Below are 225,899 nucleotides of genomic sequence, written 5' to 3' on the forward strand. Positions count from 1 at the left end.
TTTGCCTGGCGGCTTTAGCGCGGTGGTCCCACCTGACCCCATGCCGAACTCAGAAGTGAAACGCCGTAGCGCCGATGGTAGTGTGGGGTCTCCCCATGCGAGAGTAGGGAACTGCCAGGCATCAAATTAAGATCCTTAACGGATCGTGACTTTACCCCTGACAAGGTAAAGGCGAAACACCTGAAATCAGACGTTTTCTGATATCAGTACAGAATCGGTGGAGCGGTAGTTCAGTTGGTTAGAATACCTGCCTGTCACGCAGGGGGTCGCGGGTTCGAGCCCCGTCCGTTCCGCCACTTATTACGATAGCCCTGAGCATTAGCTCAGGGCTTTTTCGTTTTGACACCTTTATATTCCCCTGATGTTTACAGCCGCACCTCTGATATCGTGGCTTAACCTCTGCAATATCGTCACATCACCACACGTCTTCTACAGAAGCTCACGTTAGCTTTCCTGAATCTGCACACCATCACGTCTTTCTACTTACATCTCTCCACACCTGCACACCTGCACACCTCCACACCTCCACACCTCCACACCTCCACACCTCCACACCTCCACACCTCCACACCTCCACACCTCCACACCTGCACACCTCCACACCTCCACACCTCCACACTTCCACAACTCCACATCTCTGCAACTTAACATTCCCGCATCTCCTTAACTCTGAACCTTCACCCCTTCACCCCTTCACCCCTTCACCCCTTCACCCCTTCACCCCTTCACCCCTTCACCCCTTCACGCCTTCATCCCTTCACAGATTCAAGTCTTCAAGTCGCCACACCCACTACCTTCAAATCACCCCATCTCCACCTTTACTCTCCCAGCAGGTGTGTAAGCCCAACCGTAATCAAATATCGGAACCCGGATTAATGTGAAATTAATCACAAAATAGCGAATCGTTTATTTAGGTCAGTCCGGCAAAATAGCGCCACACAGATCACATAATATTTCATGTTTAATATCAGTAGGTTATGAATTTATTGATGATTCAGGCAATCAGAGTGAGTGATCTGTATCACATAAATGGCGTTAATTTAGGGCTGTCAAGATCCCTGAATGAGCAAAATCGTTTCAAAACTGAGATCTGGTTCAAAAAATTAAATTCATGGTTCTCTAACATTCATTGCACGTTTCCAGTGAATATATACCTGAGGTCAACCATGAAAATAGGATTAGTAATAAGCGGTGGTGATGTCAGTGGAATGAATAACTTTTTATTTCAGATTGACCGTATGACGGACGCTGAAATCGTAATTTTCGATGGTGGTATTAATGGCCTGATTGAAAACCGCTGCAAAGATATATCACGTCGCGATCTGGTTGATTTATCTATTTCCTCCGTGCCGATTATTTCTTCAGGTCGAAAAGAGGATAAATGCAAACGATCTGACTACGAGAGAATAGCTAAAAATATCCGCCAAAAGAAATTAGACTGTTTAATCATGGGCGGAGGCGACGGGTCATTTCAGTTTTTAAAAGTGCTTAGCACATATGATATTAACTGCTATGGCGTAGGCATGACCATTGATAATGATATTACGGGGAACAGCTATACCATTGGCTTTTCTACGGCCTGCGAGCAGGTAATTAGCGAGGTGGAAAAATTACGTAATACGGGGCGTGGCTTACCCGGCCGAATTTTTATGATTGAACTCCTGGGGGGGTATTGTGGGGAGCTGACCCTGCAGGCAGCCCTGAAGAGCAATGCGGATATTGCGTTGATTCCGGAAGTCCCATGGGACATCGACGTTCTGGCAAGACGGATAAAGCAAAAAATCGACAGCCAGAATAGCGTAATAATTCTCTGTTCTGAAGGCTACACCAAAGAGTATACCCCGGGGTTTCAGGGCGCCATTGATACGATGATAGGCAAGCTTGAACATAAAATTGGTATCAGAATCAGAAAAACCATACTGGGATATGGATTACGCAGTGGCAAACCTACCGGTGAAGAGATTATTCAGGGCGCTATCCTGGCAGAGGAAGTCGTACGATGCATTAAAAGCGGCCTGACCAATAAAATCATTGTTATAAACAACAATAATAAAGCAATACCGATCGATCTTGAAAACTCCGACAAACGTTTAGTGGATGAAGATAGTAACCTCTACAAACTGGCTAAAATAAATAACCTTATCTGAGGTATTAACATGCTTAAAGTACTCTGCGTATGTGGCTGTGGTCTTGGCTCAAGTTTTGCGATTGAAATGAGCGCGAAATCCGTTTTACAAAAACTCTGTATTGATGCAGACATTGAGCACACTACAGTATCCGAAGCCTCCTCATTCAAGTATGACATTATTCTGACTCAGAAAATGTTTGCTGATGTTTTGACATCCGATGCCAGCGATGAACAGAAAAAGAAAGTCATTATATTAAATAAGCTCACGGATAAAAAAGAAATAGAAGAAAAAATCCTCGCCTATATAAACTCAAACTGAAACTTGGGGTGACAAGTGGACGCTATTATTCATTTTATTGTGAAAGACTTTCTCGGCCAGGCTTCAATACTGATTGCATTGATCGCCATGCTGGGATTGATCCTACAGAAAAAATCCGTCGGTAAAACCATTGAGGGCACCTTCAAAACGCTGCTGGGCTTTTTGATCATGATGGCGGGGATCAACATCATTGTTGCTGCCTTAACCTTCCTCAACGACATCTTTACCAGCGGTTTTGGGATGCAGGGCTACATCACCGACGTGGCGGCTATCGCCGGCGTCGCGAACCGTGAGCTGGGGTCGGAAGTGGCACTGACGCTGCTGGTGATTTTTGCCGTCAATATCCTTATCGCCCGCATCACGCCGTTTAAATATATCTTCCTGACCGGGCAGGCGCTGCTGTGGATGGCGACAATCGGTACGGTAATTGGCTACAAAGCCGGTTTAACGGGGGCGACGTTAATTCTGACCGGAGGGATCTTCGGCGGCATCATGGCGGTGCTGATGCCGGCCATCGCCCAGCCAATCGTTCGTAAGATCACGGATTCTGATGACGTTGCGCTTGGGCATTTCTGTACCATCGGCTACCTGGTTCAGGCGGCGGTTGCCAGGGCAATTGGTAAGAACTCACGCTCGACAGAAGACCTGACGCTGCCGGATAACTTCAAGTTCCTGCAGGATACCTATCTGTCGATGGCGGTTATCATGGTGCCGATGTATATCATCCCCGCCATTTTCGCCGGACCCGACGACATCGCCCAGTTCTCCAACGGCACCAACTACATCATGTTCTCATTTATGCAGTCGATGCAGTTTGTCGCCGGGGTCTTTGTCCTGTACAGCGGCGTACGTCTGCTGCTTAACGAGCTGGTGCCGGCCTTCCGTGGCATTGCCATGCGCCTGGTACCGAATGCGAAACCCGCACTCGACTGTCCGGTACTGTTTCCGTATGCCCCTAATGCGGTGATTGTCGGCTTCCTGGCCACCACCGTGGGGTCGATCATCGGCATGATCGTCTTCCCGATGTTTGGTCTGGCGATGATCCTGCCGGGGCTGCTCACCAACTTTTTCGCAGGTGGTGCTGCCGGGGTGTTTGGCAACGCAATGGGCGGGCGTAAAGGCGCGATAATTGGCGGTGTGGTCCACGGCCTGTTCATTACCCTGCTGCCGGCAATCCTGGTGCCTCTGCTGGAAACCTTCGGTTTCAAAGGCGTGACCTTCAGTGATTCAGATGTGATCGCGACCGGACTGGTGCTCGGGCATGCCTTCCAGAATGAGTGGCCATTTGTCATCGGCTTTATTGCCTTCGTCATCTTTATTGTCTGGTTCGCCAATAGAAAATTGAGCAAGTAGGAGGAAGTATGTTCTCAAAGCTAAAGCAAATTTTCAGCCCGGTAGCGTCAGCAGAAGAAACGAATACTGAACAGGCAGATATTATCGCCGCCGAGCTGATCAAGCTTGAGTCCGATCTGGCGTGTAATCCGGCTGATAATGATACGCAGAAAAAATTAATGGTTAAATATAATCAGGCGATAAAAATTTATTCATCCAGTAAGACTTATCGCCATCGTGTCGACGATGTCTTCATCAAAATGGATGAGCTAAGGAACACCATCCGAAAAAATATATGAGGTAACATGAGCATAAAAGACTTTCTTGCAAAGAACCAATATATTCAAGTCCAGATGGAAGTCGATTCCTGGAATGAAATCATCCACCGCGCGGCGAAGCCACTAATTTCAGGCGGCTTCGTCACTGAAAACTATCCGCAGGCGGTCATTGATAATACGCTTGAATACGGTGCTTATTATGTTTTTGATGAGGGGATTGCGATTCCACACGCTCGGCCGGAATGTGGTGTTATTAAAGATTGTTTTAGTCTGGTGACATTAAATAAACCGACGTCGATTAACGGCAGCCCTCCTGTCGATATCATTGTGATGTTCGGCGGTGTGAATGGCGACTCCCATATCACCGAGGGCATTGCATCCATCGTAGGGCTGCTGGAGCAGGAAGAGACGTTATTGCAAATCAGGCGAGCGAAAACGATTGATGAAATTATCGGACTACTATGAAAACACTGATTTTAGTCAACGGTATCCCGGCATCAGGTAAGAGTTCAGTCGCGAAGATTATTGCCGATTATTTTTCTTATCCGGTGCTGAGTATCGATGAAATTAAAGAGCCTTTTATGGTTCAGTTCGCGGACGTTATCGACAGGCCGTTAAACAGAAAGCTGGGTTATGCGGCCTATGAGTCCATGTTCAACATTGTGATGTCCTCTCCGCCAGAGACGGTATTTATTATGGACGCCTGGTTTGGCTTTCGTGATAAATCGGTACTTGAGGGCTATCTGGAACGGCTTGGCGAAGTCAGAGTTTTAGAAATATGGGTTAAGGCCTCACCCGGCCTGGTGGCCGAGCGATATAAAAAACGCTGCCACTGCCGGGTGAAAGGTCACCCGGGCGAAGAATATATCCCCGAGCTTATTTTACTGGCTGAACATGCGAAGCCAATGTGTCTGGGGAAACTTTATACCTTTGACCAGGATATTCGCGGAAACGATGGCGAACTGATTAACTGGATTAAAGAAAACAATCAGCACAATTAAATTTTACTTAATCTCACCCTATGAGGAATACGTTCATGAATAAAATGACAACGGCAGAACGACGCGGCTATCAAATGATTTGCGATGCAACCGGATCGATGATGGTTGTTGCCTGCGACCAGCGGGGCGGCATGCGCACCCTGCTGGCGGCGACGCCAGAAGAGCAGGCGTTAATCAGTAATGAAACCTTAGGAAAAACCAAATACGATATTACCGCTTATCTGGCCTCACAGGCCGGCTGTGTGCTGGTCGACCCGATCTGCGCCGTTCCGGGAATTATTGATGAAGGCGTGGTGCCACGCGATACCGGGCTGCTGATTGGCCTGGATGCATCCGGCTGGGATACGTCGCCGGAAGGGTATCGCATTTCAAACATGGTTGAGGGGATTACGGCACGCAAAGTGCGCGAACTGGGCGCGACGGGCGGCAAGATTATGATCTACCTGCGCAGCGATAAGCCGGAAGCCAACACGGCCAACCTGCAGACGCTGCGTGACGTTATTGCCGATTTTGCTCACGAAGATCTGTTCCTGGTGGTCGAGTTCCTGACCTATCAGCTGGAAGGTGAGAGCAAAGAGGATTATCAGCGCAAAATCCCTCAGCTGATCCAGGAAGGCTGTCAGGCCTGCATTGACTGCGGATCTAAGGTCCTGAAAATTCCTTATCCGGGGAGCGGGCAGTCCTGTGCGGCGGTCACGGATATCTGTGGTGATGTACCGTGGGCCGTGCTGTCTGCCGGGGTCGACCATGCCACTTTCCTCACCCAGGTGGATGTCTCGCTGCGCAACGGTGCTTCCGGGGTGATTGCAGGGCGTTCACTGTGGAAGGACTGCATCTCACTGGACCGTAACGTGTCGAAAGAGAAGCTCTCTTCGATTGCGGTTTCGCGGCTTCGCGATATTCAACAGCTGCTGGTGAAGTATAAAAAGCAGCTGAACGTCGCCTGACGGGAAGACCGGCGGGTAAACCGGGGTTATCAGGGCGGCGCAGAGCCGCCCTTCGTACACGAGGCGTGGCAAAACATATTATGAAGACTCTGGATTTGATCATATTTGATTGTGACGGCGTGCTGATTGATTCTGAAATTATCGGGATCCGATTAACCGTCTCGCTGCTGAATCAGCACGGTGTGGACATTGATGTTGCTGAGTTCACACGTTTATACAGCGGGCTTGACTGGGATGCGTTGATCGAACGTGTCCGGGAGGAACGCGGGGTGAGCCTGCCCGCGAACATCGGTGAGGATTTTTACCCCAGACTGATGGCGGCCTTTGCCACCGAGCTGGAAAGGATCGCGGGCAGCATTGAGGTGGTCAGCGCTATTGCCACGCCGAAATGCATCTGCTCCAACTCAGGTAGCCAACAGCTGGATTCTGTGCTGACGCAGGTCGGACTGAAGAGCCTGTTCGCGCCGCATATCTATTCGGCGAAGGATCTGGGACCGGGGCGGGGCAAGCCCGAGCCGGATATTTTTCTGCACGGCGCGCGGCAGTTTACTGCGCTGCCGGGTAACACGCTGGTGATTGAAGATTCCGTACACGGCGTGATGGCTGCAAAACGTGCGGGTATGTATGTGGTCGGTTTTACCGGAGGTTCGCATACGACGCCGGATCACGCCGAACGGCTCATCGCCGCCGGGGCGGATGTGGCGATAGATTCCCTGTATTGCCTCGCTGCAGAGATTGAGCGGTTTCGGCTGAGCGCTTGACCGCTTTCGCGTGAAGTCGTTATCGCTCCCTTAAGGGTGGCATCGCCTGAATGAACGGTAAAAAACGAGTCAACGAGCCTTCTGGCCGGGAAAAAAAACAGCGTTCTGTACGCTGCTGCCTCATTTGCATTTACTTACGGAGCAGGCCGATGAATTACAGCGTGGTGATTGAAACTGAACCACAAAGCCCCTATAACTGAAAGATGGAAAGCATCCTTCGTTGTAACAGTGCAGGCAATAACGTGCGAAAAAAGACTTATGCCATGAGATATGTAGCAGGGCAGCCAGCGGAACGTATTTTTCCGCCGGGGTCGATGCTTCATGTCGGACAGGCATTACCGCCTGGCGCGCCGCTCACCACGGAAGCCTCGCTGAAAGTTCTGGTCTGGAATATCTTCAAGCAGCAGCGGGCCGAGTGGCTGTCGGTGCTGCAAAACTTTGGTAAAGATGCGCATCTGGTACTTCTGCAGGAAGCGCAAACCACGCCCGAGCTGGTGCGATTCGCCACCAGTAATTATCTTGCCGCAGACCAGGTTCCCGCCTTCGTGCTGCCACAGCATCCTTCGGGCGTAATGACGCTGGCATCAGCACATCCGGTTTACTGCTGCCCGCTGCGCGAACGTGAGCCGCTGTTAAGGCTCTCTAAATCCGCCCTGGTGACCGCTTACCCGCTGCCGGACAGCCAGATGCTGATGGTGGTGAACATCCATGCGGTGAATTTCAGCATCGGCATAGATGTCTACAGCAAGCAGCTGGGGCCAATTGGTGAGCAAATCATTCATCATCAGGGGCCGGTGATCATGGCCGGAGACTTTAATGCCTGGAGTCGCCAGCGCATCAATGCCCTGTATCGTTTTTCCCGGGAAATGGGCCTGCGTGAGGTGCGCTTCACTGACGATCATCGTCGTAAAGCGTTTGGCCGCCCGCTTGATTTCGTTTTCTACCGCGGCATGGGCGTTGCCGAAGCCTCGGTGCTGGTCACCACGGCTTCCGATCACAATCCGTTACTGGTTGAATTCCACTCGCGCCCCGCGAATACCTTCTGAAATTAAAGGATTTTTTATGGCAAGCCGTCATCACGATCACGTTGATAAGCAGTTTGGCGAGCAGGCAGGTGCCTATCTGACCAGCACCGTACACGCCAGCGGCCGCGATCTGGTTAAGCTGAGTGAGCGGCTCTATGCGGCATCTGACGCGCGGGTGCTGGATCTAGGCTGTGGTGCCGGGCACGCCAGCTTTGTTGCCGCGCAGCACGTTAAAGAGGTGGTGGCTTACGATCTCTCCGAAAAAATGCTGACGGTGGTGGCGCAGACGGCAAAAGAACGGGGCTATCACCATCTGACCACGCGGCAGGGCTATGCGGAAAAGCTGCCGTTTGCCAACGATGAATTTGATATCGTCATCAGCCGCTATTCTGCTCACCACTGGCATGACGTCGGCTGCGCGCTGCGTGAAGTGCGCCGCGTGCTGAAACCGGGCGGCAAAGCCATTTTTATGGATGTGAATGCGCCGGGGAACCCGGTGCTGGATATCTGGTTGCAGACCGTCGAAGCGCTGCGCGACACTTCTCACGTCCGGGATTACTCTCCCGGAGAGTGGCTGACGCTGTTCACGGAATCCGGGCTGGCCATCGGGGCGATTTCACATGACCGGCTGGAGCTGGAATTCTCCAGCTGGGTTGAGCGCATGCGTACACCTCAGGTCATGGTGCAGGCCATTCGTGCCTACCAGCACTCGGCACCTTACGACGTTCAGCGATACTATGCGCTGCAACCCGACGGCAGCTTTACCACGGACATTATTTTTATTGAAGCCAGCCGGCCCTGAGTGTGATTACGACTCTACCAGGGCGATTGCCCGCACCGGCGAGGCCGAAGCGCCTTTCAGCCTCAGCGGTAAAGCGATAAAGGTAAACGAAGTGGGCAGACTGTGCAGGTTGGCCAGATTTTCAACAATCAGGCAATCCGAGCCCAGCACGGCATGATGCGCCGGATGCCCCTCACTGCTGAAGCTGTCGAGTGACATCGCATCGGTGCCAAAGACGGTGACTCCCTTATCAATCAGATAGTGCGCCCCTTCACCCGACAGTCCCGGCCAGTCCTGCAGGAAAGCCTGATGATGAGGGCGGGGCTGCCATTTTTTATCATAGCCGGTGCGGAAAATAACGATATCGCCCGCGGCTATCCCGCCGTGTTGCTCTTCCCACTGCTGAATCTGTTCGAGTGTAATCACCCCATTTTTCTCAACGTGAGACATATCCAGACAGCGCCCCCGTCCCGTTAGCTGGCGGACATCAATGCTGTCGATGGTTTTCCCTTCTGCAATAAAGTGAATCGGTGCATCCACGTGGGTGCCACAGTGATCGCCAAGGCTGAGCTGACAGTTATAGTTACCGTCTCCCGCGATATAGTCTTCTGAACGATGACAGAAGAACTTTCCATGAGTAGGCCACACCGGCATGAATTCCTCATAGGGATGGTTCAGCTCAATCAAACGGTGGCGGCTCAGCAGATTAACCAGTTCAGTGCTCATATCAGGCCTTTTTAACGTTGACGGTTTCTTTAATTAACCAGAGTGGAATGCAGGAGATCACCAGCACGGCAGCAATCACCAGGTAGTGCGTGGTAAAGCCGTAGCTGTGGATGATCCAGCCGCTGACCGGGGCAACCAGAATGCCGGCTATGCCCACCGCCAGACCGATCATCAGGCCCATACTTGACGCCGCAGCACGCGGGGAAGAGTCAATTAACAGCGCATAGGCGACCGGGAACGGAGAGTTGCGGAACAGCCCCCAGAAGATCAGAATGGCCCATGCCAGCGCGGCTGAGTGGATAAATACGCAAAGTGCAGCCGCCAGGATCCAGCCTGCAATGATGATCGTCAGTGAGCGTTTGCGCCCTTTCACATCAGAGAAACTCCCCCAGACAATCTGACCAATCCACCCGGTCAGGCCGGAAGCCCCGGAGATGATTGCCGCCGTAGAGAGGTCCAGACCCACTTCCCGGGTTAACTGTAGCGTCAGAAAGTTAGCAATGCCCATTTCTGCCCAGGTAAAACCGAAAATCAGCAGTATCGCCAGCTGGCAGTTACGATTTTTCAGGCAGGACATCACATTGGCCCAAATGGATGACTGCTCGACGGTTTGCTGCAGGGATTCCGTTACCGGCGGCGTGAGCCCGTTTTCAACAATCCATTGATTGACCTTATCGTGATTTTTCTTCGTTCCCAGCAGCAGCTGAGCCACTAAAATCACCAGGCCAATCATAGGAATAAACAGGAACGCTTCTCGCCAGGTGGCAAACGCCAGGATGGCGGCAATCAGTACCGGGCCGATAAACTGGCCGAGCGGGAAACCGGTATGGTGAACGCCAATAGCAAATCCGCGATTTTCCTTCTGCCACCATTCACCTAACAGAGCGACGTTAATCGGTTCGGAACCGCCGGTTCCCATTCCCATCGCCACGCGCAGTGCCTGAAACATACCGAGCGTTTTACAAAATGCGGTCGCCACACCGGACACCACCTCAACCAGCACCGCCACGCACCAGCTGTAGCAGCGTTTATGCCCGGTCCCGACCCAGTCAGAAAATAAACCGAACAGGATGGCACCGGTCAACGTCCCGACGAAGCTGAGCGAGTTCAGCCAGCCGGCCTGCACCTCGGTGAGATTAAACGAGGTCATAATCGCCGGTAGCAGCGTGGGCAAAATAATTCGGTCGATAGAGTTCATCAAAATGGCGAGCGTGGTGATCACCAGCATCCACCACGAAATGGGGTGCGCTCGGGGAATAAAACGCATGAAGCCGCGCCTGGCAGGATGCTGGTGAGGCAGCGACGATGCGGTGCTGCTTTCGGCCCGCTGGGCTATTTCTGAAGAAGGAAGAGTCATATCCTGTGCCTTTGAAATCGACGTTATTGGTGTCGCCCTGCTAATACGCGGTCAGAGCGGATCCCTGGTGTTGTTATTTTTCTCGTGTTTTTAGATCAAAAATTAAACACGTATCTAACATTAGATTTCAGGTGTACTACCATACAAGTGTGATGGCGTGATAACCCGATCTGTATCACAGTCACTGCAAACGAAGCGCTGGTGGGATCACAGATTGGGCAGGCGAGGGGATAGGGTGGGGGAAAACAGAAAACAAAAAAGCCAATCCGGAGATTGGCTTTTTAACTGGTATTTCAACAGACTAACTGTCTGGCGTTGCGTTGTTATCGACAAACAACGTCAGCTTATCGCCCGGTTGAAGATTTTTGGCATTGTTAGCAACGCTGTTCCAGCGCACCACATCCTTAATATTCACACCGTGACGCTTCGCAATACTGGCCAAAGAATCACCCTTACGAACCTGATAGGTGATGCTGTCGCCGTTATTTGCCAGCCGCGTACTGCTGCTGCTTCCCAGATTTAACACCTGGCCGGGTTTGATGCTGGCCGTGCGCAGGTTATTCGCGCGCTGCAACGTCTTCACCGGAATGCTCAGGCGCTTGGCGATAGCGGAGAGCGTGTCACCGTTGCGCACCTTGTAGGTGGTCGGGGAAACACTGTTCTTCACCAGCGACGTTGGCTGAACGGCTGCAATATCACCTTCTGCCAGTGAGTTACGCAGCTGAGCAACGTTGGACTTCGGAACCATAATGTAGTGAGGACCATTAGGGGCCGTCGTACCGCGTTTGTAGCCGGTGTTAAAGCTTTTCAGCTTGCTCAGTGACATACCGGCCATATCGGCGGCCTGCGTCAGTTCAATCTGCTGACCGACTTCAACACGGGCCAGCGCACGCGTTTCATTCGTCGTTGGCAGTCGAATACCATAACGCTTGCTGTCCTTGAGCAATTGCCCCAGAGCCAGCATTTTCGGTACGTAAACCGTCGTCTCGCGTGGCAGCGCCAGCGACCAGAAATCCGTTGGCCGCCCTTTGGCTTTATTCGCCTTCATCGCTTTCATCACGCGGCCTTCACCACTGTTATAGGCGGCTACCGTCAGTAACCAGTCGCCGTCAAACATGTCGTTAAGGCGTTGCATCATATCCAGAGCAACTTTCGTCGATGCGACAATATCACGTCGCCCGTCGTACCATTGATTCTGTTTCAAGCCGTAGTTTCGCCCCGTTTGCGGCACAATCTGCCAGATGCCGGCGGCATTCGCAGATGATGTTGCATGGGGGTCAAAAGCGCTCTCCACTATGGGTAGTAGTACCAGTTCCATCGGCATTTTGCGTTGCTTAATCTGCTCGACTATCCAGTACATATACGGCTCTGCCCGTAATGTTACATCGTGGAGATAGCTCTTGTTCTTCAGGTACTTCTGTTTCTGTTCGCGTATCCGGTAATTATCCGGAACCTTCATCTTCAGCTCGTCGCTAATGAAATTCCACAGATCCTGACCCTGCGCGAGGCCGGTTCCGTCGTCCTGCCATCGAGGGGACAACATTGAATCTGAGTACTGTCCATTTTCACCTTGACCTGCCGAAGACAAACTCTGTGCATGCTGTTCAGGAATGTTGGCATCATGCTTTGATGCCTGGCACCCCACCAGCAGGACCGAGGCGAGAATTATCGCTTTAGCCTTCATGTGTGTGTCAATAGTTCGCTTAAAAGACGAGCAATAATACGTGCTCGCCCCCCTCATGACAACCTAAAATATCAAAAGTGGTCTTTCTTCGCGCGTAGGGCAGCAAATACCTGCCACTCATGTTGCGGAGTTGTTTCTAAACCAATAAGTTTCTGTAATTCAGTATCTTGCGTCATTAAAAAAACATTAATATTACGCTCAAGTTCCAGTTTTGTCGGTAAAGTTATGTGGTTTTTCGAGCGTAACTCCTTAATTTTATGCAGATAGCGCTCTATTCCCGTATGTTGGGGATAAATGGCGTGCGAAAAAGTTAAATTCGATAATGTGTATTCATGTGCGCAACAAACTAATGTATCGGCCGGAAGGGAATTAAGTTTCTGAAAAGATTCGAACATTTGTTGTGGTGTTCCCTCGAACAGCCTTCCGCAGCCGCCGGAGAACATCGTGTCCCCACAAAAAAGATAAGGGGAACTGAAATATGAGATATGTCCCAAAGTGTGACCGGGCGTAGCATAAATATCGAATTCCAGCCCAAGAATTTTGATTTTTTCGCCTTCGCCGACGATTTCAGTGGCGCCTTTCGCCTGGGTTTCCTGCGGACCGTACACCGTGATATTGGGATACTGAGCCACTATTTCCGCAACGCCACCGACGTGATCATGATGGTGATGCGTGAGTAAAATCGCCACCGGCTGCCACTGATTGCTGGAAAGCGTATGCAGAACCGGCGACGCCTCTCCCGGATCAACAATCAGACAGCGGCCTGCGGTGTCATTTAACATCCAGATGTAGTTATCCTGAAGTGCCGGAATACTGGTAAGATTCATATTCACCTCTTTATACTTTTCATCAGTGACATCGCGCCGGGTATTCCGCGGCAACGCTAATCAGACTGGGTATGTACTCATAATGGATAGAAGATGGTAAAGCATGAAGCCTGCTAAAACACGCCAAATCCGCCACGTGCCCGATTCATGGTCGCAAATTCCCTGCGGCGAGTTCTACCGTGATGCGCTTGCCCATCATCTCCGCCCCAGCCTGGCGAAACTGTATGGCTTTCATCTACTCAAGCTGGGTAATCTGAGCGCGGAAATTGATACGGAAGCCTGTGCCATCTCGCATCAGGTCAACGTAGGGCTGAAGGGCGATAAGCTCCAGGTGAAGGCCGATCCGCTCAGCCTGCCGTTTGAATCGAAATCGGTGGATGCCTGCCTGCTGGCCCACACGCTGGCCTGGAGCAGCGATCCGCATCGCATACTGCGCGAGGTTGACCGGGTGTTGATTGACGACGGCTGGATGCTGATCAGCGGCTTCAACCTGTTCAGCATGCTGGGGGTGGGCAAGCTGATCCCGGGCGTTCACCGCATGATCCCCTGGAACAGCCGTATGTTTACCCAGATGCGGCTGCTGGACTGGTTAAGCCTGCTCAATTATGAAGTGGTACAGCGCAGCGGTTTTCAGGTACTGCCCTGGAGCCGACAGGGCGGGAAGATGATCAGCACGCATCTGCCGGCGCTCGGCTGCCTGAATCTTATCGTGGCGCGTAAGCGCACCTTCCCGCTTATTATCAATCCGGCCAGAAAAAACGCCAGTAAGGCTAAGCTGCAAACGGTCAACGCGACCCGGCAGTTTCACGCAGATTCCCGTCAGGAACCCGACTGATAGCCGACGTCATCAAAGGTGGGGTTACCGGCGGCACTGCGGGCCAGCTCGTCGCAGCGTTCGTTTTCAATGTGACCGGCGTGGCCTTTCACCCACTTCCAGTTCACCTCATGATGGCCGAGTGCGCTGTCCAGCCGCTGCCACAGGTCGACGTTTTTAACCGGCTTTTTATCCGCTGTTTTCCAGCCACGTTTTTTCCAGTTGTGGATCCAGCTGGTAATTCCCTGGCGCACATACTGGCTGTCGGTGCTCAGAATCACCGTGCAGGGCTTTTTAAGCGCCTCAAGCGCCACGATCGCCGCCATCATTTCCATACGGTTATTGGTGGTCAGATGGAACCCGGCGCTGAACTCTTTTTCATGCTCGCCGTAGCGCAGAATCGCACCGTATCCACCCGGACCGGGGTTGCCGAGGCACGAACCGTCGGTGAAAATTTCTACCTGTTTAAGCATCTCTGGTAGACTCCCTGTAGAAAAACGCCAAGTCTGACATAAACGGGTCCTATGAGCACAGTAAATACCACACGCCAGATCGTCCTTGATACCGAAACCACCGGTATGAATATGATTGGTACCCACTATGAAGGGCACTGCATCATTGAAATTGGTGCGGTTGAGGTCATTAACCGCCGCCTGACGGGTAATAACTTCCATGTTTATCTCAAGCCCGATCGGCTGGTGGATCCGGAAGCCTTCGGCGTTCACGGCATCGCCGACGAATTCCTTGCCGACAAGCCGACCTTTGCAGACATCGCGGATGACTTTCTTGCCTATATAGACGGTGCCGAACTGGTCATTCACAACGCCTCGTTTGATATCGGCTTCATGGACTATGAGTTCGGCAAGCTCAAGCGCAACATCCCGAAAACGGGTACCTTCTGCCAGATAACGGACAGCCTGGCGATGGCGCGCCGGATGTTTCCCGGCAAACGTAACAGCCTGGATGCCCTGTGCTCGCGTTATGAAATAGACAACAGTAAGCGAACGTTGCACGGCGCACTGCTTGACTCCGAAATCCTGGCGGAAGTCTTCCTGATTATGACCGGCGGCCAGACGTCGCTGTCGTTTTCGATGGAAGGTGAAAAGGAAGAGCAAAGCGGTGGCGATACCATTCATCGTATTGCGCGGCCGTCATCAGGTTTGCGCGTGCTGCGTGCCAGCGAGCAGGAACTGGCCGAACATGAAAAACGTCTGGATCTGGTACAGAAGAAGGGCGGCAGCTGCCTGTGGCGGCCACAGGAAATAAATGTGGAGTAAGTCACTAAAAACGCGTAATAAAAGCGCTTTAAGAGCAAAAAAAGACCAGTTGAAATAATTCTGAATAAAAAGCGTTGACGAACGTTTTGTCGATCCGTAATATCCGATTCGTTCCCGACGGGGAACAAAGCGCGGAGCGGTAGTTCAGTTGGTTAGAATACCTGCCTGTCACGCAGGGGGTCGCGGGTTCGAGCCCCGTCCGTTCCGCCAAGTATACAGAGAAAGGCCGATTCGAAAGAATCGGCCTTTTTCGTTTCTGCATCAGTCAAAAACGTTCCGGCGAAAAAAAACCGCAACGTTATCCGTTACGGCCTCCTTTAAAACTTAGCTGACGGTCCGATCCGAGCGGGTCACTTTTCCTTTATTGCTCTTTCTGCATCACCACGTCGGCACGATAATCACCACCGGCCCGGGCCGCCATCTCATCACGGGCAATCCAGCGATAGGCTCCGGCGCCCAGCGCCACGCCGATAAACCAGCTGAAGTTAGCCACCGCGTGCAGCGAAGGGATAAAGCTGATCGCCAGGCCAATGCCTACCGACGGCAGCAGCGCGGCAATTGCTTTCGGATTGAAGCCGCCCTTGTACCAGTATTTTCCTTTCGGCGTGTCGTCAAACAGATCGTCAACGGAGATTTTGCTGCGCTTGAGCAGATAGAAGTCGGCAAGCAGGATACCGAACAGCGGACCGATAAATGCGCCCAGCACGTCCAGCGTATAGTGAATCAGCTCCGGTGACTGGAACAGGTTCCACGGCGTTAACAGCACGGAACCCACGGCGGCAATCATCCCACCGGTGCGGAAGCTGATCTTCTGCGGCGAGCAGTTAGAGAAGTCAAAAGCCGGAGAAACGAAGTTAGCCACGATATTGATGCCGATGGTGGCGGTAATCATCGTTAACAGGCCGATTGCCACCGCCAGGTCATTACCCACCATGCTGACGGTTTCAATCGGATCGATAATCATGCGGCCAAACAGCGACTGCGTACCGGAAACGATCACTACGGTCACAATCGAGAACAGCAGGAAGTTAAACGGCAGCCCCCAGCGGTTACCGCGGCGGATTTCACCCATGCTTTTACCGTAGCGCGCAAAGTCACCGAAGTTCAGTAGCGGGCCGGAGAAGTAAGAAACGACCAGCGCCGTGGCGGTGATCATCTGCCAGGCCTGCTCGCCGCCGCTCAGCGATTTGCTGGCCAGCGTAAAGGAGATCCCGTCAAAACCGGTCTTGTATACAATCCATCCGGCCAGTGCGCCCATAACTACGTACACGGCCGGGCCGGCGATATCGATAAAGCGTTTAATGGCGTTCATACCGTGCCAGAACACCATCGCCTGCAGCAGCCACATAATACCGAAGCAGATCCAGCCCAGCTGGGACAGTCCCAGCCAGGAAACCTGAGTCATGGGGGTCAGGGCAGGCCAGAACTTCAGCGACACCAGCATCAGCGCGTTAGCGGCCAGATAGGTCTGGATGCCGTACCAGGCAAAAGCGATTAACCCGCGGATCACCGCCGGAATATTGGCACCGAATACGCCAAATGCCTGACGGCAAACCACCGCATAGGGGACGCCGGTCATCTGGCTGGGCTTCGCCACCAGGTTAGCGCACAGCTGTACAATGCAGATCCCCACCAGCAGACAAATCAGTACCTGCCAACTGGCCAGTCCCAGCGTAAAGAAGCTGGCTGCCACCACATAGCCCCCCATGCTGTGTACATCCGACATCCAGAAAGAAAAAATGTTGTACCAGCTCCAGCCCTGCTTGCTCACGGGAGCCAGGTCTTCATTACACAGCCGCGGGCTGTAGTTTTTGGCGGCCTCTGATGCCGCCGCCTGGGAAGAAAATTGACTCTTTGGCATGAAACCTGCTCCTCTGAATACAGTAAGTAATAATTCTCTCTGTGAGGGTCATTGCAGGATCCAGGCCAGATCTTAAATTTTGTATACAAAAGTAGTGGATTGCTGTGTACGATTATCTATGGAAACGATGTTTACCGGAGAAGGTAATGAAGAGTGAAACCGGGCTGAAAACGGCCTCTGACCTGAGCGATAAGGACGAACCTATCTATCAGGCGTTAATGACGGCGATTGTTGAACATCAGCTGCCGCCGGGCAGTAAATTACCGGAAGAGGCGCTTTCCGAGGTCTTTGGCGTGAGCCGCACCGGTATCCGCAAAGTGCTTCAGCGCCTCGCGGCGGTGCAAATGATCACCCTGACGCCCAAACGTGGTGCGCAGGTGGCCACGCCGTCGGTGGAAGAGGCACAGGATATCTTCCGCACCCGCAGCCTGATTGAGTGTGCCAACCTTCCTGCAGTCCTGGCGCACTGTCAGGGGCCGCATCTGGCAGCGCTGGAAAAAATTAACCAGCAGGAGCAGCAGGCCCATGCCGGGCATGATGGTGCTGCCGCTATCCGGCTCTCCGCTGCATTTCATATTCAGCTACAGGCGATATCCGGCAACCAGGTGCTGACCGAGATGGTCACGCGCCTGAGTCAGCGCTCTTCACTGGTGGTGGCGGCATACGGTGCTCCGTGGCAGCACGGCTGCCGCTGCGACGACCACGATCGGCTGCTGGAACTGCTGCGTGAGAAAGCGCTGGATCGCCTGACTGACGCATTACGGAAACATTTCGATCATATCGTTGCCAGTCTGCACTTTGAGCGCAGTGGCGAAACGCTGCCTGACTTTGCCCGCCTGTTTGCGGCAAAAGGAGCCTGAGTATGAACAAGCAGATCATTCAGGTGATCAATCCCAACACCAGCCTGGCGATGACCGAAACCATTGGCACGGCGGCGCGCGCCGTTGCCGCCGAAAGCACTGAGATCCTCGCCGTCTGCCCGCAGCAGGGCGTGCCGTCCATCGAAGGGCACTTTGACGAAGCCATTGCCGCCATTGGCGTACTGGAACAGATCAAAGCGGGGCGCGAGCAGGGCGCACAGGGGCATGTCATTGCCTGCTTTGGCGATCCCGGCTTGCTGGCCGCACGCGAACTGGCGCAGGGACCGGTGGTGGGCATTGCCGAAGCCGCAATGCATATGGCTACTCTGGTCGCCACCCGCTTTTCCATTGTCACCACGCTGCCGCGCACGGTGATCATTGCCCGCCACCTGCTGCGGCAGTACGGCTTTGAACACCACTGCGCCGCGGTACACGCCATCGATTTACCGGTGCTGGCGCTGGAAGACGGCAGCGGTATCGCACAGGAAAAAGTCCGTCAGCGCTGTATACAAGCCCTGCGTGAAGACCACAGCGGAGCCATCGTACTCGGCTGCGGCGGCATGGCCGATCTGGCGCGTGAGCTGACCCGCGAACTCGGCGTACCGGTGATTGATGGCGTTGGTGCAGCGGTCAAAATGGTGGAGTCGCTGTTAGCGCTGGGGCTGAACACCAGCAAGCATGGCGATCTGGATTATCCGATACGAAAAACACTGTCAGGTCAGTTTGAGCGCCTAAACTAAGGCTACGATCTGTTCCGATACTAAGGATGTTTTGATGAGCAATAGTCCGGAAAAGAAAGAATACAGCTTCAACAAAAACTATCCGCGTGACCTGATTGGCTACGCCGGTCATCCCCCTCACGCCGCCTGGCCGGGTAAAGCCCGGATTGCCGTTCAGTTCGTCCTGAACTACGAAGAGGGTGCGGAAAACAACGTTCTGCACGGTGATGCGGGATCCGAGCAGTTCCTGTCCGATATCATCGGTGCGGCGAGCTACCCGGAGCGGCATATGTCGATGGATTCACTGTATGAATACGGCTCCCGCGCCGGATTCTGGCGCATCCATCAGGAATTTCAAAAGCGCAACCTGCCGCTGACTGTATTTGGCGTGGCGATGGCGCTGGCCCGCCACCCGGAAATCGTTGAGGCGATTAAAAACGCCGATTACGACGTCGTCAGCCACGGCTGGCGCTGGATCCACTACCAGGGAATGGATGCGAAAACCGAACGGCAGCACATGCAGCAGGCGCTGGACACGCTGACCGATCTGTTTGGTAAGACCCCCACCGGCTGGTACACCGGGCGCGACAGCCCCAATACGCGCCGGCTGGTGGTGGAGCAGGGGGGATTAACCTACGACAGCGACTATTACGGCGACGACTTGCCGTTCTGGACCCAGGTCACCTGCCAGGACGGTACGGTCAAACCGCACCTGATTATTCCCTACACGCTGGAAACCAATGATATGCGCTTTGCGACGCCCCAGGGCTTTAATACCGCAGAGCAGTTCTACACCTATCTGCGCGACAGCTTCGATGTGCTGTATGAAGAGGGTGAAACCTCACCGAAAATGCTTTCCATCGGCATGCACTGCCGCCTGCTTGGTCGCCCGGGGCGCTTCCGCGCGCTTCAGCGCTTCCTCGATCATATCCAGCAGCACGATAACGTCTGGATTTGTACCCGCCAGCAAATCGCCGACCACTGGATAAAAACGCATCCGGCTCCGGAAGTTTGATAAAAAAAGAGATGGGGAAACCCGTCTCTTTTTTTCGTAAGCGATTATTGATGGGAAAAATGTGAAGCAGGTCCGGTGTCCGGGCATTTGAATATTTTACTATCGAATTATTGCTATAGGAAAAATGCTCAGCAATCAGAATAATTCCTGTGACCATGTCTGGTTAGATTGTAATAAACGATTAAGGACGGTTACATTGAATAGCGAAGATAGGGATAGTGAAATATTACGCGTCGTTAAGACCTTCATCTATTACTGGGAGCAAAGCAGGGAACCCTGGTGGGTTAAAAATTCCAACTCGCAGATCGTCTACGCGAATGCCAGCATGAAGAGCTTCATTGGTCTGCCTGAGGGATTTGATATTGAGGGGCGTTACGATCATGAGTTACCCGTCGAACTGCATCGGTTTGCATCGCAGTTCCGCCAGCACGATCGGCAAGTGCTGAGAGAGAAAGAGCGGAGTACCTCGCTACAAATTCAACGGTTTAACCGGAAGGATTATCTGGAAGCCTGGTACACGGAGAAATACCCTTTATTTGGTGAAAAGGGCGATATTATCGGTGTAATTCCGCACTTTCGGCCGGTAGAGTCGATATTTGTCTCCCGACTGGCAAATATTAAAACCCCCAGCTCGCTGATGTTCAACGCACCCAGCAAAATTTTCACCGAAAAAGAATGGCAGGTAATTTTTTATACCTGCCAGTTCTTTACGCCAAAGATGATTGGGACGGCGATTAACATCTCGCATCGAACCGTTGAGGACATACTCTGTCGTATCTATAAAAAAACTGGTGTTGGCAATAAACGTGGGCTGATTGATTATTGTATTGAGCACGGTTTTAATAATTTTATCCCGCCGGGCATATTTCAGACCTGTGATTCAATCATGCCGATTTAATGGGTGTTAATGCTGCCGGTATAATTATTCCGCTCCTTTCATTTTATCGGGAGCGGAACAAAACTAGCACTGGCAGCATCCTGCGACAACCGTGTAGATTACGGAATCAGTAAATCAGGCAATTAAGCTGACCTGTGCCGCCACGATGCGCCAGCCGCAGGGGAGTTTCACCCAGGTTTGCTGCTGACGACCGATTTTATCGTTCCCCTCGCGGGTAAATTCGGTACTGCAAACGGCATAATCCTCACCAAACGTGGTGATGACCGTATTGCGCAACTGGCGGTTCAGCCCTGCGGGCGAGCGTGATGCGCGGAATTCTCGGATGGCGTCAATCCCATACAGATTCTCACCGGCTCCCAGGCGTACGGTGCGCTCATCGTGCCAGAACAGCTCATCAAGAACAACGGTGTCGTTGCTGATTAAGGCTTCCTCATAACGATAAAAGGCCGCAGTTACTTCAGCATGGATCGCCGGGCGATCGATATGTTCACTTTTCATTTTTTATCTTCCATGTTTGCAGGCTGGGCCTGCGCAATACCTGTCAGTTCTAATGCCTTTGCGGTCCGCAGACAGGCCTGTTCGTTAAACGGAGCCGCGATCAGCTGCAGGCCTATCGGCAGGCCACCTTTCGTAAGCAACGGTACGGTGACAACCGGCAGGCCGAGGAATGAGATCGGCTGGGCCAGCATGCCCATATTAGCGCGGGGTGGCAACTCGTTGCCATTAATGCGCATGGTCTGCTGGCCAATCAGCGTGGCGCAGGTCGGCGTGGCAGGGGCGATCAGGACATCGACTTCCCTGAAAAGGGTCAGTGCCTGCTGCTGGCAGTGGCGACGGAAACGCTGGGCCTGAACATACCAGGCTGAAGGCAGCATCGCCCCAGCCAGCAGCCGCTCGCGTGAAGCCGGCTCAAAGCGTTCCGGCGACTGCCGCAGCGCGGGCAAATAGTGATTCCCGCCTTCCGCAGCGGTCATCAGAAATGCGGAAGCGCGCGCCAGCTCTGCCTCGGGCAGCAGAAATTCTTCGTGTGCATCCAGCGCCCTGGCGGCGACGGCAACCGCGGCGCGGGCATCTTCGTCACACCACTGCTGGAAATAACCCCCTAATATGCCGATCCGCAGCCCGTCGATCCCGCGTTCCAGCAGCGGTACCGTTGGTGCGGGCAATTCCGCCGCCTGAAACGGGTCGCTGGGGTCTTCGCCCTGAAGGGCATCATACACTTCTGCCAGATCGCTAACCCGGCGGGCCAGCGGGCCGATATGATCGAGGCTGGCAACAAACGGATGGCTGCCGCTGCGGGACAGCCGGCCAAAGGTGGGCTTCAGCCCGAAGATCCCGCACAGCGATGCCGGCACGCGGATAGAGCCGTTGGTATCCGTACCGAGAGAGAAGTGGACCAGCCCGGCGGCCACGGCGGCCGCGGAACCCCCGGACGAGCCACCGGCAATACGCGCGGTGTCATGCGGGTTTCGCGTTGCGCCATAGTGGGTGTTTTCCGTGGTAAAACCGTAGGCATACGCATCCATATTCAGCATGCCCGACAGCATCGCGCCCCGGGATGCCAGCTGGCGTACCGCCCAGGCATCCTCCCGGGCAACGGGGCGATCGCTGAACAGACTGGCGCCGGCCAGCGTGGTATGACCGGCGACATCAAACAGGTTTTTTACCGCATAGGGTACGGCGGCAAGGGCGGGAAGGGGCTGGCCCTCACGCCGCAGGCGATCGAGTCGCTGAGCCTCCTGCAGCATGCGATCGCGGGTCACGCTGGTCCAGGCATTGATCGCCGGGTTGTGCTGTTCTATCGCGGAAAGCGTGCGGCCGGCGATGTCGGCGGCGCTCAGATCGCCCGTGGCCAGCGCCTGTCTGATTTCACTGATGGAGAGAGCGGCCAGATTCATGCTTTATACACTCCCGCCACTTCCAGTCGGTCATCCAGTGGAAAAGCCATCAGCGGCGCGGCCAGGGCGGCCATACGGGTGAACTGTACCCTCAGCTCGGCACGTCGTGATTCATCCAGATCGATGCCGAGGATCTGCTCCATCTGACCAATGTAGGTTGCCCAGTCGGGCTGAGTTGGCGTCATGTTCTTCTCCTGCTAAAAACCGGCTGCGCTGCCGTTGCTGCGGGGATCGAAAGCCCCTTCCAGCATGCCATTGGTATGCCGCACGATGGCCCCCGCGTGGCCGACGGCCTCGCTGAAATCGGGCAGCAGCTCGACTTCGTGTCCCAGCGCCCGCAGCGCGTTGATCGTCTCCGCGCTGAAGCGTCCCTCCAGCTTCAGGGAGTCGGAGAGTTGCCCCCAGGTGCGCCCCAGCAGCCAGCGCGGCGCACTGAGCGCCTGCTGCAGCGGCATGCCCTGAACGACATGGCGGGTAAAAATGGCGGCCTGAGTCTGCGGCTGGCCGTCACCGCCCATCGAGCCGTAGACCAGCGTCCGGCCATCGTTCAGCCGCGCGGCTGCCGGATTGAGGGTGTGGAATGGCTGTTTCCCGGGGGCCAGCGCCAGCAGGTGATCGGCGTCGAGGCTGAACGATGCTCCTCTGTTCTGCCAGGTGATACCGGTGCCCGGCAGCACCACGCCGCTGCCGAACTCGTGATAGATACTCTGGATAAAGGAGACCGACAGCCCGCTGCTGTCCATCACCCCCATCCAGACGGTATCGCCCGGGCCTTTCCCGTTGCCCCACGGTGCGGCCTGGTTGAGGTCGATCCGATCGGCCAGCTGCTTCAGGCGATCGTGCTCCAGCAGCGACTGCATCTCTTCCCGCACGAAGCGCGGGTCGGTGATATGGCTGTCGCGCAGGCCGAAAGCCAGCTTGGTGGCTTCCACGATGCGGTGGATGGTCTGCGCCTCGTCCGCGTCCTCCATCGCCAGATGGTCGGTAATGCCCAGAATGGCCAGCGAGACCAGGCCCTGGGTGGGTGGGGTCATGTTGTAGATATCGCCGGACTGGTGGCGGATGCGCAGCGGCGTGCGGCGTTTTGCCCGCTGATGGTTAAGATCCTCCAGCGTGATCGGCATACCGAGCTGCGACATTTCTGCGGCCAGACGCTGTGCCAGCGGGCCGCGATAGAACGTATCCAGCCCTTCTTCTGCCAGCTGGATCAGCGTCCCGGCAAGGTCCGGCTGCACAAAGCGGCTGCCGGCTTTCGGAATTTCATTTCCCGGCAGGAACGCGCCGGCGAAACCGGGCTGCCCGGCCAGTTCAGCGTATTTGCTGGCGGTGGCTTCCGCCTGGGAAGCGGTGATCGGGATCCCATCCGCCGCATAGCGGATCGCGTCGTTTAACAGGCGCGCCAGCGGCAGCGGCTCGCCGCCGTATTCGCCGGAAATCGCCAGCGCTTCGGACCAGCCGCTGACCGTACCCGCGACGGTCAGCGCCGATTTCGGACCGCGATGGGGGATATGGTTTTCGCCCGCGTAAAAGTCGAGATCGGCCAGCGATCCCGCCGCGCCGCTGGCATCGATGGCCACCGGCTCGCCGCCGGGCGGTACGATCAGCCAGAAGCCGTCGCCGCCCAGTCCGTTCATATGGGGATAGACCACCGCAATGGTCGCCGCCGCGGCCACCATCGCCTCAATGGCGTTGCCTCCCGCCCGAAGAATACCCAGCGCGCTCTCGCTGGCCAGATGATGTGGGGTCACTGCCATCCCCTGCGGTGCCATGTTGCTCTGATTCATATTATTCTCGTTATTGCTCGAACTGGATCTGACTGAAGCAAGAGTCATTCCAGTTTTTGTATAACAATCAGACGCGGGTGTGGCGTGCCGAAAAAAATCGGGCATCGGCAGGGGAGCGAAGGCAATTTTTCTCTCCGGCTACAGGCAGGCACGTTATTTGTATATGATCGGTGGAATGAAACAAAAGTTACAGGATGCCCGGACATGAAGCAGCTCGATGAACGCCTGCGCGGTCACTATGCGCAACTCTCGCCGCAGGAGCAGCGTATTGCGGATTTCGTCTTCGATCATTATGACGATCTGATTGGTTACAACAGCGCGGAGCTGGCGCGGCTCAGCGGGGTATCAAAGGCCACGGTAAGCCGCCTGTTTAAGCGCCTGGGCTATGACACCTATAAAGATATGCGCAGCGAAATGCGTACGCTGCGCCAGAGCGGCATGCCGTTGACCGATGTACGCGATGCGGTGCAGGGCAACACGCTGTTAGCACGCCACTACAAGCAGGAAATGGCAAACCTCACGCAGTGGGTGAATACCCTCGACAGCACCCATTTCGGCCAGGTGGTACAGGCGCTGTGTGAAAGTCAGCGGATATTTATCATTGGAATGCGTAACTCCTACCCGGTTGCGCTGCACTTCCGCCAGCAGCTTCTTCAGGTTCGTAGCCGGGTGCAGCTTCTGCCGCAGCCGGGGCAGACCTTTTCCGAAGAGCTGATCGACATCACGCCGGAGGATCTGGTGGTGGTGATGGCGTTTCGCCGCCGACCGCGCATTATCCGGCCGCTGTTACAGCAGCTGCAGCAGCGCCATATTCCCACGCTGGTGATGTGCGAACCCCAGGCCCAGACGGCCACCGCGCCGGCCCGCTGGCAGCTGTGTGCACCGCTGGACAGCGTATCGGCTTTTGACAGCTACTCGGCGGCCAACAGTCTGATCAACCTGCTGTCAAATGCCGTGCTGCATGAGCTACTCAGCAACGGGCGTCAGCGGATCCATCAAATTGCCGATCTTTATGCTGAGCTGGACGAGCTGGAACAGCGGTGATGGGGCACTGATTTGGTGCTTTGCATAGTTATGGGGCAGAAGTCGGTGCCCCTTTTTATCGCGCTTTTCCCGATGCCTGATGTGCCTTTTCTGATTTTTTTCGTTGAAATAACCCGCATTTTCTCGTGGATTTTTTTTCTTTAATTCTGATTTTTATCAGGTTTTACCAAGTGCGCGGTGACAATGCACCGATTTCAGCAAGAAAAATCAACGGTAAAATCCCCGATGGCACATTAGTTGCAAATAAATTCTTTAAGAATCTTTCGTTTCATGATGTATTAACCGGGGAAGTGAGAATGAAAAAAGGCTTATTCGCATTACTGGCTGGCGCTTTACTGCTGACGTCTACCGCTTCGGCGCTGGCGGATCAATTACAAGACATTGAAAAACGTGGCGTTATCCGTATTGCCGTGCCGCAGGATTTCCCCCCGTTTGGATCGGTAGGTACCGACCTGCAGCCGCAGGGCTATGACATTGATATGGCGAAGTATCTGGCTAAACAAATGAAACTGAAGTTGCAGCTGGTGCCGGTCACCAGCGCAAACCGCGTGCCGTATCTGCAGACGGATAAAGTGGATCTGGTCATTTCCAGCCTGGGGAAAAACCCGGAGCGTGAAAAGGTGATCGACTTCACCCGCGCCTATGCCCCGTTCTTCCTCGGCGTGTTTGGCCCGAAAGACGGCACCCTGAAAGACGCAGCGGAGCTGAGCGGCAAATCCATCGGCGTCACCCGCGGTGCCGTTGAGGATATGGTGCTGACCAGCGTGGCGCCGAAAGAGGCGGAAGTGAAACGCTACGAAGATAACAACACCACGCTGTCGGCCTATCTGTCTGGACAGGTGCAGTATGTGGCAACCGGCAACCTGGTCGTGGCGGCAATCGCCCGCCAAAACGCTGACAAAGCGCCGGTGGCGAAGTTTATGCTGAAAGATTCGCCGTGCTTTATCGGCCTGAAAAAGAATGAACCGGCGCTGAAGGCCAAAGTGGATGAGCTGATCGGCCAGGCGCTGAAGGACGATACGTTGAACAAATTATCGCAAGAGTGGCTGAAAGCGCCATTGCCCGCTGACCTGGGTTAATCGGGGCTGACTGATGATCGGGCAACTGAATTTTCCCGCGCTGTGGCCCTACTGGCCGGAACTGGTTTCCGGCCTGTGGGTGACCATCCAGCTGACGGTGATGGCCACCGTAGGGGGCATCGCGCTGGGTATCTTTGGCGCGGCGCTGCGAAGCGGCAAACCCTCGCTGCTCAGCCGCTGCTGGGGCGTCTATGTCGAACTGATCCGCAACACGCCGTTTGTGGTTCAGCTGTTCTTTATCGTTTTCGGCCTGCCTAACCTGGGCCTGAAACTGACCGCCGGAGAGGCGGCGCTGCTGGCGATGCTGATTAACCTCGGTGCCTACAGCACGGAAATCATCCGTGCCGGTATTCAGGTCACGCCGAAAGGGCAGTGGGAAGCTGGACGGGTGCTGGGCTTAACCCGCACTCAGACGTTTATCCGCGTGGTACTGCCGCCGTCGATGAAGCGCATTTATCCGGCGCTGGTCAGCCAGTGCATTATCGTGATGCTCGGCTCCTCGGTGGTGTCGCAGGTCTCTTATGAAGAGCTGACCTTTGCCGCCAACCTGATCCAGTCGCGGACGTTTTTGAGCTTTGAAGTGTATCTGGTGACCACGCTGATGTATCTGGCGCTGTCGATTGCCATGCGTCAGCTGCTGCTGGCCGCCGGGCGTAAATGGTTTGGGGAGCAGCCGTAATGACGACCTTTACCGACTGGGACATCCTGCGCAACCTGCTGCTGGCGGCGCGCTGGACCATCCTGCTGTCGCTGACGGCATTCTTTGGCGGCACGCTGGTGGCGATGCCGCTGGTGATGGTTCGCCTGACCCGCCGCCGCTGGCCGTGCCGTTTAATCCGCGCCTGGACCGAGCTGTTTCAGGGCACGCCGCTGCTGATGCAGCTGTTTCTGGCCTTCTTCGGCGTGGCGCTGTTCGGCATTGACGTTTCACCGTGGACGGCCGCGTCGCTGGCGCTGACGTTTTACACCAGCGCCTTCCTGATTGATATCTGGTACGGCAGCATCCAGGCGCTGCCGAAAGGGCAGTGGGAAGCCTGCCGCTGCCTGGGGCTGAGCTTCGGCCAGACGCTGTATCGCGTGGTTCTGCCGCAGGCGCTGCGCATTGGCATCGCGCCGACCGTGGGCTTTGCCGTACAGGTGGTGAAAGGTACGGCGCTGGCGTCGATCATCGGTTTTATCGAGCTGACCAAAGCCGGCACCATTCTGAACAATGTGACGTATCAACCGTTTAAAGTTTTCGGGCTGGTGGCGCTGGGCTACTTCCTGATGTGTTATCCGCTGTCCCGCTACAGCCAGTATCTGGAGAAGAAATTCAATGCCGCTCATCACCATTAATCAGGTGCAGAAATACTATGGCGACAACCACGTACTGAAGGGCGTGGATCTCGACATCGAAATGGGCCAGGTGATCTCCATCATCGGCCGCAGCGGCTCGGGGAAAAGCACCCTGCTGCGCTGCATGAACGGGCTGGAAGGCTATCAGGAAGGCAGCATTAAGCTCGGCGGCATGACCATCACCGATCGTGAATCTCAGGCGCGTGAAATCAGCCGTTCGGTCGGCATGGTGTTCCAGAACTTTAATCTGTTCCCGCACATGACCGCGCTGGAAAACGTGATGCTGGCGCCGCGCCGCGTGCTGAAAAAGAACGACGCCGAGTGCCGTGCGCTGGCGGCGGAAATGCTGAATAAAGTGGGGCTGGGGGATCGCATGGATTACTATCCCGCGAACCTGTCCGGCGGCCAGCAGCAGCGCGTGGCGATCGCCCGCGCGCTGGCGATGTCACCGAAAGTGTTGCTGTGTGATGAGATCACCTCGGCGCTCGATCCCGAGCTGGTTGGCGAAGTGCTGAAAGTGCTTGAGCAGCTGGCGAAAGAGGGCATGACGCTGATCCTCGTGACGCATGAAATGAATTTTGCCCGCGAAGTGGGCGACCGCGTAGTGTTTATGCATCAGGGCCGCGTGTGGGAGCAGGGCGACAGTAAAACCCTGTTTGCCAATCCGCAGAGCACTGAGCTTAAACAATTTATCTCCTCGGTGCGGGGCCTGAACTAACGCACCGGAACTCACCCTGAAGGACAGACAGATGGATTTATCGACATTTACCCAGATCAACCCGCCGCAGCGTTTACTGATGGGGCCGGGGCCGATTAACGCCGACCCGCGCGTGCTTCGCGCCATGTCCAGCCAGCTGATCGGGCAGTACGATCCGGCCATGACTCAGTATATGAACGAAGTGATGGCGCTTTATCGCGGCGTGTTCCGCACCAAAAATCAGTGGACCATGCTGATCGACGGCACGTCGCGCGCGGGAATCGAAGCCATCCTGCTGTCTGCTATTCGCCCGGGTGACAAAGTGCTGGTTCCGGTCTTTGGCCGTTTCGGCCATCTGCTGTGCGAAATCGCCCGCCGCTGCCGCGCGGAAGTCCACACCATTGAAGTTCCGTGGGGTGAGGTGTTTACCCCGGACCAGGTTGAAGACGCGATTAAAAAAGTGAAGCCGCGCCTGCTGCTGACCGTGCAGGGCGATACCTCCACCACCATGCTGCAGCCGCTGGAAGAGCTGGGCGCTATCTGCCGCAAATACGGCGTGCTGTTCTACACCGACGCCACCGCGTCCTTCGCCGGTAACGCGCTGGAAACCGACGCCTGGGGGCTGGATGCGGTCTCCGCCGGGATGCAGAAATGCCTGGGCGGTCCGTCCGGTACGTCGCCGATCACCCTCAGTCCGCAGATGGAAGAGGTTATCCGCAAGCGCAAGTGCGTGGAAGCGGGGATCCGTACCGATGCGCATCAGGACGGCGACGATGAGATGATCTACTCCAACTACTTCGATCTCGGCATGATCATGGATTACTGGGGACCGGAGCGCCTGAACCACCATACCGAAGCCACCTCCGCGCTGTTTGGCGCCCGCGAATGCGCGCGTCTGATTCTGGAAGAGGGGCTGGATAACGGCATCACCCGCCACAAGCTGCACGGCGACGCGCTGCTGAAAGGCATTCAGGGGATGGGGCTGGAAACCTTCGGCGATCTGAAGCACAAAATGAATAACGTGCTCGGCGTGGTGATCCCGCAGGGCGTCAACGGAGAGCAGGTGCGCAAGCTGATGCTGGAAGATTTCGGCATTGAGATCGGCACGTCATTTGGTCCGCTGATCGGCAAAGTGTGGCGCATCGGCACCATGGGCTACAACGCGCGTAAAGACTGCGTTATGCAGACGCTGAGCGCGCTTGAATCGGTGCTGAATCACCTTGGATTCCGCACCACCCAGGGCAATGCGATGCAGTCCGCCTGGGATCACTATAACGGGAGCCGTTAATGAGTGAATGCCTGATGACGACGGCCGCCGCTGCCGAGGCGGCGGCGCGCGTGATGTCGCGCTGTGATGCGCTGGCAGAAATCAGCGAAACGCCGGGCGAACTGACCCGCGTTTATCTGTCGACGGAGCACCTGCGGGCTAACGCGATGGTCGGCAAGTGGATGAAGGCGGCGGGAATGGCCGTGTGGCAGGACAGCGTCGGCAACATCTGCGGCCGCTATGAGGGCCAGCAGGTTGAGGCAAAAGCGCTGCTGCTGGGTTCTCACCTCGACACGGTGCGCAACGCCGGTCGCTATGACGGCATGCTCGGCGTACTGACCGCCATTGAAACCGTGCAGTACCTGCACGATCGCGGCGAGCGGCTGCCGCTGGCGATTGAAATTATTGGCTTCTGCGATGAAGAAGGTACGCGTTTCGGCATTACCCTGCTGGGCAGCCGCGGCCTGACCGGCAGCTGGCCGGAAAGCTGGGTCGATCACCCGGATGCCAGCGGCATTACCGTGTCCCAGGCGATGAAAAACTGCGGGCTGAATGCCGATCGTATCTGGCAGTCGGCGCGCGATGTGGAAGACTTCGTGGCCTATCTGGAACTGCATATCGAGCAGGGGCCGTGCCTGGAGCAGGAGGCGCTGGCGCTGGGCGTGGTGACGGCCATTAACGGCGCGCACCGCCTGAACTGTCGCTTTATCGGCGAGGCCGGTCATGCCGGGACCGTGCCGATGAGCCACCGTAAAGATGCGCTGGCCGCCGCCGCCGAGTGGATGCTGTATATCGAACAGCGCACGCCGCAGGTCGGCCCGCAGCTGGTGGCTACGGTCGGCACGCTGCAGTGCCAGCCCGGCGCGGTCAATGTGATCCCCGGCGATGTGGCGCTTTCGCTCGACGTGCGCGGCCCGGAAGACGGCCCGCTCTCCGCGCTGCTGGCCGATCTGCTGGCCGAAGGCGAGGCGATTGCACAGCGCCGCGCGGTGTCTTTCAGCGCCGAGGAGTATTACTGCATTCCGGCCACCGGCTGCGATGCAGAACTGCAGGCCGCGCTGACCCGCGCCGTGGTTCAGGTTCAGGGGCGCAGCCTGTCGCTGCCGAGCGGGGCCGGGCACGACGCCATTGCCGTGGCCGAACGCTGGCCGTCGGCCATGCTGTTTGTGCGCTGCGATCGCGGCATCAGCCATCACCCGGCAGAATCGGTAACGACGGAAGATGTGGCGCAGGCGGTTCAGGCCTACGTGCAGGTGGTGAATGAGGTGGCGGGCAGGGCGTAATAACCTGCCTCATTCCGCGTTTATCGTGGCGCAGTGTTCTGCGTAACGGCGCAGGGTGGGAGAAAGTTATATTGATTTTCAACCTTAAACCCCCTGATAGTGGGGGTTACCTGCCGCCGTTTTGTAAGAATCCTGCGCCTGATGTGGAACGACGATCGCTTTTTCGAAAAAATTGAAACCACCCTTGGCGTGGACTACCTGCTGCGCGCGCGCGAAGGTGTGCCCGAAAAAGGGGTATATATTCGCCCTCATGTGCATCTGGAACACGAGATTATGTGGTTCCGCCGCGCTGAAGGATCGTACACCATCGGCAGTGAAAAACTCGCGCTGCGCGACAATACGCTGGTTTTTGTGGGATCGATGATTCTGCATGATATGGAGCTGGCGTTTACCCCCGATCACGAGCGGTTTTTGCTGCAGTACAGCAGTGCGGTCATGAACCGGCTCAAATGCCCGCTGCCCTTTACCGGCCAGCACGCCGGGTTTGTTCTTCAGCTCAACGCGCGTGACGCGGAACGCATGCAGTTCCTGTTTACCTGGTTTACGCAGCTGCACGACGAGCCGCACAGCTCCCGCGAATCCAACCCGTTATTAACGCTGCTGCTGAATACGGTTTACGGCCACGCCGAGCAGGCCGTGAAGGTGAACGTCAGCGAAGACAAGAGCAGCACCTTCGACAGCCTTATCGATTTTGTCGTGCAGATTGAACGGGATCGCACTTTCAGCATCACCCTGAACGACGCCGCCGAACGCTGCGGGCTTTCATCCAGCCACTTTTCCCGCACCTTCAAAAAAATCATGCAGATTAGTTTTAAAGACTATCTGGTCCGTAAGAAAATTGCCGTCTCGGCCGAGCTGCTGAGAACGACGGAACTGAGCATCACGGATATCGCCTACCAGTGTGAATTCACCGACAGCGCCTATTACTGTTTTAAATTCCGATCGCTGATGGGCGTCACGCCAAAGAAATTCAGGACCTACAGCCGCTCGACGAAGCAGCTATCCACCAAACACGACCCGCTGCCCTGACCGGTCCGCCGTCGGATCGCGAAAACATGCTCTCTGTGCTGACCGGCCGCCGGTGCGCTTCCTGATGACACCGTCTGGCCGAATTGCTTTTTTCAAAAGGGTGATCGTCGTAGCACCCAAAGCGCAAAAAAATTATATAAAGCCGCGAACTCTCTACATCAACCCGCCCCGATAAAGCCTATTTTTGATACCAGCTGGCCCGCTACCCCCCGATCCTGCAGACACAACACCAGAAGGTAATCTATGTCCAAGCTGACGATTAAAGAGAAAATTGGCTACGGGCTGGGTGATGGCGCATCGAACATCATCTGGCAAACCATCATGCTGTTTATGGCCTACTTCTACACCGATATCTACGGCCTCAGCCCCTTTCATATGGGCGTGATGTTTCTTTTTGTCCGCATCGTTGATGCCTTTTTTGATATTTACATCGGCTTCCTGGCGGACCACACCTCGACCCGGCACGGCCAGTTCAGGCCTTACCTACTCTGGTTTGCCCTGCCGTTCGGCATTCTCGGCTCGCTGACCTTCTTCACGCCGGATCTGGGTGAAAGCGGCAAAATTATCTATGCCTACGTGTCGTATACCGCGCTCTCCCTGCTCTACACGCTGGTGAATGTGCCGTACTGCGCGATGATCAATAATCTCTCTCAGGACTCCGATGAACGGCTGTCGATGCAGTCCTACCGCTTTGCCTTCGCGGCGCTGGGCGGGATTGTCGTTTCCGCCGTGGCGCTGCCGCTGACCAAAGTGCTGGGCGGCGGCAACCTTCAGCAGGGCTATTTCTATGCCATGGTGCTGATGGGCGTGGCCAGCACCGTGATGTTTTATCTCTGCTTCGCGCTGACCGAGGAGCGCTATATTCGCCCGGTGGATAAATCACAAAAATTCAGCATGGTGTTCAGCGAACTTCGCTATCTGACGTCGGATGCGAACTGGCGGCGCTTATTCCTGCTGAACGTCATTAACCTGACGGCGGGAATATTAAAGACCGGTGGGGCGATGTATTTTGTCACCTATTATCTGCACCGGCCCGAGCTGGTCGGCGTGGTTCTGACTATCATCCTCGGCGCTAAGTTTGTGGGTTCAATGTTTACCACCACCCTCTATTCCCGATTAGAGCGGGTGTTCGCGTATAAAATGGCGATGACGGTACAGGCATTAATTATGATTGCGCTGTTCTTTATCCCGGCGCAGCACGCGGTGCTGATTTGCTGCATTATCGGTTGTATTCACTTTATCAACTCAACGGCAACGCCGCTGCAGTGGAACCTGCTCAGCGACATTATCGACAATATTGAAAATAAAGCCGGCAAGTCCTTCAGCGGCCTGGTGTTCTCAACCAATATTTTTGCGATCAAGGTCGGCATTGCCGTGGGTGGCGCACTGATGGGGTGGATCCTCACCGTCGGCGGCTACGTGGGCAATGTGCCAACCCAGCTGGATTCGGCCACGCTCTGCATCAGATTAATTTTTACTATCATTCCCGCGCTGTTAATTCTCAGCCTGATCCTGGTATTGAGAAATTACGATCTCAGCCCGAACCATCCTGACGGCACCGATGAGCAAGAGGGCGCTGACGCCGTGCTGTCAGGCGCGAAAGGAGAAGCAAGATGACCACCATTATTAATCCTGTCTTACCCGGCTTTAATCCCGACCCGTCGATTATCTTTGCGAACAATGCCTATTATATTGCCGCGTCGACCTTTGAATGGTTTCCCGGGGTGAGCCTGTATAAATCTTACGATTTAAAAAACTGGAGATTGATATCTTATCCCCTGAACCGGGTGAGCCAGCTGGATATGAAAGGTAATCCGGACTCCGGCGGCGTTTTTGCGCCCTGCCTGACGGTTGATAACGGTATTTTTTATCTGGTCTTCAGCGATGTTAAAAACCTGACCGGCCGCTTCTGGGATGTGAATAATTATCTTGTCAGTACGACGGACATTGAAGGTGAATGGTCAGAACCCACCTATCTCAACAGCCGGGGCATCGACCCCTCTTTGTTCCATAAAAGCGACGGCACTAAGTGGCTGGTCAGCATGGAAATGAGCTATCGCGATGGCGGCAAGCCGGGCTTCCCGAAATGGAACGGCATCATCATCCAGCAGTACGATGAACAGCGTAAACAGCTTATCGGGGAATGCCGAAAAATTTATAACGGCAGCGAGCTGGGGATCACCGAAGGGCCGCATCTTTATGAGCGCGATGGCTGGTTCTATCTGCTGACCGCCGAAGGGGGCACCTTCTACAATCACGGCGTGACCCTGGCGCGGTCCCGGCAGCTGATGGGGCCGTATGAAACTGACCCCTGCGGTCAGATGATGACCGCACGCTATGACTGCCGGCTGCCGCTCCAGCGCACCGGCCATGCGGATCTGATTGAGACCGAAGGGGGGGAGTGGTTTATCGTTCACCTGTGCGGCAGGCCGCTGCCGTCGCGGGGCAGAAGCCCGATGGGCAGGGAAACGGCCATTCAGAAAGTGTACTGGAACCAGGACGGCTGGCTGCGGCTGGTCAATGAGAAAAACACCCCGGAGCTGGTGGTCCATACGCGGCTGCCGGAAAAACCCTGGCCTGCGACGGCCGTGCGGGATGACTTCGATACGCCGGCCCTGCCGCTGCACTACCAGAGCCTGCGTATTCCTCTGACCGACGCGTTTTGCAGCCTGACGGCGCGGAAGGGCTGGCTTCGCCTGCGGGGCCAGGAATCCCTCAGCTCTCATCATCACCAGAGCCTTGTGGCCAGAAGGCAGACCGATTTTGCCTTCACGGCGCAGACCCGCATTGATTTCCAGCCCGCCTCCTTCCAGCAGATGGCCGGGCTGGTCTGTTACTACGACACGACCAATTACCTCTACCTCTATCTCACGTGCGATGAGCGCGGCAGACGCACCGTTAACCTGCTGATTAACGACCTTAACCGGTTCAGTGAGCCGAGCGGGGACGGGATCGCCCTCGACGACGACGGCCCGGTGCACCTGAAAGTGGAAGTGGACCACGATGCCGCCTGGTTCTTCTACTCCCTCGATGAGCGGGAGTGGCACCGCGTGGGGGGCTACGTGGAATACAGCAAACTGTCCGACGAATACTTTAAAGAGCGCGGACACGAGCGGTTTACCGGCGCTTTTGTCGGGGTCTGCTGCCAGGATTTCACCGGGGAGAGCGCCTTTGCCGATTTCGACTACTTCTCCTATCAGCCTGTGGACGCGGGCTGAGCCCCATCTTCTGATGGCACCGGCATAACGGAGAGAATATGGCATGGCACCCCCACCGCCGGGCTGCACGGCGTTATCGAATCACCCTGCTGTTTAATGCCAACAAAGCCTATGACCGGCAGGTGATGGAGGGCGTGGGCGAATACCTGCAGGCATCGCAAAGCCGGTGGGATATCTTTATCGAAGATGATTTTTGCCTGCGCTCAGCACCGGCTACCGACTGGCTGGGTGACGGGGTTATCGCCGACTATGACGATGCGGATATCGAGGCGCAGCTTGCTGGCGTTGCGGTGCCGGTGGTGGGGGTGGGCGGATCCCGTCTTCACTCCCCGTATCCGCCGGTTCACTATATTGCCACGGACAACGCGGCCCAGGTCGAACTGGCCTGGCGGCATCTGCAGGAGAAAGGGATTTCACAGTTTGCCTTCTACGGCCTGCCGGACAGTATTCATCACCGCTGGGCTAAGGAGCGCGAAATGGCCTTTCGCCGGCTGGCCAGCCGCAACGGCTACCCGCTGCGCGTTTATCAGGGAAGCGAAACCTCGGCGGTGAGCTGGCAGCACGCGCAAAACCGCCTGGCAGACTGGCTGCAACAGCTGCCGCCCCACTGTGGCATTATTGCCGTTACCGATTCACGCGCCCGCCATATTCTTCAGGCCTGCGAGTCGCTGAATATTCCGGTGCCGGAAACCCTGTCGGTTATCGGTATTGATAACGAAGAGCTGACGCGCTATCTGTCGCGCGTGTCTCTCTCTTCCGTGGTGCAGGGAACCCGGCAGATGGGTTTTCAGGCCGCCAGGCTTCTTCAGCGTCTGATCGACGGTGAGGTCTTACCGATGCAGCGTATTCTTATTCCCCCTCAGCGGGTTATCGGCCGGCGTTCAACCGACTACCGCTCGTTGAACGATCCGGCGGTGATTCAGGCGATGCACTTTATCCGCGGTCATGCCAGTAACGGCATTCGCGTGGAGCAGGTGCTGGATGCGGTTGGCCTCTCCCGAACCAGCCTTGATACCCGATTTAAGGCGGAAACGGGGCACTCGCTGCACGCGACGATCCACGCGGAAAAACTGACCCGCGCCAGGGAAATGCTCACCGCTACGGCGCTGCCCGTGGCGGAAATTGCGCAGGTCTGCGGCTATCCCTCTCTGCCGTACTTCTATGCCGTATTCAGAAAAGCATACGGCATCCCCCCCGGGCAGTACCGGGAGGATAATCGCCACGGCATTCCGGAGTGAAAGTGATATTTACCGTTTAATTTCAATGGATTGTTTTATTTTTGTCGTGTAGAACGACCAAATAATGTGATCGCCAGCACGGTTGCAAATTCTCGCAATCGGGTCGCGAAATATCGCAATTGAGGCGCCGGGCCATTGCGAAGAGGATGAGGCAACACGGAGATTTATTTTCCCTCAACCCGGAGTCTGCAATGAGCATCTATTTCGACAGGTTAGACAAAGTTCGCTACGAAGGCACACAGAGCCGCAACCCGCTGGCATTTCGCCACTACAACCCGGATGAAATTATCCTGGGTAAAAGCATGAAAGATCATCTGCGCTTTGCCGCCTGCTACTGGCATACGTTCTGCTGGAACGGTGCCGATATGTTCGGCGTCGGGGCTTTTGACCGCCCGTGGCAGAAAGCCGGGAACGAACTTGAGCTGGCCAAACTGAAAGCGGACGTCGCCTTCGAGTTTTTCCACAAGCTGGATGTGCCGTTCTACGCGTTCCACGATGTCGATGTGTCGCCGGAAGGCCGGTCGGTGCGCGAGTATCAGAGCAACCTGGCGGAAATGACCGATGTCCTGGCCCGCAAACAGGAAGAGAGCGGCGTGAAGCTGCTGTGGGGCACCGCGAACTGCTTCACCAACCCACGCTATGCCGCCGGTGCGGCGACCAGCCCGGATCCTGATATTTTCTGCTGGGCGGCGACGCAGGTTTTTCATGCGATGAACGCCACGCACAAGCTGGGCGGAGAAAACTATGTGCTGTGGGGCGGCCGCGAAGGCTACGAAACCCTGCTGAATACCGACCTGCGCCAGGAACGCGAGCAGATCGGCCGCTTTATGAATCTGGTGGTTGAACACAAATATAAAATTGGCTTCACCGGCCCCCTGCTGATTGAGCCGAAGCCGCAGGAACCGACCAAACACCAGTACGACTATGATGCGGCGAACGTGTATGGCTTCCTCAAGCAGTTCGGCCTGGAGAATGAAATTAAGCTGAATCTGGAGGCGAACCACGCCACCCTGGCGGGCCATTCGTTCCATCATGAAATTGCCACCGCCATTGCGCTGGGTATATTCGGATCCGTTGACGCCAACCGCGGCGATCCGCAGTGCGGCTGGGATACCGATCAGTTCCCGGTCAGCGTGGAGGAAAATGCGCTGGTGATGTATGAAATCCTCAAGGCCGGTGGGCTGACCAGCGGCGGGCTGAACTTTGATGCCAAAGTGCGCCGTCAAAGCACGGACAAATACGATCTGTTCCACGGCCATATCGGCGGCATGGACACCATGGCGCTGGCGCTGAAAGTGGCGGCGCGGATGATTGAGGACGGCGAGCTGGAGCGGACGGTAGCAGAACGCTACGCCGGCTGGAACAGCCCGCAGGGGCGTCAAATTCTGCAGGGCAATCTGTCTCTGGAAGCGCTGGCTGACTACACCAGCGGAAACAACCTTGCGCCTCAGCACCAGAGCGGCCGCCAGGAGCAGCTGGAAAACCTTGTTAATCGTTATCTCTTCGGTTAATCCCCTCGCGCCACCTGCGGGTGGCGTCTGTTCAGGACACTCAATATGTATATTGGAATCGATCTCGGCACGTCGGGCGTCAAAGCGATCCTGGCGGATGAACAGGGACGGGTGCTTGCCTCCCATACGGAAGCTCTGACGCTGCAGCGGCCGCACCCCCTCTGGTCCGAGCAGGATCCGCAGGCCTGGTGGCAGGCTACCGACAGTGCCGTTCGGTCGCTCGGCCAGCGGCATTCGCTGGCGGGCGTCAGGGCGATCGGCCTGGCGGGGCAGATGCACGGCGCTACGCTGCTGGATAAGCAGCAGCGGGTGCTGCGCCCGGCCATTCTCTGGAACGATGGCCGCTGCGGCGAAGAGTGCCGCGATCTTGAGGCTGCCATTCCCGATCAGCGGGGCATTACCGGTAATCTGATGATGCCCGGCTTTACCGCGCCAAAGCTGCTCTGGCTGGCGCGCCATGAGCCGGCGGTGTTTCGCCAGATCGATAAAGTGCTGCTGCCGAAAGATTATCTGCGCTTTCGCATGACGGGCCGCTTCGCCAGCGATATGTCGGATGCGTCCGGCACGCTGTGGCTGGATGTGGCCCGTCGCGACTGGAGCGACCGTATGCTGGAAAGCTGCGGCCTGACCCGAGGCCATATGCCTGAACTCTTTGAGGGCAGCGATATCACCGGCGTCCTCCACGCGAGCGTTGCCCGCGAGTGGGGCGTTCCGCCGGTGCCGATCGTCGCGGGCGGCGGCGATAACGCGGCCGGTGCGGTGGGGGCCGGTATTGTCGATCCCGGTGCGGCAATGCTGTCGCTGGGCACGTCCGGCGTCTATTTCGCGGTCAGCGAGGGTTATCACAGTAATCCTGAAAGCGCGGTTCATGCCTTCTGCCACGCGCTGCCCGACCGCTGGCATCTGATGTCGGTGATGCTCAGTGCGGCTTCCTGTCTCGACTGGGCCGCCCGCTTAACCGGCGTGGGGAGCGTTCCCGCCCTGATCGAAAAGGCGCAGTCTGCCGCGCCCGGCGCGAACGGCCCGCTTTTTCTGCCTTATCTTTCCGGGGAGCGTACGCCGCACAATAACCCGCATGCCCGGGGCGTGTTTTTTGGTTTAGGCCATGAACACGGCCAGGCGGAGCTGGCGAAATCGGTGCTGGAAGGCGTGGGATTTGCGCTGACCGACGGGATGAACGTGGTGAACGCCGCCGGGGTTAATCCCGACAGCATCACGCTGATTGGCGGCGGTGCGCGCAGTCCCTGGTGGCGGCAGATGCTGGCCGATATTTCAGGAAAAGTGCTGGATTATCGCACGGGGGGCTATGTGGGGCCGGCGCTGGGAGCCGCCCGGCTGGCGCAGATCGCCGTCTCGCCGCGCAGCACCTTTCGCGATCTCCTGCCGCCGCTGCCGCTTGAACAGCAGCATATTCCCGATGCTGAACTGCACGCGCAGTATGCCGGGCAGCAGGCGCGATTCCGTTCGCTGTATCGCCATCTTGCGCCCATGATGTCGGGGGAATAATCCGCCCGCGCGGTAAAGAAACGGCCCGTGACGGGCCGTTTGTATGCTTACAGACTGAATGCGTCGGCATCGCGCCAGGCGGGGAACTTCTCGCGATACTCGCGGAGGCTTTCCAGCGACAGCTCGGCCTCAAGAATCGCAGGCTGGTGCGGTTCGCCTGCGGCGAGGATCTCTCCCTGCGGGCTGAAAATCCGGCTGTCGCCGCTGTAGCCGTGGCCGTTGCCGTCGGTGCCCACGCGGTTGCATCCGGCAATATAGGCCTGATTTTCAATCGCTCGCGCCTGCAGCAGCGCCTGCCAGTGCAGGGCGCGCGAGGCCGGCCAGTTCGCCACGTACAGCGCCAGATCGTAGTCATTCTGGTTGCGGGCGAACACCGGGAAGCGCAGGTCGTAACACACCTGCGGCAGAATGCGCCAGCCGCGCCACTCAAACACTTCGCGGCGATCGCCCGCCAGATAGTGCTCGTGCTCCCCGGCCATGCGGAACAGATGGCGTTTGTCGTAGAAATGCACCGCGCCGCCCGGCTCAACGAGGAAGAAGCGGTTAACCGCGCCTTTTGCCGTCTGGATCGCCGCACTGCCCGCCACCATGGCGTGGGTCGCGGCGGCTTTTGCCTGTAGCCAGCTAATTACTTCGCTTTCGGCCAGCGAGCTTTTTGCCGCTTCCATCGCAAAACCGGTGGTGAACATTTCCGGCAGCACAATCAGGTCGCGCTCCTTCAGGCCGTCCAGCAGCGAATCAAAGAAACGCAGGTTGGCTGCGCCGTCCATCCAGACCAGCGGTTGCTGAAGTACGCTAATTTTTAAAGTTGACACAGTCGCTCCGCAGCAGCGTCCAGCGTGGCTTCCTGTTTGGCGAAGCACAGGCGGATCAGTTTATGAGGGAAGGCATCGGCGCAGAACACCGACAGCGGAATCGCCGCCACGCCCACTTCTTTTGTTAACCACTGGCAGAATGCCACATCGTCGAGATCCGAGATAGCGCTGTAATCCGCCAGCAGGAAGTAGGTGCCTTCGCACGGCAGCAGCTTGAAGCGGCTGGCGGAGAGCGCCTCAACAAAGCGGTCGCGGCGGGCGCGGTAAAACTCCGGCAGCTCGCGGTGGTGTTCCGGGTGCTGCTGCAGCATATCGGCCAGCGCCAGCTGCGCCGGGGTGTTGACCGAGAAGGTCAGATACTGGTGCACCTTACGCACTTCGGCGCTCAGCGCGGCGGGGGCCACGCAGTAGCCCACTTTCCAGCCGGTCATATGGAAGGTTTTACCAAAGGAAGACACGGCAATCGCCCGCTCGCGCAGCTGCGGATGCGCCAGCACGCTGGCATGGCCGGCTTCATCAAAGCAGATATGCTCGTACACTTCATCGCTCAGGACGTAGATTTCCTGTGCGGCGATCGCCTGCCACAGCTGGGCGAAGTCGCTTTTCTGCCACACGGTGGCGGAGGGGTTATGCGGCGTATTGAGAATAACCAGCCGGGTGCGCGGCGACAGCAGGGCGGTGAATGCCGCCCAGTCAACGCGAAAGCCGGGCGGCTGCAGCGCAATACGCTTCATTACGCCGCCCGCCAGCGTCACCGCCGGGGCGTAGCTGTCGTAGCTCGGGTCGAAGCAGATCACCTCATCACCCGGGCGCACCAGCGCGGTGATCGCCGCGTACAGCGCTTCGGTGGCACCGGCGGTGACGGTGATGTCACTGTTCACATCCGGCTTATAGCCGTAAAGCTCGGCGGTTTTCTGCGCAATGGCCTCACGCAGCGGCGCCACGCCGATCATCGGCGCGTACTGGTTTGCGCCCTGGCTGACGTGATAAGCCAGGCGCTCCTGCAGATATGCAGGGCCGTCAAAATCCGGGAACCCCTGGGATAGATTGATCGCGTTGTGCTGCTGGGCGAGCGCGCTCATCTGTGTGAAGATGGTGGTGCCCAGTGCGGGCAGCTTGCTCTCTGGCGTGAATGACGTCTGGCTCATGGTTACAACCCTTGCTGAATGCGGTTTTATGATGTTGTGTCCTGTGTTGCTGCCAATATATCACGGTGATACTATTTGGCAATCGAGACGCTTAGACGGCTAAAACTGAGCCCACAATAAAATAGTCCCAGAGGAATAAACAAAGAGATGACCCAGACCTCACAATTGGATCAGCTGGTTAGCGCCTGTCACTGGATTGGTGAACGCGGCTGGGCTCCGGCCACCGGCGGCAACATGTCCATCCGCCAGGATGCTGAATTCTGTCTGCTGAGTGAATCAGGTAAAGACAAAGGCAGCCTGACCCGCGATGACTTTATCCAGGTGAAAATTGCCAGCAATCGGGTACCCTCCGGGCGCAAACCCTCTGCGGAAACCGGCCTGCATACGCTGATTTATCGCCTGTTCCCGGAAGCCGGTGCGGTACTGCATACCCACACCGTCAACTCAACCGTGCTTTCGCGCGTGGAGAAAGGCGCAGCGCTGGAGCTGCAGGGCTACGAGATGCAGAAAACGCTGGCGGGCCAGCACAGCCATCTGGACTGCGTGCCGATTGCGTTGTTTGATAACGATCAGGATATTGACGGCCTGGCGAAGCATATTGAGCAGTTTGCCGCACAGAATCCGCTGCGCTACGGTTTTCTGCTGCGCGGCCACGGCCTGACCTGCTGGGGTAAAGACGTCAATGAGGCACGCCGTCATCTTGAAGGGCTGGAATTCCTCTTCCAGTGTGAACTGCAACGCCGCGTTCTGGAGAGCCAATGATCCGCGCTATTGTTACCGATATTGAAGGCACCACCAGCGATATTCGCTTCGTTCATAACGTGCTTTTCCCCTACGCTCGTGAAAACCTGCCCGCCTTTATCAAAGGCAACGAGCAGCAGCCCGCGGTGGCCCAGGCGCTGGCCGATCTCCGCGCGGAGGTGAACCGCCCGGATGCCACGGCGCAGGAGCTGATTGAGGTGCTGTACGGCTTTATGGATGAGGATCGCAAGTCCACCGCGCTGAAGGCGCTGCAGGGCATGATCTGGCGCGACGGCTATCTGAACGGCAGCTTTACCGGCCATCTGTATGCCGATGTGCTGCCTGCGCTTAAGCAGTGGCAGCAGCAGGGCATCGCGCTGTATGTATATTCATCTGGCTCAGTAGCAGCGCAGAAATTGTTATTTGGCTACAGCGATGCCGGTGATATCACTGATCTGTTCAGCGGTTACTTTGATACCCACGTCGGTGCCAAGCGCGAAGTCGGCTCTTACCGCAACATCGCGGAGCAGATTGCACTGCCGGCGGCGGAACTGCTGTTTTTATCCGATATCCATCAGGAGCTGGACGCCGCACGGGAAGCGGGATGGAAGACGATTCAGTTAATACGTGACGAGGCGGATGCTGCGAGCAGCCATCGTCAGGTTTCAGGTTTTGATCAGATTAACCAGGAGCTGTTGAACTCATGAGTGCACTGACAATTTTTACCGATACCGATGCGGCCACCCAGGTCTGGCACAGTACCGATGCGGCGGAAATCGCCGAAAAGCTGAAATCAAAGGACGTGCGCTTTGAGCGCTGGGAAGCCGACCGCGATCTGGGGGAAAACCCGGATGCCGCGACGGTGATCAACGCCTATCAGCACGCGATCGATCGCCTGGTGGCCGAGAAAGGCTATCAGAGCTGGGATGTGATCAGCATGCGTGCGGATAACCCGCAGAAAGACGTGCTGCGCACCAAATTCCTCTCGGAGCACACCCACGCTGAAGATGAAGTCCGCTTCTTCGTTGAGGGCGCGGGGCTGTTCTGCCTGCACCTGGACGGCCACATCTATCAGATCCTGTGCGAGAAGAACGATCTGATCTCGGTGCCAGAGGGGACGGCGCACTGGTTTGATATGGGGTCCGCACCGCACTTCACCGCGATCCGTATTTTCGACAATCAGGAAGGCTGGATCGCCAATTTCACCGGCGACACCATCGCCGATGCCTACCCGCGCCTGCCTTAATTTACATAACGGGGTGGCTGCTTCAGCCTCCCCGTTCTCTTTACCTCGTACCCCGCACTGCACACTCCGTTAACTTCGAAAGACCTTTATTGACGAGAGGCGACCGTCAGCCAGAGCCTTAGAGCGATCCGCGCGAAAGGGGCAATGACATTCACGGTACAGCGGATCCTTTTCCGACCCGCTGATTCACGCCGTCATTCGCGGGGCTGAAAAACGCCCGCTTTCACCTGCTCCGGAGTGACCACGCCGGTATCCAGCACCCAGCCGCTGATTAACGACGCTGGCGTGACGTCAAACGCCGGGTTGTAGACCTGCGCGCCCTCCGGTGCCCAGGTCACGTCGCCGAAGCTGCCCGCCACGCCGGTCACTTCGCTGGCCGCGCGCTGCTCGATTGGGATAGCGCCGCCGTCCGGGCAGTAGCGATCCAGCGTGGTGTGCGGCGCGGCCACGTAGAACGGCACGCTGTGGTACTGCGCCAGCACCGCAAGGCTGTAGGTGCCTATCTTATTGGCGACGTCGCCGTTGGCAGCAATGCGGTCCGCGCCGACCCAAATCGCATCGACTTTGCCCTGCGCCATCAGGCTGGCGGCCATCGAATCGCAGATCAGATGATACGGAACGCCCAGTTCTCCCAGCTCCCACGCCGTTAAGCGCCCGCCCTGCAATAACGGACGGGTTTCATCGACCCACACGCTGGTGACTTTTCCCTGCTGCCAGCCGCGGGCGATGACCCCCAGCGCGGTGCCCACGCCGGCGGTCGCCAGCCCGCCGGTATTGCAGTGGGTCAGCAGGCGGCTGCCGGGAACGATCAGCGCGCTGCCCGCTTCGGCGATGTTGTCACACAGGGTTTTATCTTCCGCCACCAGGCGCAGCGCCTCGTCGGTCAGCGCGATGGCGAAATTGTCCTGTGCCAGCACCCGCTTCATGCGATCGAGGTTGTTCATCAGGTTAACCGCCGTCGGGCGGGAGGCGCGCAGGGTTTCCAGCGCCTCCGCCAGCGCCGGACGCGGCATTCCCTGTTCCGCCAGCAGCGCCAGCAGCAGGCTGGCAGACAGCCCGATCAGCGGCGCACCGCGCACCCGCAGCGTTTTGATATGGTCCACCAGGCTGGCAACATCCGGCGTCGGGCACCAGATTTTTTTCTGGGGGAGCGCCTGCTGGTCGAGGATCCACAGTTGGCTGTCGCGAATCTGTAGGCTGGTGGTGCTGAGAGTCTGCATAAGTGAAATCCTGGTTGCTTTAATGTGACACATTGTGCCAACATGTCTGATGGATGTATAGACGTCTGAACGGCTTATTAAAACGAATTTGTCTTATGGGGGTTAGGGTAATGTCGCAATACCGTACGTTCACCGCAGCGGATGCCGTGGAATATGCTCGCCAGTTTGGCGGCGTGGATAATCCTGACAGCCTGGTCGATTCGCTGGAAGTGGGCGATGGTAATCTTAACCTGGTGTTTAAGATTTTCGATACCGAGGGCATCAGCCGGGCGATCGTCAAGCAGGCGCTGCCTTACGTTCGCTGCGTGGGAGAATCCTGGCCGCTGACCCTGGACCGGGCAAGGCTGGAAGCGGAAACCCTGATTGAGCACGGCAAATTTTGCCCGGAGCACACGGTCAACATCCTGCACTACGACGCCGAACTGGCGGTGATGGTGATGGAGGATCTCTCCGATCACGCCATCTGGCGCGGCGAACTGGTGAAAGGGAAAAACTATCCTCTGGCCGCGACGCAGCTGGGGGGGTATCTGGCGCAAACCCTGTTCCACACCTCGGATTTCTTCCAGCACCCGTATCAGAAGAAAAAGGACGTGATCCGTTTTACCAACCCGGAGCTGTGCGATATCACCGAGGAGCTGTTCTTCAATGAACCGTATGAGCAGCACGATCGCAACGCCTATCCGCGCGAGCTGGAGCGCCTGGCCGAAGCCCTGCGCGACGATGAAGAGCTGAAAGTGGCCGTTGCCGGGCTGAAGCATCGTTTCTTCAGCCATGCCGAAGCGCTGCTGCACGGGGATATTCACAGCGGTTCCATCTTTGTTGCCGAAGGCCGCCTGAAGGTGATCGATGCCGAGTTTGGCTTCTATGGCCCGATTGGCTTTGATGTCGGTACGGCGATCGGTAACCTGCTGATTAGCTACTGCGCCGCGCCGGGATTACTGGTGCCAAGGGAAGCCGCCGATGCGCGTGAACAGCGCCTGAACGACGTGCGCGATACGTGGAACAGCTTTGCGGAAGGCTTCCTGGCGCTGGCCGCCGAGAAGAGTACCGATCGCGCGCTGGCGACGCCGGGATACGCGCGTGAGTTCCTCGGCAAAGTGTGGCGGGATACCATCGGCTACTGCGGTACCGAACTGATCCGCCGCACCGTCGGCATGTCGCAGGTTGCCGACATTAAAAATATCGACGATCGTGCGATGCAGGTGGAGTGCGTGCGCCAGGCGATTACCCTCGGCCGCAGCCTGATCCTGCTGGCTAACCACGTGCCGGATATTGATGCGCTGATTATGCGTATTCGCCAGAATGGCTGAATGCTGAAAAAACGCCAACCCTCACAGGCTGGCGTTTTTTTAATTGCGGGTTTCTGATGCGGTTGAGCTGCCTGAGCTGCCTGAGCTGCCTGAGCTGCCTGAGCTGCCTGAGCTGCCCGGTGGTCTGACAAAAGTAACCGCCAGGCAGCATCGTCAGGCCGTTAAACGCAGGCAACCTGAAGCTACGCCGCTTCGGTTTTACCCGCCCCCTGCGGCTTTACCGCGGCGGGTTTCTCCAGCGTGACCGTGGCGGAATCATCCAGCTTGCCGGATTGGCCCGGGGCTGTTGCCGCAGACTCCCCAGACTTAGCTGATTTATCCAGCGCGACCTTATCAGAACCCCCGGCCTTCACCGGACGGGTCGCCAGCGCATCGGCCGCAAACTCATCAACGTTAATGGAACGCAGACGGCTGGCCTCGGCGCGGATCAGGACGTCGGCTTCCGCCTTAGTTAACCAGCCGGCCTGCTGGCCTTCGGCGGCCAGCACGTCCAGGCGAGTGAACGGCAGGTGCTTTTTCTGCTCTTTCGACACGCGTTCGTGGATGACTTCCGCCGCCATGACATCGGTTAAGGCCTGCTCCAGCTGGCCCGCCGGGTTGTGTTCGCTCGGTGCCAGGTACTGGCCGCGGCCCAGACGGCTGCGGGTGGCAGAAGGCAGCTGCAGTATCCGCGCCAGCTGGTGGTCCAGGCGATCGGACGGCGCGCGGCAGTGTCCGCCGGTCGGGAAGACCACCACGCGCAGCAGGCCCGCCACCAGGCGATTCGGGAAGTTACGCAGCAGATCGTCGATGGCCGTTTCAGCCTGATGCAGTGCATCCTGCACGCCCCAGTGCACCAGCGGCAGATCGGCTTCGTTACGGCCCTCATCGTCATAGCGTTTCAGCGTCGCCGAGGCCAGATAAAGCTGGCTGAGAATATCGCCGAGGCGTGCCGAGATCCGTTCACGGCGCTTCAGGCTGCCGCCGAGAACCGACATGGAGACATCCGACAGCAGGGCGAGGTTAGCGCTGATGCGGTTCAGATGCTGATAGTAGCGACGGGTGGCGTCGCGGGTTGGCGAGGCGCTGGTCAGGCCGCCGGTCAGGCCCAGCCACAGGCTGCGCATTTTGTTGCTGCCAACGTGGCCGATATGTTTGAACAGCGCCCGGTCAAAGGCCGCCACGTCGTTATTCTGCGCGGCTTCCATCTCCTCCAGCACGTAAGGATGGCAGCGAATTGCCCCCTGGCCGAAGATGATCATGCTGCGGGTCAGAATGTTCGCCCCCTCAACGGTAATCGCAATCGGGGCACCCTGATAGGCGCGGGCGAGGAAGTTGCTGTTGCCGAGCATAATCCCTTTGCCCCCGGCGATATCCATCGCATCCATAATCGCCCGCTGCCCGCGGTGGGTGCAGTGGTACTTCACAATCGCCGACAGCACGGCGGGTTTTTCTCCCTGCATAATGCCGTAGGTAATCAGCGACGCGGCGGCATCCATCACATAGGCGTTACCGGCAATGCGTGCCAGCGGCTCTTCAATGCCCTCCATCTTGCCGATTGGCAGACGGAACTGGCGGCGGATATGGGCGTAGGCCCCTGTCGCCAGCGCAATACTCTTCAGGCTGCCGGTGGAGTTGGACGGCAGGGTAATACCGCGACCCACGGAGAGGCACTCAACCAGCATCCGCCAGCCCTGACCGGCCATCACCGGGCCACCGATAATAAAATCAATTGGCACAAAGATGTCTTTACCGCGGGTAGGGCCATTCTGGAACGGCACGTTGAGTGGGAAATGGCGGGTGCCGATTTCCACGCCCGGGGTGTGGGTTGGGATCAGCGCGCAGGTGATGCCCAGCTCATCGGTGTTGCCCAGCAGGCGATCCGGATCGGACAGCTTAAACGCCAGGCCCAGTACGGTGGCAACAGGGGCAAGGGTAATGTAGCGTTTGTTCCAGGTGAGGCGCATCCCCAGCACCTGCTCGCCCTGCCAGTCGCCCATACAGACCACGCCGGTATCCGGAATGGCTCCGGCATCGGAACCCGCTTCCGGGCTGGTCAGTGCAAAGCAGGGAATTTCATCGCCGCGCGCCAGGCGGGGCAGATAGTGATTTTTTTGCTCTTCGGTACCGTAGTGCTGCAGCAGTTCACCGGGGCCGAGGGAGTTAGGCACGCCGACGGTGATGGCCAGAATACCGGATACCCCGGCCAGCTTTTGCAGAACCTGAGCCTGTGCGTAGGCGGAAAACTCCAGCCCGCCGTACTCTTTTTTAATGATCATCGCAAAGAAGCGATGCTTTTTCAGGAAGGCCCAGAGTTCCGGCGGCAGGTCGGCCATTTCATGGGTGATTTCAAAGTCGTTCGCCATGCGGCAGGCTTCTTCAACCGGGCCGCTGAGAAACGCCTGTTCCTCTTCGGTCAGGCGCGGCTGCGGATAGTTGTGCAGTTTCTTCCAGTCCGGGGCGCCGCGGAACAGATCGCCTTCCCACCAGGTTGTCCCGGCATCAATGGCTTCTTTTTCGGTACGCGACATCGGCGGCATCACCTTGCGGAAGGTGCGCAGCACCGGCTTGCCAAACATCGCCTGGCGCATCGGCAGCAGGTTTAACGGCAGCAGGATGATGGCCAGCGGGACCAGCAGCCAGAAGGTCCACAGCCCCACAAGGCCGAGAACGGCGGTCCACGCCACCAGGGCGATGCTGCCGGCCACAAGGTTGACGCGGTGATAAAACAGGGCACCAATCAGCACGATTGTCGCCACAATACTGAGAACCATCATAACGTGCGCTCCGTAAGTTGTAAGAGGTCCGACCTGTTGGTTATATGTTTAGATTAGCGCTGGCTCAGATGCAATCTGTTTACATAATAATTACAACCTGGCTCACAAAGCGCCGCACTTCCGGGTAAACCGCGCGAGGGAAAGGGAGATTGCTTCACGCCCTTCTGGCAAGTTGATAAACTTAACCCGTCACTTATTCCTAAAAAGGATCTCTCCCTATGTACCAGGACATCATTCGCGCCGAGCTAAACGAAGCCGCCGACACGCTGAATAAGTTTTTAAGCGATGACGCTAACATCCATGCGATTCAGCGGGCGGCCGTGCTGCTGGCCGACTCCTTCAAGAAAGGGGGCAAGGTGCTTTCCTGCGGTAACGGCGGCTCGCACTGCGATGCCATGCACTTTGCCGAAGAGCTGACCGGTCGCTACCGCGAAAATCGCCCGGGCTACCCGGCTATCGCGATTTCCGACGTCAGCCATATCTCCTGCGTGGGTAACGATTTCGGCTTCGACGCTATCTTCTCCCGCTATGTAGAAGCGGTGGGGCAGGCGGGTGATGTACTGCTGGGGATCTCAACGTCCGGTAACTCAGGCAACGTGATTAAAGCCATTGAGGCGGCGCGTGCCAAAGGGATGAAGGTGATTACTCTGACCGGCAAAGACGGCGGAAAAATGGACGGCTCGGCAGATGTCGAAATCCGCGTGCCGCACTTTGGTTTTGCCGATCGCATTCAGGAGGTTCACATTAAAGTGATCCATATCCTGATCCTGCTGATCGAAAAAGAGATGGCGAAGTAATCCCTGCCGTTGCCCGCCGGTGCAGCTGCGCGGCGGGCACTCCACGGTTATCCGTTCAAGGTTGTTGACGAGGAATCACTATGTGCGAACTGCTCGGGATGAGCGCGAACGTCCCGACGGACATCTGTTTTAGCTTTACCGGGCTGGTGCAGCGCGGTGGCGGAACGGGTCCGCATAAAGATGGCTGGGGTATTACCTTCTATGAGGGTAAAGGCTGCCGCACATTTAAAGATCCACAACCAAGCTTCCAGTCGCCGATTGCGCGGCTGGTGCAGGATTACCCGATAAAATCATGTTCTGTGGTGGCCCATATCCGTCAGGCCAACCGCGGCGAAGTATCGCTGGAAAACACCCATCCGTTTACCCGCGAGCTGTGGGGCCGTAACTGGACCTATGCCCACAACGGGCAGCTGAAAGGGTATAAGAATCTGGATACCGGGCCTTACCGGCCGATCGGGGAAACCGACAGCGAGCTGGCGTTCTGCTGGCTGCTGCATAAGCTGACCACGCGCTATCCCCGCACGCCGGGCAACTGGCCTGCGGTATTCCGCTACATTGCCGAGCTGGCGGCAGAGCTGCGTGAGAAGGGCGTGTTTAATATGCTGCTGTCTGATGGCCGCTATCTGATGGCGTTCTGTTCCACCAATCTGTTCTGGATCACCCGTCGCGCGCCGTTTGGGAAAGCGAAGCTGCTGGATCAGGACGTGGAGATAGACTTTCAGAAGCAGACCACGCCGAATGACGTGGTCACGGTAATTGCGACGCAGCCGCTGACGGCTAACGAAACCTGGAACAAGATTGCGCCAGGCGAGTGGGCACTATTTTGTCTGGGTGAGCGCCAGGGCTGAATCCGGCGCGCCGGTGCCGTTCATCATTGGACGGCTCAGCACATACTTTCCGCCGTTAACGCTGACTGACGGCGGCTGTTTGGTCTGCACAAACTGCGCATAGCCAGGCTGCAGCTCCTTCCAGAAGCTGAAGTAGCTTGAATAGCGGTGGCGCTGCATATTGCTTTCGGTCATGCGGAACGGATAAATGCTGACGTCAACGCGCTGCTGGCCGTTGCGCAGGGCGGCTTCCACATAGTGATAAATTTCATCCATATAGGCATCGGTCATGGCGTAGCAGCCAACGGACACGCAGTTGCCGTGGATCATCAGATACTTCCCTTCATAGCCCTGCTGGCGATCGTACTCGTTCGGAAAACCGACGTTAATCGCGCGATAGAAGCGGCTGTCTGGCTTCAGCTGGGAGAGGCCGACGCTGTAAAATCCTTCCGGGCTTTTGAAATCCCCCTGGCGACGCTTGGGTCCCAGTCCACCGGAAAAATTACAGATGCGATAGCTGTCGAGCAGGCGATATTCGTTGCCGATTTTGCCGTAAAGCTCAAGGGTGCGTTCTTCTTTAAAGATCTGCAGATACACCGGCGTGCCCAGCAGTTGTTTCTTTAACTCTTTGCTGACCGGAGCCAGTGGCTGTACCGCGTCGGGTACGCTGGCAAAGACAACGGCGGGCAGAAAAATCATCGCAAACAGCAGTGCGATTTTGGCCATTCTTGTTCCCTTGAAAAAGAGGGTGGGGTGCAACGCCGAAAGGCGTCTGTAACTTGCAATATAGGACAATTCCGCTATCGCGGCGATACCATAGCATTGTCTATTTTTTTCTCAAGATAGTGAAGATTAAAAACCTTATTACCTGCCGTGATTGTGTGTGAATCGACATTTATTGATATCGCACAATTTGAACTGTATGCTTATACAGTGCTTTGTCGGGGGGCGTTATGCGTAAGATTATTCACGTGGATATGGACTGCTTTTTTGCCGCCGTAGAAATGCGTGACGATCCCAGCCTGCGCGATATTCCGATCGCCATCGGCGGCAGCCGGGTGGCGCGTGGCGTGATCAGTACCGCTAACTACCCGGCGCGTCAGTATGGCGTGCGCAGCGCGATGCCCACGGCCATGGCCTTAAAGCTTTGCCCCCATCTTAAAGTGATCCCCGGACGCTATGAGGCTTATAAAGAAGCCAGCGGCCATATTCGTGAAATCTTCTCCCGCTATACCTCGCTGATTGAGCCGCTGTCGCTGGATGAAGCCTATCTGGACGTCTCCGACAGTCCCCACTGCCAGGGCTCCGCGACGCTGATGGCGCGGGAAATCCGCCAGACTATCGAACGGGAACTGAATCTGACCGCCTCCGCCGGCGTGGCACCCATTAAGTTTCTGGCTAAAATCGCCTCCGATATGAATAAGCCCAACGGTCAGTTTGTTATCACCCCCGATGAGATGTCGGATTTTTTACTGAGCCTGCCGCTGGAAAAAATTCCCGGCGTGGGCAAAGTGACCGCCAGAAAGCTTGAGGAACTGGGACTGCGCACCTGTGCCGACGTGCAAAAAACCGATCTGGCGATGCTGCTTAAGCGCTTTGGTAAATTTGGCCGGGTGCTGTGGGAGCGCTGTAACGGCCTGGACGATCGTGAAGTGATCACCGAGCGCCAGCGTAAGTCTCTGGGCGTGGAACGCACGCTGCTGGAGGACATCCACGACTGGGAAGATTGCCTGAATATTATTGATTCGCTCTATGAGGAGCTGGAACGGCGGCTGATCAAAATTAAGCCGGACCGCCAGATTGCCCGTCAGGGGGTCAAGCTGAAGTTCAATGACTTCCAGCTGACCACTCAGGAGCACGTCTGGCCGGAGCTGAATAAAGCCGATTTGATCGCCGTGGCGCGTAAAAGCTGGGACGAGCGGCGGGGAGGGCGCGGGGTTCGGCTGGTCGGGCTGCACGTGACGCTGCTGAACCCGCAGCTGGAGCGGCAGCTGCTGCTGGGTCTGTAGCGCGGGAAACGACTGCACGTTGCATAATAAGAACGCTGCCGCAGTGTTATGCGGCAGCGTTCATCAGATAGCGCCTTCCATTAAGAACACAGACAGGGTTCGCATACATCCTGCTTTGTGAACACTCGCATGGCTTAGCGTGGCGATTCCCGGGCTGGGAATACGTTTATTTCGCCGGGATAGCCTTCAGCAGCGCGGTCAGCAGCTGCCAGTAGAGGCCCACGCTGGCGATGTGCACCTGCTCGTCCGGCGAGTGTGGGCCGGTGATGGTCGGGCCGATAGAGACCATGTCCATCTCCGGGTACGGTTTTTTAAACAGACCGCACTCCAGACCCGCGTGAATCACCTGAATATTCGGCGTGCGGTTAAACAGCTTCTCATAGGTTTCACGCACCAGCGCCATCACCGGCGAGGTTGCGTCCGGCTGCCAGCCAGGGTAGCTGCCCTTGGCCAGGGTTTTGGCTCCCGCCAGCTGGCCGAGCGCGGTCAGCATTTCAACCACGTACTCTTTTCCGCTGTCGATCAGGGAGCGCACCAGGCTGTTAATCACCGCTTCGTCGCCTTCAAACTTCACCACGCCGACGTTCAGAGAGGTTTCCACTACGCCTTTCATCACGTCGGAGTTGCGGATCACGCCGTTAGGGGTGCTGTTCAGCAGGGCAATAAAGGCATCGCGGCTTGCGGCAGTCAGTGGGCGTTCGCTGCTTTCAACGGCTTCGGTCACGATAGCGATATTTTTCTCTACCAGGCTCAGCTCATTTTGCAGCGTGGTCAGATAGCCTGCCGCCAGTGATTTCAGACGATCGACCTTATCGGCTGCAACCGCGAGGGTCGCGAACGCCTCACGCGGGATCGCGTTGCGCAGCGTGCCGCCGGTAAAGTCGATCAGGCGCAGGTCAAGTTCCGCGGCGTGGGCGAACAGGAAGCGGGACAGCAGCTTATTGGCGTTACCCAGGCCGACGTGAATATCGCAGCCGGAGTGGCCGCCTTTCAGGCCTTTTAAGGTCAGCTTCAGCGTCTGGTAACCCGCCGGCAGCGCTTCACGGGTCAGCGACAGGGTGCTGGTAAAGTCGATACCGCCCGCGCAGCCCATATAGATCTCACCTTCTTCTTCCGAGTCGGTGTTGATCAGGATATCGGCCTGCAGCCAGCCCGCCTGAAGGCCAAAGGCCCCGGCCATACCGGTTTCTTCGGTCATGGTCAGCAGCACTTCCAGCGGACCGTGCTCAACGCTGTCATCGGCTAAAACGGCCAGCGCGGAAGCCATACCGATACCGTTATCGGCACCCAGCGTGGTACCGCGCGCCTTCACCCACTCACCGTCAACCCACGGTTGGATCGGATCTTTGGTGAAGTCATGCACGGTATCGTTATTTTTTTGCGGCACCATATCCAGGTGCGCCTGCAGCGCCACCGGCTTACGGTTCTCCAGGCCCGGCGTAGCCGGTTTACGAATCAGGATATTGCCGACCTGGTCACGTTCATGCCAGAACCCCTGCTCTTTAGCCCACGACATAATGTGGCTGGCCAGCGCTTCTTCATGATACGAAGGGTGGGGAATGGAACAAATTTTGGCAAAAATATCCCACAGTGGCTGCGGAGATAATTGAGACAATTCAGACACGTTGACTCTCCTGTGTCAGCATCACCGACCGCCATCACGGCAGGGGCGTGCGTTAAATTCGGTTGGACAATTCCCGTCAGCGGATCTGACGCGATGGGGAAATAGTATCACCGTTTGTCTGGGCCTGCTTACTTCGCCCCGGCAAAAAAGCGGTTATTGGCGCCTCTGGTGCTGGTTTTTAGCGCCTCAGATCTCTATAATTTCGCGCAACCTTTCCCATTGCACATTTTTAAGCCAGTTTCTGGTCGGGATCTTTTTATGAGTGAAAAATACGTCGTCACCTGGGACATGCTGCAGATTCATGCCCGTAAACTGGCACAGCGCCTGCTTCCTGTAGATCAGTGGCAGGGCATTATCGCCGTCAGCCGCGGTGGCCTGGTGCCCGCTGCACTGCTGGCGCGCGAGCTGGGCATTCGCCACGTTGATACCGTCTGCATCTCCAGCTATGACCACGACAACCAGCGTGAAATGAAAGTGCTGAAGCGTGCTGAAGGGGATGGCAAAGGGTTTATCGTTATCGATGACCTGGTGGACACCGGCGGTACCGCGCAGGCGATCCGCGAAATGTACCCGCAGGCGCATTTTGTCACTATCTTCGCCAAGCCGGCCGGTCGCCCGCTGGTTGATGATTACATCATCGATATCCCACAGAATACCTGGATTGAGCAGCCATGGGACATGGGCGTTGCCTACATCCCGCCAATCGTTAAAGACTGATTGATATTGCTCAATGCGCGCCCGGTTTCCCGGGCGCGTCTGTTTTTATCCTTCGCACGCGGGCAGCGGCTACGATAGACTGGACGCCTGTCCAGAATGCCGGAGGAACTCCCTGTCATGTCGCCGAAAAACCTCAGCGAAGAACTGTTCAAACCGCGTTTTAAGCATCCGGAAACCTCGTCGCTGGTGCGGCGCGTGCATCATCACCGTCCGTTAAACATCAACTCCGCGCTGGATGGCGAAAGCCACGCCGGGTGGTATCGCATGATTAATCGCCTGCTGTGGGCCTGGCGCGGGCTGACGCCGCAGGAAATCAGTGAGGTACTGGCGCGTATTGCGGTCAGCCGGGTTGAGCATACCGACGATCGGCTGCTGGATACGGTGATTGGCTATCGCAGCGGCAACTGGATCTATGAGTGGTCAAAGCAGGGTGCACACTGGCAGCAACTGGCCAGCGAGTGCGAAGACGATCTGCTCTCCGGCCAGCACTGGCTGCACGCCGCGAATCTTTACAGCCTGGCGGGCTATCCCTATCTGAAAGAGGACGAGCTGGCCGAACAGGCGCAGCTGCTGGCGAACCGCGCGTATCAGGAAGCAACCAGCCGCCTGTCGGGTGAGCTGCGAGAACTGACCTTTAACATTCCCGACGGCAGTCCGGTAACCGGCTTCCTGCATATGCCGCCGGGCGTATCGGCACCTTATCCAACGGTGATGCTGTGTGCCAACCTCGACTCGCTGCAAAGCGATCACTACCGCCTTTTCCATGACTATCTCGCCCCGCGCGGCATCGCGATGCTGACCCTTGACGTGCCCTCGGTAGGTTTTTCCGCTAAATGGAAGTTAACGCATGATTCCAGCTTCCTGCACCAGCACGTGCTGCGTCAGCTTGAGCAGGTGGCCTGGGTCGATCATACCCGCGTCGGCGTTTTCGGTTTCCGCTTCGGCGCCAATATTGCCGTACGGCTGGCGTATCTGGAACCGCAGCGCCTGCGCGGCGTGGCCTGTCTTGGGCCGATAGTCCACAGCCTGTTAAGCGACACCGCCCTGCAGGATCGGATCCCGGAAATGTATATGGATATGCTGGCCAGCCGCCTGGGGATGTCCAGCACCTCCGACAGTGCGCTGCGCATTGAGCTGAGCCGTTTCTCGCTCAAGCTGCAGGGGCTGCTGGGCCGGCGCTGCACCGTACCGATGCTTTCCGGCTACTGGGCCGACGATCCGTTCAGCCCGGAAGAAGAGTCGCGGGCGATCGTCAACTCCTCCGTCAGCGGCAAGCTGCTGCCGATCAAACCCTCGCCATCAATGAACAATTTCGATCGCGGGCTGCGGGATATTTGCGACTGGCTTGCCCGGCAGCTCAGCGCATGAGTTGCTAAAATCCATGACTTTGCTACAACTATAGGCCCAACCAAGGAGGTTTATCGATGACGTTACCGAGTGGACATCCTAAAAGCCGTTTAATGAAGCGTTTCGGCTCTTTAGGCCCTTACATCCGTGAGAACAAGTGTGAAGACGATCGCTTTTTCTTCGACTGTCTGGCAGTTTGCGTCAATGTGAAACCTGCGCCGGAAGAACGAGAATTCTGGGGCTGGTGGATGGAGCTGGAAGCGCAGGCGGACCATTTCACCTACGAGTACTACTTTGGTCTGTTTGACAAGCAAGGCAACTGGAAGCCGACAGCCGTAAAGGGTAAGGATAATAATGCCCGCCTCGAAGAGACGTTACGCAACTTCCATGAGCGCCTGAAGGCGTTACTGGTAGAGCTGAAGCTGGAGCTGCGTCCGGCACCGGGCTTTGCGGAAGAGCCGGTTAAACTGAGCGCCTGATACGTTCTGAGAATAAGAAAAGGCTGGAGAATTCCAGCCTTTGTTTTAAGTAGACACAACGAGGGGTGGTACAGTTTTACAACTTAGAACTGGTAAACCAGACCTACAGCAACAACGTCGTCGGTGTTCAGAGCCAGTTTGTTGTCGTCTTTCAGCTGGTTAATTTTGTAGTCAACGTAGGCGTTCATATTCTTGTTGAAGTAATAGGTTGCGCCCACATCGATGTATTTCACTAAATCTTCATCGCCGATACCGTTCTCGATATCTTTACCTTTGGTCTGGATATAGCCCAGTGACGGACGCAGACCGAAGTCGAACTGGTACTGCGCCAGCAGTTCCACGTTCTGAGTTTTGTTCGCCATACCGCTGACGGCAGTACCGGTCACGGTGCTGGTACCGCTGATTGGCGTCATGTTACGCGTTTCAGAGTAGATAGCGGCCAGATACAGGTTGTTGGCATCGTACTTCAGGCCCGTACCCCATGAATCCGCTTTGTCGCCGTGGCCGTAAGCCTGCGCCTGCTGGTTGTTGGTACGGTCAGAAGAGGTGTAGGCACCGCTGATGCTCACGCCGCTGTCGGCCAGTGCGTAAACCAGTGAGCCGCCGTAACCGTCGCCGTTCTGGCGCGCTACGCTGGTACGGTCGTTAGCGCCGCCCGCGTCGTTTTTACCCTGATACTGCAGGGCGAACTTCAGGCCATCAACCAGGCCGAAGAAGTTGCTGTTACGGTAGGTCAGCACGCCGGTGGTACGCGCGGTCATGAAGTTATCGGTACGTGCAGTACCGTCACCGCCGAACTCTGGGAACATATCGGTCCAGGCTTCCACATCGTACAGTACGCCGTAGTTACGGCCGTAGTCGATGGAGCCGTAGTTACCGAATTTCAGACCTGCGAAGCCCAGACGGGTTTTGTTACCGGTCTGTGCGTCGGTGCTCTCGGTGTTGTTGGTGTTGAACTGGTATTCCCACTGACCGTAACCGGTCATCAGGTCGTTAATCTGGGTCTGGCCCTTGAAGCCAAGACGAACGTAAGATTTGTCGCCGTTGTTTCCTGCGCTGTCGCTGAAGTAGTGCAGGCCTTTCACTTTGCCGTACAGATCCAGTTTGTTGCCGTCTTTATTGTAGACTTCGGCAGCCTGAGCGGCGGTGGACAGGGCCAGTGCGGCGGTTAAAATTGCCAGTGCGCTTTTCTTCATTGCTATCAATCCCGAAAGAGTAAAGTTTATGTCCCTTCATACTCCAGACGGCTGCGGGGCAGACTTCGACTGAACTACTTTGGACTAAGTGGCCCGGAGGCTCTTCTAAGGCAGGAACGTTTTACCTTTTCTCTATTAAACTTTTATTACAGTTTTAAACATTTCTTGTTAATCACGAACTTTTCGACTAGCAAACGGTCAGGGCTTTTTCACGCTTTTCCCCGCCTGGCTGTTGGCTTCCTGCACGACTCCTGTTAAAACGTTTCTTTGCACTCTTTTATGACAAAACGGCAGGAAAAAATGAGCAGCAGCCAGACCCTGGTGGTGAAACTGGGGACCAGCGTACTGACCGGCGGATCCCGTCGGCTGAATCGGGCCCATATCGTTGAGCTGGTGCGTCAGTGCGCACAGCAACATGCGGCTGGCCATCGGATTGTGATTGTGACCTCGGGCGCCATGGCGGCCGGGCGAGAACATCTGGGCTACCCCGAACTGCCGCCTACCATCGCCTCAAAGCAGCTGCTGGCTGCGGTGGGGCAGAGTCGTTTGATCCAGCTGTGGGAACAGCTGTTTTCTATTTACGGCATCCATATCGGTCAGATGCTGCTGACTCGTGCCGACCTGGAAGATCGCGAGCGTTTTCTGAACGCCCGCGACACCATGCGCGCGCTGCTTGATAACCATATCGTTCCGGTGATTAACGAGAACGACGCGGTGGCAACCGCCGAGATCAAAGTGGGTGATAACGATAACCTGTCCGCGCTGGCGGCGATTCTGGCCGGAGCCGACAAGCTGCTGCTGCTGACCGATCAGCAGGGGCTGTTTACCGCCGATCCGCGCAACAATCCCGAGGCGGAGCTGATTAGCGACGTTCACGCCATCGATGACGCGCTGCGTGCGCTGGCCGGAGACAGCGTTTCCGGGCTGGGCACCGGCGGGATGACCACCAAACTGCAGGCGGCCGATGTGGCCTGCCGTGCGGGTATCGACACCATCATTGCCGCAGGCAGTCGTCCGGGTGTGATCGGCGATGTGATCGCCGCAAACCCTGTTGGCACGCGCTTCCATGCCTTTGCCACGCCGCTGGAGAACCGCAAGCGCTGGATCTTTGGTGCACCGCCTGCCGGTGAGCTGGTGGTGGATGACGGTGCGCTGTCCGCCATTCTGGAGCGCGGCAGTTCGCTGCTGCCGAAGGGGATCCGCGATATCAGCGGCAACTTCTCCCGGGGCGAAGTGATCCGTATCCGCAGCCTGCAGGGGCGCGATGTCGCCCACGGCGTGTCCCGCTATAACAGCGACGCCATGCGGATGATTGCCGGGCATCACTCCCAGCAGATTGGCGATATTTTAGGTTATGAATATGGTCCGGTTGCCGTGCACCGCGACGATATGATTGTCAGCTAAGGAATACCAATGCTTGAGCAAATGGGTAAAGCGGCTAAGGCCGCGTCATATCAGCTTTCGGTACTGTCTACCGAACAAAAAAATCAGGTGCTGCTGACCATTGCCGACAGCCTGGAAGCGCAGAGCGCGGAGATTCTGACGGCTAACGAGCTGGATCTGGCCGATGCGCGTCAGAACGGGATGAGCGCCGCGCTGCTGGACCGCCTGATGCTGAATCAGGCGCGCCTGAAAGGGATTGCTGACGATGTGCGCCAGGTGTGCCATCTGGCCGATCCGGTGGGCGTGGTGATTGACGGCGGCAAGCTGGACAGCGGTTTGCGCATTGAGCGCCGCCGCGTGCCGCTTGGCGTGGTGGGCGTGATTTATGAAGCGCGCCCGAACGTGACCGTTGACGTCGCCAGCCTGTGCCTGAAAACCGGTAACGCGGTGATCCTGCGCGGCGGTAAAGAGACGTATCGCACCAACGCCGCGACCGTGCGGGTGATCCAGAGTGCCCTGCAGCAGCACGGCCTGCCTGCCGGTGCGGTTCAGGCGATTGAAAGCCCCGATCGCGAGCTGGTAAACCAGCTGCTGAAGCTGGATCGCTACGTGGATATGCTGATCCCACGCGGCGGGGCCGGTTTACACAAGCTGTGCCGCGAGAATTCAACCATTCCGGTGATCACCGGCGGCATTGGCGTTTGCCATATCTATGTCGATCGCAGCATCGAACAGGAAGCGGCGCTGAAGGTGATCGTTAACGCCAAGAAGCAGCGCCCAAGCGCCTGTAACTCGGTGGAAACGCTGCTGATTGATGCCGCTATTGCGGACACTTTCCTGCCGGCGTTGAGCGCGCGGATGGCGGAGGAGGGCATTACTCTGCATGCCGATCCGCGTTCGCTGCCGCTGCTGGAAAATGGCCCGGCAAGCGTCAGCGCGGTGACGGATGCCCAGTACCGCGACGAGTGGCTGGCGCTGGATCTGAACGTGAAGCTGGTGGACGACCTGGATGAGGGGATTGCCCATATTCGTGAATACGGCACGCAGCATTCCGATGCGATCCTGACGCGCACCATTCAGCATGCCGATCGTTTTGTTAACGAGGTGGATTCTTCGGCGGTGTATGTGAATGCCAGCACCCGCTTTACCGACGGCGGTCAGTTTGGTCTGGGAGCCGAGGTGGCGGTGAGCACGCAGAAGCTGCACGCTCGCGGCCCGATGGGGCTGGAAGCGCTGACCACCTATAAGTGGGTGGCGTTTGGGGATGATACGATCCGCGGGTGATTGCCCGGAGCCTGCGCGGGCTGGCGGCTCCTCCGTCGGGCGGGTCCTCGCGCCGCTTTGCGGTGCCTTCACTTCTTTCGTCAGCCGGCCGGCACACCACAGACGCGCGTCCTGCGCGGCTGTGGCTTTCGCCCACGTCCTTGTGGGCGAATCCTGGCTTCCTCGCTGCGTTCAGCGCTGCGGATGGCCCGATCGCAGGAGCCGCCAGCCCGCGCTTTAGCTTTTGTGCCGCCTGACTGTTAATTCCTGCGATGGTGGTGGTTGAATCTGTCAGCCCGTGTTTAAGCTTTTGTGGCGCCTGACTGTTTGATTCGGTGTTGGCAATATTCGGAGCCTGCGCGGGCTGGCGGCTCCTCCGTCGGGCGGGTCCTCGCGCCGCTTTGCGGTGCCTTCACTTCGTTCGTCAGCCGGCCGGACCGCCACAGACGCGCGTCCTGCGCGGCTGTGGCTTTCGCCCACGTCCTTGTGGGCGAATCCTGGCTTCCTCGCTGCGTTCAGCGCTGCGGATGGCCCGATCGTAGGTGCCGCCAGCCCGCGCTTTGGCTTTCGCGTTGCCTGAATGGTTAATCTTGAACGAGTGATGGAGGAGCTGCCAGCCCGTGTTTTAGCTTTTGTGTTGTCTGACTGTTTGATTCCGTGTTGGCAATATTCGGAGTCTGCGCAGGCTGGCGGCGCCTCCGTCGGGCTGGTCCTCGCGCCGCTTTGCGGTGCCTGGCTATTTATTCCTGCGTTAGTGATGGTTGAAACTGCCTGCCTGCCTGAGTTTTCGTGTTTAGTGGCTAGTTTATCTCGCGTTGATGATGGTCGAAAATTGTCAGCCAGTGCTGTAGATTTTATCTGGCCGGTGTTTAAAGTTGCCCCAAAGCAGCGATGCCATAGTTTGAAGGGGATCGACCTCTGCGGCTGACGGGTAATCCGCAGCGCTGAGGTGCAGGCTGCGGGACCGGAGATGGCCGCATGGACGCGGACATCAGGCCTGGCGCGGGCAGGACGCCCGCTCCAGGCCGATCCGTAAGGCCCACAGCCGGAACCGAAGGTACCGCGCCTGGCGCGGCGCGAGGACCGCCCGGCAGCTGCAGAGGCCGAACCCCGATCTCCGAGCCATGCCGAACCCCAGCCAGTCCGCAGAGGCCGAAACCCAATCTCCGGCCCATGCCGATAAGTGAATACAGCCGATACAAGGACTCCAACTCATTATGACACTCAGCCAGATCCTGCCGTTTGCCGCCGTCTCACTCGGCATGGTCCTCACGCCCGGACCTAACATGATCTATCTGATCTCCCGATCGCTGTGCCAGGGCAGACGTGCGGGCTTCACGTCGCTTACCGGCGTAGCGCTGGGTTTTCTGTTTTATATGTTCTGCGCCGCGCTCGGGATCACCGCGCTGGTGATAGCAGTACCGCTGGCGTATGACGCGCTGCGTTTTGCCGGAGCGGCTTATCTGCTGTGGATGGCCTGGCAGGCGATTTTCGGTGGGAAATCCCCCTTTGAGGTGCGTGAACTCCAGCCGGACAGCCCGCGCAGACTCTTTACCATGGGGCTGCTGACCAACCTGCTGAATCCCAAAGCGGCGGTGCTTTACCTCACGCTGCTGCCCCAGTTTATTCGCCCGGAGTGGGGTAACGTGCTTGGGCAGTCGCTGACGCTGGGCTTTACCCAGATTGCGATTAGCATGCTGGTTAACGGCCTGATTATCTTTGCCGCAGGCTCCATTGCGGCATTCCTCGCTCAGCGCCCCGGCTGGCAAAAAGCTCAGCGCTGGCTGATGGGAACGGTGCTGGCAGGTTTAGCGGTGAGGATGGTGGTGGACAGTAAACGCTGAATAACGTTCTGAAATGCAGGTTACCGTGAGCGCCACTACGCGTAACCTGCTCAGTTCTCACAGTGGGTGAGGCATCGGGATCCTTTTGATATCCGTTCAGCAACTATACTCCATCCCCCGATCCGGCATGTCTGTCCATTTAAAAAATGGACAAATCTACGATATCCGGCGGTTTTTCCTTTGGCTTTTTTCCGGATATAATCACCTGAACTTTACTTTTCCCGACCTGGGGAAAGCATTCACCCTTAGGGAATAAGGGTGTGTTGAAATAAACAGAGGGATCTATGCTGTCAGTATGTTTACTTACCTGTAATTCCGAGCGCCTGCTCAATGATGTACTGAAGTCATTAATTCCCGTAGCCGATGAGTTTATCATTATTGATTCCGGCAGCACCGACCGCACGCTGGAAATTCTCAGGGAATTCGGTATTACCTGCCGCTATCACGCCTACACTACCCACGCGCAGCAAATGAACTATGCCGTCTCGCTGGCAGAAAATAACTGGGTGCTCTGCATGGACAGTGATGAAATCCTTAATGATGAAACTATCGCTGACATCAGGCGGATAAAAGAGGAAGGGTTGCAAAATGAAGGGGTTGCTTATTGTCTTCCCCGCTACTGGTACGTGCTGGGTAAGCCGGTACGCACTATCTACCCGGTTTCCTCTCCTGATTTTCCTATCCGGCTGTTTAACCGAAATCGGGTGAAGTTCAACGATTGCCCGGTAGACGATGCAGCAGAAGGGGATGTGCAACGGCAGATATTAGCGGGGCGCGTCAGGCACGATACGTTTTATTCCCTGCATGAGGTGTTTAATAAACTTAATGTTTATACCTCTCGCGTGGTGAAATATAAAAAAATCAGACCCTCATTAAGCCGTGGCGCAATAAGTGCGTTCGGGGCGATGTTTAAATGGTATCTGCTGAACGGTTCCTGGAAAGACGGCAAGGTCGGGTTTGTCACCGGGCTGTATGCCGTTTCTTACAGCTTTCTCAAATATTTTAAGGCCTGGTTCTATGCTGCGAAAAATAAGCAGTGAGCGAGAACGTGGCGCTTATTGAAAAACAGCATTGATGTCAATTTTGCGGGCGGCGGAAAAATTCAGGTCGGTGAAGATGATCTGATTTTGACGGGCCAGCTTATCACCTGGTATTGCAATCCCCGATTTGGCTGGAGCCTATACTGCCTGTACGGCAGTGAACGTTGCCGGCTCGTCAGCCCCACTGCGCTAACCTTTCTAAGCTGCCTGTACGGCAGTGAACAGGCACAGCCGTGATCAGCCTGATGGCCAATGTTTCTAAGCTGCCTGTACGGCAGTGAACTTAATGTCGAATACAGGTCTGAATCATGAGCATTCTGCGTAGCCTTAACTGCAATCGAATTGATTTCTTCGCCTGATAGTCACTAAACCAGCACCACCTTCTTTCCCTGTTTCTTCAGGCTGTTAACCATCGCTTCAGGCGCATCACTGTCGCTGATAATGGTATCGATCTTCTCTACCGGTAGCACAATGTTATAGCCCTTACGGCCGAACTTCGTCGAGTCGGTCAGCACGATCACCTGCTGTGCCGCCGCGGCCATCACGCCGCTGATCGCATAGCCCTCGTTAAAGGTGGTAATCCCGTTCTCATCATCCAGCCCGTCAGCGCCGACGAACATCAGATTGGCCGACACGTCGCGCAGCGCATATTCAGCAATATTGCCGTGCAGCGATACGGTTTTATGCCGCAGGGTGCCGCCGCAGATCACCAGGGTGATGTCTTTATTTTCAAACAGAATATTCGCCGCAGGCAGGCTGTTGGTAATCACCGTAATGCTGCTCATCGCCACCAGCTCCTCGGCCAGCAGCTTGGTGGTGCTGCCGCTGTCCAGAATGACCGTATCGCCTTCACGTACCAGCTTTGCCGCCTCAATGGCGATACGCCGCTTCGGATCGGCAGCCAGCTGGTAACGGTCGGTCAGGCTGACCTCGCTGGTTTCCACTACGGCTTCAGGCGGAGCGGAACCTTCTTTACGCGCGGCCCCGCCGTGAAAACGGCTCAGCAGCCCGCGCTCTTCCAGCAGTCGCAAATCGGCCCTGACGGTCACTTCCGTCACCCCCAGCCTGGCGGAGATATCGTTTACCAGCACGCTGCCGGTGCGGTTCACCATTTCGATAATTTTGTTTCTGCGTTCGAAGGTATTCATCAACACTCCTTTGAGCTGGTGAAAGAATCCTAAAACGAAAGAAATAGAAAGTAAAACAAAAATCTCAGGATTGTGAGCGTTCGCCGGTGATAAGGAAATCAGCGTCGGTTGCTAAATAAGTAACCTGTTGTTTTGACGATATAAAAAGCACACAGTCTACAAATTCTTCTGTGAATCAGTCAAAAGAAAGAAAACGAAAGATAAAGAATGACTTCGAAAATAAATAGATCACGATCACACAACGAAAGGAAAGGGATTGTGCAATTTGCGAAAACTAACGATTGTTTACGCATACTTTCGGAGGACGTGATGAAAACGATTATTCAGCAACATAAAGACGGCCTGGACTGCGGTATCTGCTCCGTGTGTTCTGCTCATCCCCTGGTGATTGAAGCGGCGCTGCGCTTCGACCTGAACACCCAGCGCCAGGTGTTGATCGAAGCCACCTCAAACCAGGTTAATCAGTTCGGCGGCTATACCGGCATGCGCCCGGCGGCCTTCCGCGACTACGTGCTGGCGATTGCCCGGCGCATCGGCTTCCCGGAACAGCGGCTGATCCTCGGCGGCGATCACCTCGGGCCGAACTGCTGGCAGCATGAGCCAGCCGACCAGGCGATGGAAAAATCCCGGGTGCTGATCGCGGAATACGTGCAGGCCGGCTTCAGCAAGATCCATCTGGACGCTTCCATGTCCTGCGCTGACGATCCGGTCCCGCTGTTGCCGGAAACCGTTGCGCAGCGCGCCGCCGAACTGTGCCGTATTGCCGAAGAGACGGCGACCCCGCAGCAGAAGGCTCTGCTGACCTACGTGATCGGCACCGAAGTGCCGGTTCCGGGCGGTGAAGCATCGGCAATCCATGAGGTTCACGTCACCCGCCCGCAGGATGCGGCACATACGCTGGCGCTGCATCATCAGGCCTTCCGTGAAGCCGGTCTTGAACAGGCGATCCCGCGCATTATCGGCCTGGTGGTGCAGCCGGGCGTGGAGTTCGACCACAGCAGCGTGATCCACTACCAGCCTGCGCAGGCCCGAGCGCTGAGCGAGTATATTGCCTCAACGCCGGTGGTGTATGAAGCGCACTCCACCGACTATCAAACCCGCAGCGCCTATCGCGCGCTGGTAAAAGACCACTTTGCCATTCTGAAAGTCGGCCCGGCGCTGACCTTTGCGCTGCGCGAAGCGATTTTTGCCCTCGCCAATATCGAAAAAGCGCTGGTTGCGCCTGAGAAACAGAGCCAGATCCTTGCTGTAATCGACCAGGTGATGCTGGACGAGCCGGGCTACTGGAAAAAATACTATCGCCCGGCGTTCAGCCAGTCGCTGGTGGATATCCACTACAGCCTGTCCGATCGCATTCGCTACTACTGGCCGAACGGGCGCATCAGCGATGCGCTCAGTACGCTGACCGAAAATCTCAATCAGCAGGCTATTCCGCTGGGCCTGCTCAGCCAGTATCTGCCAAAACAGTTCGACCGCGTGCTGACCGGCTCACTGGCCGCTGACCCGCACTCGCTGATTATCGACAAAATTCAGGATGTGCTGCGCGACTACGCGTGGGGCTGTAACCCTGAAGTCACCCAACCAAAAGAGGTAAGCCATGCATGACTACCGCCTGATCGTCTCTTCGGCGATGAATTTTTCCAGCGCCACCGACGCCCTGCGGCATATCGGTGAGCGCATGGTGCAGGAGGGGCTGTGCCGGGACAGCTATCCTGCGGCGCTGCTGGAGCGTGAAGCCACCTATCCCACGGGGATCGCGCTTGACGGCCACGCGGTGGCGATCCCGCACTGCGACGCCTCGCACGCTGTCTCACCCGCCATCTATCTGATCCGCCCGGAGAAACCGGTGGCGTTTCAGCAGGCGGATGATGACGGCAGCATCAACGCCGAGCTGATTATTGCCCTGGTGGTCACCCATCCGCAGGAGCAGCTCAAGCTGCTGCGCGCGCTGTTTGGCCAGCTGCAGCAGCCGGAATTTATTAACAGCCTGCTCAACGCGGCGGAAGATGACGTGGCGCACTGCTTTAGCGAACGCATCCTGGCGGCCGCTGCGGCATAACTTTATCCCTGACCCTGCAAACGGAGAATAAAAAAAATGAAACGTAAAATTATTGTTGCCTGCGGTGGCGCCGTTGCCACCTCGACGATGGCCGCTGAGGAAATTAAAGAGCTGTGCGACGAGAACCATATTGAAGCCGAACTGGTTCAGTGCCGCGTCAATGAGATCGAAACCTATATGGATGGCGTCCATCTGATCTGCACCACGGCGCGCGTCGACCGGCCGTTCGGTGATATCCCCGTGGTGCACGGCATGCCGTTTATCTCCGGCGTGGGTATCGACGCGCTGCGGGACAAAATCCTGACCATTCTGCAGGGGTGATCTCATGTTTACGGAAATAATGCGTTATATCCTCGATCTCGGCCCGACGGTGATGCTGCCCTTCGTGATTATCATCTTCTCCGTCAGCCTGGGGATGAAGGTCGGCGATGCCTTTAAGTCGGGCCTGCATATCGGTATTGGCTTCGTCGGTATCGGGCTGGTGATTGGCCTGATGCTCGATTCCATCGGCCCCGCCGCCAAAGCGATGGCGGCCAACTTCGAAATCGGTCTTGAGGTCGTCGATGTCGGCTGGCCGGGGTCGTCACCGATGACCTGGGCGTCGCAGATTGCGCTGATTGCCATTCCTGTCGCCATTGGCGTCAACATCCTGATGCTGGTGACCCGCATGACGCGGGTGGTGAACGTCGATATCTGGAATATCTGGCATATGACCTTCACCGGCGCGATGGTGCACATTGCCACCGGCTCCTACTGGCTGGGCATGCTCGGCGTGGTGGTTCACGCGGCGTTTGCCTACAAGCTCGGCGACTGGTTTTCCCGCGATACGAAAAACTTCTTCGATCTCGACGGCATTGCGGTGCCGCACGGCACCTCCGCCTATATGGGGCCGATTGCGGTGCTGGTGGATACCCTTATTGAAAAAGTCCCCGGACTGCGCCGCATTCACTTCAGCGCTGACGATGTACAGAAACGCTTTGGTGCCTTTGGCGAGCCGGTAACGTTGGGCTTTATCATGGGGATCATCATCGGCCTGCTGGCGCATTACGATGTAAAAGGCGTGCTGCAGCTGGCGGTGAAAACCGCCGCGGTGATGCTGCTGATGCCGCGGGTGATTAAGCCGATTATGGATGGCCTGAACCCGATTGCCAAACATGCCCGTAAACGCCTGCAGGCCCGGTTTGGCGGCCAGGAGTTCCTGATAGGACTCGACCCGGCGCTGCTGCTGGGGCACACCTCGGTCGTCTCAGCCAGCCTGATTTTTATTCCGCTGACCATCCTGATCGCCGTGGTGCTGCCGGGAAATAAAGTTCTGCCCTTCGGCGACCTGGCGACCATCGGCTTCTTTGTGGCGATGGCGGTGGCGGTGCATCAGGGCAACCTGTTCCGCACGCTGATTTCCGGCACGGTGATTATGAGCATCACCCTGTGGATTGCCACCCAGACCATCGGGCTGCATACCCAGCTGGCGGCCAACGCCGGTGCGCTGAAGGCGGGCGGGCAGGTGGCTTCGATGGACCAGGGCGGCTCACCGATCACTTACCTTCTGATTCAGCTGCTGACCTGGCAAAACGTCACGGCGCTGGTGGTGATTGGCCTGATCTACTTTGCCGGCGTATTGCTGACGTGGCGTCGTGCCCGCAGCTTCAGCACCCCGCCGGAACCCACGCTTTCCAGCTCTAAAACCCTGTCTGAATAAACTGCGGGGGGAGATCCCCCGCCATTCTGGAGTTCACTCATGAAATCTGTCGTGATCCACGCCGGAGGCAGCGTTACGGTTGAAGAAAGACCGTTGCCTCAGATTGAAGCCGCTGATGATGTGCTGGTTGAGGTCATCAGCTCGGGGCTGTGCGGCTCGGACATCCCGCGTATTTTTCACAACGGCGCGCATTTTTATCCGATTACCCTCGGGCATGAATTCTGCGGTCGGGTAAAACAGACGGGCCGGGCCGTTGATGATTTACAGCCCGGTAATCTGGTTGCCTGCGTGCCGCTGCAGCCCTGCTTTCAGTGCGAAGAGTGCCAGCGCCAGCTGTGGTCCCAGTGCCGACACTACCGGTTTATCGGTTCCCGCAGCGACGGCGGCAATCGTGAATATATCGTGGTGCCGCGCAGCAATCTGTTCCTGCTGCCGGAGAACACCACGCCCACCGAAGGCGCGTTCTTCGAGCCGATGACCGTCAGCCTGCATACGATGCAGCTGGCCGGCGGCTGCGAAGGCAAAGAGGTGATCATCGTTGGTGCGGGCACGATCGGCCTGCTGGCGATGCAGTGTGCGAAAGCGCTGGGCGCACGTTCGGTGACGGCCATTGATATCAATCCTGAGCGGCTGGCGCTGTCGCAAAAGCTGGGGGCGGATTACACCCTCAACAGCGCGGAGATGAGCGCCGCAGAGATCCGCGCCGTACTGGATCCCCGCCGTTTCGATCAGCTGGTGCTGGAAACCGCCGGCAGCCCGCAAACCGTGGCGCTCAGCATTGAGATTGCGGGACCGCAGGCGCAGATTGGGCTGATCGGCACCCTGCACCGCGACCTGGCGCTGAACAGCAGCACCTTCGGGCTGATCCTGCGTAAAGAGCTGCGCATTCTCGGCAGCTGGATGAACTACTCGGGCCGCTGGCCCGGCGTTGAATGGCAGCAGGCCGTGCGGCTGTTTGAGCAGGGGGCGATCGACCTCTCCTCGCTGATCGCGATACAGGCGGCACCGCAGGATTACGCCGAGGCGGTTAGCGCGCTGGCGGGCAAGCCCATGAGCGGAAAAATCATGCTCGACTTCTCAGGCATGAATAAGGAGCAGGCATAATGTATCTGGTTTCTAATCGTTCGATGCTGCTGAACGCGCAGCGCGAGGGCTATGCCGTTCCGGCATTTAACGTTCATAACCTGGAAACCGTGCAGGCGATTGCCGAAACGGCAGCGGAACTGCGCTCACCGGTGATTATGGCGGGCACCACGGGCACCTGGAACTATGCCGGGCTGGAGTATCTCGTTGCCATCTGCCAGCAGGCGGCGAAAAAGTACGATCTGCCGATCGCGCTGCACCTCGATCATCATGAGGATCTCAACGACATCAGCCGCAAAGTGCATGCCGGGGTCCGGTCGGTGATGATCGATGCCTCTCATTTTCCCTTCGCGCAGAATATTGAGAAGGTTCGTGAGGTGGTGCGTCTGTGCCATCGCTATGATGTCAGCGTGGAGGCCGAGCTGGGACGGCTGGGCGGGCAGGAAGATGACGTGATCGTCGACGAAAGCGAAAGCTTTTTCACCGATCCGGCCAGGGCAAAAGAGTACGTCAGCCGCACCGGGATCGATTCGCTGGCGGTGGCGATCGGATCGGCGCACGGGCTGTATCAGGGGGAACCAAAGCTGGATTTCGATCGGCTGGCGCAGATCCGTGAACAGGTGGATATCCCGCTGGTGCTGCACGGCGCGTCGGGGATCCCGGAGGCGATGCTGAGACGATCCATTTCTCTCGGGATCTGCAAAGTGAACGTTGCCACCGAGTTGAAAATCGCCTTCTCCGGCGCGGTGAAGGCGTTCTTCAACGCGCATCCCGGGGCCAGCGATCCGCGTGAATATATGGAGCCGGGTAAGCTGGCCATGAAGCAGGTGGTGGCGGAAAAAATCAGGATCTGCGGCAGCGAAGGGCGCATTTAACCCGGTGACCGGCGGTCTGCATAACTGATGGTAGGCAGAGCACTTTTGCTGGCCGGCAGCCTGCCTGGCTGGTGTTGTACAGAGTATCCTGGCCGACCGACTACCTGCGTAACGAGTGTCAGGCAGAGTACCCTGGCTGGTAGCTTTTGATGAGTGTTACTGCCGGGAGTAAGCCGCCGCTTCCCGGAACAGCGCATCGTCGGGGCGGATGCCGGTATACAGGGCAAACTGCTCCACCGCCTGAATGGCGAACACCGCCGCGCCGGTGATCACGGTTTTATCTTTCTCCCGCGCGTAGCGCACCAGCGGGGTGATTTCCGGCAGTGCCACCACTTCGAAGATCACCCGGGCCGCGTCGACCTGGCGCGGCGTGAATGACATCAGCTCCGCTTCCGCGCCGCCGCTCATGCCGGTCGGCGTGGCGTTAATCAGCAGGTCCGGCTGGAGATCGCCCAGATCTTCACGCCACTCAAAGCCGTACAGCGCCGCCAGCTCGCGGCCGCTTTTCTCATTGCGGGCAACAATATAGCCCTGACTGAAACCGGCATCCTTCAGCGCGGCCGCCACGGCTTTGGCCATACCGCCGCTGCCGCGCAGGGCAAACGTCAGTCCGCTGTCAACCTGGTGCTGCTTCAGCAGGCTGGCAATGGCGATGTAGTCGGTGTTGTAGGCTTTCAGGTAGCCGTCGGTGTTGACGATGGTGTTCACCGAATCGATGGCCTTCGCCGACGGATCCAGCTCGTCGACCAGGGCAATCACCTCCTCTTTAAACGGCATGGAAATCGCGCAGCCGCGAATGCCCAGCGCCCGCACGCCGCCGATAGCGGCGGGTAAATCGGCGGTGGTAAAGGCTTTGTACAGGTAGTTAAGATCCAGCGCGTCGTAGAGATAGTTGTGGAAGCGGGTGCCAAAATTTCCCGGGCGGGATGCCAGCGACATACATACGGCGGTGTCTTTGTTCAGCTGTCGGGTCATGGATACGGTCCTGTGACGATAAAGGAGGATTGCTGTTCAGGGCAGAATGGACTAAAAAGGTGAGATTAAAAACAGCTCGATTTTCTCGCTCAAGGCTCCTCTTTTATGTACGGTCAACGACTTGAACATCATTACCTGCGGCTGCTGACGCTGTTTCCCTCACGCGAGGCCGCGACAACCCTGCAGGCGCTGGCGGATTCGCTGTGCTGCAGCAAGCGGCATATGCGGGCGCTGCTGGTAAAAATGCAGAACGAGGGCTGGCTTAACTGGCAGGCTGCGCCGGGGCGCGGTCGGCAGGCGCAGCTAAGGCTGCTGCGCGATGAACAGCAGCTGTTGGTGGAAAAAGCGGATCGTTTACTGGAAACGGGGAACCTTGCCGCCGCCGTTGAGCTGCTGGGGGATGAAAAGCGCCGTCTTGCCAGCCTGCTGCGTACCCGACTGGGCTATCGCATCAGTGATAACTATCAGTCGCTGCGCATTCCCTACTATCGCGAGATGCTTAACCTTTACCCTGGCACGCCGCTCAGGCGCTCGGAGAGCCATCTGGTCAGGCAGATTTTTAACGGGCTGACGCGCATCAATCCGCAGAGCGGTGAGGTAGAGTGCGATCTGGCCCATCGCTGGCGTCAGCTGGACGCGCTGCGCTGGCGTTTTTTTCTGCGCCGCGGGGTGCGCTTTCACGACGGGCGCGAATTGACCGCCGGGGACGTGATCTCCTCGCTCACCCGCAGCGCGACGCTGCCGTTATTTTCACATATTAAACGGGTGACGGCGGCGGGCACGCTGAGCGTGATCGTCGAGCTGGATCATCCTGACGATCGGTTGCCGCTGTTGCTGACGGATCCCGCCGCGCTGATCCTTCCCGACGATCGCGCCCGGCGCGATGATTTTGCCGCGCATCCGGTAGGCACCGGGCCTTACCGGGTGGTCGAGAACGATCGCTGGCATCTCAGGATGCAGGCGTTTGAGCACTATTTTGGTCTGCGCGGGCTGCTGGATGAGGTCGAACTGATCGTCTGGCCGGATGTGGCCCACGCGGCGGCCAGCGAACAGTTTATTCCCTCCGGGCAGTCCGCCGCCTGGCTCAGTTCCAGCATCAGCGATATCGCCTATGTTTCCGGCGAGGCCGAAAAGTTTACCGGTAAGCCCTCCGAGCCGCTGGCGGAGATGTTTCTTGAGCAGGGGGGATATTTCCTGCTGTGCGACAGCCGCTCTGGCCACTGGCAAACGCCTGAACGGCGGCGCTGGCTGCGGGAAATACTCAGTCCGTGGCAGCTGGCATCGCAGCTGGTGGAAGCGATCAGGCCGCTGTGGGTACCAACGGGAAGTCTGCTTCCCGCCTGGTTTCACTGTATGGATGAAGGCGTATGCCATTCACCGTTTACCCTGGACCAAACGCAGGCTGGCCCTGCGCTGCTGCGGCTGGCCTGCCATCGGCAGCACCCTGAATACGCGATGCTGACGGCAATGATGCAAAAAAACCTGGCTGCACAGGGGATCGCGCTTGAGGTGGTGGAGCTGGACTACCCGCAGTGGGCGAGTGGAGAAGCGGAGGTCGATCTGTGGCTGGGGACGGTAAACTTTGCCGTGCCGGAACAGTGGAACGTGGGGGCCTGGCTGCTGGGAATGCCGCTGCTTCAACCGCATATCTCCGGTGGCGATCCCGAATGCTATCGGCGATGGCAGCAGCAGTGGCGCGACGGCACCCTTGAATCCCGCCAGCTGGTACAGCAGGTGGTCGGCGGGGGCTGGCTGCAGCCGCTGTTTCATCACTGGATGCGGCTGAAAGCACCGGAGAATGCGCAGGGGATACGTCTGAATAACCTGGGCTGGTTTGATTTTCAAAGCACCTGGATGGAGCCGGAATAGCCGTTGGAGGCGCGGTTGCCGCAGCCCGCTGTTGCAAAAGCGGCGTTGACTGATTATCTTGTGGTTCACAAGGTGATGGTGTTCCACCTTTCCCAACCGCCCTGCTCGTAAGGGGCTGATGACGCCTGATAACCCTGACCGTTAACATGAGGTCGGCGTGTCAGGCTATTCGTTTTTTGCCCGCTGGCACCCCGCCTCGAAAGTGCTGAGGATTGTATGCTGAAACCTTTACTGGCCGTGATGATTGGCGGCTGTGCCGGCTGTGTGATCCGCTGGCTTCTGGCCGTGCGGTTAAATTCACTGTTTCCTAATCTTCCCCCCGGCACGCTGCTGGTTAACCTGGTTGGCGGACTGATTATCGGTGCCGCAATGGCCTGGTTTATCCGTAATCCGCAGCTGGATCCGGCATGGAAGCTGTTGATTACCACCGGTCTGTGCGGTGGCATGACGACGTTTTCCACCTTCTCACTGGAAGTGGTCACGCTGTTACAGGCAGGAAATTATCTCTGGGCGTTAACGTCAGTCCTGGTGCACGTACTGGGTTCGCTGTTGATGACGATAGCCGGTTTCTGGCTGGTCTCGCTGCTGTTCTGATTAACGTCTCTGCGCTGCCTGCCGGGCAGCGCATTTGATGCGGTTCCCCTGTTGGTGTCTGAAAGTCAGTATTTGCTGTCCGAATAGCATTATTAATAAATTTACGGACATGGAATAATGAATTTATGCAAAACGACTTCAACGACAGTAAGGAATTGCAAATGAAAGGGATCATATTATTCGCCTCTCTATTTTTCACTTTTTCCGTTTATTCAGCGGATGAAATATCCAGGGTAAACGACGTTTCCCATCAGAAAATAAAGTGCGGTGTGATATCCGTGGCGCGCGTGGATGCCACTTCGGATGAACTGCTTCGATTACTTTCCAGCAAGAGTGATGCGCTGGGATGTCGTTATTTTTCCATTACCTCATTTGAGTCAGAGGGGAACAGTCGGGCCACCGCCGTGGTGTACCACTGAGAATAACGGCTATGCGCGATATTATTTTTCTTGGCATTGCCTTCCCCTGGATTTTAGTCGCTGCGCTATTGGGCTGGTTCGGTTATAAGGCCGCAATGTGGGTATTGACCGAAACGAATGTTCAGCGCGGCGCGGGGCACCGGCCATGGTTAAATATAGCCTGCTACTGTCTGTTTTTTTGCCTGTGCTATTTACTTCCGGAGGGCTGGTAATGCCTGCAGTGACAAACCGGATACTGACGGTGCTGTTACTCCCGCTGGTGTGTATCGGGCTGTGGCAGGTCTGGAACCGGGAGCAGAAGGATAACTGGACCCGGGATGGCCGCATCCGCGCTGACGTTGTTATACCCGCCAGTGAGGTCAGCGGCCGGCTCGATCGGCTGTGGGTAAAAGATAATCAGCGGGTGAAGCGCGGCGATCTGTTATTTGAAATCGACGGCGGTGATTATTCTATCGCTCTGGAAAAAAGCAGAGCGAATAAAGAATCAGCCAGAATAACCATGCTGAAGATGTCGGAAATAGCCCGCCGTCGTGAAAAACTCACCAACGGCGTGGTCAGTAAAGAAGAAAAAGAAAATGCCAGGCTGGATTATCAGCAGGCGCTGGCCAGTTACCACGTAAGCGAGCAGCAATACCGACAGGCATTGCGGAATATGCATCTGACAAAAGTCTATTCTCCGGTGAACGGCTATGTTACCAATCTTCTTGTTCAGCAGGGAGATTATATTAATGTCGCGCAGCCGGTAATGACGCTGGTTAATGCGGAGAGTTTTTATGCCTACGCCTATTTTCAGGAGGGACAGATTGCGGATATTCATCCCGGCCAGTCAGCGCGTATTACCCTGTTGGGTAGCAATATTACACTTTACGGTAAGGTGGAAAATATTGCTCGCGGAATTGTCGATCACAGTAATCAGGGCAGTGAAGGTACTCTGCATAATGTGAATCCGACCTTTGACTGGGTGCGTTTGCCGATGAGAATTCCGGTGCGCATCGCGCTCGACTCCCGTCGTCTGCAGGGAATAACGCTGGTAGCCGGCATGACCTGCACGGTTTCAATACAGCCCTGAGGAGCAGCGTATGTCATTCAGGCTCATTAAGATGCCGGTGCGCACTCTGCCGCGCATTCTCCAAATCACCCTCGCCATTTTGTCTGTCCAGTGGCTGGCGTTTTACTTTGATATTGAGGGGGCATCAACGGCGGTAATGAGTGCGATTGTGGTCACGCAAACCTTCGTCGGCGGGCTGTATCACAAAGCGGCTCACCGGATAGGGGGCACGGTTCTGGGGCTGAGCGTCGGGATGGTATTCATCGTCTTATTCCCGGAAAGTCCGCGCATCTGGCTGGCTTTGACCCTACTGTGGCTGGGCAGTATGACGTTTATCGCCAGCATTGTTCACTCCGATCGGGCGTATCTGTTTTTACTGGCCGGCTACACCTTCGCCTTTGTGGGTTTCCCCGTACTGGTTAATCCTGACCGGGCGTGGGAAATCTATCACTATCGCGCGACCAACGTGCTGTTTGGCGTAGTGGTGATGCTGTTCATCAGCGTCGTAATTTTTCCGCTCTACCAGAAGCGCCATACGGCCTGGCCGCTGGCCCGGCTTTACCGTTCGCTGCTGCATTTCAACGCCAGCCTGAGGCACGGGCGTCGCCTGGATGCTGAACGCCTGCGATCGTTTTTAGCGGGGCTTGCGTTACCGGTTGTTCACCGGCAAAGCCTTCGTCATGAACATCAACTCAGCCGCCGCGAAACCAGGGTGCTGGATTCTTATCTCTTTACTGCCATCCGGCTGTTTTTTTTAACCTGCCTGCTGGGAAAGTGTCCGTCTGTTGAGGGGCCGTTTTTCTCGCGGCTTTATGCGGATTTTCAGCAGCAGCAGGAACAGCTTTTACTCTATAAAAAATACCGCCTGCATCCTCCTGCAGGGTTCAGGTTTTGCCGGTTTCGCTTTCATCAGCACAGTGATGTATATCTGGCCCTGCGCAGGGCGGTCCGTACCGTCGCTACCACGCTGCTGCTGCTGTTTATCTGGTATCAAAGCGGCTGGGCCGGCGGTCAGGTAATGATGACCTTTGCTGTCATCTATATTGTCCTGCTTTCCTCGGCCCGGCAGCCTGAAAAAATCGGTGCAGAAGCGTTAAACGGTACGCTACAGGGGATCATGCTGGCGTGGGTCTGGCTACAGTATGTTTACAGCAGCGTTGCCCTGACAAGATACCCAGATCTGTACTTTCCGGCCCAGCTACCCGTGATCGTTTACGGGGCGCAGATGTTAGCGCGTGAGCCACGGATGCTGCGGGGGATTACGCTGTTAACGACGTTTTACTTTGTTGCCCCCCCGCTCAATCCTCAGCAGTTTGATTATTCAGAATTTATCACTAACGCGACGGGGTGTTTTGCCGGGATGCTCGGTTTTGTTATGGGCATAAACCTGATACTGCCGGAACCGCGCAGCGGCCGTATAGCCGGTTTAATTTTTCACTCGCTGCGCGAATTGCGCCAGACCCTCTCTCATCCCACACAATGTCCGGCCGATGAGCTGATTCTGCTATACGATCGCTGGATGCGATTTTCAGGGGCTGCAGGCCGTAGTGATGGCCTGCTTGCATTCCTGACCCGTCTGGGGTCGCTGCAGCTGCTGGCCGGCCAGTGGCAGCAAAGCTACCCGCAAACGTGGCTGGCCTCGTCCGGACCGCTTCGGGGGCAGATTGACCGCTGGCTTTCGACGAAAAGCTGTCTCTTTACTGCCGGGGATGAGGCGAGCTGGAGCCAGTGCCTCACCGGGTTAGAGGAAAATAGCGATCCGGCATGGCCGGTGTTATCACTTGCCCGCCAGCTTTGCCGGGAGCTGTCCCAGGCCTGGCAGGTGCTCAGCACGGAGGAACTACGATGAACTGTATTGTCGCGGCGGAGAAAATCTCAACGCTGCTGGATCCCGATACCGGGCTAATGGAAAATATCTCTATCCTGAGCCAGGAAATCACGGCCAATACCGAAGTGGAACTGCATCATCACAGCTGGGGGCAGCTGAATGTCAGCGATGGCGGGGTGATGGAGATTACGATAGAGAAGCAGAGGGTTTTAATCGCCCCCTGGCAGTTTGCCGTCTGGATTCCTGCGGGGCTGCGTCACTGTAGCTTCAATCGAAAAAATATCGACTACTGCTCCGTTTCCTTCCCGGCGGATCTCGCCGTGATGCTTCCCTCTCAGGCCTGCGTATTGCCGCTGTCGGGTATCGTCCGGGAGATCATCCGCGATCTTCGCCAGCGGCAGATCAAACAGCTTACTCTGCCTCAGGATTTGACGCTGGGGCAGGTGCTGCTGGATCAATTACTCCAGCAAACGCCAACGGGATCGTGGCTGCCAACGACGGACGATCGTCTTATCAAACCGGTCATTGACGGGCTGAGGCAAAATCCGGGGGACACGCGATCTCTGGCTGAGTGGGGGAAACGGGTCTATACCTCGGAAAAGACGCTGTCACGGCGTTTCCTCCAGTTAATGAATATCTCATTTCGCGAGTGGCGCGGCCGCTTACGTTTTCTGACTTCGCTGTCCATGTTGAAAAATGCGGTAAGCGTGCAGGAGATTGCATACACGCTGGGCTACAGCAACCCCTCTTCATTCATCGCTATGTTTCACAAGGCGACGGGGATGACGCCGGAAAAATACCGTAAAGAGTGCCTTTAGCGGTAAACCTCCCCGCAGAGCAGTACCGCTGTCGGGCGGCGTTCGTGGATCCGTTCTGCCATCTGTTCGCACGCGCTTCGCGTGGGGAAAATATGCTCTGATACCGGTAGTGCATCACAGGCATCATGACCGCAGGCGCTGACGAGTAATACGAAGCCGATTAGCATTGCTCACTCCTTTGGCAGATTGGGGTCAGGATCAGTATAGGCGATAAGCCACACATTAACCTTCGGGGCCCACATCCCGCCAGAGGTTTCAACAGGCTACCGCACATTCCAGTCAATTATTTGATTCGCATTTTCATGTGGGATGTGGCCGCTATCACGAATGTTCCGACTCTTTCGGTCAGCGTGCGCAGATACGCTATGCTTTATATTTAACCAACGAGGAGGAGACAATGAACGGCGAAACAGATTTACCTATTTCCAGCGAAGAGGAAGTGTGCAATATCATCGGCAAAGCAGTGGTTGACCTCAGCGTTACCGGACAGCCCGTCAATAAGGCGACGCTCGGACTGAAGCTGTTATCCATGGCCGATCAGGATAAAGATGACGAACGTATTTTACTGTACTGGATTGCCCGCAGGGCAATTAATCAGCCGCATAAATTTGCGGAGGCAGGGTACTGACACTGCCTGCAACCGGTGCGACTGCCACCGGAGTCAGCGGCCGTCCGGCGTTAACCGGGCGGCCATTGCGGGCGTTTTTACTTCTCACCCCGGCTATTCCCACCCCGGCTATTTTTTATCGCGCTCTACCACGATCTCAGGCGCGCAGCCTTCATCAGCCTTAACCCGACGGTACTCCGCCTTACCCTGATAAATATAGATACACGCGCGCCCGGCCTCTCCGCCATCCTGCTCCTGGCTCAGCGAAACGGTGACTTTCTCCGCCTGGCTGCGAAACGAGACGGCGCTGCACGCTAACGTAAGGAGCATCAGGGGCAGCAATAATGAAGTACGGGAATGTGGCTGGCGGTGGTGCGAGTGCATCGGACGTCCTTATGAAACGGAATGTAACCTGAGGTAAATCTCTATTGATGTGGCTATTTTAACGCATTGTGCCAATTAGCACAGACGAAACACAGGGCTGAACAAATTTTTGTGAGAAAGGCGACAGAGAAGAGGGCGATGGGTTTGAGCGGCTGACCGGCGGGTTCATGGAAACACGCCGGAGTCATTTAGTGCTGCGGATAGTGCTGCTTAATATGTTCGTAAAAAAAAAGTCCCTTCGACGGGGCGGCCATAAGAAAATGCCAGGTCGTCAACGGAACGTTGTTATAGGTCAGCGTGCCGTGCTCAAGCGTTTCTACCTCAAGGATCCGTTTTTCCACATCGTAGGCCACGGTACGAATAACGGATGAGGCTACGGAGCGTCTTTTCATTCTGTACCTCTCAACTGTCAGTGGTGGTTAAAATTTAGACTACTGATAGTGATTTGGCATTGTTTTCGATCAATTATTAATTTTTTTTAGATCCAAAAATAATCAGAGAAGGGAAAAAATTACCTCGGAAAGTGGAAATCCAACTGCACTTTCCGAGGCTATGCAAGTGCACAATACGTTACGTGGATTACTTTAACGTTCTTTTAAATTCTGTACAGGTTTTTTTTAAATGTACAAGTTGGTGCGCGTGTCGAAAAAAAAGCCGGTTAACGGTGCCGGGGGCAGGAAGCGCAGTAAAAAGGGTAACGAAAAGCGGCTAAACTTGCTAAAGTTTGCTTTTAAACTGTGTTAGCAGGATTTTTATGTCGAACGAAATTGCACATCCGTCCAGCAGCCCGAAACAGGCCGCCCTGCAGTTAGTGATTGAACTGGTCAGAGCCGGAAAACTCAGCCCGTTACAGGGTGATGCCAGCAATATGATCTCGATTTATGAGCAATTCAAAGCGCACTTCGAAGCGGATAAGAACAAGCACTCCTCGGATTCTGCGATCTCCTGAGTGGCGCGATCGTTTATCCCTGCGGGTACGGCGACTGCCGTACCCGCAATCTCTCCCGCCCGTATCAACCTTTCTTGCTCACGCGGTCAAAGTAAAGCAGGCTGACGCCGATCCCCTGCCAGGCTCCCTGCACCTGTTTGCCCAGCCCAACCTGCTTTTGCCCCTGAAGCGTAACCACGTACGGGGAATTCTGCTGGATATCCGTTTGCAGCTGCTGATACAGCGCCGTTCGCTTTTTCACATCGCTTTCTGCTGCGGCTTCCCGCGTGCGCGCGCTCAGATCCGGGATCGTCCAGCCGACGCGCCAGGCCAGGGTTTTTGGCCCACCGGGAACGTTATAGGCGAAGGTGCTGGCGTTGCTGTTGGCGTCCACATAGTCCGCGCCCCAGTAGATAAAGATGGACTGGAAGTTACGCCCGCGCATTTTGCTCCACAGCTCGGCTTCCGCCACCGGCTGAATCTCCAGATGAATATCCGCTTTGGCAAAGCTGGCCTGCAGCGCCTGCGCCACGTCGCTGTACGGCGGCTGGTTGGCGATGGTTAGCGCAAACCGCGTGCCCGGTTTGATACCGGCCTTCGCCAGAATCGATTTGGCTTTGGCCACATCGTAGTGGAACGGTTCGTTAGTCAGCGCACCGTCAAAGCCCGCAGGCAGAAACGTCTGATGTACCTGATACTGCCCTTTCAGCAGCTGTTCGGAAATCGATTTATAGTCCACCAGCCAGCGCGCGGCCTGCCATAGCGCCGGGTTTCCCAGCGCGGGCTGCTGCTTGTCCTGGGTATTAAATCCAAGGTAGTAAATCAGGCTGGAGGGGAAGCTGGCGACGTTCACCTTGCCCTGCTGCTTCAGGGTGGCGAACTGGTCGGCACCGAGGTCGTAGGCCACATCCGCATCACCGTTTTCCAGCAGCAGCCGCCGCGAGCCGGCATCGGTCACGCTCTTCAGGATCACCCGTTTGAGGTGGGGCGGCGTCTGCGCATACGGATTCTGTTCCAGCACCAGCGCCTGCTGCGGCACATAGTTGCGGATGGTGTAGGCGGCGCTACCGGCGGAATGGGTATGCAGCCAGGCATTGCCCAGATCGTCACCCTGGGCATGCTGCTGCACCAGTTTGCTGTCCACCACCGAGGCGACCGGCGAGGTCAGCAGGCGCAGAGCCAGGTCCTGGCCGATCGGTGATACCCAGCGGATTTCAATCTGATGGTCACCGTGAGCGGTGAACTGCGCATCAATGTTTTCCGGCGTCCAGCCGAATTCCGCCAGAATAAATGCCGGGGTTTTGTTCAGCTTGACGGCTCGGGTCAGCGAGTAGATCACATCCTGGCTGGTGACCGGGTTGCCGCTGGCGAACTTCGCGCCGGGTTCGAGGGTAAACAGCAGGCTGTGTTCGCTGCTGCCCGCCTGCCATCCGGCAGCCAGGGAGGGCGCAAGCCTGCGCGGGTCGTCGATACCCGGCTTCAGCAGGGTCTGATAGACATTAATCAGGCTACTGGTGCTGACGGTTTCAAAACTTTCGGCCGGGTCAAAGCTGATGATGCCATCCAGCGAAATGGCCACTATCAGCGTATCGGCAGGCGTGGCCGCCTGGGCGAACCGGCCGGGCAGCAGCGTGCTGAGTAACAGCAGAGGGAGAATTTTGCGCATAAAAAAGTCCTGAATCGGGAGAGATATCAGGACTATAGGCGTTGTACTGACGCAACAGAAATGCCGGATCTGACTATGGTTAGCTGATTAAGATAATTGGCGGATCAACGGCTTAACCAACGATCCGCCCCTTATCCATCCTGACTGCGCGATCGCACATATGATCGATCACATCCGGATCGTGACTGACCAGCACCATGGTCAGGTTATCCTGCTGCTTAAGCTGGTTGAGCAGATTCAGGATCTCGGCCTGTACCGACATGTCCAGCGCGGAGGTTGGCTCGTCCAGCAGCAGGATCTTCGGCTGCAGCAGCAGCGCGCGAACAATTGCCACACGCTGGCGCTGCCCGCCGGAGAGCTGGTGCGGGTAGCGATCGGCCATCGCCGGATCCAGCCCGACGTGGCGGAAACCGTCATTGATGCGATCGTCGATGTTATCGGCTTTCAGCAGCTTCAGCGGTTCGGCCAGCGTACGGCGCAGGCGATGGCGCGGGTGCAGCGAGGCGTAGGGATCCTGAAATACCATCTGCACCTCGCGGCGCAGCAGACCGGTAAAGGCTTTGCCCGGCTCGGCCTGATGACCAGCCAGCCGCATCGTACCCTGCCAGTGCGGGTTCAGCCCGGCCATCACCCACAGCAGCGAGGATTTACCGCAGCCGGAAGGGCCAACCAGGCCAAAACATTCACCGGCACTGACCGACAGCGTCACATCCTCCACCACCGTGCGCAGCTCGTAGCCCTGGCGGTGAGCCACGCTGAGCTGATTTAATTCAATCATGTTTGCCTCCGCCAGTCAGCGCGGCGCGATCCAGTACCGGCAGCGGTTTACCGTGAGTGGATTTATTGGGCCGGCACGACCACAGCGTCCGGGTGTAGGGATGCGTGGCGTGCGGGAGATCGGCGGCGGGCAGGGTGTCGAGAATATCGCCCTGATACATCACCATGACCCGCTCGCAGTGTTCGGAAACCTGCTGTAAATCGTGGCTGATCAGCAGCAGGCCCATGTTGCGATCTTCCACCAGCTGACGGATCAGCCCCAGCACCTGATCGCGCATCGCGTGATCGAGCGCGGAGGTCGGTTCATCGGCAATCAGGAAACGGGGTTCAGCGATCAGCGCCATCGCCAGCATCACGCGCTGGCCCATTCCGCCGGAAAGCTGGTGTGGATAACGTTCCATCAGCTGCGCGGGCTGCGGCAGTCCGACCGCCGCGAGGATGTCGCACACTTTTTCTTTGATCTCGCTGCGGCTGAAGCGGCCGTGCAGTTTCAGCGGTTCCGCCACCTGCCAGCCAATGGTGCGCATTGGATTAAGCGCATACTTGGGATCCTGCATCACCATGCCCAACTGGCTGCCGCGCAGCTGGCTCCAGCGGCGTTCGCTCAGCGTCAGCGCATCTTCCCCGGCAATATTCAGCGTGCGTGCCTGCAGGCGCAGGGAAGGGGAGAGCAGGCCCATCAGGCTGCGGGCGGTCAGTGACTTGCCGGAGCCGGACTCGCCGACCAGTGCCACGCGTTCGCGACCAAGGGTGAAGCTGATATTTTTTACCAGCGCCGCGCCGCCAGGGGCGGAAATCGTCAGCCCCTCCGCCACAATCGGCGCATCAGCATTAGTTGCCATTACGGGTATCCAGTCGATCGCGCAGGCCGTCGCCTGTCAGGTTAAAGGCCAGGCTGGCAAACAGAATCGCACCGCCGGGAACGGCAGCGACCCACCACTGGTCGAAAATCACTTTACTGCCTTCGGCGACCATTGAGCCCCATTCCGCCGTCGGCGGCTGAATACCCATGCCGAGGAAGCCCAGGCCGGCGGCAGAGAGAATAATCCCGCCCAGGCTCAGGGCCGCGCGGACCACGGCGGTCGGCAGGCACAGCGGCAGAATATGGCCGAACATCAGACGCAGGCCGTTAATGCCCTGCATCCGCGCCGCCGCCAGATAGTCACTGCGGCGCAGCGCCAGGGTTTCCGCACGCGCCTGGCGGGCAAACGGCGGCCAGCTGGTCAGCGCCAGCGCCAGCGCGCCGTTCATCAAACCCGGCCCCATCATCGCCACCAGCGCCAGCGCAATCACCAGGTTCGGCAGCGAGAGGAAAATATCGGTAATACGCATCAGCACGCGCTCGCTCCAGCCGCCGAGGTAGCCGGCGCTGATGCCGATTAACATCCCCACCGGGATGGTCAGCACCAGAATCAGCGACACCAGCAGCAGCGTCGGGCGGGCACCGTAAATCACGCGTGAAAGCAGATCGCGGCCAAAGCCGTCGGTGCCCAGCCAGTGGCTGGCCGAAGGCGGCATCAGTCGCACCGACATTTCCTGCGCGTTCGGATCGAAGGGGGCCAGCAGCGGGGCGAACAGGGCGGCGAAAATCAGTATCCCGACCAGCGTCAGGCCAACGGTCAGCGTGATGTTCCGCCGTTTTTTAATCGGTTTTAGCGTTTCGGAATCAAGAGCCTGCGTCATCGTGTCCTCGGATCGGTCAGGTAGGTGAGCGCATCGGCCAGCGCGTTGATGACGATAAAGCAGCCGCCAATCAGCAGGGTCGAGCCGAGGATTGCGGGCGTATCGGAGGCAAACAGCGCGGTGGTCATATAGCGACCCACGCCCGGCCAGGCAAACACGGTCTCCGTCAGCACCGATCCTTCCAGCAGCGTGGCGTAGGAGAGCGCCAGTACGGTAATCAGCGTGCCGCGCACGTTAGGGAAGATATGCAGCAGCAGAATGCGGCCCCGGCTGGCGCCTTTCGCCCGCGCCAGGGTGACGTACTCTTTGCTGTTCTCTTCCAGCAGCGCGGCGCGCAGCAGACGGGTAATGGTTGCCATCGACAGCAGGCCCAGTACCACCACCGGCAGCCACAGGTGTGCAATGGCGTTGCGGAACATGTCCGGATCGCCGGAAAGCAGGCTGTCGATCAGCACCAGCCCGGTTTTCGGCTCCAGCGTGTAGATCCAGATATCATCCAGCCGTCCCGGCCCTGCCGACCAGTGCAACGTCGCGTAGAACAGCAGCAGGCCGAGCAGGCCCAGCCAGAATACCGGCACCGAATAGCCCAGCAGTGAGATCAGCCGCGCGACGTTATCCAGCAGGCTGCCCGGTTTCCAGGCCGCCAGCAGCGCCAGAGCGATGCCAAACACCGCGCCGAAAATCATTGCGCAGGTGGCCAGTTCAATCGTGGCCGGGAAGGTGCGAAGCAGGTCGCTGGCTACCGGCTGATTGGTAATACTGGAGATGCCGAGATCGCCGCGAACCAGGTGTTCCAGATAGTGCCAGAACTGCAGCGGCAGCGGCTGATCCAGGCCAAGATCGCGGCGCACCTGAGCATAGGTGGATTCACTGGCGTGATCGCCGGCGATCTGCAGCACCGGATCGACCGGAGAAAGATGGGATAAACCGAAGGTAAACACCAGCAGGCCGAGCAGCGTCACCATCAGCGAAATCAGGACGCTGAGGGCGCCGCTGCTGCGGCGCCAGAACAGCCGTGTACCGGTTTGACGCGGTACACGATCTTGGGCAGCAGGTGCCGCCATTATTTACTGACCTGGCTGTAGTAAACCATGTCCGGGTTAATTCCCTGCACGTAGCCTTTCAGGTTATCGCGCAGGGCGACAAGGTTACGCGCCTGCAGGCCGACCACGTAAGGTGAATTCTGCTGAATTTCACGCTGCATTTTGTGGTACAGCTCAACGCGCTTCGCCGGGTCGCTTTCGGCGGTAGCCGCCAGCGTCTGCTTGCTCAGCTCAGGGATATGCCAGTTGGAGCGCCACGCCAGCGTTTTGCTGCCGTCTTCCGGGTTATAGGCAAAGGCGGCGGCGTTGGTGTTCGGGTCGAAGTAGTCCGCGCCCCAGGCGTTCAGCGTCGCTTCATACTGATGCGCTTTCACTCGGGTGGCGACTTCCGAGCTGATGCCCGGCAGAACCTCAACCTTCACACCGCCTTTGGCAAAGCTGGCCTGCAGCGCCTGAGCAATATCCAGGTACGGCGGCTGGTTGCTGACCGACAGCTTAAAGCTGACGTTTTTCAGCCCGGCTTTTGACAGAATGGCCTTCGCTTTTTCCGGGTCATAGGTGAACGGGTTGTCGTTCAGCGCGCCGAGGAAGCCTTCCGGCAGGAACGACTGGTGAACCTGGAACTGGCCTTTCAACAGATCGTTGGCGATGCCTTTATAGTCAAACAGATAGCGGGAAGCTTCCCACAGTGCCGGATTTTTCAGTACCGGATTGGCATCGATATTGAACTGCACGTAGTACAGCGAGGCCATCGGAACCGCGAGGGTTTTCACGCCCGCTTTGTCCTTTAGCGAGGCGATCTGATCGGCACCCAGGTTACGCGCGATATCGGCGTCGCCCTGTTCCAGCAGCAGGCGGCGTGCGGCCGGTTCCGGCACGTTTTTAATCAGCACGTTTTTCAGCTTGGGTGCGCCCGCCGGAGAGCCTGGGTTGGCGCTCAGCAGCACCACTTCATGCGGAATGTATTTGCGGATCTGATAAGGGCCGCTGCCCGCAGAGTGCTGGGCCAGCCACTTATTACCGAAGTCGCCGTTCTTGACGTTGGCCGACACGGTTTTCTCATCCACGATGGAGGAGACCGGCGCGGCCAGCAGGCTCAGCACGTAGGTCGGGCTGACGTCCGCCGTCCAGCTCAGCTCAACGTGTTTATCGTCGATTTTTTTAAGATGCGAGTCGACGTTATCTTTGGTCCAGCCCAGCTGCGCCAGAATGAATGACGGATCGAGGTTCAGCTTAATCACCCGGGAAAGCGAGAAGATCACGTCTTCCGGGCGCAACGGGTTGCCGGATGAGAAGGTGGCCCCATCGCGCAGGGTGAAGGTCATGCTGCGATTGTCGCTGCCGGGCTTCCATTCGGTAGCCAGCGTCGGCTTCAGGTCGGTCGGATTTTGCGGATCGGACTGTACCAGACGCTGATAAAGGTTGGTAAATGCCTGCACGGAGGTGAGTTCGAAGCCGTCTGCCGGATCGAAGCTGTTAGCGTCATCAATCGACTGCGCGATCACCAGCGTGTCTTTAGGGGTAGCTGCCGTTGCGGCAAAGGATGCCGCCAGCGCCAGTGCAATAACTGAGGGGACTGTAAATTTCATGACGTTTCCTTGCCTTACATTTTTTCGCGAGTGTAAGTGAACAACGGATAAGAGCAATAGTAGATTATTCGCTATCGATATGCGCGAAAGTTATAAGGAGAGCCGAAAGGTTATAACCTTTACTTTTGTGCAACCGATGATGCTAGCGGCTGAAGGTCAGCCACAGCCAGGGCGCAACGCCAAGCAGGTTATTAAGCATATGCAGGAAAATGGGTAACTTCAAACCGCCCGACACCAGCCGTGCGGCGCAGAGCAGCAGCGAAAGGGCAACCAGCGCGATCAGGGTTTGCAGGTGGGCGTACTGGGTATGGATCGCAGCAAAAGCAAGGGAGGTCAGCACCGAGCAGGCAACCCGCTGGCGCGGAGCCCACAGTAAAAAGCCCTGCATTAAATAGCCGCGAAACAGGATCTCTTCGTAAACCGGTGCCAGCAGAACCACCGCCAGCGCGAACAGAATCGAGCTGGTGGCATTACCGCTAAACTGCCCCCCCGTCCAGCTCTCGCGCTGCATGTAAAAAGCCTGACTCACCAGCAGCAGAATCAGCAGCACGCTGAACACCATGACCTGGCGAGGAAAGAGTTTACCCACGTGAATATCGCCGTAGTGGCGCATATACCAGCGGAATAGCGGGATCAGAACGGCAAATTCCAGCGAGCAGAGTACCGGCATCAGCAGGCCGCTGCTGACCAGCATGGCATGGTTGGGCAGATATCTCACCAGCAGGGTAATCGCATACCAGATAATCAACATCCCGGCGCAGAGCAGGGTTTGGGACACTCTGTCGGGAGCGGTATTCATGGCAACAACCTGTCACGGAAGGTTTTTTTCGATGTTAACAAGTGTTACGGACACTGTCGAGTTCGGGAAACACCGGGGCAGAAGAGGGGGCAAGCGCCGCAGGGAAACTCGCCTACCGTAGCGAAGGGGTCACGTGAGCAATTGCCCCGGAAAAAGCTCCGGGGCCGGGAGGACGTTAGCGGACTCTCACCGCAACCAGCGTCATGATGACGGCAAAGGTGACAAAGATGGCCAGTTCCATAAGAATCTCCTCTTTGGGAAAACTCCTAAAATTATAACTGAAATCTGGTTGTTTTATGAACGATGCGTGCGCAGGGCGGCTAAACGCGTCGGTTAGCCAAAGGCTCATTTACCTGCGCATTATGGCGTTAATCTGTTAATCTTTAACTCAATTTGCCGATTATCTACGCGAAAAGAGGAGCAGGAACAGTGAAGAATTATGGAAAAATAGCGTTCGTTGCGGCGTTGATGGCGCTGGCGGGCTGCCAGTCATCTGGTCATAAAAATGCGGCGACCGCGGCGGTGGATCCTGAAATGGATCGCTGCGGTGCATCGGAGTTACAGCAGTACGTTGGCAAACCGCTCAGCGCGCTGGAAACGCTGCGTTTCGAAAAGCCGGTGCGTGCAATCCCTTACAACTCCGCAGTGACGATGGACTTTAACCTGAATCGCATTAACTTCCTGGGCGACCAGCAGGGCAACATTACTAAAGTCTACTGCGGTTAACCGACGCTGGCTGGTCGCACTGACCAGTCAGTACTGCCATTTTCTGACCCACCACAGGCGCAGCAGCACGCCGGTGTTGCTGGTCCAACCGCTGGTGGTGCTCACCACTTCGCCTTTAGCCACAACGATCAGCGTCGGTTTGGTAGTCACCTGCCACTGTGCGGCAAGGCTACCGTCGCTGTCGTTGACCACCGGCAGAGAAAAATGATGCCCGTTAAGGTAGCGCACCACGCTGATGTCATTTCCCGACCTGCTGGCAACGGTCAGCACGTTGGTTCGCTTATCGTTAAGCCCGATCATCAGTGGGATGGTGTCGTGACAGGCCGCGCACCAGCGGTCCCAGAACAGCACCAGCAGCGGCATCTTTTCGCTGAGTTCCGCGAGGGTGAGATCCCGGCCGTCGATGGTATGCAGCGACTGGCTGGCAAAATCAGCGGGCAGTTCCGGGGCGCGAATACCGTCGATCAGACGGATAAACAGAATAAGGGATAAAAGAGGTAACAGCAGGTAGAGACCGACTTTTTTAAAGCGGTTAATAAGTACGTTGTACCAGTTGTTCATTTTCCGTCTCCAGCCTGCTTCCGGCGCCTATCTTAATGACGCTATGCCGAATAACAATCGTTTGCCGTGTAAACATTCGTATAGGGAATATTTCCCTGGCCGGCAGGCTGGTTTGTGCTGTCATCATCCTGCAACGCGCTGATGACAGTATCTGGCTGCACACAATGTGACTTCCTCGTCACTCCAGATATGCAATGCTCGTCTTTAACCCGCCCTGTGCGGGTTTTTTTTCAGGCAAACCCGTCAGTGAAGGACGGATCTGATGCCCGCGCAGCGCGTGTTTATTTGCTGCCGTTGAAAATTTGCGTCAGCAGATTGCGGTATCCCTGCAGCACGGCTTCATCGGCTTCCCCCTCAAGGCGGGCAATCACGCTGGCTATAATGGCCTCGTTGCTGGGCGGCTTTCCGCTTTGCATCAGCTCCATCATAATAGCTTCCAGCAGCTCGCTTTCTCTGGGCGCCTGAAAAGCCGGGCTGTTAAAATAGTCGGTAATTGCGCGGCCTGCGCCCTGAACGTGATAAGCCATGATAAACCTCCACAGACGCGTCCATCAAAGGTCTGAGCGCCTTCAATGGAATGTTAACCGTTGTTGTGAATACGAGAGGGTGGGCCAGGATTGTCCGCTCCCGCTACCTGAAAAAAGACGACCGGACATTCTGTAAACTGTAGATGTGCAGTGGTGGAATGCCAGTAACACTACGAAATATTTTTAAGCACCCTGAAAAACCTTCCGGGCGGCGTTTCCGCCCGGAATACGGTGGGATTTAAGCACCGTGATAGTTAGCGATGACTTCAAGTGTGCCGTTAATCATAAACTGCACGCCCATACACACCAGCAGGAAACCCATCAGGCGCGAGATGGCTTCAATGCCGCCTTTTCCTACCAGGCGCATAATCGCACCCGAGCTTCGCAGGCAGCCCCACAGGATCAGGCTGACGGCTAAAAAGCACAGTACGGGAGCAACGGTAATAATCCAGGGGGCAAAAGGGGTGCCGCTGTGGATGGTTGAGGCGGTGGAGATAATCATCGCAATCGTACCCGGCCCGGCGGTGCTGGGCATTGCCAGCGGAACGAAAGCGATATTGACGCTTTTGTTCCGCTCGCTCATCTCATCCAGTTTGTGCTCGGCTTCCATGGAATGCCCGGCCTCCTGCTGTGGGAAGAGCATGCGGAAACCGATAAACGCCACGATCAATCCCCCGGCAATACGCAAGCCGGGAATCGAAATGCCAAAGGTATCCATCACCACATTGCCGGCATAGTAGGCGACGGTCATGATAATAAACACGTAAACGGACGCCTGTAGCGACTGGCGGTTGCGTTCCTGATAATTCATATCGCCCGCCAGCCCTAAAAACAGAGCGACGGTCGTCAGTGGGTTGGCCAGCGGTAAAAGCACGACCAGTCCGAGGCCCACGGCCTTAAACAGCTCTAACATCCCGTATTATCCTCTTAGAACAGCGGTTTAGTTATGAAGAGTGCACAATTATCTTTTGATACATGAAGCGTACAGTAAGCCTGAAAATTCGCGTTGGCAAAAAATGACCTGGCGCAATAAAAACGGTCTTTGAGCAATAGTGTAAAACAACGCGTAAAGACTGATAATTATAATTGCATATAAATCATGCTGTTGGGTGTTATCAGGCTTTTTTATTTTTTTCCCCCTTGTACTGGGCGCGGGGTTATGAGTAAATGACGGCGTTGGTTTTGAAACAGACCCACGTATGCGAGCAATTTTAGTAAAGCAGTCTGCAGTTAAAGCGTTACACAGCTTATTCTGACTTCCTTCTTGAGTGCCTCATAGTAATCCCCTGTTTAAAAACCTTGTGCCCCTGTGGCTTACTACATAATTGAAGGAAAGACTCATGTCTAACAAAATGACTGGTTTGGTAAAATGGTTCAACGCTGAGAAAGGTTTCGGCTTCATCTCCCCAACCGACGGCAGCAAAGACGTTTTCGTACACTTCTCTGCAATTCAGAACGGCGGCTTCAAGACGCTGGAAGAAGGCCAGAAAGTAGAGTTCACTATCGAAAACGGCCAGAAAGGCCCAGCAGCTGCTAACGTAACTGCGCTGTAAGATAGTCACTCTTTTCCTCAGCTCGGCGTTTAACGTCTGAGATGATGAAAGTTAAAAAACCCGCTTCGGCGGGTTTTTTGCGTTTGGCTGGCAGCATTTGAAGCACACGTGAAGCATTTGAAGCACACGTGAAGATACCTGACCGTTTGCTCTCCCTGTTCCGCAGAATACGCGTGCCCCTTTGCTATGGTTAGTAGAAAATTCTGAAGTGATGTTCTTCACCTCATTTGCCCGCACGCCCTTGCCGACAGTTGTTACACTGGTCGCTCGTCATATCGTTAAAAGGCCGCAAGCGCTGTCCGATGGAATCCTGGAAGGTTAATTTAATCTCTGTCTGGTTTGGCTGCCTGTTTACCGGGCTGGCTATCAGTCAGATTATCCCATTTCTCCCGCTTTATGTTGAACAGCTTGGCGTCACTGACCCCGAATCACTCACGCTCTGGTCAGGGCTGATTTTCAGCATCACCTTCCTGGTTTCTGCGATTGTTTCGCCGATGTGGGGTAGCCTCGCCGATCGTAAAGGGCGCAAGCTGATGCTGCTGCGCGCTTCGCTCGGCATGGGCGTGGTGATCCTGCTGCAGGCTTTTGTCACCAACGTCTGGCAGCTGCTGGCGCTGCGTGCGCTGATGGGGCTGACCTCTGGCTACATTCCTAACGCGATGGCGCTGGTAGCGGCGCAGGTCCCGCGGGAGCGCAGCGGGTGGGCCATGAGCATGGTTTCTACGGCGCAAATCTGCGGGGTGATCATGGGACCGCTGATGGGCGGGCTGCTGGCGGACTGGATCGGACTGCGGGCGGTCTTTATCATCACCTCCGGGCTGCTGTTGATAAGCTTCCTGATTACGCTGTTCCTGATTAAAGAGAGTGGCGTGATACGGGTTAAGAAAGAAGACAATCTCAGCGGGAGCATGGTGTTCCGCACCCTGCCGTGGCCAACGCTGACGATCAGCCTGTTTTTCACTACGCTGGTTATCCAGCTATGCAACGGGTCAATCAGCCCGATCCTGACGCTGTTCGTGCGTGAACTGGAGCCGAACGTACAGAATATTGCTTTTCTCAGCGGCGTGGTGGCGGCGATCCCCGGCGTGTCGGCGCTGCTCTCCGCGCCTTCTCTCGGCAAACTCGGCGACCGCATCGGTGCGCAGCGTATTCTGTTTGCTTCGCTGATCTTTTCCATATTGCTGTTTGTCTGCATGTCGTGGGCCAGCAGTGCGCTTGAGCTGGGTATCCTGCGCTTCCTGCTGGGGTTTGCCGACGGCGCGATGATGCCTGCGGTGCAAACCCTGCTGCTGCGCTACTGCAGCGACCGGGTGACGGGCAGAATTTTTGGCTATAACCAGTCGTTTATGTATCTCGGCAACGTGGTCGGGCCGCTGATGGGGTCGGCTATTTCAGCCGTCGGGGGCTTCCGCTGGGTATTCGCCGCTACCGCAGTCGTGGTGTTGGTGAATACCGTTCAGCTGATCTGGATTTACCGCCGCCCGCGCGGAGACCGCGCGGGGGAAGTGGCTTCAGGAAAGTGACAGCGTTAACTGGTATTGATACTGCCGGGCAGAGAGCAGGAAGTCTGGGCTGACGCTCGGGCTCCAGGAATCGTCACCGCCCACGCCCATATGATAACCGTCGAGGATCATCCAGCATCCCGGCTCATCACGCAGCAGGTGGCGATGTGACGTATCGCGAAGCTGTTCCACGCTGTGCCGACTCAGTGAGAAGTGGAAGTCACCCTCCACCTTCAGCCCGCCGTATTCCAGCACGCGCGTGCCGCCACGTAGCCCGTTTTCTCCCGGGAAAACGTAAGGCGTACTCAGCTCGGCCAGCGGCAGCTGCCAGCGTGAGAATTCCGCGGCCAGCCTGCGGTCCGGGTAATTTTCATGCGGTCCCAGTCCGAGCCATTCGGCGTGCTCTGCGATTTCAGCCAGCTGGCAGCGCAGGCCGATGCGTGCTGGTTCCGGCTGACCGGCGGCAATCTCCACCTCAACGTCGATTTTAACTTTGCCCTCGCCGTCGAAAAGGTAGCGCTTGCGGCTGATAAAGCGCGTTTCTCCCCCTGACTGCCAGGCGTGAACGCTGCTAATCTGCACGCCGTCGCTCAGTTCATCCGCCTGCAGGCTCAGCAGCACCGGCTCAAGCTGGTTGTAACCGGCTCGACGCCAGCGTTCTACCCAGGCATGGGGATCGACGCGGGTGACCTCACTGATGCCGATATCGTTATCCAGCGGCGCACGTACAAACAGATCGGAAAGCGGGGTGAGCAGCTGCGGTTGGTCGCCACGCAGCCACTGCGTCAGCTCGCCGCTGCTGCGGTCGAACTGCCAGCGCTGCACGCCGTGCTGCACGTCGAGCCGCTGCCCGGTCGTGGTCAGCCCTGGACGGGCGCGACTCTGCTGCGGCTGCGGCAGCGAGAGCGCGGCAGGCAGACGCCAGCCGTCCCATGCCACGCGATACCCTGCAGGCGACCACGCGGTGGCGGCGGGCTGTATCACTTCGACCCGCAGCCACAGTTCTCCGGCCCGCGCGGGCAGGGCACCCAGCGCCAGGCTGAGGCTCTGTTCTGCACCCAGGTCCAGAACCTGTTCGCCGCCGGCGATCCGCTGCCCCTGATGCTCAATATGCCAGCGCAGAATTTCGTTATCGCTGCGGCGGAACAGATATTCACTGGTCACTTGCAGAGTCAGCGGGTCATAGCTTTCCACGGCAAACTGGAAGAACTGCTGGGCGCGCTGGGCCTCATACAGCGAAGGGTGTGGGGTACGATCGGCAAAGACCAGACCGTTCATGCAGAACTGGCGGTCGTTCGGCGTATCGCCAAAGTCGCCGCCGTAGGCCTGCCAGCTGCTGCCGTCCGCCTCATGGCGCGTCAGGCTTTGATCGACCCAGTCCCAGACGAATCCCCCCTGCAGACGCGGAAACTGACGGAACGCCGCCCAGTAGCGGTCAAACCCGCCAAGGCTGTTGCCCATCGCGTGGGCATACTCACAGAGGATCAGCGGGCGCTGTTCTTCCGGCATGCCGATCCATTTTTTCAGTGACCACTTGGGCACGGCTTCAAAGGGCTGATCCTGATCTACCCTGGCATACATCGGGCAGATAATATCGGTGGCTGCGGAGTTGGCCCCGCCGCCTTCATACTGCACCGGGCGGCTGGGATCGTGGCTTTTCACCCAGCGATAGAGGGCGTCGTGCGTGCTGCCATGGCCGGATTCGTTGCCGAGTGACCAGATAATAATGCAGGCGTGATTACGATCGCGCTGCACCATTCGCGTAACGCGCTCGCTGAAGGCGTTAAACCACTGCGGGTCGTCGGACAGACGGTTCATCGGCTGCATGCCGTGAGTTTCGATATTCGCTTCATCGACCACATACAGTCCGAAGCGATCGCACAGGCGATACCACAGGGCGTGATTAGGATAGTGCGAGCAGCGAACGGCGTTAAAGTTGTGCTGTTTCATCAGCATGATGTCGCGGATCATCGTCGCTTCATCCATCACCTGGCCGCGATCGGGATGATGTTCATGGCGGTTAGTGCCGCGGATCAGCAGCGGCCTGCCATTGAGCTTCAGCAGCCCGCCTTCCACCACGACCTGGCGGAAACCAACGTCATACGCTTCGCTCTCGACCGGTGAACCGCTGGCATCAAGCAGCGTAACGACCACCCGGTAAAGATGTGGCGTTTCCGCGCTCCACAGCCGCGGTTCTGGCACATTGATGCTGAGCAGCGTGCGGTCGGTATAGCGGCCGCGCTCATCGATAACTGCGCTACCCAGTGGCTGGCAGCGTTCCGCTAGCGGAATGTCACCCTGCCACAGCGCCACGTGAATCTGGTGGTCCCCGGCATCCTGTGCCGAGCAGACCGCCAGGACCCGCAGTTCAGCGCTGTGAAACTCTGCGCTCAGGCGGGTTTCGATCTGCACATCCTGCAGGCGGATAGCGGGCTTATGCAGCAGGCTGACGTCGCGGAAAATACCGCTCATCCGCCACATATCCTGATCTTCCAGATAGCTGCCGTCGCACCAGCGCAGCACCATTACCGCAATGCGGTTCGCGCCGTTTTGCAGCACCGCACTGAGATCGAATTCCGCCGGTAACCGGCTGTCCTGCGAATAGCCGATAAACGTGCCGTTGCACCATAAATAAAAGGCGGAATTGACGCCGTCGAAGACGATGCGCGTTTGCCCGCTTTGCAGCCAGTCGGCCGAACAGTCAAATGTGAGCGAGTAACAGCCGGTAGGGTTGTCGGCAGGGACATACGGCGGATTGACCGGAATAGGGTACTGAACATTGGTATAGATTGGCGCATCATAGCCGGAAAGCTGCCAGTTTGACGGCACCGTGGCCGGGTCCGCGCTGCTCAGATCGGTTTCCACCCAGCTTTCAGGAACGGCTTCCGGGCGGTTGAAGTAGCTGAATTTCCACTCACCGTTTAGCGATCGGATCGACGGGCTGGGCAGATCCTGTCGCGCATCTTCCTGGTTTCGCCAGCTGGCAAACGGAGGATGGCTGGGTAAGCGGTTGATCTGGGTAACGGCTGGGTTCTCCCAGTAGCGAAGGGAGACAAGCTGTTGCAGGGACAGTGAATCGCGGTCGGTCATGATTAAAACCTCATCAATGTTATGCGCTCACATTGGCGTGAATTCCTGCGGTTGTAAAGCGATTATCCCAGGTATTGCGAGGCAGATCGCGACAATTGAGCACGGTAAAAGCCGGCGGCTCTTCCTTCCAGAGCAGGGTTGTGTGCGGAAATTGGCAGGAATTTGTTAAGCACGGTTACGGCGCGTTAAAAGCCCCGCTAACCGGATTATTCTGCATTGTGGGCGGGTCAGGCGGCGCTTACTATCGCCGGAGAAATGAGGAGGGCGTCCTCATATTGTGACCCGTGAGGTTTTAACATGATTCGTATTCTTAAGGCGGCGAGTATCGTCGCGCTGGTGGCCGCGCTCAGTGGATGCCTGTTCCCACCTCCGGGCGGCGGCGGTGGCGGCGGTTGGGGTGGCGGCGGTGGTGGATGGGGCGGCGGCGGCGGCGGCCCGCATCGCGGTTTTAGCGACTCAGGCCGATAATCACACCGGACCCCGAAAGCCACAGGTATTTTCGGGGTCCGTGCTGTACCGTTTGTTTCACGTTTTACCCGCTTTATATTACAGCGAAACGTTTCGAAGTCTAAACGCGGTCATTTGCTCTTTTTCAGTGCATAAGTAACGAAAATATAAAGCGATTGCTGTTTTCTTTTATTAAAACCAATGTTACCGTCTTGCTTTACCTTGCTGAGACAGTCGCATGAAAAATCTCATTGCAGAATTACTGATCAGGCTTGCCGAAAAAGAAACGGAATCCAAAGAGCTGGTTGCCCAGGTTGAAGCATTAGAGATTGTCGTAACGGCACTGTTACGCAAAACCGATGCGGAGCAGCTGCGCCAAATTAATGAAAGTATCAACTCTGCAATCCAGACGGCTTCACCCGGGGCACAAGAGCACCCGGAAGATCTCTCGCTGCTTGAAAGCTATATTCAGCGTTTGCTGAATCATCCCCGCCAGTAATCCTGTCAGAAAGCATTGGCACTGTCGCCAGCGACGGCGGCAGTGACTCTGCCGCTGTGATGCCGGATGCAAAAAAATTTAATTTCCTCGCCGATTTGCCAGCCCGTGCCACACTTTATGGCGTGGTTAAAACAATATGGGAAGGGAAAAGATGAAAATGAAGATAGCAATGGCGGTACTGCTGCTTGCAAGCACTGCGGCAGGTTACGCGGGTGCAGCAGAGAAAACCGAACAGCAGCAGAAAATGACGGTGTGTAATCAGCATGCCGGAGAGAAAGGGCTTAAAGGTGATGAACGTAAAACCTTTATGAGCAACTGCCTGAAAAAAGATGCGAAAGCCGAAGGGTTGACTCCGCAGCAGATGAAAATGAAAACCTGTAACGCTGACGCAAGCCAAAAAGAACTTAAAGGCGATGCGCGTAAAACCTTTATGAGCAGCTGCCTGAAAAAAAGCTGAGTAACGCATTCTTTGTCAACGCTTTCTAATGCAGCGGCCGGCAAGGCCGCTTAATTAAACCTGTCTTAAACCAGCCGCACTTTGTCATTCCCTGTACCTTATTTTGGCACTGGCGGATTATTTTTTCCTGCGTTTGCTGTTTAACATTCCCCGCTTCGCATTCTTTCCCACACGACGCAGGCCTTCCGCCTGAAGGACGATGTGGGTTGTACCAACAGGGGTTGTTTTATGGTGGCTTTAATTATTCTCAGTATCTTTGCGATCGCCGTGATATATGCACACTCACGCGGCGTTGAAAAACAAAAGTTCTCTCGTCAGCTGTTTGACCACTCAACCTTTATGGCACCGGTAAATATGTTTATGACCGGTTTTTCAACGCTGCCGGCAAAACAGCCCTATTTTGATCCTGCTGAATTTCCCGAGCTGCAGCAAATTACCGACAACTGGCAGGCGATTCGTGATGAGGCATTGCAATTACAGGATCATATTAAAGCCTCGAATAATCATCAGGACGCCGGGTTCAACACCTTCTTCAAGCGGGGATGGAAGGGCCTGATGACGCCAAACGACGATCGTTGCTTTATTGAGGTGGACAGGCAGCGCCACAGCTGGCGGGATGGTGAGGCGGTGCTGTTCGACGAAACCTATGTGCACTGGGCGCAAAACGACACCGGGCGGACGCGTATTATCCTGTTCTGCGACATTGAACGCCCGATGAAATGGCGCTGGGCGCAGGCGGTGAATCACTGGGTGGGATCAACGCTGCTGTCGGCCGCCAGTTCGCCGAATGATGAAAACGACCGGGTAGGCGGGATCAACCGCATTTTTAAATACGTCAACAGCCTGCGTGATGCCGGGCAGCGGCTGAAAAAACGTAACCGTAAACTCTACTACTGGGTGAAGCATTCTCTGATTGTATTACTATTTGCAATCGTGATTGTCCCCAGCGTAATTCTGTAGTGCAGATAAAAAACGGCGAACCGTGTCGCCGTTTTTTTTGAAAGCAGCAGTTTCACTACTATGAATGGCTCATCCGGTCCGATTTCGCCATGCACTGCTGCATTGCTTCAATCACCGCCGCGCGAAAACCCTTCTCTTCCAGTACCCTGACCGCTTCAATCGTGGTGCCGCCGGGGGAACAGACCATATCCTTCAGCTCGCCCGGATGTTTACCCGTCTCCAGCACCATCTGTGCGGAGCCTTTCACCGCCTGGGCCGCAAAACGGTAGGCCTGTGCACGCGGCATGCCGCCCAGCACAGCCGCATCCGCCATGGCTTCAATAAACATAAACACATAGGCCGGAGCGGAACCACTCACGCCAACAACGGAGTGGATCAGGTATTCAGGCACCAGTTCGGCTTTGCCGAAGCCGTTAAAGATGTCGACGACTTCACTGGCCTCCTCGTGCGAGACCAGCACGTTTGGCGTCACGGAGGTCATCCCTTCGTTAACCAGCGAGGGGGTATTCGGCATCACGCGGATAATTTTCCTGTCGTGGCCTAACACCTCGGCCAGCGAGTCCAGCGTAACCCCGGCGGCGATTGACACCACCACGCTGTCTTTATTCAGGCTGCTGGCAACGTCCTTAAGCACGCTGAGGATGACGTTAGGCTTTACCGCGCCAAACAGAATATCGGCCTGTACGGCGACTTGTTCCGCGCTTTCGGCCGGGGTAATCCCATACTGCTCCTGCATCATCTTATTGGTTGCCGGCTTGCGGTCGTAAACCCAGATGTTTTCAGGCGTGACCTGCCCGGCCGCAACCAGGCCCGCAATGATGGCTTTCGACATATTGCCGCAGCCAATAAAACCGATTTTCTTGTCCACCGTATTCTCCCTGCGAGTTCTGTAAAACTGTTTAGACCTGTACCCTCCCTCCACCTTAGCGCAGCTTTAACCCGGCTTAAACCTGAAAGGCGATTTTGACAGGTACAGTACACGCTAATTGATTGCCCTGAGCAGATTAAGTTTGCCATTCGGCAAAAGAATGGGAAGATCGCTCTTAATATCAATGAGCAAAGAAAGGAAGGGGTGATGCCGATTTGGGTTGATGCCGATGCGTGTCCGAAAGTGATCAAAGAGGTACTGTACCGCGCGGCGGATCGTGAGCAGATGATGGTGACGCTGGTGGCGAATCAGTCGCTTAGCGTACCGCCATCGCGTTTCCTGCGAACGCTGCGGGTGGCCCCGGGTTTTGACGTGGCCGACAATGAAATTGTCCAGCGCGTTGAGGCGGGCGATCTGGTGATCACTGCGGATATTCCACTGGCGGCCGAGGTGATGGAAAAAGGGGCGGTGGCATTAAATCCGCGCGGAGAGCGCTACAGCGAAGCGACGATTCGTGAACGGCTGACGATGCGTGACTTCATGGATACGATGCGGGCCAGCGGCGTGCAGACCGGCGGTCCTTCAACGCTGAACCAGCGCGACAGGCAGGCGTTCGCCAACGAACTGGACAAATGGTTGCAGCAGCAGAAACGGGCTAAATAGCGCTGATGTAATTAATTTTTTACACCTAAATAATTTTTAAAATCAATTTGTTAATCTGTTTTGCTCATAACCGGGCTGTAAATAAATCGTTACTGGTGGCCCTTGCGGAAAATGTTCGGTATTATGCCCGTCATCGTTCATTATTCCGCTTCGTTGCTCGCTGTTATCGGGCTGAGTTCGCTAAAGGAAAGTCCTGTTATGTCATCACCCATTTATCTCATCGGCGCTCGCGGCTGCGGGAAAACCACCGTTGGCCAGGCTTTGGCTGCGGCACTGGGTTATGACTTTTGCGATACCGATTATTTTCTGCTGCAGGACAGCGGTAAGACCGTCGCGGAAATCGTTGAGCAAGAGGGCTGGCCGGGGTTTCGCCGCCGTGAATCCGCTGCCCTGATCGCCGTCACCGAACCCGGTAAAGTGATTGCCACCGGCGGAGGCATGGTGCTGGCTGAAGAGAATCGTCAGTTTATGCAGGACAACGGGCACGTCGTTTATCTTAACGCGCCGGCCGAAGTGCTGGCCGCGAGGCTGGAAGCCTTTCCTGATAACGCGCAGCGCCCGACGCTGACCGGTCGACCGATCGCTGAGGAGATGGCCGAGGTGCTTGCGGCCCGCGATCTGCTCTACCGCGAGGCGGCGCATCATATCGTTGATGCGATGCAAACCCCGGATGCCGTTGTCCAGCAGATCGTCAACGCACTCTCGCTGGCCCGCGCCAGCTGATTCGGCCTGCCGGCCAGAAGTACGGATAATTCTGCTTCTCCCTCCTCACGGCGATAAGCCGCTGATAATGTCTATAATTAAGTCAGGTCCGGATACGGATCTGAATTCGTAGCACTCTCAGCGACTCAGATTGCTAACCCCAGGAGGGAATGTAATATGCCAGGCAAACCACCTTATCCACGACACGCCTCTGTTGTCCCGGTGAACAAGGGCGCTCCCGATAACACCGTTATCTGGTACGAACTGCGTGCCGATCATCCCAGGCCCGACACGCTGATCAGTGAGCATGAAACCGAGCAGGAAGCGCTGGATGCTAAAGCGCGCTATGAAGATCGTTCCAAAGAGTAAGTACGGGGCAGGGATGCCGCATGACGTTTTCTTCATACTGCCTTTTCGACCCGGGGAGTATTTTCTACCCTGTTGTCGGCCAGGCAGCATAACTGTCTGCCGTTTGTGTCTGTTTTGCGGCAATCTTTTCTCATAATGCCTCTTCTCAACAGAAATATTCCCCCTCCTGCGGGTTAAGCCACAGCCCGCATTTTTGCCATTCTGAGGCAGAAATTTATAGTTCTTGACCGACAATCCCGCCAACCTTAGGGTGAATTAACAAAATAGGAACAACTGTTCCTGAAAATGGAACTCACCGAATGACTACGTTAGAAAACGCGACGGCGGTATTGAAGCTTTTTAACCAGCACGGCCCGGTTCAGGGGCAGCAGGGGCTGTCGTTTACCGAGGTGGTTGCGGCGCTCGGGCTGCCGAAAAGCACGGTTTCGCGACTGCTGGCGACCATGGAAAGCCAGGGTCTGCTGGAACGTAACCCCGAGACGCGCTGTTTTCACCTGGGAAAAATGCTGCTGTCGCTGGCCAGCCATTACCTCTCCACCCCGCTGGTGGATGGGGCGTCATCAATGATGGCGAGGCTGGCTGCTGAATCGAGCTGTACCGGCTATATTTCAAAGCTGGAAGGGCGAGAAGTGATGGTGATGCGGATGTTCCAGGGCAGAATGTTTGTTCAGGTTGTCACACCTCCCGGCAGCCGGCTCCCCGCGGCGGAAACCTCGGTTGGACGTGCGATTCTGTCCCGCTACAGCGATGACTACGTGCGCCATCTTTATGCCGGAGCCTGGCGGGTGAATTCGCCCAATTCGCCACAAACGATCGAACATCTGCTGTCAGAGTTAGAGAGAATTCGCGAATGCGGTTGGGCGCAGGCGAGTAATGAGACCCTGCCGGGCATCAGCGCTATCGCCACCACACTCAGCAATAAACACCGTGGAGAAACCGTGGCGCTCAGTCTCTCTTATCCAACACACAGTCAAAATCAATTTTCACCGACCGCGCTGGATGCGCTGCAAATGGTTACCCGCCAGCTGGCTGGCCAGTTCGGGGACCGTGCCGTTTCGACTTCGCGGAGCAGTCATTTATGAAAAACACTCTTGTCACCCTTACTCCCGGGCAGTCAGCGAACAGCGATATTGTTCCGCTGCTGCTGGAACACCTGCCGGCTGAGCGCATTGTACATAGCGGCCTGTTAGACGGCCTGAGCCTGCCGCAGATTGAACAGCAGTACGGCCCCGTGGCCGCTGAAAATGTGATTGTTGTTACCCTCAACAACGGCAGCCAACTTCAGCTCTCTGCGGTCTGCATTGAGCGCGGCCTGCAGCAGCGAATAGACCAGCTGGAGCAATCGGGCTATGAGATTATCCTGCTGCTCAGCAGCGAAAAATTCAGCGCGCTGACCACGCAGCATGCCACGCTACTGGAGCCGGACCGCATCGTGCCGCCGCTGGTTGAAGCCATCGTTGAGGGGCACCAGGTGGGTATTCTGCTGCCGCAGGATGGCATGAAGGAGCGGGCGGGCAAATGGAAAAACCTCTCCCATCCGCCCTGTTTTGCCTTCGCCAGCCCGGAGCATCAGGGGGAAGAGCTGTTGATCGATGCGGCGCTGTCCCTGCAGGAGCAGGGGGCCGACGTGGTGGTGCTGGACAGCATTGGCTATCAGCAGCGGCATCGTGATTTTTTGCAAAAGCTGTTGGGCATTCCGGTGCTGTTGCCAAACGTACTGGTTGCCAGACTGGCGGCAGAGCTGCTGCTGTAAAGGTCGCGGGCGACCGGTGAAAAAGCGTGACAGCCCGGTGATAATGCCTCTATATTGCCTGCTTACCTTTGTCTCTGATTTTAAGGAATTTATATGCTCAACGTTAGTGAGTATTTTGACGGTAAAGTGAAGTCTATTGGTTTTGACAGCGCCAGTACCGGCCGCGCCAGCGTAGGCGTGATGGCGGAAGGCGAATATACCTTTGGTACCGCGCAGGCGGAAGAAATGACCGTGGTGAGCGGCTCGCTGAAAGTGCTGCTGCCGGGTGAAGTTGAGTGGAAATACTACCAGCCGGGCGACGTGTTCAATGTGCCGGGGCACAGTGAGTTCCATCTTCAGGTTGCCGAGCCTTCTGCGTATCTGTGCCGCTATCTGAAAGATTAATCTGCGAAATCCAGCAAAAGGGCGGGCCACGGGTCCGCCCTTTTGCTATCCGTTAGCGCTGGGCTTCGCCGCCTAACGCTTCAACGGTATTGTTAATCAGCGCGGCCAGTTCCCCGGTCATCAGAATGAAATCGGCGTCAAAGCGGCCGGAAACGTCTTCCCGATCGATATCGTCATTCTGTTCACGCAGCGTATCGGCAAATTTCAGGCGCTTGAGCGAGCCGTCATCCGACAGCACAAACTGAATGCGTTCCTGCCAGTCCAGCGCCAGTTTGGTCACCAGTTTGCCGGCTTCAATGTGGTTGGCGATCTCGTCGCAGACCAGATCCTGTTTTTTACAGCGGATCACGCCGCCGTCTTCCAGAATCGCTTTCAGCTCCGCTTCATCCATCAGCGCAAAGCCGGCAGGCAGATCGCCAGAACGCACCCATTCGGTCATCGTCAGCTCAATCGGGCTTTCCAGCGTCAGCGGCACCACCGGCAGTGAGCCGAGGCTTTTACGCAGCAGGGCGAGGGTGTCTTCAGCTTTTTTCGCACTGGCGCAGTCAACCATAATCAGATTGTTCACCGTGTCGATCCACAGCCAGGTCTGGCTGAAGCGGCTGAAGGCGCGCGGCAGCAGGCTGTGCAGCACTTCATCTTTCAGGGAGTCTTTTTCGGTTTTTTTCAGCTTGCGCGACTGCTCATGTTCCAGCTTGCTGATTTTGGCTTCCAGCGCCTGCTTAATCACCGGAGAAGGCAGAATTTTCTCTTCTTTGCGGGCGCAGATCAGGATCTGACCGTTGGTGACGTGGGTCAGTGCGTCGCTGCGCGGGCCGATGGGGGAAACCCAGCCGGTTTTCGCCATATCCTGGCTGCCGCAGGGGGTGAAAGAGAAGGCATCGAGCTGTTTTTCCATCTCGTCTGCCGCCAGTGGGATCTCGCGATTAAGACGATAAACCATCAAATTTTTAAACCACAGCATGGTGCATTCCCTCTCAGGGCGCGTAAATGGCGCGCAAGTTCAAAGTCAGCGCGCATGATAGCGAATCGGCGGCGGTGTTTCATTGCCTTTCAGCCTGTCGCCTTCTAAGGTAATGATATCAACGTTAAATTATAAGGAATATCCGGTGCGTATCGGTATCGATTTGGGTGGCACGAAAACAGAAGTGATTGCGCTGTCAGACCAGGGGGAAGAGATGTATCGCTACCGGGTACCGACGCCGCGTAACGACTATGAGCTGACGCTGGCGACGATTGCCGATCTGGTGAAGCGGGCGGAAGCGGCGACGGGAGAACAGGGAACGGTAGGGATGGGGATCCCCGGCACGCTGTCGCCGGTGACCGGCCTGGTCAAAAACGCCAACTCCACCTGGCTCAACGGCAGGCCGCTGGATAAAGATTTGCAGCGCCTGCTGGGGCGGGAGGTGCGCATTGCCAATGACGCTAACTGCCTGGCCGTGTCTGAAGCGGTTGACGGTGCCGCGGCCGGTCTGAAAACGGTCTTTGCGGTCATTATCGGCACCGGCTGCGGCGCGGGCGTCGCGCTGAACGGCCAGGCGCACAGCGGCGGCAACGGCAACGCCGGGGAGTGGGGGCATAATCCGCTGCCGTGGATGGATGAAGACGAGCTGAACTACCGCCGGGAAGTGCCCTGCTACTGCGGTAAAGCGGGCTGCATCGAAACCTTTATCTCCGGAACCGGCTTTGCCACCGACTATCTGCGCCTCAGCGGCATTGACCGTAAAGGTGCGGAAATTATTGAGCAGATAGAACAGCAGGATCCGGTCGCCGAGCTGGTGATGGGCCGCTATGAGCTGCGGCTCGCTAAGTCGCTGGCCCACGTGGTGAACATTCTGGACCCGGATATGATTGTGCTGGGCGGCGGCATGAGCAACGTCGACAGGCTGTATCAGACGGTGCCCCAGCTGGTGAAAAACTGGGTATTCGGTGGGGAGTTTGCCACGCCGATTCGCAAGGCGGTGCATGGCGATTCCAGCGGCGTGCGCGGTGCAGCCTGGCTCTGGCCGCTGTAAGCCTCAACGTTGCCCTGTTTTGCCCTGAATGACCTGGAAAAACGGGCACGGTCATCGCGAGGATGGCCGTGCCCGGATGGCTTCGCCCTGCCCGAGCAGAACCCCCGGATTTAACAGCTATTCGCCCTGCAGCATTGCATCACGAGGTGCGTTGTCGCGCAGGCTTTTGGTCATCAGGAACCAGATGTAGGCCACCGCCATCAGTCCAGCGAAGACGGCACCGATCAGCGGGTTAAACCACAGCATGGCAATCAGGCACACCGTCGCCAGCACCAGCGCAATGCCCGGAACAATCGGATAGCCAGGAGCAAGGAAGCTGCGGTCCAGCTCCGGTGCGCTGCGGCGCAGTCGGAACAGGCTCAGCATACTCATTATGTACATCACAATCGCTCCGAATACGGCCATGGTGATCATCGCCGCGGTCAGCGTCATGCCCTGCAGGTTAATCCAGCTGTCGCTGAAAATGGCCGCAATGCCAATCACGCCACCGGCGATAATTGCCCGGTGCGGCGTCTGAAAGCGCGACAGCTTTGCCAGCCCGGCGGGCAGATACCCGGCGCGGGAAAGGGCGAAGAACTGCCGCGAATAGCCGAGGATAATGCCGTGGAAGCTGGCAATCAGGCCGAACAGACCAATCCACACCAGCATGTGCATCCAGTTCGAATTGCTGCCGACGATCATCTTCATGGCCTGCGGCAGCGGATCGTTGATGTTTGACAGCGTGCGCCAGTCCCCGGCACCGCCCGCCATCAGCATCACGCCAATCGCCAGCACTACCAGGGTCAGAATACCGGCGATATAGGCGCGGGGGATGGTCCGCTTCGGATCCTTCGCTTCTTCGGCTGCCATCGCGGCACCCTCGATAGCGAGGAAGAACCAGATAGCAAACGGAATGGCGGCAAAGATGCCGGACACCGCAGGCAGACCAAAGTGCTCACCGCCCGCCCAGCCGTTCGCGGCAAAGTTCGTGATGCTGAACCCGGGAGCGACTACGCCCATAAACACCAGCAGTTCCAGCACCGCCAGCACTGTTACCACCAGTTCGAACATCGCCGCCAGCTTCACGCCAAGGATGTTCAGCGTCATAAATACCACATAGGCACCGACGGCAGCATATTTCGGGTTCAGCTCCGGATACTGCACGTTCAGGTACGCGCCGATCGCCATGGCGATGGCCGGTGGCGCAAAAACAAACTCGATCAGCGTGGCCATACCGGCAATCAGGCCGCCGGTTTCACCAAATGCGCGGCGGCTGTAGGCAAACGGGCCGCCGGCATGAGGGATCGCCGTGGTCAGTTCGGTAAAACTGAAGATAAAGCAGCTGTACATGGTGGCGACCATTAACGTCGTCAGCAGAAAGCCCAGCGTTCCCGCTACGCCCCAGCCGTAGCTCCAGCCAAAATACTCCCCTGAAATCACCAGCCCTACCGCAATGCCCCACAGGTGGATCGTCCCTAATGCGGGCTTCAAAGTGTTATTCATAGCGTATTCCCCGTCATTGATGTTGTCGTGTACCGATAATGCCGCTGCAGCCTGGCGGGAAACTTGACGGCAGCAATGAGATTTGTCGCCTGCGGTCAACTTCGCGGCGTAAAACATCGCTCCTGTACGCTGCGGTCAAAACTGGGTCGTTCAGGGTCAAGATGGAAAGCGTCGGGTACAGGATGCTGATAGCACGGAAGTACAGACCAACGCTGACTATGGAGCCTGATGATGACCGCCAAACAATATGACACCCTGAGCAATGAGGCGCTGCAGCACCTGGCTGAACGTGCGCTGAGCCGCTACGCACCGGCGCTACAGGGAAAGCTGAGCCTGCTGTGTCGTTCAGAGAACGCCACGTATTTGCTCCAGGCTGCGGGAAAACGTTACGCCCTGCGGCTGCATCGCGCCGATTACCACCAGCGGGCGGATATTGAAAGTGAACTGCACTGGCTTGATGCGCTGCGCCAGACCGGCATTCAAGTGCCGGAGGCGGTGAGTGATGTGGAAGGGCAGCGAGTGCAGACCCTGACGATGGCGGACGGGTCGGTTCGTCACGCCGTACTGTTTCACTGGATAGAAGGGGAGATGCCGGGCACCGACGTCGATCCGCGCGCTTTCCAGCAGCTGGGGAATATCACTGCACGCCTGCATCAGCACAGCCGCAGCTGGCAGCGCCCGGCGGGATTCCAGCGGATCGTCTGGGATCACCACACCATGGTCAGTCCCCAGAGCCACTGGGGGGACTGGCGCGATGCGCCGAATCTTCGTTCTGCCGATCATCGTATCGTCGAGGAAGCGATAGCGCGGGTTGGCGCGGAGATGGTGGATTTTGGCAAGGATCCGCAGCGTTACGGGTTGATTCACGCCGATCTGCGGCTGACCAACCTGCTGCTGGATAACGGTCAGACGCGGGTCATCGATTTTGACGACTGTGGTTTCGGCTGGTATCTGCACGACCTGGCGGCGGCGATCAGTTTTGTCGAGCATCATCCCCGTGCCGGTGAATGGGTGGATAACTGGCTGCGCGGCTATGAGCAGGTGGCACACATCAGCGAGGCCGATATGGAGAAAGTGCCGACGCTGTTGATCCAGCGCCGTATTCAGCTGCTTGCCTGGGCGGGATCGCACGCGGAAACTGAAATGGCCCGGAGCCTGGGATCGCGCTGGGCGGATCATTCCGTGCGTCTTTGTCGCTTCTATCTTGAGCGCGACGGGCTGCCGATCGGCGCATGATCCTGCACCGCCAGCGCGCAATACTGCGCGCTGGCGGTGCCCGATGCTGCATCGACCAACGCTAACATGTTGATTTTCACTCAGGTTGCAGTTGGTACGATATTTGCTGTTTATCAGGGTATCGACGGCGGCACTAAGGTGATGATGATCATGCAAACTTTACTGAACAGACATCCCGATATCAGCCATGTTCTGCACGCTGGAAGCGCCAGCAATCGCGGCGTTCTGGCGGCGGCAGCCAGCGGGTTAAGTGGATTTATCAGCGAACGCGGTGGCGACGTTGACCGCATCTTCGGCATCAGCGGCATTGATGCCGAGCTGCTGGCACAGCCAACGCTGAGCCTGGGGCTGGTTAACTACTGTCGGGTGATGGAAGAAGCGGCGCGATATTCGGACTGTGATAACTTCGGTTTACACTACGGCAGGCAGTTTAAACCGCAGTCATTAGGGTTGATTGGCTATATTGGTCTGTGCAGTGCAACGCTGGAGCAGGCGCTGCACAACGTGGTTCACGCATTTCCCTGGCACCAGCGCGATACGCTGACCCGGCTGGTGGATAAAGGTGACAGTTGGCGGCTGGATTATCAGGTGCGCCATGGCGCGATCCTCTGCCGCCGGCAGGACGCCGAGCTGACGCTGGGGATGATCCTCAACCTGATCCGCCACGTTGCCGGAAAAAACTGGGCACCGCGGGAGGTGCATTTTGAGCATCCCCGCCCCGAGCAGTGGCACGAGCACTGTAAGGTGTTTGATGCGCCGGTTTACTTCGATCAGCCGTTCAACTCGCTGGTGATTATGAAGCGCGATCTGGCACGCGCGATGCCGGACAGCGATCCGCTGTTGCTGGGGGTGATGCAGGATGCTATCCGCCGGCTTAACGCCAGCGCCAGCCAGCAAAATATGGTCGATCGGGCGCGTTCTCAGGTGAATCTGGCCCTGCTGCAGGGGGAGCCGACGCTGGAGGACGTGGCGGAAAATATGGGGATGTCGAGCTGGTCCTTGCAGCGCCGTCTGCGGGAAGAGGGGGTAAGTTTTACCGCGCTGGTGGATAAGGTGCGCTGTGAGATGGCGACCCACTACCTGCAGCAGCGGCAGCTGCCGATTTCCGAGATGGCTTTGCTGCTGGGGTATTCTGAGGTAAGTGCGTTTTCACGCGCTTTCCGCCGCTGGTTTGGCGTGAGTCCGCGGCAGTGGCGGCAGGAGGAGCAGGCGAGTTAACGTTTGAATCGTTTGGCGCAGCCGTAGCTTGATTCATGTGATCTGCTGAATTGTAGATTCTTTGAGAATGGATCTGGTGTTGTCTGGCATTTTAGCGCTCTGCGCTGACCGGCTGCTGCCCTGGACTGGCGGTCCTCGCGTCGCGCGCTGCGCGATGCCTTCGCTCCGTTCGTCGGTCTGCCGGAGCGGCACGGACGGGACGTCCCTGTCCCGGCCGCACCTTGCGCCCGCGTCCTGCGGGCTTATCCTGACCTTCTCACTGCGCTCAGCGCTGCGGATTGCCATTCCGGGGCAGCAGCCTGTCTTCGCGTTGATGCCGGAGTGGTCTTTACGACACGGCGAGCAAACAGCAATTGGGGGGTTGGCCTCGGCCGCAGCGCTCGTTGGTCTTCGCGTTGGTGAGGGAATGGTCTTTACTACGCAGCGAGCAAAATGAAAAAAGGGGAACGGCCTCTGCCGGGGCTGCCGGGACATCCGCAGCGCTGAGGGGAGGGCAGCTGGCCAGGAGCAGCCAACACGGATGTTGGCGGCAGGCGAAGTCGGGTCAGGGATGACACGTCTTCGCCGATCCGTGCGGCCGGATGCGTGAGTCGAAGGGACCGCAGCGCGGCGCGAGGACCCGCCCGGCAGCCCCGGCAGAGGCCGGGCACCCAACACCTCTGCTCCAGCGACATAACAGCCCAGCGACAGAATTTGCCAGAGGCCGGGCATCGTCGCTCATTTATCAGCAACGCCAGCATCAGTCCACCAACGGCACTTATCCCGTCGGCGTCTCCAGCCGGCTGTAGCCAAGGCCGTTGATCTTACGCACCCGAATCTGTACCGGAATGCGCTCCTTCATCGCCTCAACGTGGCTGATCACCCCGATGGTTTTTCCACTGGCGTTTAACGCATCCAGCGCATCCAGCGCGCTGTCGAGCGTCTCGGCATCCAGCGTGCCAAAGCCCTCATCAAGGAACAGCGACTCAATGCGTGTCTTATGGCTGACAAGATCGGAGAGCGCCAGCGCCAGTGCCAGACTGACCAGGAAGCTCTCACCGCCGGACAGCGTCCGGGTATCGCGGCGGGCATCCGCCTGCCAGGTATCCACCACCTCCAGCTCCAGCACCTCCTGGGTTTTGCGCTGCAGCAGATAGCGGCCGTGCAGGCGGTTGAGCTGATTATTCGCCAGCCATACCAGGTGATCGAGCGTCAGTCCCTGGGCAAAGCGGCGGAATTTATCACCATCGCGAGAACCAATCAGCTGGTTCAGATAGCCCCAGTCCTCCGCCTGCTGCTCGTTCTCGGCGATTTGCACCAGCAGGGATTGCAGCGTCTGGCGACGAGAAGCATCGTAGCTCAGCTGCTGGCGAAGCTGCCCCTGTAATCCGGCATTCTCACGCAGCTGACGCGCCAGCTCCGCCACGCTGGCGGCCAGCGCCTCACGCACGGTATCGCTATTCTGGCCGCTATCCGGGCTGCCGGCCTGCTGATGGCTGACCCTCTCTTCGCACTCCTTCAGTCGCGCCGTCAGCCCCAGTTGCTGTGCATCCAGCGACTGAAGCTGACCGAGCAGGGTGCTTGCCAGATCCTGCTGCTGCTGCCAGAGCTGCTGACAGCGGCGAGTGGCCGTCGCGTAGTCGGCGGCCTGCTCGCGCAGCTGCTGCTGAACATGAGCGATAACGCGATCGCCAAACAGCTGCTGTCGCTGCCGCTGGCAGTGAGCCAGTGCCTGCTGCTGCTCGCCGATGTGCTTATTCTGTGCCTCAAGCTGTGCCTGCTGTTGAACCAGTTCTTCATCCAGCGCCTGCTGGCGGCTGCCGAGGGCTGCCAGCTCGGGTATCAGCTGCGCCAGCGCGGTGGCATTGTGTTGCCACTGCTGCCAGTGCTGTTCGCGCAGCTGCAGCCAGCCGTGATAATCGGCATTCTCCGGCAGCGTCAGCTCCAGCGGCCGCAGGCTGTCAGCCAGTTCGCTGCGCTGGCGGGCGGCCTGCTGCTCTTCCTGCGCCAGCTGCTGACGCTGCTCGTCCCGCTGGCGGCTGGCGGTATCGAACTGCTGCTGCAGAAGCTGCGTTTGCTGCTGCAGCGTCTGCACCGCCTGCTGCTGCTGATAGAGCCGATCTTTCTGCTGCTGGCAGTGGCGCTCCGCCTGCTCAAGGTCGTTCAGCCGCTGCTGCTGTTGCTGTTCCTGTTGTTCCTGCTCTTTCAGCCAGGCTGCAACCGGCTCATCGTCGTCCGGGCTGAAGGTCAACCCCAGCGTCTGCACCGCGCTTTGCCACCGCTGTGCCAGCTGGGCGGCCTGATCGTCGGCCTCCTGCCGGTCCTGTTTCAGCCGTTCCTCCTGCCGCTGCCACTGTTTCAGCTGTGCGCTACAGGCGCTGCCGCGCTCTTTTAATTCCTGTTCCTGCCGTTCTAATTCAGCCAGCCGCTGCTGTGTTTCCGACACCTGCAGCGCCTGATATTCCGCGACCGCGGGATGATCGGTTGAACCGCACAGCGGGCAGGGGTGGCCCGACTCCAGGCGGGCGCGATGTTCTTCAAGGCTGGCAATACGCTGCTCAAGGTCGCGGCGGGCCTTAACATCCTGCAAATGCTGGTTTTTCTCTTTCCAGCTGGTGCGCAGCGTAAGTAACTGCTCACTTGTCTGCGCTATCTCACGCGCCAGCTGCTGGTCATCCTGCTGCAGGCGACTGCGCCGGGCGGTTAACAACTGCCACTGCGGCTGCAGCGTGGCGAGCTGCTGACGCTGCGGTCGCTGGCGGGTAAACCGTTCCAGCTCACCGCGCAGGGATTCGGCAGAATGCTGCTGTTGCAGAGGTTGCAGCATCTGCACGGCCTTTTCGAGCGCCTGCTGTGCCCCGGCCAGCTGCTGCTGAAGCGGTACAGCCTGCTGAGCGAGCTGCTGACGGCTGAGGTCAAGCTGATGCAGTTCCTGCTGCTGAGCCTCCACGCGCTGGCGCAGGGATGAGAGTGACTGCTCACTTTTTTGCTGCTGCTGGAAGCGCTCACGCCACAGCGGCAGGGATTCACCGTACTGGGCGAAGCGGGGATGCGCATCCTGCCACTGCTGAAATTTCTGCTGCGCCGCCAGTTTATCCTGCTGAATCTGCTGGTTTTTTGTTCGCTCCAGCTGGCGGGCCTGGTATGAGTGTTGGTACTGACTTCGCTCCTGCTCCAGCTGTTTCAACCGGTCGCTCAGCGAAGACAGCTGATGGTCAAGCGGGATCACCTGTTCAGCAATCAGCGTTTCCTGCACCAGCCGCTGTGCCTGATGCTGCTCTTCCGCCTGTTGTGCCTGCTGCTGCTGCTCTACCGCATTCTTCAGCGCGTCCTGCGCCTCTCTGAGCTGCTCTGCCAGCCGCTGCTGCTGCTGTACGAGGTTATTCTGGTCCTGCTGTAGCTGCGCCAGCTGCTGCCATTCCTGCAGCTGTTGCTGCTGGTGTTGCTGCTGAGAAGTGAGTACCTGCTCATCGGCCACCAGTTGCGCCAGGCGGTCGCTGAATTCCTGCTGCTGCTCATCGCTAAGCAGATCCATCCCCGAGGCCTGAGTGCGCAGGCCGTCGAGTTCGGTTTTCGCCAGCTTGTGGCGTTCAAAGACCTGCGCCGACAGCCGACCGTAGATTTCGGTACCGGTCAGCTCCTCCAGCAGCTCGGCCCGCTTGTTGGCATCGGCATTGAGGAAGGCGGCGAACTGCCCCTGCGACAGCATCATTGATTTGGTAAAGCGCTCGAAGTCCAGGCCGGTGAGGCTGGCAATCATCTCCAGCTTGTCTTTAACCTTATCGGCGACAATTTGATTGTCTTCGCAGCGCGCCAGTTCTACGCGCGGGGCCTGAAGATTACCGTCGGCGGCACCGCGTGCGCGGTTCTGGCTCCAGAAGGCGCGCCAGGCCACGCCTTTTACCTCGAACTCTACTTCCGCCAGGCATTCCGCGGTGTCGCGGGTCATCAGGTCGTTTTGCGACTGGGTGATGCTCTTCAGGCGCGGGGTTTCGTGATACAGCGCAAGGCAGATGGCGTCCAGCAGGGTGGTTTTCCCGGCGCCGGTGGGGCCGGTGATGGCAAACAGCCCGTTGCTGGCGAAAGGCTCGGCGCTAAAGTCGATTTTCCATTCGCCTTTCAGCGAGTTCAGATTCTTAAAGCGTAAGGTTAAAATTTTCACGGCTGCTCCTCGTGGCGCACGGCTTCCAGCGTCTGCGCAAACAGCGCTTCAGCGCGCGCCAGCCGCTCCGGTTCACCTTCCTCCAGCGCCAGGCGGCGGGCAAACACCTCTTCAACGCTGAGTTCGCTGAGGGTTTCATTATTCTGCCGGGCGATAACCCGTTCACGCTGTTCGCGGCTGCGGCGAAGCAGCACCACCTCCACCGGCAGCGACTCGGTCAGCTGCTGAATACGGCGCTGAAGTTCGCTGAGCCAGTCATCGGTGACGATCTCAATATCCAGCCAGATTAACTTTTCCTGCGGATCCGGCTCCAGCGCGGCCAGCTGTGCTTCAATCTCCTCCAGCGAGCCTTTAATCATCCGCATCGGCTGGAACAGTGGGATTGGCAGCGGGGTGACCTGGCTCAGCGCTCCGTCGGCAAAATCTACCACGAAAACGCTTTTCTCTTTGCCCAGCTCATCAAAGCTCAGCGGGATGGGCGAGCCGCTGTAGCGAATGTGTTCGCTGTTGGCAACGCGCTGGGCGCGGTGGATATGGCCGAGCGCAATATAATCCGCGGGCGGGAAGGCATCGGCCGGGAAGGCGTCCAGCGTGCCGATGTAGATATCGCGCACCGCGTCGCTTTTGGTTACGCCCAGGGTGGTCAGATGCCCGGTGGCAATCACCGGCAGCGTCAGTTTGAGGGCGGCCCGCTGCGCCAGCGCCTCCTGCCAGCAGCGTTGATAATGATCGGTGATGGCCTCCAGCAGGGTTTGCTGCTTGTCGCGCCCCGACTGGCCGCTCTGGCTACGCATAATGTCACGCGGACGCAGGAACGGAATGGCGCACAGTATCGCCCCCGGCTTGCCGTCGCGCGTATTGAGCACCAGCACCTGGTCGCGAATATCGTCGCTGGCGGCGGCGATCACCCGGGTATTGAGGCAGGCCAGCAGCTCGCGCGATTCATTCAGGGTTGCCACCGAATCGTGGTTGCCGCCCAGCACCACGAGCTGGCAGCCGGTCTGCTGTAAATTCACCACGAAGCGGTTATACAGCTCGCGGGCATAACTCGGCGGCGATCCGGTATCAAAAATATCACCGGCGACTATAATCGCATCAGCCTGCTCCGCTTCCGCCTGCTCCAGCAGCCAGTCGAGAAAGGCCTGATGTTCAGCCGCCCGGCTTTTGGTATAGAAAAACTGTCCGAGATGCCAGTCGGCGGTATGAATGATGCGCATGTCACTCCCTGCATAGCCTGATGATGTTGCGGGGGATTATAAACGCTGTTGCTGTCAACGGGGCAAGTGATTGCCGGCGGTCAGGATGAAATCATCCGTACTGCTTTTTCGCTATGCTCCCGATTCCAGGGGTGTTTTTTTCATAAAAGTGTCATAAAACTGACGCATAATGACGCCGCATATCCCCCGTGACAGCCTGTCACATTCGCAGGAGCAATAATGGCTAAGCGTATTTTGGTAGTTGAAGATGAAGCCCCAATCCGCGAGATGTTGTGTTTCGTTCTTGAACAAAACGACTATCAACCTATTGAAGCTGAGGATTACGACAGCGCGGTCAGCCTGCTGATTGAACCCTGGCCGGATTTGATTCTGCTGGACTGGATGCTGCCGGGCGGCTCCGGCATTCAGTTTATTAAGCATCTGAAGCGTGAAGCGATGACCCGCGATATTCCGGTGATGATGTTAACGGCCCGCGGTGAGGAAGAAGACCGCGTGCGTGGCCTGGAAGTGGGTGCCGACGACTATATTACCAAGCCGTTTTCACCGAAGGAGCTGATGGCGCGTATTAAAGCCGTGATGCGCCGTATTTCACCGATGGCGGTGGAAGAGGTTATTGAGATGCAGGGGCTGAGCCTTGACCCGTCCTCTCACCGCGTGATGTCGGATACCCAGCCGCTGGAAATGGGGCCGACCGAGTATAAGCTGCTGCACTTCTTTATGACTCACCCTGAACGGGTTTACAGCCGTGAACAGTTGCTAAACCACGTCTGGGGAACTAACGTTTACGTCGAAGACCGTACCGTTGACGTGCATATTCGTCGCCTGCGTAAAGCCTTAGAGCTGACCGGGCACGATCGCATGGTACAAACCGTTCGTGGAACAGGTTACCGTTTCTCTGCACGCTACTGATCGTTCGCACTGGAGTCTGAACCGTGTTGGAACGCCTCTCCTGGAAGAGATTATTTCTGGAGCTGCTGCTCGCCAGCCTGCCCGCGCTATTGCTCGGGCTACTGGTCGGGTATCTGCCCTGGCTGCTGTTAGTCTCAGTGCTCTGCGTGCTGGGTTTCCACTTCAATAACTTACTTCGTCTTTCCCACTGGCTGTGGGTTGACCGCAGCATGACCCCGCCAAGCGGACGGGGCAGCTGGGAACCGCTATTTTATGGCCTTTATCAGATGCAGGCGAGAAATCGCCGCCGCCGCCGCGAGCTTGGGCATCTGATTAAGCGCTTTCGTAGCGGTGCCGAATCGCTGCCCGACGCGGTGATCCTGACCACCGAAGAAGGGACGATTTTCTGGTGTAACGGCCTGGCCCAGCAGATGCTGGCGCTGCGCTGGCCGGAGGATAACGGCCAGAATATCCTTAACCTGCTGCGCTATCCTGAATTTACCCGCTATTTACGCCAGCGCGATTTTAGCCGCCCGCTGACGCTGGTGCTGAATAACCATCGCCATATTGAGTTCCGCGTGATGCCCTACAGCGAAGGGCAGTGGCTGATGGTGGCGAGGGACGTCACCCAGATGCATCAGCTGGAGGGCGCACGGCGCAACTTCTTTGCCAACGTCAGCCATGAACTGCGCACGCCGCTCACCGTGCTGCAGGGCTATCTGGAAATGATGAATGACTCGGTGCTGGAAGGTGGAGTACGCGACAAGGCGCTGCACACCATGCAGGAACAGACGCGAAGGATGGACAGCCTGGTGAAGCAGCTGCTGACGCTGTCGCGTATTGAAGCCGCTCCGGCGCTGGATCTGCAGGAGAAAGTGGATGTACCGAGAATGCTGCGCATTCTGCAGCGTGAGGCAGAAACCCTCAGCAACGGTCGCCATGAAATCCACTTCCATACCGATCCCCATCTGCGCGTGTACGGTAATGACGAACAGCTGCACAGCGCGATTTCTAATCTGGTGTACAACGCGGTGAACCATACCCCGGACGGAACGCGTATTGATATCAGCTGGCTGCGCAACAGCCACGGCGCGCAGTTTAAGGTTCGCGATAACGGGCCGGGGATTGCCGCCGAGCATATTCCCCGCCTGACGGAACGATTCTATCGGGTGGACAAGGCGCGTTCGCGCCAGACCGGCGGCAGCGGGCTGGGGCTGGCGATTGTGAAGCATGCGTTGAGTCACCATAATGCCCGGCTGGATATCACCAGCGAGCCGAATAAAGAGACCTGTTTCAGCTTCCAGCTGCCGCCAAGGTTGATTGTCAGCGCCGAACTGGTTGAGAATGCGGTTCGTTAATCTGACGGGTTTGTTGCTATGAAAAAGCTGATGGCGCTGGCGCTGATGCTGTTTACCTCCCTCGCCCCCGCCCGCGAGGGCATGCTGGCGGGGAATTTATCCAGCGTCGGCTCCGACACGTTAGGCAACCTGATGGCGCTGTGGGGCGAGAGCTTTAACCGCCAGTATCCGGGGATCAATGTGCAGATTCAGGCCGCGGGATCGTCCACGGCCCCTACCGCGCTGGCGGCCGGCGCCGCGCAGCTCGGGGCGATGAGCCGGCCGATGCAGGCGCCGGAGCGCCAGCTGTTCGAGGACAGCTATGGCTATCCGCCGCTGGCGGTACCGGTGGCGATGGATGCGCTGGTGGTGGTGGTCAATCAGGACAATCCGCTGCCCGGGCTGAACGTGCAGCAGCTGGATGCTATTTTTTCGATTACCCGTCGCTGCGGGGCGCGAAAAGTGCCGGTGACCTGGGGTGATTTACAGCTGACGCAGCCGGGCTGGACGGATCGCGGCCTGCAGCGCTTTGGCCGCAACTCCGCCTCCGGCACCTGGGGGTTCTTCAAGCAGCAGGCGCTGTGCAACGGCGATTTCCGCAAAGACGTCGGCGAGTATCCCGGTTCGGCGGCGGTGGTGCAGGCGGTGGCCGGTACGTTGAACAGTATTGGCTATGCCAGCGCGGGCTTTCATATCAGCGGGGTGAAAACCGTGCCGGTGGCCCGCAGCGGCAGCGACTGGATCGCACCGACGCCGGAAAATATCCGTAGCGGGCTCTATCCCTATGCCCGTCCGCTCTATATTTACGTCAATAAAGCCCCCGGCAAACCGCTGGAGCCGTTGACGGCCGCATTCCTGCGCCTGGCGCTGTCGCCGGACGGTCAGAAGCTGGTCAGCCAGGCCGGGTATCTGCCGCTTTCACAGCAGCAGCGCGACCGTGCGCTGAGCCTGCTGGCCCCGTAATCCTCTTTTCTGCCAGATTCATCGCGGTTGACGCTCATCAGGAAGATGAATTTTTTTCAACTGCGATGAATTTTCCTCGTTTGCCGCTGAGGGTTTCTCATGACACTCTTACCACCAGACATATAGACATCCAGATGTCTAAAAGTAACCCGTAGTAATAATGACTACCCTAAATTATGCGCCCGAAGGCCGGCAGGAGTAACCGACAATGACAACATCTACCCATTATCGCGCCGAAGTGGTTGGCAGCTTCCTGCGTCCGGCGGCGATCAAGCAGGCGCGTAAACAGTTTGAAGCAGGTGAAATTGACGCCGCCGCACTGCGTCGCGTTGAAGACGCTGAAATTCGTAAGGTCGTTGAGCTGCAACGTGAAGTGGGCCTGCAGGTGGTGACCGACGGCGAGTTCCGCCGCGCCTGGTGGCACTTTGATTTCTTTGACGGCCTGGACGGCGTGGAGCGCTTTGAGGCCGAGCAGGGCATTCAGTTTAACGGCGTACAGACCAAAGCACGCGGCGTAAAGGTGACCGGGAAGCTGGGCTTCAGCAACCATCCAATGCTGGAGGATTTTCGTTTCCTGCAGAGCATCAGCGGCGATGCCGTGGCGAAGATGACTATCCCCAGCCCGAGCGTGCTGCACTTCCGCGGCGGCCGTAAAGTGATTGATGCCACCGTCTATCCCGATCTGAAGGACTACTTTGACGATCTGGCGCAGACCTATAAAGATGCGATCAAAGCCTTCTACGATGCCGGATGCCGCTATCTGCAGCTGGATGATACCGTCTGGGCCTACCTGTGCTCAGATGACCAGAAGCGTGAAATCCGCGAGCGCGGCGACAATCCGGAAGAACTGGCCCGGACCTATGCCCGCGTGCTGAACAAGGCGCTGGAAGGGAAGCCGGACGATCTGATTGTCGGGCTGCATGTGTGCCGTGGAAACTTCCGTTCAACCTGGATCTCGGAAGGCGGCTATGAGCCGGTGGCGGAGATCCTGTTCGGCGGCGTGAACATTGATGCCTTCTTCCTCGAATACGATAACGAGCGCTCCGGGGGGTTTGAGCCGCTGCGCTTTATCAAGCCGGGCAGTCAGCAGGTGGTGCTGGGGCTGATCACCACCAAAACCGGCGAACTGGAAGAGGCGGCGACGGTGGAGCAGCGAATTAAGGAAGCAACGCAGTGCATTAGCCTCGACCAGATCTGCCTCAGCCCGCAGTGCGGTTTCGCCTCGACCGAAGAGGGCAACAGCCTGACGGAAGAACAGCAGTGGGCCAAACTGCGTCTGGTGGTGGATATCGCTAACCGCGTCTGGTAAGGCGTTACCCCCTGTCATTTTGTGTATAAGGCGCGTTTTTACGCGTCTTTTGTGCATCATGTGAGGTAAAAATGCAGAAATTAACGCCGGGTCGGATAAAAAAGATACAAATCATGTAACGCGATATTCACGTTAACTAATGATATACGCTGCCTGTTGTCTTTTTTACGCTATATACTACTGCTTTTTGGATCCCGTATTGCCTTTCTCCGCTATAAACGTTTTACTTACCTCCGTTTTTTCATCATCCCCCTGCATACAGAAAATAAACAGCTCAGATTCGCTGCCCGTCCGGCTCATAGAAGGTGGTTTCCACTGCATTGACTTGATTTTGCAACGTTTACAGGGCGACCCAGGGGATAAATCTGACATCACGATTCAACACCAGTACAGGCAGCACCGTTCCTTATGACGCATCGTTTAACTCCAAAAGATATTCTGGCGCTGGGCTTTATGACTTTTGCCCTGTTCGTAGGTGCCGGAAACATTATTTTCCCGCCGATGGTGGGTATTCAGTCCGGCGAATTTGTCTGGACCGCAGCAATCGGCTTTCTGATCACCGCCGTCGGTCTGCCGGTGATTACCGTGATCGCCCTGGCACGCGTGGGTGGGGGGATTGATGCCCTCAGCTCGCCTATCGGCAAAGCGGCCGGCATCGTGCTGGCTACGGTCTGCTATCTGGCCGTAGGCCCGCTGTTCGCCACCCCGCGTACCGCCACCGTGTCCTTCGAAGTGGGGATTGCCCCGCTGACCGGCGATGGCGCTCTGCCGCTGCTGGTGTACAGCCTGATCTATTTTGCGCTGGTGATCGGTATCTCTCTGTATCCCGGCAAACTGCTGGATACCGTGGGCCACGTGCTGGCACCGCTGAAAATTGTTGCGCTGACCATTCTGGGCGTTGCGGCACTGCTGTGGCCCGCCGGCGGTCTTGCTCCGGCAACCCAGGACTATCAGCGCGCGGCATTTTCCAGCGGCTTTATTAACGGCTATCTGACCATGGATACGCTGGGCGCACTGGTATTCGGTATTGTTATTGTTAACGCCGCGCGTTCACGCGGTATCGATAACGCGAAGCTGCTGACCCGTTATACCGTTATTGCGGGTCTGATTGCGGGTGTGGGTCTGACGCTGGTGTACCTGAGCCTGTTCAAGCTGGGTTCAGACAGCGCTTCGATTGTCGATCAGCAGGCGAACGGCGCGGCTATTCTGCACGCCTACGTTCAGCACACCTTTGGCGGGATGGGCAGCTTCTTCCTGGCGGCACTGATTTTTGTAGCCTGTATGGTCACCGCGGTTGGCCTGACCTGCGCCTGTGCGGAGTTCTTTGAAGCCCTGCTGCCGTTATCTTATCGCCAGCTGGTGTTCATCCTCGGCCTGTTCTCCATGGTGGTGTCTAACCTGGGCCTGAGCCACCTGATCCAGTTCTCTATTCCGGTGCTGACGGCGATTTATCCGCCGTGTATTGTGCTGGTCCTGTTGAGTTTCACCCTGAAGTGGTGGCACAAAAGTAGCCGAATCATCGCTTTACCTATGTTAGTGAGCCTGATTTTCGGTATTATTGACGCCATCAAAACCACGGAATTTAAGGCATTGCTGCCTGGGTTTACCCAAAATCTGCCGCTGGCGGAACAGGGACTGGCATGGTTGCCTCCTTCACTGGTGATGCTGGTACTGGTAGCCGTATACGATCGTGTGTCTGGCCACCAGTCGGTTACTGCGCATCAGCAATAAGCGTTGTAAAACTTCCCCTTGCCTCATCAGGTAAGGGGTCGACAGGTGTATAGATGACAAGCACGACACTTAAAAAGGGACTGAGTACCCGCCATATTCGTTTTATGGCCCTGGGTTCGGCAATCGGTACCGGGCTGTTTTACGGCTCGGCCGATGCGATCAAAATGGCCGGTCCCAGCGTGATTCTGGCCTATCTGATCGGCGGTGCGGTGGCGTATATCATTATGCGTGCGCTGGGCGAAATGTCGGTCAACAATCCTCAGGCCAGCTCCTTCTCGCGCTATGCGCAGGACTACCTCGGCCCGCTGGCTGGTTTTATCACCGGCTGGACCTACTGTTTTGAAATCCTCATTGTTGCCATTGCCGATGTGACCGCCTTCGGTATCTATATGGGCTTCTGGTTCCCCGACGTGCCGCACTGGATTTGGGTGCTGAGCGTGGTGATGATTATTGGTGCCATTAACCTCGCCACGGTGAAAATCTTTGGTGAGGTAGAATTCTGGCTGTCGCTGTTTAAGGTGGCGACCATCATCATCATGATTGTGGCCGGCATTGGCATCATTGTCTGGGGCCTGGGAAATGGCGGCCAGCCAACGGGCATCAGCAATCTGTGGAGCCACGGCGGGTTCTTCCCGAACGGCTGGATTGGCACGATGCTGTCGCTGCAGGTGGTGATGTTCGCCTACGGCGGAATTGAGATTATTGGTATCACCGCCGGGGAAGCGAAGGATCCGCAGACCTCGATCCCGCGGGCGATTAACGCCGTACCGATGCGTATTCTGGTGTTTTATGTCGGTACGCTGTTCGTCATCATGTCGATTTATCCGTGGAACCAGGTCGGGACTAACGGTAGCCCGTTCGTGCTGACCTTCCAGCATATGGGTATTGCGGCCGCCGCGGCCATCCTCAACTTTGTGGTGGTCACCGCGTCGCTGTCGGCGATCAACAGTGACGTCTTCGGCGTTGGGCGCATGCTGCACGGTATGGCCGGGCAGGGGCACGCACCGAAGGTCTTCGCCAGCGTCTCCCGCAAAGGCGTGCCGTGGGTGACGGTACTGGCGATGATGGTCGCCATGCTGCTGGCGGTGTATCTGAACTATCTGATGCCGGAAAAGGTCTTCCTGGTGATTGCGTCACTGGCGACCTTCGCCACCGTCTGGGTGTGGATTATGATCCTGTTTTCCCAGATTGGTTTCCGCCGCACGCTCAGTGCCGAACAGAAGAAAGCGCTGGCCTTCGCCCTGCCGGGCGGGCCGTTTACCGCGACGGTTGGCATTCTGTTCCTGTTCTTCATTATCGGTTTAATCGGCTATTTCCCGGATACCCGCGTATCGCTGTACGTCGGTATTGCGTGGATCCTGCTGCTGCTGGTGAGCTGGCAGTGGGTTAAGCGCCGCAAGTAACCCTGCGGGATGACGTTAAGCAGAAAAAGCCGCTCTCCATGATGGATAGCGGCTTTTTTTTATGACGTTTCAGGCAGAACAGCGGCGAACCAGGCTGACCGGGACGGACTGCTCCAGCGTCGGGCGGGCAAAGTTTTCAATTCGCTTTAGCAGAGAGTCGACGGAGAACAGCGCCAGCCGGTCGGTATCCTGATGCACCGTGGTTAGCTGATAGGCCGCAAAACCTGCCTGTGGAATATCATCATACCCGACCACTTTGATTGCAGCGTTCTGCGGCGACTGGCGCAGATAATCCATCACCCCCATCGCCAGGACATCGCTGGCGCAGAATATGCCCTGTAGGTCCTGCCGTGCGCTCACGAGCTTCTCCGCGGCTTCCCAGCCGCACTGATAGCTGTCCCGATCGCAGAAGTGGGCGGCGGGGGGCGTTGCCGGCAGGGCAGCGCGAAAGACTCGCCAGCGTTCCGCAGTGTTAAAGCTGTGCCGATTCTCTCCGATGAAGGCCAGCCGCTGCAGGTTTTCCTCGCGGAATAACGCCGCAACCAGACTGGCACCCTGCTCATTATCACTGCAGATTCGGTCAATGCCCGGCAGGCAGGCATAGCGATTAATCAGCACCACCGGGATTTTTTTCGCCAGATACTCACGCGCCAGGGCAAGGGGAGGTGCACCCGATGTCATGATCACCCCGGTGATGTGGTAGCTGAGCAACCGACGCAGCGCGGGCTCAAGCTGATGCAGTCCGTTGATATTTAACAGCAGCGGCATCAGGCCGTGCAGCGTCAGCTGATGGATTAGCGACCCCAACAGGCGGCTCATAAAGGGGTTTTCGAAGCTGGAGGTGATGATGCCGACAAAGTTGCTGCTGCCGGTGATCATCGTTCGGGCAATAATATTCACCTGATAGCCCAGCTCGCTGGCGGAGGCCAGAACGCGCTGACGAGTCTGTTTGGAGACGGAGGCACCCGGTGTGAAAGTTCGCGATACCGCTGAACGTGAAACCCCTGCATGACGGGCAACATCGGCCGCCGTGATCCAGTTTTTATTGTCTGACGCCATTGCAGCTCCCTGTTTGTGGTCACAAGCGTGAAGTTCGTGCCCCGGCCGCCCGTCATCCGGTTACTGGCGGTTAGCGATCGCTGGGGCAGGTACAGACATAATGGATAGAAATCGTATTCATCAGCCTGGCTAAAGATGCCTTTATCCGGCTGGTGACGAAACGGCGGGGAGGGAGAGGGAATGAAGAGCAAAAAAAAACTCGCCGAAGCGAGTTTTTTTACAGAGCTGAAATTACAGCTTAGCGGCGTTTTCAGACAGGTATTTCGCCACGCCTTCTGGCGATGCGCCCATACCTTCTTTGCCTTTTTCCCACTGAGCCGGGCACACTTCGCCGTGCTCTTCGTGGAACTGCAGCGCGTCAACCATACGCAGCATTTCATCAACGTTACGGCCCAGCGGCAGATCGTTAACCACCTGGTGGCGAACCACACCGGCTTTGTCGATCAGGAAAGAGCCGCGCAGGGCAACGCCCGCGTCCGGATGCTCAATACCGTAGGCTTTCTGGATTTCACGTTTGATATCCGCAACCATCGCGTACTGCACTTCACCGATGCCGCCTTTATCAACCGGAGTTTTACGCCACGCGTTGTGAACGAACTCTGAGTCGAAGGAAACACCGACAACTTCAACGCCGCGCTTCTGGAATTCAGCATAACGCTTGTCGAAAGCGATCAGCTCAGAAGGGCAGACGAAGGTGAAGTCCATTGGCCAAAAGAACACAACGGTGGCTTTACCAGCGGTGTGTTTTTTAAAGTTGAAGTTCTCTACGATCTCACCGTTGCCCAGTACGGCTGCGGCGGTAAAATCAGGGGCTGGACGAGTTACCAGGACCATATTCACTCCTGTAAAAGTAAGTTGGAAGAAGGTGACAAGATGCGTGCAGTATACGGTTTACATCCTGCCGCGAGCCAGCGTAATACGCCGATTACTCAGATAGGTTACACCTATCAAAAAAAGGGTAATGCTAAAACAGTATCATACAATAACCTTTTTATTGAAAAGGGCAACCGGTAAGTCATTTATGGATTATTTCACAATGCCTGGCGGATAGCACGATCCATCATCTGCGGATACAGCTGCCAGAAAAGGTCTTCAAGTTGTTGATAATTTTCTTCAAAATCGTAATAGCTTTCGCTCAGCGCCGCCAGGCGTGGGCGGCGGCTGGCCATCCCCCGCAGCACATTTTGTAGATAGGGCGCGGCGGCATAACGTTCCATCCAGCGGTCACGCCATAAGTAATGGTTAAGTGTCTGGAACCCTTCTGGCGTACCCGCCAGTTGCGGCTCGATCACACTTTTAACCTGAGCCAAAAAAGCTGGCAGGGAAATTTCCGGCACCAGTTCAGACCAGTGGCGTGACAGGAAATGATCCCAGATTACGTCCAGCGTAATCGGTGCTACGCGCTTCGTTTCGGCGCGAAAAAGCTGGCGAGCCGCACGGACTTCGGGCAGCGAGTCGGTCAGTGCATCGATTCGTCGGTGCAGGGCAATGCCTTCGGCAATATCCGCGGGAAACTGCTGCTGCGGATTACCGCGGATGTAATCGGCCATGAAGTTACCCAGCAGTGAGCTGTTGGCGAGCGTGGCAAGATGAAGGTGAGCAAGATAGTTCATGCGGCTACTATATCTCATTTTTACGAACCGCTACGCAACGGCGGCAGGAAAGATCAAGGGCAGGTTTAGAAGTTGCCGTTTTTCAGCTAGAATATGCGCCCTGATTTCCCTGAATGTGAATGACCATGCGCGTTGCCGATTTTTCTTTTGAGTTACCCGAATCTTTGATTGCCCACTATCCGCAGGCCCAGCGCAGCGGGTGCCGCCTGCTGTCGCTGAACGGTGAGGATGGCGCGCTGACGCACGGGGTGTTCACCGACCTGCTGGGTAAACTTAATCCCGGTGACCTGCTGGTGTTCAACAATACGCGGGTGATCCCGGCACGTATTTTTGGCCGCAAGGCCAGCGGCGGAAAAATCGAAGTACTGATTGAGCGCATGCTGGATGACAAACGCGTGCTGGCCCACGTGCGTTCGTCCAAGTCACCGAAACCGGGCAGCGCGCTGCTGCTGGGCGAAGATGAAAGCGTTCAGGCAACCATGACCGCACGTCATGACACACTGTTTGAAATTGAATTTAATGATTCGCGCGCGGTGTTGGATATTCTGAACGACATCGGCCACATGCCGCTGCCGCCCTATATCGATCGTCCGGACGAGGACGTGGATCGCGAGCTTTATCAGACGGTTTACAGCCAGAAACCGGGTGCCGTCGCGGCACCGACCGCGGGCCTGCATTTTGACGAACCCCTGCTGGCCGCGCTGCGCGAGAAGGGCGTGGAAACCGCATTCGTTACCCTGCACGTTGGCGCAGGAACATTCCAGCCGGTGCGGGTAGACAGCATTGAAGACCACATTATGCACGCCGAATATGCGGAAGTGCCGCAGGATGTGGTGGATGCGGTGCTGGCCTGTAAGGCGCGCGGCAACCGGGTGATCGCCGTCGGTACCACCTCGGTACGATCGCTGGAAAGCGCGGCACAGGCCGCTGACGATGCACTGATTGCGCCATTCTTTGGCGATACCAAAATCTTCATTTACCCGGGCTATCACTATCAGGTCATTGACGCGCTGGTAACGAATTTCCACCTGCCGGAGTCCACGCTGATTATGCTGGTCTCCGCCTTTGCCGGTTATAAAAATACCATGCACGCCTATCAGCAGGCGGTGGCGCAGGAATACCGTTTCTTCAGCTACGGGGATGCCATGTTCATTACCCGAAATTCGCAGGCCTGCCACGAGATCCCGGGGCAGGGCTGATTTTTCCCGAGGGCAGCACCGGCTGTCCCTCTTATCACCATTAACATCGGACTGTTTCTCCGGTGGAGGCAATGTGAAGTTTGAATTAGACACAACCGACGGCCGCGCCCGTCGCGGCCGCCTGGTCTTTGACCGTGGCGTGGTAGAAACCCCGGCCTTCATGCCGGTGGGCACCTACGGCACCGTAAAAGGCATGACGCCGGAAGAAGTGCAGGATACCGGCGCGCAGATCATTCTGGGCAACACCTTCCATTTATGGCTGCGTCCCGGCCAGGAAATCATGAAGCTGCACGGCGACCTGCACGACTTTATGCAGTGGAAGGGGCCGATTCTGACTGACTCCGGCGGCTTCCAGGTCTTCAGCCTGGGGGATATTCGTAAGATCACCGAGAAGGGCGTGCATTTCCGTAACCCGATCAACGGCGATGCCATTTTCCTCGATCCTGAAAAATCGATGGAAATTCAGTACGATCTCGGTTCTGATATCGTGATGATTTTCGATGAGTGTACGCCATACCCGGCCGACTGGGATTATGCCAAGCGCTCCATGGAAATGTCCCTGCGCTGGGCGCAGCGCAGCCGCGATCGCTTTGATTCGCTTGGTAATAAAAACGCGCTGTTCGGCATCATTCAGGGTAGTGTTTACGAAGATTTACGCGATGTCTCGGTTAAAGGACTGGTGGAGATCGGCTTTGATGGGTACGCTGTGGGCGGCCTGGCGGTCGGCGAGCCTAAAGACGATATGCACCGTATTCTGGAGCACGTTTGTCCGCAGCTTCCTGAAGATAAACCGCGCTACCTGATGGGCGTCGGTAAGCCGCAGGATCTGGTTGAAGGCGTTCGTCGTGGTATTGATATGTTCGACTGCGTGATGCCAACCCGCAATGCGCGTAACGGACATCTGTTCGTCACCGATGGTGTGGTGAAAATCCGTAACGCGAAGTATAAAGATGACACGTCTCCGCTTGATGCCGAGTGTGATTGCTACACCTGTCGTAATTACAGCCGTGCCTATTTGTACCATCTCGATCGCTGTAATGAGATTTTAGGAGCGCGTCTGAATACCATTCATAATCTGCGTTATTACCAGCGCCTGATGGCGGGTTTACGCAAGGCTATTGAAGAAGGTAAATTAGAGCACTTCGTGACTGAATTTTACCAACGGACGGGGACGGCGGTTCCGCCATTAACGTCTGATAATTAAACAATGAGGGAATTTTAATGAGCTTGTTCATTTCTGATGCCGTGGCAGCTGCAGCACCATCACAGGGAAGTCCTTATTCTCTGGTGATCATGCTGGTTGTATTTGGTCTGATTTTCTACTTCATGATCCTGCGCCCTCAGCAGAAACGTGCGAAAGAGCACAAAAAACTGATGGACTCAATCTCCAAGGGCGATGAAGTGCTGACCACCGGTGGCCTGGTCGGTCGCGTAACCAAAGTGGCGGACACGGGTTATGTCGCTATCGCATTGAACGAAACCACTGAAGTTGTGGTCAAACGTGACTTCGTAGCTGCCGTTCTGCCGAAAGGTTCGATGAAGGCGCTGTAATTTTTGATGTCCCTAAGGGAACTGCCGTGTTAAACCGTTATCCTTTATGGAAGTACATCATGCTGATCGTCGTATTACTCGTCGGTCTGCTGTATGCACTGCCTAACCTTTATGGTGAGGATCCGGCTGTTCAGGTCACTGGCGCGCGCGGAAGCGCCGCCAGTGAGCAAACGCTGGTTCAGATCCAAAACGCATTAAAAGAAGAAAACATCCAGAGCAAATCTATTGCGCTGGAAAACGGCGCTATTATGGCGCGTTTCGCTAATACCGACGTGCAGCTGCGCGGCCGTGAAGCGATTATGAAGGTTCTTGGCGAGAATTACGTTGTGGCGCTTAACCTTGCGCCGGCTACTCCCACCTGGCTGACCCTGCTGAACGCCGAGCCGATGAAACTCGGTCTTGACCTGCGCGGCGGCGTTCACTTCCTGATGGAAGTCGATATGGATACCGCTCTGGGTAAACTCCAGGAGCAGAACATCGACAACCTGCGTAGCGATCTGCGTGATAAAAATATTCCTTACGTTAACGTGCGCAAAACCGATAACTACGGCATGGAAATTCGTTTCCGTGATGCGGACGCGCGTAACCAGGCCGTCAGCTATCTGACAGGCCGTCACCGTGACCTGGTCATCAGCAATAGCGGCAGCAATGCTCTGACCGCCGTCATGAGCGACGAGCGTCTGCGTGAAGCGCGTGAATATGCGGTACAGCAGAACATCAATATCCTGCGTAATCGTGTTAACCAGCTGGGTGTTGCTGAGCCGCTGGTACAACGCCAGGGTGCGGACCGCATCGTGGTTGAGCTGCCGGGTATTCAGGATACTGCACGTGCGAAAGAGATCCTGGGCGCGACGGCAACGCTGGAATTCCGTCTGGTGAACACCAGCGCGGATGCCACTGCCGCCGCAAACGGCCGCGTACCGGGTGACTCTGAAGTGAAGGAAACCCGCGATGGTCAGCCGGTTGTGCTGTACAAACGCGTGATCCTCACCGGTGACCATATTACCGACTCCACCTCAAGCATGGATGAGTACAACCAGCCACAGGTTAATATTTCCCTGGACAGCGCTGGCGGTAACATCATGTCCAACTTCACCAAAGACAGCGTCGGTAAGGCGATGGCTACCCTGTTTGTTGAATACAAAGACAGCGGGAAGAAAGATGCCAACGGCCGTTCGATTCTGGTGAAGCAGGAAGAAGTGATTAACGTGGCGAACATCCAGTCTCGTCTGGGTAACAGCTTCCGTATTACCGGCATCAACAACCCGAACGAAGCGCGTCAGCTGTCGCTGCTGCTGCGTGCCGGTGCGTTGATTGCGCCAATTCAGATTGTTGAAGAACGCACCATCGGTCCAACCATGGGTGCGCAGAACATCACTCAGGGTCTGGAAGCCTGCCTGTGGGGTCTGATTGCTTCGATCATCTTTATGGTGGTGTGGTACAAGAAATTCGGTCTGGTGGCGACCAGCGCCCTGCTGGCCAACCTGGTGCTGATTGTCGGTATTATGTCCCTGCTGCCGGGCGCGACGCTGACGATGCCGGGTATTGCCGGTATCGTACTGACGCTGGCGGTTGCGGTCGATGCTAACGTACTGATAAACGAGCGAATAAAGGAAGAGCTGCGCAACGGGCGTTCCGTCCAGCAGGCGATCCATGAAGGCTATAAAGGTGCGTTCTCCAGTATCGTTGATGCCAACGTTACCACGCTGATTAAAGTTATCATTCTGTACGCAGTGGGTACCGGCTCGATTAAAGGGTTTGCTATCACCACCGCGATCGGTGTGGCAACGTCCATGTTTACCGCGATTATCGGCACCCGTGCCATCGTTAATCTGATGTACGGCGGCAAACGCATCAACAAGTTGTCTATCTGAGGAGTGCGTTGTGTCACAGGAACATAGTGTTGAACAAATGAATCACGGGCGTAAAGTCGTCGACTTTATGCGCTGGGATACGCTGGCGTTCATCATCTCTGGTCTGCTGCTGATTATCTCGGTAGCGATTATGGGTGTGCGTGGTTTTAACTGGGGGCTTGATTTCACCGGTGGTACGGTGATTGAGATCAACCTGGAAAACCCCACCGATCTGGATGTGATGCGCGAAAGCCTGGTCAAAGCCGGGTTTGCAGAACCCCAGGTGCAGAACTTTGGCAGCAGCCGTGATGTGATGGTGCGTATGTCACCTAACGAAGGCAATGCGGGCCAGGAGCTGGGCAGCAAGGTGCTGGCGGTGATTAATGACACCACCCAGCAGCATGCGACCGTTAAGCGTATTGAGTTCGTCGGGCCGACCGTCGGTAGCGATCTGGCGACGGCAGGCGGCATGGCGCTGCTCTCCGCGCTGATTGCCATCCTGATCTACATCGGCTTCCGCTTCGAGTGGCGACTGGCGCTGGGTACCGTGCTGGCGCTGGCGCACGACGTGGTGATCACCATGGGACTGCTTTCTCTGTTCCATGTTGAGATCGATCTGACTATCGTTGCCTCACTGATGTCGGTAATCGGCTACTCGCTGAACGATAAGATCGTGGTATCGGATCGTATTCGTGAGAACTTCCGCAAAATTCGTCGCGGATCGTCTTACGATATCACCAACGTCTCACTGACGCAGACGCTGAGCCGTACCATCATCACCTCAGCAACCACGCTGGCGATGGTTATGATCCTGTTCGTCTTCGGCGGCGAGCTGCTGAAAGGCTTCTCTCTGACCATGCTGATCGGTATCACTATCGGTACTATCTCGTCGATTTATGTCTCTTCAGCGCTGGCGCTGAAACTCGGCATGAAGCGCGAGCATATGATCCAGCAGAAAGTGGAAAAAGAGGGTGCAGATCAGCCCTCGATTCTGCCTTAATGACGGAAGCGTCATAAAACGAAGGGCCACATTATGTGGCCCTTTTTTTATGGTCTGGTTTCTGCCGGCGTTGGCGGCGTCACCACCACATCGTGTATCCGCACGTAGCCCAGCCGATCGGGCGACAGATTGCTCAGCCGCAGCGGAACGCTGACCTGGCCGCGCGGTAACAGGGCGCTGGCGACCTCAATTTTTTGCGACATGCTGCTGATGCTTAACGGCTGGCCGGTGGCGCTATCCAGTTCTCCCCACTCAACTTCGGCAATAAATGACGGCAGCGGCGCATCGCCCGTAGCATGAATATCCAGACTGGCGCGCGTGCCGTTGGCTTCGGCCTGAACGTGGCTCAATGAAAGTTTCAGATCGCCCGCCTGGCTTTTCAGGATCACTCCGGTACCGGCCGCTGGCAGCAGCCAGGCACCCTGGGCTGCACCGCTGTTAAGATGCCCCTGCTGCTCGAGTGCGCTGGCCTGACGGGTAAGCTGACGCATTTCCTTGTTCAGCTTGCCAACTTCATTATGCAGCTGGCTGATTTTCGGCTGCGACGGTGTACTGGAGCAGCCGGCCAGGGCCAGCAGCGAAGCTATCAGCGACAGTTTCAGATAAGCCGTTGTCATGATTCATTTCCTTCTGATAAACATTTGCTTTTATCTTAGAGCAAAGTGGTCTGGATAGCCTGGGCCTTAAAGCTGTCATTTGCGGTCCCGGCCGCATAAAGTCGTGCAGTTTTGCGCGGCGTGGCTTTGGCAGGCGGCCTGGTTCGCGTTACACTAACCATCAATTTCAAGGATTATCAGGACGCATCATGCATTGCCCATTCTGTTCCGCCGTGGATACTAAAGTGATCGACTCCCGCCTGGTGGGGGAAGGGACTTCGGTGCGTCGCCGTCGCCAGTGTCTGGTGTGTCACGAACGCTTTACCACCTTTGAGGTCGCCGAACTGGTGATGCCGCGCGTGGTGAAAAGCAATGACGTGCGTGAGCCGTTCAACGAGGACAAACTGCGCAGCGGCCTGATGAAAGCGCTGGAGAAACGCCCGGTCAACTCCGATGCGGTAGAAACCGCACTCAGCCATATTAAAAGCCAGCTACGCGCCACCGGCGAGCGTGAAGTGGCCAGCAAGTTGATTGGCAGCCTGGTGATGGACGAGCTGAAAAAGCTGGATAAAGTTGCCTATATCCGCTTTGCCTCGGTCTATCGCAGCTTTGAAGATATTCGGGAATTTGGCGAAGAGATCGCCCGCTTACAGGACTGATGCGATGCGTGATGAATTCTACATGGCGCGAGCGCTTGAGCTTGCGCGCCTCGGCCGCTTTACCACCACCCCCAACCCGAACGTGGGCTGCGTTATCGTGCGCGAGGGGGAAATCGTCGGGGAAGGCTACCACCGGCGCGCCGGTGAGCCGCATGCCGAAGTGTATGCGCTGCGGATGGCGGGTGATAAAGCCCGCGGTGCCACCGCCTATGTCACCCTTGAACCGTGCAGCCATCACGGCCGCACGCCCCCCTGCTGCGACGCGCTGATTGCCGCGGGCGTAAGCCGGGTCGTGGCGGCGATGCAGGATCCCAATCCGGAAGTCGCCGGGCGCGGACTTTATCGCCTGCAGCAGGCCGGGATTGACGTCAGCCATGGGCTGATGATGCAGGAAGCGGAAGCGCTGAACCGGGGATTCCTCAAGCGAATGCGCACCGGATTCCCCTGGGTACAGTTAAAACTGGGCGCCTCGCTGGACGGACGTACCGCAATGGCCAGCGGTGAAAGCCAGTGGATCACTTCGCCTGAGGCAAGGCGCGACGTTCAGCGGCTGCGGGCGCAAAGCTCGGCCATTCTCAGCACCAGCGCAACCGTGCTGGCCGATAATCCGTCGCTGACGGTGCGCTATGATGAGCTGGATGCCACCACCCGTTCGCACTATGCCGCAGAGGATTTGCGCCAGCCGGTGAGAATTATCGTCGACAGCCAGAATCGCGTTACGCCGCAGCACCGACTTATTGCACAATCAGGGGAAACCTGGCTGGCACGTCACGACATTGATGGGCAACCATGGCCGGAAAATGTGACCCAGTTCAGCGTCCCCCGTCACAATAACCGGCTCGATCTGGTATCGATGTTTATGCTGCTGGGTAAAAAGCAGGTCAACAGCGTCTGGGTGGAAGCGGGGGCCGGGTTTGCCGGTGCGCTGCTGCAGGCTGGCGTGGTCGATGAACTGATAGTCTATCTGGCACCGAAGCTGCTGGGTGACGCGGGCCGGGGGCTGTGCCAGCTGCCCGGGCTTGAGCGCCTGGCCGATGCGCCGGAATTCGCCTTCAGCGACGTTCGTCAGGTTGGCCCCGATGTGCGCCTGACGCTGACGCCGCGATATCGCTGAACGGACGGGTCGTCCTCAGCGAGATAATTTTACGTCTGTTTCCGTTTGCGCAAAAGCAAGCAGATGGATAAAGAGTGTGATAGAATCCGCCCCCCTGCGGGGCCAAACAGAACCCTGAAAGGAAGATTATGAACGTTATTGAAGCTGCTGTTGCTACCCCTGATGCGCGCGTTGCTCTGGTTATTGCGCGTTTCAACAACTTTATCAACGACAGCCTGCTGAGCGGCGCGATCGATGCCCTGAAACGTATTGGCCAGGTGAAAGATGAAAACATCACCGTGGTCTGGGTTCCGGGCGCGTATGAGCTGCCAATGACCGCACGCGCGCTGGCAAATGCCGGTAAGCACGATGCCGTTGTGGCGCTGGGTACCGTAATCCGTGGCGGCACCGCTCACTTCGAATATGTGGCAGGCGAGGCCAGTTCCGGCCTGGCCAGCGTTGCCATGAACAGCGATATCCCGGTTGCCTTTGGCGTGCTGACGACTGAAAACATCGAGCAGGCTATCGAACGCGCCGGAACCAAAGCGGGTAATAAAGGTGCTGAAGCAGCCCTGACCGCACTGGAAATGATTAACGTATTAAAAGCCATCAAAGCCTGATTTAAGGGGAATTTCGTGAAACCTGCTGCTCGTCGCCGCGCCCGTGAATGTGCTGTTCAGGCACTTTACTCGTGGCAGATCTCCAAAAACGACATCGCTGATGTCGAATACCAGTTTCTGGCGGAACAGGACGTTAAAGACGTCGATATCAATTATTTCCGTGAGCTGGTCGGCGGCGTTGCAACTAACAGTGCATACCTCGACGGCCTGATGAAACCCTATCTGTCACGCCAGCTGGAAGAGCTGGGACAGGTAGAAAAGGCAATCCTGCGTATTTCTCTGTTTGAACTGAGCAAGCGTTCAGATGTTCCCTACAAAGTGGCCATCAATGAAGGGATTGAGCTGGCGAAAGTGTTCGGTGCTGAAGACAGCCACAAGTTTGTCAACGGCGTGCTGGATAAAGCCGCTCCGCAGATCCGTCCTAACCGCAAATAATCTCTCAAGAGGCCGCTAATCCGGCCTCTTCTTTTTACTCCCGGAATGCACTATGGATTGTGGCGAATTTGAACTGATAGCACGCTACTTTGATCGTGTAACAAGCTCCCGTCGCGATGTCGAAAAAGGTATTGGCGACGACTGCGCCCTGCTGAGCGTACCTGAAAAACAGTCTCTGGCGATCAGTACCGATACGCTGGTGGCGGGCATCCATTTCCTTGCCGATATTCATCCGGCCGATCTCGGTTATAAAGCGCTGGCGGTTAACCTGAGCGACCTGGCTGCAATGGGAGCCGATCCCGCGTGGCTGACCCTTGCGCTGACGCTGCCAAAAGTGGATGAGAGCTGGCTGGAAAGCTTTAGCGACAGCCTGTTTGAACTGCTCGACTATTACGATATGCAGCTGATTGGCGGTGATACCACGCGTGGCCCGCTCAGCATGACGCTGGGTATCCATGGGCTGGTGCCACAGGGCAGGGCGCTGCGTCGCGCCGGTGCGCGCATCGGCGACTGGATTTACGTTACCGGCACGCTCGGTGACAGCGCCGCCGGTCTGGCACTGCTGCTGGGGCAGGCTGAGTTGAGCGATCCCGCGGCACATGAAGCCTTACTCAAGCGCCATCTGCGCCCTATCCCGCGTATTTTGCAGGGCCAGGCATTACGGGATCTGGCAACGTCGGCGATCGATATTTCCGACGGGCTTATCTCCGATCTCGGCCATGTGCTGAAGGCCAGCGACTGCGGCGCACGGATCAATCTGGATGCGCTGCCGCTGTCAGCAGCGCTGAAGCAGCACTTCAGCCCCGAGCAGTCGCTGCGCTGGGCGCTGAGCGGCGGTGAAGATTACGAACTGTGCTTCACGGTGCCGGAAATCAATCGCGGTGCGCTGGATGTGGCACTCGGCTATCTTGGCGTGCCGTTTACCTGTATCGGTCAGATGGGCCCGCAGTCTGAGGGGCTGGTTCTGCTGCAGGATGACAGAGTCGTGGAGTTTAACCATAAAGGATTTGACCATTTTGGCGCGTGAAAAAGATGTGGCGAAAAGTCGCCTTAAGATGAGTAACCCCTGGCACCTGCTGGCGACCGGCTTCGGCAGCGGGCTCAGCCCGTGGATGCCTGGCACTATGGGCTCGATCGCGGCAATCCCCTTCTGGTATCTGCTGAACCTGCTGCCGCAGGATCTCTACGTGCTGGTCCTGCTGCTGGGGATCAGTATCGGTGTCTACCTCTGCCACCGCACCGCGAAGGACATGGGCATTCACGATCACGGCAGCATCGTCTGGGATGAGTTTATCGGGATGTGGATCACCCTGATGGCGATCCCGGTCAACAGCTGGCAGTGGGTGCTGGCGGGCTTCCTGGTGTTTCGTCTGTTTGATATCTGGAAGCCGTGGCCGATCCGCTGGTTCGACCGCAATGTTCACGGTGGAATGGGGATCATGGTGGACGATATCGTGGCCGGGATTGTTTCTGCCGCGATCCTCTACCTTGCCGGCCACTACTGGCTGATGTAACTCCAATGGGGATCAATGTGATTCCGATTAGCCAGTCTGCCTTGATACAGGACGAAAAAGTTATCGTCCTGTATCAACATTCAGAGACTCGTTATAGCATCATTACTCAACACGCCAACACGCCAACACGTTTATCTGGCTTTACCCGCTTACTCGAACCCAACCACCGGATGCGGCTGATAAACGCTTTCCAGCTCGATAATCTCTTCCTGAGTCAGTTCCACTTCCGTCGCCCCGACCAGGTCGGCCAGCTGTTCGCTGCGCGATGCACCAATGATCGGCGCGGTGACCGCCGGTTTGCTCAACAGCCAGGCAAGGGCTATCTGCGCCCGGCTGACGCCTTTCGCGCTGGCAATAGCCTCGACGCGGGCAGCGATAGCCGCGTCGTTATCCTCGTTGGCCGTATACAGCGTCTGGCCGTATTTATCTGATACCGAACGCGCTGTCGCTTCGCCCCACGGACGGGTCAGACGGCCTCGCGCCAGCGGGCTCCACGGCAGCACGGCGATATTCTCCGCCAGGCACAGAGGATGCATTTCCCGCTCCTCTTCACGCTGGATCAGGTTGTACTGATCCTGCATGCTGACAAAGCGCGTCAAGCCGTAGCGATCGGCGGTATAGAGCGCTTTAGCAAACTGCCAGCCGTACATGGAAGAGGCACCGATATAACGCGCCTTTCCGGCTTTTACCACGTCGTGCAGCGCCTCCAGCGTCTCTTCCAGCGGCGTATTGTAGTCCCAGCGATGGATTTGCAGCAGATCGACGTACTCCATGCCCAGGCGGTTCAGGCTGTCATCAATTGACTGCAAAATGTTCTTCCGCGACAGGCCGCCGGAAAGATTGCTCATCGGGAAGAACACTTTCGTCGCCACCACGACCTCATCGCGGCGCGCGAAGTCGCGCAGGGCGCGGCCAACAATCTCTTCACTACTGCCGTCGGAGTAGCTGTTGGCGGTATCAAAGAAGTTAATACCGGCTTCGAGCGCCTGCTTGATTAAAGGGCGGCTGCTCTCTTCCGGCAGCGTCCAGGCATGGTTGCCGCGATCGGGTTCACCGTAGGTCATGCAGCCCAGGCACAGGCGAGAGACGGTCAGATCGGTATTCGCTAACTGAGTGGTTTTCATGGAGGCTCCTGCTATTGATCGTTGCGTAAGCATAGCAGGTGAGAGGCTCCCCCTCGGGAGGGGGGAGCACGGGATGTTTACTGCTGCAGCCATCCGGAGATTTGCTGCTGGATACCGGCGGCATCCAGCTGGAAGTCCGTGCGGATTTCTTCCTGAGTCCCCTGGGGAATAAACACGTCCGGCAGGCCAAGGTTCAGCACCGGCACCGGTTTGCGCTTCGCCATCAGCAGCTCGTTCACGCCGCTACCGGCACCGCCTTTGATTGACCCTTCTTCCAGCGTTACCAGTGCATCGTGAGTGGCTGCCAGTTCCAGAATCAGCGCATCATCCAGCGGTTTAACAAAGCGCATATCGACCAGCGTGGCGTTCAGGGCTTCTGCCGCGGCCGTGGCCTCCGGTAACAGGGTACCGAAGTTGAGGATGGCCAGCTTCTCACCCTGACGCTTAACGACGCCTTTGCCCAGCGGCAGTGAAGCCAGCGGCTCAAGGGTAGCGCCGGTGCCGGTGCCGCGCGGGTAACGCACCGCACTCGGGCCATCCTGATAGTGATAGCCGGTATAAAGCATCTGGCGGCACTCGTTCTCATCGCTTGGCGTCATGATTACCAGGTTCGGGATGCAGCGCATAAAGGCGATATCGAATGCGCCCTGATGCGTCTGGCCGTCAGCGCCGACGATGCCGCCGCGATCGATGGCAAACAGCACCGGGAGTTTCTGGATTGCCACATCGTGGATCAGCTGATCGTAAGCGCGCTGCAGGAACGTCGAGTAGATCGCCACGACCGGTTTATAGCCGCCAATCGCCAGGCCGGCCGCAAACGTGACGGCGTGCTGCTCGGCGATGGCCACGTCGAAATACTGTTTAGGGTATTCGCGTGAGAAGGTCACCATGCCTGACCCTTCGCGCATTGCCGGGGTCACCGCCATCAGCTTTTCGTCCTGCGCGGCGGTTTCACACAGCCACTGGCCGAAAATTTTTGAATAGGACGGCAGGCCTTCGGCGCTTTTCGGCAGCAGGCCGCTGGCCGGATCGAACTTCGGCACCGCGTGCCAGGTAATGGGATCCTGCTCGGCGGGCGCGTAGCCTTTGCCCTTTTTGGTCATAATGTGCAGGAACTGTGGCCCTTTTAGCGCACGCATATTGCGCAGGGTCTGCACCAGCGCCAGCACGTCGTGGCCGTCAACCGGGCCGATATAGTTAAAGCCCAGCTCTTCAAACAGCGTGCCTGGGACCACCATGCCTTTCAGGTGTTCTTCGGTGCGTTTTACCAGCTCTTTGATCGGCGGCAGGCCGGTCAGCACCTTCTTGCCGCCTTCGCGCAGGCGCGCGTAGGTTTTGCCGGAAAGCAGCTGGGCGAGGCGGTTATTCAGGGCGCCAACGTTTTCAGAGATCGACATTTCGTTGTCGTTAAGGATCACCAGCAGGTCGGCTTTAATGTCACCCGCATGATTCATCGCTTCAAACGCCATGCCGGCCGTGATTGCGCCATCACCAATAATACAGGCGGTACGACGATCCTTGCCTTCTTTACCGGCGGCAACGGCCATGCCCAGCCCGGCGCTGATAGAGGTTGAAGAGTGACCGACGTTAAGCACGTCGTACTCACTTTCATCGCGCCACGGGAACGGATGCAGGCCGTTTTTCTGGCGGATGGTGCCGATGCGATCGCGGCGACCCGTCAGGATTTTATGCGGATAGGCCTGATGGCCAACGTCCCACACCAGCTGGTCGAAAGGCGTGTTGTAGACGTAGTGCAGCGCAACGGTCAGTTCCACAACGCCCAGGCCTGAAGCAAAGTGGCCGCTGGAGCGGCTCACGCTGTCGAGCAGATACTGGCGCAGCTCATCACAGAGTTTTGGCAGGCTCTCTTTCGGTAGCAAACGTAACTCTTGCACCGTTTCTGCCAGCGCCAGCGTCGGGTATTTTCCAGGTTCAAAACTCATCAGTGACTCATTATGGCTATTTATCGCGTTCAATTATGAAGCCGGCCAGCGCCCGTAACGGGGTGGTATTATAGGATTGCGCGGCCAGCGTTTCTAATGCGCTGAGAGACTCCTGATAGAGATCCCATGCTTTTTTCCGTGCTCCTTCCAGTCCCATCAGCGCCGGGTAGGTGCTCTTGCCCAGTTGCTGATCGGCTCCCTGCTGTTTGCCAAGCACGGCGGTATCACCTATCACATCCAGAATATCGTCCTGAACCTGGAATGCCAGCCCAATAGCACTGGCGTAACGATCGAGTGCAGGCAGGGCGCTGCGGCCCCTTTCACCTGCTGCCAGTGCACCGAGGCGCACGGCCGAACGGATCAGCGCACCGGTTTTATGGCGGTGGATTTGTTCGAGTGCAGCTAAATCACCCAGCTTACCTTCTGCCGCGAGATCCAGCGCCTGGCCACCGCACATTCCCGCGACGCCGCTGGCCTGTGCCAGTTCGGAAAGCATCGCGATGCGGTACTCAGCGGCGACGCCGGGCATTGGGGCATCGGCCAGAATAGAAAAGGCCAGCGTTTGCAGAGCATCGCCCGCCAGAATCGCCGTATCCTCACCAAATTTAATATGGCAGGTCGGTTGACCACGGCGCAGACTGTCGTCATCCATGGCGGGTAAATCATCGTGAATCAGGGAATAGGCATGAATGCATTCAACGGCCGCCGCAGGCGCATCCAGGGCGCTGTCATCGGCGTGCAGCATCTGTCCGGTGGCATAAACCAGGAAGGGACGCAGCCTTTTCCCTCCTAATAATGCGCCATATTCTATGGCATTTACCAGCGGAGTGCTCTGAAAAGGCAGGGCGGCGATGAATCCCTGCAGAGCGGCATTCACGCGCTGATGGTGCGCCTGCTGTAATGCGATGAAATCCATCAGTCATTTTCCGGAGTGAAGGGCGTCAGATCGGCGTTTTTATCGTCGCTCAGCAGGATCTGTACCCGCTGTTCGGCCTGCTGCAGCGTTTGCTGGCCGGTGCGCGCCAGCTGTACGCCCCGCTCGAACTCATTCAGCGCCTCTTCCAGGGGAAGATTGCCGCTTTCCAGGCGGGTGACGATCTGTTCCAGCTGCTGCAGTGAGCTTTCAAAGCTGGCAGGCTGTTCGGATTTTTTCGGCATGTGTGATCCTGACTTGTCATCTCTATCAGCGGATAATGACGTATGGTATCCGACTCGAAATGATTAGCAAAATATACCCGTCATCTTTCCACTGACAATCATGCGATATGTGCACTGGTACAGAATAATCTTACGGGTGAGCGGCAGACTGGCAGCAGATGAATAAGCACCCATCGGACAAAGATGATATACTGCTGCGCCTGAATGCAAAGGCCATGAGCCATTTTGCAAGACCCTGATTTTACCAGCTAAGTGCCTTCCGTTTCAGCACTTAATTGCCTAGCGAACCCATGCCACCATGAAGTTTATCATTAAGTTATTCCCAGAAATCACCATTAAAAGCCAGTCCGTACGCCTGCGTTTTATCAAAATCCTCACCGGTAACATTCGCAACGTACTTAAACACTACGATGAAAATCTCGCCGTGGTGCGCCACTGGGACCATATTGAAGTCCGCGCGCGCGATGAAAGCCAGCGCCCGACCATTATTGGCGAGCTGACGCGTATTCCAGGGATTCACCATATTCTGGAAGTTGAAGATCGTCCCTACACCGATGTGCACAACATCTTTGAGCAGACGCTGGAACTGAGCCGGGAACGCATTGAGGGTAAATCCTTCTGCGTACGCGTTAAGCGCCGCGGTAAGCATGAATTCAGCTCGCAGGACGTTGAACGCTACGTTGGTGGCGGCCTGAACCAGCACGTGGCTTCCGCCCGCGTGCAGCTGAATCGCCCGGACGTGACGGTTAACCTGGAAATTGAAGACGACCGCCTGCTGCTGATCACCGGCCGCTTTGAAGGTATCGGTGGCTTCCCGATTGGAACGCAGGAAGATGTGCTGTCGCTGATCTCCGGTGGGTTCGACTCCGGCGTTTCCAGCTACATGCTGATGCGTCGCGGCTGCCGCGTTCACTACTGCTTCTTCAATCTGGGCGGTGCCGCCCATGAGATCGGCGTGCGCCAGGTCGCCCACTATCTGTGGAAACGCTACGGCAGTTCGCATCGCGTGCGCTTTGTGGCTATCAACTTTGAGCCGGTGGTCGGTGAGATCCTGGAAAAAGTGGACGATGGCCAGATGGGCGTGGTGCTGAAGCGCATGATGGTGCGTGCGGCGTCGAAAGTGGCCGAGCGCTACGGCGTGCAGGCGCTGGTCACCGGCGAAGCGCTGGGGCAGGTTTCCAGCCAGACGCTGACCAACCTGCGTTTAATTGATAACGCCAGCGATACCCTGATCCTGCGCCCGCTGATTTCGCACGATAAAGAGCACATCATTAATCTGGCGCGTGAGATTGGGACGGAAGACTTTGCCCGCACCATGCCGGAATACTGTGGCGTGATCTCAAAAAGCCCGACGGTAAAAGCGGTGAAGGCGAAAATTGAAGCGGAAGAGCAGAACTTCGATTTTGCTATCCTCGACCGCATGGTGGAAGAGGCGACGAACGTCGATATCCGTCAGATCGCCGAGAAAACTGAAGAGGAAGTGGTGGAAGTGGAAACCGTCGCGTCGTTGGGTGCCAATGACGCGGTGCTGGATATTCGCTCCAACGACGAGCAGGATGCCCGTCCGCTTGAGGTAGAAGGCGTGGAGGTGAAATCCCTGCCGTTCTATAAGCTGGGTACTCAGTTTGGCGATCTCGACCAGTCTAAAACCTGGCTGCTGTACTGCGAGCGTGGCGTGATGAGCCGTCTGCAGGCGCTGTATCTGCACGAACAGGGCTTCACCAACGTTAAGATCTATCGTCCTTAAATCAGGGGTATGGCAGCACGCTGTTGCCATTTCCCTCTGCCCAGCCGCGGATAGCCAGGTCTCTCAGAAGAAGCCCGGATATCCGCACTGAAATAAAATCACGTTCGTAAGCGTTGTTATGCGTGATGAGTGTCATTTTCCAGCAGTATCGTCAGTCACTCAGTCAGCGAGTTGTCATCAGCCGGCGTTGATTAATCCTTATAGTCGTAAATACCTGCCGCCAGCACCATCTGTTCGCCAACTTCACGCGCTTTATCTTTACCCACCAGTAAATCAATCAGCTTGAGGGCGAAATCAATCGTTGTGCCCGGAGCCTGGCTGGTCAGCAGATTCACTCTTCGATCCCAGACCACCCGGCGATCCATCCACTTTCCTTCGGGAATGGTCTCTTTCAGCCCCGGGAAGCCGGTCATATTACCTACCGGAAACAGGTCGTGCGGGATCAGTACGGTGCCGGGTGCAGCGCACATGGCGGCCACGATGCGGCCGGAAAGGTGAAACTGCCGCACGGCTTCCACCAGCAGCGGACTGTCGCGAAAACACTCGGCGCCTTTTAAGCCCCCGGGCAGAACGATCGCGTCAAATTCGTCGTCGGCCACCTGCACCAGTGGTGCATCGGCCAGCAGCCGCACCCCGCGCGAACAGATAATTTCACGCTCGCCATTTTCGGCCACGCTGGCGGTGACGACGCGGATACCGGCACGCACCAGCAGATCGATGGTGGTGACGGCTTCGGTTTCTTCACTCCCAGGTGCCAGGCAAACCAGCACCGATGCGTTCGCGGTCATAATCTTGTTCCTTACGCTTAATAAATTCAAAAAGACGGTTGTTCTCCGGGGTTACGAGCCCCTGCGCGCGGGCGCGACGGATGACGTAGCCGTTGATGTAGTCGATTTCCGTACGGCGCTGGGCGCGGATATCCTGCAGCATGGAGGAGGTGTTGCCGGCGGTAGTGCGGATAACATCCATCACATAGTCGATCAGCCATTCACGAGAAATATGCTGGCCCTCACGTTCCATCACGGTGGCCACTTCGTTGCTGAGCACGTCAATCTCTTCACGGTGCTCCGCCAGTTCACCGTTGGTACAGTCGTAGAATACGGTCAGCGGATTAATCACGCAGTTCACGGCCAGTTTCTGCCACGCCGCTGAGGCGACATTATTGTGCCAGGCGACATCCGGCAGTGCGGCGTGCAGCGTTTCCGCCAGATCGCTCATCGCCACGGCGGCAGGGGAGATCGGGCCAACGTGGGTGATCCCGGAGGCAACGTGGACGATCACCGTGCCGTCATGTCTGGCGGCGTGGGTGGTGACACCGCGCAGGAGCGGCTGGCGCAGCGTTTTCAGTTCATCAAGCGTACCCATACCGTTGTGCAGCAGCAGCACCGGGCAGTGTTCCGGCAGGATAAACTGCAGGTTCTTAACGGCTTCAGATACCTGCCACGCCTTGAGCGTAACCAAAAGCAGATCGCTTTTGGCGAGGAAGGTGGGATCGTTAGCGGTCAGCGTTTTATTGACCGTGTTGCCGTGTAAATCAATCACGTTTACCGAGCAGTAAGGCTGGGGAACCCGCAGCCAGCCCTGAACCTCATGTCCCTGTTGTTCAAGAGCAGCAAGCCAGATCTGCCCTAAAGCTCCGCAACCCAGTACGGTAATTTTCATTATTCCTCCCCGCGGCGGGGTGAGTTAAGTATGCTACCCGCGCACCTGATGATTATTATAGCTTTCAGCGTCCGCAGTTTTATTTACCCGTGGCAAGCAGGTATTATGCCTGTCACTTTAGTCTCAGGAGAATAGATCATGCCATCTTTCGATATCGTTTCCGAAATTGACATGCAGGAAGTGCGTAATGCCGTTGAAAATGCCAACCGCGAAATCGCCACCCGCTTTGATTTTCGTAACGTCCAGGCCAGCTTTGAGCTGAACGAGAAGAACGAGTCCATTAAGGTTGCCAGCGAGTCAGATTTCCAGGTGAAACAGCTGCTGGATATCCTGCAGGAAAAACTGCTGAAGCGCGGCATCGAAAATGCGGCGCTTGACGTGCCGGATGAAATCGAGCACAGCGGTAAAAACTGGAGCGTTGATGCCAAAATGAAAAAGGGCATTGAGAGCGACGTAGCGAAGAAGCTGGTGAAGCTGATTAAAGACAGCAAGCTGAAGGTTCAGACTCAGATCCAGGGCGATGAAGTGCGCGTGACCGGCAAGTCTCGCGATGACCTGCAGGGCGCAATGGCGCTGGTACGCAAGGGTGAACTGGGCCAACCGTTCCAGTTTAAAAACTTCCGCGACTGATCCTCACATCGCCTCTTCGTTTTGGCGTTTCACAGCGTGATGCCGGGCCAGAGTGCTGAGGTGCAGGTGATATGAGGTTAGCTGGCCGGCCCCTGTTCAGGGGGCGGCTGGCACATATTGATTTCGAGTCGAATGGGGCCTGAAATAGCCTGCGGTTCTGGAGCGTTGCACCGACCACTGCAGGGCGGCGCATATCTCTGTTTAAGCGGGAGTTTACGCCGCTGAAGCTATCAGCTTTTCCAGCGTGGCGCGGCTGGTGACCTTGCTGTCGATTTTCACGTAGGCACTTTGCTCTTCCGGTACGATAAACACCGCCGTGACGCCCGGCTCCGTTTTGAGCTTCCGCTCCAGTTCAATTTTATCTAATGTGCAGGCGTCCAGCGTAATACGCAGGCTGCTGACGTAAGGCGGTTCCTGCATCGTCATGCTGACCACCAGCCAGATAGCGGCGATAACCGCGCCCACCACAAACACACTCTGCGCGTCAAAGTGTCCGAACACCCATCCCCCCATGCTGCCACCGATTGCCACGCCGATAAACTGGCTGGTTGAGTAAAGCCCCATGGCGGTGCCTTTGAAACCGGGAGGAGACTCTTTGCTGACCAGCGACGGCAGAATGGCTTCCATCAGGTTAAAGCCGACAAAGAACAGCTGCACGCCGATAACCAGCGTCCAGAAATGGCCGCCAGCCAGCCAGAGGACAACCTCTGCCACCAGCATCAGCGCCACGCAGAAGATAAACACGCGCTTCATCCGGCGTTTCACTTCGGCATAAATGATAAAGGGCACCACGCTGACGAAGGCGACAAGCATGGTCACCAGGTACACTTTCCAGTGTTCGGCGGCCGGCAAGCCTGCCCGTTCGAACTGGCCCGGCAGGGCGACGAAGCTCGACATCAGTAAAATATGCAGGCAGAGAATGCCGAAGTTCAGTTTTACCAGACGGCTGTTTGCCAGCACATCGCGGAAGCTGCCTTTTACCATGCCCGATTCGCGGTTGAGCACGTGGCTTGAGGTTGAAGGCACCACCAGTAGGGTGATAACAATCCCCAGCGTTGCCAGCACGGCGATCATCCAGAACAGCGCATGCAGGCCTAACGCGTTAGTAATGATAGGGCCGAGCACCATGGCGATGGCGAAGGTAATACCAAAGCTGATGCCGATAAAGGCCATGGCTTTCGTTCGGTTCTGTTCACGCGTTAAATCGGAAAGCAGTGCCATCACCGCGGCGGCTATCGCGCCGGAGCCCTGTAGCGCACGCCCGAGGATCACACCCCAGATAGACGTCGTCAGGGCGGCAATCACGCTGCCCAGAACAAAGATAAGCAATCCGCCAACGATTAACGGTTTGCGTCCAATGCGATCGGAAAGCAGACCGAAGGGGATCTGAAACACGGCCTGAGCTAAACCGTAAATGCCGATGGCCAGCCCGATTAGCGCCTCGCTGGCACCCTGCAAAGCCATGCCGTAGGTGGTGAGAACCGGTAACACCATAAACATACCCAGCATACGCAGGGAAAAAACCGTCCCCAGGCCCCAGGTAGCACGAAGCTCGACCGGGGTCATTTTATTATCGTTCATTACTACCTCATGCATTTAGTGCGCATAGTTTATGTGCGAGGGGAGGGCGGGTAAAACATTACTTGCGAAGAAGTCGTAACAAAAAGAAAGGGCGCGAAATCGCGCCCTTCATCGTGATGCAGCTTTGCTTACCAGACGTAAGTCAGCAGATCTTTAGAGGCTGGAGTCATGAAATCGACTGACATCATCACGCTCAGCGCGGTGATGGCAACGATAGAAAACACGAACAGTTTACGTGCCCAAACGCGGTCGTTTGAGGTTTTGTAACCTGACAGTGCCATACCCAACCACCAGACGCTGACCGCCGCAGCGACGACCAGGTATTTATACCCGGCATAGCCACCCAGCGTCAGCATCAGGGTTGCGATCATAAACGCCAGGATATACAGCGTAATATGATTCTTCGCCACCGAGATGCCTTTCACTACCGGCAGTACCGGAATGTTGGCCGCCTGGTAATCTTTAAAGCGGAAGATGGCAATCGCATAGGAATGCGGCATCTGCCACAGGCTAAAGATAGCCAGCAGGATCAACGCACCGGCATCGAACTGATTGGAAACCGCACAGTAGCCGATCACCGGAGGTGCCGCACCGGACAGGCTGCCAATCAGGGTGCCGTAGACGGAGTTGCGCTTCATGTACAGGCTGTAAACGCCGACATAAACCACGAAACCCATCACCGCCAGCCACATGGCCAGCGGATTTGCTCCGAAATACAGCATCGCAAAGCCAGCAATACCTAAAACGGTCGCATAAACCAGGCTCAGTTTCGGAGAGATGAGGCCTTTGACCATCACCCGATTCTTGGTTCTCTCCATCTTTTTGTCGATGTCGCGGTCGATGTAGTTGTTATAAACACAACCCGATGCCACAACCAGCGAAACGCCGACAAGGGTGAAGAGAAACAGGGCGTAATCAATGCTGCCTTTAGAAGCCAGCAGGAATCCGCCAATAACAGAAATTAAATTTCCGAAAATAATCCCTGGTTTTGTTACTTGCAGGTATCGCTTAATCATCACAGTAGCTCTGTTAGTGGGTCATCATGTTGTAGTTGAGGTTCCACATGATCCAGAGAGAGCCGACAACAACAATCAGGATGATGATCGCCGCGAAGACGATAGCAACCATATTCCAGCCGCCCTCGGACTTGCTGTCCAGGTGCAGGAAGTACACCAGGTGAACCAGCAGCTGAACAACCGCACACACCAGAACAACCGAAAGCGTAACCGCTTTAGATGCCCCGCCGTCCATGACCATCCAGAACGGGATACCGGTCAGAATGATCGACAGGATAAAGCCGATCATGTATGACTTCACGCTACCGTGAGACGCGCCGCCATGTTCGTTTACAGAATGACTCATTACATGGCTCCCATCAGGTAAACAATGGTGAACACGCAGATCCAAACCACGTCCAGGAAGTGCCAGAACAGGCTCAGACACATGATACGTGCGCGGTTAGTATCGTTCAGGCCACGTTTGGAAACCTGGAACATCAGCACCAGCATCCAGATCAGGCCAGAGGTCACGTGCAGACCGTGGGTGCCTACCAGCGTGAAGAATGCCGACAGGAAGCCACTACGATCCGGGCCGAAGCCCTCTTTGATCAGGTGATGGAATTCATAGATTTCCATCCCGATGAAGCCCACACCGAACAGGAAGGTCATGAACAGCCAGCCGAGTACGGCGCCTTTCTGACCTTTGTTCATGTTGATGACTGCAAAACCATAGGTAATGGAGCTCAACAGAAGCAGGGCGGTTTCAACCAGTACGAACGGCAGTTCAAAGATATCTTTGCCTGCAGGGCCACCGGCGGTGTTGTTAACCATCACACCATACGTCGCAAACAGGGTTGCGAAGATGATGCAGTCGCTCATCAGGTAGATCCAGAAGCCAAAGATCTTATTGGCTCCCGCATCGTGATGCCCATGGTCCCCATGGGCGTCGTCGTGGTGTTTAGTCAGAGTTTCAGTTGACATTTTTCAGACCTGCTTTGCTAATTTCGTCAAAGTGCTGATTCTCGATTTTTTCGATCTCGGCAACAGGAACGTAGTAATCCACGTCTTCGTCAAAGCTCTTCACGATCCAGGTCACGATCATGCCCAGGAAGGACAGACCCACCAGCCACCAGATGTGCCAGATTGCAGCAAAACCAAACAGGGTAGCGAACAGAGCAATGATGATACCGGCGCCGCTGTTTTTCGGCATATGGATTTCTTCGTAGTGCGTCGGCTGTTTATAAGCCTCACCTTTTTCCTTCATTTCCCAGAACGCATCGCGCTCGTGAACGTGAGGAACAACGGCGAAGTTATAGAACGGCGGTGGTGAAGAGGTTGCCCACTCCAGCGTACGCGCGCCCCACGGGTCACCGGTCAGGTCGCGGTTCAGTTCACGGTCACGAACGGAAACGTAGAACTGAGTCAGCTGACAGATAACACCACAGGCAATCAGTGCAGCACCGAAGGCAGCCACAACCAGCAGCGTGTGGAACTGAGGATCGATATCCTGGCTGATACGACGGGTCATACCCATGAAGCCCAGTGCGTACAGCGGCATAAAGGCAACAAAGAAGCCGATAATCCAGAACCAGAACGCACGGATACCCCATTTCTCATTCAGCGTGAAGCCGAACGCTTTAGGGAACCAGTAGGTCACACCGGCGAAGCAACCGAATACCACACCACCGATAATCACGTTATGGAAGTGAGCAATCAGGAACAGACTGTTGTGCAGAACGAAGTCAGCACCCGGCACGGCCAGCAGAACCCCGGTCATACCACCTACGGAGAAGGTGACCAGGAAGCCAACGGTCCACAGCATCGCAGAGTGCATCTGAATGCGGCCCTGATACATGGTGAACAGCCAGTTGAAGATTTTAACACCGGTCGGGATGGCGATGATCATCGTCATAATACCGAAGAAGGCGTTAACGTTCGCACCCGCACCCATGGTGAAGAAGTGGTGCAGCCAAACGATGAAGGACAGGATGGTAATAACCACCGTTGCCCACACCAGTGAGGTATAACCAAACAGGCGCTTTTTAGAGAAGGTAGCAACGATTTCGGAGAACACACCAAAGACTGGCAGAACCAGGATGTAAACTTCCGGATGACCCCAAACCCAAATCAGGTTGACGTACATCATCATGTTGCCGCCCATATCATTGGTAAAGAAATGGAAACCAAGATAACGGTCAAGGGTCAGCAGCGCCAGAGTCACGGTCAGAACCGGGAACGCGGCGATGATCAATACGTTAGTACACAGTGAAGCCCAGGTGAACACCGGCATTTTGAACATGGTCATGCCCGGTGCACGCATTTTCAGGATAGTAACGAAGAAGTTAATCCCTGTTAATGTCGTACCAATACCGGATAACTGCAGACTCCATATCCAGTAGTCAACCCCGACCCCCGGACTGTACTCCGCGCCGGAAAGTGGTGGATAAGCCAGCCAGCCGGTCTGAGCGAATTCGCCCACGCCCAGTGACAGGTTAACCAGAACCACACCGACAACGGTGAACCAGAAGCTCAGGTTGTTCAGGAACGGGAAGGCCACGTCGCGTGCGCCGATCTGCAGAGGAACAGCAATGTTCATCAGACCAACAACAAACGGCATCGCTACGAAGAAGATCATGATCACGCCGTGGGCGGTGAAGATCTGGTCGTAGTGGTGCGGCGGCAGGAATCCGGCTTCACCGGCAGAGGCAAGCACCTGCTGGCTACGCATCATCACCGCATCGGCAAAGCCACGCAGCAGCATGACGAAGGCCAGGATGATGTACATGATACCGAGTTTTTTGTGGTCGACAGACGTCAGCCACTCGCTCCAAAGATAGTTCCACTTACCGAAGTAAGTGATTGCAGCCACAAGCGCCAGACCACCAAGAATGATGGCTGCTACCGTAATAACGATAATCGGCTCGTGAAGGGGCACTGCATCCAGTGTTAATTTACCTAACATTGTATTATTCCTCGGCTCCCGCGTGAGCGGAATGGCTCATATCCATACCTTCATGCGATGACATGTCCATGCTTCCGCCGTGGTTCATCTGGAACTGATTGATTACATCCAGGAACAGACCAGGTTTCACACTTGAGAAGAATTCAACAGGGTGATTTTCGCTAGGCGCTGCCAGCTTGTTAAAATCATCCATAGTCGCGAGCGTAGAGGTTGACTCTTTCGCTTTTGCCACCCACTGCTCAAAGGTCGCTTCGTCAGGAGTCGCAATCGCTTTAAACTTCATACCAGAGAAACCACGACCACTGAAGTTCGAGGAAATTCCGTTAAAGGTACCCGGTTCGTTCGCAATCAGGTGAAGCTTCGTCTGCATACCGGCCATCGAGTAGATCTGGCTACCGAGAGTAGGAATAAAGAAGGAGTTCATCACTGAGTTGGAGGTGATTTTGAAGTTAACTGGGCGATTAGCGGGGAACGCAATCTGGTTGACGGTTGCAATACCCTGCTCAGGGTAAATAAACAGCCATTTCCAGTCGAGCGAAACAACCTGAATCTCAACCGGCTTCTTATCAGAAACCAGCGGCTTGCTTGGTTCCAGCGCGTGGGTAGATTTCCACGTCAGAATACCAAGGAAAACAATGATTAAGATTGGTACAGTCCAGACAACGGCTTCAACTTTGTTAGAGTGTGACCAGTTTGGGCTGTATTTCGCGTTGGTGTTTGATGCCCGATATTTCCAGGCGAACACCACGGCCATTAAGACGGCGGGGATAACGACGATCATCATCAGGCCAAAAGCCGTCAGTATCAGCGAACGTTGCTCCAACGCAATCTGTCCTTTGGGATTTAACAATGCACTATCACAACCACTTAACAAAATGGTGCCTGCGATTAATGACAAAATCCCCAAACTTTTATTGTATTTACTGAGTCTCATTTAACGACCTCAATGACAAGGGCTCTATTGTCGTTTAAGTGTGGCGGCATTTTACGGGAAGGTTTCAGTACTGTAAACCTGCAACAGGTTGTGTCAGCGAGGTGTTGACACCTTTTGCCAAGGCTGTCACATATGTTGCTGGTGGTGACAAAATATTAATGGCAGCAAGGGGTTGGAGGCAATATAACAAAATTCTATGAAAAAAACACGGGTCAAAATCCATACGCTATAACCAGACGTTTATTGATCCAATTATTTAACAAGTCCTTATCAATTGTGTGATAATAAACGCGATAAAACTAATAACGTACCGGGTTTTAATATTTTTTATTCAACATTATTTTTTGAATAAAACTTTTCTTTTCCGCCCTGAAAAGCCAAAAAATTTTATTTTTATTCAACTGGCAGTTGTAGGGTTAATCTGATACGTAAGATGAATCCAGGCAAGTGTTACCGTTGCCTGGATTTTTGTTATCAATTTGTTATTGAAATAATTTACTTAACAAATCAATTTTAGCCTGCTGAACGGTGATTTATTCAGCGCTATTTGACACCCTTCTTCCGGCCATAAAATCGAGTATCGTCCCTGCGGCAATGCCTGCCAGCATGAGTAATACTGCAATTTTTAACAATCCTGAAACAATAACATCCGCCAGGGTTAAGCCCATTGCATTTAATGCCAGAGCCACCAGCCAGAGCATCAACAGCAGCGCACCCAGCACCAGACTGCGCACCGCCCAGCGATAACCGCCTGGATAAGCGGTCCGCGGCAGGAAGTCTGGATGATTTTGGGCGTATTCCAGCGTGGCCCGACAGCCCGCCAGCAGCAGCAGCCCGGGCAGCGCCGCGACGACCGAGAAAGCATAAAAGGTCGGCCATCCCCAGCCGTCAACAAACCAGCCTGCGACCGGCCCGACATAAACCCGGCCAACGGCAGACAGCGCGGAGAGCAGGGCGAACTGGGTCGCCGAGAAGGAGCGGTTGCACAGGGTCATCAGCAGCGCGACAAATGCCGCCGTACCCATGCCGCCGCAGAGGTTTTCTACGGTGACCGCCGCCGCCATGCTGTAGAGGTGTTTATCCGTGACTGACAGGATCCAGTAGCCCAGATTAGAAACGGCCTGCAGAATGCCAAACAGCATCAGCGCGCGGAACAGGCTCAGGCGCTGCATTAATACGCCACCGATCAGCGCACCGACAATGGTCGCCAGTAAGCCCAGCGTTTTATTGACCAGCCCGACATCGCCCGCGTCAAAGCCCACGCCGCGGATCAGGAAAATGGTGGTCAGGCTGGCTGCAAAAGCATCACCCAGCTTGTAAAGCACAATCAGCGACAGAATCAGCCACGCATTGTTGCGGTTAAAGAAGTCGCGCAGCGGTGCAACCACCGCCTGCTCCAGGTTGCGCGGCACATCAATCGTGTTATCCGGCTCCTTTGCCAGCAGGGTGGCAATCACGCCGGGCACCATCATCAGCGCCATCAGCCACCAGATCGCCTGCCAGCCGAGGTAGCGGTCGGCCAGCCACAGCGCCAGCCCGCCGGAAACCAGCATCGCCAGCCGGTAACCCAGCACGCTGATGGCGGCACCGTTGCCGCGTTCGGCCGCGCTGAGCACATCGGTTTTCCAGGCGTCGAAAACAATATCCTGCGAGGCTGAGCAGAAGGCGATCAGTACTGCCAGCGCCGCCAGCAGCGTCAGATCGCGTGACGGCTGCATAAAGCCCATCATGGCAATGCCGACGATCAGCAGGAGCTGGGTGATTAGCAGCCAGCCACGACGACGCCCAAGAAACGGCGGCGTGTAGCGGTCCATCAGCGGTGACCAGAGAAACTTAAAGACGTAGGCCTGGCCAACCAGAGAGAAGAAACCAATGGTTTTGATATCGACATTCTCGACCGCCATCCACGCCTGGAGGGTACCGGAAGTGAGCGCCAGGGGAAGGCCGGATGCGAAACCAAGTAATAAAAGAAGGGCGGAGTTGCGCCGGGTGAAGATTTGCAAGTAGTGATTGGGCATACGGACCTTAAAGTCAGGCCCGCTATCCTGGCGGGCCTGTCGTGATTAACGAGCGTTTTGCTTGATGAACTCGCTGACCGACGTGTCCTGAGCCATGTCAGAAATCACGTCACCCAGAGTCGCGTTAACCGCGTTGGTGATTTTCTCGTTGCTGGCGTTGAAGGCACCTTCAACGCTGTAAACCTGGCGATAGTTTTTCACCTGCTTGTTGCCGTTTTTAGCGGTAGCAATGATCGAAATATCGGCCTTGGTGGTGATGCTGTAACGAACGTTACCCTGGGTAACGTCAGCATAAAGGTTGTTCACCACAATCTGCAGGTCGACGGCACCGCTTGGGCCAACCATGTAGCCTCGGGCGGTCATCTGTTTTTCCAGGCTTTCCTGCAGCAGGAAGCGCAGGTCGCGTGAAGGGGTCAGCGTGATCAGCTGGCCGTCACGGTTTACTTTAGCCAGCGCCTGATCGCTACGCTGATCGGCACCGTTGATGCTGATGGTGACGCCCATCAGGCCTGGATCCTGCTGGGGTAACTTAATTTTTGGTGAAATATCAAGCGTGTTGCTGCTTGTCGCACAGCCAGCCAGCATGAACATGGCCAGCAGAGGGAACAGTAATTTTTTTAACATGCTTATTTTCTCGATAACGTGAGTTGTATTGCTGAAAAAACTCCGGCCATCATAACATTGACTGTCCCCAGGGGAAGCCCCGATAGCGCGTAAATTCATCGCGTTGTCCCTTTTTCAGACGACTGAACGCTTGAGGCTTGGACTGCATTCGGGCGTGAGTGTTGCAGTTGAATAAGTAAAAATGTTGGCTGATTTGAAAATTTCGTTAAAGTGCATCGGGTTTGCATAAAAAACGACTAACATTTAAAGAGATGGGGCACAGTTCTCTGTTGGAGAGGAGTTCGGGTATGATCCGTGAACAAATAGAAGAAAAGCTACGTACGGCATTTTCACCGGTACACCTTGAGGTTCATGACGAAAGCTATCGTCACAATGTCCCTGCGGGGGCAGAAAGTCATTTCAAGGTGGTGATCGTCAGTGACAGTTTTATCGACCAGCGTTTTCTGGTGCGACACCGTGCAATTTACGGCGTGCTGGCGGATGAACTGGCCGGAAGCGTCCATGCGCTGGCACTGCACAGCTACACGGTTAAAGAGTGGGAGAGCCTGCAGGATACCGTACCCGCTTCGCCAAACTGTCGGGGGGCCGGCACGCTAGCCTGACCTGATATTCTGTTTCGACATCGAACGGCCTGCGGGCCGTTTTTTCGTTTATAGCCGCTGAAAAGCCGGTTCATTCATCAATTTCTTGCGGTTTCATCGCAAAAATGTAAAAAGTAGCGTGCGTCGGGGGAGTGTGCAGCCTCGACTCGCTTAGACGTTGCCGCTATAATGCGGCGTCTATTTTTTACAGAATGTCTTCGGGACGCTTCTGTTAACAGGGAATGCGGTTCTGGCATCAGAAGCCGTCCCGGTTCTTAGATTCATTCAGTTATCGGTGTTTCCACCATAGCAGGGTGCATCTGAAGTTGACCGAGCACGTGATTTTTTGAGGTAATAAGATGCAAGCTTCAGTAGAAACAACTCAGGGCCTGGGCCGTCGCGTAACGATTACCGTTCCTAAAGACGTGATCGAAACTGCAGTGAAAAACGAACTGGTTAGCGTAGCCAAGAAAGTTCGCATCGACGGTTTCCGTAAAGGAAAAGTACCGATGACCGTTGTTGCACAGCGTTACGGTGCCTCCGTTCGTCAGGACGTGCTGGGCGAATTGATGCAGCGCAACTTCGTTGATGCGATCATCAAAGAAAAAATCAATCCAGCGGGTTCGCCAAATTACGTACCGGGCGATTACAAAATCGGTGAAGACTTCACTTTCTCTGCTGAATTTGAAGTGTATCCGGAAGTTGAGCTGCAGGGTCTGGAAGCAATCGAAGTTGAAAAACCGGTTGTAGAAGTCACTGACGAAGACGTTGACGCCATGCTGGATACCCTGCGTAAGCAGCAGGCAACCTGGAAAGAAACCGACGCAGCAGCCGGCGCGGAAGATCGTGCAACCATCGATTTCACCGGTTCTGTAGACGGTGAAGAGTTCGAAGGCGGCAAAGCCTCTGATTTCGTACTGGCAATGGGCCAGGGTCGTATGATCCCAGGCTTCGAAGAGGGCGTTGTTGGCCATAAAGCCGGCGAAACCTTCACCATCGACGTTAACTTCCCGGAAGATTACCACGCTGAAAACCTGAAAGGTAAAGCAGCGAAGTTTGAAATCGTGCTGAAGAAAGTTGAAGAGCGTGAGCTGCCAGAATTCACCGAAGAGTTCATCAAGCGTTTCGGCGTGGCTGATGGTTCTCTGGCTGGTCTGCGTACCGAAGTACGTAAGAACATGCAGCGTGAGCTGAAAGGCGCCGTGCGTAATCGCGTGAAGTCTCAGGCTATCGACGGTCTGGTTGCGGCTAACGACATCGACGTTCCTGCTGCCCTGATCGACGGCGAAATCGACGTGCTGAAGCGTCAGGCTGCACAGCGCTTTGGCGGTAACGAGAAGCAGGCTCTTGAGCTGCCTCGTGAACTGTTCGAAGAGCAGGCGAAACGCCGCGTAGTGGTTGGCCTGCTGCTGGGCGAAGTGATTCGTACCCACGAGCTGAAAGCTGACGAAGACCGCGTTAAAGCACTGATCGAAGAAATGGCTTCTGCCTACGAAGATCCGTCAGAAGTTATTGAGTTCTACAGCAAAAATAACGAGCTGATGAACAACATGCGTAACGTAGCGCTGGAAGAGCAGGCTGTTGAAGTCGTGCTGGAAAAAGCGAAAGTGACTGAGAAAGCCACTAACTTCCAGGAACTGATGAACCAGACCGCTCAGGCCTGATTTAGTTTTACTGGTTGTTCAACAAAAGCCCGCGGCCCTTGGCTGCGGGCTTTTGCTATTTAACGACCCGGAATCGCCTGCTTTTGCTAACAATTTGTTTATTTATTCCGCAAATTGTCGCCTGAGCCGATATTCCTGGTTAGCAGTTGATAAAAACGTTGTTATGCTTGAAATAGCGGGGCAATATCCCCAGATTGTTATCACTGGCATACGCGTTCTTCAGAGTATGCAACGATGCTATCAGGCCCGAATGAGCGCCCGGGTAGCTTCGGCGGAAAGGACCGGAATCATAGTGTTCCCGATCGCTCTCAAGTAGAATCGCTGCGGAGTGTGGCCAAATGAAATGTATCAGGAGACGATAATGTCATACAGTGGCGAACGTGAATTAACTGCACCTCAGATGGCTTTAGTGCCAATGGTTGTTGAACAGACCTCTCGTGGAGAGCGCTCTTACGACATCTACTCGCGCCTGCTCAAAGAACGCATCATTTTCCTGACCGGTCAGGTTGAAGACCATATGGCTAATCTGATCGTGGCCCAGATGCTGTTCCTGGAAGCAGAGAACCCGGAAAAAGACATTCACCTGTACATTAACTCTCCTGGTGGCGTCATTACCGCAGGCATGTCGATTTATGACACCATGCAGTTTATTAAACCTGACGTCAGCACTATCTGTATGGGACAGGCCTGCTCAATGGGGGCGTTCCTGCTGACCGCGGGAGCAAAAGGAAAACGTTACTGCCTGCCTAACTCACGCGTAATGATTCACCAGCCGCTGGGCGGTTTCCAGGGTCAGGCGTCTGATATCGATATTCACGCGCGTGAAATTATCAAAACGAAACAGATGATGAATGAACTGATGGCGAAGCACACCGGCCAGAGCGTGGAAACGATTGAGCGTGATACTAACCGCGATCGTTTCCTGTCGGCCGGGGAAGCCGTAGAGTATGGATTAGTTGATTCCGTACTGGCCCAGCGTAACTGATCTGTTTTGCCATGTATCCGTCGCCGCCGCAGGCCAGCACCATGCTGGCCTGCCGTCGCTGACCCGGTGGGGCAGCGAGTGCGACAATGAGGGGGAGTGAATGACCGATAAACGCAAAGACGGTTCGGGAAAGCTGCTGTACTGCTCTTTTTGCGGCAAAAGCCAGCATGAAGTCCGCAAGCTGATTGCCGGCCCGTCAGTGTATATCTGCGATGAATGCGTTGATCTATGCAACGACATTATCCGCGAAGAGATTAAAGAAGTTGCGCCGCACCGCGAGCGCAGCTCCCTGCCTACGCCGCACGAAATTCGCCACCACCTGGATGACTACGTCATCGGCCAGGAGCGGGCGAAGAAGGTGCTGTCGGTGGCGGTATATAACCACTATAAGCGCCTGCGCAACGGCGATACCAGCAACGGCATTGAGCTGGGTAAAAGTAACATCCTGCTGATCGGCCCGACCGGTAGCGGAAAAACCCTGCTGGCCGAAACGCTGGCGCGCCTGCTGGATGTACCGTTCACCATGGCCGATGCCACCACGCTGACCGAGGCCGGTTACGTGGGGGAGGATGTGGAAAACATCATCCAGAAGCTGCTGCAGAAATGTGACTACGACGTGCAGAAAGCGCAGCGCGGGATCGTCTACATCGATGAAATCGACAAGATTTCCCGCAAGTCGGATAACCCGTCAATTACCCGCGACGTTTCGGGTGAGGGCGTGCAGCAGGCGCTGCTGAAGCTGATTGAAGGGACGGTTGCCGCGGTGCCGCCGCAGGGCGGTCGTAAACATCCGCAGCAGGAGTTCCTGCAGGTGGACACGTCGAAAATCCTGTTTATCTGCGGCGGCGCGTTTGCCGGCCTGGATAAGGTGATTTCCCAGCGCGTGGATACCGGCTCCGGCATCGGTTTTGGTGCCACGGTGAAAGGCAAAGCCGAGAAGGCGACGGAAGGCCAGCTGCTGGCGCAGGTGGAGCCGGAAGATCTGATTAAATTCGGTCTGATCCCGGAATTCATCGGGCGTCTGCCGGTGGTGGCGACGCTGACCGAGCTGAGCGAAGACGCGCTGATCCAGATCCTGTGCGAGCCGAAAAACGCGCTGACCAAGCAGTATCAGGCGCTGTTCAACCTCGAAGGTGTCGATCTGGAGTTCCGCGATGAAGCGCTGACCGCCATTGCGAAAAAGGCACTGTCGCGTAAGACCGGTGCCCGCGGCCTGCGTTCGATAGTGGAAGGCGTACTGCTGGATACCATGTACGATCTGCCGTCGATGGAAGACGTGGAGAAAGTGGTGGTGGATGCTTCAGTGATCGAAAACAACGGCGAACCGAAGCTGATCTACGGCAAGCCGGAAGCGCAGCAGGCATCTGGCGAGTAATATTAACGCCCGTCTGAGCATAAAAAATGGCCCGCAGCGAAAACTGCGGGCCATTTTTATATCAGCCTTTCAGCGGAGAAATCAGACCTTGAGTTCATCCCACTGGCTGATAACGTGCGTGGCGATACCGTAGTCGATAGCCTGTTCCGGGCTCATCCAGTAATTGCTGTCGGTGTCTTTTTCGACTTTCTCCAGCGGCTGTCCGGTGGCTTTGCTGATCAGCTTGTTGATGCGCTCACGGGCGCGCAGCAGCTCTTTCGCTTCGATTTCAATATCTGAAACCTTGCCGCGCACGCCGCCCAGCGGCTGGTGGATCATAAAGCGGGTATTTGGCAGCGAGTAGCGATTATCTTTATCGGCTGCCAGGAAGATGGTGATCCCGGCGCTGGCCACCCAGCCGGTACCGATAACAACCACCTTCGGCTTCACGAATTTAATCATGTCATGGATGGTGTCGCCTGCTTCCACATGGCCGCCCTGGCTGTTGATAAACAGCTTGATCGGCTCGTCGCCCATCTCCTGCAGAATAAGCAGTTGAGCAGTCACTTTCTCTGCCAGTTCCTGATTAATCTCGCCTGAAATGATAATAGAGCGTGACTGCAGCAGCTTGCTCACTGCCAGCGCTGAGTTCTTCTCTTCCTGGCCTTTTTCGTCTTTCTTTGGCTCTTGAGGCATGCTTTACACTCCATCGGGATCTGATAAGTCACGAGAGTTTAGCATAATCAAACAGGTAGCTAAATCAACAGTCATTGATGCGAATATTTGCCCGGCAAAACAGCGGTGCGCGGCGGACTTTTACTCCCTGTTTAGCCCTAAAATGGGCTATATTATCTGCTGATACGCGTAAATTTAGACAGCCCGCTTCAGGTCTGTTTAGTAAGACATGAGGTTACTGATGACAGACAAACGCAAAGACGGTTCAGGAAAGCTGCTGTACTGCTCTTTTTGCGGCAAAAGCCAGCATGAAGTCCGCAAGCTGATTGCCGGCCCGTCAGTGTATATCTGCGATGAATGCGTTGATCTATGCAACGACATTATCCGCGAAGAGATTAAAGAAGTTGCGCCGCACCGCGAGCGCAGCTCCCTGCCTACGCCGCACGAAATTCGCCACCACCTGGATGACTACGTCATCGGCCAGGAGCGGGCGAAGAAGGTGCTGTCGGTGGCGGTATATAACCACTATAAGCGCCTGCGCAACGGCGATACCAGCAACGGCATTGAGCTGGGTAAAAGTAACATCCTGCTGATCGGCCCGACCGGTAGCGGAAAAACCCTGCTGGCCGAAACGCTGGCGCGCCTGCTGGACGTGCCGTTCACCATGGCCGATGCCACCACGCTGACCGAGGCCGGTTACGTGGGGGAGGATGTGGAAAATATCATCCAGAAGCTGCTGCAGAAATGTGATTACGACGTGCAGAAAGCGCAGCGCGGGATCGTCTACATCGATGAAATCGACAAGATTTCCCGCAAGTCGGATAACCCGTCAATTACCCGCGACGTTTCGGGTGAGGGCGTGCAGCAGGCGCTGCTGAAGCTGATTGAAGGGACGGTTGCCGCGGTGCCGCCGCAGGGCGGTCGTAAACATCCGCAGCAGGAGTTCCTGCAGGTGGATACGTCGAAAATCCTGTTTATCTGCGGCGGCGCGTTTGCCGGCCTGGATAAGGTGATTTCCCAGCGCGTGGATACCGGCTCCGGCATCGGTTTTGGTGCCACGGTGAAAGGCAAAGCCGAGAAGGCGACGGAAGGCCAGCTGCTGGCGCAGGTGGAGCCGGAAGATCTGATTAAATTCGGTCTGATCCCGGAATTCATCGGGCGTCTGCCGGTGGTGGCGACGCTGACCGAGCTGAGCGAAGACGCGCTGATCCAGATCCTGTGCGAGCCGAAAAACGCGCTGACCAAGCAGTATCAGGCGCTGTTCAACCTCGAAGGTGTGGATCTGGAGTTCCGCGATGAGGCGCTGACCGCCATTGCGAAAAAGGCGCTGTCGCGTAAGACCGGTGCCCGCGGCCTGCGTTCGATAGTGGAAGGCGTACTGCTGGATACCATGTACGATCTGCCGTCGATGGAAGACGTGGAGAAAGTGGTGGTGGATGCCTCAGTGATCGAAAACAACGGCGAACCGAAGCTGATCTACGGCAAGCCGGAAGCGCAGCAGGCATCTGGTGAATAAATAACCAAATCTTTCCAGTCAGTTATCCGAAAAGGGGGAAAATCTTCCCCCTTTAACATTTCTGGTCACCCCGACGTTGAATCTATTCCATTCATCCCCATATACTCAAATACCTGTGGGTAAACCGCTTCTGTTAAGGATGATGCGGTTCCCCTTACCTGGCGGAAATTAAACTAAGAGAGAGCTCTATGAATCCTGAGCGTTCTGAACGCATTGAAATCCCTGTGTTGCCGTTGCGTGACGTAGTGGTTTATCCGCACATGGTCATTCCGTTGTTTGTTGGTCGCGAAAAATCCATTCGCTGCCTTGAAGCCGCCATGGATCATGACAAAAAGATCATGCTGGTCGCTCAGAAAGAAGCTTCAACGGATGAACCGGGCATTAACGACCTCTTCTCAGTCGGGACCGTCGCCTCCATTTTACAGATGCTGAAACTCCCGGACGGCACGGTGAAAGTGCTGGTAGAGGGTTTACAGCGTGCTCATATCACGACTTTATCCGACAACGGTGACCATTTTGCCGCGCAGGCAGAGTTGCTTGAGTCCCCGGAAATTGAAGAACGCGAGCAGGAAGTGCTGGTGCGTACGGCGATCAATCAGTTTGAAGGCTACATCAAGCTGAACAAAAAGATCCCACCGGAAGTGCTGACTTCGCTCAACAGCATCGATGATGCTGCGCGCCTGGCCGATACCGTGGCGGCACACATGCCGCTGAAGCTGGCTGATAAACAGTCCGTGCTGGAAATGTCCGACGTTAATGAACGTCTGGAATATCTGATGGCGATGATGGAGTCGGAAATCGACCTGCTGCAGGTTGAGAAACGCATCCGTAACCGCGTGAAAAAACAGATGGAAAAAAGCCAGCGTGAGTACTATCTGAATGAGCAGATGAAGGCCATTCAGAAAGAGCTGGGCGAAATGGACGACGCGCCTGACGAAAATGAAGCGCTGAAGCGTAAGATTGACGCGGCCAAAATGCCGAAAGAGGCAAAAGATAAAACCGAAGCCGAACTGCAGAAGCTGAAAATGATGTCGCCGATGTCGGCTGAAGCTACCGTGGTGCGTGGTTATATCGACTGGATGGTTCAGGTACCGTGGAATGCGCGCAGTAAGGTGAAAAAAGATCTGCTTAAGGCGCAGGAAACGCTGGATACCGACCATTTCGGCCTTGAGCGAGTGAAAGACCGCATCCTTGAGTATTTAGCCGTACAGAGCCGCGTCAGCAAAATCAAAGGCCCGATCCTGTGCCTGGTTGGGCCTCCGGGCGTGGGTAAAACCTCACTGGGGCAGTCGATTGCCAAAGCCACCGGACGTAAGTACGTGCGTATGGCGCTGGGTGGCGTGCGTGATGAAGCGGAAATTCGCGGTCACCGTCGTACCTATATCGGTTCGATGCCAGGCAAGCTAATCCAGAAAATGGCGAAAGTTGGGGTGAAAAACCCGCTGTTCCTGCTGGATGAGATCGACAAAATGTCTTCTGACATGCGTGGCGATCCGGCTTCAGCGTTGCTGGAAGTGCTTGATCCCGAGCAAAACATTGCCTTTAACGATCACTATCTGGAAGTCGACTACGATCTCTCCGATGTGATGTTTGTGGCCACGTCTAACTCAATGAACATTCCGGCTCCGCTGCTGGATCGTATGGAAGTGATCCGTCTTTCCGGCTATACCGAAGACGAAAAGCTGAACATCGCCAAACAGCACCTGCTGCCGAAACAGATTGAACGTAACGCGCTGAAGAAAAATGAAATTTCAGTTGATGACAGCGCTATCGTTGGCATCATCCGCTACTACACGCGTGAAGCGGGTGTGCGTAGCCTTGAGCGCGAACTGTCCAAACTGTGCCGGAAAGCGGTGAAATCGCTGCTGATGGATAAGTCGCTGAAGCGTATTGAAATCAACGGCGACAACCTGAAAGACTTCCTCGGCGTACAGCGCTTTGACTACGGCCGCGCCGACAGTGAAAACCGCGTGGGTCAGGTGACCGGCCTGGCGTGGACGGAAGTGGGCGGCGATCTGCTGACCATTGAAACCGCCTGTGTACCGGGTAAAGGCAAGCTGACCTACACCGGTTCTCTGGGTGAAGTGATGCAGGAGTCCATTCAGGCTGCGCTGACCGTGGTGCGCGCGCGCGCCGACAAGCTGGGCATCAACGGTGACTTCTACGAGAAGCGTGACATCCACGTTCACGTTCCTGAAGGTGCAACGCCGAAAGATGGCCCGAGCGCGGGTATTGCGATGTGTACCGCACTGGTTTCCTGCCTGACGGGTAACCCGGTGCGTGCCGATGTCGCGATGACCGGTGAGATCACCCTGCGTGGTCAGGTTCTGCCGATCGGTGGTCTGAAAGAGAAACTGCTGGCAGCCCATCGCGGTGGGATCAAAACGGTCTTAATTCCGGACGAAAACAAGCGCGATCTGGAAGAGATCCCGGATAACGTCATTGCCGATCTTAAGATCCACCCGGTGAAGCGTATCGAAGAAGTTCTGGAGCTGGCCCTGCAAAATGCCCCTTCCGGCATGCAGGTTGTCACCGAAAAATAGTGATTTAAGATAAATCGCCGTAAAACGAGGGCTGGCAGGTGAATTGTTACTTGCCAGCCTTTTTTTGTCCGGCTAATTTAGGATGCTGTTAAGCCAGTCATAGCAACGGTTGCCGATGGTGATGGCTTAACATGTAAGGTTCGCGGTCATAATAAACGACTGCACATACGTCGCTGGCAGGGTGCCAGTGGCGGTGTGAAAAAATAAAAGAGGGGATGATTAGGTGAACAAGTCACAGTTGATCGACAAAATTGCTGCAAACGCAGATATTTCCAAAGCTGCAGCCGGACGTGTACTGGATGCGTTTATTGCCTCTGTTACCGATTCTCTTCAGGCTGGCGACGAAGTGGCGCTGGTAGGCTTCGGCACCTTCTCCGTGCGTGAGCGTTCAGAGCGTACGGGCCGTAACCCGCAAACAGGTAAAGAAATTACTATCCCTGCGGGCAAAGTACCGGGCTTCCGTGCCGGTAAAGCGCTGAAAGACGCGGTTAACTAAGTAATATGCTGCCGTTGAAACAGATTTCTTCGGTGGAGTGAGGATCGCCAGGGCGATCTCATGTAACATACTGGCACATCATCAAATTGATGTGCCTTTTTTTTATGATTCAGTGACATTCGCATAATGCGGTTGTCTACAGGATGTAACTCCCAACAGTCACTGGAGTTGCAGCAATGCATGGCGTTGCACGTCCTCGGGAACGCGGGACGATAGCGCAAGGTTTTACATTCACACTACAGCGGAGTGTTGTCACACCATGATGGACAATTTACGCGCGGCCTCGAACCATGTCGTGCTCAAAATTATACTGGGTTTGATCATCCTGTCCTTTGTTCTTACCGGCGTGGGCGGATATCTGACGGGCGGCAGTGGTGATTACGCGGCCAAGGTAAACGGTCAGGAAATCAGCCGTGCTCAGCTTGAGCGAGCCTTCAGCAACGAGCGTGCGCGTCAGCAGCAGATGCTGGGCGAACAATTCTCCGCACTGGCAGGTAACGAAGGCTACATGCAGCAGATACGTCAGCAGGCGCTCTCCCAGCTGACCGACGAAATCCTGCTGGACCAGTATGCGAAAAATATTGGCCTTGCCATCAGCGACGATCAAATCAAGCAGGCAATCTTTACCCAGCCGGCATTCCAGACCAATGGCAAATTTGATAACGCCAAGTATCTGGGCCTGATTGGCAATATGGGCTTTACGGCCGATCAGTATGCGGAAGCGCTGCGCAAGCAGCTGACCACTCAGCAGCTGATTAAGTCCGTTACCGGCACCGACTTTGTTCTGGGTAGCGAAAGCGATGCGCTGGCCGCATTAATTTCCCAGCAGCGCCTGGTGCGTGAAGTGACGATTAACGTCGGTGAGCTGGCTGCTAAACAGGTTGTCACGCCGGAAGAAATTAATAACTACTACCAGCAGAACAAAAACAACTTCATGTCGCCGGAGCAGTTCCGCGTCAGCTACATCAAGCTGGATGCCGCGAGCATGCAGGGGCAGGTCAGCGAGAGCGAAATCCAGGGCTGGTACGATGAGCATCAGCAGGATTACACCCAGCCGCAGCGTAACCGCTACAGCATCATTCAGACCAAAACCGAAGCGGAAGCGCAGTCGGTACTGGATGCGCTGAAAAACGGCGGTGATTTTGCCGCGCTGGCAAAAGAAAAATCAGCCGATCCGATCTCTGCACGTCAGGGGGGCGATATGGGCTGGCTGGAGCCGGACACCACGCCTGACGAGTTGAAAAACTCCGGTCTGAAAGAGAAAGGCCAGCTGTCAGGGGTCATCAAATCCTCCGTAGGCTTTATCATCGCCCGCCTGGACGACATTCAGCCGCAGCAGATTAAAGCTCTGGCCGAGGTTCATGACGATATTGCGGCAAAAGTGAAGCAGGAAAAAGCCGTCGATGCTTACTATAAGCTGCAGCAGAAAGTCAGCGATGCGGCCAACAACGACACTGAATCACTGGCGAGCGCCGAAGACGTGGCCGGTGTTAAAGCGGTTGAGACCGGCTGGTTCAGCCATGACAGCCTGCCAGCCGAGCTGAACTTTAAGCCGGTACAGGAAGCCATCTTTAACGGCGGCCTGGCCGGTGATAATGGTGCTCCGGGCCGTAATTCAGACATTATCACCGTCGATGGCGATCGTGCCTTCGTCCTGCGCATCAGTGAGCATAAGCCAGAAGCCGTGAAGCCGCTGGCCGATGTGACCGCGCAGATTACCGATACCCTGAAGCAGCAGAAAGCGCAGGCGGCCGCGAAGTCGCAGGCGGATAAGCTGCTGGCGGATCTGAAAGCCGGTAAAGGCGATGAGGCACTGAAAGCGGCCGGTCTGAGCTTTGGTGAAACCCAGACGCTGGCCCGTACCGGGCAGGATGCGCTGACGCAGTCCGCCTTTGCGCTGCCGCTGCCTGCCGCGGGCAAATCCTCCTACGGCGTGGGTGAAGATATGCAGGGCAACGTTGTACTGCTGGCGCTGGATAAAGTGCAGAACGGCGAAATGCCAGCGGCACAGAAAACCGCACTGGTTCAGGGCGTGACGCAGAACAATGCGCAGATTGCCTTCGAAGCGCTGATGACTAACCTGCGCAAAGAAGCCAAAATCAAGTACGGTGCGGCTGCTCAGGCACAGTAAGCCTCGCAAACTCACTGCAACTTATTGCAATACCAAAGGCCGCTTATGCGGCCTTTTCCATTTCTGAAATCGACCATTTGCCGCCCGCCAGGCCCTGACGTAGGTTAGTCATGCTGTCAAACACATGGAGGAAAACAGCATGTTTAAAGCAACGCTTCAGGCTCTTTCACTGGCGTTCAGTATGGCGCTTGTCACACCCGCTCTGGCAGCCGGCAGCGCGGAGATGCCAAAGGACGTTAAAGCCGAAACCCGAACGGAAGTGAAAACATCGGTACCGTCGGGAGGTGGAAAGAGCATCGAGGATGTGGGGGGGCAGGTGAGCATTAACAGTGCTACCGCGCAGGAGCTGGCGGCGACGCTGAACGGGGTGGGGCTGAAAAAAGCGGAGTCGATTGTCAGCTATCGTGACAAGTATGGCCCCTTCAGTCAGCTGGATCAGCTGACTGAAGTTCCCGGGATCGGCAAGGCGCTGGTCGAACGTAATCTGACACGAATTAAACTGTGATCCGTTTCGCGAGTCAGGCATTTCGGGTGCAAAGCCGGGTAACCTGCTGCTAATCTGTTAGAGGTCATACCAGTTGGTATGGCCTTTTCACTCGGAGACTGGAAGCAATGCAGACCATCATCAAAGTTCGTGGTTACCATCTTGATGTCTACCAGCATGTTAACAACGCGCGCTATCTGGAGTTCCTGGAAGAAGCCCGCTGGGCCTGGCTGGAAGAAACGGAAGCTTTTCACTGGATGTCGGCAAATCATCTGGCATTTATCGTGGTGAATATCAACATCAACTATCGCCGGCCCGCAGTGCTCGGCGATGTTCTGCTCATCAAGAGTAAGGTGCAGCAGCTGAATGGTAAAAGCGGCGTGATTGCTCAGACTGTCACGCTGCAGCCAGGCGGTGAGGCGGTGGCGGATGCGCTGCTAACCTTTGTCTGCATCGACCTGCGTACCCAGAAGGCGCAGCCGATGGAAGGCGAATTGCGTCAGAGAATGGAAGCGATGCTGGCGCTGGGTTAATTCAGCACGATGATGCTGTGCTTAAACCAGCCCGGTTTTTGCCTTCATCGCCTGCATGACCGCGGTGGCGTTGTGCTGATACTCCTGCAGGCCGTTAGCCCGCAGATGGCACGCTGCACACTCACCGCAGCCGTCGCCCTGGATGCCGTTGTAGCAGGTGAGGGTTTGCTCGCGGACCAGAGTAAGCTGCTGCCAGTAGTCGGCCAGCGCCCAGGTCTCCGCCTTGTTCAGCCACATCAGCGGCGTTTCAAAACGGATATCGCGTGCCATGCCCAGCGATACGGCATGATTGAGCGCTTTTACAAACTCATCACGGCAGTCAGGATAGCCGGAGAAGTCGGTTTCACACACGCCGGTAATCACCGCTTCGGCTTCCACCTGATAGGCGTAAATAGCCGCCAGAGTTAAGAAGAGAATATTGCGCCCCGGGACAAAGGTACTCGGCAGACCGCTGCTGGTGGGGTCCCAGGTGGGCACCGGGATGTTATCGCGGGTCAGGCTGCTTACCGCCAGTTCGTTAAGCAGGGTGACATCCAGAACCTTGTGTGCGCGCGCGCCCAGCGACACCGACAGCTGCTGTGCGACGTCAATTTCTGCGCGGTGCCGCTGGCCGTAATCAAAGGTAACGCAGTGGACTTCGTCATACTGCTGGAGCGCCTGGATCAGACAGGTTGTTGAGTCCTGACCACCGCTGAATACTACGACTGCACGTTTCATACTTGCTCTTCCTGATAATGTTCTGCCCGCTATGGTACTGCCTGAACCGGCAGAAGGGTAGTTTCACTCAGTCAATGTCTACCGGCGGGGGGATCCACGCGCGGGAAAAATCAAACCAGCCCCATGAATTGAGCCGGATCCCCTCGACGTCCGGTGGCGCACTGACCTGATAGCGATAGTTAAATAGCGGCGTAATGGTGGCCTGGTGCATCAGCTTTTGAAATACCGCCTGCATTGCATCGTGCCGGCTGGCCGCGTCGCCGCGCTGCTGGAGTTCATTTAGCGATGCCAGCAGGTTCTGCCAGCGTGCCTTGCCGATAATCGCTGGCCAGAGCGGATCCAGCCGCAGCCAGCTTTCCAGGGTAAATACAGGTGCCTCGCCAATCAGCCGGTCGCCCATCACCAGATCGGCCTCTGCCAGCAGGGGATAATCCTGCCAGTTTTTCGCCGGGTGAAAATGCAGAGTCAGTCGACAGCCCTGCGCTGCCAGCAGCTGCTGAAGCCGGATAGCCATGGCATGCAGTTCTACCGGCAGATGATAGTGCAGGCTGAGCTTCGCGGGGAGCGTCGCCTGCCGATCGGGCTTCCATTGCGGAATGCGCCAGCCCGGCAGCATCTCACCGCTGGGGGAAATCAGTCCTTCCTCCAGCGGCAGTTGCTCAACCAGCCCGGACTGATGCACCAGCGCCATAATATGCTGAGCCTGGGCGGCACTGAGCCCGGCGCGCTGGCCGATAGCCAGATAGCAGAATCCCAGGCTGATACGCTGGCTTACCGGCTGTAGCTGCGCAAGATCCTGCTGCGCGCCTATTGCTATCTGAACCGGATGGCGGCAGCTGGTACCGAGTTCGCGGTCAAAAAGCTGCGGTGCAATCCAGTACTCAACCGCCTGCATCAGCGGATGAACGCCGTGGTACCAGCCGTGGCTTTCCAGCCTGACCAGCATCATCGAATTAGCGACCAGCCGCCATGGCCCGGTACCGATATCCGGATTGTCGGGATGCGGTAACAGGCAGCAGACGCTGGCCAGACGATGCGCCAGCCAGTAATCGGGCCGGTGCAGGTCGATGCGCAGACAAAGCGCATGGGCCTGAGAAACGCTCTTCACGCTGGCAAGCATCCGCTCACCGGTCGGGCTTGCGAGGATAGTTAACAGCGTCTGCTGTAGCTGCTGGGCGTTTACCGTTTCACCGTGGTGCCAGTGCAGCTGGGGGCGCAGGAAAAAAAACCAGCTCAGGCCGTCGTCACTAATCTGCCAGTGGTGGGCAAGGTCGGGAATGGCATCGTCCCCGGACAGTCGGCTCAGGCCGGAGAAAACCTGCTGTGCCAGATGCTGCTCTGCGCGCCCTGCCAGTTGCAAAGGTCGTAGAGGATCCAGTTTCCGGTAATAGGGAATACGCAGCGTCGGCTGGTTATTCTGCCACTGGCCGCCAAGAAACGGCTGCAGGAGCTGACTGAGCTGTTCGGTAGCCAGCGGCACCAGCTGCAACGCGTGCTGAGGCTGCCCCCGGTCGAGCTGTTGCAGCATCATTTCGCTGCGCAGCGCTTCAGGCGAACGTAAAAAGGTTACGGTTCCGCGTTTGCCACGGCCCGGTCTTGCTTCCCAGCGCAGCCAGCCCGCGTGCTGCCACTGATTCAGCAGGGTGCGAACGTGGCGCTCACTACAAAAACAGCCGCTGGCGATTTCGCTTACGCTTGACGAAAGCGGCTGGCCTTCGCTGCGCTGCCAAAGCCGCTGGTATTGATTTAACCGGTTAATTTCACGCATTTTCAAAACCCGGAACAGTTTTATAAAAGTATTCACTATTTGTTCCGCAAATACCAGGAGATACTTGCTGACAGATTAACCACCGTTGCCGGAGTGAATATGGTTCGCCTTGCTGCATTTGATATGGATGGAACGTTGCTTTTACCGACCCATGAGTTTGGGGAGCAAACCCTGCTAAGCCTCCGATCGCTTCAGGCGCATCCGGTACAGCTGGCCTTCGCTACCGGTCGCCACTTCCTGGAAATGCAGCCACTGATGCAGCAGCACGATCTGCCCGCCTGGTTAATCAGCGGAAACGGAACCCGCGTTCACGATGCAAAGGGGAGCCTGCTTTTCGGCTCCGATCTGCCACCGGCCGTTGCCCGGCAGGTGATCCACAGCCACTGGCAGACTCAGGCCAGCCTGCACGTGTTCAACGACGACGGCTGGTTTACCCAATTTGATGAACCTGAAATTTTAGACGCGCATCAGCTCAGCGGCTTTCGCTATCAGGTTACCGACCCGCGTATGCTGGCGGAGCACCAGGTGACAAAAATCTGCTTTCTTGGCGAACATGAGGATTTGTGCCAGTTAATGATTCAGCTGCGGGAGGCGCTGGGAGACAGCGCTCATCTCTGCTTCTCTGCCAGCCACTGTCTGGAAGTGCTGCCGCTGGGCTGCAACAAGGGCTCGGCGCTGACCCGGCTTACCGGACATCTGCAGATTGAGATGGCAACCTGTATGGCGTTTGGCGATGCGATGAACGATCTGGAAATGCTGAATCAGGTTGGATATGGCTTTGTGATGCAAAATGCGATGACGCAGCTGAAAGCACAGCTGCCGCATTTACCCGTTATTGGAAATTGCGCGACGCAGGGAGTGTCGCATTATCTCAATCACTGGCTTAACACACCACATCTCGACTATTCCCCCGAATACTGAGACCCGTTTACCAGTGTGCCGGACATGATGTCCGGCTTTTTTGTTTTTATTTAACGCGGTAACGCGGTGGGCACTGCAGCCTTTTCTTTAGGCCGCGCCCCGCGATACAGCGTCAGTAAAATTCCCATCAGGAAAGGTAACAGCAGCAGTAATGATTGATGACTGATGCTGCTACCGTTAAGCATATTCTCCAGCGCGATAGCGATCAGCGGGAACACCAGAAACACCAGCGAGGCCTGGAACGGGCGCGCAACCTGCTGCAGAGCGAAATAACACAGGATCCCCCCCACGCCGGCAACGAATCCCAGATAAGCGATCGCCATCAGCGCCTCCGGGGAAAATGCGTGAAAATTCGGTGATTCGGTCAGCCCGGTCAGCGTCAGCAGCACCCCAGCGCCCAGGCAGGGAAGAGCGTTGTAGCTCAGGACGGAAATCCCCGCGCAGCGCTTTTTACACTGAACGTACATCAGTGCGTGGATCAGCACCGCAGCCACCAGCGCCATAATCCCCTTGAGCTGACTTACCCCGCCGGCCTGGGTTTCATGCCACAGAATAGTGCTCAGTGCGCAAAGACTGATTGCCAGCCCCAGCAGCTGCTGAAGTGAGGTTTTCTCCCGCAGGAACAGCAACGACGCGGCCAGAACTGCCGCAGGCATGGTGGCGAAGATAATCGCCGCCAGGCTGGAAGAGGTGTAACGTTCGCCGTAGATCATCAGCGTGAACGGAATCGCAAAGTAAAACAGCATCACGCAGAGCTGGAAACCGCGCTGCCCGACGGGGAACAGCAGCGGAGCGCGGCGATAGCGGGCCAGCAGCAAGAGCAGCGGGGCTGCACAGAGAAAACGCAGGCCGGTCGCCAAAACGGGAGGAACCGTGGCGACAGCGATTTTCATTGCCATCCATGTCGTCCCCCATGTCAGGGCGACGGCGGTAAAGAGTCCTGCAATGAGCAGGTTGCGGTAAATATTTTTGTTCATCGTCATCATCCGTGAAAGGGGGAGGAGAGAGGACAGATTAACTAAACCCCTGGGGAAAAGGTTGCTATAATTATGCTGCTGAAACGATAGGCGAGAGAAAAATTTGCTACAAAATACCCTGGATAAAAAAGACCGTATGCTGCTCAGCCTGCTGCAGCAGGACTGCATGCTCTCACTGCAGGCGCTGGCCGATGCGGTGAGTCTGACCACCACGCCCTGCTGGAAGCGCTTGAAAAGGCTTGAGGATGAGGGCTATATTCGCGGCCGGGTGGCGCTGCTTGACGGTGAAAAGCTGGGGCTGGGCCTGACGGCGTTTGTCCTGATAAAAACTCAGCAGCACAGCAGCAGCTGGTTTCAACAGTTCGTGACGTTAGTGCAGGCGATGCCTGAGGTGATGGGTTTTTACCGCATGGCGGGCGAATATGATTACCTGCTGAAGGTGCAGGTGGCCGATATGAAAAGCTACGATGGCTTTTACAAACGGCTGGTTAACGGTATTCCAGGCCTGATCGATGTCACTTCGAGTTTTGCCATGGAAGAGATAAAATACACTACCGCTCTGCCGGTTGCCCCCTGAACGGCAGCCGTCTTTTTTCGGTCGATAATCAGGATATTTTGTGCGACTTTTCAGCCAGCTAAGTTGGTACTTCCTTCGCGAATGGCGGCGCTATGCGGGTGCGGTTCTGCTGCTCATCGTTATTGCGCTGCTGCAGCTTCTGCCGCCCCATATCGTTGGCACCCTCGTTGACGGCGTCAGCCAGCAGCAAATGAGCCACCAGCGGCTGCTGGTGTGGGTTGGCGTGATGTTGATCACCGCCGTGGTGGTCTATCTGCTGCGCTATGTCTGGCGCGTGCTCCTGTTCGGTGCCTCCTATCAGCTGGCGGTCGAGCTGCGTGAAAATTTCTATCGTCAGCTCAGCCGGCAGCATCCGGAGTTCTATTTACGCCATCGCACCGGTGACCTGATCGCCCGTGCCACTAACGACGTTGACCGCGTGGTCTTCGCCGCCGGGGAAGGCGTGTTAACCCTGGTGGACTCGCTGGTGATGGGCTGCGCCGTGTTGATTGTTATGAGCACGCAGATCAGCTGGGAACTGACGCTGCTGGCGCTGCTGCCGATGCCGGTGATGGCGCTGGTGATTAAACGCTACGGCGATCAGCTGCATAACCGTTTCAAACTGGCCCAGGCCGCATTTTCATCGTTAAACGATCAGACCCAGGAGAGCCTGACCAGCATCCGCATGATCAAAGCATTTGGTCTGGAGGATCGTCAGTCGGCGCAGTTTGCCGACATCGCCCGCGATACCGGTGAAAAAAACCTGCGCGTCGCCCGGGTTGATGCCCGCTTTGATCCGACGATATACGTGGCGATTGGCCTGTCTAATCTGCTGGCGATCGGCGGCGGCAGCTGGATGGTCTGGCACGGCGAGATAAGTCTCGGCCAGCTGACCAGCTTTGTCATGTACCTCGGCCTGATGATTTGGCCCATGCTGGCGCTGGCGTGGATGTTCAACATTGTTGAGCGCGGTAGCGCCGCGTGGAGCCGCATTAAGGCGCTGCTGTCGGAAGCTCCTACGGTCACCGACGGTGAGACAATCCTGCCGGAAGGACGCGGTGAGCTGCAGATCGCCATCGGTGAGTTCCGCTATCCGGCGGCCGTTCAGCCCGCGCTGACGGAGATTCATCTCAGCCTGGAACCGGGGCAGATGCTGGGGCTGTGCGGCCCGACCGGCTCGGGGAAAAGTACCGTGCTGAGCCTGATCCAGCGCCATTTTGATATCAATCGTGGGGAAATTCGCTACCGGGGGATCCCGCTCACGGAGCTGCAGCTGGACAGCTGGCGCAGTCGCCTGGCGGTGGTCAGTCAGACGCCGTTCCTGTTTTCCGACACCATTGCCAACAATATTGCCCTCGGTAATCCGGAAGCCACGCAGGATGAAATCGAGCGGGCGGCGATGCTGGCCGCGGTTCATGACGATATTCTGCGCCTGCCGGCAGGCTATGAGACGGAAGTCGGGGAGCGCGGGGTGATGCTGTCCGGCGGACAAAAACAGCGTATTTCTATCGCCCGCGCGCTGCTGCTCAATGCCGAGATCCTGATACTGGATGATGCGCTGTCGGCGGTCGATGGCCGCACCGAACATCAGATCCTGCACAACCTCCGTAGCTGGGGGGATGGGCGCACCATTATCATCAGTGCACACCGTCTCTCCGCGCTGACCGAAGCCAGTGAAATTCTGGTTTTACAGCATGGCAAAATCGCCCAGCGCGGCAGCCATGAACGGCTGGCCGCCGACAGCGGATGGTATCGTGATATGTATCGCTATCAGCAGCTGGAAGCGGCGCTGGATGAGGATGAAACAGAACAGGAGGTGCCGCATGGCGAATGATACCCGGCGGCTGTGGCCAACGCTTAAACGCCTGCTCTCCTACGGTTCACCGTGGCGTAAATCGCTGAGTCTGGCAGTGCTGATGCTGTGGGTGGCGGCCGCGGCAGAAGTGCTGGGACCGGTCCTGATTAGCTACTTTATTGATAATATGGTGGCGAAACATCGTATGCCGCTGGGGCTGGCCGCCGGTCTGATTACCAGCTTCCTGCTGTTGCAGCTGCTGGCTGCGGGGCTGCATTACTGGCAGTCATTGCTGTTTAACCAGGCGGCCGTTGGCGTCGTGCAGCGCCTGCGTACCGACGTGATGGATGCCGCGCTGCGTCAGCCGCTCAGCGCGTTTGATACCCAGCCGGTCGGGCAAATCATTTCCCGCGTCACCAACGATACCGAAGTGGTGCGCGATCTGTACGTCACCGTGGTGGCGACCGTACTGCGCAGCGCGGCGCTGGTGGGAGCGATGCTGGTGGCGATGTTCAGCCTCGACTGGCGTATGGCACTGATCGCGATAGCTATTTTCCCGGCGGTGCTGATTGTGATGCTGATTTATCAACGCTACAGCACGCCGATTGTTCGCCGGGTGCGCAGCTATCTGGCTGACATCAATAACGGCTTTAATGAAGCAATCAACGGGATGAGCGTCATCCAGCAGTTCCGCCAGCAGGCCCGCTTTGGTGAACGTATGGGCGCTGCCAGCCGGTCGCATTACCTGGCGCGGATGCAGACGCTGCGGCTGGATGGCTTTTTGCTGCGGCCACTGCTCAGCCTGTTTTCCGCGATGATCCTGTGCGGCCTGATGCTGCTGTTTGGCTTTTCGTCGGTGGGGGCGATTGAGGTCGGGGTGCTTTACGCCTTTATTAACTATCTGGGCCGCCTTAACGAGCCGCTCATCGAGCTGACCACCCAGCAGTCGATGCTGCAGCAGGCGGTGGTGGCCGGTGAGCGCATCTTCGAACTGATGGATGCGCCACGGCAGCCCTATGGCGAGGACTCACGGCCGCTGGCCAGCGGCAGCATTACGATCCGCGATTTGACCTTTGCCTATCGCACCGGTAAGCCGGTGCTGACCGATATTAATCTGGATGTGGCCCCGCGCGATTTTGTCGCGCTGGTTGGCCATACGGGAAGTGGTAAAAGCACGCTGGCCAATTTGCTGATGGGCTACTATCCGCTCAGCAAAGGCGAAATCCTGCTGGATGGACGCCCTCTGGAATCACTCAGCCACGCATCGCTGCGCCAGAGCGTGGCCATGGTGCAGCAGGATCCGGTGGTGCTGGCGGAGACCTTCTTTGCCAACGTGACGCTGGGGCGAGATATCAGTGAACAGGCGGTCTGGCAGGCGCTGGAAACCGTACAGCTGGCCTCCCTGGCGCGAAGTCTGAGCGACGGGATTTATACTCGCCTGGGCGAGCAGGGGAACAACCTGTCCGTCGGGCAAAAACAGCTGCTGGCGATGGCGAGGGTGCTGGTGGCAACGCCGAAGATCCTGATCCTGGATGAAGCCACCGCCAACATTGACTCGGGCACCGAGCAGGCGATTCAGAAGGCGCTGCGGGCCATACGCCAGCAGACCACGCTGGTGGTCATTGCCCATCGCCTGTCGACCATTACCGAGGCCGATACGATCCTGGTGCTGCACCGCGGGCAGGCAGTGGAACGCGGGAATCATCAACAGCTGCTGGCCGCGCAGGGCCGATACTGGCAGATGTACCAGCTACAGCTGGCGGGTGAAGAGCTGGCTGCCGCTGAGGGCTGATCTTTATCAGGCAGGCACTGCACCAAATTCAGGCGAAAAAATAACCTCTGCTCCTCCTTAATGCACTGAACCAACGCAAAACGCACCGTTAAGGTGCGTTTTTTCTATACTCCTCTTACAGGCTTTCTGTCCGCAGCATCCCATCCCAGGCTGCGCCTCAGATCCGCACTGACTAATCACCTGAAAACTGCCTGTTTTTCATTTCTGGCACAGCCTTTGCTTTAGTAAATCCGTGTTCGTGAAACAACCGTATTCAATACTGGAGGGGATCGTATGAAGCTGGTTACCGTGGTAATCAAACCGTTCAAACTGGAAGACGTGCGTGAAGCACTGTCATCTATCGGCATTCAGGGTCTGACCGTGACGGAAGTTAAAGGTTTTGGCAGACAAAAAGGGCATGCAGAACTTTATCGCGGAGCTGAGTACAGCGTTAACTTCCTGCCAAAAGTAAAAATTGATATTGCGATTGCAGACGACCAGATCGATGAAGTGGTTGATGTGATTAGCAAAGCCGCGTACACCGGCAAAATTGGTGACGGGAAAATCTTTGTTGCAGAACTGCAGCGGGTGATCCGTATTCGCACCGGCGAAACTGACGAAGCTGCACTGTAATTCGGGGCTAAGAATTGTGATGGGATGGGATAAAATGAAGAAACTCGCTAAATTTGGCCTTGCCAGCATTGCTCTGTTACCGTCGCTTGCCATGGCTGCCGCACCGGCAGTAGCGGATAAAGCCGACAACGCTTTTATGATGATTTGCACCGCGCTGGTGCTGTTTATGACAATTCCGGGGATTGCGCTGTTCTACGGCGGTCTGATTCGCGGTAAGAACGTGCTGTCCATGCTGACCCAGGTGGCAATGACCTTCGCCATGGTCTGCGTTGTATGGATGGTTTACGGTTATTCTCTGGCCTTCAGCGAAGGTAACGCGTTTTTCGGTAGCTTTGACTGGGCGATGCTGAAAGGCATTGCGCCAACGACGCTGATGGGTTCCTTCTACCAGTACATTCACGTCGCGTTCCAGGCTTCCTTTGCCTGTATTACCGTGGGCCTGATTGTTGGGGCTATTGCTGAGCGTATTCGCTTCGCAGCGGTGCTGATCTTCGTACTGATCTGGCTGACCTTTGCCTATCTGCCGATTGCACACATGGTCTGGGCGGGTGGTTTCCTGGCTCAGGATGGCGCGCTGGACTTCGCGGGCGGTACCGTTGTTCACATCAACGCCGCGGTAGCGGGTCTGGTGGGGGCTTACCTGCTGGGCAAACGTGCGGGCTTTGGTAAAGAAGCCTTCAAACCTCATAACCTGCCGATGGTCTTCACCGGCACTGCGATCCTGTACTTCGGCTGGTTTGGCTTCAACGCCGGTTCAGCAGGGACTGCGAACGAAATCGCCGGTCTGGCCTTCCTGAACACCGTCGTGGCAACGGCCGGCGCAATGCTGACCTGGACCTTCGGCGAGTGGGCGCTGCGCGGTAAGCCTTCGCTGCTGGGCGTCAGCTCCGGTGCGATTGCGGGCCTGGTTGCGATTACGCCAGCCTGTGGTTACGTCGGCGTGGGTGGTGCACTGATTATCGGACTGGTGGGCGGACTGGCTGGCCTGTGGGGTGTGACCACCCTGAAGAAATGGCTGCGCGTTGATGACCCCTGTGACGTGTTTGGTGTTCACGGCGTCTGCGGTATCGTTGGCTGTATCCTGACCGGCGTGTTTGCTTCTTCTTCTCTGGGCGGCGTCGGTTATGCAGAAGGCGTAACCATGGGCCATCAGGTCTGGGTGCAGCTGGAGAGCGTGGCACTGACCGTCGTCTGGACCGCCGTTGTCGCTTTCATTGGTTTCAAAGTGGCGGATATGATTGTCGGTCTGCGTGTTCCGGAAGAGCAGGAGCGTGAAGGTCTGGACGTCAACAGCCACGGCGAGAATGCCTACAACCAGTAATCTGGTCGGTAAGCAAAAAAGAAAAGCAGTGCGCTAAAAAATAAAAAAAACCGGCGGGCCATTATGGCCCGCTTTTTTTGTCAGACATTTCTGTAACACAGCAAACTCTCAAACCGCCGGTCCATCCGTATTTCCGCCGATCCCCGTTGCCAGTGCCATCTGCAGTTAATTCACTCGCGCTGACGAATAACGCCTTCCTGCACCGTCGAAGCAATCAGCGTCCCCTGCTGGGTATAGAACTCACCGCGTACGAAGCCGCGTGCGCTGGAGGCCGATGTGCTCTCCACGCTGTACAGCAGCCACTCGCCGAGGTCAAACGGACGGTGGAACCACATGGAGTGGTCGATGGTGGCAACCTGCATACCCGGCTCGAGGAAGCCCTTTCCGTGCGGCTGCAGCGAGACCGGCAGGAAATTGAAGTCGGAAACGTAACCGAGCAGATACTGGTGAATACGCTTATCTTCCGGCATGGTTCCGTTCGCACGGATCCACAGATGACGATACGGCTCGTCCACGTGGCCTTTTAGCGGGTTATGAAATTTGACCGGGCGAATTTCAAACGGCTTCTCCGACAGGAATTTATCGCGATACGGTGCCGGGATGTGCTGGGCGAGTTTTTGCGCGATATCATGTTCTGAGGGCAAATCGTCGGGTCCGGGCACCACGGGCATGGTTTTCTGATGCTCAAATCCGCTTTCCGGCCCCTGGAAGGAGGCCGTCATATAGAAAATCGGTTTGCCGTTTTGAACGGCCTTCACTCTGCGCGCGCTGAAGCTGTTGCCATCCCTGAGGTTTTCCACGTCGTAAATAATCGCCTTCTGGCTGTCGCCGGGACGCAAAAAGTAGCTGTGGAAGGAGTGGATAAGACGCTCGCTGGGAACGGTTTGTTTGGCCGCGTACAGCGCCTGGCCGACGACCTGGCCACCGAAGACCTGACGCAGGCCAAGATCTTCACTTTGCCCGCGGAATAAGCCCTCTTCCAGACTTTCCAGATCGAGCAGATTTAATAAATTTTGCAGCGCCTGGCTCATGTGCGGCTTCCTCTTAAAAATTTCAGTCCTCAGTTTGCGAGATCCGACCAGTTAGCGTCAACGCCTGTTTTTGGGATCTGCGCAGTTGGTTGAGAAAGAATGAAAATAGCCGGTAACAGGAAAAATCCAGCAACATGTGCCAGAATTAAAGCCTTACGGGCAGTAAAGCTCTGCCCTTTAACGGCATTATCGCGCCGTAGGGATCAAAAAGGAGAAGACATCCATGAAACTCTGGTTTGTATTAAGCAGTGCCGCTCTCGCGGTGGCGATCTCTGGCTGTGCGGACAAGAGCAAAGATGTACCGACGCCGACTCTGGGTTCGCAGGTGCAGGGCCAGCAGGCCGTTATCCAGCAGCCGAATGTGAGCGGTACGGTGTGGATCCGCCAGAAAATTGCGCTGCCGCCGGATGCGGTACTGACGGTTACACTGTCAGATGCCTCGCTGGCCGATGCGCCATCGAAGGTGCTGTCTCAGCGGGTGACGCGCACCGAGGGCAAGCAGGCTCCGTTCCAGTTCGTGCTGCCGTTTAATCCGGCGGATGTCCAGCCGAACGCACGTATCCTGCTGAGTGCAGCCGTCACGGTCGACGGCAAAATGCTGTTTATTACCGATTCGGTGAAGCAGGTGGTCACGACGGGCGGCACACGACAGGATCTGACGCTGGTTCCGGTGCCGTCAATGCCGTTACAGACTCAAAGCGGGGCAGCCACTGCGGTGCCTTCAACGTCGCCGACGCAGGTCACGCCTTCTTCTGCGGTTCCGGCACCGACCTCATACTGATCTCAGTGACAGGTGAAACGCCCCTGCGGGGGCGTTATTACGGCTGCCAGCGATAGCGCCGCAGATCCACTCTGCCTTCCGGCGACACCTCAATTCCTTCGGCCTCCAGTGCCCGCCGCTGTCTGCTCAAATCATCTCCCGTCAGTGATATTTCACCCATCCGGTTAATGACCCGATGCCAGGGCAGTCTGCTGCCTTCCGGCAGGCGTTTGAGTACCCCGCCAACCTGGCGTGCTGCTCTGGGTGAACCCGCCAGCTGGGCGATTTCCCCGTAGGTTGTCACGGAGCCGTAGGGGATCGCCGCGAGAATTTGAAAGATACGCTGGCGAAAACTATCGTGTTCTGTGTCCAAATCCACTCCCTCTCCATAGCTGCAAACGTGAACCAGCGCGAAGCCGTTCTACCGGAGAATGATTATAAAGGACAGGCGCACACATTCGGACAGATTAATGCAGGGGATTTGGGCCGCTGTGCGGGAATATTGCCCGCATTGTGCAAGAAACAAACGGTCACCGGAGGCCGGCTTGCAATTGCCCTGGCGTTCATTGATAATGCGCCTGCGCTTCGGTTATCCGGGGCCGTCAATGGGGGCCCTGTTGGTTCTCCCGCAATGCTAATTTGTGAATTCGGTCAGGTCCGGAAGGAAGCAGCCGTAACAAATGACGCGTGTGCCGGGATGTAGCTGGCAGGGCCCCCACCCAATTCCGCCGTCAAAAATCTCCCCTTCATCTAAGCTACGAAGATAACTCTCTGAGAGAAATCTCGCGTTCGTGCGCCGCAATGACCCGTAAAATGCGAAATTCCCTGCCTGAAGGGCGGATGCTGTGGCCGTTATGCATGGCTGCTTTGAGGGGGATATCCATCAGCGTAAGTTAAGATTACAGAAGCGTTTCGCGGTCGCGAAAAATACGCCAGTATCATTAGCAGGTTACGGCGTCGGATTAGATTGCTGGAAGGGTAATGTGAAGCGCTGTGAGTAATTCAGATTATAGTTTGATGTCGTATTCGTGGCAGACATCCTTTCTACACATCAACGAGTGATTCCAGTAAAAATGGATACCCTGTTTGACCGCGTAATGCTGGCAGGACGTCGCCCGTTACGTCCTGACAGCTCTGCCCACGCGACTCTATTAACATCAAAACCATTTAATTGTTAGCGTACAAATTTCCATACTGAAACGGGGACTTTGTCATAAAGTTTATTCATGGTAAGTTCCGCCAGCCGATGATCTGCTGCTGAATAAAATATAGCCAGTTCGTCATCAGATAATTCGTACTTGTTCTTTTCAATCACGCGCTCAAGAGTGTCGATAGAACGACAGCGTCTGAGGCGCATCAGATAATCAGTTTTAGTTAAAAGTTTGTCAGTCATCATTAAACCGTAAGGAGTAGTGGGTTACTAAAATGAATGGCTGGCCTGAATTTGGCCGGGCGCACACTCTTCTGCAAAAATGTTGAACAGGCGTTTTGCTGATTTTTGCCAACGCTGAAGGTCCTGTGCATTAATGCCGTAATTGCTGAATAACATAAACGTATCATCGAGATAATCATCAATCTGTCCAATCAGATCGGTATCATCGACGTGCTTAATTTTGTAATTCATAGTAAAAGCAGCAATGTGCTCTATCAGGTCATTAAGCTGCAGGTTGATGGCGGAAGTGGGATCGTTAACCCAGCCGTGGTGGCTGTCGCCCAACGTTGCCATACTTTCATCATACAGGTTTTCACACAAGAATTTCAGTTGTGCAATATCATGCCTTCTCGGTGAGTATTCGTCCATCTTTTTCCCCTCCATCGCTAGAAAAACATGCCTATTAACAGCACTTTTATACTCGGTAGGCCAGGAAGTGATAATTACTCTTCGAATGAAACATCTATTTAAAATATAACTTAGTTTCATTTTTTTGTTAACTAATTGACTGATTATTACAATTCTTCCGATGCTGTGTCCGGCGTGTTGTCTATGAAATCAAACACCATTTGCCCCTCCGCAAGGACAAAATTGACCGAACTATAGCTGGTTTCATCTGAATCAATATCCAGACAGGCATTGAAGACGTTCCACAGAAAACTATAGTTCATTTTATAACGTGATGGTCCCAGTTCATCCAGGGAAATAACATTCAGACTATTCGGAACATAACGGGCATTGGGCGAATACCACATCAAATTGCCCACCAGGTCTTCTTCTATTTTCGGAATGTTCTGTTTAATCTCCGCTATTAATTCTAGTGGAGTAATGTCACTTTGACGATTTTTTAATGGTAAAGTTCTGTGCATTTTTTACTCCGAAGTTAATTGTTGCTAATAAAGGCAGTCCGATTTTATCGCGAATGAAAGTCGCAGACTATTCTGCTTTAGCCTATCACTATGATTTGTCAATCGATTGTTATTTCCCTCCGGGGCCCTTTTTTTCGATTCGGCTCACGCTTGTTGAATTTTCTTTATATAAATCACGACGAAAGTGACGGCCTCCTAATGTAATACTTAGATACATTTTAATCTTATCAATTTGACCATTTTAGCAGTAGATTATTGTTATGTTATAACATAATGAATCACGCTATGCGCAATCCTTCTTCGTTTTTTTATCGTTTTGGCACCCTGTTCAGCTGGCCCGCATGGTTGCGTACGGCGTTCATCCTCGGACTCGTCTTGCTGCTCATGATCATGACAAAATGGGCGGCCGCCTGATGATTACCTTAAACAAATTGGTTGTCGGTTATCAACAGCGGGCGGTGACCCCTGAACTGGTCGGTGAATTTACCCAGGGCAGTATGACCGCCCTGATTGGGGACAACGGCAGCGGCAAGTCGACGCTGTTAAAAACCCTGTGCGGCATGGTCCCCCCGGTTAGCGGCAGTATCAGTCTGCCCGATCCCCGGCCAGGTATCGCCTGGCTCCCACAGCATACGGAAATTGAAAAATCATTTCCCCTCACCGTGTTCGATCTGGTGGCGATGGGCTTCTGGCGCCAGTGCGGCTGGTTCGGCGGGATTAATCGCCAACAGCGTAAGCAGGTACTGGAAGCCCTGGATCGCGTCCGCATGCTGCCCTTTGTCGATGCGTCACCGGGGACGCTCTCCGGTGGCCAGCTCCAGCGAGTGCTCTTTGCCCGGCTGCTGATTCAGGATGCCGAATTGCTGTTGCTTGATGAGCCTTTCAGCGGGGTTGACAGCGACACTGTCGCGCTGCTGATTGAGCTACTGGCTGAGCGCCACCGTGCGGGCTGCACGCTGATAGTGGTTCTGCATGATATGGCCACGGTCGCGAATCATTTCCCTCAGGTACTGCGGTTGAAGGCGCATCACAGCGAATGGTCGTGCCGGAGCTGTGGCGTGACCGGCCTGAATTTTTCCCGCAGTGGAGGAGAGCGAGCATGATACTGATTGAGCCGTTTATCGAATTTGGTTTCATGCGTCGCGCGCTGGTCGCCTGTGTCGCTCTTTCCCTGAGCGCGACGCCGCTCGGTGTATTTTTACTGCTTCGCCGCATGAGTCTGGTGGGGGATGCATTATCACATGCGGTGCTGCCGGGGGCGGCGATTGGCTATCTGATTTCAGGCCTGTCGCTGGTGGCCATGGGGATCGGGGGGGCGATTGCCGGGCTGACGGTGGCACTGCTCTCCGGGGCCGTCAGCCGCTACACGCCGCTGCGTGAAGATGCCAGTTTCGCTGGATTCTATCTTGGATCGCTGGCCCTGGGCGTCACGCTGGTGTCACTGCGCGGTTCCAGCGTTGACCTGCTGCATGTGCTGTTTGGTTCACTGCTGGCCGTTGATACCCCATCAATTTTACTGGTCAGCGCGATCGGCGCTATCTCTCTTGTGGCACTGGCGCTGATTTATCGGCCGCTGGTGATCGATGCGTTCGACCCCACGTTTTTGGCGGCTCAGAACCGCTGGACCTCCCCACTGGTCCACGGCATTTTCCTGGTGCTGGTGGTGATTAACCTTGTAGCCGGTTTCCAGGTGTTGGGTACGCTGATGAGCGTCGGGTTGATGATGCTGCCCGCTGCCAGCGCCCGCTTCTGGAGCCGCCATCTCTCAGGCACGCTCGGAGCCGCGATGCTGCTGGCAACACTTTCCAGCGTTTTTGGCCTCTGCGCCTCTTTCTACCTCTCGCTGCCCGCCGGACCCGCCGTGGTACTGAGCGCGGCACTCCTGTTTTTTATCTCGATTTTATTTGGACCCTGCGGCGGCATTTTTTCCGGGCGCAGAATATTGTCTATGGCGAAGGAGTAATACTATGAAGAAGTTACCTTTGGTGCTGGCATTATCAGCCCTGTTTACCGCACCGGCGGTGATGGCAAAAACCGTCCAGGCGGTTGCCAGTTTTAGCGTCCTGGCGGACATTGTACAAAATGTTGGCGGTGAGCATGTGGTCGTAAAAAGTCTTGTCGGGCCTAATGGCGATCCGCACAGTTTTGAGCCAACGCCAAAAGATAGCCAGTCGCTGGCCCATGCAGACGTGGTATTCGTCAGCGGTCTGGGAATGGAAGGGTGGATGGACCGTCTGATCGCCTCCTCGGGTTACAAAGGTCAGACCGTTGTGGCCTCCAGCGGCATCAACACGCGGAAGATGGAAGAGGATGGCAAAACGATTACCGATCCCCATGCATGGAACAGCATGCAAAATGGCGTGACCTATGCCACCAACGTCATGAATGCGCTTATCGCTGCCGATCCCGCTGATGCGGACTACTTCTGCCAGCATGGCCGTGCTTACATTGCGCAGTTGGAAAAGCTGGATAGCTGGGCGCAGCAGGAGTTTGCGCAGATCCCTCAATCAAAGCGTAAGGTCTTAACCAGCCACGACGCCTTTGGCTATTTTGGACAGCGTTATGGTGTGAGTTTCCTTTCTCCGGTCGGTTTTTCTACCGAGTCTGAAGCCAGCGCATCGGATGTTGCAGAGCTGATTACCCAGCTGAAAAAAGAGAAAATTAATGCGTGGTTTATCGAAAACCAAACCGATCCTCGTCTGGTCAAGCAGATTGCCTCGGCCACCGGCGCTAAGCAGGGGGGAGAACTGTACCCGGAAGCCTTAACGGAAAAGGGCGGTGAAGCAGACAGCTATATTGCCGCGTTTAAGCATAACGTCAGCGCGATGGTTGCCAGTATGAAGTAAATTGCGAAGGCGGGCGCGCTGAGCGCTCCGCCTTACGTTCATCCGACCGATCAGAATGTACGATGGTAGTTGACCAGCGGCAGTACCGGGACGGTAGCATTGGTGGCAATATTGATTACCCCAATCTGCAGCCCCTCAAGATGTTTGGTGGCGTTAACCAGACCAATCTGGAAAGAGGTGCTGTCGGAATAGTTGAAGGCACCAATGTCCGCATTGGTAAAGCCCGTTGAGGCGTTAACGGCACCAAAGTTGAAACCATTCACGTTGTGCGCCACGTTAACCACGCCGATGTTGCCCCCCTGCACATCGTTTGTCAGGTTGACCACACCGATGTTGGCACCCTGCACGTTATGCGTCATGTTGAGCGCCGCCAGGTTAGCGCCCACGGTATCCTGAGACAGGCTATAGAGTGGCGACAGGTTCAAACCGGTTATGTTGCCTGAGACGTTGACCAGGCCCAGGTTAAGCCCCTCAATATTACCTTCACTCCAGTTTCCCAGGGCTCCCACGTTTACCCCGACCGCGTTACCGGTATGGTTCAGTGCGGTGATGTTAATACCGGTACTGTCACGCTGAGTCCAGTTGAATGGCGCGACGTTTATGCCATCTCTGTTTTCCGCCGTATAGTTTCCCAGCAGGCCGATGTTCAGCCCTTTCATACTCCCCGTTTGGGTCACGACACCAATGTTCGCCCCCGTAACGCTTTTTGCCGCACTGTACAGACCGACGTTAACGCCGCTCAGATCGCCCACCTGGTTTCCCAGACCGATGTTGACGCCGTTATCCGTACCGCCATGCCAGTTAAACAAGCCGATAGCCACACCATTCATACCGTTGCGAATATGCGAGCCGGCAAGGGCGCCGATCTGCAAGCCGTTAAGCTGGTCAAGTTCACCGTATCCGAGGATCGGCAGGTCAAACCCGTTCACCGTTCCTGAATTACTGTAAAGGAAGCTGCCGTGGAAACCGTTTACCTCATTATCATCAGGCAAATTATTGAAGGAGGAAAGTTGAATGGGGGTCGATGCCATGCTGGCAGCGGAAAACATGACGCATGACAAGGCTAATGCTAATGTTGAACGTTTCATTTTTGATATCCCTATTTAATTATGATGCGTAACATTTTGAATGACAGGGCTTTCATCTAATCTGTGCCACTACACAGCAGCAATCATCAAATGTCGTCGCTATCAACGTGATACAGCAACATTGCGATGAGGTGCTTTGTATAACTTACTGTTTTTATGGTGAATTCTTTGACAAAAAATGCGCATAAACGCACGTTAAACAGACGTGGGATCAACGGTGAGGCAAAGGTTAAATAAATGTTTTTGAAGGGAAGTTATTATTTTTCGGCGCAATTAATTATGGCTGAAAATAAAAATCACATAAAAAGGGCGAATCAAAAAACGATCCGCCCGGCACGTTAAGTTCATTTTAACTTAGCGCTTTTTCTTTCTACCCTGCACCGCTTTAAAGCGGGGGTTGCTCTTACAAATAACGAATACCCGTCCATGACGGCGCACCACTTTGCAATCCTTGTGGCGTTTTTTGGCCGAAGCCAGCGAGCTTAATACCTGCATCGGGACCCCTTATTTTTTCATGACGTTGAGAATGCCGCCAAAGCGCTGGCTGAAGCGCGCTGCGCTGCCTTCTTTAGCGAAGTCTTTCTGTTTGCCGGTGTAGTAAACGTGAGAAGCTGAAGACACATCCAGCGTCACATAAGGCATTACTTTGCCATCATGCTCGATGGTACGGTCGGTTTTGATGGTGGACCCTACCACAAAGTAAGCATCGGCCGTGGTGTCATGGAACACCACCTGACGGTAAGCAGGATGAATACCCTGTTTCATCGGTTACTCCATTTGTTATGTTATACTATAACAATAGTATGCGCCGACGCTTTTGAAATTGCAACCGCAAAAAAAAGAGGCCGCACAGGGCGGCCTCTTAATCGTTTTCGACGGATGTCGGTTATTTATGGTGCTCAACCGGATGACTGTGTTCCAGTTCCTCTTTGTTCTTACTGAAGCGGCGACGAACCACCACGAAGAACACCGGAACGAAGAAGATAGCCAGAACGGTTGCGGTAACCATGCCGCCCATTACGCCAGTACCTACGGCGTTTTGCGCGCCGGAACCGGCACCGGAGCTGATGGCCAGCGGCAGTACGCCGAGGATAAAGGCCAGTGACGTCATCAGAATTGGACGTAAACGCATACGTACCGCTTCCAGAGTCGACTCAACAAGGCCTTTACCTTCCTTCTCCATCAGGTCCTTGGCGAACTCAACGATCAGGATGGCGTTCTTCGCCGATAGCCCTATGGTGGTTAGCAGCCCCACCACAAAGTAAACGTCATTACTCAGCCCACGCAGGGTGGTGAAGATCAGTGCACCGACCACACCCAGCGGAACAACCAGCATCACCGAGAACGGAATCGACCAGCTCTCATACAGTGCCGCCAGACAGAGGAAGACCACAATCAGCGAGATGGCATACAGAGCAGGGGCCTGGTTTCCTGACAGACGTTCCTGATAGGACATACCGGTCCACTCGTAGCCAATACCGGTCGGTAGTTTTCCAGCCAGTTCTTCCATCAGGTTCATGGCTTCACCCGAACTTTTGCCCGGTGCCGGTTGGCCCAACAGCTCCATAGACGGCAGGCCGTTGTAGCGTTCCAGGCGCGGTGAACCGTAGATCCACTGGCCCGATGTGAAGGTACTGAATGGCACCATCTCACCGCTGCTGGCACGAACATACCAGTTACCAATGTCGCTAGGTAACATACGGTAAGGTGCTTCACCCATCACGTAGACTTTCTTCACGCGGCCGCGGTCAATGAAGTCATTAACGTAGGAACCGCCCCAGGTTGCGGCCAGCGTGGTGTTGATATCAGAGAGTGATACCCCCATCGCGCGCGCTTTTTCCTGGTCGATAGTCAGTTTGTACTGTGGCGTATCTTCCAGCCCGTTAGGACGTACACCCACCAGCGTATCTGCGTGCTGTCCAATCATGCCCAGCAGCTGATTACGGGCTTCGGTCAATTTCTCATGACCCAGGCCGGCTTTATCGGTCAGCTGGAAGTCAAAGCCCGTTGCGGTACCCAGCTCAACAATGGCTGGCAGGTTGAATGGGATGACCATAGCATCTTTAATGGATGACAATGCTCCCATCGCCCTGGCGGCAATCGCCGGAACTTTGTTTTCCGAACTGGAACGTTCATCCCAGTCCTTGAGGCTGACGAACGCGATACCGGTGTTCTGCCCACGCCCTGCAAAACCAAAGCCGTTAACGGTAAACACGGAGTTTACGTTGGCCTTTTCTTTGGTCAGGTAGTAGTCGGTCACCTGGTCCAGCACCTTCTGCGTACGCTCCTGCGTTGCACCGGCAGGCAGCTGAGCCATGGTCAGCAACACGCCCTGATCTTCTTCCGGCAGGAAGGAGGTTGGCAGGCGCAGGAACAGGAAGGCCATGCCCACAACGATCAGCAGGTAAATCACCAGGTAGCGGCCGGTGCTGCGAACGATATGACCGACGCTGTCGGTATAGTGCTGAGTGCTCTTGTCGAACAGGCGGTTGAACCAGCCAAAGAAGCCGGTTGTTTTACCGTGATCGCCTTTAGCAATCGGCTTCAGCATGGTGGCACACAGCGCCGGGGTCAGGATCAGGGCCACAATCACCGACAGCACCATCGCAGAAACGATAGTAATCGAGAACTGGCGGTAGATAACCCCCGTAGACCCGCCGAAGAAGGCCATAGGAATAAATACCGCGGACAGAACCAGGGCGATACCCACCAGGGCTCCCTGAATCTGGTCCATCGATTTCCGCGTGGCTTCCTTCGGAGGCAGGCCTTCTTCGGCCATCACGCGCTCAACGTTCTCGACCACGACGATGGCGTCATCAACCAACAGGCCTATCGCCAACACCATACCGAACATCGTCAGGGTGTTTATCGAATAGCCAAAGGCGCTGATAATGGCAAAGGTTCCCAGCAAGACGACCGGTACGGCGATCGTTGGGATCAGCGTGGCGCGGAAGTTCTGCAGGAACAGATACATTACCAGGAAGACCAGCACGATCGCTTCAACCAGCGTTTTTACCACTTCGTTAATAGAGATTTTAACGAACGGCGTGGTGTCATACGGATAAACCACTTTCAGGCCGGAAGGGAAGAACGGCTCAAGCTTGCTCAGTTCCGCTTTAACGGCGGAAGCGGTGTCCAGGGCGTTAGCACCGGTCGCCAGCTTAATCCCCAGACCAGAAGCCGGTTTGCCGTTGAAGCGGGCGATGATCTCGTAGTTCTCACCACCCAGTTCGATCTGCGCAACATCCTTCAGACGAACCTGCGAACCATCGGTATTCACCTTCAGCAAGATTTTGCCGAACTCTTCCGCCGAGGTCAGACGGGTCTGCGCAATGATGGAGGCGTTAAGCTGCTGCCCCTTCACCGGCGGTGAACCGCCAAGCTGACCTGCCGCCACCTGGGCGTTCTGAGTATTGATGGCGCTGATCACATCCACCGGCGTCAACTGGTAGTTGTTGAGCTTGTGCGGGTCCATCCAGACGCGCATAGCATACTGCGCACCGAACAGCTGCGTATCGCCCACGCCAGCCACACGACTGATCGGGTCTTTAACGTTAGACCCGATGTAGTCGGAGATGTCGTTCTGCGTCATGGTGCCGTCATCATTGATGAAGCCGGCGACCATCAGGAAGCTGCTGGAGGATTTCTGAACGCGAATACCCTGCTGCTGAACTTCCTGTGGCAGCAGTGGCATTGCCAGCTGCAGCTTGTTCTGAACCTGAACCTGAGCAATATCGGCATTGGTGCCGGACTCAAAGGTCAGCGTCAGCTGCAACGTCCCCGTTGAGTCACTGCTTGAGCCCATATACATCAGGCCATCAATGCCGTTCATATTTTGTTCGATAACCTGCGTGACCGAGTCCTGCAAGGTTTTCGCATCCGCACCAGGATAGGTCGCTGAGATCTCGATTGCCGTTGGCGCAACGTTAGGATATTGCTCAATCGGCAGTTTCAGGATCGACAGTACGCCCGCCAGCATAATAATGATGGCGATAACCCAGGCGAAAATCGGGCGATCGATAAAAAACTTAGCCATGAATCAGTGGCTCCTGTTAAGACTTGCTTTGTTCAGACTGCGCCTGAGGCTGTGCTGCTGCTTTGGAGCTGTCTTCGCTAACTTCCTGTGGCGTTACGGCCGCACCTGGTCTGACACGCTGCAGCCCGGTGATAATAACTTTGTCACCTTCTTTCAGCCCACCGGTCACCAGCCACTTGTCGCCAATTGCCTGATCTGCGGTCAGATTACGGACCTCAACCTTATTGTCTGCACCTACCACCATGGCGGTAGCCTGGCCGGTTGGGGTACGGGTCACGCCCTGCTGTGGAACCAGCAGCGCATTCGGGTTGGTGCCTTCATCCAGACGTGCACGCACGAACATGCCCGGCAGCAGGCTGTGATCCTGATTAGGGAACACGGCGCGCAGCGTGATAGAACCGGTGGTTTCATCGACGGTGACATCAGAGAATTCTAATGTACCCTTCTGCGCGTACTCGCTACCATTCTGCATTAACAGCTTAACTTCAGCCTTACCGTTCGCCTGCTGCAGCGTACCGGCATTCAGTTCATTACGCAGACGGATAAAGTCTTCGCTGGACTGAGTGACATCGACATAAATCGGGTCCAGCTGCTGAACGGTAGCCAGAGCGTTTGTCTGGCCACTGGTCACCAGTGCACCTTCGGTAACGGAAGATTTACCAATACGGCCGCTGATAGGTGAGGTGACTTTGGTGTAAGCCAGATTAATACGTGCGCTTTCTACCGCGGCCTGCGCGGCCTGAACTGCCGCTGCGGTCTGGCTTTGCGTCGCTACCGCCTGATCATAGTCCTGCTGACTGATGTACTTGGTACCCAGCAGAGGCTTATAGCGTTTCACGGTCAGGCTGGCGATTTGTGCATTAGCCTGTGCCTGAGCAAGATCGCCCTTCGCGCTGTCCCAGGCGGCTTTGTAGGTCGCCGGGTCAATCTGATAGAGGGATTCACCCGCCTTGATGTCGCTACCTTCAACAAAATTGCGCTTCAGAATAATGCCAGAAACCTGCGGGCGAACTTCTGCGATACGGAAAGATGAGGTACGACCCGGCAGGTCGGTGGTAATTTTAAGCGGAGCGCTTTTCAGCGTAACGATGCCCACTTCAGGAGCCTGTTGTTGCCCAGCCTGTTGTTGCTCTTTGTTATCACATCCTGCCAGTACCAGGCTGCCTGAAAGCATCAGAACGGCCGCCAGAGGCGTTAGCCCTCTGTTTTTGTTCATAAATAAACCTCGAATGTCCGGTATCGATTGTTCAATGGATCACAAACCCATAAACCCATTGCTGCGTTTAAATTATGGTCGTGCTATGGTACATACATTCGGAAATGTATGTAAATCTACCATTTTGTAAAAACCCCACTATGGCACGAAATACCAAACAGCAGGCGCAGGAAACGCGCAATCACATTATCACTGCAGCGATCGAACGCTTTTCAGAGGTCGGCGTTTCCAAAACGTCGCTGGCTGATATTGCCGCTGCCGCTGGCGTGACCCGGGGGGCAATCTACTGGCATTTTAAAAATAAAACCGATTTGCTAAACGAGATCTGGGCACAGTCCGATTCCGTTATGGCGGATCTGGAACTTGAGTATCAATCAAAATACCCTGCGGATCCACTGTCTGTTATGCGTGCAATGATACTGTATGTCTTTGACGCGACAACCAGTGATCCAAGAAGACGGGCATTGATGGAAATTATTTATCACAAATGTGAATTTGTTGGTGAAATGGCAACGCTGCAGCTGATGCAGCAAAATCTCTATCTCGAGTGTTATGAAAAGATAGAGGATGTTTTAAAACAGTGCATCGTGGCAAAACAGCTGCCGGAAAATCTGAACACCCCGCGTGCGGCCATCATCATCCGTGGCTATATCAGCGGAATTATCGAAAACTGGCTGTTTATGCCCGAGAGCTTTAGCCTCTCCGACGATGCACCGCAGCTGGTCGACACGCTGGTTGATATGCTGATGTACTGCCCAACCCTGCGCGATGCCACCCGTTAGACTTTTTCGGCAACTTTCCGCTCATAGTCCCGCTGAACAATAGCCAGCGCGGCCAGTACCGTTTCCGGATCGAGCTGGTTCTCCTCCAGCAGCATGATCAAATCCACAGCCAGTTTGACCTCCTGAGGGGCATTTTCCAGCGACATAACTTCTCCTTTCAGATACGTAAAATTTTAATGACCACGGCCATCACCAGTCCACCCGCCAGCGCAAACGCAACGGACCGCATATCGAACTGAGCAAGGGTGCCGTAGCCAAAATAGTTGCTGATGTAGCCACCAATCAGCGCGCCGATGATGGTCAGAACCAGCGTTGCAGCCCGCCCGCCGGGACGGCCCGGGAAATAGCGTCGAACAATAACACCCACCAGTAAGCCGATGATTATCCAGGAAAGAAGCCCCATATTACTTCTCCAGTCAGAGTGATCACTGAGTATAGTTTGCCGTGGCGACTAGCGATCCCGCTCGCGGTTTTCAATACTGCGTTCAATGCGTTTCAGCGCCTGCAGACACCGCTGCAGGCGGCCTTCCAGTGCGGCCAGTTCGCGCTGAAGCTGCTGCTGCTGTGCGAGGGTTTCCCGAGTCGCCAGCAGGCTTTCGCGGTCGGCAATCATCGCACGCAGGCGGCGCTCAAAGTCCTGATGCTGAGAAAGCTTCTCATACAGATTTTCCTTTTCTACCACCGGTTCGGCCTCACGGCTGCGCAGCGTCTGGGTGGCCAGTTCGCGCTGTAGCGCCCCCATCTGTAACACCACGCGCTCGGCCATCCACGCAACGCGCTCGGCGCGATTGTCCCGCACGCTCTGCTTTAACTGCATCATTGTCTGCTGTATTTCCAGCAAATAATCCCCCAGCCGGGTGGAATGGCCGTGAAACAGCTGGTGGTCAAAACGCGCCTTTGCCGAACGCTGGTTGGCGTGTGGCTCCACGGCGCGTGCTAACTGTGCCAGCTGCGTATCCAGCTGCTGCAGTAAACCTGCACTTTTCATTTTCATCTCCGTGGCCGCGATCGCGATATGATAACCTGTTTATGACATATTTTGACGGGTACGCCATGCAACGTGTTCTTTTATTGATTCTCGGCTGGCTGGCGATGGTGCTGGCAACCCTGGGAGCGGTCCTGCCGCTGCTGCCGACCACGCCTTTCCTGCTGTTAGCGGCCTGGTGTTTTGCGCGTTCGTCACCGCGTTTCCATCACTGGCTGCTCTATCGCTCGATATTCGGTCGCTATCTGCGGCACTGGCAGCAGCATCGTGCGATGCCGCCCGGTGCCAAGAGCCGGGCGATTGTTTTTATCCTGCTGACCTTCGCATTTTCACTGTGGATGGTGAAAATTCTCTGGGTTCGCCTGATGTTACTGGCGATCCTGTGCTGTCTGTTGGTGTTTATGGCCCGGCTTCCGGTGGTTGAGGAAGAGCAAGAAAATCGCTGATTTTCTCAAACACGGTTGCAATTGTTGGACGGTTTGCATAGATTTGGTCGTTTTCGTGCGCGGCTTCCCTTTCACGTTTGAATTTCACCCGACCGATCCACGGCCTGGGGAATGGAAGCTGCGCGAGTCAGATTTGTATTTACCAGGCATAACATTATGACCGCGACTGCGCAGCAGCTAGATTTTCTTAAAAACAGTATCAAAAGCATCCCGGATTATCCTAAACCGGGCATCCTGTTTCGTGATGTCACCAGCCTGCTGGAAGACCCGAAAGCGTATGCGCTGAGCATTGAGCTGTTAGTTGAACGCTACCGTAACGCGGGTATCACGAAGGTCGTGGGTACTGAAGCGCGTGGCTTCCTGTTTGGCGCACCGGTTGCGCTGGGGCTGGGCGTTGGTTTTATTCCCGTGCGTAAGCCGGGCAAACTGCCGCGTCAGACCTTCTCTGAAAGCTACGAGCTGGAATACGGCACCGACAGCTTAGAACTGCACTGTGATGCCATTCAGCCGGGTGACGTGGTGCTGGTGGTGGACGATCTGCTGGCCACCGGTGGGACGATTGAAGCGACCGTTAAGCTGATCCATCGCGCGGGCGGCATCGTTAAAGACGCCGCGTTTATTATCAATCTGTTTGACCTGACGGGCGAATCGCGCCTCAAAGCGCTGGGGCTGAACGTATACAGCCTGGTGAACTTCCCGGGTCACTAATGCTGTCCGGTGGGCCGCCGTCGCTGGCCCACCGCCATCCTTCTGATTTAAACCGTTACCGGCGACATTCTCGCCACCGACTCCGTTAACTCATTAATTCGTTAATTCGCCGCTGCCGCATCGGGCGGTGTGTCTGCTCCTGTGGACTGCGGTGCCTTCGATTTCTCCGTCTGGGTTCCTGTATCCATCGGCGCTTTGAATGCTTTGGCATCTTCAGCCTTGCCCGGGAGGAGGCCCGAGAGAGGGGCCATCATCGAAGGCTGGTTGATCTGCAGCACCGGTAATTCGGCAAAAGTAATCTGGCGTTGATCCACCGCAGCCAGCACCTCATCGGTACAGTCTGCCTGCTTATCGCTGCTGACCAGGGCCAGTTGAGCCGGGAAGATCACGCCGATATTATGTTCTTTACGCCACTTTTCAGCCTCTTCGTAGACGATCTTTTTCAGCGCATCGCTCACCCCGCGCTCTTCCACACTGAACTGCCTGACCAGCGTTTCCTCTGCGTTACTGAACACCCGCTGCTGTTCTTCTAACGGCGCGTTCTGGTAGCTCCTGTGCAAATCGTCCATCCCTTTCTGGAAGCGCCGATCGATAATACTCAGATGCTCACGTCCGGCTTTTCCCGGTGCCGATTCAGCAATAATTCGCTCCACGTTCAACAGGGCTATTTTTCCCTGCGCTTCGGGATGCTGATAAAAGATATAGCCCAGAGCAACGATCAGTAGAACGCTCAGTACCGCGCAAAGTATTTTCATTCGGTGTTCTCATGTAGTTAAGTAATGGCCAGCGGCAGGAGCCGGCAGGGCTGAACGGCAGACAGCACTCAGCCCCAGTGCATAATGCGGTACCGGGAGCAGAGCGGGATTGAGGATCGAGGGGTAGGGCACAGTCAATTTCCTTTTGACATTTAGTGGAACCAGATTCTTAAAATTTGACTCTATCCATGAGTGAGAAACTGCCTCCCCAATATCTGGCGTTATCATGCATATTCTACGCGTTTTTTTTTGTTTTTTAATGTGGTGGTGGCTTTATTGAACTTATTTTAAGTAAAAATAAAGGCCGCCGGCGAAGGTGACCTTTTTTTATTTTATAACAACGAGGGTGAGGGGTTTGCTCAGAACCCGTTCACGCCGTCATAATAACACTCCGATGGGTAATGAATCTGTCAAATATAAATATGATCGGGTAATGTTTTTGTAATTTTCTACGATTTAAATATCGCTAATCACCATGTTTTTCCAATATTAAACTGGAACTGTTCCGATTTATCACCGTCGTACTTCTTCAGCGGCAGGGCATATGAGAACACCAGCGGGCCCAGCGGCGACTGCCACTGAACGGCCAGGCCGGAGGAGACGCGAACCTTAGACGGATCGCCGTAATCCTCAATTCCTGCGGCTTTGGTTTGTTCAGTGTTTTGCCACTGGGTATCCCACACCGTTCCGGCATCAACGAACAATGAGGTCCGCAACGCGCTGGCATAGCGATCGCCGATAAACGGCGTTGGCAGGATTAGCTCGGCGCTGACGATGGCCATGGCATCGCCCCCCACGGCGTCGGTTGATTTTTCCACCGGGCACGCGCCGTAGCTGCTCTCGCTGCCGTTGCAGCGGTAATACGCCGCTTTCGGACCGATGGTATTAGACGAGAATCCGCGCACGGAGCTGGAGCCGCCGGCATAGAAATTGTCATAGAAGGGCACGTCGCTGCCGCCCAGACCGCCCGCATAACCCAGCCTGGTGCGGGTCAGCAGCACCCAGCTGTGGCTGTCGCTCAGCGGCAGGTAGGCGCTGGCATTCAGGGTGTTTTTAAAGTAGCTGTTGCTGGAGCCTGGCAGGGTGATTTTGCTGGTAAAGCTGGCGCTGACGCCGGAGGTCGGGAAGAAGCCCCGGTCCAGCGAGTTGTAGCTCCAGCCGATGCTGGCAAACACATCGTTGGCCACAAAATCAGAATCGCTGTCACCATCTTTGGTGACGACCGCCGGGTCGATGCCGCGCGAAGCCAGATAGCGCCAGGTGGCCAGCTGCGGCTCCATATCGGTCAGACTGTTATAAACATAGTCCAGCCCCAGGTTCATCATGCTGTGTTCGCTGACCGGCAGGCCAAGATTGCTGCCGAAGCCGAAGCTTTTCAGATTATATTCCGCCAGCGAGTTATCTTCAGCGCTGTAATCGTTATAGAAAAACTTGCCGCCGAGGCTGACGCCGTCCACGGTGAAGTAAGGGTCGGTGGCGGAGACTTCAACATAGGTCTGATAGTCGTTTTTGGTGCCGCTGAAGCTGACGCTGTTGCCGGTGCCCAGCCAGTTATCCTGCGTCACGCCGACCTGGAAGCTGATGCCGCTGTCGGTGCCGTAGCCGATGCCGAAGTTCAGGGTACCGGTATTTCGCTCCTTCACTTTATACACCACGTCAACCTGGTCGCTGCTGCCCGGGATGCGCTGCGTTTCGGTTTCCACGCTTTCAAAATAGCCCAGCCGGTTAAGCCGCTCTTTACCCTGTTCCACCCGATCGCTGCCCAGCCAGGCGCCTTCCATCTGGCGCATTTCCCGCCGCAGTACCGCATCACGCGAGGTATCATTACCGCTAAAAATAATATGGCGCACGGTAAAGCGATTACCGGCATCGACGTTAATTCGCAGCCTGACGGTTTTCGCCGCGTCATCGATCTCCGGCTGAGTCTGCACGCGTGGCCAGGCGTAGCCGTAGCGTCCCAGCAGCGTCTTGATATCATTCTCGATGCGCGTCACCCGGGCCGCGCTGTAGGTTTCACCCGGCTGGATGCGGGCCAGTTCCTCGATCTGCGCGGAATACCCGGCAAGATTACCGCTGACAGCCGCTGACGACAGGGTATAGCGATCGCCTTCGGTAAGGTTAACGGTAATGAATAATCCCTTCTTGTCCGGGGTCATGCTGATTTGCGTGGAGTCGACGGAGAAACGGGCGTAGCCGCGATCGAGGTAGAAGCTGCGCAGCGTTTCGATGTCGCCCGCCAGCTTTTGCTTCTGATATTTTCGATCGCCGACCAGATTCCACCAGGGCACCTCATCGCGCAGCTGGAAGTGGGAAAGCAGTTCGTCAGTGCTGAATGCCCGGTTACCGATCAGGTTAATTTGCTGAATTTTTGCGGAAACACCTTCAGTGAAGACCAGCTTTAAATCGACGCGGTTGCGCGGCAGCGGCGTAACGACCGCCTTAACGCTGGCGCTGTATTTCCCCACGCTGAAATAAAAATCCTCCAGCCCTTTTTCGATGGAGGTTATCGTTGTGCGATCCAGCGCTTCCCCCACGCGCACCCCGGATGCCTCCAGGTTCTGCGTCAGCATGTCATCCTTAATCGCCTTATTGCCGGAGAAGGTGATGCTGGCGATGGTGGGGCGTTCTTTTACCTGCACGATTAACGTGGTGCCGTCGCGAAGTACCTGCACATCCTCAAAGTTACCGCTGGCAAAAAGGGCGCGTACCGTCTCGCTGAGATCCTGCGCGGAAACCGTATCACCGGTTCGTACCGGCATATTCAGCAAGGCGGCACCGGGCGTAACCCGCTGCAGGCCACCAAAGGTAATATTATTTACCTTAAAGTCATCCGCGCCGTAGGCAGCCAGGCTACTTAATAAAAGCAATCCAGGAAAATTCTTTTTCATCGGGTTTCTGTCAGGAACCTGTATTGAAATAAGGGGAACACAATAAAATAAAATCGTGTCAGTAAGTGGCGGTTGCGTTTGCCAGGCCGACTCTGTTGATAACTGACTGTATTTTATTTTTTTGATTCCCTTGTTTTTGGCTATTTTCAATAAAATTACATCTTGCTGGGGCTTTTTTAACAGAAGGCCAGGTGCGGTTTTCTTTATTTAATTTCAGTCGGGAAGTTAACTCTGTGAGTTTTTTATCATTAAAGCGTAAATAAACTGCCTGAAGGGGTTCGCTTAAAAAAACATCGGCTCCCCCGCTGAGGATTTCATCAGGTTCTGTGAGTACGCGCCGCATGGGGAACAATCCGACAGGAACCGCGACGGGCGGGAGAGGATTCTGTTATAGTATCTTCTTTTATTCAGAACAATGATGAAGTCAGAATGAGCTATCAGGTACTGGCCCGTAAGTGGCGTCCACAAGCGTTTACTGAAGTCGTTGGGCAGGAGCATGTCCTGACCGCGCTGGCTAACGGTCTTTCGCTGGGCCGTATCCATCACGCTTATCTGTTTTCCGGCACCCGCGGCGTCGGGAAGACCACGATTGCCCGTCTGTTAGCCAAAGGGCTAAACTGCGAAACCGGCATCACCGCCACGCCCTGCGGCCAGTGTGATAACTGCCGAGAGATCGAGCAGGGGCGCTTTGTTGATCTGATTGAGATCGATGCTGCTTCGCGCACCAAAGTCGAAGACACCCGCGACCTGCTGGATAACGTGCAGTACGCCCCGGCGCGCGGGCGCTTCAAAGTCTATCTGATTGATGAAGTCCACATGCTCTCGCGGCACAGCTTTAATGCGCTGTTGAAAACGCTGGAAGAGCCGCCCGAGCACGTCAAATTCCTGTTAGCGACGACCGATCCGCAGAAGCTGCCGGTGACCATCCTGTCGCGCTGCCTGCAGTTTCATCTGAAAGCCCTGGACCAGGATCAGATCCGCGGTCAGCTGGAACACATTCTCCAGGTTGAACAGATTTCCGCTGAAACGCGGGCGCTACAGCTGCTGGCGCGCGCCGCCGATGGCAGTATGCGCGACGCCCTCAGTCTGACCGATCAGGCTATCGCCATGGGGCAGGGGGCGGTCACTACGGTGACGGTCAACGATATGCTCGGCACGCTGGACGACGAGCAGCCGCTGGCGCTGATTGAGGCGCTGGTCAATGCGGACGGGGCTCAGGTCATGGCGCTGCTTAACCAGGCGGCCTCGCGCGGCGTGGAGTGGGAAGCGCTGCTGGTTGAAATGCTCACGTTGCTGCACCGCATCGCCATGGTTCAACTGCTGCCCTCGGCGCTGGGCGAAGATATGGCTATGATTGAACAACGGCTGCGTGAACTGGCCAGAGTGCTGCCGCCCGCCGACGTCCAGCTTTACTATCAGACGCTGCTGATGGGGCGCAAAGAGCTGCCGCTGGCACCGGATCGCCGCATGGGCGTTGAGATGACGCTGCTGCGCGCGCTGGCTTTTCATCCTAAAGCGGTCATTGCCGAACCGGCTGCCCGCCCGGCGATCGTTGCCCAGGCCGTGCCCCAGCCTGCACCTCAGGCACCGCTGACGCCGCCGTCCGCACCGGCCGCCGCGCATACCATCCCGGAGGCACCGCCGCCTCAGGGGCTGCCCGACAGCACCAGCCAGCTGCTGCAGGCGCGCACCCAACTGATGCGCCAGCAGGGAGCAACCAAACCAAAAAAGAGTGAGCCGGCGGCGCAGGGTGCGCGGCCGGCCAGCTCTGCACTGGAGCGTCTGGCAGCCGCAACCGAACGTGGGCAAAAGCGCCCGCGACAGGATGCTGCACCCGCCGCGCCGGTAAAAGAGGAAGCGTATCGCTGGAAGGCGCAGACGCCAAAGGAAGAGGTGAAAGCCGAACCGGTGGCAACGCCGAAAGCGCTGCGCAGCGCGCTGGAGCATGAAAAAACGCCGGAACTGATCGTCAAACTGACGGCGGAATCCCTGGAACGCGACGCGTGGGCGGCAGAAATTGCCACTCTGACCATGCCGCGACTGGTGCAGCAGCTGGCGCTGAATGCGTGGAAAGAGGTGACGGACGGTGGCGTTTGTCTGCATCTGCGTTCCAGCCAGCGGCATCTGAATTCCCCGTCGGCGCAGAAGGCGCTGAATGAGGCGCTGAACAACGCTGCCGGTCATCCCATTGAATTAACCGTGGTGGAAGATGATAATCCGGCGGTGCTGACGCCGCTGGAATGGCGGCAAAAAATTTATGAAGAAAAGCTGGCGCAGGCGCGCCAGTCGATTATCGCGGATAATAATATTCAGACGCTGCGTCGCTTTTTTGACGCCGACGTTGATGATGAGAGTATCCGCCCTGTGTAACCCGCCGCATCACCGTTTTGTTGGTGTGGCCTGAGCGAAAGAGAGAGAACTTATGTTTGGTAAAGCCGGATTGGGTAACCTGATGAAGCAGGCCCAGCAAATGCAGGACAAAATGGCGCAGGTTCAGGAAGAGATCGCCGCGATGGAAGTTACCGGTGAATCCGGTGCCGGCCTGGTGAAGGTCACCATCAACGGCGCGCATAACTGCCGTCGCGTGGAAGTGGATCCCAGCCTGCTGGAAGACGACAAAGACATGCTGGAAGATCTGATTGCTGCGGCGTTTAACGATGCGGCCCGCCGCGTTGCTGAAACGCAGAAAGAGAAAATGGCCGCCGTGTCTTCTGGTATGCAGCTGCCACCCGGCTTCAAGATGCCGTTCTGATGCAGACCAGCCCGCTCCTTGAAGCACTAATGGAGTCGCTGCGCTGCCTGCCGGGCGTTGGGCCTAAATCGGCCCAGCGCATGGCTTTTCAGCTGCTACAGCGCGATCGCAGTGGCGGTATGCGCCTGGCGCAGGCGTTGACCCGCGCAATGTCCGAAATTGGCCACTGTGCGGACTGTCGGACCTTTACCGAGCAGGACATCTGCACCATCTGCGCGAACCCGCGTCGCCAGCAGAACGGTCAGATCTGCGTGGTGGAAAGCCCGGCGGATATTCATGCTATCGAACAGACCGGGCAGTTCTCCGGCCGTTACTTCGTACTGATGGGGCATCTTTCCCCGCTGGACGGCATCGGGCCGGGAGATATCGGCCTCGATCGTCTGGAACAGCGGCTGGAAAAAGAAACCATTCAGGAAGTGATCCTCGCCACCAACCCGACGGTGGAGGGCGAGGCAACCGCCAACTACATTGCCAGCCTGTGTGAACAGTATGGCGTGGATGCCAGCCGCATCGCTCACGGCGTGCCGGTCGGCGGCGAGCTGGAAATGGTGGACGGCACCACGCTGTCCCATTCCCTGGCCGGGCGCCACAAGATTAAATTCTGACCATTCAAACGGCACGAATTTTCGTGCCGCCTTGAAAACCCTGCGCTTCTCCCCCATCTCTACCCTCAACGTTCATCAACCTGTTTTAGTTGAGGTAGCAATGACCATGAAAGGACAAGAGACGCGTGGCTTCCAGTCAGAGGTGAAACAGCTTCTGCACCTGATGATCCACTCACTCTATTCAAACAAAGAAATCTTCCTGCGTGAACTGATCTCCAACGCCTCGGATGCCGCCGATAAGCTGCGCTTCCGTGCACTTTCCACCCCCGATCTGTACGAGGGTGACGGCGAACTGCGCGTGCGTGTTTCTGTCGACAAGGAAAACCGTACCCTGACGCTGAGCGACAACGGCATTGGTATGCGTCGTGACGAAGTCATTGAGAACCTGGGCACCATTGCCAAGTCAGGCACCAAATCCTTCCTGGAATCCTTAGGCTCCGATCAGGCGAAAGACAGCCAGCTTATCGGCCAGTTCGGCGTGGGCTTCTACTCGGCGTTTATCGTGGCGGATAAAGTTTCCGTTCGCACCCGCGCTGCCGGTGCCGCCGCCGATGAAGGCGTATTCTGGGAGTCCGCCGGCGAAGGTGAATACACCATCGCGGACATCACCAAAGAGGATCGCGGTACCGAAATAACCCTGCACCTGCGTGAAGGTGAGGACGAGTTTCTGGACGCGTGGCGCGTGCGCAGCATCATCAGCAAATACTCTGACCATATCGCCCTGCCGGTTGAGATTGAATCCCACAACGAAGAAGACGACACCACCAGCTGGGAAAAAATCAACAAGGCTCAGGCGCTGTGGACCCGCAGCAAGTCTGAAATCAGCGAAGACGAATACAAAGAGTTCTACAAGCACGTTGCCCACGACTTCACCGACCCGCTGACCTGGAGCCACAACCGTGTGGAAGGTAAGCAGGAGTACACCAGCCTGCTGTACATTCCGGCCCAGGCGCCGTGGGACATGTGGAACCGCGATCACAAGCACGGCCTGAAGCTGTACGTGCAGCGTGTTTTCATCATGGATGACGCCGAGCAGTTTATGCCGAACTACCTGCGCTTTGTGAAGGGGCTGATCGACTCCAACGATCTGCCGCTGAACGTCTCCCGTGAGATCCTGCAGGACAGCCGCATCACGCAGACCCTGCGCAGCGCGCTGACTAAGCGCTCCCTGCAGATGCTGGAGAAAGTGGCGAAGGATGACGAAGAGAAGTATCAGAAATTCTGGCAGCAGTTCGGCCTGGCCCTGAAAGAAGGCCCGGCGGAAGACAGCGCCAACATCGAAACCATCGCGAAACTGCTGCGCTTTGCCTCAACCAGCAGCGAAGGCCCGGCGCAGACCGTGTCGCTGGAAGACTACATCAGCCGCATGGTGGAAGGTCAGGAGAAGATCTACTTCATCACTGCCGACAGCTATGCCGCCGCGAAGAGCAGCCCGCACCTTGAGCTGTTCCGTAAAAAAGGCATTGAAGTGCTGCTGCTCTCCGATCGCATCGACGAATGGATGATGAGCTACCTGACCGAGTTCGACGGCAAGCCGTTCCAGTCCGTCAGCAAAGCCGACGATGCACTGAGCAAACTGGCCGACGAAGAGACCGAAGAGCAGAAGGAAGCCGAGAAGGCGCTGGAACCGTTTGTTGAGCGCGTGAAAACGCTGCTGGGCGAGCGCGTGAAAGAGGTGCGTCTGACTCACCGTCTGACCGATACCCCGGCCATCGTGACCACCGACGCCAACGAAATGAGCACCCAGATGGCCAAGCTGTTTGCCGCTGCGGGCCAGGACGTGCCGGACGTGAAGTACCTGTTTGAGCTGAACCCGGATCACGCGCTGGTTAAACGCGCTGCCGATACGCAGGACGAAGCGCGCTTCGCCGAGTGGATCGAGCTGCTGCTGGATCAGGCGCTGCTGGCCGAGAAGGGATCGCTGGACGATCCAAACCAGTTTATCCGCCGTATGAACCAGCTGCTGCTGGGCTAACCATCGGGCGTATCAACGCATAAGGGGCCAGATAATCTGGCCCCTTTTTTTTGCCTCTAAAACCCGGTCTGCTCAGACACCACCCGAGGCCTCTTCCAGCAGCCAGCGGCGGAACAGGGCGATTTCCTGCTCCTCGCGTCGGGTTTCTTTCACCATCATCCAGGTGGCGCGATCCACCTCGGCAAAGCCCAGCGGCGCAATCAGCGATCCCTCCTGAATCTCCTTTCTCACCAGGATCTGTGGCGTCATGATAATGCCCATGCCGCTGCGTGCCGCCTGGATTGCCAGCGTCAGATTATCGAAGTGCCGTCCGGCCCAGAAATCACCGCGTGCCCCGGTTTTTTTCGCCCACTCAGCCCAGGCGTGCAGCTTGGTATCGGCATGCAGCAGCGGCAGGGTGGCGAAATCGGTTTCGTAGGTGAAACGGTTGGCGAACTCCGGCGAACAGACCGGGCCAATATAGTCGACGGTAATCAGCGTGGCAGCGATGTCGTCGCCTACCGGCTGTTCGTGGCTGACGATCAGCAGGTCGCATTGTTCATTACGAACGCGCTCAATGTCGACATGGGTCTGGAAGGTCAGGGCGATCTCGGCGTGGCGGCTGGTAAAGCGGCTGATCCGTGGGATCAGCCACTGGGCAAGAAAGCTGGGGGCGCAGGAAATGGTCAGGCTGTGCAGATTACGTGCGCGGATCTTTTCGCAGGTTGATTCAATTTCGCCGAAGGTTTGTATGCAGCAGACCTTCAGCCGTTCGCCGTCCGAGGTCAGCTGTACCCGACCGCCGACGCGCAGAAACAACGGCTTATCTAACCACTCTTCCAGCAGTTTGATTTGATGGCTGACCGCGCTATGCGTTACGTGCAGTGATTGTGCAGCAAGGCTAAAGCTTTGATGCAGCGCCGCCTGATGAAAATAGCGCAGAGCGCGCAGTGAAGGTAGTCCGGACATGATCCCATCCGTTAGAAAATCTCACATCCAGTGTCTGTTTATATCATTTTAAAGTCCAGCCGAATTTACCTACTCTGAGCCCGGAGTTGCCAGCCGCTCAACGGCCCGGTGAGGATTTTTTCTCGTTTAACTCCAGATACATACAGCGATATTTTTTCTTGTCAGCCCACGATTACGTACAACAGCTATGTGAAGGAAAGGAAAATGACAACTCAGTATTCCGTAAAACCACAGCTCGTAATGTTTACCGGTGGTCGCGATAGTACGCTGGCAGCGTGTTATCTGATGTTACAGGGTATCCCTGTGCACCTCTGGTCAGGAAACAGCGGATGTTCACTGCATCGTGGAATTTTAGCGCATCGCGTTGATGAATTAAGAAACCGCTTCGGGGATTTGGTCGTCGATCATACCGTTGCTGATATCAGTGGGGCATTCCGCTCGATTGCCATCGAAAACCTGGAAAGTGACATTCTTAAGTACCGAAAAAACCTCGTTCTTCTCGGTGAAAAGTTAGCTATTCACGCCCATCTTGTTGATTTCTGCCACCGCACCGGCATTAACACCATTAACGATGGTATCACCCACTACCAGATGGAGTTCCCGGAGCAGCGTCAGGTGGCGAAGGCATTCCTGGTGGAGATGATGGCCCAGTACGACATCAACTATCAGTCACCCATCTATGAATTCGCCCAGTCGGCGGACGACGTGAAATACCGCCTGCTGCAGCTGGGGATTTCCACCAAGTCGCTGGAAGGGATCAGTATTTTCGCCGACAGCTTCTCCACCCCTTCGGACGAGGTGATCCTCGCCTATCTGCGTGAAAAAGCGCCGCTGGCGCAGAACATCGTGCGTTTCCTGTCCGGTGAAACCCTGCTGACGCCGGTGCTGAAAGCCAGCGCCGTTGCCTGAGTTAATTCGTTAATCGCGGCGTAACCGCAGGGTTACGCCGCGCGGAGTTTGCCATGAAAGTTATCGTTAAATGCGCAGCCATAATCATCAATCAACGCTCGCTGCTGCTGACGCGTAAACGCGGTACCCATATTTTTATCTCTCCGGGCGGCAAGCCGCTGGCCGGGGAAGATCACCTCAGCTGCCTGAAGCGTGAACTGGAGGAAGAGCTGGGGGTGGAGGTTAAAGCGTTCCGCCCGTTTGGCCTGTTCCACGGGCGGGCCGAGTTTGAACAGGCAGCCATTGAAAATCATGTTTATCACGTTGAAATCAGCGGCCAGCCGCGTGCGGGGTCTGAAATCGAAGAGATCGCCTGGGTGAACTATCGGCAGCCGCCGTGTGAGATCGCCGTGGGGTCGATTTTTCGCGATAACGTGATGCCGCTTCTTTTCCAGCAGGAGTTAATTAATTAATGGATAACTCCTCACTTTCCCTTGAGTTACAGCAGGTCCACGGTGATCGGTTTTATAAGCGAGCGCGTATGCTGAGAGATGAACTCCGCGAAGAACTCACCCGCGTGTATGGACTGGAAAAATACGAGCTGTTTTTTGTCCAGTCGGTGCGGGTCGGGCTGGTTATTCTGTCCCATCTGTTTCACAAGCAGGAAACCACCCTGTGCCTGGCCCGGCATTCCCACTACCAGCCGGTCAGCGAGCTGTTTAACTTCCCGAACACCCATTTTACCGGGCCGGGTGCGGTGCCGATTATCACCCACGTCAATCCCTACACCGCCCAGGTCAACGGCCTCAAGGGCTGCAAGGGGAAAGGCGTTGTCGACGCTTCCCACAGCTTTGCCACCTGCCGCCACGGTGAGCTGATTGCCGACAGCTCAATCTTTGTTGCGCCGCTGCACAAGCACGCTTCCCTGACTATCGGGCTGGCGATTATTGCCCTGCGCCCGGAAGACTTCAGCACCCTGATGCGCAGTGAACTGCTGCTGTTTGAGGAGTCCACCGCGTCCGATAAGCCGCTGATCGAGGCGCTGGACAACCTCCGCCGCCCCGACTGGCAGGCGTTCAATATGGCCAGCGTCGGCGCCATCAGCCTGAAGGACGTGGGCGGTATGGATTTTGATTCAATCGGTACGGCGGGCGGCCCGTTCAGCTGCTTCAGCGTGCCGCCGCTCAGCGAGGCGTTGAAAAAGCAGGTGAAAGCCGCCGGAGCGAGCTATTTCGAACAGACCGGCACGCTGCGCCTCTCCTGCTGGGCGCGCGGTGACGGCAGTCAGCCGGTCATAAAGACGGACGACGCAATACAACAACTACGCGCCCTGTGGGAGGGGAAATGAAAAACGCACTGCCGGTGAATGGCAACCTGATTGGCATTCTGGGGGGCATCATCCTCAGTACCGATTCCGTGTTTATCCGCATGATGGGCATTGAAAATTCGTGGCTGATAGTGGCGCTGCGCGGCATCTTTATGTGGGGCATGTGCTTGCTGGTCTGGCTGCTGTGGCGGCAGAGCCGCTCAACGCTGGGAACCCCCTGGCTGACCCAGGACAACGCGCTGTCGACGCTGTTTTTCTGCATCTCTTCGGCCTGCTTCGTCAATGCGCTTAATCGCGGCAGCGTGGCGACGGTACTGGTGATTATCTCTTCCACGCCGTTTATCTCGGCGCTGATTTCGCGCCTGCTGTTTAAGATGAGCATTGACCGCAGCGTAATGCTGGCGTCGCTGGCGGGCATCCTCGGCGTGGCGGTGGTGATGTCCGGCCACAGTGCGGGCCACGGCGGGATCGCCAACCTTTACGCGCTGGGCACGGCGGTTTCCATGGCGCTGGCCTTTATTTTCACCTCTCGCGTCACCGGCGGCACGGCCGGGCTGCCTTCACTGGGGGCGATACTGGCTTCCGTGGTGATTGCACTGTGGTCCGGCAACGACCTCCTCGAAAGTCTGAAAATGCTCACGCCCGCGCAGTACGGCTGGTCGATTGCCGAAGGCGCGCTGATTATGCCGCTGGCAATGGGATTGATCACTTTATCCACCCGTTTTGTTTCTCCGGCCAATGCCGGGCTGTTTCTCCTGCTTGAGACGGCGCTGGCTCCGCTATGGATGTTTCTGTTTATGAATGAAATCCCTACGATTCATGCAGTTATTGGCGGGGCAATCATTATTCTGGCGGTGGTGTCGCAGACGGTTTATGCACGTCGCAGGGCCAATCCACAGCGCTACGCGAATGCAGGATAGCCGCGCGGTTCCTTGTGATGAGCGGGCCATAATGTTATGTTCATGCACTTGGATAAAGTGATCATATAAGCAATTCGCAAGGGGATTTACGCAATGCGTATTATTCTGCTCGGGGCTCCGGGTGCAGGTAAGGGGACTCAGGCTCAGTTTATTATGGAGAAATACGGTATTCCGCAAATCTCCACGGGTGACATGCTGCGCGCCGCTGTAAAAGCCGGTTCGGAGTTAGGTCTGAAAGCCAAAGAGATTATGGATGCTGGTAAACTGGTGACTGATGAACTGGTTATCGCGCTGGTCAAAGAGCGTATCGCTCAGGAAGACTGCCGTAACGGTTTCCTGCTGGACGGTTTCCCGCGCACTATCCCTCAGGCTGATGCCATGAAGGAAGCGGGCATCAAAGTTGACAACGTGCTGGAGTTCGCTGTACCTGACGAACTGATCGTTGAGCGTATTATCGGTCGTCGCGTTCATGCGCCATCCGGCCGCGTGTACCACGTGACTTTCAATCCACCGAAAGTGGAAGGCAAAGACGACGTGACCGGTGAAGAGCTGACCACGCGTAAAGATGACCAGGAAGAAACCGTACGTAAACGTTTGGTTGAGTACCATCAGATGACCGCACCGCTGATTGCTTACTACAGCAAAGAAGCCGAAGCGGGCAACACGGCGTACAACAAGATCGACGGCACGCGTAAAGTGGCCGAAGTCAGTGCTGAGCTGGCAAAAATCCTCGGTTAAGTCTGAAAGGGGCCGGATAATTCTGGTCCCCTTTTACAGCAATTGGTTTTTCCCCCGCAATTTTCCGCTAGAATGAGTCTCGTTTTCATCTCCGCTGATGCCATCAAAAGGAATAACAATGAGGCAAGATAAGCCAGGCGTACTGCTGGTCAATTTAGGCACACCCGATGCGCCGACCGCACCTGCAGTAAAACGATATCTTAAGCAGTTCCTCAGTGATAAACGCGTGGTGGATACGCCGCGCTGGCTGTGGTGGCCCATTCTGAATCTTGGCATTCTGCCGATCCGCTCGCCGCGGGTGGCAAAACTCTATGCCTCAGTCTGGACCGATGAAGGTTCACCGCTGCTGGTGTTCAGCAAGCGTCAGCGCGATGCGCTGGCGGCCAGGCTGGATATCCCGGTTGCGCTGGGCATGAGCTACGGCAATCCGAGCCTGAAAAGCGCCGTCGATGAGCTGATGGCTCAGGGGGTCAACAGGCTGATCGTCCTGCCGCTGTATCCGCAGTTCTCCTGCTCAACCGTGGCATCGGTATGGGATGGCCTCAGCAGCGTATTTGCCGGATACCGCAGCCTGCCAACGGTGCATTTCATCCGTGACTATGCCGATCATCCTGCCTACATCGCCGCGCTGAAGGCGTCGGTCGAGCGCTCCTTCGCGCAGCACGGCAAACCGGACCTGCTGCTGGCGTCGTTCCACGGCATCCCTCAGCGCTTTGCCAATGAGGGCGATGATTATCCACTGCGCTGCCATGACACCTTTGAGGCATTGAAAACCGCGATGGGTCTGAGCGACAGCGAAGCCATGCTGACCTTCCAGTCGCGTTTTGGGCGTGAGCCCTGGCTGACGCCGTACACCGACGAAACCATGCAGGGCCTGCCCGCTAAGGGCGTGAAGCACGTACAGGTCATGAGCCCGGGCTTCTCGTCAGACTGTCTGGAAACGCTGGAAGAAATCAACGAGCAGAACCGTGAATTCTTCCTGCACGCGGGCGGCACGCGGTTTGAATATATTCCGGCGCTGAACGATGATGAAGCGCATATCACTATGATGCAGGAACTGGTCAATCAGTACCGCTAACCGATGAGGCGATCGGCCCTTCACCGCCGATCGCCTCGTTGCGCAATTATGCTATGATTGCCGCCTGCTTCCCCTTCTGGTCCTGCAATTATGAAATTCCCCGGTAAACGTAAATCCAAACACTATTTTCCCGTCAGCGCGCGCGATCCGCTGCTGCAGGTTGCTCAGCCGGAAAATGAGGCGGCAAATAGCTGGATAGTGGGCATCGACCAGATCCTTGTAGATATCGAAGCCAAAGTCGATGATGACTTTGTGCACCGCTACGGCCTCAGCGTCGGTCATTCGCTGGTGATTGAAGATGAAGTCGCCCAGGCGCTGTACGAAGAGCTGATGCGCGATAATCTGATCACCCATCAGTTTGCCGGTGGCACCATCGGCAACACGCTGCACAACTATTCCGTACTGGCCGACGACCGCTCGGTGCTGCTGGGCGTGATGTGCAACCATATCCAGATTGGCAGCTACGCCTATCGCTACCTGTGCCATACCTCCAGCCGTACCGACCTGAACTACCTGCAGGGCGTTGACGGCGCAATCGGCCGCTGCTTCACGCTGGTGGGCGACAACGGCGAGCGCACCTTCGCTATCAGCCCGGGCATGATGAACCAGCTGCGCGCTGAAAGCGTGCCGGAAGAGGTTATCGCCGGGGCATCGGCGCTGGTGCTGACCTCCTACCTGGTGCGCTGCAAGCCGGGCGAACCGATGCCGGAAGCGACTATGCAGGCCATCCACTATGCCAAAAAGCATAACGTGCCGGTGGTGCTCACGCTCGGCACGAAATACGTGATTGCCGATAATCCGCAGTTCTGGCGCGACTTTATGCGCGATCACGTGTCGATCGTGGCGATGAATGAAGACGAGGCCTTTGAGCTGACCGGCGAAAGCGATCCGCTCCAGGCATCGAATATCGCCCTCGACTGGGTGGATCTGGTGCTCTGCACCGCCGGACCCAACGGTCTGTATATGGCCGGGTTCACGGAGGAAGAGGGCAAGCGCACCACCCGCCATCCGCTGCTGCCCGGCGCCATCCCGGAGTTTAACCAGTACGAATTCAGCCGCGCCATGCGCCATCAGGACTGCACCGTCCCGCTGCGGATTTTCTCCCATATTGCGCCCTACATGGGCGGGCCGGAAAAAATCATGAACACCAACGGTGCCGGCGACGGCGCGCTGGCGGCGCTGCTGCACGATATTACCGCCAACAATTTCCACCGCAGCAACGTGCCCAACTCCAGCAAACACGGGCGCAGCTATCTGACCTACTCCTCGCTGGCACAGGTGTGTAAGTACGCTAACCGCGTCAGCTATCAGGTGTTGAACCAGCATTCACCGCGCCTGTCGCGTGGCCTGCCGGAGCGGGAAGACAGCCTGGAAGAGTCTTACTGGGAACGTTGATGCGGGGAGAGGGAAGACGGGCGGAGCAGATGAAATCCGCCGCTCTGATATCTCCGGCGGTGAGCCGGTGAGTTAAAAAGGGACGACGCCAAGTCGTCCCTTTTTACGGGCATCAGATCGGGCACTCTGCCGGCGCTTCAACCGGGTTGAGCAGGATCAGATTGAGCATGCTGTTGGCGATCTCACGCTCGCCCATCACCACGCGGTCAGCTCCGCGCTCCATAATGTAATCCACTTCATCGTCGTAATGGGCGCGGGCGATAATCTCAATGTTCGGGCGCTTCTCACGGGCGGCGGTGACAATTTCCCCGGCCTCATAGCCGTTCGGGATGGTCAGCAGCATCCAGCGCGCGCAGTCGAGTCGCGCCAGGTCCATGATGTCGCTCCGGGCGGCGTTGCCTAAAACCGCTTTGATGCCCTGCTCGCGCAGCGCTTCGACGCGCGGGCGGCTGTTCTCAACCACCACAATCGGGATACCGGCTTCCATCAGGCGGCTGCCCAGCAGGCTGCCAACCCGGCCAAAACCGACCACGACGGCGTGATTGCACAGGTCCACCGGGATCTGCTTCTCTTCTTCGATCGCCTCTTCCATGGTCTGTTCTTCAATGGTTTCGGTTTTTTCCAGATAGCGTTCCAGCAGGGCAAACAGGATGGGGTTCAGCATAATCGACAGAATGGCGCTGGCCAGCACCAGGTTGCGGCCGGTTTCCGGCAGCAGGTTCAGGGATACGCCTAATCCCGCCAGGATAAAGGCAAATTCACCGATTTGCGCCAGGCTGACTGAAATGGTCAGCGCCGTACGTTTGGAGTGGCCAAACAGTCGCACCAGGAACAGCGCGGCAAGAGATTTACCGAAGACGATAATCGCCAGCGCGCCCAGCACCGCCAGTGGCTGCTGCACCAGAATCATCGGGTCAAACAGCATGCCGACCGACACAAAGAACAGCACCGCAAAGGCGTCGCGCAGCGGCAGCGTATCGTGGGCGGCGCGGTGGCTCAGCTCGGACTCGTTAAGCACCATACCGGCAAAGAAGGCACCCAGCGCGAAGGAGACATCAAAGAACTCTACCGCCCCGAAAGCAATACCCAGCGCCAGCGCCAGTACCGCCAGGGTAAACAGCTCGCGTGAGCCGGTTGCGGCGCTGCGGGCGAGGATCCACGGCACCACGCGGCGGCCAACCACCATCATCAGCACCATAAAGGCCACCACTTTACCGATGGTGATCACCAGATCGAACAGCAGCAGGCCGATGCTGGCGTTGCCTTCCTCAAACATGCCGGCAATAGCGGGCAGCAGCACCAGCGCCAGCACCATCACCAGGTCTTCCACAATCAGCCAGCCGATGGCAATCTGCCCGCGCTGGCTGTCAATCAGCTGACGTTCTTCCAGCGCGCGGAGCAGCACCACCGTACTCGCGGTGGAAAGGCACAGCCCGAACACTAATCCGGTGAGCATCGACCAGCCCATTGCCCAGGAAAGGCCCATTCCCAGCAGCGTCGCCACGGCTATCTGTGCGATAGCGCCGGGAATGGCGATCGACTTTACCGCCATCAGGTCTTTTAAGGAGAAGTGCAGACCCACGCCAAACATCAGCAGGATCACGCCCAGTTCGGCCAGTTCGGGAGCAAGATTGGTATCAGCGACAAAGCCTGGAGTGAAAGGGCCAGCAAGGACGCCAGCCAGCAGGTAACCTACAAGGGGAGAGATGCGCAGGCGGTTAGCCAGCATACCGAGGAGGAAGGCGAGAACTAAGCCTCCTACGATGGTGGTGATAAGCGGTGTGGTGTGGTGCATGCCTGTCTCCTTATGTATGCCTGCTCGTCATACTTCAAGTGGCAGATGCCCTGCTTGTTGCCCTGGTCACTGTGCGATCCGTGCGCCGGGCGGGTGGGCCTTCCGCTGTACTGCAACTCGAATGATTGAGAGTATAAATGTGTCCAGTTGTAAGTTTTCAGTGTATGGCATAATCCGCCCTGGCGCTTGTGTTTATTGAGACTAAGGGAAAAAAATATGAGCCATACGGTGAAAGTTGTCAGTAAGTGCGATTTTAGACACTTATCAGATTACAGTGCTGGTGTTACCGGAGCGTGAACCGGTGCAAAAATCAGACAATTGCACCGGTAAGGGACTATTTACGCCGGTTATCAGGCAGGAAAGCCGTGAGAATGCCGAGAAGCGGCAGATAAGCGCAGATTTGGTAGACCAGTTCGATACTGGTGTGGTCGGCCAGCAGACCGAGCAGGGCGGCACCCAGCCCGCCCATGCCGAAGGCAAAACCAAAAAACAGTCCGGAAACCATACCGATACGTCCCGGCATCAGCTCCTGGGCATAGACCAGAATGGCGGAAAACGCGGAAGCCAGCACGAAGCCGATAATCACCGACAGCACCCCGGTCCACAATAAGTTCATATGCGGCAGCAGCAGCGTAAAGGGCGCAACGCCGAGAATAGACGCCCAAATCACGCGCTTACGGCCAATCTTATCGCCAATCGGGCCACCGATAACCGTCCCTGCCGCCACGGCAAACAGGAAAATAAACAGATGCAGCTGTGCGTTCTGTATCGACAGACCGAATTTTTGCATCAGATAGAAGGTGTAATAGCTGCTCAGGCTGGTGAGATAAAAATACTTCGAAAAAATCAGCACCAGCAGAATGCTTACCGCAAAGGCCACCTGGCGACGCGGCAGCGGGCTGACGGTGACCGCCGTGTTCTTTTTCGCCATCTGGTTTTGCGTCTGATACCAGCGGCTGATTTGCAGCAGCACCACAATTGCCAGCAGCGCCGCCAGCGAGAACCACGCAACGTTACCGCGGCCGTAAGGGGAAATCACCAGCGCGGCCAGCAGCGGGCCGAGGGAGCTGCCAAAGTTACCGCCCACCTGGAACAGCGACTGCGCCAGGCCATGACGCCCGCCGGAGGCCATCCGCGCCACGCGCGAGGACTCGGGGTGGAATACCGACGAACCGGTGCCCACCAGCGCGGCTGCCAGCAGCACGGTGGCGAAATTCCCGGCCAGCGCGAGCAGGATCAGGCCGGAAAGCGTAAAGCCCATGCCGATGGGCAGAGACCACGGCTGCGGATGCTTATCGGTGTAGTGGCCGATAAGCGGCTGCAGCAAAGACGCGGTGAGCTGATAGGTCAGGGTGATCAGGCCGATCTGCACGAAGCTGAGCGAAAAATCGTCACGCAGCAGCGGATAGATCGCCAGGATCAGCGACTGGATCATATCGTTAAGCAGATGGGCAACGCTGATGGCACCGAGAATGCCAAACGCGGTACGCCGGACGGGCGAGGGGGAAGAAGAGAGCGGGGATTCACTTGCCATTAAATTAACCTGTCATCCATTTATGTTTTTATACGTGCAGCGGGGGGAATCACTGCAAAGCCCTCTGTTATAGCGAACAATCTCAGCGAGAGTAATTACCATTAAGAGCTATTTCCGCGCTGTGGTTGCGGCTCTGTCACAAAAAGTGAATACTTTTGCTGATTATTTTGCCAAAGCCGCTATTTTGCGGATTTAATTGCGGTTATTGAACAAGGAGAAGCGGTGTGACCCGATTTAACAAACCTGTTTTGAGTCTGCTGGCGGTAGCGCTGCTCAGTGCCCCGCTGATGGCGCAGGCCTGGGTGAAGGACCGAACCTATAAATTCACCGTGCTGCACACCAACGATCATCACGGTCGGTTCTGGAACAACGAACACGGCGAATATGGCCTGGCAGCACAGAAAACGATGATGGATAAGATCCGGCTTGACGTGCAGTCGCACGGCGGTGCGGTCCTGATCCTCTCCGGCGGCGATATCAATACCGGCGTACCGGAATCCGATCTGCAGGACGCCGAGCCTGATTTTCGCGGTATGAACCTGATTGGCTACGATGCCATGGCAATTGGTAATCACGAGTTTGATAACCCACTTTCCGTGCTTCGCCAGCAGCAAAAGTGGGCGAAGTTCCCGCTGCTCTCCGCCAATATCTATCAAAAGAGTACCGGCCAGCGACTGTTCCAGCCCTATGCGCTGTTCAACCGTAAGGGACTGAAAATCGCGGTTATCGGCCTGACCACCGACGACACAGCCAAGATTGGCAACCCGGAAAACTTCACCGATATCGTCTTCCATAAACCGGCAACCGAAGCGAAAGCGGTGGTGGAAGAGCTGCGGGCGAAAGAAAAACCGGATGTGATTATTGCCGCGACCCATATGGGGCATTACGACAACGGCAACCACGGGTCGAATGCGCCAGGCGATGTGGAAATGGCCCGCGAGCTGCCCGCAGGCTACCTGGATATGATTGTGGGTGGGCACTCACAGGATCCGGTGTGCATGGCCCAGGAGAACGTCAAGCAGGCGGACTACGTGCCGGGCACTCCCTGTACGCCGGATCGCCAGAACGGCACCTGGATCGTGCAGGCCCATGAGTGGGGCAAGTATATTGGCCGCGCAGACTTTACCTTCCGCAACGGTCAGCTGAAGCTGGAACATTACGAACTGGTGCCGATCAACCTGAAGCACAAAGTCACTAACGCCGACGGCGGTACGAGCTGGGTGAACTACACCGCGGAAATCGACAAAAATCCGGCGATGATGAAACTGCTCACGCCGTTCCAGAAAAAGGGCGAGGCCCAGCTTGGGGTGAAGATTGGCAGCGTTAACGGCCACCTCGAAGGCGATCGCAGCAAGGTCCGCTTCGTGCAAACCAACATGGCACGCTTAATTCTGGAAGGGCAGATTGAGCGTACCAAAGCCGATTTTGCGGTGATGAGCGGCGGCGGCGTGCGTGATTCGATCGAAGCCGGAGACATTACCTATAAAGACGTACTCAAGGTACAGCCGTTTGGTAATACCCTGGTGTATGTCGATATGAAAGGCAGTGAGGTGCGCGACTACCTGGCGGTAGTGGCTAACAAGCAGGTCGATTCCGGTGCCTATGCGCAGTTTGCCCGCGTCAGCCTGGTTGCCGACGGCAGCGGAGTGAGCGACGTGAAGATCAACGGCGAACCGCTGCAGGACGATAAGGTTTACCGCATGGCCACCCTGAGCTTCAACGCTACCGGCGGTGACGGCTACCCGGAAGTCGATAAGCAGGCCAGCTACGTCAATACCGGCTTTGTCGATGCAGAGGTGCTGAAGCAGTACATTCAGGGCCACTCGCCGCTGGATGCGGCGAAGTACCAGCCTGCCGGGGAAATTGTTTATAAAAAAGCGCAGTAAAGCAGGCTGTGATGACGGATACGGCGCGCGCTGGCACGCCGTATCCGTTTATTCAGGATGAAGAGCGGACCTGGCTACGCTGCTCACGCGAACGGATCAGGCGCTCGCGAAGCTTATCGTAGACCCAGTTATAAACCACCGTGTAGGGCAGGAAAAACAGGAAAAAGCCCAGCTCGACCAGAAATGCCTGCCACAGCGTTACGCCCAGCATCCACGCCGCCAGCGGCAGACCAATCAGAATAAAGCCTCCCTCAAAGCCCAGCGCATGCATCACGCGCAGCGCCAGCCCGCGCTTTACGCGTTCGCGGGGGAACAGACGATCGAACCCGGCGTTATAAATCATGTTCCAGATCATCGCTACCGTGGAAAGCATAATGGCCAGTGCGCCCATTTGAAAAAGCGGTTTGTTCATCAGCCAGGCGGCAACGGGGGAAACAATCGCAATGGCCACCAGTTCAAAGCCTGCAGCATGATAAAAACGTTCTTTCAGCGTACGAGTGGACATATGTCCTCCAGAATGAGTCAGGAAGCGTATTTTCTATCCTTTTGCTGCTAAGATAAAATGATTATCCATCGATAAAAGCGATACATCAGCGATGCGTTATTCACCGGAATCCCTTGAGGCCTTTGTTCAAACCGTCGACAGCGGCTCGTTCTCCGCCGCGGCGCGGGCGCTGCGTAAAAGTCAGTCCACGGTCAGCACGGCGGTGTCGAATCTGGAAAGCGACCTCGGGCTGGTTTTGTTTAACCGCGAAGCCCGTACCCCGGTACTGACCGAAAACGGCCATCGCATCCTGACCCAGGTGAAAGCGATTCTGAATGCCACGGCGCAGCTCGATGAACTTGCCATGCGGCTGGCCGGCGATGTCGAGCCCTGTCTGCGCCTGGCCATCTCCGATTTCTGGCAGGCCGATCATCACGAACACCTGCTGAAACGCTTTGCCAGCCGCTATCCCGACATCGAATTTGAATGCATGATTGCCGAGGACGGCGACGTGATCGATCTGCTGCAAAGCGGCAGGGCGCACATCGGCGTGATCCGCGTACAGGATCGCTACCCGGCCAATATCTGCCTCCGTCGCCTGCAGGTGGAAGCGAAAATGGCGATTTACCTGCATAAGGATCATCCGCTGGCCCAGCAGGACAGCGTGACGGAAGCCGAACTGCAGGGAGTCAGGCAGCTGCGGCTCAACACCTGGACTGAACAGGAACCGGTGCCGGGAGGCAAAATCTGGCTGGCGCCGTCCTACCTACTGCTGCTGGAGATGGCCGAACAGGGATTTGGCTGGAGCGTGCTGCCGCGCTGGCTGACCGGGCAGTTTGGTCACCAGCTGCTGCGTGAGCTGCCGGTGGCGGGCTGGCCGCAAAATATCCGGGTGGATGTTGCGTGGTCGCGGCTGTCTCCGCCCGGCCCGGCGGGCCGCTGGATGATCGATGAGCTGATTAATCAGCGGCCGGATTAATCCCGCTTGGCGATATCGGCAAAGCGGGCATTGAGGAGGGCTGCCAGATCGTTCGGGGCCAGTTCGAGATCCAGCCCGCGCTTGCCGCCGGAAACATAAATCGTCCCGAAGCCCTGCGCCAGATGGTCGATGACCGTCGGCAGGCGCTTTTTCTGCCCCAGCGGGCTGATGCCGCCCAGCAGATAGCCGGTACTGCGCTGGGCGAACTGCGGATCGGCCATCTCGACTTTCTTTGCCCCTAACGCCTTCGCCACTTTTTTCAGATCGAGCTGTCCGGCAACCGGCGTGACGGCAACGGCGAGAGTTTTATTATCACCGTTCAGCGCAACCAGCAGCGTTTTGTAGACCCGCTCGGCGTCAAGATTCAGCTTGCGCACCGCCTCATCACCGAAGTTGGTTTCGTTACTGTCGTGTTCGTAGGGGTGCAGCGTAAAGCTGACTTTTTGTTTTTCTAACAGTTTTACCGCCGGCGTCATCGTCTTAATCCTTCCCGTTCCGTCCGCATACGTGCCGCTTAAAATTGGTGAATAAAAGTACTGGAGAAAAAGTGCGCATTGAGCGACAATCTGCCCCGCGTCAGCATGCGTGCTGATAGATAACCAAAATCATAAAAATTTCCTTATTGACTGGCCGATAGCGATATCGGCCATTTTTTTATCCCTGCAGGAGGCTGGGGAGATTGCCCTCACCGTAGAGATGCAGTGCGCCAACCGCCAGGATATAGCGCCCCGGCGGCAGCGCATGCAGCTGCTGGCACCAGCGCTGATTGCGCTGATGCATCAGTAAATCACTCAGGCTACTGCTGAAGGTATCCGGCAGCACCGTTCTTCCATTGCTGCCGGGCGGTGCTTCCAGCCACCAGCTGACCATCGTCTGCAGCAGCCGGGCGTTAACGTGCCAGTGCTGTAACGTATCTTCCAGCAGCGTCATCCCTTCATCCGGCAGCGATTTCAGCAGTGCCAGCTGGGTTTCCGGCCCTTCGAGTTCAATGATCTTTATCTGCCGCTCTTTCGCCGCCTGCAGCAGTTGATAATCAATACCGCAGTCGGCACGCAGACCGAGCCGCTGCGCCTGCTGTGCCTGAAGCATCAGCGCGACCTGCCAGGCGGGCAGCGTGTCGATGCGGGGCAGATCGATATTCAGTTCGCCGCACAGCTTTTCCAGCAGCTGGAATCGTTCGGCTGACAGCCGCTGCTCCAGCGGCGGGCAGAGCGCGCTGTCGCTAAACGGGGAGCCGCCGGTAGTGATATCCGCCTCGACAATCAGTGCATCAACATGCGAAAGCTGGTTGAGCAGCTGCCCCGGCAGCGGAGACATATTGCGCGTTCCCATGTGGATGCTGCCCACCAGATGCAAATGCCGGTGGCCCAGGGAAATATCCAGCGCCGGATAACGATACTCAACCGGCCAGAGCCTGCGCGACAGTCGCCGCAGTGCGTGCATTACTTTCCCCATGTTCCCCCCGCCGGATCGCGTTATTGACCCTCATGCTATCGCGATAACCCGCTGAGTGACAGGGCAAAACGCAGCACACGCGCGGCCGGTAACGTAAAGCCTTAATCCTGAGGTGGGCGATAGCGAATCAGGCGGTTAGCGTTGCTCACTACCGTGATGGAGGAGAGCGCCATCGCCGCCCCGGCCACGACCGGATTCAGCAGCGTGCCGGTCAGCGGATACAGTATTCCGGCCGCAATCGGGATACCGCAGGCGTTATAGATAAACGCACCCAGCAGGTTCTGCTTCATATTGCGCAGCGTGGCCTTAGCAATCGCCAGCGCATCCGCCACGGCGTTGAGATCCTGGCGCATCAGCGTGATCGCCGCCGTTTCAATGGCGACATCGCTGCCGCCGCCCATGGCAATGCCCACATCGGCCTGCGCCAGCGCCGGGGCATCGTTAATGCCGTCACCGATCATCGCCACCTGCTGGCCCTGATGCTGTAGCTCGCTAATCGCCCGGGCTTTACCGTCAGGAAGCACCCCGGCAATCACCCGGTCGATTCCGGCTTCCCGGGCGATGGCGTGGGCGGTAATTTCATTATCGCCGGTCAGCATCACCAGCTGATAGCCGCGACGATGCAGGCGCTGCAGCGCACTGACGCTTTCCTGGCGCAGCGGATCGCGGATGGCAAACAGTGCGACGATCTTCCCGTCCGCCGCCAGCAGCACCGGCGTGGTGCCGTTTGCGGCATGCTCAGCCAGCGGTGCCGCAATGTCGTGGGTATCAATCTGCTGCTGCTCCATCAGCGCCAGGTTGCCCAGCAGCAGCGGCTTACCGTCGAGTATGCCGCTAACGCCCAGCCCCGGTATTGTACGAAATTGCGCAACTTCCGGCAGCGATGGGAGCGCGGCGTGATCGATAATCGCCCGCGCCAGCGGATGGCTGGATCCCTGTTCCAGCGCGGCGGCCTGGCGCCCGACGTCCGCTGCCGTCGCGCCATTGAACAACACGACCTCCACCACGCGCGGTGCGCCTTCTGTCAGCGTCCCGGTTTTATCAAAGACCAGCGTGGTCAGCGTACTGGCGCGCTGCAGGGCGTCGGCATCGCGAACCAGCACGCCAAACTCGGCCGCGCGGCCCACGCCGGAGATAATCGACATCGGCGTGGCCAGCCCCAGCGCGCAGGGGCAGGCGATAATCAGCACGGTAGTGGCAATCACCAGCGTATAGACGATCTGCGGCGCGGGGCCGACGAAATACCAGATCGCGGCACTCAGCAGGGCAATAGCCACCACCGCCGGAACGAACACCGCTGAAATTTTATCGGCCAGCTGGCCAATTTCCGGCTTGCTGCTCTGCGCCTGGCGTACCAGCTGGATAATGCGTGAGAGCGTGGTGTTTTTGCCGATGGCCTGCGCGCTGAACAGCACGCTGCCGTCCTGAAGGACCGTTCCCGCATGAATCGTATCGCCAGGGGATTTCTGCTGCGGGATCGCCTCACCGGTCAGCATTGCCTCATCCAGCCAGGCTTCGCCCTGCACAATGGTGCCGTCAACCGGCACGCGGTCTCCGGTGGTCACGCGCAGCGTCATGCCCAGCTGGACTTCATTCAGCGGCATCACTTTTTCGCCGGATTCGGTGACTACGCGGGCGGTCGGAGGCGTCAGGTCCAGCAGCTTTTCCAGCGCCTGCGAGGAGCGCTGGCGGGCACGCTGTTCCAGCATATGGCCGAGGTTAATCAGGCCGATAATCATCGCGCTGGCTTCGTAATAGAGGTGGCGGGCCTCCATCGGGAACCACTCCGGCCAAAGATTCACGCTGATGGAGTAGAGCCACGCTGCACCGGTACCGAGGGCCACCAGCGTATCCATGGTGGCGGTGCGGTTGAGCAGGCTGCGCCAGGCGCTGCGGTAGAAGTGGCCGCCGGCGATAATCATCACCAACAGCGTGAGCACGCCAACCGCCAGCCAGCCGCTGCGGTTTTCAGCGGTGAGCATCATATTGTCACCGATCATCCCCCAGCCCATCAACGGAATGCCGAGAGCCAGAGCCAGAGCGGCCTGCCAGCGGAAGCGCCGCGTGGCGGTCTGCGCACTCTGCTGCTGCTTTTCGCGGCGTTCGGTTTCATCTTCAATAATTTCGGCCGCGTAGCCCGCGTTGCTGACCGCATCGATCAGCGTTTGCGGCGAGGTGGTGCCCAGCACCAGCGCGCTGCGTTCGGCAAGGTTGACCCGCGCCTGGCTGACGCCCGGCACGTTTTGTAAGGCGTTCTGTATGCGTCCGACACAGCTGGCGCAGCTCATACCGTCAATCAACAGCTGATAGCTGTCGCCAGCGTCGGATGCCGGAAGCTGGGAAACGGCCGCTGTCAGCGCTTCCGGCTGAGTTTCTGATTCTGTCAGCGGATCAGACTTTGGGTGGTTGTCGTCCGCTGACAGAGTGGCGTGATAGCCTGCGCCTTCCACGGCGGCAATCAGCGCCTCGGCGCTGGCGGTACCGGTGACGCGCGCTTCACTTACGGTCACCTCGGCCTGTTCAACATTGTCGAGTTTAGACAGCGTTTCCTGAACCCGTTTAACGCAGTGGCCGCAGGTCAGGCCATCCAGCGCCAGTAGCGTGGTATGTGACATAATAAAACTCCTCGTTGCCCGGTTTGACCCGGTGCTCGGTTTGCAGTAGTAATGAAGGTTAAACCTTCCATCAAGGGGAAGGTCAAGGAGCAATCATGAATATCAGTGAGGTCGCAAAAAAAACCGGCCTGACCAGCAAAGCGATTCGCTTTTATGAAGAAAAAGGGCTGGTGACGCCCCCGCTGCGCGGCGATAACGGCTACCGCACCTACTCGGCGAAGCAGCTGGAAGAGCTGACGTTACTGCGCCAGGCGCGGCAGGTCGGGTTTAATCTGGACGAGTGTCGGGAAATGGTCAGCCTGCTCAACGATCCGCAGCGGCACAGCGCGGATGTGAAAGCGCGCACGCTGGAGAAAGTGAAAGAAATTGAAAATCATATCGAGCAGCTGACGCAGATGCGCCTGCGGCTGCTCGATATGGCGGCCAGCTGCCCCGGGGATGACAGTGCGGACTGCCCGATCATCAACCACCTGGCGGGCTGCTGCGCAACGAAAAAACCGGCCTAGCTGTCGCGGCGTACCACCTGCAGGGTAATGCCCTCAACGGCAATCACCACGATGTTGCAGCCCGCGGGCAGGTCTTCTGTTGACTGCACGCGCCAGTTGCCGTCGCCGATACGCACGTGGCCAAACCCGTTAACCAGCGGGGTGTCCAGCGTTAATCGACGACCGATAAGCTGCTGCCCGCGCTGATTGAGCGACGAAGGCGGCCGTTGACGTTCGCGGCGCTGCAGCCAGCGATGCCACCACAGTGCGGCAAGTACGGTGAGCACCGCAAAGCTGATGCCCTGCCACTCCCACGGCATCGGCACCAGCCAGACCAGCAGCGCCACCAGCACGGCGGCGATACCGCTCCACAGCAGATATCCGCTGGTGCCCAGCATTTCAGCCGCCAGCAGCAGTCCGCCCAGCGTCAGCCACAGCCACCAGGGGTTGGCCAGCAGGTCAGCAATCATCAGCGGTTCCGCTCCGTTTTACGATCGCCCAGCAGTTCGCTGATACCGGCAATTGAACCGAGCAGGCTGCTGGCATCCAGCGGCATCATCACCACTTTGCTGTTGTTGGCGGCCCCGATATTCTGCAGGGCATCGGTATATTTTTGCGCCACGAAGTAGTTAATCGCCTGAATGTCTCCGGCAGCAATGGCTTCAGAAACCATTTTGGTCGCCCGCGCCTCGGCTTCTGCGCCGCGTTCACGCGCTTCGGCGGCAAGGAAAGCGGACTGGCGTTCGCCTTCGGCCTTGAGGATCTGCGACTGCTTTTCCCCTTCCGCACGCAGAATCGCCGCCTGGCGCACCCCTTCAGCTTCCAGAATATCGGCGCGCTTGGTCCGTTCCGCCTTCATCTGGGCGTTCATTGAGGCAATCAGTTCCGCCGGGGGCCGCACGTCACGGATCTCAATGCGGGTGATTTTAACGCCCCACGGGTTGGTGGCTTCATCAACAATGTGCAGCAGGCGGGTGTTGATGTTATCGCGCTGCGACAGCATCTCATCCAGCTCCATTGAGCCGAGCACGGTGCGCATATTGGTCATAGTGAGGTTGATGATCGCCAGCTCAAGGTTGCTGACTTCATAGGCCGCGCGTGCCGGATCGACCACCTGAATAAAGCAGACGGCATCGATCGTCACGCTGGCGTTATCCTTCGAGATAATCTCCTGAGAAGGAATATCCACCACCTGTTCCATCATATTAATTTTGCGGCCAACGCGATCCATAAAGGGCACGACCAGGTTTAAACCCGGCTGGAGCGTGGTGGTATAGCGGCCAAAGCGTTCAACGGTCCACTGATATCCCTGCGGGACAATTTTGATGCCGGACCAGACGATAATCAGAGCCAGAATGATAATGACGGGAATAACAGCAAGCATTAATAACCTCCGGATTGTTATTATCGGGGCCGGTTAGCTTGTGCCCCGCAGCGAACAGTTTGCGGGATTTACGCCCGTTAGCATAGCCGCACCGCTATTTTTTTGCCCCGGTGGCGCTCATCTGTGCGGCATCACGCAGGGAGGTCGATATTTTGCAGAAAATCGCGCACGGGCCCGGCCTGCTGCTGGAATAGCGAAACGATCTCCTCCACGGCTTTACCCGATTCATTCTGCCAGGCCAGAGAGAGCGGCGAGGGCTGGCGCTGATTGGCGACCTCACAGCTCACCAGCTGGCCATTATTGATATAGCGCTGGCAAAGCTCAGCAGGCAAAAAGCCGACGCCCAGGCCCTGAAGATGGCACTCCAGCTTGCTGCTCAGGTCGGGCACGATAATCTCTTTTTGACCCGGCAGCAGCCAGGCAACGCGCTTGGTGAGATTACGTGAGGTATCTTCGATATTGATCGCCGGCCAGGCGCGCAGCTTGTCCTCATGCAGCGGGCCTTCACTGCTGGCGAGCGGGTGATGAGCGGCCACCACAAACAGCCAGCTAACGCCGCCCAGCTCCAGCATGCTGACGTTATTAGCCAGCGCTTCCGAACCCGTCACGCCTATCGCCAGCTGAAAATCATCGTGCAGCAGGGAATCCCAGACGCCCATATAGACCTGGCGTGAGATAAGAAACTGGGTCAGCGGAAATTTCTGATGCAGGTGCGCCAGCAGTTTTGCGACGGCCTGTGGCGAATAGAGCAGGTTATTAATCACGATATTCACCTGGCGCTCAACGCCGTTATTGATCTGCTGCAGCTCCCCCGGCATCGCATCCAGCCACGCCAGCCACTGGCGGCAGCGTTCCAGCAGATGATCGCCCGCGGGGGTCAGCTGAACGATACGGGTGGTGCGCATAAACAGCTGGGTGCCGACATCCTCCTCCAGCATTTTTATCCGGTAGCTGATCGCCGCAGGGGTTTTGAACAGCGCTTCGGCCGTTTTAGAAAAGCTGTGGCTTTCCGCCACGTGGATAAAGGTACGGATAGTTTCCTGGTCAAGCACAGAGAATAGGCTCCTGATAAACGCGTCCCATCACCGGACGGTAAACGCTAAGCCTAACAGGATAACAGCTGGGGAATGATGATGCAGAGCCAGAAAAGAGTTGATGAATGTTGCAGAAAGTTGAAAGGCGCGAGCGGGTACAACAGGCCACACGGTAAACCGCGTGGCCTGCCGGCTTTACATCAGCAGTCTACATCGCGGTTACAGTCTTTGGAGTAGATGTAGCTGAACTCCTCTTTACCGACAGCGTAGCCGGCCTGTGGAACATAGGCGCCCATAAAGATGTAGTCGCCTTTTTTCACCGGGATCCATTCGTTATCCAGGTTATACACGCCCGCGCCGGTCAGCACGTAGGCGCCGTGCTCCTGGACGTGGGTTTCCACATAGCCGTGGCTGGCGCCGGGCTTGAAGGAGAGGATATGCATATTCATATCGAAGCCCAGCTCTTTCGGCAGCAGATCCTGCAGGGTGACATCACTCATGCCTTCGTAGTGAATTTTCTCCAGGTTTTTCACGTTATCGCTAACCACGTGCGCCTCGTAGCCTTTGATGCGCTGATAGGTCCGCTTGTAGAGGAACAGCTGGCTGGGCTGGCCGTCGTTGGTGTTTTCCAGGCGCAGGGTCACGCCCGCCGGGCAGAACAGATAGCCGCCGCTGGTCAGCGGGTAGGCGGTGCTGTCGGCGGAGGCAGTGATCTTGCCGTCAATCACATAGACGAAGGTTTCAACGTTTTCCCCACCGAATCCCTGCTGGTTACGCCCGCCGTCATGCAGGGTGACCAGATAATCCACGAACGTTGCGCCCAGCTTTGGCGTGGCCAGAATGGTGACGTCGCAGTTTTCAAAGCCGGGAATAACGTTTCTGACCAACCCTTCCGGTGGGATTAGCGCATAGTTTTTACGTTTAATAATGGAGCGCGATGCCAGAAGGTCTTTTGGATAGCCGATCTGATTCGTAAAGTATCCCATAATCATTCTCCTTAAATATTTAGCGGCCACAGACCCGTGGCCGGATACAACGTTATGCCTGTGCGGCAGTCTGACGTTTACTTTTCTGCTTCATCAGTACGTTAACGATGAAGAAGATCAGCGTGCCCACGACCAGAATGCCGGCTGAAATATAGAAGCCCATCACCTTGGAACCGGTGTTGTCGGAGATAACCCCGGTCAGGAAGGGGGCGATCACCGAAGAGGACATACCGAAGAAGTTAAAGACGCCAAAGCTGGTGCCGTAACCTTTCTTCGGTGCGTTATCGGCAACGAATGAAATCATGATCGGGTCAACGGCCAGCTTGCCCAGCAGTCCGTACAGGATCAGGCTGATCAGCAGCGTGGTGGAGTCCGGCGAGATCACCGTGCAGACCAGCATCACCGCCGCGCACAGCTCCAGGAAGATAATCAGCTGGACTTTCTTATTGCGGAAACGGTCCGACATGCGGCTGAAGAACAGCGCACCCGGTACGGAGGCAAAAGCCACCAGCGCGGAGGAGAAACCAATCGCCACGCCTTCGAATCCGCGCTCCTGCTGCAGGAACGACGGCAGCCAGGTCACGATCATGTAGTAGCCGTAGCAGGTGGCGAAATACATCACGTAGGCCGAGATCATCCGCATGCTGAACAGCCCGCTGGCTTCGTTCGTTTCTTCCGGTGCGGCGGCGGCGGTGTTGGCAGGCTGGCTGGCGAGGTGGCTGCTGTAAGAACCACCTTTAATCACCACGGCGAAGACGAGGGTCATAATCACCAGCAGGGCGGTGATCATAAATATCGTCAGCTGCCAGTCCATGCCCATGCTTTTCACCAGCAGGCTGGAGGCAATCAGGCCGATCGCCATCCCCAGCGCGGAACCGCTGTTGATGATCGCCGTCGCCAGGCCGCGGCGTTCCAGCGGGATGTTCTCGGAGGACAGTGAATAAGCCGAGCCGTAGTAAGAGCCGCAGCCCATACCGGCCAGCAGGCTACCGACGTAAACCATGGTCAGGCTGGTGGCGTTACCGATCAGCAGCGTGGCGACGATAAACAGGCAGAAGCCGGGTATCAGCACCACTTTTTTGCCAAACTTATCAACCAGAATCCCCGACGGGATCTGCATACCGGTGTAGGCGAAGAAGTAGAAACTGGCGATCAGTCCCATTTCTGCGTTTGAATGTGCGCCGATTGTGGCCTGAATTTCAGGGAAAATCGGCGTCAGGATGGTGCGGTAAATCCAGATCACCGCCCAGCCAAGGCAGAGGACGACGACGATCTTTTTCCAGTAGAGCGGATCGGATGCGTTGCCGGATGCCACTTTGCTATTGCTCACAGGCTGCCTCCCTCTTCGGTCCAGGCGAGTTGATAAAGCGTATGGGCGAGGACTTTCACCCCTTCCGCCAGGTCATCGAGATGGGTTTTTTCCGCCGGGTTATGGCTGATGCCGTCAATGCTGGGCACAAAGATCATCACCGTTGGCACGCGCGGAGAGAAAATCTGCGAATCATGCCCTGCGCCGCTGTGGATCAGGCGGTAGTTGACCTTGTTCTTCTCGCACAGATGGCTGACGCACTCGACCAGCAGCTTATCCATCGGGATCGGGGTTTCATCCATCCAGCGGTCGATCTCAATTTCAATGCCCATTTCATCGCAGATGCGGCGCATATCTGCTTCAATTTCTTCCGTAAAGCGCACCAGGGTATCCGCGTCGGTATGGCGGCAGTCCATCGTAAAGTGGGTAAAGCCGGGAACCACGTTAACGGTGTTCGGTTTCGGCTCAACCTTGCCGAAGGTCAGCACCAGCGGATCGCCCTCTGCATGCGCTTTAGCGATGGATTCGGTACAGATGCGGCTGAAGGCGTAGACCGTATCGCGGCGATAGCCCATTGGCGTCGTGCCCGCATGGTTGGATTCACCCTTCAGGCGGATATCGTAACGGCGCTGGCCGACGATGCTGGTGACCACGCCGATGGTTTTCCCTTCGGTTTCCAGCACTTTGCCCTGCTCGATGTGGATTTCAACGAAGGCGGCGATGTCGTTGCGCAGCGGACAATCTTCCGCGCGGAAGTCAAAGCCCGCCTGGCGCATGGCGTCAACAAAGTTCACGCCTTTGGCATCGCTGATATTTTCCACATCCTGACGGCGCGCCAGGCCGAAGATATTTTTGCTGCCCCAGAAGACGTAAGGGAAGCGGCTGCCTTCCTCTTCGGCCATGGCAATCACCTCCAGCGAACGCAGCGGCGGGCCGTAGGTGTTCTTCAGGTAGTTCGCCGCCAGGAAAGAGGCTTCAATACCGAACTGGCCGTCGAGGTTGCCGCCGTTGACCACGGTATCAATATGGGAGCCGGTCATAATGGTCTGCCCGGGATATTTCGACCCGGTCAGGCGGGCAAAGAGGTTTCCTGTTGCATCATGTGAAGCGGTAAATCCGGCGGTTTCGAAGATATTCTTGAGCGTTTTTTGCGCCTCAACCCACTCTTTGGTGTACAGCAGACGCGTCATGCCGCCGGTAGGATCGGCACCAATTTTTGACAATTTGCCGGAGATATCGGTTATTTCTTGTCGGAAATCTTTCATATTTAACTTCCCGCTTGCAATCCCTGAGTAAAGTAAAGGGCGTTAAACGTACATTTAATCAGCAGCCCTGCTTTGCCCGGATTATTTATAAGGAGACTCAACGTAGGTGATGTTTATTTAAACGAAAACATCACCGTAACGGTAATAACCAGCGCGTTTAGCTGGCAAAGGGATCTTTGTGATCGTACGATTTTTGATAAATATCATCTGAAACCAGGTACTGATATATTTCATCAACGATATCGATGCCGTCACGATCGCTTTCAATTTCGCGAAGATGGCTACCCTGACCGGGATAAAGGACTTTTTCCACGCCCGGTGCCGGTTTCACTTCGTTCAGCTCTTTCATCACCTGGCTGATATTTTTACGGAAGCTGCTTTCATTGGTGAAATAGGCCGGATTCAGCACGATATGCAGCTGCCCCAGTTCGCGGCCCGCGCTGAGATCGTGGTACATCGAACTGACGTGTTTGCCGAACGGCAGGCCCAGCAGAATGCCGGAGAGAATATCGACCATCATCATCAGACCGTAGCCTTTCGGGCCGGCGATCGGCAGCAGGCCGCTGACGGCGAAAGGATCGGTGGTGTGCTGGCCTTCAGCATCGACGGCCCAGGTATCCGGGATTGGCACGTTGCGTGAACGGGCATCCAGCACTTTGCCCCACGCCTGCACGGTGGTGGCCATATCAAAGGTAATGTTCTCGTCGCCTTCCGCCGGCGCAGAGAAGGCAATCGGGTTGGTGCCGTAGTAGACGTCCGCGCCGCCGTAAGGAACGACCATAGGGTCGGACTGGCAGACTGAAATCCCAATCATCCCGGCTTTTGACGCCTGCTGCACAAAGTAGGAGAGTGCGCCGCTGTGGCCGATGCGGCGCACGCCGACCACCGCCACACCGTTTTCTTTCGCCATTTCGATGGCGCGATCCATGGCCAGCTTCGAGGCAACGTGCCCGGCACCGTTATCGCCGTCAAAAATGGCGCTGCATGGCCCGGTCTTTTCAAAGGTGAAATGAGGCTGGTTGTTGGTGCCTCCCTTGCTGATGCGCTCTGAGTAGTATTCAACCCTCACCGCT

General features: G+C 56.5%; 221 protein-coding genes, 2 tRNA genes, 1 rRNA gene, 1 other RNA gene, 2 pseudogenes, 1 riboswitch and 1 other annotated feature (1 of these 229 running past the window's edge). Of the genes and pseudogenes, 137 read left to right on the forward strand and 90 right to left on the reverse strand.

All coding sequences use genetic code 11. The features are described 5' to 3' along the window. Positions 1–4 precede the first annotated feature (4 nt). The 12 genes from rrf to PGH32_RS00060 all read left to right on the forward strand — a co-directional run bounded on the left by rrf (position 5) and on the right by PGH32_RS00060 (position 8,593). Positions 5–120: ribosomal RNA gene (gene rrf, locus PGH32_RS00005) — 5S ribosomal RNA — on the forward strand. A gap of 99 nt (positions 121–219) precedes the next feature. Further along, positions 220–296 (forward strand) — tRNA-Asp (locus PGH32_RS00010). An 870-nt stretch (positions 297–1,166) separates the two neighbouring features. After that, on the forward strand, positions 1,167–2,147 hold the full coding sequence (locus PGH32_RS00015) for a 6-phosphofructokinase (protein WP_314418866.1): 981 nt from the start codon (positions 1,167–1,169) through the stop codon (positions 2,145–2,147). A gap of 9 nt (positions 2,148–2,156) precedes the next feature. Next, entirely contained in the window at positions 2,157–2,447 is a 291-nt protein-coding gene (locus tag PGH32_RS00020) for a PTS sugar transporter subunit IIB (RefSeq protein ID WP_314418863.1), read from the forward strand. Positions 2,448–2,462: 15 nt separating this feature from the next. After that, entirely contained in the window at positions 2,463–3,800 is a 1,338-nt protein-coding gene (locus PGH32_RS00025) for a PTS sugar transporter subunit IIC (RefSeq protein ID WP_337892849.1), read from the forward strand. A gap of 8 nt (positions 3,801–3,808) precedes the next feature. After that, positions 3,809–4,078 (forward strand): hypothetical protein, encoded by a 270-nt coding sequence (locus PGH32_RS00030; protein ID WP_314418860.1) that lies wholly within the window; start codon positions 3,809–3,811, stop codon positions 4,076–4,078. A 6-nt stretch (positions 4,079–4,084) separates the two neighbouring features. Beyond that, positions 4,085–4,522 (forward strand): PTS sugar transporter subunit IIA, encoded by a 438-nt coding sequence (locus tag PGH32_RS00035; RefSeq protein ID WP_314418859.1) that lies wholly within the window; start codon positions 4,085–4,087, stop codon positions 4,520–4,522. Then, the gene (locus tag PGH32_RS00040; protein ID WP_314418858.1) at positions 4,519–5,058 is read left to right on the forward strand and encodes an AAA family ATPase; all 540 of its coding nucleotides are present in this window, start codon (positions 4,519–4,521) and stop codon (positions 5,056–5,058) included. The genes PGH32_RS00035 and PGH32_RS00040 overlap by 4 nt, the downstream gene beginning before the upstream one ends. Before the next feature lie 35 nt (positions 5,059–5,093). Beyond that, complete coding sequence (locus tag PGH32_RS00045) at positions 5,094–6,005, forward strand: tagatose-bisphosphate aldolase (protein ID WP_337892850.1); 912 nt, start codon at positions 5,094–5,096, stop codon at positions 6,003–6,005. Between the two features lie 95 nt (positions 6,006–6,100). After that, positions 6,101–6,766, forward strand: a complete 666-nt coding sequence (locus tag PGH32_RS00050; RefSeq protein ID WP_314418854.1) for an HAD family hydrolase — start codon at positions 6,101–6,103, stop codon at positions 6,764–6,766. A gap of 242 nt (positions 6,767–7,008) precedes the next feature. Then, positions 7,009–7,812 (forward strand): endonuclease/exonuclease/phosphatase family protein, encoded by an 804-nt coding sequence (locus PGH32_RS00055; protein WP_314418852.1) that lies wholly within the window; start codon positions 7,009–7,011, stop codon positions 7,810–7,812. Between the two features lie 16 nt (positions 7,813–7,828). Then, positions 7,829–8,593 (forward strand): class I SAM-dependent methyltransferase, encoded by a 765-nt coding sequence (locus PGH32_RS00060; RefSeq protein ID WP_314418850.1) that lies wholly within the window; start codon positions 7,829–7,831, stop codon positions 8,591–8,593. A 6-nt stretch (positions 8,594–8,599) separates the two neighbouring features. On the opposite strand, the gene PGH32_RS00065 is transcribed toward PGH32_RS00060, so the two are convergent. The 4 genes from PGH32_RS00065 to gloB all read right to left on the reverse strand — a co-directional run bounded on the left by PGH32_RS00065 (position 8,600) and on the right by gloB (position 13,166). Further along, entirely contained in the window at positions 8,600–9,298 is a 699-nt protein-coding gene (locus PGH32_RS00065; protein WP_337892851.1) for a cyclase family protein, read from the reverse strand. A 1-nt stretch (position 9,299) separates the two neighbouring features. Continuing rightward, complete coding sequence (locus PGH32_RS00070; protein WP_337892852.1) at positions 9,300–10,655, reverse strand: MFS transporter; 1,356 nt, start codon at positions 10,653–10,655, stop codon at positions 9,300–9,302. 301 nt (positions 10,656–10,956) lie between these two features. Then, a complete protein-coding gene (gene mltD, locus PGH32_RS00075) occupies positions 10,957–12,339 on the reverse strand; it encodes a murein transglycosylase D (RefSeq protein ID WP_337892853.1) in 1,383 nt (460 codons plus the stop codon). A 71-nt stretch (positions 12,340–12,410) separates the two neighbouring features. Beyond that, positions 12,411–13,166, reverse strand: coding sequence for a hydroxyacylglutathione hydrolase (gene gloB / locus PGH32_RS00080; RefSeq protein ID WP_314418844.1), 756 nt, complete (start codon positions 13,164–13,166; stop codon positions 12,411–12,413). 103 nt (positions 13,167–13,269) lie between these two features. Between gloB and PGH32_RS00085 the strand changes: the two genes are divergently transcribed. Then, positions 13,270–14,001 (forward strand): class I SAM-dependent methyltransferase, encoded by a 732-nt coding sequence (locus tag PGH32_RS00085; RefSeq protein WP_314418843.1) that lies wholly within the window; start codon positions 13,270–13,272, stop codon positions 13,999–14,001. Here PGH32_RS00085 and rnhA read toward each other — a convergent pair. Then, positions 13,986–14,554 (reverse strand): annotated as a pseudogene (rnhA, locus tag PGH32_RS00090) (ribonuclease HI). The gene PGH32_RS00085 and the pseudogene rnhA overlap by 16 nt on opposite strands. On the opposite strand from rnhA, the gene dnaQ reads away from it, so the two are divergent. Both dnaQ and PGH32_RS00100 read left to right on the forward strand, forming a co-directional pair. Beyond that, the gene (dnaQ, locus tag PGH32_RS00095) at positions 14,505–15,257 is read left to right on the forward strand and encodes a DNA polymerase III subunit epsilon (protein ID WP_314418841.1); all 753 of its coding nucleotides are present in this window, start codon (positions 14,505–14,507) and stop codon (positions 15,255–15,257) included. The pseudogene rnhA and the gene dnaQ sit on opposite strands and share 50 nt — an antisense overlap. A 133-nt stretch (positions 15,258–15,390) precedes the next feature. After that, positions 15,391–15,467 (forward strand) — tRNA-Asp (locus PGH32_RS00100). Between the two features lie 151 nt (positions 15,468–15,618). Here PGH32_RS00100 and PGH32_RS00105 read toward each other — a convergent pair. Beyond that, positions 15,619–17,118: an NCS1 family nucleobase:cation symporter-1 gene (locus tag PGH32_RS00105; RefSeq protein WP_337892854.1), complete on the reverse strand. Its 1,500-nt coding sequence runs from the start codon at positions 17,116–17,118 to the stop codon at positions 15,619–15,621. Between the two features lie 146 nt (positions 17,119–17,264). On the opposite strand from PGH32_RS00105, the gene PGH32_RS00110 reads away from it, so the two are divergent. From PGH32_RS00110 to PGH32_RS00125, 4 genes are all read left to right on the forward strand, one after another. Then, positions 17,265–17,978: a GntR family transcriptional regulator gene (locus PGH32_RS00110; RefSeq protein WP_314418836.1), complete on the forward strand. Its 714-nt coding sequence runs from the start codon at positions 17,265–17,267 to the stop codon at positions 17,976–17,978. Between the two features lie 2 nt (positions 17,979–17,980). Then, complete coding sequence (gene hpxA, locus PGH32_RS00115) at positions 17,981–18,718, forward strand: allantoin racemase (RefSeq protein WP_314418834.1); 738 nt, start codon at positions 17,981–17,983, stop codon at positions 18,716–18,718. A gap of 34 nt (positions 18,719–18,752) precedes the next feature. Then, complete coding sequence (gene puuE / locus PGH32_RS00120) at positions 18,753–19,712, forward strand: allantoinase PuuE (protein ID WP_314418833.1); 960 nt, start codon at positions 18,753–18,755, stop codon at positions 19,710–19,712. Positions 19,713–19,908: 196 nt separating this feature from the next. Beyond that, entirely contained in the window at positions 19,909–20,610 is a 702-nt protein-coding gene (locus PGH32_RS00125) for a helix-turn-helix transcriptional regulator (protein WP_337892855.1), read from the forward strand. 114 nt (positions 20,611–20,724) lie between these two features. On the opposite strand, the gene hpxZ is transcribed toward PGH32_RS00125, so the two are convergent. From hpxZ to PGH32_RS00145, 4 genes are read right to left on the reverse strand one after another with little or no spacing between them, the layout of a single operon-like run. Next, the gene (gene hpxZ, locus PGH32_RS00130) at positions 20,725–21,108 is read right to left on the reverse strand and encodes an oxalurate catabolism protein HpxZ (RefSeq protein ID WP_337892856.1); all 384 of its coding nucleotides are present in this window, start codon (positions 21,106–21,108) and stop codon (positions 20,725–20,727) included. Next, complete coding sequence (locus PGH32_RS00135) at positions 21,105–22,508, reverse strand: AtzE family amidohydrolase (protein WP_337892857.1); 1,404 nt, start codon at positions 22,506–22,508, stop codon at positions 21,105–21,107. The genes hpxZ and PGH32_RS00135 overlap by 4 nt, the downstream gene beginning before the upstream one ends. Further along, the gene (gene hpxX, locus PGH32_RS00140) at positions 22,505–22,693 is read right to left on the reverse strand and encodes an oxalurate catabolism protein HpxX (RefSeq protein WP_314418826.1); all 189 of its coding nucleotides are present in this window, start codon (positions 22,691–22,693) and stop codon (positions 22,505–22,507) included. Before hpxX ends, PGH32_RS00135 begins: the two co-directional genes overlap by 4 nt. Positions 22,694–22,705: 12 nt before the next feature. Further along, positions 22,706–24,292: a gamma-glutamyltransferase family protein gene (locus tag PGH32_RS00145; protein WP_337892858.1), complete on the reverse strand. Its 1,587-nt coding sequence runs from the start codon at positions 24,290–24,292 to the stop codon at positions 22,706–22,708. 204 nt (positions 24,293–24,496) lie between these two features. On the opposite strand from PGH32_RS00145, the gene PGH32_RS00150 reads away from it, so the two are divergent. The 13 genes from PGH32_RS00150 (at position 24,497) to xylB (ending at position 39,499) form a co-directional block, all read left to right on the forward strand. Beyond that, positions 24,497–25,336, forward strand: coding sequence for a MurR/RpiR family transcriptional regulator (locus PGH32_RS00150; RefSeq protein WP_314418822.1), 840 nt, complete (start codon positions 24,497–24,499; stop codon positions 25,334–25,336). A 296-nt stretch (positions 25,337–25,632) separates the two neighbouring features. Next, on the forward strand, positions 25,633–26,415 hold the full coding sequence (locus tag PGH32_RS00155) for a transporter substrate-binding domain-containing protein (RefSeq protein ID WP_337892859.1): 783 nt from the start codon (positions 25,633–25,635) through the stop codon (positions 26,413–26,415). Between the two features lie 13 nt (positions 26,416–26,428). Then, on the forward strand, positions 26,429–27,094 hold the full coding sequence (locus tag PGH32_RS00160; RefSeq protein ID WP_314418819.1) for an amino acid ABC transporter permease: 666 nt from the start codon (positions 26,429–26,431) through the stop codon (positions 27,092–27,094). Continuing rightward, complete coding sequence (locus PGH32_RS00165) at positions 27,094–27,750, forward strand: amino acid ABC transporter permease (RefSeq protein WP_314418817.1); 657 nt, start codon at positions 27,094–27,096, stop codon at positions 27,748–27,750. The genes PGH32_RS00160 and PGH32_RS00165 overlap by 1 nt, the downstream gene beginning before the upstream one ends. Continuing rightward, entirely contained in the window at positions 27,731–28,468 is a 738-nt protein-coding gene (locus PGH32_RS00170) for an amino acid ABC transporter ATP-binding protein (RefSeq protein ID WP_314418815.1), read from the forward strand. The genes PGH32_RS00165 and PGH32_RS00170 overlap by 20 nt, the downstream gene beginning before the upstream one ends. Positions 28,469–28,499: 31 nt before the next feature. Then, positions 28,500–29,735 carry a pyridoxal-phosphate-dependent aminotransferase family protein gene (locus tag PGH32_RS00175; RefSeq protein WP_337892860.1) on the forward strand — a complete coding sequence of 412 codons (1,236 nt, stop codon included), beginning with the start codon at positions 28,500–28,502 and terminating at the stop codon, positions 29,733–29,735. Further along, entirely contained in the window at positions 29,735–30,997 is a 1,263-nt protein-coding gene (gene hpxK / locus PGH32_RS00180; RefSeq protein WP_314418812.1) for an allantoate amidohydrolase, read from the forward strand. The genes PGH32_RS00175 and hpxK overlap by 1 nt, the downstream gene beginning before the upstream one ends. 141 nt (positions 30,998–31,138) lie before the next feature. After that, a complete protein-coding gene (locus tag PGH32_RS00185; RefSeq protein ID WP_337892861.1) occupies positions 31,139–32,026 on the forward strand; it encodes a helix-turn-helix transcriptional regulator in 888 nt (295 codons plus the stop codon). A 243-nt stretch (positions 32,027–32,269) separates the two neighbouring features. Further along, a complete protein-coding gene (locus tag PGH32_RS00190; protein WP_337892862.1) occupies positions 32,270–33,643 on the forward strand; it encodes a glycoside-pentoside-hexuronide (GPH):cation symporter in 1,374 nt (457 codons plus the stop codon). After that, positions 33,640–35,244 carry a glycoside hydrolase family 43 protein gene (locus PGH32_RS00195; protein ID WP_337892863.1) on the forward strand — a complete coding sequence of 535 codons (1,605 nt, stop codon included), beginning with the start codon at positions 33,640–33,642 and terminating at the stop codon, positions 35,242–35,244. Before PGH32_RS00190 ends, PGH32_RS00195 begins: the two co-directional genes overlap by 4 nt. 38 nt (positions 35,245–35,282) lie before the next feature. After that, a complete protein-coding gene (locus tag PGH32_RS00200) occupies positions 35,283–36,482 on the forward strand; it encodes a XylR family transcriptional regulator (RefSeq protein ID WP_337892864.1) in 1,200 nt (399 codons plus the stop codon). 191 nt (positions 36,483–36,673) lie between these two features. Then, positions 36,674–37,993, forward strand: coding sequence for a xylose isomerase (xylA, locus tag PGH32_RS00205; protein ID WP_314418802.1), 1,320 nt, complete (start codon positions 36,674–36,676; stop codon positions 37,991–37,993). A gap of 45 nt (positions 37,994–38,038) precedes the next feature. Beyond that, positions 38,039–39,499, forward strand: a complete 1,461-nt coding sequence (gene xylB / locus PGH32_RS00210) for a xylulokinase (protein WP_337892865.1) — start codon at positions 38,039–38,041, stop codon at positions 39,497–39,499. A 47-nt stretch (positions 39,500–39,546) separates the two neighbouring features. Here xylB and PGH32_RS00215 read toward each other — a convergent pair whose 3' ends face one another. Then, positions 39,547–40,314 carry an amidohydrolase gene (locus tag PGH32_RS00215; protein ID WP_337892866.1) on the reverse strand — a complete coding sequence of 256 codons (768 nt, stop codon included), beginning with the start codon at positions 40,312–40,314 and terminating at the stop codon, positions 39,547–39,549. Then, entirely contained in the window at positions 40,302–41,462 is a 1,161-nt protein-coding gene (locus PGH32_RS00220) for a pyridoxal phosphate-dependent aminotransferase (RefSeq protein ID WP_337892867.1), read from the reverse strand. Before PGH32_RS00220 ends, PGH32_RS00215 begins: the two co-directional genes overlap by 13 nt. A 147-nt stretch (positions 41,463–41,609) precedes the next feature. On the opposite strand from PGH32_RS00220, the gene PGH32_RS00225 reads away from it, so the two are divergent. The 3 genes from PGH32_RS00225 to PGH32_RS00235 are packed head-to-tail and all read left to right on the forward strand — an operon-like array spanning position 41,610 to position 43,449. Further along, positions 41,610–42,224, forward strand: a complete 615-nt coding sequence (locus PGH32_RS00225; RefSeq protein WP_337892868.1) for a methylthioribulose 1-phosphate dehydratase — start codon at positions 41,610–41,612, stop codon at positions 42,222–42,224. Further along, on the forward strand, positions 42,221–42,910 hold the full coding sequence (gene mtnC / locus PGH32_RS00230; RefSeq protein ID WP_314418794.1) for an acireductone synthase: 690 nt from the start codon (positions 42,221–42,223) through the stop codon (positions 42,908–42,910). The genes PGH32_RS00225 and mtnC overlap by 4 nt, the downstream gene beginning before the upstream one ends. Further along, positions 42,907–43,449: a 1,2-dihydroxy-3-keto-5-methylthiopentene dioxygenase gene (locus PGH32_RS00235; RefSeq protein WP_123335510.1), complete on the forward strand. Its 543-nt coding sequence runs from the start codon at positions 42,907–42,909 to the stop codon at positions 43,447–43,449. The genes mtnC and PGH32_RS00235 overlap by 4 nt, the downstream gene beginning before the upstream one ends. A gap of 194 nt (positions 43,450–43,643) precedes the next feature. Here PGH32_RS00235 and mtnA read toward each other — a convergent pair whose 3' ends face one another. Beyond that, entirely contained in the window at positions 43,644–44,669 is a 1,026-nt protein-coding gene (gene mtnA / locus PGH32_RS00240) for an S-methyl-5-thioribose-1-phosphate isomerase (protein WP_337892869.1), read from the reverse strand. 110 nt (positions 44,670–44,779) lie between these two features. On the opposite strand from mtnA, the gene mtnK reads away from it, so the two are divergent. Next, positions 44,780–45,979 (forward strand): S-methyl-5-thioribose kinase, encoded by a 1,200-nt coding sequence (mtnK, locus tag PGH32_RS00245; RefSeq protein WP_337892870.1) that lies wholly within the window; start codon positions 44,780–44,782, stop codon positions 45,977–45,979. Positions 45,980–46,326: 347 nt separating this feature from the next. On the opposite strand, the pseudogene fadE reads toward mtnK, so the two are convergent. Next, positions 46,327–48,735 (reverse strand): annotated as a pseudogene (gene fadE, locus PGH32_RS00250) (acyl-CoA dehydrogenase FadE); the annotation flags it as partial. A gap of 218 nt (positions 48,736–48,953) precedes the next feature. On the opposite strand from fadE, the gene lpcA reads away from it, so the two are divergent. Further along, positions 48,954–49,532 carry a D-sedoheptulose 7-phosphate isomerase gene (gene lpcA / locus PGH32_RS00255; RefSeq protein WP_314418788.1) on the forward strand — a complete coding sequence of 193 codons (579 nt, stop codon included), beginning with the start codon at positions 48,954–48,956 and terminating at the stop codon, positions 49,530–49,532. Between the two features lie 80 nt (positions 49,533–49,612). Then, positions 49,613–50,380, forward strand: coding sequence for a class II glutamine amidotransferase (locus PGH32_RS00260; RefSeq protein ID WP_314418787.1), 768 nt, complete (start codon positions 49,613–49,615; stop codon positions 50,378–50,380). Here PGH32_RS00260 and dpaA read toward each other — a convergent pair. After that, on the reverse strand, positions 50,351–51,085 hold the full coding sequence (gene dpaA / locus PGH32_RS00265) for a peptidoglycan meso-diaminopimelic acid protein amidase (protein WP_337892871.1): 735 nt from the start codon (positions 51,083–51,085) through the stop codon (positions 50,351–50,353). The two genes, PGH32_RS00260 and dpaA, sit on opposite strands and share 30 nt — an antisense overlap. A gap of 227 nt (positions 51,086–51,312) precedes the next feature. Here dpaA and dinB point away from each other — a divergent pair, with 227 nt between their 5' ends. Beyond that, positions 51,313–52,368, forward strand: coding sequence for a DNA polymerase IV (dinB, locus tag PGH32_RS00270; protein ID WP_337892872.1), 1,056 nt, complete (start codon positions 51,313–51,315; stop codon positions 52,366–52,368). A 166-nt stretch (positions 52,369–52,534) separates the two neighbouring features. On the opposite strand, the gene pepD is transcribed toward dinB, so the two are convergent. Next, complete coding sequence (gene pepD / locus PGH32_RS00275) at positions 52,535–53,992, reverse strand: beta-Ala-His dipeptidase (protein ID WP_337892873.1); 1,458 nt, start codon at positions 53,990–53,992, stop codon at positions 52,535–52,537. Between the two features lie 258 nt (positions 53,993–54,250). Between pepD and gpt the strand changes: the two genes are divergently transcribed. From gpt to crl, 3 genes are all read left to right on the forward strand, one after another. Then, positions 54,251–54,709 carry a xanthine phosphoribosyltransferase gene (gene gpt, locus PGH32_RS00280; RefSeq protein WP_314418781.1) on the forward strand — a complete coding sequence of 153 codons (459 nt, stop codon included), beginning with the start codon at positions 54,251–54,253 and terminating at the stop codon, positions 54,707–54,709. A 117-nt stretch (positions 54,710–54,826) separates the two neighbouring features. Then, complete coding sequence (gene frsA, locus PGH32_RS00285) at positions 54,827–56,077, forward strand: esterase FrsA (protein ID WP_314418779.1); 1,251 nt, start codon at positions 54,827–54,829, stop codon at positions 56,075–56,077. 56 nt (positions 56,078–56,133) lie between these two features. Next, entirely contained in the window at positions 56,134–56,535 is a 402-nt protein-coding gene (gene crl, locus PGH32_RS00290) for a sigma factor-binding protein Crl (protein ID WP_314418778.1), read from the forward strand. Positions 56,536–56,618: 83 nt separating this feature from the next. Here the strand turns inward: crl and ompC are convergent, their stop codons facing one another. Beyond that, on the reverse strand, positions 56,619–57,731 hold the full coding sequence (gene ompC / locus PGH32_RS00295; protein WP_314418776.1) for a porin OmpC: 1,113 nt from the start codon (positions 57,729–57,731) through the stop codon (positions 56,619–56,621). Between the two features lie 300 nt (positions 57,732–58,031). Here ompC and proB point away from each other — a divergent pair, with 300 nt between their 5' ends. From proB to PGH32_RS00325, 6 genes are all read left to right on the forward strand, one after another. Further along, positions 58,032–59,135, forward strand: coding sequence for a glutamate 5-kinase (proB, locus tag PGH32_RS00300; RefSeq protein WP_314418774.1), 1,104 nt, complete (start codon positions 58,032–58,034; stop codon positions 59,133–59,135). 9 nt (positions 59,136–59,144) lie between these two features. Further along, on the forward strand, positions 59,145–60,398 hold the full coding sequence (proA, locus tag PGH32_RS00305) for a glutamate-5-semialdehyde dehydrogenase (protein WP_314418773.1): 1,254 nt from the start codon (positions 59,145–59,147) through the stop codon (positions 60,396–60,398). Positions 60,399–60,957: 559 nt separating this feature from the next. Next, positions 60,958–61,305, forward strand: a complete 348-nt coding sequence (locus PGH32_RS00310) for a hypothetical protein (RefSeq protein WP_337892874.1) — start codon at positions 60,958–60,960, stop codon at positions 61,303–61,305. Positions 61,306–61,594: 289 nt separating this feature from the next. After that, positions 61,595–62,221 (forward strand): LysE family translocator, encoded by a 627-nt coding sequence (locus tag PGH32_RS00315; protein WP_443112727.1) that lies wholly within the window; start codon positions 61,595–61,597, stop codon positions 62,219–62,221. 284 nt (positions 62,222–62,505) lie between these two features. After that, complete coding sequence (locus PGH32_RS00320; RefSeq protein WP_337892875.1) at positions 62,506–63,261, forward strand: glycosyltransferase family 2 protein; 756 nt, start codon at positions 62,506–62,508, stop codon at positions 63,259–63,261. Between the two features lie 18 nt (positions 63,262–63,279). Further along, positions 63,280–63,498, forward strand: coding sequence for a hypothetical protein (locus PGH32_RS00325; RefSeq protein WP_337892876.1), 219 nt, complete (start codon positions 63,280–63,282; stop codon positions 63,496–63,498). Between the two features lie 128 nt (positions 63,499–63,626). Here PGH32_RS00325 and PGH32_RS00330 read toward each other — a convergent pair whose 3' ends face one another. Beyond that, entirely contained in the window at positions 63,627–64,409 is a 783-nt protein-coding gene (locus PGH32_RS00330; protein ID WP_337892877.1) for a DeoR/GlpR family DNA-binding transcription regulator, read from the reverse strand. A 309-nt stretch (positions 64,410–64,718) separates the two neighbouring features. Between PGH32_RS00330 and gatZ the strand changes: the two genes are divergently transcribed. The 6 genes from gatZ to PGH32_RS00360 are packed head-to-tail and all read left to right on the forward strand — an operon-like array spanning position 64,719 to position 70,125. Beyond that, a complete protein-coding gene (gene gatZ / locus PGH32_RS00335; protein WP_337892878.1) occupies positions 64,719–66,014 on the forward strand; it encodes a tagatose-bisphosphate aldolase subunit GatZ in 1,296 nt (431 codons plus the stop codon). Beyond that, on the forward strand, positions 66,007–66,468 hold the full coding sequence (gene gatA, locus PGH32_RS00340) for a PTS galactitol transporter subunit IIA (RefSeq protein WP_314418763.1): 462 nt from the start codon (positions 66,007–66,009) through the stop codon (positions 66,466–66,468). Before gatZ ends, gatA begins: the two co-directional genes overlap by 8 nt. 36 nt (positions 66,469–66,504) lie before the next feature. Further along, positions 66,505–66,789 (forward strand): PTS galactitol transporter subunit IIB, encoded by a 285-nt coding sequence (gene gatB, locus PGH32_RS00345; RefSeq protein ID WP_314418761.1) that lies wholly within the window; start codon positions 66,505–66,507, stop codon positions 66,787–66,789. 4 nt (positions 66,790–66,793) lie between these two features. Then, positions 66,794–68,167, forward strand: coding sequence for a PTS galactitol transporter subunit IIC (locus PGH32_RS00350; protein WP_337892879.1), 1,374 nt, complete (start codon positions 66,794–66,796; stop codon positions 68,165–68,167). Between the two features lie 39 nt (positions 68,168–68,206). Further along, positions 68,207–69,271 carry a galactitol-1-phosphate 5-dehydrogenase gene (gene gatD, locus PGH32_RS00355; protein WP_337892880.1) on the forward strand — a complete coding sequence of 355 codons (1,065 nt, stop codon included), beginning with the start codon at positions 68,207–68,209 and terminating at the stop codon, positions 69,269–69,271. Further along, complete coding sequence (locus tag PGH32_RS00360; RefSeq protein ID WP_337892881.1) at positions 69,271–70,125, forward strand: tagatose bisphosphate family class II aldolase; 855 nt, start codon at positions 69,271–69,273, stop codon at positions 70,123–70,125. The genes gatD and PGH32_RS00360 overlap by 1 nt, the downstream gene beginning before the upstream one ends. A gap of 156 nt (positions 70,126–70,281) precedes the next feature. On the opposite strand, the gene PGH32_RS00365 is transcribed toward PGH32_RS00360, so the two are convergent. Next, entirely contained in the window at positions 70,282–71,100 is an 819-nt protein-coding gene (locus PGH32_RS00365; RefSeq protein WP_337892882.1) for a shikimate 5-dehydrogenase, read from the reverse strand. A gap of 105 nt (positions 71,101–71,205) precedes the next feature. Between PGH32_RS00365 and sgrR the strand changes: the two genes are divergently transcribed. From sgrR to PGH32_RS00400, 7 genes are all read left to right on the forward strand, one after another. Next, entirely contained in the window at positions 71,206–72,969 is a 1,764-nt protein-coding gene (gene sgrR, locus PGH32_RS00370) for an HTH-type transcriptional regulator SgrR (protein ID WP_337892883.1), read from the forward strand. 62 nt (positions 72,970–73,031) lie between these two features. Beyond that, positions 73,032–73,104: riboswitch (Fluoride riboswitch) on the forward strand. Between the two features lie 81 nt (positions 73,105–73,185). Then, a complete protein-coding gene (crcB, locus tag PGH32_RS00375) occupies positions 73,186–73,563 on the forward strand; it encodes a fluoride efflux transporter CrcB (protein ID WP_314418747.1) in 378 nt (125 codons plus the stop codon). Between the two features lie 125 nt (positions 73,564–73,688). Beyond that, complete coding sequence (locus tag PGH32_RS00380) at positions 73,689–73,982, forward strand: DUF1471 domain-containing protein (RefSeq protein WP_337892884.1); 294 nt, start codon at positions 73,689–73,691, stop codon at positions 73,980–73,982. Positions 73,983–73,993: 11 nt separating this feature from the next. After that, positions 73,994–74,194, forward strand: coding sequence for a DUF1656 domain-containing protein (locus PGH32_RS00385; protein ID WP_337892885.1), 201 nt, complete (start codon positions 73,994–73,996; stop codon positions 74,192–74,194). Next, positions 74,194–75,051 carry an HlyD family secretion protein gene (locus PGH32_RS00390; RefSeq protein ID WP_337892886.1) on the forward strand — a complete coding sequence of 286 codons (858 nt, stop codon included), beginning with the start codon at positions 74,194–74,196 and terminating at the stop codon, positions 75,049–75,051. Before PGH32_RS00385 ends, PGH32_RS00390 begins: the two co-directional genes overlap by 1 nt. A 10-nt stretch (positions 75,052–75,061) precedes the next feature. Then, on the forward strand, positions 75,062–76,879 hold the full coding sequence (locus PGH32_RS00395; protein WP_337892887.1) for an FUSC family protein: 1,818 nt from the start codon (positions 75,062–75,064) through the stop codon (positions 76,877–76,879). Beyond that, positions 76,876–77,676 carry an AraC family transcriptional regulator gene (locus PGH32_RS00400; RefSeq protein ID WP_337892888.1) on the forward strand — a complete coding sequence of 267 codons (801 nt, stop codon included), beginning with the start codon at positions 76,876–76,878 and terminating at the stop codon, positions 77,674–77,676. Before PGH32_RS00395 ends, PGH32_RS00400 begins: the two co-directional genes overlap by 4 nt. Here PGH32_RS00400 and PGH32_RS00405 read toward each other — a convergent pair. Next, the gene (locus PGH32_RS00405) at positions 77,673–77,843 is read right to left on the reverse strand and encodes a hypothetical protein (RefSeq protein ID WP_314418734.1); all 171 of its coding nucleotides are present in this window, start codon (positions 77,841–77,843) and stop codon (positions 77,673–77,675) included. The genes PGH32_RS00400 and PGH32_RS00405 overlap by 4 nt on opposite strands. A 230-nt stretch (positions 77,844–78,073) precedes the next feature. Here PGH32_RS00405 and PGH32_RS00410 point away from each other — a divergent pair, with 230 nt between their 5' ends. Beyond that, positions 78,074–78,304 carry a hypothetical protein gene (locus PGH32_RS00410; RefSeq protein ID WP_314418731.1) on the forward strand — a complete coding sequence of 77 codons (231 nt, stop codon included), beginning with the start codon at positions 78,074–78,076 and terminating at the stop codon, positions 78,302–78,304. A gap of 108 nt (positions 78,305–78,412) precedes the next feature. Here PGH32_RS00410 and PGH32_RS00415 read toward each other — a convergent pair whose 3' ends face one another. Beyond that, positions 78,413–78,613, reverse strand: a complete 201-nt coding sequence (locus tag PGH32_RS00415; RefSeq protein ID WP_337892889.1) for a hypothetical protein — start codon at positions 78,611–78,613, stop codon at positions 78,413–78,415. A gap of 242 nt (positions 78,614–78,855) precedes the next feature. Then, entirely contained in the window at positions 78,856–79,059 is a 204-nt protein-coding gene (locus tag PGH32_RS00420) for a KTSC domain-containing protein (protein ID WP_337892890.1), read from the reverse strand. Positions 79,060–79,421: 362 nt separating this feature from the next. Between PGH32_RS00420 and PGH32_RS00425 the strand changes: the two genes are divergently transcribed. Continuing rightward, positions 79,422–79,616 carry a hypothetical protein gene (locus PGH32_RS00425; protein WP_123335578.1) on the forward strand — a complete coding sequence of 65 codons (195 nt, stop codon included), beginning with the start codon at positions 79,422–79,424 and terminating at the stop codon, positions 79,614–79,616. 64 nt (positions 79,617–79,680) lie between these two features. Here the strand turns inward: PGH32_RS00425 and PGH32_RS00430 are convergent, their stop codons facing one another. The 7 genes from PGH32_RS00430 to PGH32_RS00460 all read right to left on the reverse strand — a co-directional run bounded on the left by PGH32_RS00430 (position 79,681) and on the right by PGH32_RS00460 (position 87,152). Beyond that, positions 79,681–81,261, reverse strand: coding sequence for an ABC transporter substrate-binding protein (locus PGH32_RS00430; protein WP_337892891.1), 1,581 nt, complete (start codon positions 81,259–81,261; stop codon positions 79,681–79,683). A 112-nt stretch (positions 81,262–81,373) separates the two neighbouring features. After that, on the reverse strand, positions 81,374–82,039 hold the full coding sequence (locus PGH32_RS00435; RefSeq protein WP_337892892.1) for an ABC transporter ATP-binding protein: 666 nt from the start codon (positions 82,037–82,039) through the stop codon (positions 81,374–81,376). After that, positions 82,032–82,880 carry an ABC transporter ATP-binding protein gene (locus PGH32_RS00440; RefSeq protein WP_314418724.1) on the reverse strand — a complete coding sequence of 283 codons (849 nt, stop codon included), beginning with the start codon at positions 82,878–82,880 and terminating at the stop codon, positions 82,032–82,034. The genes PGH32_RS00435 and PGH32_RS00440 overlap by 8 nt, the downstream gene beginning before the upstream one ends. Then, complete coding sequence (locus tag PGH32_RS00445) at positions 82,870–83,721, reverse strand: ABC transporter permease (protein WP_337892893.1); 852 nt, start codon at positions 83,719–83,721, stop codon at positions 82,870–82,872. Before PGH32_RS00445 ends, PGH32_RS00440 begins: the two co-directional genes overlap by 11 nt. Beyond that, a complete protein-coding gene (locus PGH32_RS00450; RefSeq protein ID WP_314418719.1) occupies positions 83,718–84,785 on the reverse strand; it encodes an ABC transporter permease in 1,068 nt (355 codons plus the stop codon). Before PGH32_RS00450 ends, PGH32_RS00445 begins: the two co-directional genes overlap by 4 nt. Next, positions 84,785–86,353 (reverse strand): ABC transporter substrate-binding protein, encoded by a 1,569-nt coding sequence (locus tag PGH32_RS00455; protein WP_337892894.1) that lies wholly within the window; start codon positions 86,351–86,353, stop codon positions 84,785–84,787. The genes PGH32_RS00450 and PGH32_RS00455 overlap by 1 nt, the downstream gene beginning before the upstream one ends. 142 nt (positions 86,354–86,495) lie before the next feature. Then, a complete protein-coding gene (locus PGH32_RS00460; RefSeq protein ID WP_314418715.1) occupies positions 86,496–87,152 on the reverse strand; it encodes a CPBP family intramembrane glutamic endopeptidase in 657 nt (218 codons plus the stop codon). 429 nt (positions 87,153–87,581) lie between these two features. Between PGH32_RS00460 and PGH32_RS00465 the strand changes: the two genes are divergently transcribed. Next, entirely contained in the window at positions 87,582–87,878 is a 297-nt protein-coding gene (locus PGH32_RS00465) for an I78 family peptidase inhibitor (RefSeq protein ID WP_314418714.1), read from the forward strand. A gap of 27 nt (positions 87,879–87,905) precedes the next feature. Here PGH32_RS00465 and PGH32_RS00470 read toward each other — a convergent pair whose 3' ends face one another. The 3 genes from PGH32_RS00470 to PGH32_RS00480 all read right to left on the reverse strand — a co-directional run bounded on the left by PGH32_RS00470 (position 87,906) and on the right by PGH32_RS00480 (position 89,879). After that, positions 87,906–88,439, reverse strand: a complete 534-nt coding sequence (locus PGH32_RS00470; RefSeq protein WP_337892895.1) for a redoxin domain-containing protein — start codon at positions 88,437–88,439, stop codon at positions 87,906–87,908. A gap of 281 nt (positions 88,440–88,720) precedes the next feature. Beyond that, positions 88,721–88,966: a biofilm development regulator YmgB/AriR family protein gene (locus tag PGH32_RS00475; protein ID WP_314418710.1), complete on the reverse strand. Its 246-nt coding sequence runs from the start codon at positions 88,964–88,966 to the stop codon at positions 88,721–88,723. 238 nt (positions 88,967–89,204) lie between these two features. After that, positions 89,205–89,879 carry a MarC family NAAT transporter gene (locus PGH32_RS00480; RefSeq protein ID WP_337892896.1) on the reverse strand — a complete coding sequence of 225 codons (675 nt, stop codon included), beginning with the start codon at positions 89,877–89,879 and terminating at the stop codon, positions 89,205–89,207. Positions 89,880–90,306: 427 nt separating this feature from the next. Here PGH32_RS00480 and cspE point away from each other — a divergent pair, with 427 nt between their 5' ends. Next, positions 90,307–90,519 carry a transcription antiterminator/RNA stability regulator CspE gene (gene cspE, locus PGH32_RS00485; RefSeq protein WP_012442280.1) on the forward strand — a complete coding sequence of 71 codons (213 nt, stop codon included), beginning with the start codon at positions 90,307–90,309 and terminating at the stop codon, positions 90,517–90,519. Positions 90,520–90,821: 302 nt separating this feature from the next. Beyond that, positions 90,822–92,042: a multidrug efflux MFS transporter gene (locus PGH32_RS00490; protein ID WP_314418704.1), complete on the forward strand. Its 1,221-nt coding sequence runs from the start codon at positions 90,822–90,824 to the stop codon at positions 92,040–92,042. Here PGH32_RS00490 and PGH32_RS00495 read toward each other — a convergent pair. Further along, the gene (locus PGH32_RS00495) at positions 92,031–95,111 is read right to left on the reverse strand and encodes a beta-galactosidase (RefSeq protein ID WP_337892897.1); all 3,081 of its coding nucleotides are present in this window, start codon (positions 95,109–95,111) and stop codon (positions 92,031–92,033) included. The two genes, PGH32_RS00490 and PGH32_RS00495, sit on opposite strands and share 12 nt — an antisense overlap. Positions 95,112–95,408: 297 nt before the next feature. Between PGH32_RS00495 and PGH32_RS00500 the strand changes: the two genes are divergently transcribed. The 4 genes from PGH32_RS00500 to PGH32_RS00515 all read left to right on the forward strand — a co-directional run bounded on the left by PGH32_RS00500 (position 95,409) and on the right by PGH32_RS00515 (position 97,474). Then, the gene (locus PGH32_RS00500) at positions 95,409–95,579 is read left to right on the forward strand and encodes a hypothetical protein (protein ID WP_337892898.1); all 171 of its coding nucleotides are present in this window, start codon (positions 95,409–95,411) and stop codon (positions 95,577–95,579) included. Between the two features lie 217 nt (positions 95,580–95,796). Beyond that, positions 95,797–96,057: an anti-adapter protein IraP gene (iraP, locus tag PGH32_RS00505; protein ID WP_314418699.1), complete on the forward strand. Its 261-nt coding sequence runs from the start codon at positions 95,797–95,799 to the stop codon at positions 96,055–96,057. 157 nt (positions 96,058–96,214) lie between these two features. Beyond that, positions 96,215–96,514, forward strand: coding sequence for a PsiF family protein (locus PGH32_RS00510; RefSeq protein ID WP_443112757.1), 300 nt, complete (start codon positions 96,215–96,217; stop codon positions 96,512–96,514). A 228-nt stretch (positions 96,515–96,742) separates the two neighbouring features. Further along, positions 96,743–97,474 (forward strand): aspartyl/asparaginyl beta-hydroxylase domain-containing protein, encoded by a 732-nt coding sequence (locus PGH32_RS00515; RefSeq protein WP_337892900.1) that lies wholly within the window; start codon positions 96,743–96,745, stop codon positions 97,472–97,474. A 58-nt stretch (positions 97,475–97,532) separates the two neighbouring features. Here the strand turns inward: PGH32_RS00515 and proC are convergent, their stop codons facing one another. After that, on the reverse strand, positions 97,533–98,342 hold the full coding sequence (gene proC / locus PGH32_RS00520; protein WP_314418692.1) for a pyrroline-5-carboxylate reductase: 810 nt from the start codon (positions 98,340–98,342) through the stop codon (positions 97,533–97,535). 207 nt (positions 98,343–98,549) lie between these two features. Here proC and PGH32_RS00525 point away from each other — a divergent pair, with 207 nt between their 5' ends. The 6 genes from PGH32_RS00525 (at position 98,550) to ppnP (ending at position 102,213) form a co-directional block, all read left to right on the forward strand. Further along, positions 98,550–99,005, forward strand: a complete 456-nt coding sequence (locus tag PGH32_RS00525) for a YaiI/YqxD family protein (protein WP_314418690.1) — start codon at positions 98,550–98,552, stop codon at positions 99,003–99,005. A 198-nt stretch (positions 99,006–99,203) separates the two neighbouring features. Continuing rightward, positions 99,204–99,728 carry a shikimate kinase AroL gene (aroL, locus tag PGH32_RS00530; RefSeq protein WP_314418688.1) on the forward strand — a complete coding sequence of 175 codons (525 nt, stop codon included), beginning with the start codon at positions 99,204–99,206 and terminating at the stop codon, positions 99,726–99,728. 156 nt (positions 99,729–99,884) lie between these two features. Beyond that, positions 99,885–100,076 (forward strand): YaiA family protein, encoded by a 192-nt coding sequence (locus PGH32_RS00535; protein ID WP_314418685.1) that lies wholly within the window; start codon positions 99,885–99,887, stop codon positions 100,074–100,076. Positions 100,077–100,375: 299 nt separating this feature from the next. Then, positions 100,376–101,158 carry an IclR family transcriptional regulator gene (locus PGH32_RS00540; protein ID WP_314418683.1) on the forward strand — a complete coding sequence of 261 codons (783 nt, stop codon included), beginning with the start codon at positions 100,376–100,378 and terminating at the stop codon, positions 101,156–101,158. Beyond that, positions 101,155–101,829, forward strand: coding sequence for an AroM family protein (locus tag PGH32_RS00545; protein ID WP_314418682.1), 675 nt, complete (start codon positions 101,155–101,157; stop codon positions 101,827–101,829). The genes PGH32_RS00540 and PGH32_RS00545 overlap by 4 nt, the downstream gene beginning before the upstream one ends. 93 nt (positions 101,830–101,922) lie before the next feature. Further along, on the forward strand, positions 101,923–102,213 hold the full coding sequence (gene ppnP / locus PGH32_RS00550) for a pyrimidine/purine nucleoside phosphorylase (protein WP_205065555.1): 291 nt from the start codon (positions 101,923–101,925) through the stop codon (positions 102,211–102,213). Between the two features lie 52 nt (positions 102,214–102,265). Here ppnP and rdgC read toward each other — a convergent pair whose 3' ends face one another. Beyond that, positions 102,266–103,177 carry a recombination-associated protein RdgC gene (gene rdgC, locus PGH32_RS00555; RefSeq protein ID WP_337892903.1) on the reverse strand — a complete coding sequence of 304 codons (912 nt, stop codon included), beginning with the start codon at positions 103,175–103,177 and terminating at the stop codon, positions 102,266–102,268. 145 nt (positions 103,178–103,322) lie between these two features. Here rdgC and mak point away from each other — a divergent pair, with 145 nt between their 5' ends. Beyond that, positions 103,323–104,228: a fructokinase gene (gene mak / locus PGH32_RS00560; protein ID WP_314418680.1), complete on the forward strand. Its 906-nt coding sequence runs from the start codon at positions 103,323–103,325 to the stop codon at positions 104,226–104,228. 117 nt (positions 104,229–104,345) lie between these two features. On the opposite strand, the gene eat is transcribed toward mak, so the two are convergent. Then, entirely contained in the window at positions 104,346–105,710 is a 1,365-nt protein-coding gene (eat, locus tag PGH32_RS00565) for an ethanolamine permease (protein ID WP_314418678.1), read from the reverse strand. Positions 105,711–105,941: 231 nt separating this feature from the next. On the opposite strand from eat, the gene PGH32_RS00570 reads away from it, so the two are divergent. Together PGH32_RS00570 and qhpR are read left to right on the forward strand one after the other, a co-directional pair. Beyond that, complete coding sequence (locus tag PGH32_RS00570; protein ID WP_337892906.1) at positions 105,942–106,946, forward strand: phosphotransferase enzyme family protein; 1,005 nt, start codon at positions 105,942–105,944, stop codon at positions 106,944–106,946. 150 nt (positions 106,947–107,096) lie between these two features. Next, on the forward strand, positions 107,097–108,164 hold the full coding sequence (qhpR, locus tag PGH32_RS00575; RefSeq protein WP_443112728.1) for an AraC-like transcriptional regulator QhpR: 1,068 nt from the start codon (positions 107,097–107,099) through the stop codon (positions 108,162–108,164). Positions 108,165–108,921: 757 nt separating this feature from the next. Here the strand turns inward: qhpR and PGH32_RS00580 are convergent. Together PGH32_RS00580 and sbcD are read right to left on the reverse strand one after the other, a co-directional pair. Then, on the reverse strand, positions 108,922–112,305 hold the full coding sequence (locus tag PGH32_RS00580; protein ID WP_337892907.1) for an AAA family ATPase: 3,384 nt from the start codon (positions 112,303–112,305) through the stop codon (positions 108,922–108,924). After that, a complete protein-coding gene (gene sbcD, locus PGH32_RS00585) occupies positions 112,302–113,522 on the reverse strand; it encodes an exonuclease subunit SbcD (RefSeq protein ID WP_337892908.1) in 1,221 nt (406 codons plus the stop codon). Before sbcD ends, PGH32_RS00580 begins: the two co-directional genes overlap by 4 nt. Before the next feature lie 219 nt (positions 113,523–113,741). Here sbcD and phoB point away from each other — a divergent pair, with 219 nt between their 5' ends. From phoB to proY, 6 genes are all read left to right on the forward strand, one after another. Then, the gene (gene phoB / locus PGH32_RS00590; protein ID WP_105590763.1) at positions 113,742–114,431 is read left to right on the forward strand and encodes a phosphate response regulator transcription factor PhoB; all 690 of its coding nucleotides are present in this window, start codon (positions 113,742–113,744) and stop codon (positions 114,429–114,431) included. 23 nt (positions 114,432–114,454) lie between these two features. Next, positions 114,455–115,768, forward strand: a complete 1,314-nt coding sequence (phoR, locus tag PGH32_RS00595; RefSeq protein WP_314418671.1) for a phosphate regulon sensor histidine kinase PhoR — start codon at positions 114,455–114,457, stop codon at positions 115,766–115,768. Positions 115,769–115,786: 18 nt separating this feature from the next. Beyond that, positions 115,787–116,710: a PstS family phosphate ABC transporter substrate-binding protein gene (locus PGH32_RS00600; RefSeq protein WP_314418669.1), complete on the forward strand. Its 924-nt coding sequence runs from the start codon at positions 115,787–115,789 to the stop codon at positions 116,708–116,710. Positions 116,711–116,918: 208 nt separating this feature from the next. Continuing rightward, positions 116,919–118,019 (forward strand): cobalamin-independent methionine synthase II family protein, encoded by a 1,101-nt coding sequence (locus PGH32_RS00605; protein WP_337892910.1) that lies wholly within the window; start codon positions 116,919–116,921, stop codon positions 118,017–118,019. A 408-nt stretch (positions 118,020–118,427) separates the two neighbouring features. Continuing rightward, positions 118,428–119,750, forward strand: coding sequence for a branched-chain amino acid transport system II carrier protein (gene brnQ / locus PGH32_RS00610; protein ID WP_314418666.1), 1,323 nt, complete (start codon positions 118,428–118,430; stop codon positions 119,748–119,750). A gap of 53 nt (positions 119,751–119,803) precedes the next feature. Further along, a complete protein-coding gene (gene proY / locus PGH32_RS00615) occupies positions 119,804–121,153 on the forward strand; it encodes a proline-specific permease ProY (RefSeq protein WP_314418664.1) in 1,350 nt (449 codons plus the stop codon). A 69-nt stretch (positions 121,154–121,222) separates the two neighbouring features. Here the strand turns inward: proY and PGH32_RS00620 are convergent, their stop codons facing one another. The 3 genes from PGH32_RS00620 to PGH32_RS00630 all read right to left on the reverse strand — a co-directional run bounded on the left by PGH32_RS00620 (position 121,223) and on the right by PGH32_RS00630 (position 123,825). Further along, a complete protein-coding gene (locus tag PGH32_RS00620) occupies positions 121,223–122,212 on the reverse strand; it encodes a LacI family DNA-binding transcriptional regulator (protein ID WP_337892912.1) in 990 nt (329 codons plus the stop codon). A 231-nt stretch (positions 122,213–122,443) separates the two neighbouring features. Then, the gene (locus PGH32_RS00625; protein WP_056233921.1) at positions 122,444–123,046 is read right to left on the reverse strand and encodes a peroxiredoxin C; all 603 of its coding nucleotides are present in this window, start codon (positions 123,044–123,046) and stop codon (positions 122,444–122,446) included. Positions 123,047–123,243: 197 nt separating this feature from the next. Next, positions 123,244–123,825 (reverse strand): ACP phosphodiesterase, encoded by a 582-nt coding sequence (locus tag PGH32_RS00630; RefSeq protein ID WP_314418893.1) that lies wholly within the window; start codon positions 123,823–123,825, stop codon positions 123,244–123,246. Between the two features lie 125 nt (positions 123,826–123,950). On the opposite strand from PGH32_RS00630, the gene queA reads away from it, so the two are divergent. From queA to secF, 5 genes are all read left to right on the forward strand, one after another. Further along, complete coding sequence (gene queA, locus PGH32_RS00635; protein WP_314418891.1) at positions 123,951–125,024, forward strand: tRNA preQ1(34) S-adenosylmethionine ribosyltransferase-isomerase QueA; 1,074 nt, start codon at positions 123,951–123,953, stop codon at positions 125,022–125,024. Between the two features lie 73 nt (positions 125,025–125,097). Further along, positions 125,098–126,228, forward strand: a complete 1,131-nt coding sequence (gene tgt / locus PGH32_RS00640; protein ID WP_123335646.1) for a tRNA guanosine(34) transglycosylase Tgt — start codon at positions 125,098–125,100, stop codon at positions 126,226–126,228. A gap of 17 nt (positions 126,229–126,245) precedes the next feature. Further along, positions 126,246–126,575: a preprotein translocase subunit YajC gene (gene yajC / locus PGH32_RS00645; protein WP_314418657.1), complete on the forward strand. Its 330-nt coding sequence runs from the start codon at positions 126,246–126,248 to the stop codon at positions 126,573–126,575. Between the two features lie 26 nt (positions 126,576–126,601). Then, complete coding sequence (gene secD, locus PGH32_RS00650; protein WP_314418655.1) at positions 126,602–128,449, forward strand: protein translocase subunit SecD; 1,848 nt, start codon at positions 126,602–126,604, stop codon at positions 128,447–128,449. A 37-nt stretch (positions 128,450–128,486) separates the two neighbouring features. Then, a complete protein-coding gene (secF, locus tag PGH32_RS00655; protein WP_443112758.1) occupies positions 128,487–129,428 on the forward strand; it encodes a protein translocase subunit SecF in 942 nt (313 codons plus the stop codon). 47 nt (positions 129,429–129,475) lie between these two features. On the opposite strand, the gene PGH32_RS00660 is transcribed toward secF, so the two are convergent. Then, entirely contained in the window at positions 129,476–130,045 is a 570-nt protein-coding gene (locus tag PGH32_RS00660) for a DUF3251 domain-containing protein (protein ID WP_314418650.1), read from the reverse strand. A gap of 188 nt (positions 130,046–130,233) precedes the next feature. Here PGH32_RS00660 and nrdR point away from each other — a divergent pair, with 188 nt between their 5' ends. From nrdR to pgpA, 6 genes are all read left to right on the forward strand, one after another. Then, positions 130,234–130,683 (forward strand): transcriptional regulator NrdR, encoded by a 450-nt coding sequence (nrdR, locus tag PGH32_RS00665; protein ID WP_123335653.1) that lies wholly within the window; start codon positions 130,234–130,236, stop codon positions 130,681–130,683. Positions 130,684–130,687: 4 nt separating this feature from the next. Beyond that, positions 130,688–131,797, forward strand: a complete 1,110-nt coding sequence (gene ribD, locus PGH32_RS00670; RefSeq protein WP_314418648.1) for a bifunctional diaminohydroxyphosphoribosylaminopyrimidine deaminase/5-amino-6-(5-phosphoribosylamino)uracil reductase RibD — start codon at positions 130,688–130,690, stop codon at positions 131,795–131,797. 128 nt (positions 131,798–131,925) lie between these two features. Further along, on the forward strand, positions 131,926–132,396 hold the full coding sequence (gene ribH / locus PGH32_RS00675; RefSeq protein WP_123335657.1) for a 6,7-dimethyl-8-ribityllumazine synthase: 471 nt from the start codon (positions 131,926–131,928) through the stop codon (positions 132,394–132,396). Between the two features lie 15 nt (positions 132,397–132,411). Next, a complete protein-coding gene (gene nusB / locus PGH32_RS00680) occupies positions 132,412–132,831 on the forward strand; it encodes a transcription antitermination factor NusB (protein ID WP_105590778.1) in 420 nt (139 codons plus the stop codon). Positions 132,832–132,883: 52 nt separating this feature from the next. Further along, positions 132,884–133,858 (forward strand): thiamine-phosphate kinase, encoded by a 975-nt coding sequence (gene thiL / locus PGH32_RS00685; protein WP_314418644.1) that lies wholly within the window; start codon positions 132,884–132,886, stop codon positions 133,856–133,858. Next, a complete protein-coding gene (pgpA, locus tag PGH32_RS00690) occupies positions 133,839–134,345 on the forward strand; it encodes a phosphatidylglycerophosphatase A (protein WP_200545355.1) in 507 nt (168 codons plus the stop codon). The genes thiL and pgpA overlap by 20 nt, the downstream gene beginning before the upstream one ends. Before the next feature lie 149 nt (positions 134,346–134,494). On the opposite strand, the gene PGH32_RS00695 is transcribed toward pgpA, so the two are convergent. The 4 genes from PGH32_RS00695 to xseB all read right to left on the reverse strand — a co-directional run bounded on the left by PGH32_RS00695 (position 134,495) and on the right by xseB (position 138,570). Then, the gene (locus tag PGH32_RS00695; RefSeq protein WP_337892921.1) at positions 134,495–135,469 is read right to left on the reverse strand and encodes an aldo/keto reductase; all 975 of its coding nucleotides are present in this window, start codon (positions 135,467–135,469) and stop codon (positions 134,495–134,497) included. 77 nt (positions 135,470–135,546) lie between these two features. Continuing rightward, positions 135,547–137,412 (reverse strand): 1-deoxy-D-xylulose-5-phosphate synthase, encoded by a 1,866-nt coding sequence (dxs, locus tag PGH32_RS00700; RefSeq protein WP_337892922.1) that lies wholly within the window; start codon positions 137,410–137,412, stop codon positions 135,547–135,549. 16 nt (positions 137,413–137,428) lie between these two features. After that, complete coding sequence (ispA, locus tag PGH32_RS00705) at positions 137,429–138,328, reverse strand: (2E,6E)-farnesyl diphosphate synthase (RefSeq protein ID WP_314418639.1); 900 nt, start codon at positions 138,326–138,328, stop codon at positions 137,429–137,431. After that, positions 138,328–138,570: an exodeoxyribonuclease VII small subunit gene (gene xseB / locus PGH32_RS00710; protein WP_123335669.1), complete on the reverse strand. Its 243-nt coding sequence runs from the start codon at positions 138,568–138,570 to the stop codon at positions 138,328–138,330. Before xseB ends, ispA begins: the two co-directional genes overlap by 1 nt. A gap of 298 nt (positions 138,571–138,868) precedes the next feature. Between xseB and thiI the strand changes: the two genes are divergently transcribed. Next, on the forward strand, positions 138,869–140,317 hold the full coding sequence (gene thiI, locus PGH32_RS00715) for a tRNA uracil 4-sulfurtransferase ThiI (protein WP_337892924.1): 1,449 nt from the start codon (positions 138,869–138,871) through the stop codon (positions 140,315–140,317). A gap of 191 nt (positions 140,318–140,508) precedes the next feature. Here thiI and yajL read toward each other — a convergent pair whose 3' ends face one another. Continuing rightward, a complete protein-coding gene (gene yajL, locus PGH32_RS00720) occupies positions 140,509–141,105 on the reverse strand; it encodes a protein deglycase YajL (protein WP_337892926.1) in 597 nt (198 codons plus the stop codon). Next, entirely contained in the window at positions 141,059–141,979 is a 921-nt protein-coding gene (gene panE / locus PGH32_RS00725) for a 2-dehydropantoate 2-reductase (RefSeq protein WP_314418632.1), read from the reverse strand. The genes yajL and panE overlap by 47 nt, the downstream gene beginning before the upstream one ends. Positions 141,980–142,117: 138 nt before the next feature. On the opposite strand from panE, the gene PGH32_RS00730 reads away from it, so the two are divergent. Next, complete coding sequence (locus PGH32_RS00730) at positions 142,118–142,609, forward strand: YajQ family cyclic di-GMP-binding protein (protein ID WP_123335677.1); 492 nt, start codon at positions 142,118–142,120, stop codon at positions 142,607–142,609. Between the two features lie 213 nt (positions 142,610–142,822). Here the strand turns inward: PGH32_RS00730 and PGH32_RS00735 are convergent, their stop codons facing one another. From PGH32_RS00735 to PGH32_RS00770, 8 genes are all read right to left on the reverse strand, one after another. Then, the gene (locus tag PGH32_RS00735; RefSeq protein ID WP_337892928.1) at positions 142,823–144,190 is read right to left on the reverse strand and encodes an MFS transporter; all 1,368 of its coding nucleotides are present in this window, start codon (positions 144,188–144,190) and stop codon (positions 142,823–142,825) included. Positions 144,191–144,318: 128 nt separating this feature from the next. After that, a complete protein-coding gene (gene cyoE / locus PGH32_RS00740; RefSeq protein WP_314418629.1) occupies positions 144,319–145,206 on the reverse strand; it encodes a heme o synthase in 888 nt (295 codons plus the stop codon). A gap of 13 nt (positions 145,207–145,219) precedes the next feature. Beyond that, complete coding sequence (locus tag PGH32_RS00745; protein ID WP_314418628.1) at positions 145,220–145,552, reverse strand: cytochrome o ubiquinol oxidase subunit IV; 333 nt, start codon at positions 145,550–145,552, stop codon at positions 145,220–145,222. Then, positions 145,552–146,169: a cytochrome o ubiquinol oxidase subunit III gene (locus PGH32_RS00750; protein WP_314418626.1), complete on the reverse strand. Its 618-nt coding sequence runs from the start codon at positions 146,167–146,169 to the stop codon at positions 145,552–145,554. The genes PGH32_RS00745 and PGH32_RS00750 overlap by 1 nt, the downstream gene beginning before the upstream one ends. After that, on the reverse strand, positions 146,159–148,150 hold the full coding sequence (gene cyoB / locus PGH32_RS00755; RefSeq protein ID WP_314418624.1) for a cytochrome o ubiquinol oxidase subunit I: 1,992 nt from the start codon (positions 148,148–148,150) through the stop codon (positions 146,159–146,161). The genes PGH32_RS00750 and cyoB overlap by 11 nt, the downstream gene beginning before the upstream one ends. 4 nt (positions 148,151–148,154) lie before the next feature. Further along, the gene (cyoA, locus tag PGH32_RS00760; RefSeq protein WP_123335687.1) at positions 148,155–149,084 is read right to left on the reverse strand and encodes a cytochrome o ubiquinol oxidase subunit II; all 930 of its coding nucleotides are present in this window, start codon (positions 149,082–149,084) and stop codon (positions 148,155–148,157) included. Between the two features lie 533 nt (positions 149,085–149,617). Beyond that, positions 149,618–151,102, reverse strand: a complete 1,485-nt coding sequence (gene ampG / locus PGH32_RS00765; RefSeq protein WP_337892930.1) for a muropeptide MFS transporter AmpG — start codon at positions 151,100–151,102, stop codon at positions 149,618–149,620. 45 nt (positions 151,103–151,147) lie between these two features. Further along, complete coding sequence (locus tag PGH32_RS00770; RefSeq protein ID WP_123335691.1) at positions 151,148–151,726, reverse strand: lipoprotein; 579 nt, start codon at positions 151,724–151,726, stop codon at positions 151,148–151,150. A 287-nt stretch (positions 151,727–152,013) separates the two neighbouring features. On the opposite strand from PGH32_RS00770, the gene bolA reads away from it, so the two are divergent. The 4 genes from bolA to clpX (PGH32_RS00790) all read left to right on the forward strand — a co-directional run bounded on the left by bolA (position 152,014) and on the right by clpX (PGH32_RS00790) (position 156,331). Continuing rightward, positions 152,014–152,328: a transcriptional regulator BolA gene (gene bolA, locus PGH32_RS00775; protein ID WP_105590797.1), complete on the forward strand. Its 315-nt coding sequence runs from the start codon at positions 152,014–152,016 to the stop codon at positions 152,326–152,328. Positions 152,329–152,666: 338 nt separating this feature from the next. Then, positions 152,667–153,971: a trigger factor gene (tig, locus tag PGH32_RS00780; protein WP_314418620.1), complete on the forward strand. Its 1,305-nt coding sequence runs from the start codon at positions 152,667–152,669 to the stop codon at positions 153,969–153,971. Positions 153,972–154,332: 361 nt separating this feature from the next. Further along, positions 154,333–154,956, forward strand: coding sequence for an ATP-dependent Clp endopeptidase proteolytic subunit ClpP (gene clpP / locus PGH32_RS00785; protein ID WP_314418619.1), 624 nt, complete (start codon positions 154,333–154,335; stop codon positions 154,954–154,956). A gap of 100 nt (positions 154,957–155,056) precedes the next feature. After that, positions 155,057–156,331: an ATP-dependent protease ATP-binding subunit ClpX gene (gene clpX / locus PGH32_RS00790; RefSeq protein ID WP_314418613.1), complete on the forward strand. Its 1,275-nt coding sequence runs from the start codon at positions 155,057–155,059 to the stop codon at positions 156,329–156,331. An 81-nt stretch (positions 156,332–156,412) separates the two neighbouring features. Here the strand turns inward: clpX (PGH32_RS00790) and PGH32_RS00795 are convergent, their stop codons facing one another. Further along, positions 156,413–157,006, reverse strand: coding sequence for an ATP-dependent Clp protease proteolytic subunit (locus PGH32_RS00795; RefSeq protein ID WP_314418617.1), 594 nt, complete (start codon positions 157,004–157,006; stop codon positions 156,413–156,415). Between the two features lie 220 nt (positions 157,007–157,226). Here PGH32_RS00795 and clpX (PGH32_RS00800) point away from each other — a divergent pair, with 220 nt between their 5' ends. The 6 genes from clpX (PGH32_RS00800) to PGH32_RS00825 all read left to right on the forward strand — a co-directional run bounded on the left by clpX (PGH32_RS00800) (position 157,227) and on the right by PGH32_RS00825 (position 164,688). Continuing rightward, positions 157,227–158,501, forward strand: a complete 1,275-nt coding sequence (gene clpX / locus PGH32_RS00800; protein WP_314418613.1) for an ATP-dependent protease ATP-binding subunit ClpX — start codon at positions 157,227–157,229, stop codon at positions 158,499–158,501. Between the two features lie 188 nt (positions 158,502–158,689). Next, on the forward strand, positions 158,690–161,044 hold the full coding sequence (gene lon / locus PGH32_RS00805; protein WP_314418612.1) for an endopeptidase La: 2,355 nt from the start codon (positions 158,690–158,692) through the stop codon (positions 161,042–161,044). Positions 161,045–161,267: 223 nt separating this feature from the next. After that, positions 161,268–161,540 carry a nucleoid-associated protein HU-beta gene (hupB, locus tag PGH32_RS00810; protein ID WP_123335706.1) on the forward strand — a complete coding sequence of 91 codons (273 nt, stop codon included), beginning with the start codon at positions 161,268–161,270 and terminating at the stop codon, positions 161,538–161,540. A gap of 259 nt (positions 161,541–161,799) precedes the next feature. Then, the gene (gene ppiD / locus PGH32_RS00815) at positions 161,800–163,671 is read left to right on the forward strand and encodes a peptidylprolyl isomerase (RefSeq protein WP_314418610.1); all 1,872 of its coding nucleotides are present in this window, start codon (positions 161,800–161,802) and stop codon (positions 163,669–163,671) included. Positions 163,672–163,810: 139 nt separating this feature from the next. Next, positions 163,811–164,176 carry a ComEA family DNA-binding protein gene (locus PGH32_RS00820; RefSeq protein ID WP_337892931.1) on the forward strand — a complete coding sequence of 122 codons (366 nt, stop codon included), beginning with the start codon at positions 163,811–163,813 and terminating at the stop codon, positions 164,174–164,176. Between the two features lie 107 nt (positions 164,177–164,283). Next, positions 164,284–164,688 (forward strand): acyl-CoA thioesterase, encoded by a 405-nt coding sequence (locus tag PGH32_RS00825; RefSeq protein ID WP_337892932.1) that lies wholly within the window; start codon positions 164,284–164,286, stop codon positions 164,686–164,688. 21 nt (positions 164,689–164,709) lie between these two features. Here PGH32_RS00825 and queC read toward each other — a convergent pair whose 3' ends face one another. Then, positions 164,710–165,405: a 7-cyano-7-deazaguanine synthase QueC gene (gene queC, locus PGH32_RS00830; protein ID WP_314418605.1), complete on the reverse strand. Its 696-nt coding sequence runs from the start codon at positions 165,403–165,405 to the stop codon at positions 164,710–164,712. 67 nt (positions 165,406–165,472) lie between these two features. Beyond that, positions 165,473–167,173: an SgrR family transcriptional regulator gene (locus tag PGH32_RS00835; RefSeq protein ID WP_337892933.1), complete on the reverse strand. Its 1,701-nt coding sequence runs from the start codon at positions 167,171–167,173 to the stop codon at positions 165,473–165,475. Positions 167,174–167,272: 99 nt separating this feature from the next. Between PGH32_RS00835 and cof the strand changes: the two genes are divergently transcribed. Beyond that, on the forward strand, positions 167,273–168,094 hold the full coding sequence (gene cof, locus PGH32_RS00840) for an HMP-PP phosphatase (protein WP_314418601.1): 822 nt from the start codon (positions 167,273–167,275) through the stop codon (positions 168,092–168,094). Between the two features lie 50 nt (positions 168,095–168,144). Here the strand turns inward: cof and PGH32_RS00845 are convergent, their stop codons facing one another. Continuing rightward, on the reverse strand, positions 168,145–169,080 hold the full coding sequence (locus tag PGH32_RS00845; RefSeq protein ID WP_443112729.1) for a DMT family transporter: 936 nt from the start codon (positions 169,078–169,080) through the stop codon (positions 168,145–168,147). 94 nt (positions 169,081–169,174) lie between these two features. On the opposite strand from PGH32_RS00845, the gene PGH32_RS00850 reads away from it, so the two are divergent. The 5 genes from PGH32_RS00850 (at position 169,175) to amtB (ending at position 175,147) form a co-directional block, all read left to right on the forward strand. Next, positions 169,175–169,648 carry an Lrp/AsnC family transcriptional regulator gene (locus tag PGH32_RS00850; protein ID WP_314418599.1) on the forward strand — a complete coding sequence of 158 codons (474 nt, stop codon included), beginning with the start codon at positions 169,175–169,177 and terminating at the stop codon, positions 169,646–169,648. A gap of 40 nt (positions 169,649–169,688) precedes the next feature. Further along, entirely contained in the window at positions 169,689–171,461 is a 1,773-nt protein-coding gene (locus PGH32_RS00855; RefSeq protein ID WP_337892936.1) for a SmdA family multidrug ABC transporter permease/ATP-binding protein, read from the forward strand. After that, the gene (locus PGH32_RS00860) at positions 171,451–173,214 is read left to right on the forward strand and encodes a SmdB family multidrug efflux ABC transporter permease/ATP-binding protein (RefSeq protein ID WP_337892937.1); all 1,764 of its coding nucleotides are present in this window, start codon (positions 171,451–171,453) and stop codon (positions 173,212–173,214) included. The genes PGH32_RS00855 and PGH32_RS00860 overlap by 11 nt, the downstream gene beginning before the upstream one ends. A 273-nt stretch (positions 173,215–173,487) precedes the next feature. Further along, entirely contained in the window at positions 173,488–173,826 is a 339-nt protein-coding gene (glnK, locus tag PGH32_RS00865) for a P-II family nitrogen regulator (protein ID WP_105590813.1), read from the forward strand. Positions 173,827–173,845: 19 nt separating this feature from the next. Then, positions 173,846–175,147: an ammonium transporter AmtB gene (gene amtB, locus PGH32_RS00870; protein WP_314418592.1), complete on the forward strand. Its 1,302-nt coding sequence runs from the start codon at positions 173,846–173,848 to the stop codon at positions 175,145–175,147. A 170-nt stretch (positions 175,148–175,317) separates the two neighbouring features. Here the strand turns inward: amtB and tesB are convergent, their stop codons facing one another. Next, complete coding sequence (gene tesB, locus PGH32_RS00875; protein ID WP_314418590.1) at positions 175,318–176,178, reverse strand: acyl-CoA thioesterase II; 861 nt, start codon at positions 176,176–176,178, stop codon at positions 175,318–175,320. Positions 176,179–176,401: 223 nt separating this feature from the next. On the opposite strand from tesB, the gene PGH32_RS00880 reads away from it, so the two are divergent. Further along, positions 176,402–176,959 carry a YbaY family lipoprotein gene (locus tag PGH32_RS00880; RefSeq protein WP_337892938.1) on the forward strand — a complete coding sequence of 186 codons (558 nt, stop codon included), beginning with the start codon at positions 176,402–176,404 and terminating at the stop codon, positions 176,957–176,959. A 37-nt stretch (positions 176,960–176,996) separates the two neighbouring features. On the opposite strand, the gene PGH32_RS00885 is transcribed toward PGH32_RS00880, so the two are convergent. Next, complete coding sequence (locus tag PGH32_RS00885) at positions 176,997–177,311, reverse strand: MGMT family protein (protein ID WP_314418890.1); 315 nt, start codon at positions 177,309–177,311, stop codon at positions 176,997–176,999. A 242-nt stretch (positions 177,312–177,553) separates the two neighbouring features. Here PGH32_RS00885 and ffs point away from each other — a divergent pair. Next, positions 177,554–177,650: signal recognition particle sRNA small type (ffs, locus tag PGH32_RS00890), an RNA gene on the forward strand. A gap of 462 nt (positions 177,651–178,112) precedes the next feature. On the opposite strand, the gene PGH32_RS00895 is transcribed toward ffs, so the two are convergent. From PGH32_RS00895 to PGH32_RS00905, 3 genes are all read right to left on the reverse strand, one after another. Then, entirely contained in the window at positions 178,113–178,331 is a 219-nt protein-coding gene (locus PGH32_RS00895) for an HHA domain-containing protein (RefSeq protein ID WP_105591157.1), read from the reverse strand. Between the two features lie 27 nt (positions 178,332–178,358). After that, positions 178,359–178,739, reverse strand: a complete 381-nt coding sequence (gene tomB, locus PGH32_RS00900; RefSeq protein ID WP_123335733.1) for an Hha toxicity modulator TomB — start codon at positions 178,737–178,739, stop codon at positions 178,359–178,361. A gap of 146 nt (positions 178,740–178,885) precedes the next feature. Further along, positions 178,886–179,239, reverse strand: a complete 354-nt coding sequence (locus tag PGH32_RS00905) for a hypothetical protein (RefSeq protein ID WP_337892939.1) — start codon at positions 179,237–179,239, stop codon at positions 178,886–178,888. 285 nt (positions 179,240–179,524) lie between these two features. On the opposite strand from PGH32_RS00905, the gene PGH32_RS00910 reads away from it, so the two are divergent. From PGH32_RS00910 to PGH32_RS00925, 4 genes are read left to right on the forward strand one after another with little or no spacing between them, the layout of a single operon-like run. Continuing rightward, on the forward strand, positions 179,525–179,653 hold the full coding sequence (locus tag PGH32_RS00910) for a hypothetical protein (protein WP_337892940.1): 129 nt from the start codon (positions 179,525–179,527) through the stop codon (positions 179,651–179,653). Then, the gene (locus PGH32_RS00915) at positions 179,653–180,342 is read left to right on the forward strand and encodes a metal ABC transporter ATP-binding protein (protein WP_314418583.1); all 690 of its coding nucleotides are present in this window, start codon (positions 179,653–179,655) and stop codon (positions 180,340–180,342) included. The genes PGH32_RS00910 and PGH32_RS00915 overlap by 1 nt, the downstream gene beginning before the upstream one ends. Further along, positions 180,339–181,202 (forward strand): metal ABC transporter permease, encoded by an 864-nt coding sequence (locus tag PGH32_RS00920; RefSeq protein WP_337892941.1) that lies wholly within the window; start codon positions 180,339–180,341, stop codon positions 181,200–181,202. Before PGH32_RS00915 ends, PGH32_RS00920 begins: the two co-directional genes overlap by 4 nt. 4 nt (positions 181,203–181,206) lie before the next feature. Next, entirely contained in the window at positions 181,207–182,085 is an 879-nt protein-coding gene (locus tag PGH32_RS00925) for a metal ABC transporter substrate-binding protein (protein ID WP_337892942.1), read from the forward strand. A 50-nt stretch (positions 182,086–182,135) separates the two neighbouring features. Here PGH32_RS00925 and PGH32_RS00930 read toward each other — a convergent pair whose 3' ends face one another. The 5 genes from PGH32_RS00930 to PGH32_RS00950 form a co-directional block, all read right to left on the reverse strand. Further along, entirely contained in the window at positions 182,136–183,116 is a 981-nt protein-coding gene (locus tag PGH32_RS00930) for an LA_2272 family surface repeat-containing protein (protein WP_314418576.1), read from the reverse strand. A 411-nt stretch (positions 183,117–183,527) separates the two neighbouring features. Next, positions 183,528–183,668 (reverse strand): type B 50S ribosomal protein L36, encoded by a 141-nt coding sequence (gene ykgO / locus PGH32_RS00935; protein ID WP_123335743.1) that lies wholly within the window; start codon positions 183,666–183,668, stop codon positions 183,528–183,530. A 9-nt stretch (positions 183,669–183,677) separates the two neighbouring features. Next, a complete protein-coding gene (locus PGH32_RS00940) occupies positions 183,678–183,938 on the reverse strand; it encodes a type B 50S ribosomal protein L31 (protein ID WP_105590823.1) in 261 nt (86 codons plus the stop codon). A 121-nt stretch (positions 183,939–184,059) separates the two neighbouring features. Next, the gene (acrB, locus tag PGH32_RS00945) at positions 184,060–187,209 is read right to left on the reverse strand and encodes a multidrug efflux RND transporter permease subunit AcrB (RefSeq protein WP_314418574.1); all 3,150 of its coding nucleotides are present in this window, start codon (positions 187,207–187,209) and stop codon (positions 184,060–184,062) included. A 16-nt stretch (positions 187,210–187,225) separates the two neighbouring features. Continuing rightward, a complete protein-coding gene (locus PGH32_RS00950; protein ID WP_314418573.1) occupies positions 187,226–188,425 on the reverse strand; it encodes an efflux RND transporter periplasmic adaptor subunit in 1,200 nt (399 codons plus the stop codon). Between the two features lie 140 nt (positions 188,426–188,565). Between PGH32_RS00950 and acrR the strand changes: the two genes are divergently transcribed. Beyond that, positions 188,566–189,207 (forward strand): multidrug efflux transporter transcriptional repressor AcrR, encoded by a 642-nt coding sequence (gene acrR, locus PGH32_RS00955; RefSeq protein WP_314418889.1) that lies wholly within the window; start codon positions 188,566–188,568, stop codon positions 189,205–189,207. Here acrR and rsmS read toward each other — a convergent pair. Genes rsmS through priC form a run of 3 tightly spaced genes read right to left on the reverse strand, consistent with a single transcriptional unit; the run spans position 189,204 to position 190,195 of the window. Continuing rightward, positions 189,204–189,353, reverse strand: a complete 150-nt coding sequence (gene rsmS / locus PGH32_RS00960) for a pleiotropic regulatory protein RsmS (protein ID WP_314418571.1) — start codon at positions 189,351–189,353, stop codon at positions 189,204–189,206. The two genes, acrR and rsmS, sit on opposite strands and share 4 nt — an antisense overlap. 11 nt (positions 189,354–189,364) lie before the next feature. Continuing rightward, entirely contained in the window at positions 189,365–189,610 is a 246-nt protein-coding gene (locus PGH32_RS00965) for a GlsB/YeaQ/YmgE family stress response membrane protein (RefSeq protein ID WP_337892943.1), read from the reverse strand. Positions 189,611–189,658: 48 nt separating this feature from the next. Continuing rightward, a complete protein-coding gene (gene priC / locus PGH32_RS00970; protein WP_337892944.1) occupies positions 189,659–190,195 on the reverse strand; it encodes a primosomal replication protein in 537 nt (178 codons plus the stop codon). Between the two features lie 65 nt (positions 190,196–190,260). Between priC and PGH32_RS00975 the strand changes: the two genes are divergently transcribed. Both PGH32_RS00975 and apt read left to right on the forward strand, forming a co-directional pair. Next, positions 190,261–190,638 (forward strand): DUF454 family protein, encoded by a 378-nt coding sequence (locus tag PGH32_RS00975; protein WP_337892945.1) that lies wholly within the window; start codon positions 190,261–190,263, stop codon positions 190,636–190,638. Between the two features lie 156 nt (positions 190,639–190,794). Next, the gene (apt, locus tag PGH32_RS00980) at positions 190,795–191,346 is read left to right on the forward strand and encodes an adenine phosphoribosyltransferase (protein ID WP_314418564.1); all 552 of its coding nucleotides are present in this window, start codon (positions 190,795–190,797) and stop codon (positions 191,344–191,346) included. Between the two features lie 101 nt (positions 191,347–191,447). On the opposite strand, the gene PGH32_RS00985 is transcribed toward apt, so the two are convergent. The 3 genes from PGH32_RS00985 to PGH32_RS00995 form a co-directional block, all read right to left on the reverse strand. Beyond that, positions 191,448–192,101 (reverse strand): hypothetical protein, encoded by a 654-nt coding sequence (locus PGH32_RS00985; RefSeq protein WP_337892946.1) that lies wholly within the window; start codon positions 192,099–192,101, stop codon positions 191,448–191,450. Positions 192,102–192,571: 470 nt separating this feature from the next. Next, complete coding sequence (gene bamA / locus PGH32_RS00990; protein WP_337892947.1) at positions 192,572–194,989, reverse strand: outer membrane protein assembly factor BamA; 2,418 nt, start codon at positions 194,987–194,989, stop codon at positions 192,572–192,574. A gap of 58 nt (positions 194,990–195,047) precedes the next feature. Then, positions 195,048–195,332 carry a hypothetical protein gene (locus tag PGH32_RS00995; protein ID WP_337892948.1) on the reverse strand — a complete coding sequence of 95 codons (285 nt, stop codon included), beginning with the start codon at positions 195,330–195,332 and terminating at the stop codon, positions 195,048–195,050. 86 nt (positions 195,333–195,418) lie between these two features. Between PGH32_RS00995 and dnaX the strand changes: the two genes are divergently transcribed. The 4 genes from dnaX (at position 195,419) to htpG (ending at position 200,321) form a co-directional block, all read left to right on the forward strand. Beyond that, on the forward strand, positions 195,419–197,359 hold the full coding sequence (gene dnaX / locus PGH32_RS01000) for a DNA polymerase III subunit gamma/tau (RefSeq protein ID WP_337892949.1): 1,941 nt from the start codon (positions 195,419–195,421) through the stop codon (positions 197,357–197,359). After that, positions 196,695–196,756 (forward strand) — a sequence feature (DnaX frameshifting element). It overlaps the preceding gene by 62 nt. Before the next feature lie 52 nt (positions 197,360–197,411). Further along, positions 197,412–197,741, forward strand: coding sequence for a YbaB/EbfC family nucleoid-associated protein (locus tag PGH32_RS01005; protein WP_314418555.1), 330 nt, complete (start codon positions 197,412–197,414; stop codon positions 197,739–197,741). After that, positions 197,741–198,346: a recombination mediator RecR gene (gene recR, locus PGH32_RS01010; RefSeq protein WP_314418553.1), complete on the forward strand. Its 606-nt coding sequence runs from the start codon at positions 197,741–197,743 to the stop codon at positions 198,344–198,346. Before PGH32_RS01005 ends, recR begins: the two co-directional genes overlap by 1 nt. Positions 198,347–198,452: 106 nt before the next feature. Next, positions 198,453–200,321 carry a molecular chaperone HtpG gene (gene htpG, locus PGH32_RS01015; protein WP_314418551.1) on the forward strand — a complete coding sequence of 623 codons (1,869 nt, stop codon included), beginning with the start codon at positions 198,453–198,455 and terminating at the stop codon, positions 200,319–200,321. Positions 200,322–200,393: 72 nt separating this feature from the next. Here htpG and PGH32_RS01020 read toward each other — a convergent pair whose 3' ends face one another. Continuing rightward, positions 200,394–201,269: a LysR substrate-binding domain-containing protein gene (locus PGH32_RS01020; RefSeq protein WP_337892950.1), complete on the reverse strand. Its 876-nt coding sequence runs from the start codon at positions 201,267–201,269 to the stop codon at positions 200,394–200,396. 204 nt (positions 201,270–201,473) lie between these two features. Between PGH32_RS01020 and PGH32_RS01025 the strand changes: the two genes are divergently transcribed. From PGH32_RS01025 to PGH32_RS01055, 7 genes are all read left to right on the forward strand, one after another. Then, positions 201,474–202,178: a hypothetical protein gene (locus PGH32_RS01025; RefSeq protein WP_314418548.1), complete on the forward strand. Its 705-nt coding sequence runs from the start codon at positions 201,474–201,476 to the stop codon at positions 202,176–202,178. Between the two features lie 53 nt (positions 202,179–202,231). Next, positions 202,232–202,630: an NUDIX hydrolase gene (locus PGH32_RS01030; RefSeq protein ID WP_314418546.1), complete on the forward strand. Its 399-nt coding sequence runs from the start codon at positions 202,232–202,234 to the stop codon at positions 202,628–202,630. Next, positions 202,630–203,505: a DUF6024 family protein gene (locus tag PGH32_RS01035; protein WP_337892951.1), complete on the forward strand. Its 876-nt coding sequence runs from the start codon at positions 202,630–202,632 to the stop codon at positions 203,503–203,505. The genes PGH32_RS01030 and PGH32_RS01035 overlap by 1 nt, the downstream gene beginning before the upstream one ends. Beyond that, positions 203,502–204,404, forward strand: coding sequence for a DMT family transporter (locus PGH32_RS01040; RefSeq protein ID WP_314418542.1), 903 nt, complete (start codon positions 203,502–203,504; stop codon positions 204,402–204,404). Before PGH32_RS01035 ends, PGH32_RS01040 begins: the two co-directional genes overlap by 4 nt. Positions 204,405–204,497: 93 nt before the next feature. Continuing rightward, complete coding sequence (gene adk, locus PGH32_RS01045; RefSeq protein WP_314418541.1) at positions 204,498–205,142, forward strand: adenylate kinase; 645 nt, start codon at positions 204,498–204,500, stop codon at positions 205,140–205,142. A 118-nt stretch (positions 205,143–205,260) separates the two neighbouring features. Continuing rightward, positions 205,261–206,220 (forward strand): ferrochelatase, encoded by a 960-nt coding sequence (hemH, locus tag PGH32_RS01050; protein ID WP_337892952.1) that lies wholly within the window; start codon positions 205,261–205,263, stop codon positions 206,218–206,220. Between the two features lie 90 nt (positions 206,221–206,310). After that, positions 206,311–207,615: an inosine/guanosine kinase gene (locus tag PGH32_RS01055; RefSeq protein WP_314418535.1), complete on the forward strand. Its 1,305-nt coding sequence runs from the start codon at positions 206,311–206,313 to the stop codon at positions 207,613–207,615. 112 nt (positions 207,616–207,727) lie between these two features. Here PGH32_RS01055 and ybaL read toward each other — a convergent pair whose 3' ends face one another. Continuing rightward, on the reverse strand, positions 207,728–209,410 hold the full coding sequence (gene ybaL, locus PGH32_RS01060; protein WP_314418534.1) for a YbaL family putative K(+) efflux transporter: 1,683 nt from the start codon (positions 209,408–209,410) through the stop codon (positions 207,728–207,730). 334 nt (positions 209,411–209,744) lie between these two features. Then, positions 209,745–210,944, reverse strand: a complete 1,200-nt coding sequence (locus PGH32_RS01065; protein WP_337892953.1) for an MFS transporter — start codon at positions 210,942–210,944, stop codon at positions 209,745–209,747. A gap of 287 nt (positions 210,945–211,231) precedes the next feature. Here PGH32_RS01065 and ushA point away from each other — a divergent pair, with 287 nt between their 5' ends. Next, complete coding sequence (ushA, locus tag PGH32_RS01070) at positions 211,232–212,830, forward strand: bifunctional UDP-sugar hydrolase/5'-nucleotidase UshA (RefSeq protein ID WP_314418888.1); 1,599 nt, start codon at positions 211,232–211,234, stop codon at positions 212,828–212,830. Positions 212,831–212,882: 52 nt separating this feature from the next. Here the strand turns inward: ushA and PGH32_RS01075 are convergent, their stop codons facing one another. Continuing rightward, the gene (locus PGH32_RS01075) at positions 212,883–213,335 is read right to left on the reverse strand and encodes a multidrug/biocide efflux PACE transporter (protein WP_314418529.1); all 453 of its coding nucleotides are present in this window, start codon (positions 213,333–213,335) and stop codon (positions 212,883–212,885) included. A gap of 91 nt (positions 213,336–213,426) precedes the next feature. Between PGH32_RS01075 and PGH32_RS01080 the strand changes: the two genes are divergently transcribed. Further along, the gene (locus PGH32_RS01080) at positions 213,427–214,293 is read left to right on the forward strand and encodes a LysR family transcriptional regulator (RefSeq protein WP_314418527.1); all 867 of its coding nucleotides are present in this window, start codon (positions 213,427–213,429) and stop codon (positions 214,291–214,293) included. Here the strand turns inward: PGH32_RS01080 and ybaK are convergent. The 3 genes from ybaK to copA form a co-directional block, all read right to left on the reverse strand. Then, complete coding sequence (ybaK, locus tag PGH32_RS01085) at positions 214,290–214,769, reverse strand: Cys-tRNA(Pro)/Cys-tRNA(Cys) deacylase YbaK (protein ID WP_314418525.1); 480 nt, start codon at positions 214,767–214,769, stop codon at positions 214,290–214,292. The genes PGH32_RS01080 and ybaK overlap by 4 nt on opposite strands. A gap of 178 nt (positions 214,770–214,947) precedes the next feature. Beyond that, a complete protein-coding gene (locus tag PGH32_RS01090) occupies positions 214,948–215,748 on the reverse strand; it encodes a TraB/GumN family protein (RefSeq protein WP_314418524.1) in 801 nt (266 codons plus the stop codon). A 101-nt stretch (positions 215,749–215,849) separates the two neighbouring features. After that, on the reverse strand, positions 215,850–218,363 hold the full coding sequence (gene copA, locus PGH32_RS01095; protein WP_337892954.1) for a copper-exporting P-type ATPase CopA: 2,514 nt from the start codon (positions 218,361–218,363) through the stop codon (positions 215,850–215,852). A 95-nt stretch (positions 218,364–218,458) separates the two neighbouring features. Between copA and cueR the strand changes: the two genes are divergently transcribed. After that, on the forward strand, positions 218,459–218,869 hold the full coding sequence (gene cueR / locus PGH32_RS01100) for a Cu(I)-responsive transcriptional regulator (RefSeq protein ID WP_314418520.1): 411 nt from the start codon (positions 218,459–218,461) through the stop codon (positions 218,867–218,869). Here cueR and PGH32_RS01105 read toward each other — a convergent pair. The 7 genes from PGH32_RS01105 to allD form a co-directional block, all read right to left on the reverse strand. Continuing rightward, positions 218,866–219,318: an NfeD family protein gene (locus PGH32_RS01105; RefSeq protein ID WP_314418517.1), complete on the reverse strand. Its 453-nt coding sequence runs from the start codon at positions 219,316–219,318 to the stop codon at positions 218,866–218,868. The two genes, cueR and PGH32_RS01105, sit on opposite strands and share 4 nt — an antisense overlap. Continuing rightward, complete coding sequence (locus PGH32_RS01110) at positions 219,318–220,232, reverse strand: SPFH domain-containing protein (protein ID WP_314418514.1); 915 nt, start codon at positions 220,230–220,232, stop codon at positions 219,318–219,320. Before PGH32_RS01110 ends, PGH32_RS01105 begins: the two co-directional genes overlap by 1 nt. Positions 220,233–220,363: 131 nt before the next feature. Then, positions 220,364–221,284 carry an HTH-type transcriptional activator AllS gene (allS, locus tag PGH32_RS01115; protein WP_314418512.1) on the reverse strand — a complete coding sequence of 307 codons (921 nt, stop codon included), beginning with the start codon at positions 221,282–221,284 and terminating at the stop codon, positions 220,364–220,366. A gap of 182 nt (positions 221,285–221,466) precedes the next feature. Beyond that, positions 221,467–222,252, reverse strand: coding sequence for a (S)-ureidoglycine aminohydrolase (allE, locus tag PGH32_RS01120; RefSeq protein WP_337892955.1), 786 nt, complete (start codon positions 222,250–222,252; stop codon positions 221,467–221,469). Between the two features lie 52 nt (positions 222,253–222,304). Further along, on the reverse strand, positions 222,305–223,582 hold the full coding sequence (locus tag PGH32_RS01125; RefSeq protein WP_337892956.1) for an MFS transporter: 1,278 nt from the start codon (positions 223,580–223,582) through the stop codon (positions 222,305–222,307). Beyond that, on the reverse strand, positions 223,579–224,826 hold the full coding sequence (allC, locus tag PGH32_RS01130; protein ID WP_337892957.1) for an allantoate deiminase: 1,248 nt from the start codon (positions 224,824–224,826) through the stop codon (positions 223,579–223,581). The genes PGH32_RS01125 and allC overlap by 4 nt, the downstream gene beginning before the upstream one ends. Positions 224,827–224,983: 157 nt before the next feature. Next, on the reverse strand, positions 224,984–225,899 hold the 3' portion of the coding sequence (gene allD, locus PGH32_RS01135; protein WP_314418504.1) for an ureidoglycolate dehydrogenase. Its footprint extends 134 nt past the window's final position; 916 of the gene's 1,050 nt are visible here — the last part of the coding sequence; the start codon falls outside the window, past its right edge; its stop codon occupies positions 224,984–224,986.

The organism is Erwinia sp. SLM-02, assembly GCF_037450285.1.
Classification (GTDB): Bacteria; Pseudomonadota; Gammaproteobacteria; order Enterobacterales; family Enterobacteriaceae; genus Erwinia.

What these genes read in the sequence shown, in the direction of transcription:
- PGH32_RS00015 (WP_314418866.1), top strand. Translation starts at nt 1,167, where the DNA reads ATGAAAATAGGATTAGTAATAAGCGGTGGTGATGTCAGTGGAATGAAT.
- PGH32_RS00020 (WP_314418863.1), top strand. Translation starts at nt 2,157, where the DNA reads ATGCTTAAAGTACTCTGCGTATGTGGCTGTGGTCTTGGCTCAAGTTTT.
- PGH32_RS00030 (WP_314418860.1), top strand. Translation starts at nt 3,809, where the DNA reads ATGTTCTCAAAGCTAAAGCAAATTTTCAGCCCGGTAGCGTCAGCAGAA.
- PGH32_RS00035 (WP_314418859.1), top strand. Translation starts at nt 4,085, where the DNA reads ATGAGCATAAAAGACTTTCTTGCAAAGAACCAATATATTCAAGTCCAG.
- PGH32_RS00040 (WP_314418858.1), top strand. Translation starts at nt 4,519, where the DNA reads ATGAAAACACTGATTTTAGTCAACGGTATCCCGGCATCAGGTAAGAGT.
- PGH32_RS00045 (WP_337892850.1), top strand. Translation starts at nt 5,094, where the DNA reads ATGAATAAAATGACAACGGCAGAACGACGCGGCTATCAAATGATTTGC.
- PGH32_RS00060 (WP_314418850.1), top strand. Translation starts at nt 7,829, where the DNA reads ATGGCAAGCCGTCATCACGATCACGTTGATAAGCAGTTTGGCGAGCAG.
- PGH32_RS00065 (WP_337892851.1), bottom strand. Translation starts at nt 9,298, where the DNA reads ATGAGCACTGAACTGGTTAATCTGCTGAGCCGCCACCGTTTGATTGAG.
- PGH32_RS00070 (WP_337892852.1), bottom strand. Translation starts at nt 10,655, where the DNA reads ATGACTCTTCCTTCTTCAGAAATAGCCCAGCGGGCCGAAAGCAGCACC.
- mltD (WP_337892853.1), bottom strand. Translation starts at nt 12,339, where the DNA reads ATGAAGGCTAAAGCGATAATTCTCGCCTCGGTCCTGCTGGTGGGGTGC.
- gloB (WP_314418844.1), bottom strand. Translation starts at nt 13,166, where the DNA reads ATGAATCTTACCAGTATTCCGGCACTTCAGGATAACTACATCTGGATG.
- PGH32_RS00085 (WP_314418843.1), top strand. Translation starts at nt 13,270, where the DNA reads ATGAAGCCTGCTAAAACACGCCAAATCCGCCACGTGCCCGATTCATGG.
- dnaQ (WP_314418841.1), top strand. Translation starts at nt 14,505, where the DNA reads ATGAGCACAGTAAATACCACACGCCAGATCGTCCTTGATACCGAAACC.
- PGH32_RS00105 (WP_337892854.1), bottom strand. Translation starts at nt 17,118, where the DNA reads ATGCCAAAGAGTCAATTTTCTTCCCAGGCGGCGGCATCAGAGGCCGCC.
- PGH32_RS00110 (WP_314418836.1), top strand. Translation starts at nt 17,265, where the DNA reads ATGAAGAGTGAAACCGGGCTGAAAACGGCCTCTGACCTGAGCGATAAG.
- hpxA (WP_314418834.1), top strand. Translation starts at nt 17,981, where the DNA reads ATGAACAAGCAGATCATTCAGGTGATCAATCCCAACACCAGCCTGGCG.
- puuE (WP_314418833.1), top strand. Translation starts at nt 18,753, where the DNA reads ATGAGCAATAGTCCGGAAAAGAAAGAATACAGCTTCAACAAAAACTAT.
- hpxZ (WP_337892856.1), bottom strand. Translation starts at nt 21,108, where the DNA reads ATGAAAAGTGAACATATCGATCGCCCGGCGATCCATGCTGAAGTAACT.
- PGH32_RS00135 (WP_337892857.1), bottom strand. Translation starts at nt 22,508, where the DNA reads ATGAATCTGGCCGCTCTCTCCATCAGTGAAATCAGACAGGCGCTGGCC.
- hpxX (WP_314418826.1), bottom strand. Translation starts at nt 22,693, where the DNA reads ATGACGCCAACTCAGCCCGACTGGGCAACCTACATTGGTCAGATGGAG.
- PGH32_RS00145 (WP_337892858.1), bottom strand. Translation starts at nt 24,292, where the DNA reads ATGAATCAGAGCAACATGGCACCGCAGGGGATGGCAGTGACCCCACAT.
- PGH32_RS00150 (WP_314418822.1), top strand. Translation starts at nt 24,497, where the DNA reads ATGAAGCAGCTCGATGAACGCCTGCGCGGTCACTATGCGCAACTCTCG.
- PGH32_RS00155 (WP_337892859.1), top strand. Translation starts at nt 25,633, where the DNA reads ATGAAAAAAGGCTTATTCGCATTACTGGCTGGCGCTTTACTGCTGACG.
- PGH32_RS00160 (WP_314418819.1), top strand. Translation starts at nt 26,429, where the DNA reads ATGATCGGGCAACTGAATTTTCCCGCGCTGTGGCCCTACTGGCCGGAA.
- PGH32_RS00165 (WP_314418817.1), top strand. Translation starts at nt 27,094, where the DNA reads ATGACGACCTTTACCGACTGGGACATCCTGCGCAACCTGCTGCTGGCG.
- PGH32_RS00170 (WP_314418815.1), top strand. Translation starts at nt 27,731, where the DNA reads ATGCCGCTCATCACCATTAATCAGGTGCAGAAATACTATGGCGACAAC.
- PGH32_RS00175 (WP_337892860.1), top strand. Translation starts at nt 28,500, where the DNA reads ATGGATTTATCGACATTTACCCAGATCAACCCGCCGCAGCGTTTACTG.
- hpxK (WP_314418812.1), top strand. Translation starts at nt 29,735, where the DNA reads ATGAGTGAATGCCTGATGACGACGGCCGCCGCTGCCGAGGCGGCGGCG.
- PGH32_RS00185 (WP_337892861.1), top strand. Translation starts at nt 31,139, where the DNA reads ATGTGGAACGACGATCGCTTTTTCGAAAAAATTGAAACCACCCTTGGC.
- PGH32_RS00190 (WP_337892862.1), top strand. Translation starts at nt 32,270, where the DNA reads ATGTCCAAGCTGACGATTAAAGAGAAAATTGGCTACGGGCTGGGTGAT.
- PGH32_RS00195 (WP_337892863.1), top strand. Translation starts at nt 33,640, where the DNA reads ATGACCACCATTATTAATCCTGTCTTACCCGGCTTTAATCCCGACCCG.
- PGH32_RS00200 (WP_337892864.1), top strand. Translation starts at nt 35,283, where the DNA reads ATGGCATGGCACCCCCACCGCCGGGCTGCACGGCGTTATCGAATCACC.
- xylA (WP_314418802.1), top strand. Translation starts at nt 36,674, where the DNA reads ATGAGCATCTATTTCGACAGGTTAGACAAAGTTCGCTACGAAGGCACA.
- xylB (WP_337892865.1), top strand. Translation starts at nt 38,039, where the DNA reads ATGTATATTGGAATCGATCTCGGCACGTCGGGCGTCAAAGCGATCCTG.
- PGH32_RS00220 (WP_337892867.1), bottom strand. Translation starts at nt 41,462, where the DNA reads ATGAGCCAGACGTCATTCACGCCAGAGAGCAAGCTGCCCGCACTGGGC.
- PGH32_RS00225 (WP_337892868.1), top strand. Translation starts at nt 41,610, where the DNA reads ATGACCCAGACCTCACAATTGGATCAGCTGGTTAGCGCCTGTCACTGG.
- mtnC (WP_314418794.1), top strand. Translation starts at nt 42,221, where the DNA reads ATGATCCGCGCTATTGTTACCGATATTGAAGGCACCACCAGCGATATT.
- PGH32_RS00235 (WP_123335510.1), top strand. Translation starts at nt 42,907, where the DNA reads ATGAGTGCACTGACAATTTTTACCGATACCGATGCGGCCACCCAGGTC.
- mtnA (WP_337892869.1), bottom strand. Translation starts at nt 44,669, where the DNA reads ATGCAGACTCTCAGCACCACCAGCCTACAGATTCGCGACAGCCAACTG.
- mtnK (WP_337892870.1), top strand. Translation starts at nt 44,780, where the DNA reads ATGTCGCAATACCGTACGTTCACCGCAGCGGATGCCGTGGAATATGCT.
- lpcA (WP_314418788.1), top strand. Translation starts at nt 48,954, where the DNA reads ATGTACCAGGACATCATTCGCGCCGAGCTAAACGAAGCCGCCGACACG.
- PGH32_RS00260 (WP_314418787.1), top strand. Translation starts at nt 49,613, where the DNA reads ATGTGCGAACTGCTCGGGATGAGCGCGAACGTCCCGACGGACATCTGT.
- dpaA (WP_337892871.1), bottom strand. Translation starts at nt 51,085, where the DNA reads ATGGCCAAAATCGCACTGCTGTTTGCGATGATTTTTCTGCCCGCCGTT.
- dinB (WP_337892872.1), top strand. Translation starts at nt 51,313, where the DNA reads ATGCGTAAGATTATTCACGTGGATATGGACTGCTTTTTTGCCGCCGTA.
- gpt (WP_314418781.1), top strand. Translation starts at nt 54,251, where the DNA reads ATGAGTGAAAAATACGTCGTCACCTGGGACATGCTGCAGATTCATGCC.
- frsA (WP_314418779.1), top strand. Translation starts at nt 54,827, where the DNA reads ATGTCGCCGAAAAACCTCAGCGAAGAACTGTTCAAACCGCGTTTTAAG.
- crl (WP_314418778.1), top strand. Translation starts at nt 56,134, where the DNA reads ATGACGTTACCGAGTGGACATCCTAAAAGCCGTTTAATGAAGCGTTTC.
- ompC (WP_314418776.1), bottom strand. Translation starts at nt 57,731, where the DNA reads ATGAAGAAAAGCGCACTGGCAATTTTAACCGCCGCACTGGCCCTGTCC.
- proB (WP_314418774.1), top strand. Translation starts at nt 58,032, where the DNA reads ATGAGCAGCAGCCAGACCCTGGTGGTGAAACTGGGGACCAGCGTACTG.
- proA (WP_314418773.1), top strand. Translation starts at nt 59,145, where the DNA reads ATGCTTGAGCAAATGGGTAAAGCGGCTAAGGCCGCGTCATATCAGCTT.
- PGH32_RS00310 (WP_337892874.1), top strand. Translation starts at nt 60,958, where the DNA reads ATGGTTAATCTTGAACGAGTGATGGAGGAGCTGCCAGCCCGTGTTTTA.
- PGH32_RS00315 (WP_443112727.1), top strand. Translation starts at nt 61,595, where the DNA reads ATGACACTCAGCCAGATCCTGCCGTTTGCCGCCGTCTCACTCGGCATG.
- PGH32_RS00320 (WP_337892875.1), top strand. Translation starts at nt 62,506, where the DNA reads ATGCTGTCAGTATGTTTACTTACCTGTAATTCCGAGCGCCTGCTCAAT.
- PGH32_RS00330 (WP_337892877.1), bottom strand. Translation starts at nt 64,409, where the DNA reads ATGAATACCTTCGAACGCAGAAACAAAATTATCGAAATGGTGAACCGC.
- gatZ (WP_337892878.1), top strand. Translation starts at nt 64,719, where the DNA reads ATGAAAACGATTATTCAGCAACATAAAGACGGCCTGGACTGCGGTATC.
- gatA (WP_314418763.1), top strand. Translation starts at nt 66,007, where the DNA reads ATGCATGACTACCGCCTGATCGTCTCTTCGGCGATGAATTTTTCCAGC.
- gatB (WP_314418761.1), top strand. Translation starts at nt 66,505, where the DNA reads ATGAAACGTAAAATTATTGTTGCCTGCGGTGGCGCCGTTGCCACCTCG.
- PGH32_RS00350 (WP_337892879.1), top strand. Translation starts at nt 66,794, where the DNA reads ATGTTTACGGAAATAATGCGTTATATCCTCGATCTCGGCCCGACGGTG.
- gatD (WP_337892880.1), top strand. Translation starts at nt 68,207, where the DNA reads ATGAAATCTGTCGTGATCCACGCCGGAGGCAGCGTTACGGTTGAAGAA.
- PGH32_RS00360 (WP_337892881.1), top strand. Translation starts at nt 69,271, where the DNA reads ATGTATCTGGTTTCTAATCGTTCGATGCTGCTGAACGCGCAGCGCGAG.
- PGH32_RS00365 (WP_337892882.1), bottom strand. Translation starts at nt 71,100, where the DNA reads ATGACCCGACAGCTGAACAAAGACACCGCCGTATGTATGTCGCTGGCA.
- sgrR (WP_337892883.1), top strand. Translation starts at nt 71,206, where the DNA reads ATGTACGGTCAACGACTTGAACATCATTACCTGCGGCTGCTGACGCTG.
- crcB (WP_314418747.1), top strand. Translation starts at nt 73,186, where the DNA reads ATGCTGAAACCTTTACTGGCCGTGATGATTGGCGGCTGTGCCGGCTGT.
- PGH32_RS00380 (WP_337892884.1), top strand. Translation starts at nt 73,689, where the DNA reads ATGCAAAACGACTTCAACGACAGTAAGGAATTGCAAATGAAAGGGATC.
- PGH32_RS00385 (WP_337892885.1), top strand. Translation starts at nt 73,994, where the DNA reads ATGCGCGATATTATTTTTCTTGGCATTGCCTTCCCCTGGATTTTAGTC.
- PGH32_RS00390 (WP_337892886.1), top strand. Translation starts at nt 74,194, where the DNA reads ATGCCTGCAGTGACAAACCGGATACTGACGGTGCTGTTACTCCCGCTG.
- PGH32_RS00395 (WP_337892887.1), top strand. Translation starts at nt 75,062, where the DNA reads ATGTCATTCAGGCTCATTAAGATGCCGGTGCGCACTCTGCCGCGCATT.
- PGH32_RS00400 (WP_337892888.1), top strand. Translation starts at nt 76,876, where the DNA reads ATGAACTGTATTGTCGCGGCGGAGAAAATCTCAACGCTGCTGGATCCC.
- PGH32_RS00405 (WP_314418734.1), bottom strand. Translation starts at nt 77,843, where the DNA reads ATGCTAATCGGCTTCGTATTACTCGTCAGCGCCTGCGGTCATGATGCC.
- PGH32_RS00410 (WP_314418731.1), top strand. Translation starts at nt 78,074, where the DNA reads ATGAACGGCGAAACAGATTTACCTATTTCCAGCGAAGAGGAAGTGTGC.
- PGH32_RS00415 (WP_337892889.1), bottom strand. Translation starts at nt 78,613, where the DNA reads ATGCTCCTTACGTTAGCGTGCAGCGCCGTCTCGTTTCGCAGCCAGGCG.
- PGH32_RS00420 (WP_337892890.1), bottom strand. Translation starts at nt 79,059, where the DNA reads ATGAAAAGACGCTCCGTAGCCTCATCCGTTATTCGTACCGTGGCCTAC.
- PGH32_RS00425 (WP_123335578.1), top strand. Translation starts at nt 79,422, where the DNA reads ATGTCGAACGAAATTGCACATCCGTCCAGCAGCCCGAAACAGGCCGCC.
- PGH32_RS00430 (WP_337892891.1), bottom strand. Translation starts at nt 81,261, where the DNA reads ATGCGCAAAATTCTCCCTCTGCTGTTACTCAGCACGCTGCTGCCCGGC.
- PGH32_RS00435 (WP_337892892.1), bottom strand. Translation starts at nt 82,039, where the DNA reads ATGATTGAATTAAATCAGCTCAGCGTGGCTCACCGCCAGGGCTACGAG.
- PGH32_RS00440 (WP_314418724.1), bottom strand. Translation starts at nt 82,880, where the DNA reads ATGGCAACTAATGCTGATGCGCCGATTGTGGCGGAGGGGCTGACGATT.
- PGH32_RS00445 (WP_337892893.1), bottom strand. Translation starts at nt 83,721, where the DNA reads ATGACGCAGGCTCTTGATTCCGAAACGCTAAAACCGATTAAAAAACGG.
- PGH32_RS00450 (WP_314418719.1), bottom strand. Translation starts at nt 84,785, where the DNA reads ATGGCGGCACCTGCTGCCCAAGATCGTGTACCGCGTCAAACCGGTACA.
- PGH32_RS00455 (WP_337892894.1), bottom strand. Translation starts at nt 86,353, where the DNA reads ATGAAATTTACAGTCCCCTCAGTTATTGCACTGGCGCTGGCGGCATCC.
- PGH32_RS00460 (WP_314418715.1), bottom strand. Translation starts at nt 87,152, where the DNA reads ATGAATACCGCTCCCGACAGAGTGTCCCAAACCCTGCTCTGCGCCGGG.
- PGH32_RS00470 (WP_337892895.1), bottom strand. Translation starts at nt 88,439, where the DNA reads ATGAACAACTGGTACAACGTACTTATTAACCGCTTTAAAAAAGTCGGT.
- PGH32_RS00475 (WP_314418710.1), bottom strand. Translation starts at nt 88,966, where the DNA reads ATGGCTTATCACGTTCAGGGCGCAGGCCGCGCAATTACCGACTATTTT.
- PGH32_RS00480 (WP_337892896.1), bottom strand. Translation starts at nt 89,879, where the DNA reads ATGTTAGAGCTGTTTAAGGCCGTGGGCCTCGGACTGGTCGTGCTTTTA.
- cspE (WP_012442280.1), top strand. Translation starts at nt 90,307, where the DNA reads ATGTCTAACAAAATGACTGGTTTGGTAAAATGGTTCAACGCTGAGAAA.
- PGH32_RS00490 (WP_314418704.1), top strand. Translation starts at nt 90,822, where the DNA reads ATGGAATCCTGGAAGGTTAATTTAATCTCTGTCTGGTTTGGCTGCCTG.
- PGH32_RS00495 (WP_337892897.1), bottom strand. Translation starts at nt 95,111, where the DNA reads ATGACCGACCGCGATTCACTGTCCCTGCAACAGCTTGTCTCCCTTCGC.
- PGH32_RS00500 (WP_337892898.1), top strand. Translation starts at nt 95,409, where the DNA reads ATGATTCGTATTCTTAAGGCGGCGAGTATCGTCGCGCTGGTGGCCGCG.
- iraP (WP_314418699.1), top strand. Translation starts at nt 95,797, where the DNA reads ATGAAAAATCTCATTGCAGAATTACTGATCAGGCTTGCCGAAAAAGAA.
- PGH32_RS00510 (WP_443112757.1), top strand. Translation starts at nt 96,215, where the DNA reads ATGAAGATAGCAATGGCGGTACTGCTGCTTGCAAGCACTGCGGCAGGT.
- PGH32_RS00515 (WP_337892900.1), top strand. Translation starts at nt 96,743, where the DNA reads ATGGTGGCTTTAATTATTCTCAGTATCTTTGCGATCGCCGTGATATAT.
- PGH32_RS00525 (WP_314418690.1), top strand. Translation starts at nt 98,550, where the DNA reads ATGCCGATTTGGGTTGATGCCGATGCGTGTCCGAAAGTGATCAAAGAG.
- aroL (WP_314418688.1), top strand. Translation starts at nt 99,204, where the DNA reads ATGTCATCACCCATTTATCTCATCGGCGCTCGCGGCTGCGGGAAAACC.
- PGH32_RS00535 (WP_314418685.1), top strand. Translation starts at nt 99,885, where the DNA reads ATGCCAGGCAAACCACCTTATCCACGACACGCCTCTGTTGTCCCGGTG.
- PGH32_RS00540 (WP_314418683.1), top strand. Translation starts at nt 100,376, where the DNA reads ATGACTACGTTAGAAAACGCGACGGCGGTATTGAAGCTTTTTAACCAG.
- PGH32_RS00545 (WP_314418682.1), top strand. Translation starts at nt 101,155, where the DNA reads ATGAAAAACACTCTTGTCACCCTTACTCCCGGGCAGTCAGCGAACAGC.
- ppnP (WP_205065555.1), top strand. Translation starts at nt 101,923, where the DNA reads ATGCTCAACGTTAGTGAGTATTTTGACGGTAAAGTGAAGTCTATTGGT.
- rdgC (WP_337892903.1), bottom strand. Translation starts at nt 103,177, where the DNA reads ATGCTGTGGTTTAAAAATTTGATGGTTTATCGTCTTAATCGCGAGATC.
- eat (WP_314418678.1), bottom strand. Translation starts at nt 105,710, where the DNA reads ATGAATAACACTTTGAAGCCCGCATTAGGGACGATCCACCTGTGGGGC.
- PGH32_RS00570 (WP_337892906.1), top strand. Translation starts at nt 105,942, where the DNA reads ATGACCGCCAAACAATATGACACCCTGAGCAATGAGGCGCTGCAGCAC.
- qhpR (WP_443112728.1), top strand. Translation starts at nt 107,097, where the DNA reads ATGCAAACTTTACTGAACAGACATCCCGATATCAGCCATGTTCTGCAC.
- sbcD (WP_337892908.1), bottom strand. Translation starts at nt 113,522, where the DNA reads ATGCGCATCATTCATACCGCCGACTGGCATCTCGGACAGTTTTTCTAT.
- phoB (WP_105590763.1), top strand. Translation starts at nt 113,742, where the DNA reads ATGGCTAAGCGTATTTTGGTAGTTGAAGATGAAGCCCCAATCCGCGAG.
- PGH32_RS00600 (WP_314418669.1), top strand. Translation starts at nt 115,787, where the DNA reads ATGAAAAAGCTGATGGCGCTGGCGCTGATGCTGTTTACCTCCCTCGCC.
- PGH32_RS00605 (WP_337892910.1), top strand. Translation starts at nt 116,919, where the DNA reads ATGACAACATCTACCCATTATCGCGCCGAAGTGGTTGGCAGCTTCCTG.
- brnQ (WP_314418666.1), top strand. Translation starts at nt 118,428, where the DNA reads ATGACGCATCGTTTAACTCCAAAAGATATTCTGGCGCTGGGCTTTATG.
- proY (WP_314418664.1), top strand. Translation starts at nt 119,804, where the DNA reads ATGACAAGCACGACACTTAAAAAGGGACTGAGTACCCGCCATATTCGT.
- PGH32_RS00620 (WP_337892912.1), bottom strand. Translation starts at nt 122,212, where the DNA reads ATGGCGTCAGACAATAAAAACTGGATCACGGCGGCCGATGTTGCCCGT.
- PGH32_RS00625 (WP_056233921.1), bottom strand. Translation starts at nt 123,046, where the DNA reads ATGGTCCTGGTAACTCGTCCAGCCCCTGATTTTACCGCCGCAGCCGTA.
- PGH32_RS00630 (WP_314418893.1), bottom strand. Translation starts at nt 123,825, where the DNA reads ATGAACTATCTTGCTCACCTTCATCTTGCCACGCTCGCCAACAGCTCA.
- queA (WP_314418891.1), top strand. Translation starts at nt 123,951, where the DNA reads ATGCGCGTTGCCGATTTTTCTTTTGAGTTACCCGAATCTTTGATTGCC.
- yajC (WP_314418657.1), top strand. Translation starts at nt 126,246, where the DNA reads ATGAGCTTGTTCATTTCTGATGCCGTGGCAGCTGCAGCACCATCACAG.
- secF (WP_443112758.1), top strand. Translation starts at nt 128,487, where the DNA reads ATGAATCACGGGCGTAAAGTCGTCGACTTTATGCGCTGGGATACGCTG.
- PGH32_RS00660 (WP_314418650.1), bottom strand. Translation starts at nt 130,045, where the DNA reads ATGACAACGGCTTATCTGAAACTGTCGCTGATAGCTTCGCTGCTGGCC.
- nrdR (WP_123335653.1), top strand. Translation starts at nt 130,234, where the DNA reads ATGCATTGCCCATTCTGTTCCGCCGTGGATACTAAAGTGATCGACTCC.
- ribD (WP_314418648.1), top strand. Translation starts at nt 130,688, where the DNA reads ATGCGTGATGAATTCTACATGGCGCGAGCGCTTGAGCTTGCGCGCCTC.
- ribH (WP_123335657.1), top strand. Translation starts at nt 131,926, where the DNA reads ATGAACGTTATTGAAGCTGCTGTTGCTACCCCTGATGCGCGCGTTGCT.
- thiL (WP_314418644.1), top strand. Translation starts at nt 132,884, where the DNA reads ATGGATTGTGGCGAATTTGAACTGATAGCACGCTACTTTGATCGTGTA.
- PGH32_RS00695 (WP_337892921.1), bottom strand. Translation starts at nt 135,469, where the DNA reads ATGAAAACCACTCAGTTAGCGAATACCGATCTGACCGTCTCTCGCCTG.
- dxs (WP_337892922.1), bottom strand. Translation starts at nt 137,412, where the DNA reads ATGAGTTTTGAACCTGGAAAATACCCGACGCTGGCGCTGGCAGAAACG.
- ispA (WP_314418639.1), bottom strand. Translation starts at nt 138,328, where the DNA reads ATGGATTTCATCGCATTACAGCAGGCGCACCATCAGCGCGTGAATGCC.
- xseB (WP_123335669.1), bottom strand. Translation starts at nt 138,570, where the DNA reads ATGCCGAAAAAATCCGAACAGCCTGCCAGCTTTGAAAGCTCACTGCAG.
- thiI (WP_337892924.1), top strand. Translation starts at nt 138,869, where the DNA reads ATGAAGTTTATCATTAAGTTATTCCCAGAAATCACCATTAAAAGCCAG.
- yajL (WP_337892926.1), bottom strand. Translation starts at nt 141,105, where the DNA reads ATGACCGCGAACGCATCGGTGCTGGTTTGCCTGGCACCTGGGAGTGAA.
- panE (WP_314418632.1), bottom strand. Translation starts at nt 141,979, where the DNA reads ATGAAAATTACCGTACTGGGTTGCGGAGCTTTAGGGCAGATCTGGCTT.
- PGH32_RS00730 (WP_123335677.1), top strand. Translation starts at nt 142,118, where the DNA reads ATGCCATCTTTCGATATCGTTTCCGAAATTGACATGCAGGAAGTGCGT.
- PGH32_RS00735 (WP_337892928.1), bottom strand. Translation starts at nt 144,190, where the DNA reads ATGAACGATAATAAAATGACCCCGGTCGAGCTTCGTGCTACCTGGGGC.
- cyoE (WP_314418629.1), bottom strand. Translation starts at nt 145,206, where the DNA reads ATGATTAAGCGATACCTGCAAGTAACAAAACCAGGGATTATTTTCGGA.
- PGH32_RS00745 (WP_314418628.1), bottom strand. Translation starts at nt 145,552, where the DNA reads ATGAGTCATTCTGTAAACGAACATGGCGGCGCGTCTCACGGTAGCGTG.
- PGH32_RS00750 (WP_314418626.1), bottom strand. Translation starts at nt 146,169, where the DNA reads ATGTCAACTGAAACTCTGACTAAACACCACGACGACGCCCATGGGGAC.
- cyoB (WP_314418624.1), bottom strand. Translation starts at nt 148,150, where the DNA reads ATGTTAGGTAAATTAACACTGGATGCAGTGCCCCTTCACGAGCCGATT.
- cyoA (WP_123335687.1), bottom strand. Translation starts at nt 149,084, where the DNA reads ATGAGACTCAGTAAATACAATAAAAGTTTGGGGATTTTGTCATTAATC.
- ampG (WP_337892930.1), bottom strand. Translation starts at nt 151,102, where the DNA reads ATGCCCAATCACTACTTGCAAATCTTCACCCGGCGCAACTCCGCCCTT.
- PGH32_RS00770 (WP_123335691.1), bottom strand. Translation starts at nt 151,726, where the DNA reads ATGTTAAAAAAATTACTGTTCCCTCTGCTGGCCATGTTCATGCTGGCT.
- bolA (WP_105590797.1), top strand. Translation starts at nt 152,014, where the DNA reads ATGATCCGTGAACAAATAGAAGAAAAGCTACGTACGGCATTTTCACCG.
- tig (WP_314418620.1), top strand. Translation starts at nt 152,667, where the DNA reads ATGCAAGCTTCAGTAGAAACAACTCAGGGCCTGGGCCGTCGCGTAACG.
- clpP (WP_314418619.1), top strand. Translation starts at nt 154,333, where the DNA reads ATGTCATACAGTGGCGAACGTGAATTAACTGCACCTCAGATGGCTTTA.
- clpX (WP_314418613.1), top strand. Translation starts at nt 155,057, where the DNA reads ATGACCGATAAACGCAAAGACGGTTCGGGAAAGCTGCTGTACTGCTCT.
- PGH32_RS00795 (WP_314418617.1), bottom strand. Translation starts at nt 157,006, where the DNA reads ATGCCTCAAGAGCCAAAGAAAGACGAAAAAGGCCAGGAAGAGAAGAAC.
- clpX (WP_314418613.1), top strand. Translation starts at nt 157,227, where the DNA reads ATGACAGACAAACGCAAAGACGGTTCAGGAAAGCTGCTGTACTGCTCT.
- lon (WP_314418612.1), top strand. Translation starts at nt 158,690, where the DNA reads ATGAATCCTGAGCGTTCTGAACGCATTGAAATCCCTGTGTTGCCGTTG.
- ppiD (WP_314418610.1), top strand. Translation starts at nt 161,800, where the DNA reads ATGATGGACAATTTACGCGCGGCCTCGAACCATGTCGTGCTCAAAATT.
- PGH32_RS00820 (WP_337892931.1), top strand. Translation starts at nt 163,811, where the DNA reads ATGTTTAAAGCAACGCTTCAGGCTCTTTCACTGGCGTTCAGTATGGCG.
- PGH32_RS00825 (WP_337892932.1), top strand. Translation starts at nt 164,284, where the DNA reads ATGCAGACCATCATCAAAGTTCGTGGTTACCATCTTGATGTCTACCAG.
- queC (WP_314418605.1), bottom strand. Translation starts at nt 165,405, where the DNA reads ATGAAACGTGCAGTCGTAGTATTCAGCGGTGGTCAGGACTCAACAACC.
- PGH32_RS00835 (WP_337892933.1), bottom strand. Translation starts at nt 167,173, where the DNA reads ATGCGTGAAATTAACCGGTTAAATCAATACCAGCGGCTTTGGCAGCGC.
- cof (WP_314418601.1), top strand. Translation starts at nt 167,273, where the DNA reads ATGGTTCGCCTTGCTGCATTTGATATGGATGGAACGTTGCTTTTACCG.
- PGH32_RS00845 (WP_443112729.1), bottom strand. Translation starts at nt 169,080, where the DNA reads ATGATGACGATGAACAAAAATATTTACCGCAACCTGCTCATTGCAGGA.
- PGH32_RS00860 (WP_337892937.1), top strand. Translation starts at nt 171,451, where the DNA reads ATGGCGAATGATACCCGGCGGCTGTGGCCAACGCTTAAACGCCTGCTC.
- glnK (WP_105590813.1), top strand. Translation starts at nt 173,488, where the DNA reads ATGAAGCTGGTTACCGTGGTAATCAAACCGTTCAAACTGGAAGACGTG.
- amtB (WP_314418592.1), top strand. Translation starts at nt 173,846, where the DNA reads ATGGGATGGGATAAAATGAAGAAACTCGCTAAATTTGGCCTTGCCAGC.
- tesB (WP_314418590.1), bottom strand. Translation starts at nt 176,178, where the DNA reads ATGAGCCAGGCGCTGCAAAATTTATTAAATCTGCTCGATCTGGAAAGT.
- PGH32_RS00880 (WP_337892938.1), top strand. Translation starts at nt 176,402, where the DNA reads ATGAAACTCTGGTTTGTATTAAGCAGTGCCGCTCTCGCGGTGGCGATC.
- PGH32_RS00895 (WP_105591157.1), bottom strand. Translation starts at nt 178,331, where the DNA reads ATGACTGACAAACTTTTAACTAAAACTGATTATCTGATGCGCCTCAGA.
- tomB (WP_123335733.1), bottom strand. Translation starts at nt 178,739, where the DNA reads ATGGACGAATACTCACCGAGAAGGCATGATATTGCACAACTGAAATTC.
- PGH32_RS00905 (WP_337892939.1), bottom strand. Translation starts at nt 179,239, where the DNA reads ATGCACAGAACTTTACCATTAAAAAATCGTCAAAGTGACATTACTCCA.
- PGH32_RS00910 (WP_337892940.1), top strand. Translation starts at nt 179,525, where the DNA reads ATGCGCAATCCTTCTTCGTTTTTTTATCGTTTTGGCACCCTGTTCAGC.
- PGH32_RS00915 (WP_314418583.1), top strand. Translation starts at nt 179,653, where the DNA reads ATGATTACCTTAAACAAATTGGTTGTCGGTTATCAACAGCGGGCGGTG.
- PGH32_RS00920 (WP_337892941.1), top strand. Translation starts at nt 180,339, where the DNA reads ATGATACTGATTGAGCCGTTTATCGAATTTGGTTTCATGCGTCGCGCG.
- PGH32_RS00925 (WP_337892942.1), top strand. Translation starts at nt 181,207, where the DNA reads ATGAAGAAGTTACCTTTGGTGCTGGCATTATCAGCCCTGTTTACCGCA.
- PGH32_RS00930 (WP_314418576.1), bottom strand. Translation starts at nt 183,116, where the DNA reads ATGGCATCGACCCCCATTCAACTTTCCTCCTTCAATAATTTGCCTGAT.
- ykgO (WP_123335743.1), bottom strand. Translation starts at nt 183,668, where the DNA reads ATGCAGGTATTAAGCTCGCTGGCTTCGGCCAAAAAACGCCACAAGGAT.
- PGH32_RS00940 (WP_105590823.1), bottom strand. Translation starts at nt 183,938, where the DNA reads ATGAAACAGGGTATTCATCCTGCTTACCGTCAGGTGGTGTTCCATGAC.
- acrB (WP_314418574.1), bottom strand. Translation starts at nt 187,209, where the DNA reads ATGGCTAAGTTTTTTATCGATCGCCCGATTTTCGCCTGGGTTATCGCC.
- PGH32_RS00950 (WP_314418573.1), bottom strand. Translation starts at nt 188,425, where the DNA reads ATGAACAAAAACAGAGGGCTAACGCCTCTGGCGGCCGTTCTGATGCTT.
- acrR (WP_314418889.1), top strand. Translation starts at nt 188,566, where the DNA reads ATGGCACGAAATACCAAACAGCAGGCGCAGGAAACGCGCAATCACATT.
- rsmS (WP_314418571.1), bottom strand. Translation starts at nt 189,353, where the DNA reads ATGTCGCTGGAAAATGCCCCTCAGGAGGTCAAACTGGCTGTGGATTTG.
- PGH32_RS00965 (WP_337892943.1), bottom strand. Translation starts at nt 189,610, where the DNA reads ATGGGGCTTCTTTCCTGGATAATCATCGGCTTACTGGTGGGTGTTATT.
- priC (WP_337892944.1), bottom strand. Translation starts at nt 190,195, where the DNA reads ATGAAAAGTGCAGGTTTACTGCAGCAGCTGGATACGCAGCTGGCACAG.
- PGH32_RS00975 (WP_337892945.1), top strand. Translation starts at nt 190,261, where the DNA reads ATGCAACGTGTTCTTTTATTGATTCTCGGCTGGCTGGCGATGGTGCTG.
- apt (WP_314418564.1), top strand. Translation starts at nt 190,795, where the DNA reads ATGACCGCGACTGCGCAGCAGCTAGATTTTCTTAAAAACAGTATCAAA.
- PGH32_RS00985 (WP_337892946.1), bottom strand. Translation starts at nt 192,101, where the DNA reads ATGAAAATACTTTGCGCGGTACTGAGCGTTCTACTGATCGTTGCTCTG.
- bamA (WP_337892947.1), bottom strand. Translation starts at nt 194,989, where the DNA reads ATGAAAAAGAATTTTCCTGGATTGCTTTTATTAAGTAGCCTGGCTGCC.
- PGH32_RS00995 (WP_337892948.1), bottom strand. Translation starts at nt 195,332, where the DNA reads ATGCGGCGCGTACTCACAGAACCTGATGAAATCCTCAGCGGGGGAGCC.
- dnaX (WP_337892949.1), top strand. Translation starts at nt 195,419, where the DNA reads ATGAGCTATCAGGTACTGGCCCGTAAGTGGCGTCCACAAGCGTTTACT.
- PGH32_RS01005 (WP_314418555.1), top strand. Translation starts at nt 197,412, where the DNA reads ATGTTTGGTAAAGCCGGATTGGGTAACCTGATGAAGCAGGCCCAGCAA.
- recR (WP_314418553.1), top strand. Translation starts at nt 197,741, where the DNA reads ATGCAGACCAGCCCGCTCCTTGAAGCACTAATGGAGTCGCTGCGCTGC.
- htpG (WP_314418551.1), top strand. Translation starts at nt 198,453, where the DNA reads ATGAAAGGACAAGAGACGCGTGGCTTCCAGTCAGAGGTGAAACAGCTT.
- PGH32_RS01020 (WP_337892950.1), bottom strand. Translation starts at nt 201,269, where the DNA reads ATGTCCGGACTACCTTCACTGCGCGCTCTGCGCTATTTTCATCAGGCG.
- PGH32_RS01025 (WP_314418548.1), top strand. Translation starts at nt 201,474, where the DNA reads ATGACAACTCAGTATTCCGTAAAACCACAGCTCGTAATGTTTACCGGT.
- PGH32_RS01030 (WP_314418546.1), top strand. Translation starts at nt 202,232, where the DNA reads ATGAAAGTTATCGTTAAATGCGCAGCCATAATCATCAATCAACGCTCG.
- PGH32_RS01035 (WP_337892951.1), top strand. Translation starts at nt 202,630, where the DNA reads ATGGATAACTCCTCACTTTCCCTTGAGTTACAGCAGGTCCACGGTGAT.
- PGH32_RS01040 (WP_314418542.1), top strand. Translation starts at nt 203,502, where the DNA reads ATGAAAAACGCACTGCCGGTGAATGGCAACCTGATTGGCATTCTGGGG.
- adk (WP_314418541.1), top strand. Translation starts at nt 204,498, where the DNA reads ATGCGTATTATTCTGCTCGGGGCTCCGGGTGCAGGTAAGGGGACTCAG.
- hemH (WP_337892952.1), top strand. Translation starts at nt 205,261, where the DNA reads ATGAGGCAAGATAAGCCAGGCGTACTGCTGGTCAATTTAGGCACACCC.
- PGH32_RS01055 (WP_314418535.1), top strand. Translation starts at nt 206,311, where the DNA reads ATGAAATTCCCCGGTAAACGTAAATCCAAACACTATTTTCCCGTCAGC.
- ybaL (WP_314418534.1), bottom strand. Translation starts at nt 209,410, where the DNA reads ATGCACCACACCACACCGCTTATCACCACCATCGTAGGAGGCTTAGTT.
- PGH32_RS01065 (WP_337892953.1), bottom strand. Translation starts at nt 210,944, where the DNA reads ATGGCAAGTGAATCCCCGCTCTCTTCTTCCCCCTCGCCCGTCCGGCGT.
- ushA (WP_314418888.1), top strand. Translation starts at nt 211,232, where the DNA reads ATGGCGCAGGCCTGGGTGAAGGACCGAACCTATAAATTCACCGTGCTG.
- PGH32_RS01075 (WP_314418529.1), bottom strand. Translation starts at nt 213,335, where the DNA reads ATGTCCACTCGTACGCTGAAAGAACGTTTTTATCATGCTGCAGGCTTT.
- PGH32_RS01080 (WP_314418527.1), top strand. Translation starts at nt 213,427, where the DNA reads ATGCGTTATTCACCGGAATCCCTTGAGGCCTTTGTTCAAACCGTCGAC.
- ybaK (WP_314418525.1), bottom strand. Translation starts at nt 214,769, where the DNA reads ATGACGCCGGCGGTAAAACTGTTAGAAAAACAAAAAGTCAGCTTTACG.
- PGH32_RS01090 (WP_314418524.1), bottom strand. Translation starts at nt 215,748, where the DNA reads ATGGGGAAAGTAATGCACGCACTGCGGCGACTGTCGCGCAGGCTCTGG.
- copA (WP_337892954.1), bottom strand. Translation starts at nt 218,363, where the DNA reads ATGTCACATACCACGCTACTGGCGCTGGATGGCCTGACCTGCGGCCAC.
- cueR (WP_314418520.1), top strand. Translation starts at nt 218,459, where the DNA reads ATGAATATCAGTGAGGTCGCAAAAAAAACCGGCCTGACCAGCAAAGCG.
- PGH32_RS01105 (WP_314418517.1), bottom strand. Translation starts at nt 219,318, where the DNA reads ATGATTGCTGACCTGCTGGCCAACCCCTGGTGGCTGTGGCTGACGCTG.
- PGH32_RS01110 (WP_314418514.1), bottom strand. Translation starts at nt 220,232, where the DNA reads ATGCTTGCTGTTATTCCCGTCATTATCATTCTGGCTCTGATTATCGTC.
- allE (WP_337892955.1), bottom strand. Translation starts at nt 222,252, where the DNA reads ATGGGATACTTTACGAATCAGATCGGCTATCCAAAAGACCTTCTGGCA.
- allC (WP_337892957.1), bottom strand. Translation starts at nt 224,826, where the DNA reads ATGAAAGATTTCCGACAAGAAATAACCGATATCTCCGGCAAATTGTCA.